The sequence below is a fragment of the Pseudophaeobacter arcticus DSM 23566 genome (genome assembly GCF_000473205.1).
Lineage (GTDB): Bacteria > Pseudomonadota > Alphaproteobacteria > Rhodobacterales > Rhodobacteraceae > Pseudophaeobacter > Pseudophaeobacter arcticus.
Window position 1 is genome coordinate 2961057 of sequence record NZ_KI421507.1, and the last position, 224678, is coordinate 3185734.

The window sequence follows — 224678 nt, forward strand, 5'->3', positions numbered from 1 at the left end:
CAGTCGATGACCCATTATACAAAAGGTACGCTGTCAGGCCGCAAGGGCCCTCCAACTGATTGTAGGCGTTCGGTTTCAGGTACTGTTTCACTCCCCTCGTCGGGGTGCTTTTCACCTTTCCCTCACGGTACTGGTTCACTATCGGTCAGTAAGGAGTACTTAGCCTTCGAAGGTGGTCCTCCGATCTTCAGACAGAATTTCACGTGTTCCGCCCTACTTAATACGTCCTCTCATGCTTCGAATACGGGACTATCACCCGCTATGGTCCTGCTTCCCAACAGGTTCTTCTCACACTCAAGGCTCGGCTGGTCCCCGTTCGCTCGCCGCTACTAGGGGAGTATCAATTGATTTCCTTTCCTCCGGGTACTTAGATGTTTCAGTTCCCCGGGTTTGCTCTTATAAACCTATGTATTCAGTTCATAAGTACCTGGTTAAGAACATTATAAATTACCGAAGCAATTATAATGAACTTTCAGGTGGGTTGCCCCATTCAGAAATTCATGGATCAAAGCTTATTCTCAGCTCCCCATGACTTATCGCAGAGTATCACGTCTTTCATCGCCTCTTACTGCCAAGGCATTCACCAAACGCCCTTCTCGCGCTTGATCTGATCCAGAAATAGAGAGCCACGTTATTTGCGCTACCGCCTATTCGGCTACTTGAGCGCAGATATGATCTCCTGCCGCTTCGCTACTTGAGGACTTGATTAAGTCTCAAACACCGAGCGCCAAAACATCAATGGCAATCAGGATCCAGCCGCTGGTAAGTAGCCGGACCACAATCTCTGAACCAAAAAGCATACTTTCCCATGTTTGATGCCCTATCGCTTCGCTACTTGAGGGCCTGATGTCGGTCAGACCCGGTATCAAAACAGGCGTCAAACATATGTGGTTCCAAAACCTATGCGGAATTGGAACCGGGTTAGTGTACTTGACTTGGACAACTCTGTCGTTTCAAACCGGCATACTCATGGACGTCCGAGGAAACAGACGTGTTCATAAGCTCGCTGTGTAAAACCCGAAGATCTCACCCAGCACCAATCTGAGATCATCCCCACACTCGGGGCGATCAACAGTGTTGTTGATTGTTTCTCTCTTTACGATATCAATTCGTCCAATTGGACGGTTAAGAACTGCGCACAGTGCTTAACGATCTAATTGTCTGTAATGGTGGAGCCTAGGAGGATCGAACTCCTGACCTCCTGAATGCAAATCAGGCGCTCTCCCAGCTGAGCTAAGGCCCCATCTTAATCCCGAAGGATGAGTGGTGGGTCGAGGAGGACTTGAACCTCCGACCTCACGCTTATCAGGCGTGCGCTCTAACCACCTGAGCTACCGACCCGGTTTTCGATTTGCAAAGCAAATCAAAACCCGTGTGCGACAGGGTATTGCAAAGCAATGCCCGAGAGCAGCACTCAGTGGTTATGTCACCAGGCAGCGCCAGATAACGGCTGCTGCCGCGACTTGTCTGAAGAGATATGAGGACGGCTCGGTCCATGTTAGTGTCCTACCGCCTTGCGGCGACGTAAGGACCTAACTGATGTTGAACAGTTTTGATTACTGTTCATTGCTAAGTGTATCACGACTTTTATGCGCTACCGCTTCGCTACTTGAGCGCGTTGGTAACTCAACCAAGTATCTAGATACATCCTTAGAAAGGAGGTGATCCAGCCGCAGGTTCCCCTACGGCTACCTTGTTACGACTTCACCCCAGTCGCTGAACCCACCGTGGTCCGCTGCCCCCTCGAAAGGTTGGCGCACGGCCTTCGGGTAGATCCAACTCCCATGGTGTGACGGGCGGTGTGTACAAGGCCCGGGAACGTATTCACCGCGTCATGCTGTTACGCGATTACTAGCGATTCCGACTTCATGGGGTCGAGTTGCAGACCCCAATCCGAACTGAGACATCTTTTTGGGATTAACCCATTGTTGATGCCATTGTAGCACGTGTGTAGCCCAACCCGTAAGGGCCATGAGGACTTGACGTCATCCACACCTTCCTCCCGCTTATCACGGGCAGTTTCCCTAGAGTGCCCAGCCGAACTGCTGGCAACTAAGGATGTGGGTTGCGCTCGTTGCCGGACTTAACCGAACATCTCACGACACGAGCTGACGACAGCCATGCAGCACCTGTCACTTGGTCTCTTGCGAGAAAACCAGATCTCTCTGGCGGGCCAAGGATGTCAAGGGTTGGTAAGGTTCTGCGCGTTGCTTCGAATTAAACCACATGCTCCACCGCTTGTGCGGGCCCCCGTCAATTCCTTTGAGTTTTAATCTTGCGACCGTACTCCCCAGGCGGAATGCTTAATCCGTTAGGTGTGACACCAACAAGCATGCTTGCTGACGTCTGGCATTCATCGTTTACGGTGTGGACTACCAGGGTATCTAATCCTGTTTGCTCCCCACACTTTCGCACCTCAGCGTCAGTATCGAGCCAGTAAGCCGCCTTCGCCACTGGTGTTCCTCCGAATATCTACGAATTTCACCTCTACACTCGGAATTCCACTTACCTCTCTCGAACTCAAGATCAGGAGTTTACAAGGCAGTTCCAGGGTTGAGCCCTGGGATTTCACCCTATACTTTCTGATCCGCCTACGTGCGCTTTACGCCCAGTAATTCCGAACAACGCTAACCCCCTCCGTATTACCGCGGCTGCTGGCACGGAGTTAGCCGGGGTTTCTTTACCAGATACTGTCATTATCATCTCTGGCGAAAGAGCTTTACGACCCTAAGGCCTTCATCACTCACGCGGCATGGCTGGATCAGGCTTGCGCCCATTGTCCAAGATTCCCCACTGCTGCCTCCCGTAGGAGTCTGGGCCGTGTCTCAGTCCCAGTGTTGCTGATCATCCTCTAAAACCAGCTATAGATCGTAGACTTGGTAGGCCATTACCCCACCAACTATCTAATCTAACGCGGGCCGATCCTTCTCCGATAAATCTTTCCCCCGAAGGGCGTATAAGGTATTACTCACCGTTTCCAGTGGCTATTCCTTAGAGAAGGGCACGTTCCCACGCGTTACTAACCCGTCCGCCGCTCACTCCGAAGAGTGCGCTCGACTTGCATGTGTTAAGCCTGCCGCCAGCGTTCGTTCTGAGCCAGGATCAAACTCTCAAGTTGAAAAGCAATCGCTTGCTTATCCTTGACGTTCGAACCTCTGCACATCTCCAATACTCAGGGCCACCCTTGGGGGCAGGCCCATATGTTCACCCGGCTAAGGATTGAACACGCATTGGAAGTCATCTGTTTGATGTACACAGTTTTCATAAGAAAACAGTGAACCGTTCAAACAGTGAAGCTGACACTCTATCATCGCGCTACCGCTGCGCTACTTGAGCGCCGCAATATTACTAAGAGCGTTGATATACAGACGTTGATCCATCGAAACGAACCAAACCGCCCACATATCTCTTCAGTTATCATCAATGTCAAAGAGCAACACCCAAAGGCCAAAAACAAGACCACCGCGCCAATTCCTTAGCGCAACCGCCTCATCACACCCCTCAGATGCCCCGGTCTCTCCCGAGCGTCACAACCGTCTCTCCGGCCCGTCCGGCCGCCGAAGCAACCCCACCAAACCGCGTCGCCGCTGCCGGTAGAGGGGGTTCTAAGTATAACCCGCAGGACCCGCAACCCAAAAACCAATCAAATCACAACTTTCTGCAAAAGAAATGTGAAAATCAAACAATAACAACACATTACACGGAGAATTCCCGGCAAACAAACCCCAAAAAACAGACCCGACACCCCTGCCCCAAACCACAAACACCCCAAACCGGCACTTACCCACAACAATACCCACAGACTCACAACAAGGAATCAAATTCCAGACACACAAAACAACGCAAAAACACAAAACAGACGATGAATATCCCTGCCCACAAACAAAAAGGGCCCGACCATAGGTCGCGCCCTCAGTAACCTGTCCGGGGACTCAAACCCCGGACAAGTCGGAATATCTACGCCTCAGGCCTTGGCGGCCGTCACCAGGAACTCCACCAGGAAATCTGGCAGGGCCAGCTTGGCCTCACCACAGGCGCGGGCCGGCGTATTGCCCTCGGGCACCCAGGCATCCCAGACAGCGTTCATCTCTTCAAAGTCGGCCATATCGGCCAGCCAGATGGTGGTCTGCAGGATGCGGGTCTTGTCAGACCCGACCTCAGCCAGCAGGGCGTCGATCTTATCCAGACAGTCCTGGGTCTGTTGCGCCACGCTGGCGCCTTTGGTGCCAACCTGACCAGCCAGATAGATCGTATCGCCATGGGTAACGATCTGGCTCATGCGGGGGCCTGTGTGCAGGCGGGTGATTTCTGACATCGATATTCTGTCCTATTTTGAAGAGTTGAAGACCGGGCCAACCATGCCCAGCAAGAAAGGGTCCAGCGTCACCTCTATTGAGACGGAAGCCAAGCCCCATTCGTAGTGATGCAGAACTTGCGATCGACCTGACGCCCGCCCATCTCAGCACTCGGTGCTGGCAAGTGCCACAGCAGCATGGGCCCCAGTTTCAGGGTAGGACCACGTCACCGCGTCCCCCATCGAATTGCCAGCCCGTGAATAGAGCATCCTCTCAGCAGCCCGCATGGCATCAAGGTCACTGGGATGAACAAGGTCACTGGGATGAAGCGGTGATTTCACCAACATTCGGCTCAGCGCGCCTGCAGCCAGTGGAGCCCCCCCCGGAATTCGATCAGATTCAGGGCAGACCCTGGCGCGACGTCAGGAAAACTTGCGGAACAACCGGGTGGTGTCAAAGAGCTCATCCAGGCGATCATATCGCTCCTTGGTCTTATCCCAGCTTTCTTCCTGGGTGGCGGCAATCATCGCCTCCAGCAGCATCATCGTTGCAATATTGGAATCCCATGCCGAGGGGATCTCAACCCAGCAATTGAAAGTGTGTTCAGCCACCGCAGCCACCGGGCTGGCCCATTGATCAGTGATCAGCAGCACTTTGACACCGCGTTCGGCAGCCAGTTCGGCGAGCCGTTGCAGGTTGGTCTCGTAGCGGCGCACGTCAAACATCAGCAGGGTGTCACCTGCCTCCATGTCCAACACGTAGTGCGGCCAGGTGGCGGAGGAGGACGTCATATGTGTAACCCGCTGCCGGATTGCCTGAAAATGAGTAAAGGCATAGTCAGCCAGAGCCCGAGTGATCCGCCCGCCAACCACATAAAGGCGTGCTTCGGTATTGGCGAGCTGCCGCACAGCCGCATCAAACTGCCCCGAATCCACATTGGAGAAGGTCTGGCTGAGGTTATCGGTCACCGCCTGGGAAAACCGGTTGAGCATATGCCCCTCTGGCGCCTCGGAGGCCCAGTTGGCGCGCCGCTGCGTCGGCCCCGAGACTTTGGCCTGCAGCTCTTTGAGCAGGGCTTGATGGAACTGTGGATAGCCCTTGAACCCCAGCTTTTGCACCATCCGCGCCACAGTGGGCGTCGAGACATCGGCGTTGGAGGCCACAATAGTGATCGAGGCCAACCCCGCCGCCGGGTAGTTCTCCAGCAGAGAATTGGCAAATTTGCGCTCTGATTGGGTCAGCGTTGTATATTGATCCCGGATCAGCTCTCGCACGGTGTGCGGTGGTTTGGTCACGGCGGCATCCCTCCTCGGGGTGATCAAAAAACAGGCGACAGGAGACAGGGTATATCCGAAACAACCCTGTCGATACCAGCTTCGGAGAAATCTCTTCTGAAATAATATTGACAGAAATATTGCTTCATGAAAAGATTTTTCCAAAATGAGGAGGGATGAATGACGTTGAGCGATTCCTATGCTCGCTGTGAGGCTTACGAAGTATTCAACGGCACAGGCCGTGGTGGTGCTTTGATCCTTTGCGAGCACGCCAGTCACCGCATCCCGCATCGCTACGGCGATCTGGGATTGGCAGAGACTGATCGCCAGAGCCATGCGGCCTGGGATCCCGGCGCGCTGGCGCTGGCAAAGGCCCTGTCCGACGCCCTGGAGTCGCCGCTGATTGCCTCGCGCATTTCCCGGCTTGTTTATGACTGCAACCGCCCGCCAGAGGCGGCTTCGGCAATGCCGGCAAAATCTGAACTGATTGAGGTGCCCGGCAACGTCGACCTGACTGACGCGCAACGCGCGGAACGCACCCACACGGTCTATCAGCCCTTCATCACCGCCGTCAGCCGGATGATCGAAGCACGCAGGGCCGAGGGGCTGCCAACCGCGCTGATCACCATCCACAGCTTTACGCCGGTTTATTATGGCACCCCCCGGGCAGTAGAGATCGGTATTCTACACGACAGCGACAGCCGGCTTGCCGATGCCATGCTGGCGCAGGCCCCTGCCCTGTCGCAGCGTCGGGTGGAACGCAATGAGCCCTACGGACCAGCAGATGGTGTGACCCATTCCCTGCGGATCCATGGTCTGGAAAACGGGCTTGCCAATGTGATGATCGAAGTCCGCAACGATCTGCTGCGCACAGCTCAGGAGGAAGCCCAGATGGCCGATGAGCTGTTGACCCTGCTGCGCCCGGCGCTGGCAGCCCTACAGACCGAAGGAGGCGCCAGTGCCTAAATTCATTCTGCGCTACATTCGCGCCGTGGAGGCGATGAACCGGGTGATTGGTCGCTTTGCCATGTATCTGATCTTTGCCCTCATCGCGGTGCTCTTGTGGTCCTCGGTCTCCAAGGTCTTTTTCAATCCCTCGCTTTGGACCCTGGAGATGGCTCAGTTCATCATGGTGGCCTACTACATCCTTGGCGGGCCCTACTCGATGCAGATGGGGTCAAACGTGCGGATGGATCTGTTCTACGGTGGCTGGACCACCCGGACCAAGGCCTTTGTCGATGCCTTTACCGTCTTGTTCCTGATGGTCTACCTCGGCATCCTTCTGTACGGCGCGGTCAGCTCGATGGCCTATAGTCTTGGCTATTTTGGGCTAGAACCCTTTTCCTTCTTTGGCGATATCATCGTGACCGCCTTTACCGATGGGCCAGATGCCGCCTGGGGAAAGATTGGCTATATCGAGCGCAGCTCCACCGCCTGGCGCCCCTATCTGTGGCCAGTAAAATCCATCCTCTGCTTCGGTGTCTTCCTGATGCTGTTGCAATGTCTTGCCGAATTGTTCCGCGATATCGGACGCCTTCGCGGAGTTGAAATCTGATGCCCTATGAATTGATCGCCGTTGTCATGTTTGCCGGCATGATGCTGATGCTTATGACCGGCCAACGCGTGTTTGGCGCTATCGGCTTTGTTGGTGCTGTCGCTGGTATGCTGCTGTGGGGCACCGGCGGGGTCGAGATCCCCTTTGCCGCCTCGATGAAGCTGATGAAATGGTACCCGCTGCTGACCCTGCCGATGTTCATCTTTATGGGCTATGTGCTGTCGGAGTCCAAAATTGCCGATGATCTTTACCGGATGTTCCACGTCTGGATGGGACCGGTGCAGGGTGGTCTGGCCATTGGCACCATCGGGTTGATGGTGCTGGTCTCTGCCATGAATGGTCTCTCGGTGGCTGGCATGGCCATTGGTGCCACCATCGCCCTGCCCGAGCTGCTGCGCCGGGGCTATGACAAAATCCTGGTCACTGGCACCATCCAGGCCGGGTCCAGTCTGGGCATTCTGGTGCCGCCTTCGGTGGTTCTGGTGCTCTATGCGATGATCGCGCGTCAGCCCGTGGGGCAGCTCTGGCTGGCAGGTGTGGTGCCTGGTCTGCTGATGGCGGTCATGTTCATCATCTACATCTATATCCGCGCCAAGATGCAGCCCGACCTTGGCCCCGCCATGACCCCCGAGGATCTGGCGGAGTATGACCAGATCAGCACCCATCCGCTGCGGCTGAACTACATCGTGCTGGCCGCAATTATACTGGTGCCGCTGCTGGTCAAGCTCGACACCATCGCGCCCAAATCGGCCATTGGCTTTTTCCTTGCGGCCGCCGTGCTGGCCTTTGTCACCCGCAGCCAACCACTGTTTTACCGGGATGTGTTCCTGAAGGAAAAACACCGCCTGCTGTTTTCCGGCGTCCTCCCCCTGGCGATCTTTGCCACCATGATGGTCCCCTTTGTGAATGGCTGGACCTCGCTGGTTGAAAGCTCGGCGATCGGGGCCATGACGGCCTTTATCGCCGCCATCCTCAAAGGCCGGATGAACAAGGCGGTGTTTGAAACCACCGTCCGGTCCACCCTGGGGATTTCCTGCATGTTCATGTGGATCATCCTTGCCGCCCTTGGCTTTGGCGCCATCTTTGACGGGCTGGGCGCGGTGAAGGCCATCGAGGATCTGTTTACCGCGCAGCTGGGGCTCAGCCCCTGGATGATCCTGATCCTGATGCAGCTGAGCTTTATCATCATGGGCACCTTCCTGGACGACACCGCCATGCTGGTGATTGTCGCGCCGCTGTATGTGCCACTGGTGGGCGCGCTTGGCTTTGATCTGATCTGGTATGGGGTGCTTTATACCATCACCACGCAGATCGCCTATATGACCCCGCCCTTTGGCTACAATCTGTTCCTGATGCGCGCCATGGCGCCGCCAGAAATTGGCCTCAAGGACATCTATATCTCCATCATCCCCTTTGCCGCTGTCATGGTGGTGGCGCTGGCCCTGATCATGGCCTTCCCACAGATCGCCCTGTGGCTGCCAGACCTGGTCTACGGCAAGTGATGGAACACCCGGATAACCCAAAAAGAGCCCTGCTCGGGGGCCTGATTTCAAGACCGAAATGCAACAAGGAGTGATAGTAATGACAACAAGACGCAAGTTTCTGCAAACCGCCAGTGTGGGGGCAATGGCCGCCCCATTGGCGACCCCGGCACTGGCGAGCTCGACCATCAAATGGCGGATGCAGACCTATGCCGGCACCGCCCTGGCGGAGCACGTGGTGAAACCCGCCATCGACATGTTCAACAAGATCGCAGGCGACCGCATGCAGATCGAACTGTACTACGCCGATCAGCTGGTCCCCACAGGTGAGCTGTTCCGCGCCATGCAGCGCGGCACCATTGACGCCGTGCAGTCGGATGATGACTCGATGGCCTCGCCCACCGAGGTCACCGTTTTTGGCGGCTACTTCCCCTTTGGCTCGCGCTACTCGCTCGATGTGCCCGTGCTGTTCAACCAGTATGGCCTGAACGAGATCTGGGACGAGGAATATTCCAAGGTTGGCGTCAAACACATCTCTGCCGGTTCATGGGATCCCTGCCACTTTGCCACCAAAGACCCGATCCGCAGCCTCGCTGACCTCAAAGGCAAGCGCGTCTTCACCTTCCCAACTGCGGGCCGGTTCCTCAGCCAGTTTGGCGTCGTGCCTGTCACCCTGCCCTGGGAAGACATCGAAGTCGCCCTGCAAACCGGCGAACTCGACGGCGTTGCCTGGTCCGGCATCACCGAAGACTATACCGTCGGCTGGGCCGATGTGACCAACTACTTCCTGACCAACAACATCTCTGGTGCCTGGGCAGGATCCTTCTTTGCCAACCAGGGCCGCTGGAACGAGCTGCCCGAAGATCTGCAGACCCTGTTCCGCGTCTGCTGTGACCAGTCGCACTACTACCGTCAGTGGTGGTATTGGGGTGGCGAAGCCTCCCTGCGGGTCAATGGTCCCAAGATGGAGCTCACCTCGATTCCAGATGCTGAATGGAAAACCGTCGAAGACGCTGCGGTCAAATTCTGGGATGAAATCGCCGCCGAAAGCCCCACCAAGGCCAAGGTTGTCGAGATCTTCAAGAAGTATAACTCTGACATGCAAAAAGCCGGTCGCCCCTACCGCTACGGCTAAATCAATCTGTCCCGGCGTCGCTGGTGCCGGGACACCCTATCTAAACAGGAAAATGCCCCATGACTGGTGTTCTGAGTTTTGACGATCTGAAAGCCCAAGTTGCCGCCGGCGACGTGGATACCGTGCTGGTTTGCCTTGTGGACATGCAGGGCCGCCTGATGGGCAAGCGTTTTCACGCCGGGCACTTTATAAATGGCGCCTGGGAAGAGACCCATTGCTGCAACTACCTGCTGGCCACCGATCTGGAAATGGCAACGCCGGATGGGTTTGCCTCGACCAGCTGGGAGTCGGGCTACGGCGATTATGTGATGAAGCCGGATCTGACCACCCTGCGTCCTCTGCCCTGGCTGGACGGCACGGTGATGGTGCTCTGTGATGTGCTGGATCATCACCACCACAAAGAGGTCCCCCATAGCCCCCGCGCCATTCTGAAAAAACAGATCCGCCGCCTTGACGCGCTTGGCTTTGACGCCATGACCGCGACCGAGCTGGAGTTTTTCCTGTTCGAGAAAAGCTTTGACGAGATCCGCAAATCCGAATTCCGTGATCTGCAGCCCATTTCGGGCTACAATGAGGACTACAATATCCTGCAGACCACCAAGGAAGAGCACGTGATGCGCCCGCTGCGCAATCATCTGTGGAACGCCGGTATCCCGGTGGAATGTACCAAGGGCGAGGCCGAGACCGGCCAGGAAGAGCTGAACATCAAATATGGCCGCGCTCAGGATACTGCGGATTTCCATACCATTGCCAAGCACGCCACCAAGGAAATCGCCTGGCAGCAGGGCCACGCGGTGACCTTCCTGCCCAAATGGCGCCACGACAAGGTTGGCTCGTCCAGCCATGTGCACCAATCGCTGTGGAAAGATGGCAAACCCGCCTTTTATGACGCGCAAGATGCACTTGGCATGTCCGATCTGATGAAGAACTACATGGCAGGGCTGCTGAAATATGCACCTGACTACACCTATTTCATGGCGCCCTATATCAACAGCTACAAGCGCTTCATGAAGGGCACCTTTGCCCCCACCCGCATCATCTGGTCGGTCGACAACCGCACCGCCGGCTATCGCCTTTGTGGTGTTGGCAGCAAATCAATCCGCGTCGAATGCCGCATTCCGGGGTCGGATATGAACCCCTACCTGGCGATGGCGGCCATGCTGGCCGCGGGTATTGCGGGTATCGAGGAAGGGCTGCAGCTACAGGCGCCTGCATCTGGCGATGTCTATCAGGGCGACAGCGGTATGATCCCGGAAACCCTGCGCGACGCCCGCCTCAGCCTCAAGGACTCTGCGATGCTGCGCGCTGCCATGGGCGACGATGTGGTGGAACACTATACCCGTGCAGCCGAGGTTGAGATCGAAAATTTCGACCGCGTGGTCACGGATTATGAAATCGCCCGCGGGTTTGAGCGCGCCTAAAGGCGCGCGGCCTTCGGCGAAGGTATTTTAGGCAAGATGAAAGGGCGCGGCCCTTTCCAATGAGATGAGGAAGACCATGGGCCAGACCCTGAAATGTATCTCTCCGATTGACGGATCGGTTTTTGCAGAGCGCGAGACCCTGTCCAAAGACGAAGGGTTTGCTGTTGCCAGTGCGGCGCGCGCGGCGCAAAAAGCCTGGGCGGCGCGTCCGCTGCAAGAGCGTATCGACTTGGTTATGGCGGGTGTTGCCGCCGTTGGCGCCATGAATGACGAAATTGTGCCGGAGCTGGCCCATATGATGGGTCGCCCGGTGCGCTATGGCGGCGAGTTTGGCGGCTTTAACGAGCGCAGCGCCTACATGGCAGAGATTGCCGAAACTGCGCTGGCAGATATCGAAGTTGGCGATGATGCTGACTTTAAACGCTACATCAAGCGGGTGCCACATGGGGTTGTCTTTATCGTCGCCCCCTGGAACTACCCCTATATGACCGCCATCAACACGCTGGCGCCGGCCTTGATTGCAGGCAATACAGTGGTTTTGAAACATGCCACACAAACCCTGCTTGTTGGTGAGCGGATGGCGGCGGCGTTCCAATCTGCTGGGGTGCCGGCTGAGGTATTCCAGAACGTCTTCCTGGATCATGACACCACCTCGACCCTGATTGCTGAGCGCGCCTTTGACTTTGTCAATTTCACCGGATCGGTTGGCGGCGGCCAGGCGATGGAACGGGCTGCGGCAGGCACCTTTACGGGTGTCGGCACCGAATTGGGCGGCAAAGATCCGGGCTATGTGATGGAAGACGCCGATCTGGATGCTGCCGTCGACACGCTTATTGACGGCGCCATGTTCAATGCCGGTCAGTGTTGCTGCGGCATTGAACGCATCTATGTTCACGAAAGCCTTTATGATGAGTTTGTCGCCAAGGCCGTAGAGATCGTCAAAGGGTACAAGCTTGGCAACCCACTGGATGAGGCCACAACCATGGGTCCAATGGCCAATGTGCGATTTGCCGCCGAAGTCCGCGCCCAGATCGACGAGGCCGTCGCCGCAGGGGCTGTGGCGCATATCGACACCATGGCCGAAGACGACGGTGGCGCCTATCTGACGCCGCAAATCCTGACAAATGTCACCCATGAAATGCGGGTGATGCGGGACGAAAGCTTTGGCCCGGTGGTTGGCATCATGAAAGTGTCGTCGGACGCCGAAGCGATCGCCCTGATGAATGACAGCGAATTTGGCCTCACCGCCTCGCTTTGGACCCGTGATCTGGACCGCGCCGCCCGCATCGGTGACGAGATCGAAACCGGTACCGTCTTCCTGAACCGTGCGGATTACCTCGATCCCGGCCTGTGCTGGACCGGTTGCAAAAATACCGGCCGCGGCGGGGGATTGTCCGTCATCGGCTACCAGAACCTCACCCGGCCCAAAAGCTATCACCTGAAAAAACGCACAGCCTAGCTGTTTTCATCTTTCTAACAACAGTCCGGGGGAGCTTGCCGCTAGGCAAGTGGGGGGAGCACCCCCTGCCCCGCTCCATCACAGGAAAACGCATATGTCTCTCGTTGGAAACTGGTCCTATCCGACCGCAATCAAATTTGGCGCTGGCCGGATTAAAGAACTGGGCGAAGCCTGCGCTGCCGCCGGAATCAAAAAACCGCTACTGGTCACTGACAAGGGGCTCGCGGACCTGCCCGTCACCCAAAGCACCCTCGACATCATGGAGGCCGCAGGCCTGGGGCGGGGGATGTTTTTTGAGGTCGACCCCAACCCAAATGAGAAGAACCTGGAGGCCGGTGTTGCGGCCTATAATGCAGGCGGCCATGATGGTGTTATCGCCTTTGGCGGCGGCTCCGGTTTGGATCTGGGCAAAATGGTCGCCTTTATGGCGGGCCAGACCCGGCCAATCTGGGATTTTGAAGACATTGGCGACTGGTGGACCCGCGCTGACGCGGATGCCATCGCACCCATTATCGCCGTTCCGACAACAGCAGGGACCGGATCCGAAGTGGGCCGGGCCAGCGTCATCACCGACAGCGTCAGCCATGTAAAAAAGATCATTTTCCACCCCAAGGTGCTGCCTACTGTGGTGATCTGTGATCCCGAATTGACTGTTGGCATGCCCAAATTCATCACGGCCGGTACAGGTCTTGATGCCTTTGCCCATTGTGTCGAGGCCTTTTCCTCGCCGCACTATCACCCCATGTCGCAGGGCATTGCACTGGAGGGCATGCGTCTGGTCAAAGACTATCTCCCCCGTGCCTATGCCGATGGTACAGATATCGAGGCCCGCGCGCAGATGATGTCAGCGGCCGCCATGGGCGCAACTGGTTTTCAGAAGGGCCTCGGCGCCATTCACGCCATGAGCCATCCAATCGGGGCCCATTTCAACACCCACCACGGCACCACCAATGCCGTTTGTATGCCAGCGGTGCTGGAGTTCAACGCCCCCGAAATTGCCGACCGGTTCACGATGGCCGCGGCCTATTTGGGTATCGAAGGTGGCTTTGACGGGTTTCGGGCCTATGTGCAGCAGCTGAACGACAGCATGGGCATTCCGCGCAGCCTGTCGGATCTGGGCGTGACCGAAGCCTCGATCCCAGATCTGGTCAAAGGCGCGATCATTGACCCCTCTTGTGGCGGCAACCCCATTGAGCTGACTGAGGCCAATCTCACCGAACTGTTCAAAGCCGCTCTTTGAGGGCGCAGGCCACAGGCCGATTAGGTGCAAAATAGAACAGGCCCCTCAGACATACTCTGAGGGGCCTGTTGTTTTGCCTCGCTTGGAATCCGGGGCACCCAAAACAGCCAGAAACCAGAGAGCCCCTAAAGTGACTGCCCCAGGCTGATGCTCGGGCTGAGGGTTTCGCAAACGGGTCCCAGTTCCGCACTGCTGTCGCGGGCTTTGAGGATGATTTCTGCCGCACGTTCCCCAATGGGCCGTCGGCAGGCATCCGTTGTGGCCAGCTGCAACGGCAGGCCTTCGAGGATCTGTAGGTTATTGAACCCGGCCAGCGCCACGTCCCGCGGCACCTCCAGCCCCGCCGCCAGGCAATGCATATAGCCGCCCACGCTCATCACATCGCTGGAATAGTAGATGCAGTCCAAATCGGGTTGCCGCGTCAACATCTGTGCGGTCAGCTGCCGCCCGGTGGCAATCGAGCTGTCCCCGGAATAGTGCTCAAGATCCACCAGCGCCACGCCCTGCTCTGCCAGGGTTTCCGTAAAGCCATCAAACCGTTTGCGGGCGCGAAAATCCTGCGGCATCTTGGTACCGATAAAGCCGATACGTCGGTAGCCCCGCGCCAGAATTTGCGCCGCCATGTCCCGCCCCGCCTGCAAATGGGAAATGCCAACGCAGTGTCGCAATGGTGTGCCATCCACATCCATCACCTCGACCACCGGACAATCTGCCTGCAACAGCATACGCCGGGTTGCATCGTTGTGCTCCAGCCCGGCCACGATCACCCCGGAAGGTCGCCAGCTCAGCATCTCGCGGATGACCTCCTCTTCCTCATCCAGCTCATAGCCTGAAATCCCAACCACGGGTTTTAGCGGGCTTTGCTTCAAGACCGAGGAAATTCCGGACAGCACCTCGGGGAAGACAAAACTGTTGAGCGAGGGGACCACCACCGCCACCAGGTTCACCGATTGCGACGAGAGAGAGCCTGCAATGCGATTGGGCACATAGCCATGGGCGCGGGCAATTTCTTCGACCTTGGCGCGGGTTGATTTGGAAACATCCCGAGCGCCACGAAGCGCGCGACTGGCGGTCATCTCGCTGACACCGGCTAGCCGGGCAACATCCTTCAGGAGCATTTTTTTAGTCATGGGCGCATGGTCCTGCACTTCGCGCTCCACCGCAAGGGCTGCTGAGCAAAACTACAAGATTGAGGGTTGCTTTCTCACTTCGTTAGCGATAACGGTACGACACCCGTTATCGCTAACGTCAAAAACCTCTCATCCCCTTCTCTTGCCTACAATTCGGAGTCTCCATATGACCCTCAAAATCGCAATCAATGGATTTGGCCGCATTGGCCGTGGTGTAATGCGCGCGCTTTTGGAAAACGGCGGCGGGGACATCGAAGTGGTGGCGATAAATGATCTGGCCCCGGTAGAAACCCTGGCGCATCTGCTGAAATATGACTCCGTGCATGGACGTCTGAAAACGCCAGTTGAAACGGGCGCAGACCACATGATCCTGGCCGGAAAGACCATTCGCCTGACCGCAATGCGCGATCCCAAAGATCTGCCCTGGGCGGATGTGGACATTGCCTTTGAATGCACCGGGCATTTCACCAGCCGCACCGCAGCTGCCGCCCATTTGGCCAATGGCTCCAAACGCGTGCTGCTTTCGGCACCGGGCAAGGAAATGGATCGCACCGTGGTTTACGGCGTCAACCACATGGCGCTCACCGCTGAGGATCTGATTGTCTCCAATGCCTCCTGCACCACCAATTGCCTGGCACCGCTGGCGCAGGTGCTGGATCAGAACTTTGGCATTCAGACCGGATATATGACCACGATCCACGCCTATACCGGCGATCAACCCACCCATGACAGCCCCCATAGCGATCTTTACCGCGGGCGTGCTGCCGCCCTGTCGATGGTGCCAACCTCCACCGGCGCGGCCCGCGCGATCGCCGAAGTGCTGCCGCAGCTCAAAGGCCGCCTCGAAGGCTCTGCCATCCGGGTGCCAACCCCCAATGTTTCCATGGTGGATCTGAGCTTCATGCCCGAGCGCCCCGCAACGGTAGAAGCGATCAATGCAGCGGTCCGGGCGGCAGCTGAGGGGCCGCTAAAGGGCGTACTCTCCTATGAGGAAGACCCGATGGTCTCGGTTGATTTCAACCATGATCCCCATTCCTCCTGTTTTGCTGCTGCGCAAACCTCGGTGACGGCCGCAGGGCTGATCCGGGTGGTGAGCTGGTATGACAATGAATGGGGTTTTTCCAACCGGATGCTGGACACGGCAGGGCACATGGGCGGCCTGATCAAGGCCGCCTAACCAGCCCTTCCCTCCCCCAGACCAACAGCCAGCCAGGTGCCGCAGCGCCTGGCTTTTCCTTGCAATGTTGCATCCGGAGATGGCAGTCTGACAGGATGCAAACGGGGGGGCTAGCCCCCCCGCCCAGGGGAGAGAAGCAGCTGAAATCCGTCCGTCTCAGATTGCTCTTGCTGGCGCTGTTGCCCCTCGCCGTGCTGATGCCGTTGCTGCTGACACTGGCGATGGCACGGTGGAATGCGGATTATGACGCAGTGCTCATCGCCAAGGTGGAAAGCGATTTGCGCATTGCCGAGCAATATCTGGGTCATCTGCAAACTGGCAGCGCCGAAAGCCTGCGCAGCATTGCCAATTCCACCGCCTTTCAGCGGGCGCTGACCAAAGGCCCTGCAGAGGTTCAGGCCCACCTGCAGGCGCTGCGCGATGACTTGCAACTGGACTTTCTGGAATATCTCACGCTTGCCGAACTGACGCCTGCCCTGGGACAATGGCCAGTCATTCAGGCCGCAACCAAGGGGCAGCGCGCGTCGCAGATTGATATTTTCTCCGCTCAGGACCTCGCGGATGCAGCACCTCATCTGGCAGATCAGGCCCGCATTTCCCTGATCGAAACCGAAGCTGCCGCGCCAACCTCGCGCCAGGTTGAAGACCGCGGCATGGTGCTGCACACGGCCGCCCCCGTTGTCACCCTGGGCCACCATGGCGTGCTGCGCGGTGGCCGACTGCTCAATCGAAACCTCGGCTTTATCGACACGCTCAATGCGCTGGTCTACCTCGGCGGCCCCGCTGAACAGAACCGTCAGGGCACCGCGACCCTGTTTCTTGACGATACCCGCATCTCTACCAATGTGCGCCTGTTCGAGGAGGTGCGCGCCCTTGGCACCCGCGTTTCGGCGGTGGTGCGCAACAAGGTGCTGGGAGAGGGGCTGACCTGGCTCAATCGCGCCTTTGTGGTCAATGACTGGTATATCTCGGGCTACCTGCCCCTGACGGACAGCTATGGCGCCCGGGTGGGTATGCTTTACGTCGGGTTTCTCGAAGCGCCTTATACAACTGCAAAGAACGAGGCCTACTGGACCATTGTTGCCGTGTTCCTGGCTGTTCTGGCGCTGTCCGCTCCCCTCTTCCTATGGCTGGCCAAGGGTATCTTCTCACCGCTGGAGCGGATGAGCCTGACCATGAAACGGGTGGAACGTGGCGATCTGACTGCGCGCAATGGCAGCACCGGGCGGCAGGATGAAATTGGACAGGTGGCAGGACATCTCGACAGTCTTCTGGACCAGATCCAGGAGCGCGACCAACGTCTGCGCGATTGGGCCGGGGAGCTGAACCAGCGGGTTGATCAGCGCACGGCAGAGCTGCGCGCGGCCAATGAAAAACTGGAAGAGACCTTCCAACAACTGGTGGTGAGTGAAAAGCTCGCCTCGATCGGAGAAATCACCGCCGGGGTCGCCCATGAGATCAACAATCCGGTGGCCGTGATCCAGGGCAATGTTGATGTGATCCGCATGACACTGGGCCCGGACGCAGAGGAGGTGGTGACCGAGCTGGATCTCATCGACAATCAGGTCATGCGTATTGGCGCCATCGTCGGCAAGCTGCTGCAATTTGCCCGACCCTCAGAATTTGGCACGTTTGAAGAACGCCTGGATCTTGCGCCTCTGGTCAGTGACTGCCTAGTTCTGGTGGATCATGTGGTTGCGCGGCAGGCAATCCAGGTGGAAAAACGGTTTGATCAGGGGGCGCAGGCTGCCCCCCCTGTCCGCATCGACCCCGGAGAGCTGCAACAGGTGGTGATCAATCTTATCCTCAACGCCGCCCAGGCTATGGAGGGCCACGGCACTTTAACCCTGTCGTTGCAGGCCAGTGACCGCGACGGGCGCAGTGGTGCCCTGCTCACAGTTGCTGACAGCGGCTGCGGCATCCCCGAGGAACATCTCGCAGCGGTGTTCAATCCATTTTACACCACCAAACTTGGCGAGGGCACAGGCCTTGGGCTCTCGATCAGTCAGACCCTGATCCAGCGGGCTGGCGGACGAATTACCGTGCGCAACCGCCAAGGCGGTGGGGCAGCTTTTTCCATTTGGCTGCCCTCGGCAGAAGGTCAGCAAGACAGCGCAACCACAACAGCGGCTCAATAAGCGGCAGATTGATACCCTGTCTTAATACCCCGTTTAATACCCTGCCGCGCAATTTGACGAAATACCCGCGTTCCGGACGCCCCCGCGCCGTGCCCAGCACGGCGCTCGGCCCAAGGCCATTGGCGCGGTTCTGGCTTCGCCAGAACTGAGACTGGGCGCGGGAGCGCTACCTTTTGCACAAATTCCCGTGAACGCAAGGACGATCAGACCTCCCAGCTGGAGCACTTCCGATCAACGGTCTTGCGCGACACCCCCAAACGCCGCGCCGCCTCTGCCCGGTTGCCATCGCAGGCATCCAGGACGTGCATAATATGGCGCTGGGTCACCAGATCCAGGGATTCAACTGCGGCCATGCCAGTCATGCCGCCCTTGCCGGCAAACTCCTCGGGGAACTCCCCCAGGATCACCGAGCGCTCGATAAGATTGCGCAGCTCCCGCACGTTCCCCGGCCAGTCATAACGTGAAAATTTTAGCAGCGTGTCCTCATTCAACTCCAAGGCCGCCATGCCCAGGCTGCTGGCAAATTGCTCCATGAACAAGGCGGCCAGCTCAACAATGTCCTCGACCCGATCCTTCAGCGGCGGCATCTTGATCTCAACCACATTGATCCTATGATACAGATCAGCGCGGAACCGGCCATCAGCCACGGCCTGTTGCAGATCCGCATTGGTGGCAAAAAGGAAGCGCAGGTTGAGCGGGATATCCCTCTCTGCTCCAACCGGGCGGACCCGCTGATCCTCCAGCACCCGCAGCAGCGCCGCCTGCACCTGATCCGGCATCTGCGCCACTTCATCCAGAAACAACGTGCCACCATCCGCATGCAGGAACAGGCCATCCCTACGCCGGTTCTGATCATCAATCTGCCCGAACAGCTCATGAGCGATACGATCCGGCGCAATCGCCGCGCAGTTCACCGCCACAAAGGGTTTTTCCGCACGTTCCGACAGCGAATGTAAGGTTCGCGCCGCGATCTCCTTGCCGGTGCCACTGGCGCCGGTAAATAAAACCGGTGTTGGCAGCGGCGCCAGCCGGTGCAACATCTCGCGCGCCTGACTGACGGCTGTGGACTTGCCCAACAACCGCCCCCGCGCCGTATTGCCTTCGGCAGAGAGCTCATGTTTGAGCAGATAGTTTTCCCGCCGCAGATATTTCCGGTCCAGCGCCCGCGCCACCGAGTTGAGAATCTGATTGGCCCGAAAGGGTTTGAGCACAAAATCCGCCACCCCTGCCCGCAGGGCCTGGATCGCGGTTTCCAGATCGGCATAGGCGGTGACCAGGATGGTATCGGCAAACAACCCCACCCGGCGCTGTTCCTGCAGCCAGTCCAAGCCGGTTTTTCCCGGCATCACATTGTCCAGAATGATCAGGTCAAAATGCGCCTGATCCAGAATCGCCGAAGCCGCCGCAGCTGAGCCCGCCTGCTCCACCCGTTTGCAGCGCGGCGCCAGGATTTTGGTGAGGAAGTTGCGCATGCCCGGTTCGTCATCAATCACCAGGATCGAGGCCCCGGCGAGGCTTTCGCCATATTCATCGCTTGCACTGTCAGCCGGACGCATTGCCGTCACCATCCCATCTCTCATCCCGAAGCCTTCCCAAGCCTGACGCCTTTGCCTGCAAAAATCAAACCTATGGCTTTGCAGCCAGCCTATTCGGCTGGCGAAACAGGGCTATTTTTAGTGGCCTGCGCTTGCTTGTCCTGGACCTCTGCCAACCAGATCGAGTGGTGCTGTTTGGCCCAGGCCTCGTCCACCTCACCCGAGCCCATGGCGTCATAGGCGCCTTCCATGCCAACCGAACCGATGTAGATATGAGCGATGATGATCGCCATCAGCACAAAGGCCAGAATAGCATGCCATGCCTGCGCCAGTTGCATCTCTTCCTGTGGCGCCAGATCAACCGGCAACAGGCCCAATCCCAATAGCTCTGGCAGGCCGGTGGCGTTCAAAAGACCAAATGTCTTGGCAAAGAGCGGCAGCTCATAGGGGAACAGCAAAGACACCCCCGACAGCGAGATCGAGGTGCCAAACAGGATCACGGACCAAAAGATCATCTTTTGTCCGGCGTTGAATTTCTTGGCTGGCGGGTGTGCTGATCCGACGATGCCACCAAACTGGCGCAACCAGACCAGATCCGTACGATTGGGGATATTGTGTATCGCCCACATCACAAAGATCATCACCAACCCGACAATAAAGCCCCAGGCCACCATATTGTGCAGCCATTTGCCCAGATCCAGCAGAGCTGCATTTGGCACTTTCCCCAAATAAGGCGCGATGACCAGCCGTCCAAACAGCGACAACAGCCCGGTGATCCCCAGCACGATAAAGGATCCGGCCAGCAGCCAATGTCCAAAGCGTTCGACGCGTTTGAACCGCGTAACGGTGCGGCCCGTTTTTTCGCCATCAATCCGGATTCTGCCCCGCAACACAAAGAACACCACAAGCGCGCCGATGGTTCCCAGCAACAGCCAGCCACCGTATTGGCGCAAGGGACCCGCGCGGAACGCAAGCCAGCGAATGCCGCCGTCCTGTACCAGCACCTTGGCGACCTCACCACCGCTGGAGACCTTCACCTCGGCGGTCCCATAGCGCAGCTGTCGCCAGAGCTCAGGATCCGAAACCCCGCCCAGGGTGCCCAGCTGCTCGCTTATCGCCGCCGCGGCCTCGGGGGTGCCGGTATTGTCTTTGCGAAAACTGTCATCCAGTGCCAGCCCACGTTGCCGCGCCAGGATATCATCCAGGGTCTGCGCGCCACCGGTCGCACTGCGGTCCACGGCCCCCGCCGCTTGTGTCGTGATTACCTGCGCCACCGCCACACCGGAAACCAGGAAGAAGCACAGCGAAAGTTGCACGAAAAATAGAAATGCCAGGCGCAGCATGGGCCACACTCCTTTGCAGGTCACAGATTTGAAAACAAGGGATAGCAGACGGCCCACATCACGCAGGCCGCCCCCATATCACCTGAACGTCAAAGGCGTTTAACCGCCCTTTTGTTCATAGGCTGTGCCCCAGCCCCAGGCACCGGAGCCAAAGCCACGTGCCACGATACGTTCCCGGTAGATCGCCGAAACAGTATCGCCGTCACCGGCCAGCAGAGCCTTGGTTGAACACATCTCGGCGCAGATGGGCAGCTTGCCTTCGGCGATCCGGTTGCGGCCATATTTGGAGAACTCCGCATTGGAATTGTTCTCCTCGGGGCCACCGGCACAGAAGGTGCATTTGTCCATCTTGCCGCGGCTGCCAAAGCTGCCCGCCTGTGGATATTGCGGCGCGCCAAAGGGGCAGGCGTAGAAGCAATAGCCGCAGCCGATGCACAGATCTTTGGAATGCAGCACCACACCGTCATCGGTCTGATAGAAACAATCCACCGGGCAAACGGCCATACAGGGCGCATCGGAACAATGCATACAGGCCACCGAAATCGAGCGTTCACCGGGTTTACCATCATTGATGGTGACAACGCGGCGGCGATTGATCCCCCAGGGGACTTCGTGCTCGTTTTTACAGGCGGTTACGCAGGCATTGCATTCAATGCAGCGTTCGGCGTCGCAGAGGAACTTTGCTCTTGCCATGTTTCTCTCTCCTTATGCTGCAGTGATTTTGCAAAGAGTACACTTGGTCTCTTGCATTTGCGTGACGCTGTCATAGCCGTAGGTGAAGGCCACGTTGGCGCTTTCACCCAGGACGTAGGGGTCTGATCCTTCGGGGTATTTGTCCCGCAGATCCTTGCCCTGGAAATGACCACCAAAGTGGAAGGGCATAAAGGCAACGCCCGCCCCCACCCGTTCGGTGACCATGGCCATGACCTTAACCCTGCCGCCCTCGGGGCCTTCGACCCAGCACTGTTCGCCGTCGCGTACGCCCAGATTATTGGCGTCGCGCGTGTTGATTTCGACAAACATGTCCTGCTGCAATTCTGCCAGCCAGGGGTTCGAGCGCGTCTCTTCACCGCCGCCCTCATATTCCACCAGTCGCCCGGAGGTGAGAATGATCGGATAATCCTTGGAGACATCATTTTTCTGGATCGAAGCATACAAGGTCGGCAGACGATATGAATGACGGTCCTCGTATGTTGGGTAGTCTTTGACCAGATCACGACGGTTGGTATACAGCGGTTCGCGGTGGATTGGCACCGGATCCGGGAAGGTCCAGACCACGGCCCGCGCCTTGGCATTGCCGAAGGGCGCGCATTCGTGCTTGATCGCCACCCGCTGGATACCGCCGGAAAGATCGGTTTTCCAGTTGGTCTTGGGACCGGCCACAGCCTCGATCGAGGCGCGCTCTTCGTCCGTCAGGTCGCCATCCCAGCCCAGATCCATCAGCATCTGCATGGTGAATTCGGGGTATCCGTCCTGGATTTCCGAATTCTTGCTGTAGACGCCTTCGGCCAGCAGATTGTCGCCGTCGCGCTCCACGCCAAAACGGGCGCGGAAGGTAAGACCGCCTTCAGAGACCGGCTTGGACATATCATAAAGATTGGGGGTGCCCGGGTGGTTCATCTCGGGCGTGCCCCAGCAGGGCCACGGCAGACCATAATAGTCGCCATCCGCAGGGCCACCAACAGCCTGCAGCGTGGTGCGGTCAAAGGTATGCTGGTTGGCCATATGCAGTTTCAGCCGCTCTGGACTTTGCCCTGTATAGCCAATGGTCCAAAGCCCCTTGTTGAACTCCCGTGTGATGCTTTCCACAACCGGGGTTTCGGCGTCTTCCATTTCGATATTACGGAACAGACGATCTGCCCAGCCAAACTTATTGGCGAACTTGGCCATGATGACCTCATCCGGCAGGCTCTCAAACAGGGGGTCAACCACGCGGTCACGCCACTGGAGGGACCGGTTCGAGGCGGTCACGGAGCCGCGCGTCTCAAACTGGGTACAGGCCGGCAGCAGATAGACGCCATCGGTACGATCCTGCAAAACAGCCGAAACCGTTGGATAGGGGTCGATCACGACCAGCATATCCAGCTGCTCCATCGCCGTTTTCATTTCCGTCATCCGGGTCTGTGAGTTGGGCGCATGCCCCCACAGGACCATGGCCCGCACATTGTTGGGCTGATCAATGTTTTCCTTGTCTTCCAGGACACCATCAATCCAACGACTGACAGGGATACCCGACAAGTTCTGCAGGCTCTTGTCCTTGCCGTCGGCGCCTTTCAGCATATCAAACTGATTGGCCAGCCATTCGGGGTCCTCTTCCCAGACCCGCGCCCAATGGGCCCAGGCGCCTTTGGACAGGCCATAATAGCCGGGCAGCGTATGCGACAGCACGCCCAGATCGGTGGCACCCTGAACATTGTCGTGGCCACGGAAGATATTGGTGCCGCCACCGGAAGCACCCATGTTGCCCAGCGCCAGCTGCAAGATGCAATAGGCGCGGGTATTGTTGTTCCCCGTGGTGTGCTGGGTCCCCCCCATGCACCAGATCACGGTGCCGGGACGGTTGTTGGCCAGGGTGCGGGCAACGCGCTGCAGCTGCTCGCCCGGCGCGCCAGTGACGCGCTCGACTTCCTCTGGTGTCCAGTTCTTCACCTCGTCGCGGATCTGCTCCATGCCCCAGACACGGGTGCGGATGAACTCTTTGTCTTCCCAGCCGTTTTCAAAGATATGCCACAGAATACCCCAGACCAGCGCCACATCGGTGCCGGGACGGAAGCGGACATATTCATCCGCATGGGCCGCCGTACGGGTAAAGCGCGGATCGCAAACGATCACTGGCGCGTTGTTCTGCTCCTTGGCCTTCAGCAGGTGCAGCAGCGAGACAGGGTGCGCCTCGGCCGGATTGCCACCGATGATGAAGATCGATTTGGAGTTATGGATGTCATTGTAGCTGTTGGTCATGGCGCCGTAGCCCCATGTATTGGCAACACCCGCCACAGTCGTCGAGTGACAGATCCGCGCCTGGTGGTCGACGTTATTGGTGCCCCAATAGGCGGCAAATTTGCGGAACAGATAAGCCTGTTCGTTATTGTGCTTGGCCGAGCCAAGCCAATAGACACTGTCGGGGCCGCTTTCTTCGCGGATATCCATCATGCCGCCGCCGATCTCGTCGATGGCCTGATCCCAAGAGATGCGCTTCCACTCACCGCCCTCTTTTTTCATCGGATATTTCAGACGGCGTTCCCCATGGGCGTGTTCACGCACCGATGCGCCTTTGGCGCAATGCGCCCCAAGGTTAAAGGGGCTATCCCAACCGGGCTCCTGCCCGACCCAGACACCGCTTTGCACTTCGGCAACAACCGTGCAGCCAACCGAACAATGGGTACAAATGGATTTGATGGTCTCGACAGCGCCTGCGGCTGCTGTAGCCGCGCTGGCTTGCGTGACCGTACCGCCGGTGGCGCTGATCGCTGCCAGGCCGCCAATGGCCAGGCCAGAGCCGCGCAGAAACGAACGTCGGTCAACGGAATGCTCCGCGACAGTGTTGAGGATCGAGCTCCGCTGGGGGCGTCTCGCAACCCCGTTGGTCTTTTTCCTAAGCATATAAACCTCCCTTGCTAGCCCCTCCACAATGGAAAGAGCGCGCTTGGTTCAAGGAAACCACGTGGCGGTCGGGCGTCTCGCAACCAGTTGCCGTGTGGTCGATGATTTCTCGTGTTTGCGACCGGTGCTGGTTAGAACCGGGTGCTGTCGTAATAGGCGCGGGTATGCGCAGTATCCTGCATCTTTTCGGATGCCAGATCAGGCGCTGCGGCTGCAGCCTCTGACCCGCTGGTGGCAACCGCCACTGCAGCCAGCGGCGCAGTTGTCGCCGCCATTTTCAGAAAGTCGCGGCGGCTGCTGGCCCCCTCATCTTTCTTGCTCATGTGAACTCCTCCTCCTGGCACGCGGGCCAGGTACCTGTTTCACGGGGTTACAGCGCAGAGCCAAAGCCCAGCGCCCTTTTGCGGATTACTCCGCGCTCATCCGAAAGGCCTCGGCTTCGATCTCCATGAACTGCCGCCCGACAGCGCCAAGCGCAGCATAGAGAACCGAAGACTTGGCGCCTTCGAGATCTGAAAAGAAATGTCCGGCCCAGGGGCCGATATGTTTGCCAAAGAACTGTTTTTGCCGGGTCAGATCTGCCGCCGCACCAAAGCGCCCGGCAATCATCGCGCCCATCATCTCCATCAAGGAGGCAATATTGTCTTCCGGTTCATAGGCATTGGGGGCGCGGGTCAGCCCGCCTGCGGCCATGTCCTGGCGCAGCTGCGCCAGTGGTTTTTCATTCAGGAACCCCGTCAGATAATAGCTCGCGTAGGGCAGCAGCTCACCCCGGCCCAGACCGATGAACAGCTTGTTGAATTCGCGCTCAGCCGAAGCAGGTTTGCTGTGGCGCGCCAGTTTGGCCAGGGCATTGATGGCCTCACCCAAGGGGCTGTCATCGCCAGCCAACCCTGCAGTCTGCCCCAGCAGCATTTCATCAGGCGGGCTGGCCAGCATCACGCCAAGGTAGTTGTAGAGATCCGCACGCATCTGATCCTCTGCCCGGATGGCAACTGGCGGCACAGGCGTTGCTGGCATGGTCTCTAGGTCTGTCATCATTTTGGGCTCCTTGCGGGTGTTCTCGCTGATGCTCATGCCTGGGCCTCTGCAAAAGAGAAGCGCATGCGCCGGGGGGCTGCAGGGATCGGTGGCTCACCAAGTTGAGCAGTATCTTCATCCAGATCGGCCTGAGCCTCTAGCAGATTGGCCTGAGCCTCTGCCAGATCGGCCTGGGCCTCTGCCAGATCATCTGCCCGCTGATCACCCTGACCCGGGGTGGAACGCGCAACTGATGGCGCTTCACAGGGGGACACGGTCTCTTGCGTCGGGGAGGCCTGCGGGTCAGGCCGGGACTGGGGCTGGGGCTGGGCTTCTGCGGCGGTCCGCTCTGCCTCAGCCTCCTGCGCCAGCGCTTGGACGTGTTTGGTCATGCCTTTGCCAACCTGATAGGCGGTTTGCATCCCCTCGATCACACAGGCCGCATCGGTAAAGTCCTCACCATAATCAACCAGCCCATCGACGCAGGCCAGCACCGGATTGGCGCGCCACAGATGCCGCAGGGCGCGGGTCTTGATCCGAGCCGGAATCTGATCGGTCAGGAAGATTTTGAAATCATCCCCGTCTTTGAGGCTCTCGGGCGCAGGCAGATCCAGTGATGCAAGGATTTCGTCGTCACTTTGTTCGGCAAGCTCAGCCTCGCGTGCCGCGGACTGTGCCGCGACCACCGCCCGCTGCTCGGCCTCGGACTCTGCTGCAACTGCCGCCTGTCGACGGGACCAGAAATCACCCCTGCTCATTGCAAACGCCCCCGTTTGGACAAGGACGGCGAGCGGTAAACATCCGTTAGCTGGGCAATGCGCGGATCCCCAACGCCATCTTCGCTGGCGCCGATATCCGTTTTGTCCCGGCGGCGTTTCTTGAATTCTTCCTCCTGGAAATGCGCCAGTGTGAATTCACGCACCCAGGCCACCAGCCCCGACGGCATCGCCACCTTCTCCACCAGGTCTTCACCACTGTCGGCATAGTCCTGCGCCTCAAACGGCGAGGCGGTGATCAGTGCGACCTCCAGTGGGAAAGCGCCCTCGCTGGTCTCGCGCAGGATCACGTAAAGGCTGGGAGGATTGGTGGTCAGCGCCTGCATATAGGCCTCTGCTTCGGCGCGGTGCAGCTCCAGCGGCAGGGTCGCGGCATGGTATTCGCTGACACCGCCCTCGCTGCGCAACAGCTGCCAATCAGCCGCAGGCGCGGCAGGCAACACCCCCGTGACCGTCCAATTCCATTTGGCCCAGCGGGTCACCCCCGGTGAGCGCCGTAGAACCACACCAACCGGCATCACGTCAGTTTTTTGTGCGCTTTGACTCACTCTTTGGCTCACCCCGTCACAACACCCGTTGTCAATTTCACTATGCCAATTTTCACTGTCACAGCCGCAGCCTAGTCGCAAAACGCCGGGCCATCCTTCGTTGACACTAGATTGCGCCGACAGGGTGACGCCACGAAAGCCTGTAATTGAGGCAGATGGAGAAAACTGCCGCATCGGGACAAATTGGGGCGCTGCAGTTTCACCGCCACAGCCCTGCGGTCGAAATGTCTATTTTGACAAAAAAGATCAGGAACCCCGTTTGGCGGCAAATGACGAATCACCGGATCACCGGCCCTGCCTCTGCAGCCACTTCGGGGATTGAAAGCCGGTTTACCTCGACAAAGAATCAGAGCTAGTCTGGCCTCCCAGCAAGCGGTCGATCCAACAGGATTTTACCGGAATTTTCGCGAGGCAGAGAATGACCAAACAATTGATTTTATGTGATTGTTCAGGGACCCAGCCCCTCAACCCCGAAGCCCTCTCCAAGGCAACCGGCCTGGGGTGCAGCGCGGTTCATTCTGCCCTCTGCACCACCCAGGCCGAGACCGCCGCAGCTGCCATTTCGGCTGGGGATTCGGTGATCTGCTGCACCCAGGAAAAAAGATTCTTTGCCGACCTGGCAGCGGAACTGGAGCAGCCAGAGCCGCCTCTGCTCGACCTGCGGGACCGGGCAGGTTGGACCGCTGATACCGGTAATCTGATACCCAAAATGTCCGCCCTCATCGCCGAGGCCTCGTTGGATATTGCCCCTGGCAAATCCCTGGACGTGACCAGCGAGGGGCTCTGCCTGATCCTTGGGGCGCCAGACCTCGCCCTGGCGGCAGCGGAACGCCTGCAGGATGTCCTGGGCGTAACGGTCCTGTTCGACGCGGATACAGCAGATGCAAAGGCCCCTGCGGCAGAGCCGGTGAACCTGCTGTCGGGGCGCGGATTTGACGTGATCCGGGGGCGGTTGCGACGGGCCAAAGGCGCTTTGGGGCAGTTCCAGCTGAGCTTTGATGCGCTGCAACAGCTCGACGCAACGGGACGTCAGTGGAGCTGGACGCCAGCACGGGACGGCGCTCTGTCGGACTGCGATCTCATTCTGGATCTGCGCGGCGGCACGCCCCTTTTCCCTGCCCCGGAAAAGCGCGAAGGCTATCTGCGCGCCGACCCCAAGAACCCCCAAGCGGTTGCCGATGTTATACTGACGGCCTCACAGTTGGTGGGAACCTTCGAAAAGCCGCTTTACCTGCGCCACGAACCGCTGCTCTGCGCCCATTCCCGCGCCTCTCAATCCGGCTGCAGCAAATGCCTGGACCATTGCCCGACATCAGCGATCAGCTCTGCCGGGGATCAGGTCAGCATTGATCCGATGATCTGCGCCGGCTGCGGTGCCTGCGCCGCGCTCTGCCCCTCTGGGGCGATCACCTATGACGCCCCGGCCACGGATGCCCAGTTCCGCCGCATCCAGACCCTGGCCAAGGCCTACCTTGATGCCGGAGGCCACGGCCCGCGCTTGCTGGTGGTCTGTGCCCGGGGCAGCGAAATGATCAGCCTCGCCGCACGTTTTGGCCGCGGCTTGCCTGCCGATGTGGTGCCGCTGGAGGTCACTGCGCTCAATGCCTTTGGCCATGCGGAAATTCTCGCCGCGCTGGCGGCCGGCTTTGCAGATGTCTCCATCCTGCTGAACCCGGGCATTGACCGCGAGGTACAGCAAACCGAGCTGGACCTGGCGCTGGCGATTGGCGGTGCGGGCAAGGCGCGGCTGCTGGATATTGCAGACCCAGACATGCTGAGCGATGCGCTTTATGACGCCCAGACTCCGCCCCCGCTGGCAGTGCCGGTCCGTCCGATGGGATCGCGCCGCCAGATCACCCGCCAGGCCGCCATGGCGCTGCAGCCAGAGGCGCAACACCTGCCCCTGCCCGCGCAGGCCCCTTATGGCGCCGTGCTGGTTGACCAGGACAGCTGCACGCTGTGTTTGTCCTGTGTGTCTCTCTGCCCCTCGGGGGCCCTGGGCGACAATCCCGATCTGCCGCAGCTCAGGTTCCAGGAAGAGGCCTGCCTGCAATGTGGCATCTGTGCCAGCGCCTGCCCCGAGGATGCGATCTCTTTTGAGCCGCGCCTCAACCTTGACCCGGCGGCTCTGTCGCAGGTGGTGCTGCACGAAGAAGAGCCCTTTGCCTGCGTCGAGTGTGGCGCTCTGTTTGGGGTGAAATCCACCATCGAGAAGATCACCGAGAAACTGGCCGGTAAACACGCGATGTTCGCCCGCCCCGAAATGGCCCGAATGATTCAGATGTGCGACAATTGCCGGGTTCAGGCCCAGTTTCACCAAAAGGACAGCCCATTAGCCGGAGCGGAGCGCCCGAAGGTGCGCACAACAGAGGACTACCTGAGCAAACGCCGGGACCATTGAGATCACAGGCCTGCCCGTGCATCCCTTTGCCAGCTCTTTGCGAGCCTGAAGAGGCTGTGCCTATTTCGCCCATCAGCGCAGTTGGCAGATGCAACAAAGCTGCAAGTCAGATAGATAAAACAAATAAAAGAGGCCCGCGCTGGCAAAGCCAGCTTGGCCTCCCCAAAGCCAGACAGCCAGAGCCCCACTGCCGGGCCACCATCAAAGGAGCAAGTCCCGCGTGTCCATTACCCGAGAATCCGTCCTCGCGGCGCTAAAGAACATTTCCGACCCTGTCAGCGGTCAGGACATTGTCGCCGCAGGCATCACACGTGGCCTATCCGTCGAGGACGGAAGTGTCTTGTTTGTGCTGGAAATCGATCCCGCCAAGGCGGATCTCTACGGCCCGATCCGGGATCAGGCAGAGGCCCTTGTCAAAGATCTCGATGGCGTAAAAAAGGTCTCGGTGATGCTGACCGGGCATGCCGCCAAAGCACCGCCCCCGGATTTGAAGCCGTCAAAACCAGCCGCACCGCAGGGGCCACAGAAAATCCCGGGTGTGGATCGCATTATCGCGGTGGCCTCGGGCAAAGGCGGCGTGGGAAAATCCACCGTCTCTGCCAATCTCGCCTGCGCGCTGGCTGCTCAGGGCCGCCGCGTCGGGTTGCTGGACGCTGATGTCTATGGCCCCTCGCAACCCCGGATGCTGGGCGTCTCTGGCCGCCCCGCCAGCCCCGACGGCAAAACAATCCTGCCGCTGCGCAATCACGGCGTCACCATGATGTCCATTGGCCTGATGACCAATGACGATCAGGCGGTGGTCTGGCGCGGACCGATGCTGATGGGGGCCCTGCAACAGATGCTGATGCAGGTGCAATGGGGCGCTTTGGATGTGCTGATCGTTGATCTGCCGCCTGGCACTGGCGATGTACAGATGACCTTGGCGCAAAAGGCCCAGGTGGATGGCGCTGTGATCGTCTCCACCCCGCAGGACGTGGCGCTGATTGATGCCCGCAAAGGTATTGATATGTTCAACAAGCTGAACGTGCCGATCCTGGGCATGATCGAAAACATGTCGACCCATATCTGCTCCAACTGCGGCCACGAGGAACATGTCTTTGGTCACGGCGGTGTGGCCGCTGAAGCCGCCAAGCTCAACGTGCCACTGCTGGCAGAAATCCCGCTGCACCTGGATGTGCGCCTGGCGGCAGACAGCGGCGCGCCCATCGTGGCGGCCAAACCCGACAGCCCCCAGGCAAAGGCCTTCTTTGACGTTGCAGCCGCTCTGGTCGAGCGGGGGGCCGCATGAGCCAGCTCTCCTTTCCGCCTCTGATGTCCGGCCTGGCTGTGACCGGGCAGGAAGACCCCTTCGAGACCGCCTGTCAGCGGGCCATCCTGGGCTGCGATGCGGGATTGGTGACCTACAACCTGGGCGCGGATCTGCTGCGGGCCGCACTGGTCTTTGCGCCAGAGGTTTCTCTGCACAAGTCCATGGCCATGCTGCCCACATGTGGGGTCGGGTTGCAAAATGCACTGGGGGCTCTGGCCCCGCCCGAGGTCGCGGTGCACCTGGAATGGGGCGGTGGTCTGCGCATCAACGGCGGCCGCTGTGGCAGGCTGCGTATCGCCGCCAGCACCAATGACCCGGACGCCATACCAGACTGGCTGGTGGTGGGGCTGGAACTGCCGCTGTGGCCCGCCAGCGGTGACCCCGGAGAGACCCCCGATCAAACCGCGCTCTACGCCGAGGGCTGCGCTGATGTGCAGGCCCCGGCTCTGCTTGAGAGCTGGGCGCGCCATGCCCTGCATTGGATCGCCCGCTGGGAGGAAGACGGACCGGAACCTCTGCATGCTGAATGGCGTGGTCTGGCCCATGGGATCGGCGAAGAGGCGCACTGGCACGGCACCTCTGGAACCTTCCTGGGCGTCGACGAAGACTTTGGCATGCTGCTGCGTGATGCCGACACAACCCGGCTTATCCCTCTGACCACACAACTGGAGACTTGATGATGTATCTCGCCCGCGCCATCCATTTTGACGAGAGCGATCAGAATGTCTTTGCCAATCCGGCCCGCACCGGGGAATGGTGCATTTCCGGCGGCTTTGAATTCTCCAACTGGGTAGAGGATGACCTCACCGGCAAACAGCGCCAGGCCTTTGCCAATGGCTGGCTTGGGCTCGAAACCTCAGGCCGGGTGACCTTTGTTGCCGTCACCCAGATTGAACAGGCGGAACTGGTGCAGCTGAGCGCGCTCTTGGCCCAGCATTTTGTGACCTTCTATGGCGCCCCGGACCTTGCCACCGCCCGTCCCGTAGCCATTGAGGAACTGAAACAAATGCAGGATCTATGCGCTGAGAACCCGCCCAACACGCTGCTCACCGTAGCAAGAGAGCTGAGTGACGCCGGGGTGAAAGAGAGCTATCGCAGCATCGAACCGCAATCGGCAGGGCTGGAACAGTTCGCCATCCATGCCACGCCGGAAGACTGACCTTCCCCGGCAAGGGAGCTCTCCCGCCCGTCGAGAGATCCTAGCAGGATCTTCTCCCGTTGGGCCCAGCGCCGCTGACGCGGCGCAGGGCTCTTTTTTCAGAAGAGACAGGTCAAGGGCCGCAGCGCGGCCCTGCCGATAGGCAGGGTTTACCCTTGAGGTGTCTCTGATCCAATAAAATGGCTCGGGTCCTTACGGGGCAAACCTGCCCCTTAAGGACCTCTCAGCAGATCATTTGCGCCGCGCAGCGGCGCCGGGCCCAAGGCCGCCAAGGTGCAGCTGGCAAAGCCAGGTGCACCTGCGGGGGCGGGAGCTCCCCCCTTGCCCCGCAATGGGGCTGGAGCTAGCCCCCGGCCCACACCTCAGGCAGCCTCACACCTCAGGCATATTTCTCCAGGAATGCCTCGGCGGTGAGGCTGCGGAAATCCGGCAGGCAGGCGCGCAGGCGGGCGTGGTCCCAGTCCCACCAGGCCAGCTCCATCATGTGCTCAGCCACCAGAGCCGTATAGCGACGCCGGATCAGGCGCGCCGTGTTGCCACCAACAATCGTATAAGGTGCCACATCCTTGGTCACCACCGTGCCCGAAGCAACAACCGCCCCATGGCCAATGGTCACCTCGGGCTTGATCAGGGCCCCATGGCCAATCCAGGTGTCATGCCCGATATGCGCCCGTCGGCTAGCCCGATGCGCAAACCAATCCGCATCATCCGCGACATCATCCCAATACAAGGCCGAACGATAATGGAAGTGGTGCAGCGAAGCCTTCTCCATCGGGTGATCCGTGGCCCCTATGCGGGTGGCGCTGGCGATATTGGAGAACTTCCCCACCTGCGCGTTGGCAATATCGCAGTTGCGGTCACAATAGGAGTAATCGCCAAAATCGCTATTGGCCACGCGACTGCCTGCACCAATCTCAACATAGGCGCCAAAACGACTGTCGCTGATCTGGCACTCAGGATGAAAAAATGGCGTCTCTGGGGAGAGTTTTGGCATGGGGGGTATTTTCCAGTATCTGCCCCAGCCACGCAGGTGGAATGGCCAGGGGGTGTTATGTCATCGTGGGGACGCAGGCCTAGGGCAGCAGGAAGGCCTTGCCATCAGCCCGCGCCTTGCGCTTGCTTTTGCCGCCTTCGCCCTTGATCAGGCGACGACGCAACCAGCCTGACAGCCAATCCATCATCATCACCATCAGGATGATCAAGACGATATAATAGGCCACTTCTTCCCAGTCCTTCTGGGTGATGATCGCCTGGGTCAGCAGCAGGCCGATACCACCCCCGGTGATTGCACCAATGATGGTGGCCGAGCGGGTATTGGATTCCAGGAAATACAACAGCTGGCTCAGCAGCACCGGCGTGATCTGCGGGATCACCCCAAAACGGTAACGCTGTGCCGGTTTTGCCCCGGTTGAGGCAACGCCTTCGATCTGTTTCTCGTCCACATTTTCCAGGGCTTCCGAGAAAATCTTGCCGAAGGTTCCGGTATCGGTCACCAGAATGGCCAACGCACCTGTCAAAGGACCGGGGCCAAAGGCGCGCGCCAGGACCACGGTCCAGATCAGCGAGTCCACACCGCGCAAAAAGTCAAAGAACCGGCGCGCAACAAATCTGAGCGGCCCAAAGGGCGAGAAATTGCGGGCCGCCACAAAGGCCAGCGGCAGGGCAAAGACAGCCGCACCAATGGTGCCCAGGAAAGCCATCAACAGCGTCTCGGCGATGGCCCAGGCAACATCCCTGTGGCGCCACATCTTGTTGTTCCAGAAGTCGTGAAAAATTGCCCCGGCTTCGCCTGTTGCAGCACGTGTCAGCACCTCGCCCATGCTCAGCCCATGATAGGGACTGTCGAGGGTGAAAAAGAACAGCTCCCACCCGTTGAAATACCGGAAGACTTCAGCGCGATTGCGGGTGACGGTCAGACGACCGGCCTCGGTTTTGATCGCCAGACGGTTCTTGGACACGCTGATCCAGTCTGGCACATCGCCCACAGGCAATTCAGCCTGAACGCCCTTGGCGCGGGTTGGCGTAGCCCGGACAAGCCCATAGCCCGGAATATCATACTCAATGCTTTCAGGTCCAAACCGCACCTCATGACCATTTTCGAGGTCAATCACAGTCTCGGCCTCTGCCGTCCCTCCCAGCGTAACCCAGGCCGGGCTTTCCCCTTCGGGGTAGGCGCCTTTGCGCTCGCCCTCAATGGCGACCGAGACCGAGCCGTCGCGATTGTCCCGCGTCACGTGGGTTTTGTAGCTATAGGTGTCACTCACCAGGGTCTGGGCGTTCTGCCAGCTGACCCGCTGCCACAGACCTGCCATGTCAAAGGCCACAAAGACATAGGCCATATAGGCCAGGATCAGGGCTGGCAGGGCAAAATTCACCAGTTTCTTTTTCAGAAACAGGCGGTCCATGTCCTGTTTCAATGTCGCGGGGGTCAGGTCGGCCTCAATAATGGTCATGCCTTGGCTCCATTGATCAAACGGTCACGCATGCCGCTCGAGATCTGATCGACCACGACGATGGTCACAAACAACAACAGGAAAATAGCGGCGGCCTCGTCGTAGCGACCCTGGCCCCAGGACATGGCATTTTTCAGCTCGTAGCCGATACCGCCAGCGCCAACAAAGCCCAGAATGGCCGAGGCACGAATGTTGATTTCAAACCGCAACAGCGCATAGCTCACATAGTTTGGCCCCACTTGTGGGATAACCCCCAGCCACATGCGCTGTCCCCAGCTGCTACCAACGGATTCAAGCCCCTCGACAGGTTTCAGCGAGGCGTTTTCATTCACCTCAGAAAACAGCTTGCCCAGCGCGCCTGCCGTATGGATTGCAATGGCAATCATCGCGGGTACCGGCCCGCCACCAAGCAGAAAGATCAGGACCAGCGCAATGACAATTTCAGGAATGGCGCGGCAGATATCCATGATGCGACGAAACAACGGGATCAGCCGCGGCCAGGGCGCCATGCCACGGGTCGACAACAGCGACAACAGGGTGCCAAAGACCAGCCCCACAAGGGTAGAGGCGGCAGCGATGTTGAGCGTCTCAATCAGTGCGGGAAAGAAGTTGGCCAGATGGCCGGGAAGCTCAGCAACCTTCTCGCTGGCTTCGGCCAAAACTTCGTTCGGGTAGTCAAAGACATGGGTGATGCCGTCATAGAACGAGCCAGCATTGCGGTCGTCAGCGGTGCGGAAACCTGCCATCATCAATGCGACAAACACCACCAAAATTATGCCACCATAGAGACGCTTGCGCCGGGTCATCTCGCCATATTGGGCGCGAATATCCGCCGTCGTAAGGGGCGCTGCGGTCAGATCTGCCATCATTGCCGTCCTGAATTGAGAGAGGGTGATCCTGGGCCGGTTTTCGGCGGGTAATCACTGGAAAACGGGGTCCGGGCAATGCCGCCCGGACCCCGAAGAAAGAACCGCTCAGAGGTCTCAGTTAGACTTCAACTGGCGGGCTTCGATGATCGCCTGATAGGCGTCGTGCGTAATTGGCATAACACCTTTGGCCTCACCCGAGAGCACACCATAGGCGCATTCAGGGTCCATCGAAGGCAGCGAAGCCATCAGGGCGGTGAACTTGACTTTGACGTCTTCTGGCAGGTCTTTGCGCAGAACGATGGGACCTTCCGGGATCGGCTTGGACTGCCAGATCTGCACCAGATCATTCATGTCGACCAAGCCGGCATCCACAGCGCGACGCAGGGCGCCAGAGTTGTAGCCATCTTCCCAGTTGCCCAGACCGTCAGCCCAGGTCACACCGCCGTCAAAGTCGCCATTGTTGACGCCAACGATGGTCTGTTCGTGACCGCCGGAGAATTTGACTTCGCCAAAGTAATCACCCGAGGTCATGGTGGAGCCGGTGATTGCAGGGATCTCGATCGAAGGGATCAGGAAGCCGGAGGTCGAGTTAGGATCGCCAAAGCCAAAGACTTTGCCCTGCATGTCTTCCAGCGAGGTGATGCCGCTGTCGGCGCGGGCAAAGCCAACCGAGTAGTAGCCATAGCCGCCATCCTCGTTGACTTTAACCAGGATTGGCTCAACCGCTTCTGGGTCGGACAGGTAGGTTTTGGCATAACCAGAGGCGCCCAGCCAGGCCATGTCGAGTGTACCGCCCAGCAGGCCCTGGATAACGCCGTTATAATCGGCAGGGGCAAACAGCTTGGTTTCAACGCCCAGCAGCTCTTCGGTTTTGGCGCGCAGGCATTCGTTGTTGTTCAAACGGTCCTGAGCGTTCTCGCCGCCCAAGAGGCCAATGCGGAACTGAGTGATTTCTTCGGCCATGACGGGTGTGGTCAGGGCAGTCGAGGCCAAGGCGGCCAGCAGCAGTTTTTTCATCTTTGTTCTCCGGTTAAGTTTTCCCGTCCCCCCATCGGGTGCGGGTGATGAAAGTGGGGTGTTCGGGCGGATCAGGCCTGGGCCAGCTCAGCCCGAATGGTCTGTTCCAGGGTTTCGATCTCGGTCGAGGTCGCCGATTCCGAGAAGCTGGCATCCGCACCGTAGATCTCGCGGGCAACGCCGGTGGTCAGCTGTTCCGGCAGCCCGTCAAAAACGATGCGCCCATCGCGCATGCCGACAACCCGGTCGCAGTAACGCCGGGCCGTATCCAGCGTGTGCAGATTGGCAATCACGGTGCGCCCGTCTTCTTCATGGATGCGACGCAACGCTTCCATCACGGTCTGCGCGTTCATCGGATCCAACGAGGCAATCGGCTCATCCGCCAGAATGATCTTGGGGTCCTGCATCAGCGCGCGGGCAATGGCGACACGCTGCTGTTGACCACCCGACAGGGCCTCGGCCCGTTTGGCGGCGTGTTCGGCAATGCCGAGACGGTCCAGAATGTCGATCGCCCGGTGGATGTCCTCCATCGGGAACAGATTGAACATGGTGGCAAAGGTAGAGCGACGGTTCAGCGTGCCGTGCAGCACGTTGGAGACCACATCCATACGGGGTACCAGATTGAACTGCTGAAAGATCATCGCGCAGTCCGACTGCCAGGCGCGTTTGTCACGTCCCCGCAGACCGGTGATCTCACGGTCTTCAAACAGGATACGGCCTTCGCTGGCGTCTGTCAGGCGGTTGATCATCCGCAGCAGCGTCGACTTGCCAGCACCTGAGCGACCAATCACCCCGATCATGCAGGGTTTGTCGATGTCCAAAGTTGCGGTATCCACCGCGATCTTGTCACCAAAGCGTTTCGTCAGTTTATCGATGCGCAGCACAGTCGGTCCCTCTCGTTTCCGGCACTGACTAAGGCGAGCAATCAAACGATTTGTGTCATCCGAATGAAGCTTTTGTAAAGCTGACCGGATTTCAGACAGATTCTGCCCCTGTGCAGAGCGCGGCCAAGAGAGTATATGGCGGCAGAACACTCCTCTTTGTCCTTCCAAAAGGAAACTGCCCGATGTCCTTTGACCGCAAGATCAAGATTGCCCCCTCCATCCTTTCCGCTGATTTCGCCAATTTTGGCCAGGAAATTCAGGCCATCGAGGCCCAGGGCGCGGACTGGGTGCATGTGGATGTGATGGATGGCCATTTTGTGCCCAACCTCACCTTTGGCCCGATGGCGGTCAAAGCCTTCCGTCCGCATGTAAAAACCGTGATGGATGTGCATCTGATGATCTCTCCGGTGGATGCCTATATCGACGCCTATGCCGATGCTGGCGCCGATGTGCTCACCGCCCATATCGAGGCTGGTCCGCATATCCACCGCACCCTGCAGGCGATCCGTGCCGCAGGCATGAAGGCAGGTGTGGCGTTGAACCCCGGCACCCCAGCCGAAGCGGTTGCCCATCTGCTGGATCTCACCGATTTGATCTGTGTAATGACGGTAAACCCCGGTTTTGGCGGGCAAAAGTTCATCGACATGACAACCAAGATCCGCCAGTTGCGTCAGATGATCGGCGACCGCCCGGTACATATCGAGATCGACGGCGGGGTAGACCCCAAGACCGCGCCATTGGTTGTTGAGGCCGGCGCTGATGTTCTGGTGGCGGGCTCTGCAGTGTTCAAGGGTGGCTCTGTGTCCAACCCAGAAGTCTATGGCGAAAACATCCGCCTCATTCGTGCCGCCGCCGAAGGCCATTGGGTCTGAGCCCAACCAAACGAGGCAGGAGCACATCTTACGCAGCCGCGCCGGCGCCCCCCTGCGCTGGTTTTCACGCTATCAGAGCGGTCCTTTTGGGCCGCTCTTTTCTTTTGGGGCAAAACCGGATGGCAAACTGCTGGCGGGCACACCAGTTTGACACCTCCTGGATCGGATCAAGCTTTCGACGTCAGCCCCGGCCTGTCCCCCAGCCCGATGACCGTGGCGACAAACAAAGTTCAATTTTCGGGAAAATTAACCGAATCAAGTCACCTTGAGCCAGTCGTGTACCGTTTGGCAGTGTTTTGCCGTCTGGCTTGCAACCAGCTGAATGCAGGTTGTTTCGCTGGCAGCACCCTAGAGCATAGAAGGTTCGTTTAGGTGAATAAAGGCTCTCTCTTGTTCAAGTTAGCTGTGCCAATCCCGCTTTGCCTGTGCCTCGGCCTCCTGCTGGCAGGGCTGTTGCTCCCCTCCGCCATGCGCAACAATGCCATTTCAGCTGCAACTGAAGGGGCTATCGAAACCGCAAGTCAGATCAAGACAATTCGCAGCTACTACACCAAATACATCGTTGCGGACGCCCAGGCCTCCGGCGTTCTCTCTCTTGGGGTTGAACACAAAAACGATCCAAACACCCTGCCACTGCCCGCCACGCTGGTGCATGACGTCAGTAGCCTTCTTTCCGGGGAACAGATCAGCTTCTCACTCTACAGTCCCTTTCCGTTTGAAAACCGCGCCAACCGCCCCATGGATAGCTTCATGGAGCAGGCCTGGGACGCCCTGTCAAACGACCCGGAACGCAGTTTTGAACAGACCGAAGTGATCGGTGGCAGCACTTTCCTGCGGGTCGCGGTTGCAGATCAGATGAGCTCAGAAGTCTGTGTCGCCTGCCACAACACAGTGGCAGGTTCGCCCAAAACCGATTGGAAATTGGGAGATCTGCGCGGCGTGATCGAAGTCCGCCGCAATCTTGATCCGATTCTGGCCAATGCCCAGGCCTTGTCGCGCAACATCTTCATAGCTTTGGCGGTGATGGGAGCCATTCTGCTCGCGGTCTGCATTTTGGTTGCCCGCTCGGTAACCCGCCCAATTGGTCGCGTTTGCAGCGATATCGCTGCAGTCTCTGCAGGCAATCTGGACACCGAGGTCTCCTCAGCGAGCCGCAAGGATGAAATTGGAAAGATCGGCCAAGCGCTTGTGGCCTTGCAAACAGATCTGCAACAGGCCCGCGTCGGCGAAGAACGCCGCGCCGCCTTGCAACAGGAACAACACGACGTGGTACAGCATCTCAGCTCCGGGCTGATGCGGCTGTCACGCGGTGATTTCTCCCAGCCGATTACTATCGAATTCTCCGGCGCCCATGAAAAACTCCGCCAGAACTTCAACCAGACCATTGATACTCTCTCGGGCACGGTTGCCCAGGTGATCGAAGCCTCGGAATCAATCGGCAATGGCGCCACCGAAATCAGCCAGGCCTCGGATGATCTGTCGCACCGCACCGAAAGCCAGGCAGCAACCCTGGAGCAGACCGCTGCGGCGCTGGACCAGATGACCGCCTCGGTCAAGGCCGCTGCCGATGGGGCCCGCAGTGTCGAGGCAACCATGGATGAGGCCAAGAATGAGGCCAAAAGCAGCCGCCAAGTGGTCGCCAATGCCGTTGCCGCCATGACCGAGATTTCGGAATCCTCCAGCCATATCGGCCAGATCATCACAGTGATTGACGACATCGCCTTTCAGACCAATCTATTGGCGCTGAATGCCGGGGTCGAAGCCGCCCGCGCTGGCGAAGCTGGACGTGGCTTTGCGGTGGTTGCCGCCGAGGTCCGCGGGCTTGCGCAGCGCTCGTCCGAGGCTGCAATGGAAATCAAAGCGCTGATTGGTGCCAGCGCCGAACAGGTTGGCCGCGGTGTTGATCTGGTTGGCAAAGCCGGCCAGGCGCTCAATTCCATTTTCGGCCGGGTAAACGAGATCTCGGAGCTGGTTTCCGGTATTACCGAAGGCGCGGTTGAGCAATCCACCGGCCTCGCCGAGATCAACATTGGGGTCACCCAGCTTGATCAAGTAACCCAGCAAAACGCCGCCATGGTTGAACAATCCACAGCTGCCGGTCATCTGCTCAAGGCAGACGCACTCAAACTCACCGAAGTGGTCGCAGGATTTCAGACCCTGAACGCCCCCCGAGCCGCAAGACCACCAATCGCCAAGGCTGCCTCAGAACCGAGCATTGCGCATGACTATCTGGACTGGGGCGAAGAGCTGGTTCAGCAACAGGTCAATGCGCCCGGAGACGGCAGCGACGGCAAATGGCAAGACTTCTAAGGTCAGGACCTATTCCTCCTGCAAGACCAAAGGCGAGGGCAATGTCCCTCGCATATCCTTTTACAGGACCCGTTTTACATCGCCCAAGCCGTCTACCCAAGCCCTGCGCCCACCCCTGTGCCCAAGCCGTGTAGCTGCGCCCCGGCACCTGTTCACTTTGCGCGCAGTCTGGCCTGGAAATCCGGCATGGCAATCTGGCCCAGGCAATCTGGCCCAGGAGCAAGAAGACATCACCGCAGCTGCTGCGCAAAATGCTCCAACAGCTTATGTTTCAGAATTTTCCCGGTAGGGGCTGCTGGCAGGGCCTCGGTCAAAACGATCTGCGCCGGGCATTTGTATCCGGCCAACTGCCCCCGCACGAACTGCATCAGATCGGCCGGGTCAGGCCGGTCTCCTTCGCAGACCTGCACAAAGGCGAGAACCTCTTCATCGCCCTTGCTGCGCCGCCCGACCACGGCGGATTGCACCACTTGCGGATGGGCATTCAACGCGGCTTCGACCTCTGGTGGGAAAACATTGAACCCGCCATGGATGATCAACTCTTTTGAGCGCCCCTCGATATGCAAGAGCCCCTGCGCATCCAGCCGCCCCAGATCGCCACTGCGCAGCCAGCCGTCCTGATCCAGCACCTGCGCGGTCTCCTCCGGGTTGCGATAGTAGCCCAGCATCACATTGTCGCCGCGTATCTGCACCTCGCCAATGCCATCGCCACCCCCCGCCACGCTTTCATCAATGCGCAGTTCCACACCGGGCAGCGGTGGCCCAACCGATATATCCGGATTTCCCAGACTGCTGTTTTTGGTGGCGCAGACGCCAGCCGTGGCTTCGGTCATGCCGTAGCCGTTTTGCAGCGCCACACCATAAAAGGCCTCGGCGCGGCGCTTCCAGTCCGGGTCAAGCGGCGCGGCCCCGGAGGAGACGTATTGCAACACCGGGCTATCAAGCTGGTCCAGCCCCTGTTCCTTGGCAAATTGCATCACCAGAGCATGCATCTGCGGCACCGCCGACAGCCGGGTCACCCCACGGCGCAGCGCCTTATACAGCTTTTCAGCCGAGAACCGCGCTTCCAGCCAGACCTCAGCCCCGGCATAAATCGAGGCTGTCATCACCGATGCCAGACCAAACACATGGGTCATTGGCAGAACCCCATAGATCACATCGCCCGGCACCATATTGCGCAGCTCGGCAGAGGCCTTACCGCCAAAGAGCAGGTTTTTGTGGGTCAGCATCACCCCCTTTGGGGCTCCGGTTGTGCCCGTTGTATAAAGCAACACAGCAACGCCCGAAGGCGCATCGGCGGAACTGGGATAGGGGCAGGCCATGTGCATGGCACCAAAAGAGCCGGTGATTTCCGTCGCATCCAGCCGCGCCGCATGGCTCTGCGCACTGCCTTCGATCTGGCTGGAGATCAACACCGCCACAGGGCGGGCATGATCGAGAATACGATCCACTTCGCCGCTGCTCATCCGGGCATTGACCGGCACCGCCACGGCGCCACATTGCGAGCTCGCCATTAGCGCGGCCACCACCGCGCAGCAGTTTTCGGCCAGCACCATCACCCGGTCGCCGGGTCTTACCCCCGCCTGCCTGATCACCTGTGACAGCTCTGCCGCAGCCGCAGCCAGCGCGCCATAGCTCCAGCTAACGCCGAGACTATCGGAAAACCCTGCCGCCTCGGGGCGCGCGTCTGCCTGCGCTGCCAATAGATCATGCCAGTACTTCATCACTGCGGCTCCCCACCTGTTTCCGTATGTTTGTCTGCTACCCAGATCTGCCGCAAAGTCTGCCGCAAACCGGTTTGAGCACAGGGCTATTTTATGCCAAATTGCGGGGCTCGTTTTTCCAGAAAGGCCGCGATGCCCTCGCCGGCCTCGGGTGCGCCAGCCGCTGCGGCCATGGCGTTGCGCTCCCGGTCCAGCTGCGCCGCCTCGCTTGTCTCATAGGCTTCGGACATCATCTGACGGATCACCCGCTGTGCCTCTGGTGGCCCCTTGGCCAGAGTGTCCGCCAGCGCCTGCGCCGAGGCCAGGACCTGATCCCCCGGAACCACCAGGTTCACAGCCCCCAGTGCCTCCATCCGTTCCGCCGTCACCGGGCGTGCCAGCAGGCACATCTCCATAGCCAGCGGACGCGGCAGGATGCGCGCCAAAGCAGAGGTCAGCCCCCCATCCGGCACCAGCCCCGCCTTGACATAGGCTGCGGTGAATTTGCTGCCCGCCTCGGCCACGATGAGATCCGCCGCCAGCGCCAGCGACAGGCCAGCGCCTGCGGCACCGCCCTCAACGGCGGCAATCACCGGCACCGGAGCTGCGCGCAGCGCCCGGATCAACCCGTGCAGCTCATCGACCTTGTCGCGCCGCTGCGCCTCACTCAGGGTCCGCCGTTCGATCAGGACGTTCAAATCACCGCCTGCGCAGAAAAATCCGCCCTCGGATGTCAGCAAAATGGCACGAATGCGCGGCTCTTGCGCCAAGGCCACCGCATCATTGATCGCGGCATAGAGATCGGGTGACAGGGCACCACGACGCGTGGCATTCATGTTCACCACAACGGCGCGATCCCCCTGATCTTCCACGCGGGCCAGGACAGTCATTTTCTGATCCTTTTGAACACACCCGTGGCTGTCGCCAAGAGCCGACCTTCTTCGTCGTGCAATTCCCCCAAGAGATGCGCAATGGAGGCGCCCCCGCCGGTGACCCGTGCCGTGGCTGTAACCCGCCCCTGGCGTGCTGCCGCCACATAGGACAAGGTCAGCGATACAGTGACCAGGGCAGCGTGGTTTTCAGGATCAAAAAACTGCGAGGCGGTATTGCCGCAGACCACATCCAGAACCGTCGCCACGATACCGCCATGCAGGATGCCATGGCGGTTCAGGTGCGGCGGCGCCAGATCCAAGGTAACCCGGCAGGAACCATCCCGCCGGTCAATCGTGGTCTTATAGCCGACCAGTTGCTGCACCCCCGGATCTTCGATCTGGAAGGTCAGGTCCGTTTCTGACGGGCCAGCGTCACACTGGCCCGTTTCCGCTTGATCTGCCTCAGGCCGCGCTTTGGTCAATAAAACGCTCCAGCTGAGTATCGGTGTCACCAAACCGGTGGTCCGCCATCACGATCCGCTTGGCGATATGGGCCAGTTCGTACTCTTCGGTCATGGCAATACCACCATGCAGCTGAATGCTTTCCTCAGCGACCAAACGGCCCGCGCGGCCAATCAGATTGCGCGCCGCTGAAATCTGCAAGGCCTGTTCCGCAGCAGAGCCGTCCAGGTGACCCGCAGCATTGATCACCGCTGAGCGTGCCTGTTCCAGCTCGATCAGCAGGGTGGCCATCCGGTGTTGCAAGGCCTGGAACGTGCCAATTGGCCGCCCGAACTGTTGCCGTGTCAGCAGGTATTCCCGCGTCAGCTCGGTTGCCGCTTCCATCGCGCCCAGCGTTTCGGCAGCCAAAGCCACCTCGGCGCGGTTGGTGGCCCGTTTCAGCGCCGCATAGGCAGAGCCCGCAGCCCCCAGCCGGGCATCCGCAGAGAGCCGCAGCCCGTCCAAATCGACCTCAGCCGCCCGGCCACCGGCCAGCAGTGCATAGCCGCGCAGCGACAGGCCTGCGCTGTCACGCGGCACCAGGAACAAAGAGATCCCGTCTTCATCGCTGGCAGCACCGGATTCACGCGCAGAAACAACCAGGTAGTCGGCAGCTTCGGCATTGATCACAACGGCCTTGCGCCCGGTGAGAACGATGTCATCGCCGTCGACTTGAGCCGTGGTTTCCACCTGGGCCAGATCATAGCGGCTGTTGGGTTCACCATGGGCCAGGGCCAGGTGCAATTCGCCACCGATCACCTGCTCCACCAGCTCTTTTTGCGTCTCATTTCCCAGCGCCGCGATCAGGCCACCACCCAGGATAGCGGTATCCAGCAGCGGCTCTACGGCGCCGGCGCGCCCCAGTTCCTCAAAAACGGTGGTGAGGTCAAAACCCGCACCGGCAAAGCCGCCATCCTCTTCGCTGAACAGCGCGCCGATAACGCCCAGCTCAGCCAGTTTGCCCCAAATCCCCGCATCAAAACCCAGGGTGTTTTCCGTATCGCCCAATCGGGTGCTGGCGCGCAGCCCGTCCTGGTTGTCCCGCAGGAACCGACGCAGGCTGTCCTGCAGCATTTGACGTTCGTCTGTCAGATCAAAGTTCATGCCCCGCCTCCCAGTTTGACTTTGGCAATGATGTTCTTCTGGACCTCGTTGGAGCCCCCAAAGATCGAAAGTTTGCGATTGTTGAAATACTGCGGAGCGGCCGCTGCGCTGCCTTCCGGCCCCATGTCCGGCTCATTGCCGCCTTCCAGCGCCTCCGAGACAAATGGCATCGCATAGGCACCCGCTGCACGACGCGCCAGGTCATTGATTTCCTGACGGATTTCCGTCCCCTTCACCTTGAGCATCGAGCTTTCGACACCCGGCGCCTGGCCTGAGGCCGCGCGCGAGATGATCCGCAGGTTGGTGGTCGACATGGCCATCAGATCAATCTCGGCGCGTGCCGCACGGGCGGCAAAATGCGGGTTCTCGATCAGGGGCCGGCCGCGATGCATCTGGCTGCGCGCCATGCGTTTCACCGCCTCCAGGCCAGCACTGCTAAAGCCAACACCGGCGATATTGGTCCGCTCGTGGGTCAGCAGGTATTTGGCATAGGTCCAGCCTTTGTTTTCCTCACCCACCAGGTTTTCCACCGGCACTTTGACGTCCGTAAACCAGACTTCGTTCACCTCGTGGGTGCCATCCAGCAGGATAATGGGACGCACTTCGATGCCGGGGGTGTTCATGTCGATCAGCAGGAACGAAATGCCGGCCTGCTGTTTTGCATCTGGATCAGTGCGCACCAGGCAAAAGATCCAGTTGGCGTATTGGCCCAGAGTGGTCCAGGTTTTCTGGCCGTTGACCACATAGTGGTCGCCCTCGCGCACGGCGCGGGTTTTCAGACTGGCCAGATCCGATCCGGCACCGGGCTCGGAATAGCCCTGACACCACCAGTCTTCGCCAGACAAAATGCGGGGCAGATAGTGATCTTGCTGCGCCTTGGAGCCAAACTTCTGCAGCACCGGTGCCAACATCGCCAGACCAAAGGGCACGATACGGGGCGCATTGGCGCGGCAGCATTCTTCTTCAAAGATATGGCGCTGTACCGCGTTCCACTCGCAGCCGCCAAATTCCTGGGGCCAGTTTGGCGCCAACCAGCCCTGTTCGTTCAGAATGGCATGCCATTTTTCATGCCCTTCTTTGCCAAGATCATGCCCAAGGCGCATGGCATCGGACATTTCCTTTGGCAGTTTTTGTGCCAGAAACTCTTGCACTTCGGCGCGAAAGGCCTGCTCTTCAACTGAGTAATTCAGATCCATTTGGTGCTTCCTCCCCGAAAGCCGCCCCCGGCCCACAGGCCGGGGCGCGCCCATGTGACCCTCGATGGGTCATATGGGCGCTCCCTAGTTAGTTTAAACGCTTTAGATCAGTAGATCTCAAACAGGCCTGCGGCGCCCATGCCGCCACCAATACACATGGTGACAACGCCCAGCTTGGCACCGCGACGCTTGCCTTCGCGCAGAATATGGCCGGTCATCCGGGCACCCGTCATGCCAAAGGGGTGTCCAATGGCGATCGAGCCGCCGTTGACGTTGCATTTCTCATCGTCAATGCCCAGGCGGTCGCGGCAATACAGCGCCTGGCTGGCGAAGGCCTCGTTCAGCTCCCAGATGTCGATGTCATCCACAGTCAGACCGTGGCGCTCCAACAGGCGTGGTACGGCAAACACCGGGCCAATGCCCATCTCGTCAGGCTCACAGCCTGCAACCGCAAAACCCTTGAAGGCGCCCATGGCCTCGATCCCGCGTTTCTCAGCCGCTTTGGAGTCCATCAGGACCACGGCAGCCGCGCCATCAGACAACTGGCTGGCATTGCCGGCGGTGACAAAATTGCCCTCGCCGCGTACCGGAGCCAAGCTGCCCAGACCATCCAGCGTGGTGGTCGGGCGGTTGCACTCATCCCGGTCTACCAGCGCTTCCTTCATCGAGATCTCGCCGGTTTCCTTGTCCTTGACCGCCATGGTGGTGGTCATGGGCACGATCTCATCCGCGAACAGACCCGCCTCTTGGGCTGCGGCAATGCGCTGCTGGCTGCGCAGACCATAGGCATCCTGATCTTCGCGGCTGATACCATAGCGCTGCGCCACGATATCGGCGGTTTCGATCATGGTCATATAGGTTGCAGGCTTATGCTCCTCCAGCCAGGCTTCCTTGACCGAGCGCGCCTTGGGCTGCACCATCGAGATGCTTTCCACCCCACCTGCAACCATCGGACCCGCACCCTCGCAGATGATCTGCTGCGCGGCCAAAGCGATGGACTGCAAACCAGAAGAACAGAACCGGTTCACGGTCAGCCCTGATGTGGTCACCGGCATGCCGGCGCGCAAAGCAATCTGACGGGCAATATTGGCGCCGGTTTCGCCTTCGGGCGTGCCGCAGCCAAAGATGCAGTCTTCGATCTCGGCAGCCTCGATACCAGCGCGGGCAACTGCGGCCTCAACCGCCGCACCGCCCATGGTGGCGCCATGGGTCATGTTGAAAGATCCCCGGAAGGATTTGGCCAGTCCGGTACGGGCGGCTGAGACAATAACGACTTGTTTCATTTACTTTATTCCTTGTTGAGATCGTCAAAGGAGCGGCCCTCGGCCACCAGTTTTTCGAGCAGGGGCGCAGGTTCCCAGAAATAGTCGTCTTCCTGCGCAGCATTTTTGATCGTGGCCAGAACCTTGTCCAAGCCTTCCATATCTGCCCATTTCAGCGGCCCGCCGCGATAGCGCGGGAAGCCGTAGCCAAACAGCAGCGTCATATCGACATCCAGCGGACGGCGGGCGATGCCCTCGCCGACAACCTTCGCGGCCTCATTGACCATTGCCGCCATATACCGGGTGACAATTTCTTCATCGGTAAAGATCCGCGGCGTGATGCCTTTTGCGGCGCGTTCCGCTGCGATCAGATCAGAGATCTCGGGGTTTGGCGTGCCGCCGCGCTTACCGGCCTCGTAGACATAATAGCCCTTGCCGGTCTTTTGGCCAAAGTTGCCAGCTTCGCAGACTTTGTCCATATAGTCGCTGTCGCGATCACGGGGGTCCATGCCTTCGGCCCGTTTGCGTTTGCGCACCGCCCAGCCAATGTCGAGCCCCGCCAGATCGGCCACGGCAAAGGGACCCATGGCAAAGCCAAAATCAGTCAGCGCCTTGTCGATCTGATAGGGCGAGGCCCCATCCAGCACCATATGGTCTGCCGCCTTGCGATAGGTGGCCAGAATACGGTTGCCGATAAAGCCATCGCAAACCCCGGCGCGGACCGAGATCTTTTTCAGCCGCTGGCCCAGGGCAAACCCGGTGGCAACCACATCCAGGGCGGTCTTGTCGGCGACAACAATTTCCAGCAGCTTCATCACATGCGCTGGCGAGAAGAAGTGCAGCCCGATCACATCCTCGGGGCGCGAGGTGCAGGCGGCAATTTCATTCACATCCAGATACGAGGTGTTGGAGGCCAGGATTGCGCCCTTCTTGCAGACAGCATCCAGCTTGCCAAAAACCACTTTCTTGACGCTCATCTCTTCAAAGACCGCCTCGATCACCAGATCCACATCGCTCAAGGCGTCATAGTCGGTGGCCAGGGTCAGGGCCTCTTCGGTAAGCTGGGCGAACTGCGCCTCGGAAATCTTGCCGCGCTTCAAGGCACCCTGCAAATTGCCCGCGATGCGGCCTTTTGCAGCCTCTGCCGCCTCGTCGCTCATCTCCAGCATGACCACCGGAAGGCCAGACAGCAATGCCGCTGTGGCAATGCCTGCGCCCATGGTGCCACCACCGATAACACCAATCGACGCCAGCTCACGGGGGGCAATGCCTTTCAGCTCAGGCAGCTTGCTGACAGCGCGCTCCGAGAAGAAGGCATGGATCATGCCCTGACGTTGATCGGTATCCATCAGCTGCATGAACAATTCGCGCTCGCGCTTCATGCCCGCATCAAAAGGCAGCTCACAGCAGGCCTGAATGCCCCGTACCGCAACGGCAGGCGCCAGCAGCCCCCGGCCTTTTTTCAAAACACTGTCATAGAGCGCGTCAAAATCAACGGCTTCTGGAGCAGGCATTTCGCTGATGGGGCGGCGGGCGGCGCCGCTCTCAAGCAATTCCTGGGCATAGGCCAGGCCGATCTCGCGCGGCTCGCCCTCTTCGATGCGATCCAGAATGCCCAAGGCCAGCGCCTCCTTGGCGCCAACCTGACGACCCGATGTGATGACATCCACAGAGGCCTCAACACCAATCAAACGCGGCAGGCGCTGGGTGCCACCGGCACCGGGCATCACCCCAATCAGAACTTCGGGCAGCCCCACCCGCGCCGCGGGAACAGCAATGCGGTAATGCGAGGCCAGTGCCACCTCCAGTCCACCACCAAGAGCGGTCCCGTGCAGCGCAGAAACCACCACCAAAGGTGACGCTTCGATGCGGGCGCAGAGGTCAGGCAAAAAGATACCACGTGGTGGTTTGCCAAATTCGGTGATGTCAGCCCCGGCAAAATAGGTGCGGCCATCGCCATAGATCAGCACCGCCTTGGCGCCGTCCTTTTCTGCCCGTTCGATCCCGGCCAGCAGGCCTTCGCGAATATCAAAGCCCAGCGCATTTACCGGCGGGTTCTGTGCTTTCAGAACCGCGATTTCTCCAATGCGCTCGTATGCGATGGCATCTGTCATTCGACTTTCCTCTCTTCTGCAGGCCCGCCAAGCATTCACCCAGCCTGGCCCTCACTATTTTTTCCAATCTCAGCACAGGCCAAGTCACCAGGCCAAGCCCCTCCGCAATGCAGCCCCCCAGAACCCTGCGTCACAGCCCCTGGTTTCCCAGTACGGTTTGGCGGCGGCAAGGTGCGGGTCGTAAATTCCACTATGCAGAACTAGGTTCCACATAATTGAGGCACCCTAGGCAAGAGCATCGCCGTGATCAAGCAATAAACTTGCGCGACGTCAGGGAAATGCCGCACTGCGGAATAACGGGATTGGGGGAGAACGCAAAAAGGGAACAGCTGCTCCCAGCAGATGCCCCCCTTGACCTTGATGCTCTGTGCAAGTGCCAGATGACAGTTCAGAATTGGCTGGCACAGCGCCTCCCCTTCAAAATTGTCTCCGCCCGGGTCGGCCTTGCCGGTTCAGGCCAGCCCGCTTTGTTCAGCCTATGTCGGCCTATGTCGGCCTATGTCGGCCTATGTCGGCCTATGTCGGCCTATACTGTGGCGCAGACCACACCGCTAGCAACCCAGCTGTCAAAGATCTCCAACACCCGGTCACAAAACTCCGCGTCGTTGATGTGGCAATCCAGCTCGTGCAACTCAACAGTGTCAGGACAAAGGCTGCGCATCTCATCACAAAACACCGCAAGCCCCTCAGCATCATGGAGATCGCCTCCGGGGCGGTCCCACTCGTTGCAGCCCTGGTTCGGCAGGACAAACGCCACCGGAGCTTGCGCCTGCGACAGTTTCTTGCACAGGCTTTGCGCCACCACGCGACGCTCTCCAGCCTCCAGCCCCGCCGAGGACAACAGCCTGTTATGCGCATGGGTCGGACGCCCTTCAAGCTGCACCGGCACCCCTTGCCATCCGACAAAATCCACCAGATCGTAGCAGCCCGGAGCCACCAGTTGCGGTGTTGCGGCCTGCCCCGCACTGGTCAGGCGATTCGCCCCGGCGGACAGCCCGCCAAACAAATGGTTTGAAACCTCTTGTGGTGCAAAATCCATAACCACCGCAAAGGCGCCGTCACTGGCAAGACTTTCAAAAGCACGCCCGCCCATGCCAGTGGCATGAAACACCGCCACTTCAAATCCACGCGCCTCCAGGGCGGGTTTCAGCGTCACCATATAGCGCAGCACCGTTTTGCCAAAGGAGGTCATGCCAATCAACGGCCGCTCCCGGCGCGGCGCCTCAACCGCTCGCGCAGCCCCCAAGACCGCGCCCGCAGCCTGGCTCAACGCCGCCTTGCAGATCGAGTTCAAACCAAAAAGACCGCCAGACCAGAGAATCATCTGCACATCTGCCGGAATCCGCTCCGGTGGAATCAGCGGCGAAAAAGCGACGGTAGAGACCACATATTTGGGCACCCCCAGGGGCAGCGCGGCACAAAGATCCAGCGCCAGATCCGTGCCCATGGTGCCACCCAGCACGATCACCCCATGGATTTGCCCGGCGCGATACAACTCCAGCGCCTTGGCTGCGGCTCCAGCCCCCATGATCTGCATCGCGGTATTCTCATCGCCCGAGCGAATTGCCGCCTCAATCGAGCTGCCCCCCGCCTCAGCCACTTGATGCTTGCTGACATCTGCAGGCCGGCTGGGATCCCCCAGGACGCTCACGTCCATCGACAAGACCCGCCCCCCCTGGCCATGAATGATTTCCGCCAGATAATGCAGCTCATCATCCTTGGTATCATAGGTCCCTGCGACCAGGATTGTTTTTGCAGCCGTCATGTCACCCTCCCGACGCCAATGGCGCCACCTCTTTCATCTTACGCCAAATACCTCCGCCGGAGGCCACAGGTTTTGCATTGCAAAACCTGTTCACAGCATCCCTCACAACTGGATCCAGGCCGTCTTCAGATCGACATATTTATCAAGCGCATGCAGCGATTTGTCGTGCCCATTGCCAGATTGCCCGACGCCACCCAAAGGAACCGTATTGTCCGCCCCGCCATAGGTGTTCACATGGACAACCCCGGCTCGGATCCCCGCAACCATACGATGGGCCCGCGACAGATCAGAGGTCCAGACCCCCGCAGCCAGGCCAAAATCCGTGGCATTGGCCAGGCTCAGGGCTTCGGCCTCGGTGTCAAACTTTGTGACGGACAGGACCGGCCCAAAAACCTCGCGCTGGAACAGGGCATGATCGCGCGCCACATGGGTCACGATGGTAGGCGCCATATAGCTGCCGCCGGTCTCCGCCAGGATGCGGGCGCCACCGGTGATCACCTGCCCCCCCTCGGCGCGAGCCATATCCATAAAGGACAGGTTGCGCCGCAGCTGCTCTTCGGAGTTCACCGCGCCGATCTGGTTGCCCAGATCCAGCGGATCGCCCACCCGCAGGGCCTCGGCCTCAGCCTTCAACAGCGCCACAAATTCATCATGCACCGAGGCCGCAACCAGCAGACGCGATCCTGCCACACAGACCTGACCGGAATTGCGGAAAATCCCCAAGGCAGAGACCCGGGCAGCCTTTTGCAAATCGGGGGCGTCGCCAAAGACGATATTGGGGGATTTGCCTCCCAGTTCGAGATAACAGCGTTTCAGATTGGACCGCGCCGAGGCCTCCAGCAGTTTACGCCCGGTGCCGCCCGACCCGGTGAAGGTCAGCACATCCACGCCCATGGACATCGCCAAGGCTGCGCCGGTTTCTGCACCACTGCCGGTGACGACGTTGAACACCCCATCCGGCAGGCCACATTCGACGCAGATCTCCGCCAGACGCAACAGCGTCAACGAGGCCGTTTCCGCCGGCTTCAACACCACGGAATTGCCCATGGCCAGAGCCGGTGCCAGCTTCCAGGCGCCAATCATCAGCGGGAAGTTCCAGGGCACAATGGCGCCGACCACACCGACCGGGGTGCGATGCACCAGCCCCAGCACATCCGGCTGTGTCGGTGCCACCTCGCCCGCCACCTTGTCCAGGGCCTCGGCGTAATAGCGAAAGGTGCCCGCCGCCGAGCCCGGCTCGGCCTTCAGTGCCATGTTGAATTCGGTGCCATTGTCGCGCACACCCAGCACCGCCAGTTCTACCGCTTCGGCCTCGATGCGGTCAGCAATGCGGTGCAGCACTTTCTTCCGTGCGGCGGGGGACTGCCCCGCCCAGCGGCCATCGCCGTAGGCCCGCCGCGCCGAAGCGACAGCGCGTTCAACATCTGTTGCAGAGGCGCCCTCAAGCGTGGTTAGAACAGCCCCTTCAATCGGCGAAGTAACTTCGAGTGGCGTCCCCGAACCTCTTTCCCACGATCCTTCAAGAAAGAGTTTTTGCGGCGCGACATCAGCTTTCCGAAGCTGGTTGATGCGGTTTTGGTCTGCCATTCGGCCTCCTTCAGCTCTTTGCGATCGCGCCAGACGCGCAGGATATGACTCGCAAGAACCAAGATGATGATGATGAAAAGAATGAACGATATCGGTCGGTCGATGAAATCCAGCGGCTCTTTGACCCGGGCCATGCCCGAGCGCAGCTTGACCTCCATAATGCCGCCCAGAACCATGCCCAGGATGATCGGCACCGCCGGCAGGGACAGGCGTTTGAGGATAAAGCCAAAGAGACCAAAGCCCGCCGCGATCAGACAGTCGGTGGCGGAATTGCGCAGCGAATACACCCCCACAAAGCTGAGCGTCAGGATACAGACGCCAAGAAAGCGATTGGGGATTTTCACCACCTGAACCAGCGCCCGGGTGGCGACGAGCAAAAAGCCCAGAACCAGCACATTGAGGATCAGCAGCGCCAGATACAGCGCCACGACAAAATCCATGTCGTTCTGAAACAGCCCCGGCCCCGGCACCACGTTATGCACGTAAAACACGCTCAGCATCATCGCCGTCAGTGCCTCGCCCGGAATGCCCAGGGCCAAAAGCGGCACCATGGCGGCAGCAGGCACCGCGTTGTTTGCAGTCTCGGCGGCGATCAACCCCTCGGAAGACCCCTTGCCAAAATCCTGGGGCCGTTTGGAGGTCTTCTGCGCATAGGTATAAGACATGAACTGAGCCGTGAATTCACCAACCCCGGGGATCATCCCCATCAACACGCCAAAGCTGGCTGATACGGTAGTGACCCGCGGATGCCGCGCCAGTTCGCGCAGGCCCTGGAACATACCGCCACGCAGATTGGTGATATGGACTTTTTCGTCCTCATCCATCAGCAGCACAAAGGCCTGGCTCAGCGCAAACAGGCCCAGAACAACCACGATCAGGTTCACACCTCCACCAAGGAAATCCTGATCAAATGTGTAGCGCTGGGTGTATTTCACCGGCTCCATGCCGATGGTGTTCAAAAAGATCCCCAGACAGGCCAGCGCGCCAGCGATCAAGGCCTGGCCGCGATGCGCCACCACCACCAGGATCAGCCCCAACAGGGCAGCCAGGAAAATCTCTCGGCTGCCAAACATCGGCGCCACCTTGGCCAGCAGCGGCGCAAACAGGATCAGACAGATGACTGAGAAGACACCGCCAAAAAAACTGGCCGAATAGGCCAGGCTGAGCGCCCGGCGCGGCTCACCGCGCGCCGTCATCGGGTAGCCATCATAGGTGGTCAGCGCATTCACCGCAGTGCCCGGCGTATTGATCAGAATAGCCGGGATGGCGCCGCCATACATGGAGGACCCATAGATCCCCAACAGTACCGTCAGGCCCACGATTGGATCCATGGAAAAGGTCGCAGGCAGCAGGATGGCGATGGCCACCGCCGGGCCAACGCCGGGGATCGCGCCGATCAGCACACCACCGACCGAGCCCGCAAGCAGTGCCAGCGCCACGTCCCAGCGCATCAGGATTTCGATTGCAGAGAGGATAAGATCCATCAAGAACCCCGAGACCTAAAAATAGAGAATAAAGAAGTTGCGCATGGCCCCCGGCAGATACTCATAGAGCAATGCTCCGGGAATTCTGACGGCCAAGAGCCCTTTGAACAACACCACGACCGCCAGCGCAAAACCGATACTGATCGCCATCATAAATCGGCTGCGATAGCCCATGCGGCGCGACAGTAGCGGCACAAAGGCCAGCGTCACAGGCAGGTAGCCAATGATGGGAACCAAAAGCACATAGCCCATGAACCAGAGCACATATTCCGTGCTGCGCCCCCATTGCCGTGTCTCCCACAGGTCATAGCGTGAAGCCCGTCGCCAGGGCAGCTGGTAAAAATGCAATCCCCCAAGCAGCACCATTCCGCCCAGGCTGACAGCCGGCCAGAACCGGGGCTGGGCAAAGAGCTTGGCCTTTTTGACCCAGGTGGTCTGCTCACCAATCAGCGCCAGCAGCAGCACCGACAGCGTTAGAAACACAAGGGCAAAAACCAGCTGTCCGCGCCGGGGGCCGACAAAGCGGCGTTCTCGTTCCGTGGTCATGTTGGGGATCTTTTTCGCGCTAAAACGGGAACCGGGGCCAATACGGGCCCCGGCAGGAGGAGCGGAGCGTTACTCCAGGATCGAGCCAATTGTTGCCATGGTGGCAATATCAGTCGCCACGCGGGCGGCGCTGTCATCGGCGCCTTGCCAATAGACCAGCGCTCCGGTTTCCGCTGCCACAGCTTGGGCGCGGTCGCTCATCATGGTTTTCTGTGCCACAGCAATGATTTTTTCGCGCACATCCTGCGGTGTGTCCTTGGTGACAAACAGACCGTTCCAGAGGGCAATGTTGAGGCCCGCGTCCAACTCGCCAATGGCGGGCGCGTCAGGCACCAGCGGGATGCGCTCATCGGTGATGGAAACCAGAACCTTGACCTGATCCAGGCAGGGCAGGATCAGTTGCAGGGTGGTGTTGATCACATCGGCATCGCCAGAGGCCAGGGTGTTGCAGTCCAGCGCGTCAAAAGCCGCATCCGAGCCCCACTCAAAACCAGCGTTCTTGGCAAAGGCCTTGGTCACCTGCGTCGGCGTCAGCACATCGCCAAAATGGCCCAGCGCAACCTCGTGTTCCTTGGCATAGGCGGCCAGCTCTTCCATCGAGGAATAGGGCGCATCCACCGAGGTGGCGATGACAAAGGGATAGGTCAGGAAGATCCCAAGCGGATCAAACTTTGCCGGCGTCAGCGGCGGGATGTCGATCTGATGGCCCATCACCGGCACACCGATCACAAAGGATCCGATAGTGTAGCCATCTGCTGGCGCATTGGCCACTTCGATTGCTCCTGGGAAGGGGCCGCCGCCGCCGCCTGGCTTGTTCACGACCGCTGCTGCGACGCCATATTCGGCCTGGAAGTCATCCGCGATCATCCGCGTCAGCACATCCTCCAGATCACCGGGAGGCCATGGCACAATAAAGCTCACAGGTTTTTCCGGATATTCCGCCTGCGCAGCCACTGCGCTGAGGCCCAGTGCGGCGACGGTAGCGGCGCCTTTCACGAGATCGGTCAGTTTCATTTCAGTCTCCCGGTTGATGCTGAGGTTTCAGCAAGATTGGTTCATTATTCGAACCGTTGGTTTGAATTTAGATTGACAGCCCACCCGCTTATCTGTCAACAAAATATCAACACAGGCGTTTGTTTTTCCAAACTCTCGCCACGCAATTGGTCAAATGGAGTTCGGACCGACACATGGGAACTGTCAGCAAAGCCCTTTCATTGTTAAGTTTTTTCTCACCCGACCGGACCGAAATCGGGCTGAGCGACCTCACTCGCCTTTCAGGTGTAAACAAGGCAACCGTCTACCGCCTCATGGGGGAGCTGCAAGAATCAGGCTTTGTTGAACAGGGCGAAAATGATCGTGCTTATCGACTTGGGCCGCAGGTTCTGCACCTGGCAGCGCTGCGCGAAGCCTCAACCCCGATCCTGTCGGTGTCACGCCGTGTCCTGCGCGAGTTGAGCGATGAAACCGGCGAGACAACCCATGTGTCCTTGGGGCATGAAACCTGGGTGCAGACCCTCAGCCATGCCTATTCGCCGCGTCACGCCACCAAAGTCACCATGGATGACGCCCAGACCGTGACCTATCACGCCACCAGTTCTGGCCTGGTGATCCTGGCCTATGCCGATCCGGACTTTGTCGAACAGGTGCTGTCACGGCCCCTGAAAGTGCATACCAGCAAGACCATTGTCGACCCTGACGAGATCCGCGCCAAGCTGGCGCAGATCCGCAAGACCGGTCTGTCTGACACCCTGGGCAGTTTTGAGTTGGAGGTGCACTCCCATGCGGTGCCGATCTTTGGCGCAGACCACAAGGCCCTGGGCGCACTTGCCGTTGCGGCCCCCGCCTCGCGGATGTCCGACCAACAACAAGACACCATTCGCGCCGCCCTGCGCAGGGCCGGAGCCGCCCTGACCCATCGCATCGGCGGCAGCCCCCCCGCCGATTACCCGCAGGATGCTGCACCGTAACCATAGTCCCATTTCACTATACCCCGGTCCCCTGCTGGACCCGATCAGGAGTTTAGCCGATGAAAGATTCCAACTTCCTCAAGGAACACAATGCCAAATCGCTTTGGCACCCCATGGCGCATCCCGCCGACAGCCTGGCCAACCCGCCCGCCATCATCACTGGCGCATCAGGCGTGCGGATCAGCGATATTGATGGCCACGAGGTGATTGATGCCGTTGGCGGGCTATGGAACGTCAACCTCGGGTTCTCCTGCCAGCCCGTCAAGGATGCCATTGCCGCCCAGCTGGATGTGCTGCCCTACTATTCCACCTTTCGCGGCACCAGCAATGATCAGGTGATCCAGCTGGCAGAGGTCCTGAAGGACTTCTTTGCGCCCGATGGGCTGAGCCGCGCCTTCTTTACCTCCGGCGGGTCGGATTCGGTGGAAACCGCCCTGCGGCTGGCACGGCAATATCACAAGATCCGGGGGGAGGCTGCGCGGACCAAATTCCTCAGCCTCAAGAAGGGCTACCACGGCACCCATATGGGGGGCGCTTCGGTGAATGGGAACGCCAATTTCCGCACCCAGTATGAGCCGCTCCTGCCTGGCTGCCATCACATCCCCGCCCCCTACACCTATCGCAATCCCTTTCACGAGAGCGATCCGGCAAAGCTGGCACAGCTCTGCCTGCAGGCATTGGAAGATGAGATCGCCTTTCAGGGGGCGGGCACCATTGCCGCCTTTATCATGGAGCCGATTTTGGGCGCTGGCGGGGTAATCCCGCCACATGAAAGCTTCATGCCAGCTGTGCGCGAGATCTGTACCAAGCACGGCATCCTGCTGATTGCGGATGAGGTGATTACCGCCTTTGGTCGGACGGGCTCTTGGTCCGGTTCGCGCCACTGGGGGGTTCAGCCTGATTTCATGTGTACCGCCAAGGCCATCACCAATGGTTACTTCCCCTTTGGTGCGGTGATGATCGCGGATGCCGTGGCAGAGGTGTTCGAGCAGGACAAAACCGGGCGGGCGGCCATTGGCCATGGCTATACCTATTCCGGCCACCCGGTCGGCGCCGCAGCCGCGCTTGCCTGTCTGCAGGAAACCCTGCGCCTGAATGTGCCGGAAAACGCTGCAGCCCGTGGCCAGGAGTTGCATCAGGGGCTGCTGGCGCTGCAAGAAAAACACCCGCTGATCGGCGATGTCCGTGGCGGTCATGGGTTGATGTGCGCGATGGAGCTGGTGGCAGATCGCGCCAGCAAGACCCCAATCGACAAACAGACCACCACAACCCTGCAAGAGGTGACCTACCAGAACGGCGTCATGGTGCGTATTTCCGGCCCCAATATCATCCTCTCACCACCGCTGGTGCTCACCTCGCAAGACGTCCAGGGGATCCTCACCGCGCTGGAAGCCGGCTTTGCGGCGGTGCGCTAACGCAGATACAGGCGCCACCGCAGCCGACCATAGGTCGGCTGCCACCAGATACCATGGCGGGCCCGAAGCATCTGCTTCGGGCCCGCTGCTTCTCATAGCGCCGCTATCGCGGCGCGGCTGCTCTATATGGCAAGAATGCCTGCTGTCGCACAGGCTGCCCAGCCGCCAAGCCCGGTTTCGCCAGCCTCCCCAGCCTCGCCCGCCTCACCCACCTGGCCAGTGCCGCACAAAGCTCTAGACAAAATGTACGTAAAAATCCCGCATCCCGTCGCCTTCAAGGTCCCGGGTTTTGCGCACTTCCTTGCGCTTCATATAGACGTGATTGGCCACCAGATCCGCGCCCACAGCCTCTGACAGCACTGTATCACGTTCCAGATCCTCCACCGCGCCTTTCAGGTCAATCGCCGTCCCCTCACGCGCATCGGTGCGATCAAAGCCATCCCCGGTCTCCATCGGCGGCAGCTCATAGCCCTTCTCCACCCCCAGCAGTGATGCCTGCAAAACCGCTGCCACCGAGGTATAGGGATTGGAAGAGGCATCTGCCATCCGATGCTCCAGCCGCGCCTTGGCGCCCCCCTCCGAGCTGATCCGCGTGGTCACATTGCGATGATCGCCCCCCCAGTTCTGCCAATAGCCAGACAGCGATCCAGGCTGCAGCCGCATGTAGCTGTTGGCCGTGGGCGCAATCAGCCCGGCCAGGCCCTTGTGATGCTGCAACAGCCCAGCCAGACAGCCCCGCGCCAGATCATTCATATGCTCAGGTCCGCCCCGCGGCCCTGAGGCAAGCGCATTGCCGCCGGCCTCATCCACAAAAGAAAAGTTGATATGCATGCCAGATCCGCCCGCCTCAGCCACCGGTTTGGGCATGAAGGTCAACACAATACCATATTCCAGCGCGATCTCCCGCGCCATCAGGCGGAACAACACGATATCATCCACCGCTTTCACCGCATCATCAAAGGTCAGCGTGTATTCAAACTGCGGCGAGTCGAACTCCGCCGTGATCATATCCAGCGAGAAGCCCATCTCATCCGCCATCGCCCAGATCCGGTCATTGAACCGCAAAGGATCCGCAAAAGGCCCGGTGCCATAGACCACGCCGCCGGGCGCATCATAGGGCATCAACCGGCCGCGATCATCAGCCTGAAGCGCATAGGCTTCCAGCTCGATCCCCACCTTCGGGGTCAAGCCCCGCGCCTGCCAAGCCGAAACCGCGCGTTTCAGTGCCCCACGCGGGCAAAGCGACAAAGGCACCCCCTCAACATCATAGAGATCTCCCAACACCACTTTTGTCGAGGCATGCCAACTGTCGCGAATATCGTCATGCTGCCAGCGCAGTTCCATATCCGGCATCCCCTGCTTGACCAAAGATCCCGGTGCATCCAACAGATCACGATCATAATGGGTGCCAAAGACAGAGCGGCAAAACCGGGTGTCCCCATCGCCGATCTTGGAATTGGGCAGGTATTTCCCCCGCATGATGCTGAGGTGGTCGCAAAACATCGCACGCAAGCGGGTCTTCATGGGGGGAATCCTTCCGGGTTGGAGACATTAAATTGGGTCGGCTGCACTTGTTCTACCGCAGTGCTTGTCAGGTATTTACTTAACATATTTAGCGCCCCACGGGGACCCATTTTCGCAGGGCCGCCAAAAAGGCACCAAAAGATCAGCGCCGGGTGACACGCACCGGCAATTGCTTGATGCCGCCGACAAAATTTGAACGCAGGAATTTCTGTGGCCCATCAGCTTCAATATGACTGATCCGTTTTGCCAGCTCTTGGAACAACACCGTGACCTCCAGCCGGGCCAGCCACATGCCCAGACACACATGCGGGCCAAACTGGCCAAAGGACAGATGGCGATTGGGGCTGCGCATCAGGTTTACCCGGAACGGATCTTCAAAATAGCTCTCATCGCGATTGGCCGAGATAAACCAGTATAGCACCTTGTCGCCCGCGCGAATGGTCTTGTCATGCATCTCAAAATCCTGCGTCGCGGTGCGGCGGAAATAGAGCGCAGGCGTGGCCCAGCGGATGATCTCATCCGCCGCCGTCTCCCAGACCGCGCCGCCCGCCTGCATCTGCACCAAAAGCTCAGGCTGGTGACACAGCGCCTGAATACCCGCCGCAATAGAGTAGCGGGTGGTATCATTTCCCGCCGCCACCAAAAGGCAAAAGAAATTACGGAATTCGGTCTCGGTTATGGTGGAGCCATCCTTGGCAGGCTCCAAAATCATATTGAGCACCCCTGCGGTATCCCCCGCCTTTGCCTTCGCCGCCATCAGCTCCTTGGCATAGACATAAAGCTCCGCCCCGGCTGGCGAATTAAACGGCATCATCCGGTATTCATCCGTTTGCAGCTTATCCATGACATGGGCGGTAAAATCGGGGTCGGTATTGGCGATCAAGGCATCGCCCTTCTCCACCAGCCAGGGCAGATCCGCCTCTGGCAGCCCCACAACCCGGCCAAGCATCCGCATCGGCAGTTGCCGGGCGATGTCCTTGGTGGCATCAAAGCTGCCCTGCTCCAGCACCGGGTCCAGGATCTCGGCACAGATATCGCGGATCTCCTGTTCATACTGCGCCATGCTGGTCTTGGAGAAGGCCTTCATCAGCTTCATCCGCACCTTGGAATGCTCCGGCGGATCGGTCTCCTGAAAGGTGCGCCGCGCCAGATATTCCTCATAGCTCTGGTCTTCCATGCGGATGCCCCGCGCCGAGGAAAATACCTCGGTGTTCTTGTTCATCCGGGTGATGTCCTCATAGCGGGTCACCGACCAAAAATCCTCACCGCCAGCGTATTTGGTCCAGTGCAGCGGATCCTCGCGGCGCAGACGCGCAAAGGTGTTATGCGGCGCGCCATTGGCAAAGGTGTCGTGACTGCTCAGGTCGGCATGGCCGTCGTCCTGTGGTGTCCAGATGGTCATAATTGGCTTCCCGAATGGCTCCTTTATGTATACTATTTAACATCATAAATATGTAAATAAAAAACTCACGAGCCAAAACATGCACTTAGCGATTCTTGTTACCAATACAGACAAAAGCAGCTTTGCCGCCCAGCATCCTCTGGATGGTGAGAAATTCACCCGGCTCATCCATTTGGCACGACCAGACTGGCAGACAACAGCCTTTCAGATCCACGAGGGTCACCTCCCGAGGGATCTGGATACATTTGACGGCGCCTTGATCACCGGCAGCCCGGCGTCGACCCGCAGCGGATTGCCCTGGATCGCGCCATTGCTGGAGCTGATACAACAGATCGAGACAGCCCAGCTGCCGCTGTTTGGCGCCTGCTTTGGGCATCAGGCAATCGCCCTGGCTCTGGGTGGAGGTGTGGAAACAAACCCGAATGGCTGGGTCCACGGGCTGATCCCCAACCAAATGCGCGCAAGGCCTGCTTGGGCGCAGCAGCTGCCCGCAGATTTCAATCTCTATGGCTCGCACAGCGAATATGTTGCACGGCTGCCAGCCCAGGCCCGGGAAAGCGCAACCAGCACCGGGTTGAACGCCGGGTTTTACATCGGAAACCACATCTGGACCAGCCAACACCACCCGGAAATGAGCCCTGAGTTCATCACCGCGCTCACCCGGGAAATGCGCGAGGATCTCGGCCCCGAGCGTTATGCCCAGGCCCAAGATAGCCTGTCCCAGCCCGCAGATCAGGCCGCCTTTGCCGAAAGCCTGGCACGGTTCTATGAACAAGCGCAGTAATTAGAGCAGGTCCAGCCAGACCAAAACCGGAGAGACCGCCGCCTGCGGCCCACCTTTCATCTTTCTTCAGGTGTTGCCGCCAGAGGCAAAACAGCTCTCAGCCAAGCGCGGCCAATAGATCCATCACGGTGACCTGATCAAACTGCACATGCTGGATCATCCGCAGCTCCGCCGCTGTCTGGTCATGTGCATAGATCAACTCGGCAATTTCGCGATGTTCTTTTGCCGATTGCATGATCGAGCCCGGATATTGATATCGCGCCCGGTAATAGGCCATCAGCTTGCGCGCGTTGGTCTTGATCATCTCAACCAGGAACGGGTTCCCCGCCCCCAGGGCCACGCCTGCATGAAACCGCAGGTTCAGCTGGTAATAGCCATCGGGATCGCCATCCCCCTTCTCGGCGGCATGGGCTTCACAGGCCTGGACGATCTCTTCCAGCTCACCGGCCTGGACCGCCGTCATCCGCCGCGCTGCCAGGCCAGCCGCCTGGCCTTCGAGATTTGCATGCACTTCCAGGATCGCCAGAAACTCTTCCAGTGTAGGTTTGAACAGGACCGCGCCCTTGCGCGGCAAACGGCGGATAAGCCCCGCAGCCTCCAGCTGGATAAAGACCTCCCGGATCGGCGTACGAGACACCAAATGACGCGCCGCAAGACCGGCCTCGTCCAGCACATCGCCCGGGTTCAACTGCCCCGCGTCAATATCCGCAAGGATCGCGTTCAATAGCCCTTCACTCTGTCCTGCCACTGCTGCTGCCCTGCCCTCTGTTGCCGCGTGATCTGGCCTGACCATAGGTGGCGAGCCAGGACAAGGCAACAAAGCCGCCGCAGGGCAACAGCACTGGCTCTGCAACAGATCCGGCCTGCAAACAGCTCTGGCGTCACTCTGCCAACAGGGCGCCAAGCCGCTCGTAGGCTGTCAAAAAATCTTCCTTGAACTCCTGCACCACACCACCGGCAGACATTGCCTGGTTCATCAGGCCGACCCCCTGTCCAACCCAATAGGTGGCCAGATCCTGCGCCCCTGCGTGGCCCGTTTGGGAGATCTGATCAATCCGGTGCAACGCGGGTTCGGACACCAAAGTCTGCAACGGCATCGGCAAGGGTGTTGGCGCCCCCTTGCCCTCCCAGGCCTCGGTCCAGGCGCTGATCAACTGGCGCGAGGGCTTGCCGGTACGCGAGCGTGAACGCACGGTGTCGCGGCTGCTGGCCGCCAGCATTTTTTCCTTCACCACCGGGTTGGTCTCCGCCTCTGCCGTCGTCAGCCAGACCGAGCCGCACCAGGCCCCTGCCGCGCCCATCGCCATGGCAGCCGCCATCTGTCCGCCGGTGGCAATACCCCCCGCCGCCAGCACCGGCACGCCGGATCCGGCAATGGCCTGCACCACCTCGGGCACCAGAACCATGGTTGAAATCTCCCCGGTGTGGCCTCCCGCCTCACCGCCCGCGGCGATGATCACATCCACCCCGGCTGCGACCTGGGCGCGGGCGTGCTGCGCCGTGCCCACCAGGGCGCCGACCACCACCCCCTGCGCCTTGCCGCGCTCCAGCATATCCTGCGGTGGCAACCCCAGCGCATTGGCGATCAAGGCAATCGGGTGGGAAAAGGCCACATCCAGACTGCGCCGTGCCCCCTCGGAGCTGATATTTTGGCGAAACACCAACCGATCCGCCCGTGCAGGCTCCAGATCACCCGGTTCTACCCCATGGTGTTGCAGCAATTCACTGGCAAAATCCTTATGCTCCTCGGGGACCATGGCCAGAATGGCCGCATCCGGGAGATCCTCGCCCTTGGCCTCAAATTTGTTCGGCACGATAAGGTCAACACCATAGGGTTTGCCCTTCACATGGGCATCAATCCAAGACAGCTCTTCTTCCAGCTCCTCGGGCGACATCATCGCGGCGCCAAACACCCCCATACCGCCGGCATTGGTGACTGCGGCCACCACGTCGCGGCAATGGGAAAAGGCAAAAAGCGGAAATTCGATACCAAGCCGCTTGCAGAGATCCGAGTTCATTCCGTGCCCTCCTGGGTCGCTTTATCCTGTTCGATCCGCACCAGCAGATCGCCTGCCTTAACCTGACTTGGAGCCGTGACTGCAATTTCGCTCACTGTGCCTGCGACCTCGGCCAGCATCTCGTGCTGCATCTTCATCGCCTCCAGCACCGCAAGACGGGTGCCAATCTCAACCCGGTCGCCGGTGCCGACGCAGAGTTCCAGCAGGTTGCCATGCATCGGAGCCCGCGTCTCGCCGCCGCCTGCGACCGCCGCAGCCCCCCTGCCCGCCCGCAAGCGGGACAGTTTCAACATCCGCGCCCCTGTCGCCAGATACAGATCATCCGCGACCATCAGATGGCGGCGCAGATCCACCCGCAGCCCGTCCAACCGCAGGCAGTCGCCCTGTTGCTCCAGGTGATGCTCGGCTTCGCCTACCAGCACGTGGATGCCATCGCGGCCCTGGCGCAGCAGCACAGTCACCGGATCACCCCCGACCGCCAGCACCAGCCGCGCCTGCATGTCTCCCTGGCTGGACCAGCCCAGCAGTTCTGCCGGGAGGGTAGCCTGTTGCGCCATTGCCGCCTGATCGGCGCGGTAGATCAGACCTGCTGCCAGCGCCACATCCGCGCTGGTGACCTTGGTCGGCACCAAAGGATCAAAGTGGTCCGCAATAAAGCCGGTGGTGGCGCGACCTTTGGCAAACTCCGCATGGCTGAGCACATCAATCAGAAAATCCCGGTTGCAGGCAGGTCCAAAGATCACCGTATCCCCCAGCGCCGCAATCAGGCGTTCCAGCGCCTCGGCTCGCGTGGCACCATGGGCGATGATCTTGGCCAGCATCGGGTCATAAAAGGCAGAGACCTGCTGCCCGGATGTAATGCCCGCATCCACCCGGATGCCCGGCCCGCTGGGCGGCTGCCAGAGGTTGATCACCCCGGATTGTGGCAAAAAGCCCTGACTTGGGTCTTCACCATAGAGCCGCACTTCGATGGCATGCCCCGTCAGCGCCACATCCTGTTGCGCCAGTCCCAGCGCCTCACCGCGCGCCGCACGGATCTGCAGCGCCACCAGATCCAGCCCGGTGACCAGTTCGGTAACCGGATGCTCCACCTGCAGGCGGGTGTTCATCTCCAGAAAGTAGAAGGCCCCATCCGCATCCAGTAGGAACTCCACCGTTCCCGCGCCCAGATAGCTGATGGCCCGGGCGGCCTCCACCGCAGCCGCGCCCATTTCAGCGCGCAGCTTGGGCGTCATCACCGGACAGGGGGCCTCTTCCACCACCTTCTGATGGCGGCGCTGCACCGAGCAGTCGCGCTCGCCCAGGTGGATGGTATTGCCACTGGCATCGGCAAAGATCTGGATCTCCACGTGGCGCGGGCGCATCACCGCCTTTTCCAGGATCATCTCTTGCGAACCAAAGGCAGACAGCGCTTCGCTTTTGGCCAGCTCCAAGGCCGTGGCAAAACCTTCGGGGGCAGTGACCAGCCGCATGCCACGGCCACCACCGCCTGCCGCCGCCTTGATCATCACCGGATAGCCAATCTTTGCCGCCTCCGCCGCCAGCACCGCCGACGACTGATCCGCGCCCTCATAGCCGGGAACGCAGGGAACCCCCGCTTCGATCATGCGCCGTTTGGCGGCAGCCTTGTTGCCCATCAGGGCAATGGACGCCGCGCTGGGGCCAATGAAGGTGAGGCCAGCCGCAGTGCAGGCCTGGGCAAATTCGGCATTCTCCGACAGGAAGCCATAGCCGGGATGCACCGCCTGCGCGCCTGCCTCCTGGGCGGCGGCCAAAACCTTGGCCGCATCCAGATAGCTGTCGCCCACCGGGCCGGTGCCAATGCAGATGGCGCGATCAGCAAAACCCACATGCGGGCTATCTGCGTCTGCCTCGGTATAGACCGCTATGCAGGTGATCCCCATAGCGCGCGCCGTGCGCATGATACGCAGGGCGATCTCGCCCCTATTGGCCACCAGGATTGAGTTGAACTCTGTCATCATCTGGTCCTCTCCCATCAGGCCCGCCCCACGCCAAAGGCATTGGGGTTGAGATCACGGCGACCTGCCTCCCTGCAGGTGGCCAGGCAAAAGCCAATCACCGCCCGGCTGTCGCGCGGATCAATCATGCCCATGTCCAGCATCCGCCCTGAGGTGAAAAATGCATCCGACTGACTGTCAAAATGCGCAGCAATTCCCGCGCTCTGCTTGGCCAGGCGGGCCTCGTCCACCGGGATACCCTTGCGCGCCGCGGTGCGCCGCGCCACCTGCTCCATGGTCAGGGCGGCCTGTTCGCCCCCCATCACACCGGTCATGGCATTTGGCCAGGTGAACAGGAAATCCGCGCCAAAGGCATGGCCACACATGCCGTAGTTGCCAGCACCAAAACTGGCCCCGGTATAGAGCGAGATCTTGGGCACCCGCAGGTTGGTCACCGCCTGGATCATTTTTGAGCCATGTTTGATCATGCCTGCGCGCTCATAGGCGGTGCCCACCATATAGCCGGTGGTATTGCCCAGAAAGATCACCGGCGTGCCGGCCTGATCCATCAACTGCAAGAAATGCGTCGCCTTGGTGGCGCCATCCGGGTCAATCGGGCCATTGTTGCCCAGAATGCCCACTGGCTGGCCCATGATATGCGCCTGCAGGCAGACCAGAGCCGGGCCATAATCCGGCTTGAAATCCCGCAACCGAGACCCATCCACCAGCCGCGCTGCCAGCTCGTGCATGTCATAGGGTTTGCGGTAGTCCGCCGGGATGGCCCCGGCCAGCTCTTCGCTGTCATATTGGGGCAGGTCATAGGCGACGGCGGGGGCAGCGCAGTTTTGCCAGCCCAGTCCCGCCACCACATCGCGGGCGATCTCCAGGCCATGGGCATCATCCTCGGCCAGGTATTCCACCAGCCCGGTAATTTCGGCATGCATCTGGGCGCCGCCCAGATCGGCATCCTCGGCGATTTCGCCGGTTGCGGCCTGCACCAAGGCGCCCCCCGCCAGCATCGCCATGCCGTTGCCTTTAACCCCGATCACATAATCCGACAGCCCCGGCTGATAAGCGCCGCCAGCGGTTGAGGCCCCGTGCAACACGGTGATCACCGGGTTTCCCGCCGCCGAAAGCCGCGCCAGACCGGCAAACATGCCGCCACCATGGGCCCAGAGTTCAACCGTGTAGCGGGTCAGATCCGCTCCGGCGCTTTCGACCAGATGCACAAAGGGCAGCTTTTGCTTCAGTGCGATCTCAATTGCACCCAGCGCCTTGTCCACCGATTTCCCGGTCATCGCTCCGGCATTGATGCCGGCATCATCCACAAAAACCATGCAGCGCACGCCAGACACATAGCCAATCCCCAGAAGGATCGAGGCCCCGGGGATCGAGGTCTCAGGATCCGGGTCATCCACCAGATAAGACGCCATGTTGTACAGCTCAAGAAATGGCATGCCGGGATCCAGCAAAGCCGCCAGACGTTCGCGCGGCGACAGCTGGCCGCGCTTGTCAAAGACCGGGCGGCGCTGTTCCGATTTGGCGGTAGCGCGGGCTTCCAAGCTGCGCATCCTATCCACCTGCGCCAGCATATCGGCGCGGTTCTGGGCATAGCTGTCACTGCCCGTGCTGATCCTGCTTTGAAAAGCCTTCATCGACATGTCCTCATTGGGTTGGTCTTGCCGCAGGGCAGAGATGCTGCTGCCCCGTGATTTATTGGTATATCATCTTGCCCCATCATACCGCACCAGGCAGGCGCCCGAGCAGATCCGCGTCTACGGCAATGGGGGCCGCCAGCAGCAGTTGGGCATAGCCCTTGGCCTGCGGGTCATTGCGCAGCGACGAGGTGCCGCCACCGCCCAGCGCGCCGTGCAAAAGCACATTCATCGAGGCAGAACCGGGCAGGTAAAACCGCTCAATTGCCTCGGTCCCGGCCCCATCCAGAAAATGGCCAAACACCTGGTGCAAATGCGCAGGCGTCAGACCAGCCCAGATCCAGGGCATCCATGCTGGATCGCGCGCCATCACGCCGATATTGGCGATATCGCCCTTGTCGCCGCTGCGGGCCCAGGCCAGCTCGACCAGCGGCACCTGGATAATATTTTTCGCTTTGGAAACCAGGGGGGCCTCTGGCAGACTGGGGCGCGCTGCCACAGCAACAGCGGGGCCTTGAACCTCTGGGCACTGCACCTCTCCTGCCTCGTCCAGCAGGCGCAGCTGCACCTGTTGTTTGGGGGTGAGATAGGAAAACAGCGCCATCACCGGCGAAGGTTTGGGGCGCGCACCTGCAAAGCCGCTCAACCCCGGTGGCGTTGCCAGACCCAGGCCGGTGGCCTCTTTCAGAAACAGAGCCACGGCGCGGGCATCCGGATGGCGAACGGCGATCTTGACCGCCACCTCGCGCTGGGGGGCCACCTCGCGTCTTTTGCCAAACTGGCTTTCAGTGCCCAGCAGCTCCACGCTGACATCGGTGTAGTCCGGAGCCTGCATCCGCTGCAGCGCCGCGCGGCAGCGTTTCAGCACCGTGTCGGCAAAATGCCGGGCCTTCTCTTCTGCTTCCAGCCCATAGAAGGTGAAAATATGCCCCGAGCGAAAGCCATCGGCCCAGGTCAGGCAGGTCTTGTAGCTGTCCGGCACCCCCAAACCGCGCGCGCCCGAGACCAGAACCCGGTCGGGTGCGACCTCCTCCAATACCACCTCCGAGAAATCGCAGGCCACATCAGGCAACAGGTAGGCCTGTGGATCGCCGATTTCATAGAGCATCTGTTCGCCAACGGTGCCGCGCGACACCAGCCCGCCCGAGCCTGCGGGCTTTGACACCTCAAAACTGCCATCCCTGCGGATAGCCGCGACGGGATAGCCGATATCCGCCAGGTTTTCTGCCACCAGCCGCCAATCGGTAAAATTGCCACCGGTCGCCTGTGGGCCACATTCCAGAATATGACCGGCCAGGCTGCCACCGGCCAGCGCATCCAGATCATTTGTGGTCCAGCCAAAGTGATGGATTGCCGCGCCCAGTGTCACCGCACTGTCGACGCAGCGCCCGGTCACCACAATATCCGCGCCGCGATCCAGCGCGGCGGCAATGGGAAAGGCGCCAAGATAGGCGTTGATACTGGCGATCTTTTCCACCGGCGGCAAAGATGTGCCACGGAACATATCCCGTGGCGCAGCCTCGGCGATCTCCGCTGCGCGGGCCAAAAGATCATCGCCGGTGACGACTGCAACCTTGAGCCTCAGCTCCTGTTTCTTGATCTCCACCCGCAGAGCAGCCGCGCAGGCCTCGGGGTTCATACCACCGGCATTGGAGACAATCCGCACGCCTTGTTTTGCAATCTCGGCAAGGTTTGGCGCCATGGCCGCGCTGACAAAATCAGTGGCATAGCCTGTGGTGGGATCTTTGTCCCGCGCCCTTGCCAGGATCGCCATGGTGATCTCGGCGAGGTAGTCATAGACGATAAAATCGAGCCCCCCAGCCGCCAAAAGCTGCGGTGTCGCGACGCTGGAGTCTCCCCAGAATCCGCTGGCACCGCCAATGCGCAAATGCTGTGACATTCTCTCCTCCTTCTGGCAGGCTACAGCACCAGACTGACCCACAAATTCACGAACAGACTGATCGTTCTGTTTTAATCTGAGCCAAGCCTTGCCCTGCCTGCAACCTAAATCTGCCCGTCGCTCTTTACGACGTTAAGTCACCACGCTCCGCCGACATGTTACAGAATTGCGAAGCGACATCACAAACCGTTACGTTTTGCTTGCCACGAATCAGCAAGAGGCGTAATACCGACCCAACGGTCGGCTTATTCTGCCGACAACTCAGGAGACGCGAACACCATGGATGCATTCATCTGCGATGCCACCCGAACCCCAATCGGCCGCTATGGCGGTGCCTTGTCTCAGGTGCGCACCGATGACCTGGCAGCCTCACCCATTGCGGCCCTCGCGGCGCGCAATCCGCAGGTTGACTGGGCCAGCATTGATGACGTGATCTTTGGCGATGCCAACCAGGCCGGCGAAAGCAACCGCAATGTGGCCCGTATGGCGGCGCTTTTGGCGGGCCTGCCCGTGGAGGTGCCCGGCACCACCATCAACCGGCTCTGTGCCTCGGGGATGGATGCCGTGGGCATGGCGTCACGCGGAATCCGCGCCGGAGACTACGACATGGCCATCGCCGGCGGTGTTGAAAGCATGAGCCGCGCCCCCTTTGTCATGCCCAAGGCCACCGCCGCCTTTACCCGCGCCAATGCGGTCTATGACACCACCATCGGCTGGCGTTTTGTGAACAAGAAGATGCAGGCGATGTATGGCACCGACTCGATGCCACAGACCGCAGATAATGTCGCCGCCGATTATGGTATCAGCCGCGAAGACCAGGATGCCTTTGCCGCCCGCAGCCAGGCCCGCTGGGCCGCCGCCCATGAGGCTGGCATCTTTCATGATGAAATCACGCCAGTATCTGTGTCCCAGCGCAAAGGGGAGCCGCTGATTGTCGACACCGACGAGCACCCCCGCCCCGGCACTGGCGCCGATAAGCTGGCCAAGCTGAAAGGCGTCAATGGCCCCGATCTGACCGTGACCGCCGGCAATGCCTCTGGCGTCAATGACGGTGCCGCCGCTATCTTGATGGCAAATGAGGCCGCAGCCGCCAGGAATGGCCTCAAGCCAATGGCGCGGATCGTCGGCATGGCCGCAGCCGGGGTCGAACCCCGCGTCATGGGCATTGGCCCGGTGCCCGCCACCCGCAAGGCGCTGGCCCGCACCGGCCTGACCATCGAACAGATGGATGTGATCGAGCTGAACGAGGCCTTTGCCGCGCAGGGTATCGCAACACTGCGCGAACTGGGCGTCGCTGATGACGCGGCCCATGTGAACCCCAACGGTGGTGCCATTGCCATCGGTCACCCTCTTGGCATGTCCGGCGCCCGTTTGGTGCTGACAGCCGCCTATCAACTGCAACGCACCGGTGGGCGCTACGCGCTGTGTACCATGTGCGTTGGCGTTGGTCAGGGCACCGCCCTGATCCTGGAACGCGTTTAAGCCAGCAACCCTAAACGGGAGGAGCAAGTCATGTATGCACAGATGGTACAATCCGAAGCGAGCACCGATGATCCGGAAAAGCTGGCCGCTTTTCAGGCGCGCATTGATGCCGGTGAAAAGATCGAACCAAAAGACTGGATGCCTGCGGGCTATCGCAAGACCCTGATCCGCCAGATTGGTCAGCACGCCCATTCGGAAATTGTTGGTCAGCTGCCCGAGGGCAACTGGATCACCCGCGCGCCAACACTGGAGCGCAAGGCGATCCTGCTGGCCAAGGTGCAGGATGAAGCCGGTCACGGCCTCTACCTCTACTGTGCCGCCGAAACCCTGGGGGTGAGCCGCGATGAGCTGACCGAGATGCTGCTGGATGGGCGGATGAAATACTCCTCCATCTTCAACTATCCAACCCTGAACTGGGCGGATATGGGCGCGGTGGGCTGGCTGGTTGATGGGGCTGCCATCATGAACCAGGTGCCCCTGCAGCGGACTTCGTTTGGTCCCTATTCCCGCGCCATGATCCGGGTCTGCAAGGAAGAAAGCTTCCACGCGCGCCAGGGGTTTGACGCCATCCGCAAGATGGCAACCGGCACGCCCGCACAAAAGAAGATGGCCCAGGATGCGGTCAACCGCCTGTGGTTCCCGGCGCTGATGATGTTTGGCCCGTCAGATGCGGATTCGGTACATTCGACCCAGTCGATGGCCTGGAAAATCAAGATGAACACCAATGACGAGCTGCGTCAGAAGTTTGTCGACCAGACCGTGCCGCAGATCGAATACCTCGGGCTCGAGCTGCCAGACGAAGGCATCAAATGGAACGAAGAGCGCGGTCACTACGACTACTCCGACCCCGACTGGTCCGAGTTCTTTGACGTGATCAAGGGCAATGGCCCCTGCAACACCGACCGGCTGGCAGCCCGCAACAAGGCCTGGAAAGACGGCCAATGGGTGCGTGATGGCCTGCTGGCCCATGCCCGCAAGAAAGCCGCAGCCAAGGTCGCCGCCGAATAATCCGCTGTCGCAGCCCCAACCGATTGCGCGCCCTGCTACAGATAGCAGGGCCGCCACAGCCAGGAGAACTGAGCTATGAAAAACGAATGGCCCCTCTGGGAAATCTTTATCCGCGGCCAACATGGCATGAGCCACCGTCACGTCGGCTCCTTGCATGCGCCAGACGCCGAAATGGCGATCAAAAACGCCCGCGATGTCTACACCCGCCGCAACGAAGGCGTGTCAATCTGGGTGGTTGAAGCCAACCATATCGCCGCCTCCTCGCCCAGCGACAAAGGCCCGCTGTATGAGCCCTCCGAGAGCAAGGTCTATCGTCACCCGACCTTCTTTGACATTCCCGACGAAGTGGGGGCGATGTAATGGCAGGTCAGCTCACAGAAAATGAGGCCCTGTTTCAGTTCCTGCTGCGCATGGGCGACAACACCCTGATCCTCGGCCATCGGGTCAGCGAATGGTGTGGTCACGCGCCGGTGCTGGAAGAGGACATTGCCCTGGCAAATACCGCGCTGGATCTGATTGGTCAGACCCAGATGTGGCTGGGCCTCGCCGGTGAGGTTGAGGGCGAGGGCAAATCCGCTGACGATCTGGCGTTTCTGCGCGATGTCTGGGATTTCCGCAATCTGCTGCTGGTCGAGGTCCCAAACGAGGATTTTGGCCGCACCCTGATGCGCCAGTTCCTGTTTGACGCCTGGCATTCGATCCAGTTGGGCCATCTGATGAAATCATCGGACGACCGCATTGCCGCGATCGCTGCCAAAACCAGCAAAGAGGTGACCTACCACCTGGAACGCTCTGCCGATACGGTTGTGGGTCTGGGCGATGGCACCGCGCAAAGCCATGATTTCATGCAGGCGGCGCTGGACTATCTTTGGCCCTATGTCGGCGAGATGTTCACCTCTGACGCGGTCGATGCGGCCATGGTCAAGGCAGGCATCGCCCCGGATCCGGCAACCTTGCGCGCCGATTATGACGCGCTGATCAGGCGGGTTCTGGCTGAGGCCACGCTGACCATTCCGGACAGTGAGTTTGCCCACAAAGGTGGCCGCACCGGCGCCATGCACACCGAGCACTTGGGCCATCTGTTGACCCATATGCAATGGCTGCAACGCGCCTATCCCGGCGCCAGCTGGTAGATCGAAAGTGAACGCATAGGGCAGCGCATGTCCGCGGGCGGAAGCAAAGCGCCCGCCGTTTTGCCGGGGGCAAACCTCCGGTTTGACAGGGGCGGACGGGCGCTGCCCGACCTATCGGTCGGGGAGGCATATCCAAGGATGGATCGCATGAAGCAAGTCTTCGAAAAACCAAGTGCAGACCAAATCTGGGAATGGCTCGACGCCGTGCCCGACCCGGAAATCCCGGTGATCAGCTTGGTAGATCTGGGCATTATTCGCGGCGTAGAATGGCAAGAGGACACCCTGGTGGTCTCGGTCACCCCCACCTATTCCGGCTGCCCCGCCACCGCGATCATCAATCTCGATATTGAGACGGCGCTGCGTGATCACGGCCTGGATAAGATCCAGCTCAAGACCCAGATCTCACCGCCCTGGACCACCGACTGGATGTCTGAGAAGGGCCGCGCCAGATTGGAAGAATTTGGCATTGCCCCACCGCAGGCCGCCGGTGGTCCAGAACGCTGCCCAAATTGCCAAAGCAAGAATGTCACCCGTGTGAGCCAGTTTGGCTCCACCCCCTGTAAGGCTCACTGGCGCTGCCAGGACTGTCTTGAACCCTTTGATTATTTCAAGTGCATCTGAGGAGAGCTCCATGGCGCGCTTCCACCAACTCGAAGTTACCGATGTCCGCAAAACCATCCGCGATGCGGTTGTGGTTTCCCTGAAGCCCGTCAATGGTGCGGCTGCGGAATTTGATTTCACCCAAGGCCAGTATCTGACCTTCCGTCGCGATTTTGACGGCGAAGAGCTGCGCCGCAGCTATTCGATCTGCGCCGGCAAAGGCGATGGCATTTTGCAGGTGGGCATCAAACGGGTCGATGGCGGGGCCTTCTCCACCTGGGCCAACACCGAGCTGCAACCCGGCGACATGCTGGAGGCAATGCCCCCCATGGGTAGCTTTTTCACGCCCCTGGACGCCACGACAGCCAAAAGCTATCTGGGCTTTGCCGGCGGTTCCGGCGTCACCCCGGTCCTGTCGATCCTCAAGACCACCTTGGAAGCGGAACCTGAATCAACCTTTACGCTGGTCTATGCCAACAAAGGCGTGAACACGATCATGTTCCGCGAGGAACTGGAAGATCTGAAAAACAACTATATGGGCCGCTTCAACGTGATCCATATCCTGGAATCCGACGCTCAGGAGATTGACCTGTTCACCGGTTTGGTAACACAGGAAAAATGCGCCCAGCTGTTTGAACATTGGATTGACATCAAATCGGTAGACACCGCCTTTATCTGCGGGCCAGAGCCGATGATGCTGGGCATTGCCGCCGCCCTGCGCAACGCAGGGCTGGAGGATGCACAGATCAAGTTCGAACTTTTTGCCAGCGCCCAGCCGGGACGCGCCAAACGCAAGGAAGGCGCCGCGGATGCTGCCAGTGCCGGCAATCAGGCCACCGCTGCGATCACCCTGGATGGCTCGACCCAGACGGTGCAGATGGGCAAGGACATGACCATCCTGGACGCCGCTTTGGAAAATGCCATGGATGCGCCCTATGCCTGCAAGGCCGGGGTCTGTTCGACCTGTCGCTGCAAGGTGATCGAGGGCGAAGTGGAGATGGTCGCCAATCACGCACTTGAGGACTACGAGGTCGAAAAGGGCTATGTCCTGTCCTGTCAGGCCTTTCCGGTGACCGACAGGGTTGTTGTCGATTACGATCAGTAACGCGTTTGAAAGGAAGGCTATTTCATGACCGAGGACATGAGCATCAAAAGCTATCTTGCCCAGGGAGGCATGTTGAGCAACCCCGCCAATGTGCCGCCGCGCTACCGCGCCGCCCTGCTGAAACTGATGGCCACCTTTGTCGACAGCGAACTGGCCGGGGCCGCCGGGTTTGCCGAGATCATCAACGAAGGCCCCGGCATCAAGGCCCGCATCGCCGCCGCCAAAATTGTGCTGGAGAAAAGCGACAACGCTGACCGCGTGCTGCGCATCATGGGGGAATTTGGCGCCAATACCGAACGCTATGCCGATCACCACCCCTGGACTGCGCGCCTGGATCGCGATGCCGATATCGGCCAGCAGCGCTCGGATCACGACATGCGGCTGGCGGTGTTCAATTACCCGCTGGAAGGCTGGGCAGATGCCGTGGTGATGAACCTCTTGATGGGCCGGGCGGTGGCGGTGCAGCTGGCTGAATTCTCGCTGATCTCCTACCAGCCCCTGGCCGAGGTATTTCGCGCCCTGGCTCCGATCGAAGCCCGCCATGCGGAGCTGGCCGAGGAAGGTCTGGAACGGCTGATAGAGGAGGCTGGCACAGGCGACTTGCAGACCTCGGTTGACTATTGGTGGCCACGGGTCGCCGCCAGCTTTGGCAGTGAAGACTCAGCCAAGTTCGAAGAGCTGAAGGCTCTGGGCCTGCGCCGCACTCCCAATGGCGAGCTCAAAACCCGCTGGCAGGCGGAAGCCGGGGCAAGGCTGGCAAGGCTGGGTCTGACACAGCCCTCCTGACAGCCAACTCACCTGGAGCGGCGCGGCCTGCCGCGATTGCTGCGCAGCCAAATGCTCCCGCCAGGGGACACGGTGCATCAAAGATGCCCCGCCCCTGTTGGGCCCCGCGCGCCTATCGGCGCGCGGTCGCTCCTGTGGCCGACCATCGACAAGAGCGCCTCAGGGTATGGTACTTTTGCCGGTCAAATGTGAGCCCCAGGCAAGACGACACAGCGAAAAAGGTCTGGCCCTATGACCCTTTTCCTCCTAGGTTCTCAGCACGTTACTCAACGGGGGACACCATGGCTGTAGGCAAAAACATTCGCACCTATTTTCAAGGTCGCTGGCACGATGGCAATATTGCCCTGGTGAAGGCGGCAGACCACGCGATGTGGCTGGGGTCCTCGGTGTTTGATGGCGCTCGCTTCTTTGATGGGATGACCCCGGATCTGGACCTGCATTGCGCCCGCACCAATGCCTCTGCTGAGGCCTTGATGATGCGCCCCACGGTAAAAACAGCTGATATGGTTGCAATCGCTCAGGAAGGTTTACGAGGGTTTGCCCCCGGAGCTGCCGTCTATATTCGCCCGATGTATTGGGCCACCGATGGCGATACGACAACCATTGCCCCGGAGCCGGAGAGCACCGAGTTTGCGCTTTGCCTGGAAGAAATCCCCATGGCGCCTGCCGAGGCCAGCGCAACCCTGACACGCACCCGGTTTCGTCGCCCGGTGATGGAAAATGCTGTCGTCAATGCAAAGGCCGGATGCCTGTATCCCAACAATGCGCGGATGCTGCGCGAGGCCCGCAGCAAAGGGTTCAGCAATGCGCTGGCGCTGGATGCCATGGGCAATGTGGCAGAGACCGCAACCGCGAACCTCTTTATGGTCCGCGACGGAGAGGTCTTTACGCCGATCCCAAACGGCACCTTCCTGGCCGGCATAACCCGGGCGCGCCACATCGCCAACCTGCGTGCGGATGGGGTCACGGTTCATGAAACCGTCCTGGGCGTTCAGGATTTCGAGGAGGCCGACGAGGTCTTTTTGTCCGGCAACATGAGCAAAGTGACCCCCGTCACCGCCTTTGATGCCTGCCACTACCCGATTGGACCAGTGACCAAACGGGTGAGGGAGCTTTATTGGGACTGGGCGTCCAGCCAGTAACCCTGCCAATACCAAAAACCTGCGCTGACTTTTGCCCAGAACTTCCCGCCCGTCGCCCAGGCTTCAAAGAAGCGCCTGGGTGACGGGTGGGGGCAGCGCCGTGCGCAGCACGGCGCTGGGGCGCGTTATTTCAGAAGTCTCGTACACCAGCACAGTCAATGTCCTGACAGTCGGCGCTTTTCCCGGCGCAGGATGGGTATCAGCCCAAGTATCCGCCGCTGCGGTCCCAGACCCAGCCGTCGCCGTGCAGGCAGCGCCGCGTCAGCGGCGCCGGGCCCAACTGTGCGTGGGATCGCAGATCACATAAAACAGGCGGGAGCGCCCCGGTTGCCCAGTGCAGCGCCAAGGCTGAGGGGGCAGCGCCAAGTCTGAGGGGGCAGCGCCAAGGCTGAGGCTGCAGCGCACTGCGCACCCAGCAAGCCTCCCATCATTCCGATTGTTGTGCGGGGCTATTGTTGCGCGGGCAGTTCTGCGCCATGATCTCTGGTGGAGCAACCAGAGGCCAAAAATGCGCAAATTCCTAGTTGTACTGGACGACAGCCGTGAATGTCTGAATGCAATGCGTTTTGCCGCGATGCGCGCGGCAAAAACCGGAGGCGGTGTCGCCATCCTCTCGGTCATCCCACCGGATGACTTCAATCACTGGATTGGCGTCGGCGAAGTCATGCGGGAGGAAGCCCGCGAGCGCATCCACGCCCATTTTGAAGTTTTTGCAAAATGGATGCGGGATCGTCAGGGCGTCGATCCGGAACTCATCATTCGCGAAGGAGAAGCGGTTCCCGAGATCATGGCGCAGATCGAAGCGGATGCGGAAATTGGTGTCCTGGTTCTGGGCGCAGGAAATGACCGTAAGGGCCCCGGCCCGCTGGTCAGCCAGCTGAGCAAATCCTCTGGCAACCTGCCTGTGCCAATCACAATTGTCCCCGGAGATCTGTCCAAGGATCGCCTGGATGCCATCACCTGAAAACGCCAGACGGGCCCAGAGCCTGCCAGCTGGCACTGCGGGTGCCCAAGACCGTTTACCACTGTTGACACCCACTGTTGACGCCCACTGCCGTTTCGATCTGGGACCCCCCGTGCGGTATTCCCAATGTGGATCGGCACCGGGGCGGGGGAAGGCAACCCTCCGCATTGTGATTGCAAAAGGGATTGCACAGTTGGCAGATCCAATTTAGAATTGTTCTAAACCTTGACTTGATGCCCCTTCGGGCGCATATCCCTCAGACGCTTTTTGGAGGCCCGAGATGTTCATTCAGACTGAATCCACACCGAACCCGGCAACGCTGAAATTCCTGCCAGGACAGACTGTTCTGGACGCAGGCACTGCGGATTTCCCCACAGCCGATTCGGCTGGCAGCTCTCCGCTGGCCACCCGTATTTTTGCAGTCTCTGGCGTCGCTGGTGTGTTCTTTGGCAATGACTTTGTCACCGTCACCAAATCAGAGGCAATTGAGTGGGACCACATCAAGCCGGCCATTCTTGGCGCCATCATGGAGCATTATCAGTCTGGTCAGCCCATTGTCAGTGCTGGCGAGGAACAGGCCTCGGGCCATGCGGAACATCTTGGTGAAAACAGTGAAATTGTCGACCAGATCAAGGATCTGTTGGACAGCCGCGTACGGCCCGCCGTGGCGCAGGACGGTGGCGACATCACCTTCCATGGGTTTGACCGTGGGGTTGTCTACCTGCATATGCAGGGCGCCTGCGCCGGCTGTCCGTCTTCGACCCTGACCCTGAAGATGGGGATCGAGAACCTGCTGCGCCACTATATCCCGGAAGTCACCGAAGTCCGCCCCGTCGCGGTCTAACGAAGGCATATCCCTTCGCGCTATCTGCCCGATCCTTGAGGCGTGGCGCCTGAGGGTTGTTGCACTGGAGACCTGATGAGCACCCTTCCCCTGGTTCTAGGTTTTGACACCTCGGCCGCGCATTGCGCGGCCGCATTGCTGCGTGGCGATGTTGTTCTGGCGCAGCGGTTTGAACTGCGCACGCGCGGACAGGCGGAGCGGCTGATGCCCCTTCTCGAAGAAATCCTGCTGGAGGCGCGGATGACCTGGTCCGATCTCGATGCCATCGGGGTTGGTATTGGGCCGGGGAATTTTACCGGCATACGGATTGCAGTGGCCGCAGCCCGTGGGCTTGCCCTGGGGCTTGGCGTTCCTGCAGTTGGGATTGATGGGTTTGAGGCCCGTCAGAAACAGGGGGTTTTGGCCGCCGTCCCCGCGCCCCGCGCCCAGGTCTATGCCTGCCTTGAGGGGGAAGCGCCGCGTCTGATGCCCGAGACTGAGGCCAGCGAGGCCGCGCGCAGCGCCGGGCTGATATTTGCGCCTGAGGCCTCTCCGGCGGATTTGGCACAGCGCATCGCAGAACTGGCGGGCAAGCGCTACCTGGACAGCCCCGCCGCCCCTGCGCCGCTCTATCTGCGCGCGGCGGATGCCGCCCCGGCACGGGATTTGCCGCCACAATTGATCGATGGGTGACGCCCCCTCGCCCCTGGCCATGGCACGGATCCATGCCGCGGCCTTCACCCAGTCTCGCCCCTGGTCACAAGAGGAGTTCACCGCCCTTCTGGACAGCCCGCTGAACTTTGCCAGCGGCGACGGGCGATGCTTTGCCCTGGTGCGTGTTATTGCGGATGAGGCCGAGTTGTTGACCCTCGCCACCGATCCCTGCTTTCAGCGCCAGGGCCTGGCCCGCGCCCTGATGCAGGACTGGCAAATCCAGGCCCAGTCCCGGGGCGCCAAGACCTTCTTTTTGGAAGTTGCAGCAGACAATACCGCCGCCATTGGCCTGTATCTGTCGCAAGGATTCGCCCCCTGCGGACGCCGCAGCGGGTATTATGCCCGCAGAAATGCCGCATCCGTCGACGCGATTGTCATGCGAAAAGAGTTACCTTAGGCAACCTGCACGGAATTCGCACCAATCGGTCAAAAAGCGGTTGACCCCCTCCCCGGCCAAAGGGCTAAATTGCCACACCTATTAATAACAATCCCTGCAGGGCCGACATGATCCCTTCGATTGATCATGTCTGACCACTGCGCGGAAAAACAAAAACCGGGAGTATCCTAATGACGCTGATGAAATCCCTGATGGGCGCTGCAGCTACGCTGGCCCTTTCTGCTGGTGCGGCCCTGGCCGAGCCTGCGCTGATCTTTGACCTGGGCGGCAAATTCGACAAGAGCTTCAATGAGGCTGCCTTTGGCGGTGCCCAGCGTTGGGCCGAAGAAACCGGCGGGACATTCCGCGAAATCGAACTGCAGTCCGAAGCCCAGCGTGAGCAGGCGCTGCGCCGTTTTGCCGAAGCCGGCGCCAACCCTATCGTCACCATGGGCTTTGCCATGGCTGATCCGCTCAGCTCGGTTGCTCCGGATTATCCCGATACCAAGTTTGTTGTGATCGACGTCACCTGGCTGGATGCGCCAAATATCCGTCAGGTGGGCTTTGCCGAGCACGAAGGCTCTTACCTGGTTGGCATGATGGCGGCGATGGCTTCCAAATCCAACACCGTTGGCTTTGTCGGTGGCATGGATGTGCCGCTGATCCGTCACTTTGGCTGCGGCTATGCCCAGGGTGTCAAAGCGGTGAACCCTGATGCAACCGTCATCGCCAATATGACCGGCACCACGCCTTCGGCCTGGAATGACCCGGTAAAAGGCTCTGAGCTGACCAAAGCCCAGATCAGCCAGGGCGCTGATGTGATTTATGCTGCGGCTGGTGGCACCGGCGTTGGTGTGCTGCAAACCGCCGCCGACGAAGGCATCCTGTCAATCGGCGTCGACAGCAACCAGAACCACCTGCACCCCGGCAAAGTCCTGACCTCGATGCTGAAACGCGTTGATGTCGCGGTTTATGATGCCATGTCCGCAGGCGACGCCGTCGAAGCCGGTGTCTTCTCGATGGGGCTGGCCGAAGACGGCGTTGGCTATGCGCTTGATGACAACAACGCGGCCCTGGTCACCGATGAAATGAAAGCGGCAGTCGACAAGGCCCGTCAGCAGATCATCGACGGCGAGATCGAAGTTGTCTCTTACTATGCGGACAACAGCTGCCCTGTGCTGAAGTTCTAAACCGAAAGCCCCAGGCCATGACAATGTGCATTCATACCTTGTTTTCGGCCTGGGGTGCCCCATCGCCCGAGGAGCGTGCTGCCAAAACCGATGCAGCCATCGGGCCAAATTTTTACTACTCCGATCCAAACGCTCCAGACCCGATCCAGGGTCGTGATGCCTATCTGGACTACATTGCCCAGTTTTCGGCGATGATGCCCGGTGCCACAGCCAAAGTGGTCGCGGTCAGCGAACATCACGGCCATCTGCGTGCCACTGTCGATTTTGTCAAAGACGGGCAACGCATGATGCGCGGCCAGTATTTTGCGGATCTGGCAGAGCACAGGCTGCTGCGTGTGATTGGATTTTCAGGCATGGGAGAGCCCGATTGACCGCCCCCGCCATTGAACTCAAAGGCATTTCAAAATCCTTTGGCCCGGTTCAAGCAAACAAAGACATCTCGATCAGCGTCGCCCCCGGTACCATCCATGGCATCATTGGTGAAAACGGCGCTGGAAAATCCACCCTGATGAGCATCCTTTACGGGTTCTACAAGGCCGACAGGGGCGAGATCTGGATCAACGGCAAACAGACCGAGATCCCCGACAGCCAGGCCGCTATTGCGGCCGGTATCGGCATGGTATTTCAGCATTTCAAACTGGTGGAGAATTTCACCGTGCTGGAAAACATCGTGCTGGGCGCCGAAGAAGGTGGCCTGCTGATGCCCTCGCTCACCAAGGCGCGTAAGATCCTCAAGGAACTGGCCGCGGAATATGAGCTGAACGTCGACCCGGACAAACGCATTGATGAGATCGGCGTTGGCATGCAGCAGCGGGTGGAGATCCTCAAGGCGCTCTACCGGCAGGCCGATATCCTGATCCTGGATGAGCCCACCGGGGTGCTGACTCCGCCGGAGGCCGACCAGTTGTTTCGCATCCTCGGTCGGCTGCGCGCCGAAGGCAAGACCATCATCCTGATCACCCACAAGCTGCGCGAGATCATGGAGGCCACCGATACGGTCTCGGTTATGCGCCGGGGGCAGATGACCGCTACAGTCAAAACCTCAGAAACCAGCCCCGAACATCTGGCTGAGCTGATGGTGGGGCGTAAGGTCCTGCTACGGGTTGATAAGCTGCCTGCCAAACCTGGCAAGCCCGTCCTGGAAATCGAAAAATTGCGTATCGTTGACAGTGCCGGGGTCGAGCGCGTCAAAGGCATTGACCTGACCGTCCACGCCGGAGAGATCCTCGGCATTGCCGGGGTGGCGGGCAATGGCCAGTCTGAGCTTCTGGAAGTGCTGGGCGGCATGCGCAGCGGCGAGGGCTCAATCCGCCTCAATGGCGCTGAGCTGCCGTTGCACGGCGCCGGTTCCGATGCCCGTGCCCGGCGTGCGTCCCATGTGGCCCATGTGCCCGAAGACCGCCAGCGCGAAGGGCTGATCATGGATTTCCATGCCTGGGAAAACACCGCCTTTGGCTACCATCACGCGCCCGAGTACCAGCGCGGCCCGTTGATGGACAACGCCGCGATCCGGGCCGATACCGAAGCCAAGATGCAAAAATTCGATGTCCGCCCACCGGATCCCTGGCTGGCCGCCAAGAACTTCTCAGGCGGCAACCAGCAGAAAATTGTGGTCGCCCGCGAGATCGAGCGCAACCCCGAGTTGCTGCTGATCGGCCAGCCCACCCGTGGCGTTGATATCGGCGCCATTGAGTTCATCCATAAACAAATTGTCGATCTGCGCGACCAGGGCAAGGCGATCCTGCTGGTCTCGGTCGAGCTGGAAGAGATCCTGTCGCTCGCGGATCGCGTGGCGGTGATGTTTGACGGTATGGTCATGGGCGAGCGCATCGTGGCGGAAACAGATGAAAAAGAGCTAGGCCTGATGATGGCCGGCGTCGCGGGGGAGGCCGCGTAGATGGAAAAAATGCCAAAATGGGCCGATGTCGTGCTGATCCCCCTGATCAGTCTGGCGCTTGCTGCTGGCCTCTCGGCGCTGGTGATCCTTGCCATTGGCGAAGACCCGGTTGCGGCGGTCAAGCTAATGGTCGACGGGGCGCTCGGTTCGAGCTACGGCTGGGGCTACACGCTGTATTACGCCACCAATTTCATGTTCACGGGTCTGGCCGTGGCAGTTGCCGCCCATGCCGGTCTGTTCAACATCGGCGGCGAAGGTCAGGCGATGCTGGGTGGCCTGGGGGTTGCCGTGATCTGCCTGTTCATCCCCTGGCCGCATTGGACGCTGGCGCTGCTTTTTGCCTGCCTTGGTGCCGGTCTTTTTGGGGCGGCCTGGGCCGCCATTCCGGCCTATCTCCAGGCCAAACGCGGCAGCCATATCGTTATCACCACCATCATGTTCAACTTTATCGCCGCAGCGGTGCTGAACTATCTTCTGGTCAATGTATTGAAACCTGCCGGGTCAATGGATCCCGCCTCGGCCCGGTTCAGCGAGACCCTACATCTGCCCACGCTGCATGAGCTCCTGGCGCCGCTTGGCATCGCCTTTTCCAAATCCGCCCCCGCCAATGTCAGCCTGCTGGTGGCAGTTTTTGCCTGCCTCGCCGTCTGGCTGCTGATCTGGCGGACCTCGCTGGGATTTGAGATCCGCGCCTTTGGCAAATCCGAAGCCGGTGCCCGCTATGCCGGCATCTCGCCGGTCAAAATCACCATTATCGCCATGATGATCTCTGGCGCCCTGGCGGGCATGATGGCGACCAACAACGTCATGGGCGAGGCAGAGCGCCTGGTGCTGAACGCCACCGAAGGCGCCGGCTTCATCGGTATCGCCGTGGCCCTGATGGGCCGCAACCATCCCTTTGGCGTGTTTCTGGCCGCGATCCTCTTTGGCTTTCTCTATCAGGGTGGCGCCGAGCTGGCGCTTTGGACCAAGATCCCGCGCGAGCTGATCGTGGTCATCCAGGCCCTGGTGATCCTCTTTACCGGGGCGCTGGACAATATGGTGCGGATCCCGCTTGAAAAGATCTTCCTCGCCTTCCGCAAGGAGGCAAGCTGATGGATTTTCTCACTCTGATCCAGGTGCTGGACAGCACCGTACGTCTGGCCACACCGCTGCTGCTCGCCTGTCTGGCCGGGCTTTATTCGGAACGCGCCGGTATTTTTGACATCGGCCTTGAGGGCAAGATGCTGATGGCAGCCTTTTTCTCGGCTGCTATTGCCGCGATGACCGGCAATGTCTGGCTGGGCCTGCTGGCGGGCATTGCCTCCTCGTTGCTGCTTTCTGGTCTGCACGGGCTGGCCTCGATCACCTTCCGTGGCAACCAGCTGATCTCGGGCGTGGCCATCAACTTTCTGGCGGCCGGGCTGACGGTACTTATCGCGCAGGACTGGTTCAAACAGGGGGGGCGCACCCCCTCATTGCTGAGTAGCGGTCGTTTTGAAGGTCTGGAATGGCCCTTTGCCATCGGCCCTAAGGATGCAGTGGCAACCGGCAGGCCGGTGTCCCAGCTGATGCAGGAAGCCAACCCGGTGCAGCAGGTCTATTCCGAGCTGATCTCGGGCCATTCCATTCTGGTCTATCTCGCCTTTCTGGCGGTGCCAGCAACCTGGTGGATCCTGTATCGCACCCGGTTTGGCCTGCGCCTGCGGGCGGTGGGGGAAAACCCGGCAGCAGTGGACACGGCTGGCGTTTCGGTTGTCGGTCTGCGCTTTGCGGCCGTTGCCATCTGCGGGCTGCTCTGTGGCATCGCCGGCGCCTATCTGGCCACCGCGCTCCAGGCCGGTTTTGTGAAAGACATGACCGCCGGGCGGGGCTTTATCGCGCTTGCCGCCCTGATCTTTGCCAAATGGCGCCCCTGGCAAGCCATGGGGGCCTGCCTGCTCTTTGGCCTGCTACAGGCCATCGCCCTGCGGTTCCAGAACATCGAACTTGGCCCTGTCGTGGTGCCGGTGCAGGTGATGGACGCCCTGCCCTATATCCTGACCGTGGTGATTCTTGCGGGCTTTGTCGGCAAGGCCGTGCCCCCTCGCGCAGGTGGTGAGCCCTACGTGAAAGAGCGTTAACCCCCCCCTGCCAGAAACAAATAGAGGCCCGCACAGCTGACATCTGAGCGGGTCTTTTTCTTTGGCCAATGCCCCCTGTGATCCCCGTGTCACGGATAGGTCCAGTTTCACTTTCACGATCAGTCCTGCGTGCTGCAGAGCGGCATCGTTAGTTGCTTTTCTTGCATGGCTGCGGTCTAACTTATTTATGCAAGTTTACCTTCCCATCGCCGAGGTATCGGTCGACGTCTTCCTGCTTCTGGGCCTCGGTGGCCTTGTCGGCATCATGTCCGGCATGTTCGGGGTCGGTGGTGGCTTCCTGATGACCCCCTTATTGTTCTTTATAGGCATTCCGCCTGTTGTCGCGGTCGCCACCGGAGCCCCGCAGCTCGTGGCCTCCTCGTTTTCGGGCGTCCTGGCACATTTCCGAAGGCGCACGGTCGATATCAAAATGGGGCTGGTCTTGCAGGCTGGCGGGCTCATCGGCGCTGGATTGGGCGTGGTTGTGTTCAACTACCTCAAAAGCCTCGGTCAGGTCGATTTGCTGGTGACCCTTTTTTATGTTGTCTTCCTGGGCATTGTTGGCACCTTGATGTTCATCGAGAGCGTCAATGCCATCTTCAAATCCAAACGCGCAGGCGCCTCTCCCCGGCGGCAGCGTGGTTGGATCCATGCTCTGCCGTTCAAAATGCGCTTTCGCACCTCTGGCCTGTATATCTCGGTGATTCCCCCCCTCATGGTGGGGGTTGCGGTGGGTATCCTGGCCGCGATCATGGGGGTCGGCGGCGGCTTTATCATGGTGCCGGCAATGATCTACATCCTCGGCATGCCGACCAAGGTGGTTGTTGGCACCTCGCTGTTTCAAATCATCCTGGTCACAGCCTTTACCACCATGCTGCATGCCACCACCAACCACACCGTGGATATCGTCCTGGCGGTTTTTCTCCTGTTTGGCGGCGTCATTGGCGCTCAGATCGGCACCCGCGTCGGGGTCTATCTCAAGGCGGAGCAACTGCGCATTTTGCTGGCTCTGACGGTTATGCTGGTCTGCACTAAACTGGGTCTTGACCTTCTGATCATGCCCGCTGAACTCTATTCCCTTGGCGCTGCAGGAGGGCATTGACCATGGTCCGCTCCGCGCTCCTCGCCGCCTCCCTGGCTCTGTCCACATTTACCTGCCTGCCCTCTTCCGGTCAGACCGGTGAGGAAGAGGTCGTGCTTGGCCTCAGCCAGGATCGCGTTGCCATTACCGCAGATTTTGACGGCTCGGAGATTTTGATCTTTGGCGCCGTGAAACGCGAGACCCCGATCCCAGAGGGCCCGCCCCTCGAGGTCATCGTTGCGGTCTCGGGGCCCGATTCATCCGTGACCGTGCGCCGCAAGGCAAAACGCATGGGCATCTGGGTCAATACCGATAGCGTCATCGTTGACTCTGCCCCCAGTTTTTATGCCATTGCCACCAGCGCGCCCTTCTCCGAGGCGATCTCGGACACCGAGGATCTGCGCTACCGGGTGTCCATCGCCCGCGCCATCCGCTCGGTTGGGGCCGCGATGAATATCGCCCATGCCCAGGACTTTGCCGATGCGGTTGTCCGCATTCGCGAGGACAAAGGCCTGTATTCCCTGCGCGAAAACACCGTGGCCGTAGACCAGCAAACCCTGTTTCGCAGTGCAATTGATATGCCATCGGATTTGACCGAAGGCCACTACACCGCCCGAATTTTCCTCACCCGCGCAGGCAGTGTTGTCTCCAGTTTTGAAACCGAAATCGACGTCCGCAAGGTTGGTCTTGAGAGGTTTCTCTACAGTTTGTCACGCGAACGCCCCTTCCTCTATGGGCTGATGTCTCTGGCCATTGCTGTCGCCGCTGGCTGGGGTGCTTCAGCCGCCTTCCGCCTGCTGCGCAACAGCTAAGCCCCTGAGCTAACCCCCTGTTTGAGCTGAGGTCTTTCCACCTTCCCAGTTTGACCTGAGGTCTTTTCGCTTGGTTTGACCTGAGGTCAAGGGCCGCTTGGCGGCCGCGCGCCAGCGCGGTTCACCCTTGAGGTCAGGTCAAACAGAATACCCTGGAACAGGCTCTGATCGGGCATATTGCCAGATCAGAGCCTCTCAGCAGTTTTTCCTGTTGCGCCGCGCGTCAGCGCGGCGCCGGGCCCAACGGGATTTGAGGCGCGCAAGCGCATCACATCCGGGCGGGAGCCCCGGTATGAAGATCTGCCCTGCGCAGATCTGGCCTTGGCACCTCAAACAGATCAGCCGCGGCCGATATAGGGCATCTTGGTTGCCATCACCGTCATGAACTGAACATTGGCCTCTGGCGGCAATTCCGCCATATGCAGCACCGATTTCGCCGCATCTTCCACCGCAAAACTCGGCATCGGCGCCGCCTCGGGGGCCGCCTCGGCCTGGCGGGCACTCAGATCTTCAACCATCGGTGTGCGGGCATTGCCGATATCAATCTGGCCACAGGAGATATCAAAGGCGCGCCCATCCAGAGACAGGCTGCGGGTGAGGCCGGTAATGGCTGATTTGGTCGCCGAATAGGGCGTCGATCCCGGCCGTGGCACATGGGCGGCGATAGACCCATTGTTGATGATGCGCCCGCCCTGCGGTGTCTGGCGACGCATCTGGCGAAAGCTCGCCCGTGCGGCAAGAAACATGCCATTGAGGTTCACATTCACCGAGGCATACCAATCCTCCAGGGCAATTTCGTCGATGGTGCCACCGGGGGTAAAGATCCCGGCATTGTTGAACAAGACATCCAACCGGCCAGTGGCCATGACAAAACGATTGACCGCATGATCCACTGCGGTGGCATCGGTGACATCCGCCGGCAGAACCGTGGCATTCACATGCCCCATGGCGATCTCTTCCAGCACCTCCTGGCGCCGCGCCAAAAGACCAACCTGCCAGCCCCTGGCCAGGCAAAGCTCCGCCACGGCCCGGCCGATACCAGAGCTCGCGCCGGTGATCAGAATGGTTTTTGCGCTTTCAAAACTGTTCATAACAGCGGTGCCTCCTCTTGCATTTCCAACGTCAGAGCCGCCGCCGGGGCGGCCTTCAGATCATCCACCCGCAGCGGTCCGGTTGGTTTGGAAAGCCGGTTGCGCACCACCCAGATCAGGCGCTCCTGCGCCCGGGTGATGGCCACATAGGCCAGACGTTTCCACAGTGGCTGCCCGGCCTCCACCCGCCCCATCCGGGCGGCGGCATAGATATCAGGCGCAAAGACCTGGGTGGTATCCCACTGCGAGCCCTGCGCCTTGTGGATGGTCACCGCCGCGCCATGCAAAAAGGTCGCCCCCATACGGGCGGCATAGGGAATAAACGGCTCTTCCTCATCCGGTTTTTCGATCTTCACAATGGAGGCCGCCGAGACCTGCGGGTCTTCGGCCCCCATCACATGCAGACGTGAAAACCCCGGCTTGCGCCCCGGCCCCAGATAGATCACCTGCGCCCCCTTGATCAGCCCCCGCGCCTCCAGGTCCAGGCGTTTCTTGCGGTGCTTCATCGGCAGCTCGATGCCGTCACAGATCAAAGGCTCCCCTTCGGCCAGGGCATCCTCTGGCGCGCCATGCACCATGCGAAAGGCATTGATCAGCCGGATGCGTGTGGCATTGCGCCAAACCAGCACCGGGCTGCGCGCCATCAGATCGACCTCGACCCGCTGCCCCCAGACCACGCGCTCATCGCGCTTTGCGGTCTCTTCGATCATCCGTTCAAAATCGTCAAACCCCAGCGCCGGATCCGCCAGGGCATGGGCCAGATCCAAAATTGGGTTATCCGCCTCCTGGCGGTGGACCCGATGCAGCACCAACTGGCGCGGCTCTGGCAGGGTTTCAAACACCATCGACCCAGATTGGTTGACCGGCGCCAACTGCGCCGGATCTCCAAACAACACCAGGTTGGGAAAAATCTCTTTCAGATCCTCAAACTGGCGGTCATCCAGCATCGAGGCCTCATCGACAAAGCCGATATCCAGCGGATCATCGCGCCGTTTCCAACCGGTGATAAAATCGGACCCCCGCAGCCCCGCAACGGCAAGCGCGCCGGGAATGGATTTGTTTTTCTGATAAAAAGCCGCAGCCCGCGCCAAAGCCTCTTCGGTCAGCCCTTCGATCTCGGGCAGATCCCCATTCCCGGTGAGCCATTCGGCAATCCGTTCATATTCCGGGTCATAAACCGGCGTGTAAAGGATGCGATGGATAGTGGTGGCCGGCACCCCCCGCAGCCGCAAAACGCTGGCCGCCTTGTTGGTTGGCGCCAGGATCGCCAGCGAACGGCGACCCGTCTTTTTGCGGCTTTCATAGTCGCCCGAGACCACCTCGACCCCGACCTTTTCAAGCGTCTTATACAGCTCGGCCAGCAACAGCGTCTTGCCCGAACCCGCCTTGCCAATCACCGCCATCACCCCGGCTTCGCCCATCGGAGGCTGCAGCAGACCGTCCTCCATATCGACCCCGGCCTGACGCAGCAAAGCAGACACACTGTCAAAGGCAGCGGCCTGATCATCGGAGAATTTTACGGTCAAATCTGTCATGGCGCGACCCTATCCCGGTGGGGTCGGCGACGCCAGCGCAACCGGCCCCCCTGTCTGCATTCTTCATCCGGTCATGCGCATCGGCGCCTCGGCAGAGGTGCCACCAAAGGAACGGTCAAACCACAGCTGGGACAGCTCCGGCGCAATTCCCGCCCGTTGCGCCACCCTCCGATAGGCCTGAACGTCATATTCCCATAGCCCAAGACTAATCCTGTCACGGCCCACACCTGCGGATTTTATGATCTCTGGACTAAAGCCAAGACTGCGGTAGATCCGCACCATGCGACGGTCAAACACCCCGGCAAAATGGGGAATCGAGAGGTTTCGCATGATCTCCAGACCGGCAAGCGTCAGAGCGCCGGCCACATTTCCGGTTGCATCCCGCGAAAGGCAGAACCGGGTACATTCCCAGATCAATGGGCTGCAAATCGGATTGCCACCGGTCAGGTCCCCAAACACATCATTGACCATCACCGGCCCGGTTGTTGGCAAAAACCGCATCGAGCCACCATGGCGGCCATCGGGTGTTTCCCAGATCACATAGAGAGGGTTCAGCGCGTCATATTGATCGCGTTCCTCGCCCTGGTGATCCACCTGAACATCCCAACCCAATCTGGTTTGGAATTGATCGGCGCGATCCACAAACATCGAATGCGCCAAATCTGCATGGGCATTCAAATCACGTGCATAGACATAGCGTAGCATTTCATTAGTCCCCTTTTGCAAGAAATACAGGGGAAGCCTACGCCCGCAAAGCGAGTCCGCCCAAGGCTCAAGAGGCCTCAAAAGCGAATTAGTTAACGCTGCTAAGTGCAAGTATTTGAAATCAGGCGTTAGATAATCACCATTCCGCAGCTCACTGCGCGGGCAATGGCGTGGGTGGTGTTCAGCGCACCCAGCTTAAAGCGGGCGCTTTCAATATATACCCGCAAAGTGTGCTCGGAAATCGACAGGGTCTTTGCAACCTGCGCCCGGCTATATCCGATTCCCAACAGGGTAAGCGCATCCAGTTCTCGGGGGGACAGCGGCTGTGCCTGCTCTGGCGCGCGGTCGGGTTCAAACTCCAGCGCCTTACGATTGAAGTAATGCCCAATCAGGATCAGATCCCGGCTGTTTTGTTCGGTAAATTTGTCCCAGGTCGCATCATCGCAGTGGTGGCTTACTGAAAACAAGGCAAACTGGCCATTGGGGCCGCGAATGGGAACCGAATAGCCCTGATTGCCAACGCCATGTTCCATCGCATCCTGGAAAAACTCGCGCGCGGGTTTGCTTGACCAGCTAAGACGCCGCCAATCCACCGGATGAAAGCGCTGATAACAGCCTGAAACAACCGGGTCGATCCGCGTGTAGTTTTTGTTCTGATATTGCTGGGTCCAGGCATCTGAATAGGTGCCAAAATAGTAGTGATCCCCAGCGCTATCGACCCAGTGATACATCGCGTGATCAATGGCAAACACCTTGCAGATACTCTCAATGATACTCTGCAACCCCTCAAGGGTCTGCGTGCCATCCAACGCCGTCAGTATCTTGTCCAGTTCAGTTTTGGTCGTCATGGCGCCATGATATCACTCTTCTTTGGAAGCAATCTGTCCCCGTTTTCGCGCTAAAAGATCCGCGCGGGACCAGTCCTCCTCATTCCCCGCCCCTTGTTTCTGCACTTAAGCGGCTCAGGTCAACGAAATCGTTGACCATTTGCCCATTTCTTGGGCGCCAAAGGCCGAAAATCCACAGGAGCTTGATACCGATAGATTAAGTTTGCCAGGTCACATGACCAAGAGCAATTCCACCCGGGTTGAACGAAGCCCCCATCCAGCCAGGTGGCCATCTCTGTTCAGCGCACACAAAAAACCGGCCGCCGCAGCTCCCAGGTTAGGGGAGCGCGACGTCCGGCTTGTCAAATTATCGGCTTTTGCGCCCAGATGGATCGGCTTATTTGCCCGCTTCAAGCACATCTTCAAGGGTGCGCAGACCGGTTCTTGGCGCCTGAACCAGAACCGACATATTGCCCGGCTTGTGCTCGTTGCGCAGCATTTTCATATGCGCATCCGGCAGATCCGCCCAAGAGAAGACTTCCGACATGCAGGGGTCAAGGCGACGTTCAACCATCAGCTTGTTCGCAGCGGCAGCCTGCTTCAGGTGGGCAAAGTGAGAGCCCTGCAGGCGCTTCTGGTGCATCCACATGTAGCGCACGTCGAAGGTCAGGTTAAAGCCGGAGGTGCCCGCACAGATCACCACCATGCCGCCTTTTTTACAAACAAAGGTCGAAACCGGGAAGGTCGCCTCGCCAGGGTGTTCAAACACCATGTCGACGTTGTTGCCCTTACCGGTGATCTCCCAGATGGCGGCGCCAAATTTGCGCGCTTCTTTGAACCAGGCGGCGTATTCCGGTGTGTTCACTGTCGGCATCTGGCCCCAGCAGTTGAAATCCTTGCGGTTCAACACGCCCTTGGCGCCCAGCCCCATGACAAAGTCCCGTTTGCTCTCGTCCGAGATCACCCCGATTGCATTGGCGCCCGCCGTGTTGATCAGCTGGATCGCGTAGGATCCCAGACCACCCGATGCGCCCCAGACCAGAACGTTCTGGCCCGGCTTCAGATCGTGGGGCTCATGCCCAAACAACATCCGATAGGCGGTGGCCAGCGTCAGCGTATAGCAGGCGCTTTCCTCCCAGGTCAGATGCTTGGGGCGCGGCATCAGCTGCTGGCTTTGCACCCGGGTGAACTGGCTAAAGGAGCCATCCGGTGTCTCATAGCCCCAGATCCGCTGGCTGGGGGAATACATCGGATCGCCGCCGTTGCATTCTTCGTCGTCGCCATCATCCTGGTTGCAGTGAATGACAACTTCATCGCCGATCTTCCAGCGCTTGACCTTGTCACCCACGGCCCAAACGATACCCGCAGCATCAGACCCGGCAACATGATAGGGGGCCTTGTGCCCGTCAAACGGCGAGATTGGCTTGCCCAAGGCGGCCCAAACGCCATTATAGTTGACACCAGCGGCCATCACCAAAACCAAAACGTCGTGGCTGTCCAGCTCAGGAACCTCAACCACTTCCTGCAACATTGCAGAATCCGGCTCACCGTGGCGGTCTTTGCGGATGGCCCAGGCGTACATTTTCTTGGGAACATAGCCCATGGGTGGCATTTCACCGACCTCATACAGGTCTTTTTCAGGAGCCTCGTAAGACAGCGGTCCGGTTTGTGTGTCCAAAGCCATGGTGGCCTCCTCGTTCAAAGGTCATTGCTGCGATGCAGAATCGCAGCTGCTCCCTGAGAAATAAAAACAGCAGGGTAACATTGCAACCCCCGATGGGGTCATTTTGTAATTTTATGACCTCGCAGTCGCAGAAACACCCAATGCAGTCGCAGCATCATCCGCCTGTTCAAGACCCAGTGGCCCCTCTGGAAGCAGATGCGCAATGGAGTTTGCATAGTACCGCAGCAGGTCCTGTTTGGCCTGCACCGGCATCAACAGCCCGTCTTGCTGCCGCACCAGCCCCCGCATAACCAGAATGCGTCGGGCCTCTTCTGCGGCGGTGCGCAGGCTGGCGCTGTGATGATGCACCTCAATTGCCGGCATCTGCTGGTGCATCGCCACCATGTGACGCTCCAGAGTTTCCACCCGCATGGCACCCTGGCGCAGCAACAGCCAGGCCGCCAGCGGCACCGGCAGAACCGGGACAGCCGCCCCGATCCGTGACAGCAGTTCAGCGGCAAGATCCGTAGTCAGACGGGCTGTCTGATCAACTGTCAGGTCGGCGGCAGGTTCGCGGGTGGGACCCTCCGCCCCATGGTTTTGCTGCTGCAAATCGCCGTCCTCTTGGCGGTCTTTTGCAAAATCCCGCAGGCTTAGCGGGCGGCCAAAATTTACAGCGGCATAGCCAAAACGGTGATAGCGGCCTGTCAGCCACAACCAGAGCTGGCGCAAAACGCGCGCCATGACGACACCGATTCGGGCCTTGAAGCGGCGTTCCCCGGCGCGTGCCGCCGATGTCAGAATGGTATCTTCCAAGACCCAGTCATAGTTTAAGGCCACCGGAACAAAGATCACATCGCGCCCCTGCGGATCCTCAGCATAGGCGTCGCCCGCTTCAACGATGTATTTCAATAACCCCAACTTTGGTTCAGCCAGGGCCCCATCCAGGCTCAACCCTCCCTCGGGGAACATCGCCTGGGTTGCCCCGCCCTGCGTGGCCAGCCGCATATAGGCCGAAAGCACCCTGCGGTAGAGATCATTGCGCGATTTACGCCTGATAAAATAGGCCCCCATGGCGCGGATCAGCCGAGACAGAGGCCAGACACGCGCCCATTCCCCCACCGCATAAGACAGCGCCGAGCGCCGCGCTGCCAGATAGGTCACCAGTACGTAGTCCATATTGGAGCGGTGATTCATCACAAAAACCAGCGTTGCATTTGGATCAAGTTGGCGCAGCGCCGCTTCGTCCTGATATCCAAGCCGCACACGGTAGATGGCGTTTGACAGCATGCGCGCAGCCCGAATGGCAAAGCCAAAATAGGCAAAGGCCGAAAAGCTCGGCACGATCTCCCGGGCATAGCTGCGGGCCTGTTCAAAGGCGACGTTTTCTGGGATGCCCTCAGCGGCGGCATGGCGCGCAATCTCCCGCGCCACCTCGGGATCATAAATCAAGCGTTGGATCATGTCATAGCGGCGGGTCAGTTTGAACGGCTCAATCGGCCGTTCCAACCGCATATTCAACCGCGCCACAGCCCGCTCGAACCGGCGACGAAAGAACCAGCGCACCGAAGGAAACAAAAAATGCGAGGCAAAAGTGACCGCCGCAAACAGCAGGATCAGCACCAAAAGCCAAAGCGGAAGCTCAACTGTTCGCGTCATAATCAAAGCCTACAAAAATATCCGATACAGGAAAAGGAAACTGGTCGCGAAGTCACAGCTTCCGAATCTTTAAAGCTGCCCCTTAGAAAGTAATCACTTTGTGATAGCCTGTCGTTAGCTTCCCCCCCCGATGGGATCCCGTGGGAGCCCGCTTCGAGACAAAAACAAAGGGAAATGATTGTCATGAACCGAAGAACCATCTTCAAAACTGCTTTGGCTGCAATTCTGGCCTCCACCATCGCTCTTCCGGCTGCTGCACTGGACCGTCGGGTCACCATCGTAAATGATACCAATTACACAATTATGGAATTCTACGGCTCCAACAAGGGGACTGATTCCTGGGAAGAGGATATCCTTGGGCGCGACGTGTTGCGACCAGGCCAATCCGTCCGCATCGATTTTGATGATGGTACCGGCTACTGCAAATTCGACTTCAAGGCGATTTTTGACGATGATGACGTGCTGGTGGCGCGCGGGATCAATGTCTGCAAGATCGGCACCTATACATATAATTAATCTGGAAAATGGCCCAACTTACCCCCCCTGGCAATCTGCTTGCCGGGGTCTGGGCCGCAGGGTTGCAAGAGCACGTCTTTGCCATGCAAAGGCGTGTTTTTTTGTGCCATCGCCCGAATTGCCGCAACGCAGCGAATTGACATGGGTTGAAAATTGCAGTCTAGATCGCCTCGACGAAATATAATTACCGACCAAACAGCGCGAGGCTCACCATGTCGCAGATGCAGAATGACCGCAAAACTGATCGTCCCTGGCTGATCCGGACCTATGCCGGCCACTCCACTGCAGAGGCCTCGAATGCACTGTACCGCTCCAACCTGGCCAAGGGACAAACCGGCCTCTCGGTGGCTTTTGATCTGCCCACCCAGACCGGCTATGACAGTGACCATGTTCTGGCCCGCGGCGAAGTCGGCAAGGTTGGCGTCCCTATTGGCCACCTCGGTGATATGCGCAGCCTGTTTGATCAGATCCCGCTGGAGCAGATGAACACCTCGATGACCATCAATGCCACCGCGCCCTGGCTGCTGTCGCTCTATATTGCCGCCGCAGAAGAGCAAGGCGCGGATGTCAGCCAGTTGCAAGGCACAGTGCAAAACGATCTGATCAAAGAATATCTGAGCCGCGGCACCTATATCTGCCCGCCCAAGCCCAGCCTCAAGATGATCGCGGATGTGGCCGAATACTGCTACACCAATGTCCCCAAATGGAACCCGATGAATGTCTGCTCCTACCACCTGCAGGAGGCCGGCGCGACCCCCGAGCAGGAGCTGGCCTTTGCCCTTGCCACTGCACAGGCGGTTCTGGACGAGTTGAAGCCCCGCATCGCGCCCGAGGATTTCCCGGCACTTGTTGGCCGGATCTCTTTCTTTGTGAATGCCGGCATCCGTTTTGTCACCGAGATGTGCAAGATGCGCGCCTTTGTTGATCTCTGGGATGAGATCTGCCGCGACCGCTACGGTGTCGAGGATTCCAAATTCCGCCGCTTCCGCTACGGGGTGCAGGTGAATTCGCTTGGCCTGACCGAACAACAGCCCGAAAATAACGTCTACCGCATCCTGATTGAAATGCTGGCTGTGACGCTCTCAAAAAAGGCCCGCGCCCGTGCCGTGCAGCTGCCGGCCTGGAACGAAGCCCTGGGCCTGCCCCGCCCCTGGGATCAGCAATGGTCGATGCGGATGCAGCAGATCCTGGCCTATGAAACCGACCTTCTGGAGTATGAAGACCTGTTTGAAGGCAACCCGGCTGTCGACAAAAAGGTCGAGGCCCTGAAGGAAGGCGCCCGGGCCGAACTGGCCAACCTGCAATCCATGGGCGGCGCTGTTGCCTCGATTGAATATATGAAATCCCGCCTGGTGGACTCCAACGCCGAGCGCCTGAACCGCATTGAACGCAACGAGACCATTGTGGTGGGGGTGAACCGCTGGACCGAGGGTGAAGCCTCACCGCTGCAGACCGAAGACGGCGGCATCATGGTGGTTGACCCCGCCGTAGAGCAAGAACAGATCTCACGCCTCAACGCCTGGCGCGCCGCGCGCGACACCGACGCCGTGGCAAAGGCCCTGGCCGACCTGCGCGCTGCCGCGCGCGATGGCAGCAACATCATGCCCCCCTCGATCAATGCCGCCAAAGCTGGCGTCACCACTGGCGAATGGGCCGAAGAAATGCGCAAAGTCCACGGCACATATCGTGGCCCCACCGGGGTATCCGGCTCGCCGTCAAACAAGACCGAAGGGCTGGAGGATCTCCGCGAGGCGGTCAATGCCGTCTCCGATCAGCTGGGGCGCCGGTTAAAGTTCGTGGTTGGCAAACCTGGTCTGGACGGCCATTCAAATGGGGCCGAGCAAATCGCCTTCCGTGCCCGGGACTGCGGCATGGACATCACCTATGACGGCATTCGAATGACCCCCGAGGAACTGGTTGCACAGGCGCAGGATGACGGTGCCCATGTTGTTGGCCTGTCCATTCTCTCCGGCAGTCACCTGCCACTTGTCGAAGAATTGATGCAGCGCATGCGCCAGGCTGACCTAGGCCATATCCCCGTTGTGGTCGGCGGAATCATTCCTGATGAGGATGCAGAGAAATTGGGGAAAATGGGCGTCGCCCGCGTATACACTCCAAAGGATTTTGAATTAAACACAATCATGGCGGATATTATTAAACTTTCACACCCCGCATAGATTGCCAAAATACTCGTTTTTTTCCAAAATGACCCAGCTAACTTAAAAATTAGACTGGTAATCTCCATTTAGTTTGGCATTAAGGCATATAACGCAACGATTTGTGTGCGATATCTCAACTTGGAGTATCAATATGAGCTTTGACCTTTCAAAAATGTCCCGTAAAGAGCTTTTGGAACTAAAGACCGGCATTGATGACGCCCTGAAAGAAGCAGAACAGCGCGAGCGCAAGGAAGCCATTAAGGCCGCCGAAGAGGCCGCTGCCAAGTTTGGCTTCTCTCTGGAGGAAATCGCAGGCCAGGCAAAGAGCACCGGCAAGAAACAAAAGGCCGCTGCAAAATACCGTAACCCACACAATCCAGAAGAAACTTGGAGTGGCCGTGGTCGCAAGCCTCATTGGGTGCATTCCGCCATCACCTCTGGTATGGATATCTCTGACCTGGAAATCTGAATCCAGAACAGGAGACAACCATGACCATTCATATCGGCGCTCAAAAGGGTGATATTGCAGAAACCGTTCTCATGCCAGGCGACCCCTATCGGGCCAAATGGGCAGCAGAGAATTTCCTGCAGGATGCCCAACTGGTAAACGAAGTGCGCGGAATGCTGGGCTATACCGGCAGTTGGAAGGGTCACAGGGTTACAATTCAGGGCAGCGGCATGGGAATGCCCTCCCTTTCGATCTACGCAAATGAATTGATCCGGGACTTTGGGGCAAAAACCCTGATCCGTATCGGGTCATGTGGCGGAATGCAGCCGCAGGTCAAATTGCGCGATGTTATTTTGGCGATGACAGCAACCACCCTCGCCTCCCCCTCCCAAAGCATTTTTAAGGAAGTGAACTTTGCCCCCTCGGCGGATTGGTCACTTTTGCATGCCGCGGTGCAGGCAGCACAATCGCGCGATATTGGCACTCATGTTGGTGGCATTTATTCCTCCGATACCTTTTATGACGAACGCTCCGATCTGAACGAACAGATGGTGCGCCACGGCATTCTTGGCGTCGAAATGGAGGCGGCTGAGCTGTACACTCTGGCGGCCCGCTATCAGTGCCGCGCCTTGGCTGTTCTCACGGTTTCTGACCACCTGGGCACCGGCGAAGCCCTGCCCTCTGACCAGCGGGAACGCAGCTTTGGTGATATGGTCGAAATCGCTTTGGAAGCCGCCTTTGCCTGAGGCGCAGAACCCTCGGTACTGACCCCACGGCACAGAACCCTCGGCAAAGGCTGACAGTGGCGATGATCTTCAGCCCTGCGCGTCGCGCTCAAAAAGGCGCCCCTTGCTGGGGCGCCTTTTTCTTGGCACCTCCGCCTGATGAACAACGCTGCCCCATCTGTGTTTCGATGCCGCAGCGCGTCGCCTTGGCGGCGCGCTGCCGGGCCCAAGGGGGGCTGCCGGGCCCAAGGGGGGCTGCCGCATCTTTGATGCGGCAAGCCCTGCGCGGGAGCCCCCCCTCTTGCGAAAAACATCTCGACCGGAAGTTACCGCCCGTGGCTTTGATTGTAGCCATTCAAATCCGGGCTCTGCCAATCGCCTAGCGCGCCCGCCTCTGGGGCAAAGACCTCCACCAACAGCGGATAGCAGGCAGCGGCATCGCTGGAATGTTCCGCAGAACAATCCCCACCCGGACAGGCGCTCAAAGCCCCCAAAAGCGGGATCTCGGCAAAAAACTCCAGAAAGTCACCCGGGCGTACCGGGCTTTGTTTCATAAAATACTGCCCGGTGTCGCGGGTAAAACCAGTACACATAAAGACGTTCAACACGTCATGCACATGCGGTTCGGCCTGCGCCGGGCTGACACCCATGTGATCGGCAAGGGCGCGGGTCAGGTTGGAATGGCAGCAATGGTGGTACTGGCTGCCCGCCAGCAGGTTGCCGGTATAGGGATCGCAACGGGTGCCAATAACATCATGCACCGAGCCGCCAAACTCGTCGATCCCGTACCAGTCCAGGCTGTCCTCCACAATCGTGGCCATCGGGCGCATTGCCGGAAAACTGCTCCACATCCGCTCCCCGCTGGTGATATGGGTTCCATGCAGGGCACGGGTCTTGCCGGAATAGAACCGCTCACTCAGATCATCCCGGTTCCACAGGTTCAGATCGCCAACCTGCGGCCCCTCGACCGAGGTGATGCGAAAGAAATGCCCAGCAGGCACTTCAAAACAGGCCGCGTCGCGGGCATTCACCAAAACCTCACCCGTCTTTACTGCGCCCTGACGGGCAAATCGGTACAGCGTAAGATCCGGTGCGGTAAGCGTCTCGGTGGGATAGCAAATCACCGGTTTGACAGCGCGGCGCGCCTCGGCATCTGCGGGCACCTGATGGGATGAGTGAGCCATATATGAACCTTCCATTGTTTGCGCCGACTAGGCCTGTTTCGCAAAGCCAGCGCAAGCCTGATCCTGCCGCCCCCGCTCACGCCTCTGTCAGAGTCCCCTGCCGGAGCGCGCAGCGGCCTGGAGGCCTGGAGCCTCGCCAGCAGCGCAGTCTTGTCTGTGGCAGTCTTGTCTGTGGGAGGGGGTTATTGCCCTCGCAGGCAATCCCGCGGCTCTGCCGTGCCTGGCTGCACCGCGCCACAATTGCTGCACCGCCACCGCTGCAGGCTGCGCTCTTGGCGCCAGCGGCATTCGCGGGTCAGGGTTGTCGTCTTGCGGCGGTAGATAAAATAGCCAAAGACGCCGGTAAGCAGCAGGAGTAAGAGAATAGGCATGTCAGGGCTGTAGCGCCTCTGCTGCATCAGCTCAAACAAAAACCTCCGAACCGAGGGAGGTCAGAGGTTTTTGTGAGCTGCAGCCAATGTCAGGTGGCCCAGTATCAGGCCGCCTGGTTTCAGGCCGCGTCGTAATAGGGTACAAAACCTTCGGTTGGAGCATTGTCCTGGCTCGGGTACAGCGCCTCTGGAGTGTAATAGGCCCAGGCCTGTTCCAGATCCTGCAGAGCGGCCTCAGCTTTGGCAGCGGCGGTCGTATTTGGCAGAAATTCTACAGTAGTCATAATCTGTGTCCTGATCGGTTTGAAACCTCTCCCTTGACCAGAACATAGGTGCTCCGGGGCCGGGACACACCGAACATAAATGCAGTCTCGCCATGCATTTACTGCAAACCACTCCAGGGGCGTTGCCCCCGTTCCGAAGAAAACCCCCGGACAGTTTCCTGCCCGGGGGGTCGCATTCATACAGTCCAGCGCCAGACTATGGCGCCAGAGAGATCAGACAGATAGGTCAGACGGCGCGATCAACCATCATATGTTTGATATGGGCGATTGCCTCGGCCGGGTTCAGACCCTTGGGGCAGGTCTTGGTGCAGTTCATGATGGTGTGGCAGCGATACAGCTTGAAGGGGTCTTCCAGCTGGTCCAGACGCTCGGGCGTGGCCTCATCACGGCTGTCGATGATCCAGCGATAGGCATGCAGCAGGGCTGCTGGCCCGAGGTATTTGTCGCCATTCCACCAGTAGCTGGGGCAAGAGGTCGAGCAGCTGGCGCACATCACACATTCATACAGCCCGTCGAGCTTTTTACGGTCCTCGATCGACTGACGCCATTCCTTGGCGGGGGCATTGGTTTTGGTTTCCAGCCAGGGCATGATCGACGCATGCTGGGCATAAAAATGCGTCAGATCCGGGATCAGGTCCTTGACCACTGGCATATGCGGCAGCGGGTAGATTTTTACATCGCCCTTGACCTCATCCAGCCCGTAGATACAGGCCAGCGTGTTGATACCGTCGACGTTCATCGCACAGGAACCACAGATGCCTTCGCGGCAGGAGCGGCGGAAGGTCAGGGTTGGATCAATCTCGTTTTTGATCTTGATCAGCGCATCCAGGATCATCGGACCACATTTGTCCATATCCAGGAAATAGGTATCCACTTGCGGGTTCTTGCCGTCGTCCGGGTTCCAGCGATAGATCTTGAACTTGCGCACATTGGTCGCGCCGTCGGGCTTGGGCCACGTCTTCCCCGTGGTGATCTTGGAATTTTTCGGAAGTGCGAATTCGACCATAGATCGTTCTCCTTGCTTAGCTGCCTGCCACACCAAGGGCCAGGGCCCCAGGCTGACAGGAGATCAGATGGACCGGCTGAGCCCAGAGGCCCCTCCGAAACTTAAGTAGTGCCGCAGCCGCAGCAGATATTTGGCGCGAGACGCAAAGGCCGGCAATCATAGGCCCTCCCCCTGCGGCAAAGGCTGGTGCTGGGCAACGTTTTTGAGATAGGCGGCATCCTCGGGGAACAGCGCCTCCAGTTCCTCTAGCAGGGCCGCATCGCGGGCGGCCATATGCAGCATGGCCTGATATTCCGCATCGCTGCACATCTGCTGCCAGCGCCGATCAGTCTGCAACTCAGCCGCCGAACTGGCTTGTTTTTGAAACGACGAGCCGCCACCGTAGTGCTGCACCTCGCCCAAGCTGTTGTCATGCTGCCCCAGGCCCAGGTCCTGCAGGATCTGCGCCCGGTAGTCTGCACTGCGCATCCAGCGGTCATAGCAGATGGCAACCAGCCCCAGATCCTGTGCCTGCCGGACCAGTCCCAACAGCCGAATATAGCTGTCGATGGTGCGCAACACGATGCCGTTGCGACGCACCAGAGTGTAGCCGTCATTGGCCTGCATCTTTTTCAGCAAAGACGCGGACCAGTTCAAAAAGCCACGATAGATCAGTACATTATGCGAGAACAAAGCCTCATCAAAGGCACCAGAGGGCTGACGTGAAAGGCCAAATTCAGCCGGGCTGGTGTCCTCGTATGAAACCAGAAACAGCGCGCCATCTCCCGCCTCTTGCGTCACCGCAGGCAGATTGCGCTTTGCCTGGCTATGCGAGGCATGCGCCCCGTTGACCTCGATCCCGCGCGCATTGTGCAGGGGATCGGTGCCCGGTTTGCAATTGTTCAGAAACACCGACCGGCCACTTGGCGCATTGCGCTGCAGCCAGGACAAAATGGCATGATTGCCGGACCGCCGCATGCCAAAGACCCGCAGGCTTAACCCCGGCGTCAACCCAAGGGCCTGCCATTCAGCGGGCATGGACATATCCAGCGCAGCAACCACTCTAATAGGCCTCGACCAGCGAGGAGCGAATGGTCGATCCATCCGACAGGAAAGCCAGCGCGCGCTGTTGCTGTTCAACCGTCAGGGTCTCCCACAGCGCCGCATCCCCAGGCATCAGGGGATAGTCCCATGGCAAGGGCACCTGAGATACCGGGTGGTCAGCACAGGCCGACAGCAGCAGGGCCGCAAGACCCAGCAGCGCCAATTTGATATCCCAGGACCCGGCCATCTTAGAAAGTCCGCGCTTTTGGCGCGATCTTCGCCAGGCTGATACCACCTTCGTCTTCGGTAGTAAGCCGATCCAGGATCACCGGACGGTAGGTCAGATCGACCTTGTCACCGTCAACCCGGCTGACGGTATGCACCCGCCAGTTTTCATCATCCCGCGTGCTGTAATCTTCATGCGCGTGGGCACCACGGCTTTCGCGGCGGGCTTCGGCACCATGGATCGTCGCCAGGGCGTTGGGCATCAGGTTTGCCAGTTCCAGCGTTTCCATCAGATCCGAGTTCCAGACCAGCGAGCGGTCGGTGACTTTGAGGTCATCCATCTTGCCCGCGATCACGGTCATCCTCTCGACGCCCTCTTTCAGCGACTTATCTGTACGGAACACTGCCGCATCGGACTGCATGGTGCGCTGCATTTCCAGACGCAGATCTGCGGTGGCGATGCCGCCATTGGCGTTGCGCAGCCCATCAAAGCGATCAAAGGCCTTATCGACCGAGGCCTGATTCAGGGTTGGATTGGGCGTTTCCGCATCAACGATCTTGCCCGCACGGATGGCTGCAGCGCGGCCAAAGACCACAAGGTCGATCAGCGAGTTGGAGCCCAGCCGGTTGGCGCCATGCACCGAGGCACAGCCTGCTTCGCCCACGGCCATCAGGCCGGGAACAACGCTGGTTGGGTTGTCGGCGGTTGGGTTCAGCACTTCGCCCCAGTAGTTGGTCGGGATGCCGCCCATGTTGTAGTGCACCGTTGGCAGAACCGGGATCGGCTCTTTGGTGACGTCAACACCGGCAAAGATCTTGGCGCTCTCGGAAATACCTGGCAGACGCTCTGCCAGGGCTTCGGGCGGCAGGTGGCTGAGGTTCAGGTGAATGTGATCACCATGTTCACCGACGCCGCGGCCTTCGCGAATTTCCATGGTCATCGAACGTGACACGTAATCGCGTGGCGCCAGGTCTTTGTACTGGGGCGCGTAGCGCTCCATGAACCGTTCGCCCTCAGAATTGGTCAGATAGCCGCCCTCGCCGCGCGCGCCCTCGGTGATCAGACAGCCAGAGCCGTAGATGCCGGTGGGGTGGAACTGGACAAATTCCATATCCTGCAACGCCAGACCAGCCCGCGCCACCATGCCGCCACCGTCACCGGTGCAGGTATGGGCCGAGGTGGCCGAGAAGAAGGCACGGCCATAGCCGCCAGTGGCCAGAACAACCATCTTGGCGTTGAAGACATGCATGGTGCCGTCGTCGAGCTTCCAGCAGACAACACCCTGGCATTCGCCCTCATCCGACATGATCAGGTCGATGGCAAAATATTCGATGTAGAATTCAGCGTTGTTCTTCAGCGACTGCCCATAAAGCGTGTGCAGGATGGCGTGACCGGTCCGGTCCGCTGCGGCACAGGTCCGCTGCACCGGGGGGCCGTCGCCAAACTCGGTGGTGTGGCCACCAAAGGGACGCTGGTAGATCTTGCCCTCTTCGGTGCGGGAGAAGGGCACACCGTAGTGTTCCAGCTCATACACCGCCTTGGGGGCTTCGCGGGCGAGATATTCCATCGCATCGGTGTCGCCCAGCCAGTCAGAGCCCTTGACGGTGTCAAACATATGCCACTGCCAATTGTCTGGCCCCATATTCGACAGCGAGGCAGCAATGCCGCCCTGCGCCGCAACCGTGTGGGACCGGGTTGGGAAAACCTTGGTCACACAGGCAGTGCGCAGGCCCTGTTCGGCCATGCCAAGTGTTGCGCGCAGACCGGCACCGCCGGCACCCACGACCACGACGTCATAGTCATGCGTCTCGTATTCGTATGCAGCCATTTCTTTTGTCCCTTACAGCGCGATCTTGGCCAGGGCATAAACCCCAGTGGCGATTGTGGCGTAGCTGAGGCCGATCACAAACATGATCAGCGCTTTACGCATCGAGCCACGCGCATAATCTTCGATCATCATTTGCGCGCCCTTGTTGAAATGCATCACCCCGGCATACAGCGTGAGGCCCGTCAGGATTGCCGGGAAGGGGCGTGCAAAAGTGGCCAGAACCTCTTCCTGCGTGCCGCCAATGGCAGAACCGACGATATAGATGAAAGCCGGAACCAAAAAGGCCAGCGCCACGGCGCTTACCTGCATGTACCAGTGATGTTGCGTGCCGGTGCCTGCGGCGCCCTTGCCAACGGCGCGTTTACGAGCGGTCAAATAACGCATGTTGTGCTCCTTAAACCACGATCACGGTGAGAACGGTGAGGACGACCGAACCGATCATCATGCCCCAGCCCAGTTTCTCGGCTGTTTTAATATCCAGCCCATGGCCCGCATCAAAATACAGGTGCCGCAGCCCGGCAAGGAAGTGATACCAGATGCCCAGCGTCGACAGCACCAGCACAATATTGCCAAACCAGGAGGTCATCACTCCGTTGGCAGTGGCAAAATAGGCGGGCGAGGTCGCCGCCGCGAGGAGCCACCAGACAATCAGCACCACCGAGATGATCAGCGCATTGCCCGTGATCCGGGTGAGGATCGAGGACATAGAGGTCATCTGCGGGCGATAGATCGACAAATGTGGCGAAAGCGGGCGGTTGCCCCGATTTACATCGGCCATGTTGGCTCCTTTCCAGTTAGCTGAAGCCGTTTTAGCGGATTTTTACGTCCTGTCACGCAAACAGCAGGTAAATTTCTGCGGTTATTTGACCTGTTTTGCAAAAAAAGCCAATATGTGATCACAGGAAACGGCCTAGTGATCACAAAAATGTCTTACTAAAATTGTTTTGCAGAATCAGCCCTCCCCAGCACAATTTCCCCCAATCCCCCCTCTGAGGCCTCAATGTGCGGCAGAATGGCGGGGCGGCCCATTGGGTCAGGGAGGGGCTGAATGGAAGCGGTTTTGCGCGCCACCTCCCGCACCAATTTGCGACGAATTTTTTCTGGATAGTCGCGAAAACTTCGGGCGGTCTCGACAAAGGCGCCCTCCCCTTCGATCACATGCTCGTAGAAATAGGCGGTAAGCTCTGGCTCGCTTTGCTCAATCGCGATGGCATTGACCGTAACATCAGCCTGCCGCATCAACCGCTTTAGCGTGGCAGGTTCCACCCCCTCGTTTGAAGGCCCGTCGCCAGAGAGATCAATCACCCGACGTTTGCAGACCGGTCCTTCGGTGATCTGGTTCAACCCCAGTAACAGCGCCTCCCCCAGGGCGGTGGAAAAATTACGCCAGGGGCGTGGAGCGGTCTCAACCGCCTGTGCCAGCGCCTCTACCTCGTCAAATGTGCGGGTTGGGGTCCAGGGGATGGAGATCTCCTGGCGCGCCCGCCCCGACCACTGGATCAGGGTCACCTGCGCCTGGGCATTCACCAAGGCCTCGGAAACCACCCCGTCGCGCAGGCCAGCCGCCAGCCCATCCATCTGAATCCGGTATTCGGTTGCATCAACCGAGCCAGAGACATCCACCGCCAAAACCAGCGCCAGATCACAGGCCCAGCCAGGCAGTGGCAGGGCAAGGAAGACAGCAGCAAAGAGTCGGGCCTTGATCCTCATGGGGGAACTCTAAGCGGCAAGACCCAGTTGCGTCACCCCCTCTTGCCCCCCTCTTGCCTGTCCGGACACAGAGCTGTGATGCCACAACAGCAAAACAGGCCGTGCGGTAAACCTGCACGGCCTGTGGAATGCACTGCCTCGAAATCCGCCGCTATTTGGGCATCAAGGCCCAGTAGTCCAGATCCAGCAGCACGTCGGGCAGGTATTTGCCGTCCTCGCCCTTCAGGGCAAAGGGATCCCCCCCCTTGGTGGCGACCAGACGCAGGCGAATGGCGCCAACGCCAGGGGCATCGGTATCGGCCTTGTCCAGCACCTCGGACCAGGCCCGGATGGTGGTGCCGGACAGGCAGGGGTTGGCATGGGCGCCACCGTTGAGGCCCACGATCATCTGCGCATTGGCCAGACCATTGAACGACAGAGCCCGCGCCATCGAAATCACATGCCCGCCATAGATCAGCCGGGTGCCATCGGGGCGGGCGGTATTGTCAAAATGCACCTTGGCAGTGTTCTGCCACAGACGGGTGGCCAACATATGCTCGGCCTCCTCAATGGTGACACCATCCACGTGGTTGATGGTCTCGCCGACCGCATAGTCACCCCAGCGATGGGGCTCACCAGCCAGATCAAAGTCATAGCTGCTGAAATCCAGCCCTGCAGGCACCACCAGTTGATCGGCGGCAATGACCTTTGCCAGATCCGGCAGCACGGTTTCGGGGGCTGGAGCCTCCAGATTGCCTTTGCGTACCATCACCCAGCGGACATATTCCATCACGGTCTCGTCACGCTGGTTCAGGCCACGCGTGCGCACATAGACCACCCCGGATTTTCCGTTGGAGTTCTGTTTGACGCCAATCACTTCGCTGGTCGACCGCAGGGTGTCGCCCTCATAGACAGGCACCAGCCAGCGCCCCTCGGCGTAGCCCAGATTGGCCACCGCATTCAGCGAGACATCGGGAACCGTCTTGCCAAATACGATATGAAAGGCCGCCAGATCATCCAGCGGCGATTTTGGCAGACCAGAGCGGCGGGCAAATTCATCCGAGGAATACAGCGCATGACGCGCCGGATAAAGCGCGTGGTACAGGGCACGCTCGCCGCCCGAAACGGTGCGCGGCACCGCATGGGTGATCACATCGCCCAAGGCGTAGTCCTCAAAAAATCGACCTGAATTGGTTTTTGCCGCGCTGGTCTTGGCCATCAGTGTTCTCCCAGTTTTGTCTCGGGTGTGTAGGTGCCATCCACCTCTTTCACCACAGACTGACCACAGCGCATGATGCCTTTGACAGGGTCAAAGGTCTGGGTGGGACTGCCATGCAGCTCCCACCCTTTGTTCAGCGCATCGGTCACCTTGTGACAAAAGGCGGATGTGTCGTCTTCGCTCAAAAAACGGTAGAGTTTCATGCCTCAGCCCCCAGGAAACGGGGAAGGCCCAACCATCCCGTGCACATAGCCAATCACCGCCAGCAGCACGACCGAGGCCAGCATGAACATCGCATCCTTCTTGAGGCTGCCCTTGGGGTTCGGGGTCCAGTCGGGTTCGGTCTTGTTGATGACGATCTTCTCAACAATCGACCAGGCCCAAAGCCCGCCAAAAAGCACAAAAGAAGCCGGGTCCCAGTTGACCAGCAGGTGGGCAATCGCCCAGAGCCCAAAGCCGGTCAGCATTGGATGGCGCATCTTGTAGAAGATTGCCCCCTTGCTGGGACCGGGGCTGGTGAAATAAATTGCCAGCAGCACCAGCAGATTATTGATATGCTGCAGGAACGGTGGATAGATCCCCAGATCAAAGCTCTCGGCGGAGCGATAGCCGATAACCATCAGCACGATGCTGACAACCAGAGCGATGGCGACGAGGCCCTTGCCCTTGTTGCCCATTGGTTCACGGATACCCGGTGCAACGCGCTTGAACAGATGCGCGCCCCACCACAGCAGGATGCCTAGGACCAGAAGTGTCATGTCAGTCTCCCAAAGATGTTAACTTGGTTAACACCTAGGCGGAAATCGCGGCGATTGCATCCGCTTTTGCAAGAATTTCCCGTGCGGTCACAACATGCAGGTTTTCAACGATCTTGCCGTCCACAACGGCCACCCCCTGCCCCGAGGCCTCGACCTCTTCAAAGGCGGCAATCTGGCGGCGGGCCAGATCAATTTCATCCTCGCTGGGGGCAAAGGCCGCGTTGGCAACATCGACCTGCGCCGGGTGGATCAGGGTCTTGCCGTCAAAGCCCATGTCACGGCCCTGGCTGCTTTCAGCCCGCAGCCCCTCGTCATCTTTGAACGCATTGTAGACGCCATCGACGATGATCAGCCCCTCGGCCTTGGCGGCCAGCAGGCACAGCCCCAGGCCCGCCATCATCGGCAGGCGGTCGGCGCGAAAGCGGGTTTGCAGCTCTTTGGCCAGATCATTGGTGCCCATGACCATGCCCTGCAGCTTGGGATGCGCCGCGATCTCGGCCGCATTCAACATGCCCCGCGGCGTCTCCATCATCGCCCAAAGCGGCATGTCGCCGGTGATCTCGGCCAGCGCGTCCAGGTCTGCCGGGCTCGAGACCTTGGGCAGCAACACCGCATCGCAGTCCATCGCCGCCGCCGCTTTGGCATCTTCTTTGCCCCAGGGGGTGTCAAAGCCATTAATCCGGACAATTTTCACCCGCGCCCCATAGCCGCCTTCTGCCAAGGCCGCTGCCAGCGTATCGCGCGCATTGTTCTTTTCCTCAACCGAGACCGCATCCTCAAGATCAAAGATCACCGCATCAACAGGCAGCGTCTTGGCCTTTTCCAGTGCACGCGGCTTGGAGCCAGGGATATAGAGTACCGAACGATAAGGGCGAGTGCGCGGATCCATCAGGAAGCCTCCAGGTTATTTTGTTGCGCAAACGGGTATAGATTCGGGCAAAAACTTTCAAGAGCATTGATGCCGCATTGCAGAAACGACCCCACGACACCTACAGATGATCGCCGCTAACCCACCTGTGGAAAACAATATTTTGCTCACAGTTTTTCTATCCCCACTTTGGATCGCTGGATTAACCCTTTTTCAAACCCTCCTTGGCACAATTTTATCATCGCAGTGGCCTCTGAGCCTTGGGATCACAACCGCACCAAAGCCCTATTTTTATGGGATCTGGCGCAAGGTGGTCCTCCCCTGTGAGGGCAAAAGCCCATTTGGAAAGACCGGGCCAAAGGCCCGAATACCCACCGGGCCAAAGGCCTGCATAACCATTACGTCACATGAAACCGGCCCCGATCTGACGGGTTCAAAAGAGAGGTCAAGCGACCGCTCTCTCGCAGGTCGACCGTTCCGCATAGGGTAAAACCCAAGGAGAAGACGATGTTTAAAACTGTACTTGGCCTGTCTGTATTGGGCTTTACCGCGAGCCTCATGGCTGCCTCCCCCGCACTGGCCCAGGGCCGCAATTGCGCCCCCCGCGAGGTCGTCGTCGAGCGCCTCGCCTCGAAATATGGTGAAAGCCGTCAGGCCATTGGCATTGGCCAGCAAGGCATGGTGATGGAGACCTTCGCCTCCGCCGAAAGCGGCAGCTGGACCATCACCGTTACCATGCCCACCGGCATGACCTGCCTCATGGCCTCGGGACAGTCGTTTGAAGCCCTGGCCGAGGCCGTTCCAACGGTTGAAAACGACGCCTGATCCCCAAGCCTCCCCCACACTGGCTGATTATCACTGGTGGCTTAGCACTGGCTGATCATCACTGGCTGATCATCGCAAAGTCTGGCGCGCATAGGGCGCGCCCGCCCCCATGGCAGCCGGAGTGACCACAGGTGAGGCCTGTGCCACAGGCCAATCCTGGGCCAATCTTGGGCCCATTCGACAAACAGGTCGACCTTGATCACAGGGGCACTTGCCCCCGTTCAAGGCCCTGATCCGGCCCGCCAATTCCCCACAATTGGCGCGGCCACCCCCCTCTTCTGCGCCACTGCACAGCTAGAATCGAAGCTGCACCTTCGACTGCAAAGAGCATTGGCGCCCGGTTGAAGCCGCGCACCAGCCCGGCAAATGCGACCCTCCCGATCACAAATGCGAAAAACATAGCAACAGCTTTCGCAATAACGGATCACCGCATCCCCCTTATTTGCAAGCCTATTTGCGCGCACTCACCGCTGCGATCCGCCCCTCCTCTGCGATATGCCGCAGTGCAGAACCCTTGCGCGGACGCGCGTGAGGGCGTAGGCATCCCCCCAATTTCAACCGGACCGGAGAGAAATCCCCATGGCCAGACCCAAGATCGCGCTTATTGGCGCAGGCAACATCGGCGGCACGCTCGCCCATCTCGCAGCAATCAAAGAACTCGGCGACGTCGTTCTGTTTGACATCGCTGACGGCCTCCCCCAGGGCAAAGCGCTCGACATCGCCCAATCCGGCCCTGTTGAGAAAATCGACGCAGCCATGGCTGGCTCCAGCGATTATTCGGCAATTGCTGGCGCCGACGTCTGCATCGTCACCGCTGGTGTGGCGCGCAAACCCGGCATGAGCCGTGATGACCTGCTGGGCATCAACCTGAAAGTGATGAAATCCGTTGGCGAAGGCATCGCAGCCCACGCGCCAAACGCATTTGTCATCTGCATCACCAACCCGCTGGACGCGATGGTCTGGGCGCTGCAGAAATTCTCTGGCCTGCCGACCAACAAGGTCTGCGGCATGGCTGGCGTGCTGGACTCTGCCCGCTTCCGCCACTTCCTGGCCGAAGAATTCAACGTCTCCATGCGCGACGTCACCGCCTTTGTTCTGGGCGGCCACGGCGACACCATGGTGCCTTCGGTGCGCTACTCTACCGTTGGCGGCATCCCCCTGCCCGATCTGATCGACATGGGCTGGACCACCCAGGAGAAACTGGACGCAATGGTTCAGCGTACCCGTGACGGCGGCGCCGAAATCGTTGGCCTGCTGAAAACCGGCTCTGCCTTCTATGCGCCTGCTGCCTCGGCAATTGAAATGGCCGAAGCCTACCTGAAAGACCAAAAGCGCGTCCTGCCCTGCGCCGCCTACTGTGATGGCGACCTCGGCGTGAAAGACATGTATGTGGGCGTGCCCACAGTGATCGGCGCCGGCGGTGTTGAGCGTGTGGTCAACATCAAGCTCAACAAAGACGAGCAAGAAATGTTCGACACCTCGGTTGCAGCTGTCCAGGGTCTGGTTGACGCCTGCAAAGGTATCGACAGCTCGCTGGCCTGATTTCTGCCGCGATTTTGGTCGCAGCCAATACCTACAATGCACGTTCCCGCGGGGGCGTGCATTTTCTTTTGAAGCCCCACAACCAGGCGTTTATTCGGGGTGGCAAAGCCGCACGGTCAGATCGCTCAGGGGTCGGTGCCTTGCCATGGATGTCGGTTTTGGCCTGACGTCCAAGTTTTTGACCAGACGCCCTGCGACGAATCACATGAATTAGGCATTTGTAAATTTGTGATCACACCCCTGAAACCTGTGATCACAAAACCCGAAAATCTTCACCATTTCTCTGTGAGACGTCAAAAAAGCCTTTAAACATTTGGCATATGACGGCGTTATGACAGAGATTATTGAAGCCAGACGGGACAGTTTCTCATGAACATCCACGAATATCAGGCCAAGGCCCTCCTTCGCAGCTACGGAGCGCCAGTTTCCGACGGCCGCGTTGTGCTAAAGGCCGACGAAGCCAAAACCGCAGCAGGTGAGCTTGACGGCCCACTTTGGGTGGTAAAGGCGCAGATCCATGCCGGCGGTCGCGGCAAGGGCTCCTTCAAAGAAGCCGATGCCGGTGAAAAGGGCGGTGTCCGCCTGACCAAATCGGTCGAGGAAGCGGCAGAAGAAGCCAAAAAGATGCTGGGGCGCACCCTGGTCACCCATCAGACCGGCCCAGTGGGCAAACAGGTCAACCGCATCTATATCGAAGCCGGTTCGGGCATTCAGACCGAATTGTACCTGGCTCTGCTGGTGGATCGCCAGACCTCGCGCATCTCGTTTGTCTGCTCCACCGAGGGCGGCATGGACATCGAAGAGGTTGCGGCATCAACACCTGATAAAATCCTGTCCTTCTCGGTTGATCCGGCCACTGGCTATCAGGCCTTCCACGGCCGTCGCATCGCCTTCTCGCTGGGCCTTGAGGGTCAGCAGATCAAGCAGTGCGTCAAACTGATGGGTCAGCTGTACCAGGCCTTCACCGACAAAGACATGGAGATGCTGGAAATCAACCCGCTGATCGTGTCTGACACCGGTGATCTGAAAGTGCTCGACGCCAAGGTCAGCTTTGACGGCAACGCCATGTATCGTCACCCCGATGTGGCCGAACTGCGCGACACCACCGAGGAAGACTCCAAAGAGCTGGAAGCCTCCAAGTATGACCTGAACTACATCGCACTCGACGGTGAGATCGGCTGCATGGTGAACGGTGCCGGTCTGGCGATGGCCACCATGGACATCATCAAACTCTACGGTGCTGAGCCTGCAAACTTCCTCGATGTTGGTGGCGGCGCCACCAAAGAGAAAGTCACCGAGGCCTTCAAGATCATCACCTCTGACCCACAGGTCAAAGGCATCCTGGTCAACATCTTCGGCGGCATCATGCGCTGCGATGTGATTGCCGAGGGCGTTGTCGCCGCGGTGAAGGAAGTCGGCCTGAAGGTTCCGCTGGTTGTGCGCCTTGAGGGCACCAATGTGGAAGCCGGCAAAGAGATCATCAACACCTCTGGTCTTGACGTGATCGCAGCCGACAACCTCTCTGACGGCGCCGAGAAGATCGTGAAAGCGGTTAAAGGCTGATGTGTTTCTCACGCTACCTTTTTTTATCGACAATGTTTGTAGCAGCGGCATCTCCTACCTTGGGCTTGGAGATCAAACGCGTGGATGACTATCTGTTTTCGGTCTCATCCATCGCCGCTGCAGATACCATCTGTCAAAGAAAGGCTGCGGAGCATCTGGAAGAAGTTGCTGAAGGTGTAGAGAAAATTGAATTTGGGATGCCTGATTACTGGAGTTCATCAGTAACTGAGGCCCCCGCCTTCAACTACTCGAACCTGACTATTGAATCGCGATTTGGGGACGTGGAGGCAGCAATGACCTGCCTGGTCTCCAAAGCAAACAACCCAATTGTGGAAACTGCGTTTTCGTTTGGGGCAGATGGCTTTTTGGGGTTGAAGCAACGCTATAACGGCGGTGCCAAACCCGGTGAGAGACCGTCATTTGCCTTTACGACCAGTTCACCACTGCACAAATAGGATCTGAATACATGGCAGTCCTCATCGACGAAAACACCAAGGTCATCTGTCAGGGCTTCACCGGCTCGCAGGGCACCTTTCACTCTGAACAGGCCATCGCCTATGGCACCAAAATGGTTGGCGGCGTCACCCCAGGCAAAGGCGGCCAGAGCCACCTGAACCTGCCGGTCTTCAACTCCGTGCACGAAGCCAAGCACGTGACCGAGGCCAATGCCTCCGTCATCTACGTGCCGCCCCCCTTTGCGGCCGATTCAATCCTCGAGGCGATCGACGCCGAGATGGAACTGATCGTCTGCATCACCGAAGGCATTCCTGTGCTGGACATGATGCGGGTGAAGCGCGCGCTGGAAGGTAGCAGCTCGCGCCTCATTGGTCCCAACTGCCCCGGCGTGATCACCCCGGACGCCTGCAAGATCGGCATCATGCCTGGTCATATCCACAAACGTGGCTCGGTTGGGGTTGTGTCCCGGTCCGGCACCCTGACCTATGAAGCCGTGAAACAAACTTCGGATATTGGTCTTGGCCAGTCTTCGGCTGTTGGCATCGGTGGCGACCCGATCAAAGGCACCGAGCACATCGACGTGCTGGACCTGTTCCTGGATGATGACGAGACCCAGTCGATCATCATGATTGGTGAAATTGGTGGCTCCGCTGAAGAAGAAGCCGCTGAGTTCCTCGCCGAGCAGCGCAAAAAAGGCCGCTGGAAGCCCGTCGCTGGCTTTATCGCTGGCCGTACAGCCCCTCCCGGCCGCCGCATGGGCCACGCGGGCGCAATCGTTGCCGGTGGCAAAGGTGGTGCCGAGGACAAGATCGAAGCCATGCGCTCTGCTGGCATCGTTGTCGCCGAAAGCCCAGCGGGCCTGGGCGAAGCAGTGCTGAAAGCGATCAAAGGCTAAAGATCCTTTGGGGCGGCTTTGGTCGCCCCATACTCTCTACCCGGATATGGCAGGTCACATGACACAGGATTTCCGATACCCGAGCCAGGCCGCAACAGGCACCGCAAGTGATTGCGTTGATTGCCTTTGCCCCGCCTTGCGCGCCGTAAGTATTGCGAAACACATCTGCAATATACCCGTCCGCGAAGCCCTTTCGCATGACATCGCTTGTCCCTTTTGATTTTCAGTCTCTGATCCTCTGCAGTGAGCACATCCATGACCGATAACTCTCCCAACGACCTGTTCCACGCCTCCTCCTTTATGCAGGGGCACAATGCCGAATATCTTGAACAGCTCTATGCGCAATATGCCACTGACCCCAATGCGGTCGATGCCGCCTGGGGTGAGTTCTTCCGCCAGATGGGCGATGCCGATCTCGACGTCAAAGCAGAGGCCGCCGGACCCTCCTGGGCCCGTGCTGACTGGCCGCCGATGCCCACGGATGATCTGACCGCCGCATTGACAGGCGAATGGCCTGCCCCGGTGGAAACCAAGGCCGCTGGCAAGAAAATCGCCGAGAAAGCCGCCAAAGCAGGCGTTGAGGTCTCGGACGAGCAGATCCAGCGCGCGGTGCTGGATTCGATCCGCGCCCTGATGCTGATCCGCGCCTACCGGATCCGGGGCCATCTGGCCGCCGATCTGGACCCGCTGGCGATGCGCAGCGATGCCCCCCACCCCGAGCTGGATCCAAAAAACTACGGCTTTATGGAAACCGATATGGATCGCCCGATCTTTATCGACAATGTTCTGGGGCTTCAGGTGGCCTCGATGCGGCAGATCGTCGACATCGTCAAACGCACCTACTGCGGCACCTTTGCCCTGCAATACATGCATATCTCTGATCCGGCACAATCCGCCTGGCTGAAAGAGCGTATCGAGGGCTACGACAAGGAAATCACCTTCACCCGCGAGGGCCGCAAGGCGATCCTCAACAAGATGGTTGAGGCCGAGGGGTTCGAGAAATTCCTGCATGTGAAATACATGGGCACCAAGCGGTTCGGCCTGGATGGTGGCGAAAGCCTGATCCCCGCGATGGAGCAGATCATCAAGCGCGGCGGCAACCTTGGCGTCGAAGAGATCGTCATCGGCATGCCCCACCGGGGCCGGTTGTCGGTTCTGGCCAATGTGATGCAGAAACCCTATCGCGCCATCTTCAACGAGTTCCAGGGTGGCAGCTTCAAACCCGAAGACGTCGATGGATCCGGCGATGTGAAATACCACCTCGGGGCCTCGTCGGATCGCGAATTTGACGGCAATATCGTGCACCTTAGTCTGACCGCCAACCCCTCTCACCTGGAGGCGGTGAACCCGGTTGTTCTGGGCAAGGTCCGCGCCAAGCAGGACCAAAAGAACGACGATGCGCGCACCAAGGTTCTGTCGATCCTGTTGCACGGTGATGCGGCCTTTGCCGGTCAGGGCGTTGTGGCCGAGTGCTTTGCGCTGTCTGGCCTCAAGGGTCACAAGACCGGCGGCACCATGCATATCGTGGTGAACAACCAGATCGGTTTCACCACCGCGCCGCATTTCTCGCGCTCCTCGCCCTATCCCACCGACAACGCGCTGGTGGTTGAGGCGCCGATCTTCCACGTCAATGGCGATGACCCGGAAGCCGTGGTGCATGCCGCCAAGGTGGCCACCGAGTTCCGCCAGAAGTTTGGCAAGGACGTGGTGCTGGATATCTTCTGCTACCGCCGCTTTGGTCACAACGAGGGCGACGAGCCCATGTTCACCAACCCGCTGATGTACAAAAAGATCAAAGGCCACAAAACCACGCTCAGCCTCTATACGGAACGCCTGGTCAAGGATGGTCTGATCCCCGAGGGTGAAATCGAAGACATGAAGGCGGCCTTTCAGGCCAAGCTGAACGAAGAGTTTGAGATCGGGAAAGACTACAAACCCAACAAGGCCGACTGGCTGGATGGGCGCTGGTCACATCTGGATCGTCAAAAGGAAAACAAATACCAGCGCGGAAAAACCGCCATTGCCCCGGAAACCATGGCGGAAATCGGTAAATCTCTTGCCAGCGTGCCAGAGGGCTTCCCGATCCACCGCACCGTGGGCCGGGTTCTCGAAACCCGTGGCAAGATGTTTGAAAGCGGTGAAGGCTTTGACTGGGCCACCAGCGAAGCCCTGGCCTTTGGCTCGCTGCTGACCGAAGGTTTCCCGGTACGGCTGTCCGGTCAGGATGCCACCCGTGGCACCTTCTCGCAGCGCCATTCCGGGATCATCAACCAGGACACCGAAGAGCGCTACTACCCGCTCAACCACATCCGTGAAGGCCAGTCACAATACGACGTGATTGACTCTGCCCTGTCGGAATATGCCGTCTTGGGTTTTGAATATGGCTATTCGCTGGCAGAACCCAACGCGCTGACACTCTGGGAAGCGCAGTTCGGCGATTTTGCCAATGGTGCCCAGATCATGTTCGATCAGTTCATCTCGTCGGGCGAAAGCAAATGGCTGCGGATGTCCGGTCTGGTCTGCCTGATGCCACATGGTTTTGAAGGCCAGGGGCCTGAGCACTCATCGGCCCGTCTGGAACGATTCCTGCAGATGTGTGGTCAGGACAACTGGATTGTTGCCAATTGCACCACACCGGCAAACTACTTCCACATCCTGCGCCGCCAGCTGCATCGCTCATTCCGCAAGCCGCTGATGCTGATGACGCCCAAATCGCTGCTGCGTCACAAACTGGCCGTCAGCAATGCCGAGGAATTCACCACCGGTTCCAGCTTCCACCGGGTGCTGTGGGATGATGCCCAGCACGGCAATTCCGAGACCAAGCTGGTCAAGGATGACAAGATCAAGCGCGTGGTCATGTGCTCGGGCAAGGTTTACTATGACCTGCTGGAAGAGCGCGATGCCCGTGGCATTGACGACGTCTATCTGATGCGCATCGAGCAGTTCTACCCCTTCCCGGCGATCTCGCTGGTCAAGGAGCTGGAACGGTTCAAAGGCGCCGAAATGGTCTGGTGCCAGGAAGAGCCCAAGAACCAGGGCGCCTGGACCTTTATCGAGCCCAATATCGAATGGGTGCTGAGCCGGATCAAGGCCAAGCACACCCGGCCCGCTTACGTCGGCCGTGCCACCTCGGCGTCGCCTGCAACCGGCCTCGCCAGCCAACATAAAGCCCAACAAGCTGCGCTCGTGAACGACGCGCTGAGCATCTGAGGAAGACAGACATGACAACCGAAGTTCGCGTGCCCACCCTGGGCGAATCCGTTACCGAAGCCACCGTGGCCACCTGGTTCAAGAAACCCGGCGACACCGTGGCGCAGGATGAAATGCTCTGTGAGCTGGAAACCGACAAGGTCACCGTCGAGGTGCCCGCCCCTGCCGCTGGCGTGCTGGCGGATATCGTCGCCAGTGAAGGTGAGACCGTCGGTGTTGACGCGCTGCTGGCCAATATCTCCGCCTCAGGCGCCGGGGCCGCTCCGGCTCCGGCCGCTGCTGCAGCCCCGGCAGCCGCAGCGCCAGAGGCCGCGACAGCCAGCACCAACGTCATGGTCCCCACCCTGGGCGAATCCGTGACCGAGGCCACCGTCTCTGTCTGGTTCAAAAAGGTCGGCGATACCGTGGCGCAGGATGAAATGCTCTGCGAGCTGGAAACGGATAAAGTCTCCGTCGAAGTGCCCGCCCCCGCCGCAGGTGTGCTGGCAGAAATCACCGCTGCCGAAGGCGCCACAGTCGAAGCCAGCGCCAAACTGGGCGTGATTGCAGGTGCCGGTGCAGCGGTCGCGGCGGCGCCAGCCACAGCGCCCGCTGCTGTTGCGGCTCCTGCCGCCGCAGGCAAGGACATCGCCAATGCGCCATCGGCGGAAAAAGCCATGGCCGAAGCCGGGCTCTCTGCCGCCAATGTGGCAGGCACCGGTCGCGATGGCCGTATCATGAAAGACGACGTCGCCCGCGCCATGGCGGCCGCCGCAGCAGCCCCCGCGCCAGCCGCCGCCGCAGCACCAACCCCGCGCGCGCCTGTCGCTGCGGATGATGCCTCCCGCGAGGAACGGGTAAAAATGACCCGCCTGCGCCAGACCATCGCCAAGCGCCTGAAGGAAAGCCAGAACACCGCCGCGATGCTCACCACCTATAACGAGGTGGACATGGGTGAAGTCATGGCCCTGCGCAATCAGTACAAAGACCAGTTTGAGAAAAAGCACGGTGTGCGTCTCGGCTTTATGTCCTTCTTCACCAAGGCCTGCTGTCACGCCCTGAAAGAAGTGCCCGAAGTCAACGCCGAGATCGACGGCACCGATGTGGTCTACAAGAACTTTGTCCACATGGGCGTCGCCGCCGGCACCCCAACCGGCCTGGTGGTTCCGGTGATCCGCGACGCCGATGCGATGTCCTTTGCCGAGATCGAAAAAGCCATCTCGGAAAAAGGCAAACGCGCCCGCGACGGCAAGCTGACCATGGCAGAGATGCAGGGCGGCACCTTTACGCTCTCCAATGGTGGTGTCTATGGCTCGCTGATGTCCTCGCCAATCCTGAACCCGCCACAGTCCGGCATCCTCGGCATGCACAAGATCCAGGATCGCCCGATGGCGATCAACGGTGAAGTGGTGATCCGCCCGATGATGTATCTGGCGCTGAGCTACGACCACCGCATCGTCGACGGCAAAGGCGCAGTGACCTTCCTGGTGCGCGTCAAAGAAGCCCTGGAAGATCCCCGCCGCCTGCTGATGGATCTGTAAAAACCTTTAACGGACCTCCTTCCCTGCAAAATCCGCAAGCTGGGAGGTCCGCCAATCATTGCTGATGGATTTATGACCAATCTTGGCACATCGTAGCAAAATATCAGTAAGAGATGCTCGGGGCCTCGGATTATCATCTCATGTCGTGAGATACCGGTGTCCAGTGTGTAAATCCATTCAACCTGTTGGCGCCATGTTGAACACTCTTCAGGATACCGGTTTCGAACCCAAATACGACGCACATAGATGCTCCGAATGCTCGAGCCTATTGAATCTGATTTTTCCAATGCACCGTCAGGTGCTTATGTTCGTTTTTTTGGTGGCACCTGTCTTTTTTTATGCCGCGTTTACCGGCGTATGGATTTCAAACTCCTACCAACACCTAAGCTGGTTTAATCCAAGCAAAGGCTTCAGAGAGCCAACTTTTCTCGCAACGGTATCCCTCATTGCGCCGCTTTGCATGCTGGGGGCATTTTTCACCTATTTTGCTGGGCTGATGCTTTTTAGCACAACAAGAGTTGAACGCCCAATTGGAACCCCCAAATGACCACTGAACTCACCACCCTCGCCCTCGCCGCCCTATTGCAAGTCCTGCAGTTCTGCGCCTATTCCGCCACGGCCAACCGGCAGGTCAGCCCCAAGGTTGCCCTCGGCCCACGCGACACGCCCGTCGAGCTCACCGGCCTCGCAGGCCGCTTCAAACGGGCGATGGAGAACCACTTCGAAGGGCTTATCCTCTTCACCATTGCCTGCCTGGTCGTGACCCTTGGTGAACAATCCACGCAAATTACCCAGACCTGCGCCTGGATCTATCTCGGCGCCCGCATCGCCTATGTCCCTGCCTATGCCCTGGGGCTCTCTCCCTGGCGCTCGGTGATCTGGTTTATCGGCCTTCTGGCCACCACATCCATGTTGATCGCCGCCCTCATCTAGGCTTTCATCTTTCCACAAATACCTCGGGGGAGGCCCACTCGGGCCGGGGGCAGAGCCCCAACTCCCACACAAACCGCAAAAGGACCCTCAATAATGGCAAGCTACGACGTCATCATCATCGGTGCAGGCCCCGGCGGCTATGTCAGCGCCATCCGCTGCGCCCAGCTGGGCCTCAAAACTGCCATCGTAGAGGGCCGCGAGACCCTCGGCGGCACCTGCCTCAACATTGGCTGCATCCCCTCCAAGGCGCTGCTGCATGCCACCCATATGCTGCACGAGGCCGAGCACAACTTTGGCAACATGGGGCTCAAAGGCAAATCTCCCTCCGTCGACTGGAACCAGATGAAATCCTACAAGGAGGACGTCGTGGGCCAGAATACCGGCGGCGTTGAGTTCCTGATGAAAAAGAACAAGATCGACTGGCTCAAAGGCTGGGCCACGATTCCGGCGGTCGGGCAGGTCAAGGTTGGCGATGACATCCATGAGGCCAAGAACATCGTCGTGGCCACCGGCTCTGTGCCCTCCGCCCTGCCTGGTGTCGAGGTCGACGAAAAGATCGTTGTCACCTCCACCGGCGCGCTGGATCTGCCCAAGGTGCCCAAGAAAATGGTCGTTATCGGCGCCGGCGTCATCGGGCTGGAACTGGGCTCGGTCTATGCCCGTCTCGGTTCTGAGGTCACCGTTGTTGAATATATGGATGCGGTCTGCCCTGGCATGGACAAGGACGTTCAGCGCGGCTTCAAGCGGATCCTGGAAAAACAGGGTCTGACCTTCATCATGGGCGCGGCTGTGCAGGGGGTTGAGGCCTCCAAGACCAAGGCCAAGGTGAAATACGCGCTGAAGAAAACCCCCGAGACCGAGGAAAGCCTCGACGCCGATGTGGTGCTGGTTGCAACCGGGCGCAAAGCCTATGCAGATGGGCTGGGCCTGGAGGCTTTGGGTGTCAAACTGACCGAGCGCGGCCAGATCGCCACCGACTCCCAGTGGCGCACCAATGTGCCCGGTATCTATGCCATTGGCGACGTCATTGAGGGGCCCATGCTGGCCCATAAGGCCGAGGATGAGGGCATGGCCGTGGCGGATGTCCTTGGCGGCAAACATGGCCATGTGAACTACGGCGTTATCCCCGGTGTGGTCTACACCACCCCCGAGGTCGCCACCGTTGGCGCGACTGAGGATGCACTCAAGGCCGAGGGGCGCAAGATCAAGGTTGGCAAGTTCAACTTCATGGCCAATGCCCGGGCCAAGGCGGTGCATCAGGCCGAGGGTGGTTTTGTCAAAATCATCACCGACAAGGAAACCGACCGCATCCTGGGCGCGGCTATCATTGGCCCCGGCGCTGGCGACTTGATCCACGAGCTCTGCGTCGCGATGGAATTTGGCGCCTCCGCCGAAGACGTCGCCCTGACCTGCCACGCCCATCCGACTTATTCGGAAGCCGTGCGCGAAGCCGCCCTGGCCTGCGGCACCGGCGCCATCCACAGCTAAAACTTGATGGCTGCGCCCCGGCATTATTTTGCCGGGGCGATCCCCAATAGGACGAATTTTTGAAACGGCAAATTCTCATTCCCATCGTGATCGCCGGATTGGCCCTTGGCGGTGCTGCGGCGTCAACTTTGTGGCCAACAACAAGCCGTCCTGAACGGCTTGCCATGTTTTTTAAGGATATCTGCGTCGCCCACCATTTCAACCGCGATTTTGGAACCCCAAGCGACTACGGTTTGGTAGAGGTTTTGGACGGCTTTCAGGATGTGCTGTGGATCGACCCTGCAACCGGCGCCTTCCTGCGCCTTGAAACGGCAAAATGCACAATCGAAGCGCATGACCCCCATGCCTTGAGCCGACCAGAGGCCGAAGACCTGCTGGCAAGGCTGGAAGCCATTGTCCCAGAAGAACTGCCCGATCTCCCGGTTGATCCGAGTGCGGATGTCGGCCCACATAGCGTTTCCAAAGGATGGCTCACCGGACCACGTGGCTCTCTTGCGCGCTGGGGGGTGTTTTTTGCCGCCTTTCCAGACGATGCGGATGGCAGCAGCTGGCTTTGGATCAGGGCGCCTGAGCCCGAAAGCTAGACAACCGAAGCCCCCAATGACAACTTGTTCCGGAGGCACTGACGCGCAGATCTTCTCAAAACTGGCTAAAGTGCTACATCTGGAACGCAGCGCAGCGTCGCAAAAACTATCGCTAGGAAAGCCGCCATATCAGTTGTCTACTGCTCTCAACTTAAATCCAAGGGAGGACGGCACATGGCTGTTTCACTACAAGTTATCTATCCGGTCAGCGACGGCAGTACCTTTGATCACGCCTATTATGCCGATACGCATATGCCGCTGGTCCAGGAACACATGGGGCCACATATCGACCAGGTTCTGGTTACGAAGGGCCTGACCGGTGGCCCGGATCAACCCGCCGGATTTCACGCCGTAGCCACAATCGTCTTTGCTGATCGGGACGCCATGGGCGCCGCGATGAAAGTCTCAGGCCCGGTGATGGCGGATGTGGCAAATTTCACCAATATCCAGCCGCAGGTACTGATTGGTGAGGTCATCGCCTGACCCCGCCGGCCCGGAACAACACGGGCGCAGAGGCGAACCCAACGCGCGGCCTCTGCGCCCTAAATGCTCAGCCTCAGCCCCCGAGAAACAGGACAGCCACGGCAAAATAGGCGAGACTGAAAGCGGCAAACAGAATGTTCTGCCGCCAGAAGCCCAGCCCCAAAGGGTCCTTCAGGGTGATCCAATCGAGAAAGCTGTCGCGGAACCGGGGGGATCGCCACATCAGCAGCAGATAGATGGCCAGATAGCCCCCCAGCCAGATCAGGAATGCCCTGGCCTCGGGATCTGGATGGGGCGCTATCTGACCTGGGAGCTGAACGGGGTCCATAGGTTACCACATGGTCTGGGCTGCCCGCGCGCCCCAGGCCTGATCATAGTCTTTGCCGCCCTCTTCGCCATCGGTCTGCTCGGCCAGGATCTCTCCCATCGAGGGCAGGTCCTGACTTTCGTCCTGCCCCTTCCAGGTGCCCGCCCGCAGCATGGCACGGGCGCATTGGCTGTAGATCTCATCAATGGCGATGACGATCACGGTGGCGGGCTGCATGCCCTTCTTTTCAAACCGGGCGCGCAGATCCGCATCCGCCGTCACCTGGGCGGTGCCATTGACCCGCACAACATTGTTCGACCCCGGCACCAGGAACATCAGCGAGACCCGCCCGTCGTGAATGATATTGCGCAGCGAATCCAACCGGTTGTTGCCACGCCAGTCGGGCATGGCCAGGGTTCCGGGATCCAGCTCCTGCACCACCGGACCATCGTCGCCGCGCGGGCTGTCATCGGTGCCTTCAGGCCCCACGGTGGTCAACATGCAGAGCTTGGAAGCCATGATCCATTTACGATACAGCGGCGTCATCCGGCGCGCCACCTTGCGCAGCGCAGGTGCCCCCGGGGTGCCATAAAGCGCCTCCAGGTCGTCAATCGTTTTAAGATACTGCATCTGGATCAAACCCTATTTCCCGCATCAATTCATCCGATTTGGCTTCCACCCGGGCCTCCAGGATTTCCATAAATTCTTTCCGGTCCAGGCCTGGCTCGATCGGGTCGAGGAACTCCACCACGGCAACGCCGGGTTTGCGCATGATACCGGTGCGCGGCCAAAGCACACCGACATTGGTGGCCACCGGCACGCAGGGCTGTCCCAGCTGTTCATACAGCACCCCGGTGCCAACCTTGTAGTCGGCCTTGACGCCTGGTGCGACGCGGGTGCCTTGCGAATAGATGATCAGCTGGCCTGCTTCCTGATGGCCTTCCTTGACGTCCTGCACCATCTTGTCGATGGCCGCACCACGCTTGCCGCGATCCACCGCGACACAGTCCAGCAGCTTGGCATATTGGCCAATCACCGGAGTCCGCAGGATCTCTTTTTTCATGATGAACTTGGCTGTCGGCAGCGCCGTGAAGATCATCATGATGTCCAGAAACGACTGGTGTTTTGCGGCAATCAGCACCTCGCCCGATGGCGGCGTGCCGCGCACTTCGCAGCGAATGCCCACCATGAAACGCGCCGTCCAGAACACCCAGCGCGAATAGCTTTTGCAGCAGACCCGCGCGCCCCGTTTGCTAAAGATCGCCCAGGGCGCAAACATCAGGCCAAAGATCGGCATCATGAAATAGATCTGGAACACAAAGAGAAAAGACCGCAGCCACTGAATTGCAAATGTCACGTCAAATCTCCCAAACGTTTATTGGCGGCGCGGGTGGTGGCCGCAAAGGCAACCAGGGCCCCCAGGGGCGGGATCAACAGTGGCAGAACCCAGCCCCAGCCCTGAAACCCAAGCCCGGTCAAAAAGCCGCCCTCATTCGAGGCGCTTGGCATCAGCCAGACCCCGATCATGCCCAGCCCAACGCCAACCGCAGCCCCGCCAAGGGCGCGCAGGGTAAAGCGGCGCACAAAGGCATGCGCAATATAGCTGTCCAGCGCCCCGACTAGACGCAGCACTTCGATCACCTGTGCGTTGGCCGCCAGCGCGGCATTGGCCGCCAGCGTGATCATCGCGGCCGTGGCCCCGGCAATCAGCAGAATGGAGACCGTCCCCAGGCGCCGCAGGGCGCGGGCGGCATCCACCAGCGGCGCGCGCCAGCGGGTATGGTCATCCAGCACTGCGCCCGGCACCTCGGCTTGCAATCGCAGGCGCAGCCCGGTGCCATCATAGCCGGGATCGCCTTCGATCACCTCGATCAGCTGCGGCACCGGCAGGCTGTCGATGGGCAGGGAGGATCCAAACCAGGGCGCCAGCAGCTCTGCCTGTTCTTCGGCGCTAAAGGCACGAGCCGAGGCAACCCCAGGGGTCTGGCGCAAAATCGTCAGCGCCGCCTCGGTCTGGGCCTGGCGCTGCTCGGCTGGGGCATTGATCCGCAGGGTGGCGGCGCGGGCCAGCTCATCCGCCCAGCGGTTGGCCAGCCGCCCCGAGGCCAGCGACAGGGCGAGGGCAAAAACCGCAAGAAAGGCCATCGCCCCAGAGACAAACAGCGTCAGATGGGCGGTGAATCCGCTGGGCGGCACCACCCGGTCCGCCTGAGCATCGCCCATGATGAGTTTACGCAACCGTCCTTCGCTCATAGGTCTGCCCCCGCTTGGATCAGCTGTTTGGCCGAGATCCGCAACACCCGCGCCTGCACCTGTTTCTTGGCAGCGCGGATCAGCGCCATATCATGGGTCGCCACCAGAATGGTCTTGCCCATCCGGTTGAGTTCGACCAGCAGCTGCAAAAGCCGTTGTGACATGTCCCAATCGACGTTGCCGGTGGGCTCATCCGCGATAATCACATCCGGTGACAGGATCACCGACCGTGCAAGTGCCGCCCGCTGCCGCTCGCCGCCGGACAGTTCCGGTGGCAGCGCATCGGCGCGCTGTGACAGGCCAACCCAGGTCAGCAATTCGCGCAGGTTGGCCTCTTCCTGGGACAGATCCTTGCCAGCGACGATCAGCGGCAGGGCAATGTTTTCGATCACCGCAAGGTGGTCCAGGAACCGGCAGTCCTGATGCACCACCCCGACACGACGCCGCAGATGCGCCATCTGATCCCGGTCCAGCCCCTGCACATCCATGTTAAAGGCCCGCACCCGACCCGAAGTGGGTGTCAGCGCGCCATAGCAGAGTTTCAACAGCGTGGTCTTGCCCGCGCCCGAGGGCCCGGTCAGAAAATGAAAAGACCCAGGAGCCAGTTTTACCGAGACATCGCTCAGCAGCTCCCCGCCTCCGTAGTTGTAACCAACGTTTTCCAGCTCTATCACGACTGTCCCCTGTATACGCAGAGCAGTTTTGCCCCAGCAGCCCGTCAGTTTCAATGGGCCATGGCCCAAAGCACCCAATGCAGCCCCTGACGGAGCCGACAAAGCACAATTCACCCTTTCGCCAAAGCGCCGAACTGCCTATTGTCATTTGAAAATACTGCCGACAGCTCCCCGGAGACCGCCGGGGTCAAGGAGATCACTATGCGTCTGACCTGCCCGAATTGTGGTGCCCAGTACGAAGTGCCGGATGACGTCATTCCCGAAGAAGGTCGTGATGTGCAGTGCTCCAACTGCGGTGATACCTGGTTTCAACAGGCTGCGGGCTTTGCCGCCGATGCCGATGCAGACCGCAATTTTGTAGACACCCCACCCGCTGATCCGGCAGCAGGTCCCTCCCAGGTGCAGACCGCCGCCCCCTCGGCCACCCCCGCGCCCCCTCCCTCGAGCGAGGCCTCCGCTGCGCGCCAGGATCCCACCCCCAGCGATCAATCCGACCTCGCGGATCAGGGCACCGGCGGGAGGTTTGCATCCGAGCCCCAACCAGAGGCTTCCGCCGCCCCCGACAGCCCGGCCCAGGAGGTAGCTGAGGCCGCTGTGGCCGCCCCAGCAGAACACGATGACCCGCGCCCGTCCCAGCAGGCGCAGGACACCGCCGCTGCTGACATCGCCGAGCCTGCCCCCCAGTCGTCGGCCCCCCAGTCGCCCGCCCGTGGGTTGGATCCCGCCTTGGGCGAGATCCTGCGCGAGGAAGCAAAGCGCGAAGCAAGCCTGCGCGCTGCGGACCAAAGCCAGGCCCAGACATTGGAGACTCAGCCCAACCTTGGGCTTGATGATCTGCCAGAGAATGAAGAGGCGCAACGTTCCCGGCAGAGCAAAGACCGCATGGCCCGCATTCGCGGCGAAGATCCGCGCCGGTTGGCAGCCGAGGCCAGCGGGCTCAAACGCGGCGTGCTGCCGGATATCGAAGAGATCAACTCAACGCTGCGCGCAGCAGATAGCCCGCCGCCGCCAATGTCCGAGCACATGGCACCTGCCCCTCGGAAATCCGGGTTTACCCGTGGGTTTGCCCTGGCGATTCTGGCTGTCCTGGCGCTGGTGATGGTCTACAGCAATGCACCGCAGATCGCAGAAATTCTGCCACAGGCCGACCCCTACCTCAGCAGCTATGTGACGTGGGTGGATCAGTTACGGCTGTGGCTGGACACACAGGTGACAGCTTTGCAGCAACCATAGCTGTAAGCCGTATTACCTGGCGGACACGCCACCGTGGTGTAGTACCGCAACAGTGCCCCTAGGCGCCGCGCATGATGCTCTTTCAGAGCGTCATGCGCCCGGCCCAACGAGGACGCGGGATTTTAAATCCCCAAGTCCTGGGCGGGAGCCCCCCCTTTCCTGCGTCTCTGGACGCGGGCACATTTATCCCGAGGTAGGGCAAGTATCCCGAGGTAGGGCAAGTATCCCAAGGCAGGGCAAACCACCCGCCGGAGGCTCAGAATTGATCCAACAGACGTTCAAAATAGTGCCGTTCGTCTTCTTCGCGGTCTTGCTCACCCACCCGGCGGCGGAGTTCTTCCAGCAGATCCCAGGCCCGGCGATGCGCCCGGCCATTGCCAAATTTTGAATTCTGCTCGTCTCCCAGTCCCCCGGCATTGCGATCCCGTCCCAGGGGATCAGCTGCCGCTGTGGATGGAGTCTCGCCCTGGCCCGGCTGCTGCCCTGGCTGTTGGTTCTGCGCCATGGCCTCGCCCAGGGCGCGCATGCCTTCGCGCAGAGCCTCCATGGCTTCGGACTGGCGATCAATTGCTTCGGCCAAATCGCCCTGGCGTAGCGCCTCTTCGGCGCCATCCATGGCGTTACCGGCGCGATCCAGCGCCTCCTTGGTGGCTTCGCCCTCTGCGCCCTGGCCCAGAGGCAGCCCCTCTTGTTGCCGCCGCAGTGCCTCTCGCAGGGCCTGCTGTTGCTCGGCCAGGCTACCCGCGCCGGCTGAACCACCCTCAGAACCACCCTGCGTTGACCCGTCAGCAGATTGACCCGGAGATTGACCGCCCTGCCCCGCGCTGCCGTCTTGGCCGGACTGGCCCTCACCGCCGGTGCCACCCTGATGTTGCTGCCCCCGCCCCTGGCCGCCGCTGCGCCCTTCATTGCTTTGGCTTTCACCTGCCTGCGCATTGGGGTTGAACTGCTCCTGCAAATCGCGAAAGGCCTGATCAGAAAGCCCCTGCTGCTCTTGCAGGGTCTCGCCGAGATCCTCCATCGCCTGCTGCCCGTCAGAGCCATTCTGCCCTTGTTGGCTCTGGCTGATCCGCATGTTTTCCATCATCCTCTGGAACTCTTCCAGCGCCTGCTCTGCTTCGGCCATGCGCCCCTGTTCCATCAACTCCTGAATGCGATCCATCATCGCCTGCAAATCCTGCTGGCTCAGCGTCATGGCGTTTTCCTGCGCCTCACCGCTGTCTCCCGACGGGTTGTCGCGCTGCGCCTGACGCTGCAACTGGCGCATGTAGTCCTGCGTGGCCTCGCGCAGTTTCTGCATCAGGCGGGCGATTTCCTCATCGCTGGCCCCGTCCCGCATGGCTTGGCTCAGCCGCTCCTTGGCCCGCTGCATCCGCTCCAGCGCATCCCCGATATCGCCCTCTTCCAGGCTCTGGGCCAGGGCCCAAAGCGCGGCGGCGGTCTCATCCCGCTGGCCCTCGCTTATCGGCATCCCGGTGTCGCTGCCCTGATGCAAGGCAGCCTCCAGCCCGCGCAGAATACCGCGCATTTGCAGATAGCTGCCCGCCTCGCGGAACAGATCCTCGGGGCGGTGTGACAGCGCCCGCAGCAGCTGGGTGATACGCAGGCTATTGTCGCGCGACCAGATCAGATCCCGGCGCTGTTCGGCCACGGCAGCCGCCAGAGGATCAAAGAACCGTGGCGCCACCAGCGGTGCCCCCAGTCCCGACGAGACCGAGGATTGCCCCGCCGCATCGCGGACGGAAACGCTAAACACCACAGGCAGATTCGCCCAGGGATGCGCGGCAAAATCCTCGATCAGCATCCCTTCAAAGGCCCGCCGCGATCCGCTCACCGGCAGCGGCAGGTCCAGCTCTATATCGGCGCGTGTCTCGGGATCAGGGGTCAATCCGTGACGGCGTGACAAAGCGAGATAGTCCAGCGAGATACGCACCGTACCGCCCTCGATCCCATAGTCATCCTGCGCCAGGAAGGGCAGCGACAGGGCGCCGTCCTCAATCAGCTCGGGCAGGCCGGTTATGGAAATGCTCGGGGGTTGATCCGGCACCACCGCAACCTCCCAGCGGCGCCCGCCGCGCCCCTCGATCTCCAGGCTGCCAGAGCGCTCAACCGCGATGTCATGCTCAAGCCCCGGATCCTGCACAGCAGCCGCACCCTGAGCCGACAGGTTTTGCGCCAGGCTCAAAGCGCCGACTTCTCCGTAAAACCGCAGGGTGATACGGCTACCCTCTGCCAGCTCCAGCCGCTCCCCTTGCTGGTCATTAAGATAAAGAACCGGCAGACCGGTATAAAGCGGCGGTTCAATCCAGCCCTCCCAGGACGGGCCTGCCAATGCCGCCTCGCCGCCACCCGGAGCCATGGCCGAAAGCGTGCCAACCCGCCAGAACGAGCCAAAAATCAGCGCAATAACAAGCGAGACCAGAGCCACATAGCGCAGTGCAAAAGGATCCGCCGCAGCGATGCGCAGATTCGGGGCCGGTGCCCGGGCCATTGCCGCGGCCCGCGCCATGCGCGCCTGATGCGCCTGCCACAGCGCCGTTGCCCCGGCATCCGCAACGCCAATCGCCTGGACATCCAGCAAAGCGGTGACCGGACGGCCCGGCAGGCTGGCATCCAATCGCGCCAGCACCTCTGCCCGGCGGGGATAGCGAAAGTGCCACAGCCCAAAGATCAGGCCAGCCAGCGCAGCAGCCAGCACCGCGAGGGCAATACTCCAGAACAAAAGCGGCGGCATAAGCTCATGCAGCCCCAGCATCAGCCCAGCCGCTGTCACCGCCAAAACGGAAAACAACGGCCAAAAGGCCCGCAGCGCGCGTTCACAGACCAGCCCCGCCTGCGTTAGCCGAAGCGGCCATCGCAGGGGATACAATCGCGGGTCAGTCCTGCCAGTCTGCTTGCCAGTTTGCTTACCAGGTCGCGCCATCGCTGCTCTGCCTCCTTTGGGCGGTGCATGTGGCCCAACGCCCGGCAGGATCTGCCAGGTCTGCTACAGCCACTCCGGGATGGTATCGCGGTTTATCATTTCGTCAAAGTCCGGACGTGGGCGAATAACCGCAAATTGATCCCCATGCACCAGAACTTCGGGGATAAGAGGCCGCGAGTTATATTCGCTGGCCATCACCGCACCATAGGCCCCGGCGCTGCGAAAGGCGATCAGATCCCCCGCCGCCAAAGGCGGCATGTCGCGCTGCTTGGCAAAGGTATCACCGGTTTCGCACACCGGCCCCACGATATCATAGGGGCGGTTTTCGATACCCGGTGCCGGTTCATCCACCGCGACGATGTCATGGTGCGCCTCATACATGGCGGGACGGATCAGGTCGTTCATCGCCCCATCCACGATCAGGAACTCGCGATCTTCACCGGATTTCACATAGATCACCTTGCTGATCATCAGCCCGGCATTGCCCGCAATCAACCGGCCTGGTTCGATCTCGATCTCGCAGCCCAGATGGCCCAAGGTGTCCTTGATCAGCTGGCCATATTCCAGCGGCAGCGGCGGGGCTTCGTTCGAACGGGTATAGGGGATGCCCAGCCCGCCGCCGAGATCAAGACGGCGAATGTCATGACCATCGCCGCGCAGGCTCTCGGTCAGGTCTGCAATTTTTTCATAGGCTTTGCGAAAGGGCTCCAGCTCGGTCAGCTGCGAGCCGATATGGCAATCAATGCCAATCACCTTGAGCCCCGGCAGCGTGGCGGCATGCGCATAGACCTCGCGGGCGCGGGAAATGGGGATGCCAAATTTATTCTCGGATTTTCCGGTGGCGATCTTGGCATGGGTCTTGGCATCGACATCCGGGTTCACCCGAATGGTGATCGGTGCCACCTGTCCCAGTTCCAGCGCCACGGCGTTGATCACGGCCATTTCGGGTTCGGATTCGACGTTGAACTGGCGAATGCCGCCGGACAGGGCACAGCGGATTTCCTGCGCCGTTTTGCCAACGCCGGAAAACACGATCTTGTCGCCGGGAACCCCTGCCGCCTTGGCCCGCAGATATTCGCCCTGGCTCACCACATCCATGCCAGCCCCAACCTGGGCCAATGTCTTGAGGATGGCCTGATTGCTGGCCGCCTTCATCGCATAGCAGACAAGATGATCCATGCCCGCAAGCGCCTCGTCGAACAGGCGGAAATGGCGCTGCAGGGTGGCGGTGGAATAGACATAAAACGGAGTGCCCACAGCAGCCGCAATCTCGGCAACCGGCACGTCTTCGGCGTAAAGCGCGCCGTCGCGGTAGAGAAAGTGATCCATGTCTTGGCGATTAGACCAAAACCGGCAGGGCTGGCAAATGATTCCCTGTCAAAACCTGCGCTTTGGCAACCGCCAATGCCCTAGGTCAGACGCTGGGTAAATTCAAAAGCGGTGCGAAATACCAACCCGTGCATATCCAGAAACGCGCACCCCAGAGGCGGGCGTCTGTTCTGCCTTGTCGGCCTTAGGCGCCTGGGCATAGGACTGCGGCAAATCACAGGCGGACAGGCCAAAGACCCCAAGAAGCAAAAAAATACGCATCATTGTTCTACGGATCACGGTTCAAAGACTCCTGCCCATCATGGGTCTTGCGTTTTGCATATGTGAAAGGGGCAAAAATATCCTGGCCTTCAGACCAGCTAGAAGCCCACAAGAACATTCACCGGCCCCTTTTGCAGCCCGACCGAGCCACCAGCATGGACGCCAGAGTTGGAAATACCAATGCCCGCATTCAAAGAGGGGCGCACCGGTTCTCCGTCGACACCACAGGCGCTTAATCCCGCAGCCAAAACGGTGATCCCAATCAGGTTGACCATCCATGTCTTCATTATCGCGCCTCCAGAAACCGGCCCGGTTGCTACCGGGCCTAGATGGGGATCGTGGGCCGCAGTTCAAGGCTGCCCACGCTCTTGTTCATACGCTTTGGGGCCGCATCAGGCCTGCAAAAGAGCCATCCAGCGGGCCACCTGGGCGCGCACCTGCGCCGGCGCCGTGCCGCCATAAGACATCCGCGAGTTTACCGAGTTCTCAACGCCAAGAACAGTAAAGACATCCTGCGTGATCTCGCCGTGCACGCCCTGCATGTCTTCCAGCGTCAAATCGGGCAGGTCACAGCCGCGCCCCTCGGCCAGGGCCACCAGCGCCCCGGTGATGTGGTGGGCGTCGCGGAACGGCAGCCCCAGCACCCGCACCAGCCAATCCGCCAGATCGGTTGCAGTCGAGAAACCAGAGCCCGCGGCCACGGCCAGCTCGGCGCGGTTGGCGCTCATGTCTTTGACCATGCCCTCCATTGCCGCCAGAGCCAGCATCCAGTTGTCAGCCGCGTCAAAGACCTGCTCTTTGTCTTCCTGCATGTCCTTGGAATAGGCCAGCGGCAGGCCTTTCATCACCATCATCAGCGCGGTATTGGCGCCAAAGATCCGGCCCACCTTGGCGCGGATCAGCTCAGCCGCGTCGGGGTTTTTCTTTTGCGGCATGATCGACGAGCCGGTCGAGAAGCGATCCGAGAGGGTCACGAAACGGAACTGCGCCGACGACCAGATCACCAGTTCCTCGGCAAAGCGGGACAGGTGCATGGCGCAGATCGAAGCGACCGACAGGAACTCCAGCGCGAAATCGCGATCCGACACCGCATCGAGCGAGTTGGCGGCGGGGCGATCAAAGCCCAGCGCCGCAGCGGTCATCTCGCGGTCAATCGGAAAGGAGGTGCCGGCCAGGGCAGCAGCCCCCAAGGGAGATTCGTTCATCCGAACGCGGGCATCGCGGACACGGGACAGATCGCGGCCAAACATTTCCACATAGGCCATCATGTGATGGCCCCAGGTCACCGGCTGCGCCACCTGCAGGTGGGTAAAGCCCGGCATCACCCAGTCAGCGCCCGCCTCGGCCTGGGTCAACAGCGCGCGGATCAAGGCCAGCAGGCCCGACTCGGCGGCATCCAGCTGATCGCGCACCCAGAGTTTAAAGTCCGTCGCCACCTGGTCATTGCGCGACCGCCCCGTGTGCAAACGGCCTGCGGGTTCGCCGATCACCTCTTTCAGGCGTGCTTCGACGTTCATATGGATGTCTTCCAGCGCAGTGGAGAACTGGAAGGTTCCGGTCTCGATCTCTGACAAGACCGTGAGCAGGCCTTCCCGAATTGCTTCGGCGTCGTTATCGCTTATAACGCCTGTTGCGGCCAACATCGCTGCATGGGCCCTGGAGCCAGCAATGTCCTGGGCAGCCATCCGCTTGTCAAAAGTGATCGAGGCGTTGATCGCCTCCATGATCGCGTCTGGGCCAGCGGCAAAGCGGCCGCCCCACATCTGGTTCGAGGCTTGATCTGTCATGGTGGAATCCCGGAGATAATATGCGTCTGTTACGTCATCTTTCCCTTTATATCGCCCTGGGCCTGGGTGCAAATGCGGCATTGGCCGCAGATGTGGCCGAATTGGAGGCCCTGCGCGCCGACAGCCTGAAACGCCTGGTGGTGCATTCTGAGCCGCGCGACGTCTCGCAGGCAGAGTTTTTCCTGGAGGATGACGGCGGCATGGCCAGCCTGCAGGACTATAAGGGCAAGGTGGTGCTGCTGAATTTCTGGGCCACCTGGTGTGCCCCCTGCCGCAAGGAAATGCCGCAGATCGCCGAGCTGCAACAGGAGTTTGGCGGCGAAGACTTCGAGGTTCTGACCATCGCAGCCGGGCGCAACTCGCCAGCCGGTATCGTCAAGTTCTTTGACGAAAACGGCATCACCAACCTGCCCCGTCATCAGGACCCCAAGCAGGCGCTGGCCCGCGAGATGGCGGTGATCGGTCTGCCGATTACCGTGCTTTTGAACCGCGAAGGTGAGGAAGTCGCGCGGCTGCTCGGCGATGCGGAATGGAACTCTGACAGCGCCAAGGCGATCATTGCGGCGATGATTGACGGCGAGACCGGCAGTTAATTTCGTTCTCTCTCTCGTTCCCACATGGGGTCAGCCTTGCAGGATCGCTTGCAGGGCCGGCTCCATATAGGCGGATTTATCCGCAACGCCCAGCTCAACACCCAGTTCTACAACCGGTACAACAATCCGGTACAACAACCCGCTTTGCCGCCAGATGAATAAAACACCTGTAGCAGCGGCACCCATCCTGCCCAATTGGGCCTTCCCCCACGCCACCTTTGACAGCAGGGCAACTTGGCCGCCATTCTGAGGGTAACGGGGCATCATCAGGGAGGGGACAATGCCGCTGGAACTATTGTTGATCCTGGTGGTCGGAGGGATCTCGGCGATTGCCCTGCTTCTGCATCTAACCGGGCGTTCAAGGTCCAGCGTGATGACCGACACTCAGGCGCGGCAGGCCTGGCTGCGGCAGTTCCCCGAAAGCCCCATTGCCAAGCTGACCCTGGCTGAGGACGGTCAGGCCGCCCTTATCCAGCCCGAGGACGGTCGCGCGCCGCTTGGCCTGGTTTGGTCCTTTGGCGCTGATACCGTGGCCCGTTTCCTGGAACATGTCGAGGTGGACAAGGCCAAACAGGGGCTGCACCTCAACCTGGCTGATTTCTCAGCGCCCGGGGTGCAACTGCATCTGAACGACTCCGAAGCCGAGCAGTGGCAGCGCCTGATTGAAGGCCAGCCCGCCACGGCACCCGCCGCAAAAGAGGTGTAACCTATGGATCCGCTGTCCTTTCCTGATGTGACCCAACTGGCGGTGCCGATCTTTATCGCCGCCATCCTGGCTGAGTTCCTGTGGATTGCCCTGAAAGGGCGCGGCGGGCGCTATGAGACCCGCGACGCGGTGACCTCGCTGATCATGGGAGCCGGGAGCGTTGCATCGGGCATCCTTTTGGGTTTTATCGCCTGGGGCTTTTTTATGGTGCTGTGGCGGATCACGCCGCTGGATCTGGGCAGCTCGGTCTGGATAATCGCCCTGTGTTTTGTGCTGGATGATCTGCGCTATTACTGGGTGCACCGGTTTGGCCACCGCATTCGCTGGGTCTGGGCCAGCCACGTCAACCACCACTCCAGCCAGCATTACAACCTGACCACGGCGCTGCGCCAGACCTGGACCGGCACCTTTACCTTTATGATGGTGGTGCGGGCGCCACTGGTGCTTTTGGGGTTTCACCCGGCGCTGGTGCTCTTTGTCGGCGGCATCAACCTCGTCTATCAGTTCTGGATCCATACCGAGGCCATCGGCAAAATGCCGCGCTGGTTTGAAGCGGTGATGAACACCCCCAGCCACCACCGCGCCCACCATGGCCGCAACCCGCGCTATCTGGATTGCAACTACGCCGGGGTTTTTATCATCTGGGACAAGATCTTTGGCACCTTTGTGCCGGAACAGGGCAGCGACCCGGTGGACTATGGGTTGGTCTATAATATCGCCAGCTTCAATCCCCTGCGGGTGGCCTTTCACGAATGGGTGGCAATCTACCGTGATATGACACAGCCAGGGTTGAGCCTGAAACAAAGACTGCTCTATGCGCTGGCGCCCCCCGGCTATAGCCATGATGGCAGTCGCGACACCTCCAAGAGCCTCAAGGCCAAACACCTGGCCCGCCATCCCCAGGACAACGGCACACCCGGGTTTTGACCACAAGACCCCCCAGCTCTGACCCCAACCTGGGGCCCCACCCCTGCGCTGCAGCACATACAATTGGCTAAAGTTTTAAATTTAAGCCTCGCTTCACCCTTTTGCACGACAGTTCTTGATGACGCATAGTTTTCCCAGAAAACGGCAACAGCAGGAGGCAAAGTGTGGTCAATAAGCGCAAACTGAGACGGGCGAATATGGCCGAAGGGTCCGAGAATCCGCTGTCCGCCGCAGTGGTCTCGCGGGATCACTCGACGCTGGATATGGTCGCCGAGGCGGTCAAACACGATCAGACCATGCTGGCCTATCAGCCAGTCATGCAGGCCATGCCGCCCCATGGCATCGCCTTTTACGAAGGGTATATCCGGGTTCTGGATGCCACCGACCGGGTCATTCCCGCGCGTGACTTTATGCATGTGGTCCATGACAAGGAAATCGGCCGCGAGCTGGACTGCCTGGCGCTGCAACACGGGCTGCGCGCCCTGTCCAAATCCCCGCAGATTCGCCTGTCGATCAATATGTCCGCGCGCTCCATCGGCTATAGTCGCTGGTCCAAGGTTCTCGAAAAATTTCTGAAAAAGGACCCGACCATTGGCGAACGCCTGGTGCTGGAAATCACCGAGGCCTCTGCCATGGCGGCCCCGGAACTGGTCATCGACTTTATGGACCGGATGCAAAAGCACGGCATTGCCTTTGCGCTCGACAATTTTGGCGCTGGCACCACGGCCATTGGCCATTTTCGCGATTTCTATTTTGATGCGGTTAAGATCGACGGGCAGTTTATCCGCGGGATCTGCAACAGTCCTGACAATCAGGCGGTTGTGCGCGCCCTTGTGGGCATCGCCAAGCAGTTTGACATGCTGATCGTGGCAGAATCCGTGGAAAGCCAGGCCGAGGCCGAATATCTGGTGTCCATTGGCGTCGACTGCCTGCAGGGCTTTCTCTATGGCGCCCCGACCGTTTCGCCGCCCTGGTTGGAAGACATGAAACAACGCCACCGCGCCTAACGCAGATTTTATCCAAAGACTCGCCCAGGCGGCAGCGCATCAAAGCACTGCCTTGGCCACTGAAATCGCTGCGATGCAGAAAAGCCAGATCCACCTCGGGCCAGACCCGGGGTGGATCTTTCCGTTTTTGACATATGCCAGTTGACTCCGACCCAAGCCCTGAGACACCCTGTCAATTGCTGCAACTGCAGCAAGACGCTATATCTGTCCCGGAGAGGGAGGTGGAGATTTGGCACTTTGCGGTGAATTTATGCGCCGTGGGTTGTTTCTCTTCACGATAGAATTTGATGGCAGAGGACCCAAATAAATGACCAATGTTGTAATTGCATCCGCCGCGCGTACCGCCGTCGGCAGTTTTGGCGGAGCTTTCGCCAACACGCCTGCCCATGATCTGGGCCGTGCAGTACTGGAAGCCGTGGTAGAGCGCGCAGGCGTTGACAAATCCGAGGTCTCCGAGACCATCCTGGGACAGGTTCTGACCGCTGCCCAGGGGCAGAACCCGGCCCGACAGGCCCATATCAACGCAGGCTTGCCGCAGGAAAGCGCCGCCTGGGGCATCAACCAGGTCTGTGGCTCGGGCCTGCGTGCGGTTGCCCTTGGCGCGCAGCACATCCAGCTTGGCGATGCCGCGATTGTCTGCGCCGGTGGTCAGGAAAACATGACCCTGTCGCCCCATGCCGCCGCCCTGCGCGCCGGTCACAAGATGGGCGACATGACCTATATCGACACCATGATCCGCGACGGTCTGTGGGATGCCTTCAATGGCTACCACATGGGCCAGACCGCTGAAAACGTGGCCGACAAATGGCAGATCTCCCGCGAGATGCAGGACGAATTTGCCGTTGCCAGCCAGAACAAGGCCGAAGCTGCGCAAAAGGCTGGCAAATTTGCCGATGAAATTGCCGCCTTCACCATCAAGACCCGCAAGGGCGAAATTGTGGTGGATCAGGACGAATACATCCGCCACGGCGCCACCATGGAAGCGATGCAAAGACTGCGCCCCGCCTTTACCAAGGACGGGTCGGTCACTGCGGCCAATGCCTCTGGTCTCAACGATGGCGCCGCCGCCACCCTGCTGATGAGCGCCGATGACGCCGAAAAGCGCGGTATCACGCCGCTGGCGCGGATTGCCTCTTATGCCACCGCCGGTGTGGATCCCTCGATCATGGGGGTTGGCCCGATCTATGCCTCGCGCAAGGCGCTGGACAAGGCGGGCTGGTCCGTCAGCGATCTGGATCTGGTCGAAGCCAACGAAGCCTTTGCTGCGCAGGCCTGCGCCGTCAACAAGGACATGGGCTGGGATCCCGCAATCGTCAACGTCAACGGTGGTGCCATCGCCATTGGCCATCCAATTGGCGCCTCGGGCTGCCGGGTGCTGAACACGCTGCTGTTTGAAATGCAGCGGCGCGGCGCCAAGAAGGGGCTCGCCACGCTCTGCATCGGTGGCGGCATGGGCGTCGCCATGTGCCTGGAGCGGCCATAAAGGGTGCGGTATTTGACATAGAACAGGGCGCCAATTTGGCGCCCTTTTTATTGCCCTATGGGGCTTCGCTGCAGGTGCGACAATTTTCGCGGCATTGCGGCAAAAATCCATTGCGCAATATTATTGCGTATAGCATTATGAATGAGTAGCAAGATTACCGAGAGAATCTCGAATTGGAGGAAGACTGAATGGCACGTACTGCACTCGTCACCGGCGGCTCACGCGGCATTGGCGCAGCTATTTCACAGGCCCTAAAGGACCAGGGCTGCACTGTCGCCGCAACCTACGCGGGCAACGACGAAGCGGCGGCAAAGTTCACCGAAGAGACCGGAATCAAGACCTACAAATGGAATGTTGGCTCTTATGAAGAAAGCCAGGCGGGTATCGCCCAGGTTGAGGCCGATCTTGGCCCCATCGACATCGTGGTGGCCAATGCAGGCATCACCCGCGATGCACCTTTCCACAAGATGACGCCGCAGCAATGGCAAGAGGTGATCGACACCAACCTCACCGGCGTGTTCAACACCGTTCACCCGATCTGGCCCGGCATGCGCGAGCGTAAATTTGGCCGCGTTATCGTGATTTCGTCGATCAACGGCCAGAAAGGCCAGTTTGCCCAGGTAAACTATGCCGCAACCAAGGCCGGCGATCTGGGGATCGTGAAGTCTCTGGCCCAGGAAGGCGCCCGCGCCGGCATCACCGCCAATGCGATCTGCCCCGGCTATATCGCCACGGAAATGGTCATGGCGGTGCCGGAAAAGGTCCGCGATTCGATCATCGCCCAGATCCCAACAGGCCGCCTGGGCGAACCAGAAGAGATCGCCCGCTGCGTTGCCTTCCTGGCCTCCGATGATTCGGGCTTTATCAATGGCTCCACCATCTCGGCCAATGGCGGTCAGTTCTTCGTCTGATCCTGCGCCACGACAGAACACATGCGACAAAACAGACAAGGGCCGGTCTTTTTAGACCGGCCCTTTTTTATCCCGTAAGAACATGTGCACTATGCCCAGCGGGAAAACCCAATACCTGTGGTTTTTGCCACCCCGGATTTGCGCAACCGGAACAGTCTTGCCAACCCGGAAAACAGGGCCTGGCTGCGCTCTGCATGTGCGCGTTCCATCGCTTTCTTGACGTTGCTATGTGCTGAATATTCCATCACCTCGGCCTCCGTTCGGATCAAAATTGTCTATCTGAATCCAATATGGGCTTTTAAAGGAAAAGGCACAAACGAGACTTTCCAAGACCTCAGTTAAGTAATACTTATGTGATCATGTCAGATCGTCTCCCGCCCCTCACCGCCCTGCGCGCCTTTGATGCCGCTGCCCGCCATATGTCCTTTGCGCAGGCCGCAGCCGAACTCAATGTCACGCCCGCCGCCCTGTCGTTTCAGATCAAATCCCTGGAAGAGCACCTGGGCGTGCCGCTGTTTCGCCGCCTCAACCGGGCAGTGGAGCTGACCGAAGCCGGGCGCACCCTGGCGCCGGGGGCTGCCGAAGGTTTCCAGACCCTGTCGGCCGCCTGGATGGCAACCAAACGCCTGCAGGACAACAGCAGCCTGACGGTCACCGCAGGCCCGGCACTGACGGCCAAATGGCTGGCGCCGCGCCTCTATGATTTTGCCCGCGCCCATCCTGAAATCGATCTCAGGTTTTCGGCCACCCTGCGCAATATGGATCTGGCGCGCGATGACGTCGATGTGGCGCTCCGGTTTGGCTATGGCGAAGACGATGGATTGTATTCGGTACCGGTGCGCAAAGAATGGCTGACCCCGGTGATGTCACCAGAACTGGCCAAGCAGTTCACCACAGCAGAAAGCCTGACGCAGGCGCCGCTGATCTTTGATGATTCCATCGACTTTTTGCAACCTCCCTGCGACTGGCCCACCTGGTTTCGCGCTGCCGGGATTGATTTCACCCCAACGCATGGCACCCATTTTTCCAATGCAGATCACGCCATCAACGCCGCCGTCGCAGGCATGGGGGTGGCACTGGGGCGACGCCCGATGATCATCTCTGACCTGCAAGAGGGCCGCCTGGTCGCCCCGTTCAAGCTGGCGATTGAAAGCCAGGCCCGGTTTCGCTTTCTCTGTTTGCCCGGCGCAGAAAAGCGCCCCCAAATTGCGGCTTTTCGCGATTGGTTTCTGGCGGAGATCGAAAAAACCGCGCATATCTCCGATGGTTTCACAATTATCCCGGTTGAGGAGATCGCCGCTTTATGACCCGTTCCAAAGCCACCGCAGTTGGGTTTGTTGCCGTTCTGCTTTGGGCGCTGCTGGCGCTCTTGACTGTCGGCTCTGCGCCGACCCCGCCGCTGCTGCTGAATGCGATCTGTTTTACCATTGGCGGCACCCTGGGATTGATCTGGACACTGCGCACAGGCGGCCTGGGCCAGTTGCGAGACATCTCCTGGAAGGTCTATGCCTTTGGTTCCCTTGGGCTGTTTGGCTATCACGCGCTGTACTTCTCGGCTCTGCGCCTGGCGCCAGCTGCCGAGGCTGGCCTGATAGCCTATCTTTGGCCGCTACTGATCGTGCTGTTTTCCGGCCTGCTGCCCGGCGAGCGCCTGCGCCCTGGGCACCTGGTTGGAGCGTTGCTGGGCTTTGCCGGGGCTGCAGCCATCATCACCGGTGGCTCCGGCGGCTTTCAGGCAGAGTTCCTGCCCGGGTATCTCCTCGCCTTTCTCTGCGCCCTGACCTGGTCGGGCTATTCGGTACTGTCGCGACTGCTGGGATCGGCCCCCACCAGTTCAGTCGCGGTGTTTTGCATTGTCACCGCCATTGCATCCTGGGCGCTGCATTTTGCGGTGGAAGAGACGCTCTGGCCACAGGGGGCAGTTGGCTGGGCAGCGACCTTGTTGCTAGGCCTGGGACCCGTCGGTCTGGCCTTTTATGTCTGGGACATTGGCGTCAAACAGGGCGACATTCAGATGCTCGGGACCAGCTCTTATGCAGCACCGCTGCTGTCGACCCTGGTTCTGGTTCTGGCCGGGGTGGCGGATCCCACCTGGGCCCTGGCGCTGGCCGCCGCGCTGATCACCGCAGGTGCCGCGATCGCCGCCAAAAGCGGCTGATCACGCGGCCTTACGCCGCTGCTGCATCACCATAAAAGGGCCGCCAGATCTGGCAGCCCTGAAAACTCTGTCGCTCATATCGGCGAGGGAAAAAGCCCCTGTTGCCTGGGGCAATTTTCGGCGCAATTCCCTGTGTCGACAGGCGCTTATGCTGTCTCTGTTTCGCTAGACAGACGCTCAATCTCTTCTTTGAGTTTCAGCTTTTGCTTCTTCATCCCGGCGATTTCCAACCCGTCGGTACTGGGGGATCGCTGGGCGTACTCCACTTCCATGCTCAGGTGGTCATGCTTCTTTTTCAGTTCGGTCAGATGCGAGCTGAGGCTCATGGCGTTCCTCCTTTTAAAGCGAGACTATCAACCCCAAACCAGCGGGGTTGAAATGAGTGGACCACAAGTTTAGCTCGCTGTCACGCCGCACACGCATAGTTTTTTCATGAAATTGTCATATCGGCCAAAGCTCGCCAGAAGCCATATTTTTATGAGTCAAATCGCCACAAGAACAATAATAGCACGGCCTGAAAGCTTGCATTCTCACCGCTGAACACCTATCTTGCCGCGGGCCAGGAGAGCGCAGCGCCTTCGCGCAGAATTGCCCGCACCTCAGCCTGGTAACTCTCCACATCCGCCAGATGTCGCGCCCCTTGGTGCAGGATCAACGGCGCGTGCAGGCGAAAATCAGCACGGCCTCCCTTGCGGGCACGCAGCAGCACCAGCTCTGCCGGGCGCCCCTGGCGCGGTGCAAGCGGCAGGATCTCAAGCGAGCCAAGGCGGCCCTGACAAGCGGTCAGGATATCGGGCAAACGGTCCGCCCGCTGGATCATATGCAAATAGCCCTTGTGGGTCAGCCGACGCGCGGCGGTCTCGATCCAGATCTGCAAAGGCGTATCGCCACCCAGGGCAATTTGCCGCCCCATATCCTCGGCTGGGCTATGCGCCCCGGCGCGGTAATATGGCGGATTGGCCAGAACATGATCAAACTGCCGCTGGCGTAGATCTTTGGGCAGCGCCGCCAGATCAGCCTGGATCACCTCAACAGATTGACCGTTCTGCGCAGCATTGCGGCGCGCCAGGGCGGCATAGTCCGGCTGCAGTTCCACCCCGGTGAGTTCCAGCCCCGGCACCCGTTCGCCAAGACATAAGAGCGCCTGACCGCCGCCACAGCCCAGCTCCAACACCCGCTCGCTCGCCCGTGCCGGCAGCGCGGCGGCCAAAAGCACCGGATCCACCCCGGCCCGGTAGCCCTCGCGGGGTTGCCACAGTTGCACCCGCCCGCCCAGAAAATCATTCAGCGACAGGCTTTCCTCGGGGAAGCCCGCGTCAGAGTTTTGCCCTGCCCCGCCCGGCTGCGTCATCTGTCATTGCCAAGCGGGATTTCATTGTCCAGCATCGCACGTTTGGCCTGGGTATAGTCGTCTTCGCGCACCATCAGGCGACGTGGAAAGATCCCAATGCCACCTTCGAGGATGCTCATATTTACGTCCATCTGAAAGCAGTCTATATCCTCACCCTCAAGAAGGGCGGATGCAAAGGCCAGGACAGTTGGATCGGTGCTGCGCAAAAGTTCTTTCATGGGGATGGATCTAAGGGCAAGGTCACGGTCTTGTCGAGCCTGAAAGCCGGAAAAGCAATGAACCAAGTCACGACTCAAAAACCGCATGAATTGCTCGCTGCCACCTTGAGCAGTGAAATGGACGCGGTGAACACGCTGATCCAGACCCGCATGGCGTCAAAACATGCCCCCCGCATCCCCGAGGTCACCGCACATCTGGTTGGGGCCGGCGGCAAACGCCTGCGCCCCATGCTGACCCTCGCCGCTGCCCGGCTCTGTGGCTACGAGGGAGAACATCACATCAAGCTGGCTGCAACTGTGGAGTTCATCCACACCGCAACGCTGCTGCATGACGATGTGGTGGATGAAAGCGGCCAACGCCGTGGCCGCCCCACCGCCAACCTGCTTTGGGATAACAAAAGCTCGGTTCTGGTTGGCGACTACCTGTTCTCCCGCAGTTTTCAGCTGATGGTCGAAACCGGCTCGCTGCGGGTTCTGGATATTCTCGCCAATGCCTCGGCCACCATAGCCGAAGGCGAGGTGCTGCAGATGACTGCCGCCTCGAATCTGGCCACGGATGAAGCGGTTTATCTGCAAGTGGTGCGGGGCAAGACAGCGGCCCTGTTTTCGGCGGCCACCGAAGTTGGCGGCGTCATCGCAGAGGCCCCGGCAGAGCAGATCAAGGCGCTGTTTGACTACGGTGATGCGCTTGGCATTGCCTTCCAGATTGCCGACGATCTGCTGGATTACCAGGGCGACGCAGCCACCACCGGAAAAAACGTCGGCGATGATTTCCGCGAGCGTAAGCTGACCCTTCCAGTGATCAAGGCCGTGGCCCAGGCCACCGATGAAGAACGGGCCTTTTGGACCCGCACCATCGAGAAGGGCCAGCAGCAAGAGGGCGATCTGGAACAGGCCCTGGCCTTGATGGCCAAATACAATACCCTGGAGGCGACCCGTCAGGATGCGCTGCTCTGGGCCGAAGCAGCAACGCAGGCCCTCGCCCCGCTGCCCGAACATCCAATCCGGCAGATGCTGCATGATCTGGCTGAATATGTGGTCTCACGCCTGCACTAGACCCGGCTTTGAAACCTCAAGTTTACCCGCCCGCATCTTTGCGGGCGTGTGCTATTGTGATTAGTTGAGGCGCCCTGCCCTGCACCAGACGGCCCTCCCCCTGCTGCGCGTTTTGCTTCACATCTGCGCCTTTGCTCTGCTCACAGCTCTGACCCAGCTTGGTTGTATCGCCTGGGCATTGTCGCGCCTGTTTCGCAGGCCTCTGCACTGCTCAATGCAGGGCTGACACTGCTGCCGGGTGGCGCGCCATGACGACCACATTCACCTGCAGCTCTAGCCCCTAGCGCAGAGTGACGGCCTGTATCCACCAATCGGGATGTTCGGCGCCGATCTCATAGGCTGCCATATGGGCCGCCTTTAGCGTCGGATACAGCGCAAAGCAGGTGGACCCGGACCCCGACATCCGCGACAACATCTCATTCCCTGTACAGCGCAGGTCAGCAAGAACCCGGTCTATTTCCGGCGCCACATAGGCCGCCGGGATTTCCAGATCATTGCGCTGGTCCTTGAGCCAGACGGCACAGTCTCTTGCGGTTTCAAAGCTTGGGATTTCTTGCGGCATGGCAGGATTGTCACGCCCTGCCAGACCCGAGAAAACCGCGCCGGTTGGCAGATGCACACCGGGGTTGACCAAGAGTGCCGGCAGGTCCGGCAGCGCAACTGGGGTGATACGTTCACCAATGCCCTGCATCCGCGCGCCCCTGGCGACCATACAGACCGGCAGGTCGGCCCCCAGGGATAGCGGCAGCTCTGCAGGCACTGTCAGCCCCTCTGCGGCCAGGGCGTTCAGCACGGCTGCTGCATCCGAGGACCCACCGCCAATACCCGCCCCATGGGGCAGCTGTTTGTTCAGATGAATAGCACCAGCCCAGCCAGCCGCCTGCGCGGCCTTCCAGACCAGATTGCGCGCGTCCCTTGGCACGCCCTCGGCAAAGGGGCCGCGCAGATCAATGGTCATCTCCGGGCCAGCCTCCAGCCGCAGGCGATCACCCAGATCGGCAAAGGCCACCAGCGAATCCAGCAGGTGATAGCCATCCGCCCGCTGGCCGGTGACATGCAGAGTCAGGTTGATCTTGGCCGGCGCAAAGACCTCAATCGCCATTGGCAACCTGAAGAGGGGCAGAGCCTTCCAGTTTCAGCACCGCATCAAGACCCAGCTCCAACTTTTGACGGATGCGATCCGGGTCTGCCTCACCATCGCCGCGGCCGGACTTGATGAAGGACAGGGCACGTTTCCACTGGAACTCAGCCTCGCGTTGGCGTCCAACGGCCCAATAGACATCGCCCAGATGGTCGCTGACCACCGGATCCACCGGCATCAGCTCCACCGCGCGCTCCATATGGGCCACGGCCTCGGTGTAGCGGCCCAGGCGGTAAAACACCCAGCCGAGACTGTCGACGATATAGCCAGAATTTGGCTGCGCGGCGACCGCCCGTTCAATCATCCCCAGGGCCTCATCCAGCTTTTCCGGGCTGTCCTCTTTTTCGATCATTGAATAGCCGAGATAATTCAGCACCTGCGGGCTGTCGGGCTGCAGCGCCAGGGAGGCGCGGAAATCGGCCTCTGCCTTGGGCCAGTCTTCCAGCCGCTCGTGGGATATGCCGCGGGCATAGTGCAGGAACCAGCGGCTGCCGGCCTCTTCGGGCATATTGGACAGCGCAGAATCATAGGCTGCAATGGCGCCGGCGTAGTCTTCCTGCTGGCGCAACAGATCGCCAAGGCTGATCGAAATCTGCGGCAAGTCGGGGAAATCCCCAAACAATTGCTCCAGCACTTCGGCGGCGGCATCCGGTTTGGCGGCGCGGCGCAGCGCTTCGGCGCGGCCCATTTCGGCTGCGTAGTATTCGGGGTGATCGCTGGGCACCTGTTTATAGGTGGCAATCGACAGATCATAACGCCCCAGCTGGTCCAACAGTTCAGCGCTGAGCAGCACCGCATCCACATGTTGCGGGCTCAAAGCCGAGGCAACACGGGCATACATCAGCACAAAATCATTGGCCGCCTCGCCATTCATCACCGCCGCCAGGGTAAAGAACACCTCGGCGATGCCGTCGCGGGCGGTGCTGGCAATGGAAAAGCCCAGTGGCTCCTCTGCCTGCAACCTGGCGCGGATCTCATCCAGGGCCGGGTCACTGCCAGCGCCAAAGCTGTCATTCAGGGTCGCAAGGGCCAGTTCGAATTCGCCCAGTTGCGACTGGATTTCGACCCGCGCAAGCGCCGAGCGGCGCGACAACCGGGTCAGCTGCCCCTCATCTGCGGCAAACAGGGCCTCGGCACCGCCGTAGTTGCCCGCCGAGGCCAGCGCCAAGGCCTTGTGATAGTCTGCAAAGGGGCGCAGGGCCTCTTCCTCTGCGACGCGATCAAAAACCTCAATCGCCTTATCAACGGAGCCAAGACCCATCTGCGCCCAGGCCTCAAGCAGCCCATCGACAAGGGGGTGAATCTGGCGAATTTCCAGTTCACGGTCCAGAATCGCCTGATAATCCCCAGACAGGGCAAAGCCGCCGACCATGACGATATTGGCGGCCTGACTGCGGACCTCGCTCTGCCACAGACGCTCTGCCACCGGGATAGCCTGCGGCATCTGCCCCAGCGCCAGATGGGCAAAGACCACGTTTTCCATCAACAGCGGATTGGAGGGATCCCGCACCAGCGCCCGGGTATAATATTCAGCCGCAGTGGAAAAATCGCTTTCAAAGGTGGCAGCCCGCCCGGCCAGATAGGCCCCGGCCAGACCGTCAGCCGCCGCGCTTTGGGCCGTCAGAAAAGATCCGGATGCTGAAAAGGCAATCAGGGCCAGCGCCGTCAGGCTACGAAATTGTGAAAGTGGCACCTGGAGTTCTCCTCTGCGTGTGCGGCTCGCGTCGACACGAATCGTAATGCGGGACCAGGTGACACGCAATGGGGCGACCCGAAGGCCGCCCCAAATTTATGTGATTTCCACATGTATCCTGCGCCATAGGCGCAAAACCTCCTAATTTGCAGCAGGAGTCCGCCTCAGCGCTTACATATTTGGATAGTTCGGCCCGTCGCCACCCTGGGGTGTGGTCCAGGTGATGTTCTGGCTTGGGTCTTTGATGTCGCAGGTCTTGCAGTGCACGCAGTTCTGGAAGTTGATCACAAACTCCGGCTTGCCGTCCTTTTCGACCACCTCGTAAACACCAGCCGGGCAATACCGCTGTGCCGGCTCGTCGAATTTCGGCAGGTTGGTTGCGATCGGCAGGCTTGGATCAGCCAGACGCAGGTGACAGGGCTGGCTTTCCTCGTGGTTGGTGGCGGCAAAGGACACATTGGTCAGGCGATCAAAGGACAGCACCCCATCAGGTTTGGGGTAGTCGATCTTTTTGTGCTTGGAGGCTTCCTCGGTCGCCTCGGCATCGTTTTTGCCGTGTTTGATAGTGCCAAACAAGGACAGACCCAGCAGATTGTTGGTCCACATGTCCAGCCCGCCCAGCATCAGCGAGGCCATCAGCCCCCACTTGGACCACATCGGCTTGACGTTGCGCACCATCTTGAGGTCTTTGCCAATGGCGCCATCGCGCACCGCAGCCTCGTAGTCAGGCAGCTCATCACCGGAGCGATCGGCCTTGATCGCCGCGTAGGCGGCCTCGGCTGCAGATTTCCCCGACAGCATGGCGTTGTGGTTGCCCTTGATGCGCGGCACGTTGACCATACCGGCCGAGCAGCCCAGCAGCGCCACGCCGGGGGCAACCAGCTTGGGCATCGACTGATAGCCGCCCTCAGTAATGGCACGGGCGCCATAGGCAACACGTTTGCCGCCCTTCAGCAGATCCGCAACCATCGGGTGGTGCTTGAACCGCTGGAATTCCATGTAGGGGTACAGATGTGGGTTCTTGTAGTTCAGGTGCACCACAAAGCCGACGTAAACCTGGTTGTTCTCCAGGTGATAGATAAAGGAGCCACCCCCCGCATTCGAGTTCAGCGGCCAGCCCATGGTGTGGGTGACGGTGCCTTCCTTGTGCTTGGCGGGATCAATCTCCCAGATCTCTTTCATGCCGATGCCGTATTTCTGCACATCCTTGCCGGCCTGCAGGTCATATTTGGCGATCACCTCTTTCGACAGCGAGCCGCGCACACCTTCCGACAGGAAGACATATTTGCCGTGCAGCTCCATGCCTGGCTCGGTGTTGGGACCGTAAGAGCCATCCTGTTCCAGACCAAAGACACCGGCAACCACGCCTTTGACTTCGCCCTTGTCGCCGTAGACCAGCTCGGAACAGGACATGCCGGGGAAGATTTCAACGCCCAGCTCTTCGGCCTGTTCGGCCATCCAGCGGCAGACATTGCCCATCGAGACGATATAATTGCCGTGGTTGTTCATCAGCGGCGGCATCGGGAAATTGGGAACCCGGATTTGGCCTGCTTCCCCCAGCATGTAAAAGTTGTCTTCTTTTACCGGTGTGTTCAGAGGCGCGCCTTTTTCCTTCCAATCGGGGATCAGCGCGTCCAGACCGCAGGGGTCCAGCACTGCACCGGATAGGATATGCGCCCCCACTTCGGAGCCTTTTTCCAGCACCACGACCTCTAGGTCGCTGTCCAGCTGTTTCAGACGGATCGCGGCAGACAGACCGGCAGGGCCTGCCCCAACGATCACTACGTCATATTCCATTGTTTCGCGTTCGATCTCGGCCATAGAGCTGCTCCTTGGCTATTGTATTCGCTACGGGTCCCATCGCTGGGGGCGAGCTGGGCGTAATTTTCTTTCGCGGTTGCTTAGCGTTTGGCAACATACCAGGTCAATCCAAACTCTGCGTTAGTTGCATCAGATCCACGCTTTGCCGCAGGGGCACAGGCATTTTCCGCCGCTCAAGCGCCTTTTTCCGGCGCCGCGCGCGGCTCTGGGCTGTCCCCCATCAGATATCGTGGTCCTTTTCCCTTCTGGGCGGCCTGATCCTGCGGATTGTAAAGCGCACATTTGGGCAAAGACAGGCAGCCACAGCCAATACAGCCATCCAGATTGTCGCGCATCTGTTGCAGCGTTTTGATTCGCGCATCCAGATGCTCCCGGAAACCGGTGGAAATCCGTGCCCAATCCTCGGGCGTTGGGGTGCGCCCGCCGGGCAGGGTTTTTAGAAAGCCGCGAATCTCAGGCAGGGAAAAGCCAAACTGCTGGGCAATCATGATAAAGCTGAGGCGGCGAATGTCTGCCCGGTGAAACCGCCGCTGCCCGCCAGCGTTGCGCCAGGGCTCCAGCAGCCCCTGCGCCTCGTAGTAGCGAATGGCCGAAACCGCGAGGCCGGTACGTTCGGACAGGTAGCCAATCGCCACCCCTGCGGATTTTGCCATGCTGCGGGCCTCCCGAAAAAAACTCAAGAAAATGCTTGAGCTAAAGTTAGGTTGAGAAATTACCTTAAGGCGACTCATATTTTAACACCACGCAAAAGGACACTGCAGATGAGCGCCATTCTGGAACACGCCAATATTACCGTCACAGATTCCAAAGCCACCGCCAAATGGATGGCAGATGTCTTTGGCTGGCATACCCGCTGGTCCGGGGCCTCGATCCACAACGGCTTTAGCCTGCATGTGGGCGGCGCCGACAGCTATCTGGCGCTGTATCAGCCGCCAGCCACGCCACAGCCCCCCAGCAACAGCTATACAACCCGGGGCGGGCTCAACCACCTGGCCGTGGTTGTTGCCGACATCAAGGCCACCGAAGCGGCGGTGCTGGCCGCCGGTTTCACCCCCACCAACCATGCGGATTACGAACCCGGTCTGCGCTTTTACTTTCGCGACAGTGACGGGATTGAATATGAAGTGGTGCAATATGATGATTGACCTCATGTGGCAGGCCGCTTTGCCCAATCTTCCGGATCACGGCATTTTTCCGCGCAAACCTATTATAAAATCTGCAAAATCCGCTGATTGAGTGAATTTGCCGGTGGAGAGCTTGCTCCGCCCCCTTGAAATTTGCGCCCAGATTGGGTCAGGTAAATGCCAACACAAATGACAGGCCCCGCTGCAGTGCTGTGGCGGGGCTCTGCCTTTGGGTAAACCGACTTCACAATGACCCAAGAGCTACCCCGTTAGCCAAACGACCTGGACCCAAGATATGGAAAAGATCCCAATGACTTCTGCGGGTCACACCGCACTCGAAGCTGAGCTCAAGAATCTGAAATCGGTGGAGCGCCCCACGATTATCAAGGCCATCGCCGAAGCCCGCGAGCTGGGCGATCTGTCAGAAAACGCCGAATACCATTCCGCGCGTGAAAAACAGTCCTTTATCGAGGGCCGCATCAAAGAGCTGGAAGGCATTCTGAGCCTCGCAGATGTGATTGACCCGGCCAAACTGTCCGGCTCGATCAAATTTGGTGCCAAGGTCACCCTGGTGGATGAAGACACCGACGAAGAAAAGACCTGGCAGATCGTTGGCGAACATGAAGCCAATGTTGAGGCGGGTTTGCTGAATATCAAATCCCCTATTGCCCGCGCGCTTATCGGCAAGGAAGAAGGCGACAGCGTTGAGGTCCGCACCCCCGGTGGTGTGCGCGGCTACGAAATCCTGAGCATCCTCTACGGCTAAGGCGCAGCAGGGGCGAGGGGTGACCCCGTGTGGGTCCTCCTTGGGGTCCTCCTGGTGGTTCCTCTTGCCTCTGGCCCCGAAACAGTTAGCCTTGCGTAAACCCAGTATAAGCCCAGTATAAACCCAGCCCCACCTTCGGATTGCGAGCCTGCCTATGACTGCCCAGGATGCCTCCAAACGCCTCTCTCCCCTTGCAGGGCGCGGCCCCAATCCGGGCCAATCCGAGGCCGGACTGGGCAGTGCCGAAGTGGTGGCCATTTTGCTCTCGGCGCTCTGGCTGTTGGTGATTCTGGGGCTTTACCTGCTGGCGCCGGCAGATCAGGGGATCGCCCATTGGACGCCAACCGTGCTGACGGCGCTGGCCATAGTGATGCCCCTGGTGATGATCTGGGTGGGTACCTCGGCGTTGCGCTCGGCGCGGGTCATGCGCCGCGAAAGCCAGCGCCTGCAGGCCGCCATCGACAGCCTGCGCCACAGCTATCTGACCCATGTGCAGCAAACCGAGGCGGCGGGCGAGCCAACCGTGAGCCAGAAACTGGAAGAAATCGCCGAAGCCGCCCGCAAGACGGAAACCGCCCTGGCCACGTTCCAAAGCAGCCGCCACGCCCCCACCCGACCCGCCATCCCGGCCGAAGCCAGCAAGCTGACCACCGAGGATCAGGGCAGCCTGGCGCTTGGCACCTCGGCCGAGGACATGGCGCTGCCCCTGCCCGCAGAGCAGTTTATCCGGGCGCTGAACTTCCCCGAGACCGCCGAGGATGAAGACGGCTTTACCGCCCTGCGCGCCGCCCTGAAAGATCGCAAGGCAGCGCAGGTTGTGCAGGCGGCACAGGATGTGCTGACCCTGCTGAGCCAGGACGGCATCTATATGGATGATCTGCGCCCCGACATGGCCCGCCCCGAAATCTGGCGGCAGTTTGCCCAGGGCACCCGCGGCCGCGCCGTCGCCGCCTTGGGAGGGGTGCGCGATCGTACCTCGCTGGCGCTGACCTCGGCCCGGATGAAGCAGGATCCCATTTTTCGCGATGCAGCGCATCATTTCCTGCGCAGGTTTGACCGGATGTTTGCCGAGTTTGAAACCGAGGCCAGTGATGGGGAAATCACCGCCCTCGGCGATACCCGCACCGCCCGCGCCTTTATGCTGCTGGGCCGGGTTGCCGGGACCTTTGACTAGGGCGAGACAGGTCCGGATTTGGCGACCCCGGATTTGGTGGCCCGAATTTGGTAGACTGAATTTGGCGACCCTGGCGGGTCGCTGCCTCCGGCGGAGGTATTTGGGGAAAGATGAAATCCCGGCCCGCCCGGCCCGATCCCCCCCTGCCTTACGCTCAGCCTGACGCCACGATATCAGGGCATTAGATACGACAATCCTGACCAGTGTCTGGCGGCGCCGCGGGCGGGCGGGGTTTACAGATTAAAGGCGCTATAGGGGATGTAGCGGACCAGCTCCCCTGGCTGGATCTCCGCCCCGCCATCGGCCAACTCAACCAGGCCTTCGGCCCAACTGAGGCCGGAAATGCGCCCGGAGCCTTCGGATTTGAACACTTCGACCTGACCCTCCCGGATGCGGGCGCGCAGATATTCGCGCCGCCCCGGTTTTTTGTGCTTGGCAAAAGCGGCGGGCAGATCAAAGCCCTGCGGCTGGAGCCAGTTGGCGCCAGCCATTTGCCCCATGGCGGGGCGGGCAAAGATCAGCGTACAGACCAGGGCCGCCACCGGGTTGCCGGGCAGGCCAAAGATGGGGACCCCCTGCCACATCGCCAGCGCCAGCGGGCGCCCCGGCTTCAGCGCGATGCGCCATTCCTGCAGGGCACCGCTGTCGCGCAACAGTGCCGAGACGTGATCCTCGTCCCCCGCCGATGCGCCACCGCTGGTGAGAATCACATCCACCTGCGCCGCAGCCCTATCCAGCCGGGCGCGCAGGGCCTCTGGGTCGTCGGCCACACGGCCAAGATCCACCGCCACGAATCCCATCTGTTGCAACAGCGCCAGCAGCATTGGCCGGTTGGCATCATAGATCTGTCCGGGCGCGGCCTCCTCGCCAACGTCGCAGAGCTCATCCCCCGTTGACAGCACCCCGACCCGCAGGGGCAGATAGGCCTGGACCCGGGAAATGCCAGCGGCGGCGGCAAGCGCCAGATCCGCCGGGGTCAGCACCCGTCCGGCTGGCAAGATCACCATGCCCGCAGTCACATCCTCGCCCGCCTTGCGCGTATTGGCGCCGCGTTTCAGCGGGCCGTGGAAGGCGATCTCCGCCCTGCCCAGTGTCACGTCTTCCTCCAGGATCACCGTATCAACCCCATCGGGCAGCGCCGCGCCGGTGAGGATGCGAATGGCCTGCCCCGCAGGCACCGAGCCCTCATAGGCCAGCCCGGCGGCGGCCCGCCCCGGCATCAAGGGCAACACATGGGTGCCTTCAGAAATGGCCCCGGCAAAACCATAGCCATCCACCGCCGTATTGGGCAGCGCCGGATTTGAGCGTTTGGCAATGACATCGCAGGCCAGGATGCGGCCTGAGGCCTCGGTCAGGGGCAGCTCTGTACTGGCGACAACCCTCTGAAGACGCGTACGAAGCAGCGCCAGGGCCTCGTCTACCGGGGTCCAATTGACGCCTGCGGGCAGGGAAAAACAATCGTTGCGCAGCGGGGGGGGCTTCAGGGTCATCGGGATTTCGCCTTCACAAAAGAGCAGCTAGAGCATCAGGTCTGCGGCGATAAAATCCGCAATGGCTGTGGTGTCATCCAGATCAAAGACCGGCTGTTCGCAGTCCAGCGGCACGTCGCTGGCCAGGGCGCGAACGCTGGTATCCTGGGGCGCGATCAGGGGCTGACCGGCGGCGGCGCGGTGGGCCTCGATCTTGGGGTGGGATTCGCGTTTATAGCCCTCGACCAGCACCAGATCCACCGGCGACAGCCGCGCCAGCAGCGCGGCCAGCGGCGGTTCTTCGGCGCCACGCAGCTCTTGCATGATGGCAATGCGGTGGGTCGAGGCAAGGATCACCTCGGCGGCACCGGCCATGCGGTGGCGGTGGCTGTCGGTGCCCGGCTGGTCCACATCGGTGCTGTGATGGGCATGTTTGAGGGTGGAAACCGTCAGGCCGCGATCGGTGAACTCGGAGACCAGGCGCTCCATCAGCCCGGTTTTACCGCAGTTCTTCCAGCCGGTGATACCATAGAGTTTCATCGCATCAGCTCCTGTGCCCGGGTGAGGTCCGCAGGCGTGTTGACGTTGAAAAAGGGATCAAAGGGGGTGGCCTCAAACAGCGCCTCACGGCCGCCGTGCTGATCGGTCCAGAGCACCACCTTGCGCAGCCCATCCTTGAGCGCCGCGCGCAGATCATCGCGCAGGGCAACCGGCCAGAGGCCAAAGGTCGGGTGGCGATTGACCTTGCTGCGGCCCCCCGATTTCAGCTCTTCGCCGGTGCGCGGCGTTGTCGCCAGCACCAGCGGATGCTCCTGGCCCTTTGACGCCGCCACCAGTCGCGCCACCAGATCCGTCGGGAAAAACGGCGTGTCGGCGGCGGCGGTGACAATGGCATCAGCCCCCTGCCCGGCGGCCCAGTCGAGCCCGGCGAGAACCCCCGCGAGGGGGCCGGCAAAGCCATCAATACTGTCTGCCACCACCGGTAGCCCCAGATCAGCAAAGCGCGCCGCATCACCGTTGGCGTTCAGCGCCAATGCCGCGACCTGTGGCTCCAGCCGGTCGCGGACCCGCGCCAGCAGGCTTTGGCCACCGATCTGCAACAAGCCTTTGTCGCCGCCGCCCATCCGGGTGGCGAGACCACCGGCAAGGATTACTCCGAGGGGGTTCGTCATTTATTGATCTCCTATGACGTCGTACGGACGCGACAACAGAAAAGAGAGTACAAAACAGCTCGACAAAAACAGGAAGCCTTCCAATCCAAAGACGACAAAGACCATGCTAAAGAAGGCTGCGTAGATGCAAAGAAACACCAAACGGCATCGCCGCACATTGCGTTGCAGCAAAGAGCTGCCCCCATTGATCCCCCCGAAGATCACGCGGCGCGAGACGGATCCGTCAAGAAAAGAGACCCCAAGCTGTTGGGCGACCGGTCTCCAACACAGAAACAAGGCCAAGAAAGAAAGTACTACCAGCAGGGGCAATCCGCCAAAGTAGAGGGAGGCGAGGTTGCTCACAGCTCAGCCCCCCAGCGCCCAGCCCGGCGGGGAGGGTGCAAAGCGCCCACCCCGTGGGGGGCGGGTTGGGCGCAGCCCGGCTGCGCCGGGCTAGAAAACTGGAGAGACATTTCCAACCAGTTCACGCCGCACCCTTCCTTTTGTGTTTCTTGGCCTCAACCGGCGCATCGCGCGGGTCCATGTCGCGCTCTAGCCGCGCGTCGCCGGACAGGCAGACAAACCGCTGGCCCTTCATGCGGCCAATCAGGGTCAGGCCGACCTGCTGGGCGATCTCGACGCCCCAGGCGGTAAAACCCGAGCGCGAGGCCAGGACGGGTATGCCCATCATCGCGGTCTTGATCACCATCTCAGAGGTCATCCGACCCGTGGTATAGAGGATCTTATCCGATGCCTCGACGCCTTCCGACAGCATCCAGCCGGCGATCTTGTCCACCGCATTATGCCGCCCCACATCCTCCATATAGACCAGCGGGCGATCCTGCTGGCACAGCACCGTGCCATGGATCGCGCCGGCCTCAAGATAGAGCGAGGGTGTGCGGTTGATCTTATGGGCCAGCGCATAAAGCCAGGAGGTTTTGACCGGGCTGGCAGGCAGCTGCACACCCTCCAGCCCCTCCATCATATCGCCAAAAACGGTGCCCACGGCGCAGCCAGAGGTGCGGGTCTTTTTCTGCAGCTTTTCCTCGTAGTTGGTCTCGCGGGCGGTGCGCACCACCACAACCTCCAGCTCTTCGTCATAGTCGACGCGCAGGATCTCCTCGCTCTCGGACAACATGCCCTGATTGCGCAGGAACCCCAGTGCCAGATACTCCGGGTAGTCGCCAATGGTCATGGCGGTGACAATTTCCTGCCGGTTCAGATAGATCGTCAGCGGGCGTTCCTCAACCACAGACAGGGCCACGGCCCTGCCGTGTTCGTCATGGCCGGTAACGCCCCGGGTGAGTCCCGCGCGGCCCGGATCGGGCGCAATCAGATACTCAGACAGGATCTCAGTGAGGTCAGGTGATTTTACCAATTGCAGAGCCCTTTGAAGCTGCCTACCAAGTTATCAGTGAACTTAGGACGCGCGTATGGCAATCACCACCACGAAATCCCTGTTTTGGAAAGGACTGCGCGACAGCCTGCCCTTTCTGCTTGTGGCCAGTCCTTTTGGCCTGTTGTTTGGGGTTCTGGCTGCCGAAGCGGGACTAAATGTCCTTGAGGCCCTGGCCTTTTCGCTCGCCGTTTTTGCCGGCGCCGCCCAGTTCACCGCCCTGCAACTGCTGCAGGAGAACACGCCGCTGCTGATCGTTCTGATTTCGGCCCTGGCGGTGAATCTGCGGATGGGAATGTATTCCGCGTCGCTGACCCCCTACCTTGGCGATGCGCCAATGTGGCAACGCGCCTGTGCGGCCTATATGACCGTGGATCAATCCTACGCCCTGTCGATTGTCAAATTTGAGACCGAACCAGAGATGACCACGCCGCAGCGGATGGCCTATTTCTTTGGCACCACCTCGGTGATTGCCCCCAGCTGGATGATCGCCACGGTCATTGGCGCCCTGGTGGGGGCGCAGATCCCGGCAAGCTGGGGCCTGGATTTTGTGCTGCCGCTGGCCTTTCTGGCGATGATCGGTCCGATGCTGCGCACCCCTGCGCATATGGTCGCCTGCTTTGTCGCCATTGTCACTGCGCTGCCTGCAACGCTGATGCCGCATAACCTCGGGCTGATTGTGGCCGGGCTGGCAGGCATGATGGCGGGCGCACAAACCGAACTCTGGCTCGAACGCAAGGCCGCCCGCCACAGCGCCAGTCAGGAGGCCGCATCATGAACGGATTTGACACTCTCAGCCTTTGGATTGTGATTACCGGCATGGCGGTCGGCAGCTTTGCCCTGCGTTTTGCCTTTATCGGCTTTATGGGCGGGCGTCCGATGCCCGCCTGGCTGCTGCGTCACCTGCGCTATACGGCGGTGGCAATCCTGCCGGCGCTGGTCACTCCGCTGGTGGCCTGGCCCTCGCCCACCGGCGGCGCGGTCAGCCTGCCCCATCTGGCGGTGGCGGTGCTGACGTTTGTGGCGGGATATCTCACCCGCAATGTGCTCTGGGCGCTGCTCTGCGGTGTCGCTGGGTTCTTGCTGCTGTTTCTGCTCGGCTGAGGCAGATCCCGGCCAGAAGCCGTTCAAGATCTGCCGAGATGCCATGACCGCCCCCAGCCGCTGCACCTGCTGCACCTCCCGTGCAACGGATCAGCCAAGGCCACATTCTGTGCTGGCTGTGCTGGTCTGGCTATACTAGTCTGGCTGATCTAGTCTGGCGCGACAAGAGGCGCCTTCGCCTGAGGTTTTCGCTGCGGAGCAAAGACATCAGGCAACAGCCGAGCCGGTTTCCCCCGCCTCAGCCGCTGTTGCCCTTATTCGCTCTGCCTGCTCTCGTAGCTCAGGATCACATTGCCCTCTGCCAGCGCTTTTTGCAGATCGGCATCGTCATCTTCATAGTATTTGGTGGTGACAACACCGGGAAGAGCAGCAAACTGCTCCGACAGTTTCACCGGGTAAAAGGTGGTTTTCAGCCCCTCAAGCCCTGGGATCTGGCGCAGGATGGAGGAGGTGGAATTGGCGCAATAGGCCCCCGGCACCCGGCCATTGGTAACCGCCAGCTCATAGGCTCGCTGCGCCTGTGCAGGCGTGACCTCAAGACGCTGCACCACCACATGGTGGGTGCTGCGGGCATGGGCACCGCGATAGGCCAGAGCAACCGCCGGGGTGATGCCAAACAAGACATCATTCACTTCCGGAACCACATCCGCATAGAAGGATCCGGCGGGATCAAAGATCACCCGCTCAGAAGCGTTGATCATCAAGGAGGTATGACCACCGGAACCCGTCCGGTTGTTCACCATGGTAAACAGCGTCAGCGCAGGCGGGCCGTTGTGTACATAGGACGCAGCCGCCAGCGTTGCCGCATCGGCATTGGGCTTTTTCTGGGCCTCACAGCCCGCCAATGCAATACAGCCCGCAAAAAGAGCCGTACCCAAGACGATACGGCCCGGCGCCAGGCGATCAAACGCTTTCGCAAATATCATTTGCAAGGATCAGATTGCAAATACGGCAAGAAACAGCGCCAGCAACACCAGGAAGATGGCGAAACGCGTGATGAAGGTGATGAAGCCTGCATAGGTTTCTTCTTGGACTTTGGCGTCCATGGTACCGTGTTTATGTTCAGCCATGACGGGTCTTTCTATTCGCGTATGTTTTTTTGCTGGATACTGGATTTCAAATTGCCTGTCACCACGTCATTGCCGCGCAGGGGGGCAAAAACCTGAACCTGCGACCTATCCGTCGCGTCTTTGGCCAAATCCGCGGCTGTTCTGCCCGCCGCAGCCCCCGGGCGCGGCTCACCGCCGAATCGCAGCCTCTAGGTCTCCAGGTCGCTGGCCAGACGAAAGCCGATGCGATTGGCCGGGACTTCCTCGCGGGGTTTGGGCAGGGCCCGCAGCATCACGTTCATCTGGCTCACATGCTGCACCAGCTGAGTTTTGGCGCCGCCGCCATCGGTGCCGTAAAAGGTCACGATGTCAGGGTCGTAATAGCCCATGCCCTCGATCCGCAGCACGCCAGCGTCGCCACCGACAAAGCCCATTGCCACCTCATGTTCGCCGTCCAACTGCTGCTCGAAGTTCTGAATATAGAGGATCAGCCGCTCATAGGCCCAACGCGCCTGGCTTTTGGCCGCGTCGGTCTTTTGCAGTGTTTTTGGCACCTGGGTGAGGCCATTCTTGGCCTCAGGATCGGCATGTATCTCGTGGACGCAGGGCATTGCCGCCGCCTCGACAGCCTCGGCGCTGGTTGAAATCTTGTTGTCCATGGCCATTCACTCCCCTGCCGGGGATCCCCCGGGCGCTTAATCCTTGCTCTGGTACAGCCAGGCCTCGTTGTCGCCTTTGACGCGGCTGACGCGGCCTGTGCGGTACAGATGATTGACATGGGCCACGGCCTCAACCAGTGCAAGCCCATACTCGCCCTCGCCAATCTTACGCTTGAACAGCGGCGAAAAACAATCTGCCGCCGTTTTGGGCGTTTCCAGATGGGCCATCAGCCGGTCCAGCGCGCCGTGATGGTTGTCAATCAGCTGCCGCATGCGCAGCGGCAAGCGGGTAAAGGGCAGCTTATGCCCGCCCAGTGCCAGATGATCGGCCCGCGCCAGCGGCGCCAGCCGCTCGCAGGCCTCCAGCCATTCGCCCAAGGGGTCGGCCATGGGTTCGGTGGCATAGACGCCGATATTGGGGCTGATCGAGGCCAGGATCTGATCGCCGGTGATCACCAGATTGTCATCGCGGCTCCAGAAGGTGGCGTGCTCGGGCGCGTGGCCATTGCCCATATGCACATCCCAGTCACGCCCCCCCATGCGAAAGACATCGCCCTGCTGCACCCGGGTAAAGCCCAGCGGCATCGGATAGACCATATCGGAGAAATTGAAGGGCCGGTCGGCAATGCGTTTGTCATAGATCTCCGCCTCCATCCCGGCCGAACGGTAATAGGCCAGGGTCTCGGCGGGCCAGGTTTCCTGTACATCCAGCGTCAGCATCCGGGCAAAAAGCCAGGCGGTGCGGCTGGTGACCAGCTCGGCGCCATATTCAGACTGGAACCAGCCCGCCAGACCAATGTGATCGGGGTGATGATGGGTGCCCACCACCCGGCTGATCGGTTTACCCTTCAGGGGGCCTGCCATCAGGCTTTCCCAGATTTCGCGGCTTTTGCCGGTGTTGAACCCGGTGTCCACCACCGTCCAGCTGTCGCCCTCGTCCAGGGCGTAGACATTGACGTGATCCAGCTTCATCGGCAGCGGCTGGCGCATCCACAGGACCCCTTCGGCGACCTCAATCGCCTCGCCCAGCGCGGGCGGTTCGGTCCAGGGGGTGCGCGGGCCTACTTCGGGGACACTTGCCATGTTCAGCCTGCCAATTCTTCAAGAGTGAGCGCCATGGTGCCGGCGGCACCTTCCTGCACATGGGTCAACAGACCCGAATGTTCCGGCAGCATGCGTTTGATGTAGAACCGCGCCAGTTTTTCACGCGGGCCGCCCTTGTCGGCAATGGCTGCCGTGAGGTGGTAATGGCCGCCCAGGACACGGGCAAAGGCGCGCAGGTAGGGCACCGCCCCGGCAAAACGGTCCTGCAGGTCGTCCTGCTCCACCAGCCATTCGGTGGTTTCGCGCAGGGATTCGCAGGCCTGCCAGACGGCCTCTCCCATATTGGGGTGGGTGGCCCGGGCGCCCTCGGCCTGGGCTTCGATCTCGTCGATGATACGATGCGCCATATCACCGCCATCCATCATCTTGCGCGCCACCAGATCCATCGCCTGGATGCCATTGGTGCCCTCGTAGATCGAGGTCACCCGCACATCGCGCAGAAACTGAGCCGCGCCGCTTTCCTCGATAAAGCCCATGCCCCCATGTACCTGGATGCCCAGATCCGCCACCCGAATGCCGGTCTCGGTGCCAAAGGCCTTGGAGATTGGGGTCAGAAAGGCGGCCCGCGCCTTCCAGTCCGCAGCGCCGGTTGCGGTCTGCATATCGGTGGCATGGGCGCAGGCCAGCAGGATGGCACGCGCAGCATAGATATCAGCCTTCATCTCCATCAGCATGCGGCGCACATCGGCGTGATCCGCAATAAAGCCCGAGGCCGTCCTGCCCTGTTTGCGCTCCAGCGCGTAAGACAGCGCCTGCTGATAGGCACCTTCGCCAGCGCCGACACCCTGGCCGCCAACGCCCAGACGGGCATTGTTCATCATGGTGAACATCGCCGCCATGCCCCCATGTTCGGAGCCAACCAGCCAGCCCTTGGCGCCGTCAAACTGCATCACGCAGGTCGGGCTGCCATGCAGGCCCATCTTATGCTCCAGGCTGACCACACCCAGGCTGTTGGCCGCGCCCAGCGTACCATCCTCATTGGGCAGGAATTTGGGCACCAGAAACAGCGAGATCCCCTTGGTGCCAGGCACCCCGTCCGGCAAGCGCGCCAGCACCAGATGGCAAACATTTTCGGCAAAATCATTGTCGCCCCAAGAGATAAAGATCTTCTGGCCGGTCACCGCATAGGATCCATCGCCATTGGCTTCGGCCCGAGAGCTGAGCGCGCCGACGTCAGAGCCCGCCTGCGGTTCCGTCAGGTTCATGGTGCCGGTCCAGGCCCCCGAGATCAGCTTGGGCAGATAGATCTGTTTCAGCGCGTCGCTGGCATGATGCTCCAGCGCCTCGATCTGGCCCTGGCTCATCAGCGGCGCCAGTTGCAGCGACAGGCAGGCCCCCGACATCATCTCGTTCACTGCGGCCGTCAGGGTCATGGGCAGCCCCATGCCACCATGCTCTGGTGCCGCACTCATGCCAATCCAGCCGCCCTCGGCAATGGCCTTGAACCCCGCGCCAAAGCCGGGCGAGGTCCGCACCACGCCGTTTGCCAGTGCCGCCGGTTGCAGATCGCCGCCCCGTTGCAGCGGTGCCATGACCTCATCACACAGCTTGCCCGCCTCGGTCAGGATCGCAGTCACCAGATCACTGCTTGCCTCGTTGAACCGGTCTGTCTGGGCGATCTGCTCAAAGCCAATCACGGTGTTCAGCAGGAATTCATATTCGGAGACGGGGGCACGGAAGGTCATGGGCATCCTCTTGTCGGCCTTGGGGATAATCGCGGGCGCAGGCTTGGCATTGCTCAAACCGCCCGGTATGTCTGTTGCGCTGTCTGTCAGTTTAGCTGATCGATTACCTAACCTTCGTCCCCTTGCAATCAACCAAAACGCCGCGTCACCGAAAATGCCTCAAGATACCGCCCAAAATGCAACGCTGGTGCTGGATGCCTCCCCCAGCGGGATCGCCCGCGCGGCGCAGCTGTTGCGGCAGGGCAAACTGGTCTCTTTTCCAACCGAGACAGTCTATGGCCTCGGCGCCGATGCCCGGCGCGGCGATGCGGTGGCGGCGATCTATGCCGCCAAGGGCCGCCCCAGCTTCAACCCGCTGATTGCCCATGTGGCCTCTGTTGAGGCTGCAAAACGTCACGTCATCTGGAGCCCCCAGGCCGAGACCCTGGCCCGCGCCTTCTGGCCCGGACCGCTGACACTGGTGCTGCCGCTGGCGCCCGGACATGGCATTTCCGAGCTGGTGACCTCCGGGCTCGACACCCTGGCGGTGCGGATGCCGGCCCATCCCACGGCGCAAAAGCTGCTGGCGGCGCTGGACGGCCCGGTGGCGGCGCCCTCGGCCAACCCCTCGGGGCGGATCAGCCCCACAACCGCAGAGCATGTCATGGCTGGTCTTGCCGGGCGCATTGCCGCCGTGGTTGCGGATGGCGCCTGCGATGTTGGTGTGGAATCCACCATTGTCGGCCTTGCAGGGGGGGCTCCCATGCTGCTGCGCCCCGGTGGCCTGGCGGCCGAGGAGATCGAAGCAGTCCTGCGCCAGCCCCTGGCCCAGCGCGATATCCACGATCCCCTGACAGCGCCCGGCCAGCTTTTGTCCCACTACGCGCCACAAGAGCGCGTGCGGCTCAATGCGACCTCTCCCCGCGCGGGCGAATGTTACCTGGGATTTGGCCACTACCGCGGCGCCCGCGCCTGCGACCTCTCCCTGTCCGAGAGCGGCGATCTGGCCGAAGCCGCCGCCAATCTCTTTGGCCATCTGCATCATTTGGATGCGCAGGGTCTGCCCATTGCCGTGGCGCCAATCCCCGACACCGGTCTGGGGGTGGCCATCAACGACCGGCTGCAGCGCGCAGCAGCCCCGCGCGACGCGGCTGCTGCACCGCAGGGTTAAAGACCACAAAGTCAAAACCGGCGCAGAATTGGCCCCGTTCAGTTGGTCCCGTTCAATTAGCCCAGTTCAGTTGGCCCTCTTCTGTTGGTCCCGTTCAGGCGGTCCCGGCACTGGCCGAGAGCGTCAGCGGATCAATCCCCAAGGAGCCCAGCGCCGCCTCCCACTTGTCGCTATCCGCGGTATCAAAGATCAGCGCATCCGTGCTCTCGGTGGTGAGCCAGCCATTGGCAATGATCTCCGCCTCCAGCTGCCCCGGCCCCCAGCCTGCATAGCCCAGCATGATCAAAAACTTCTGAGGTCCACTGCCCTGGGCAATATCCTCCAGGATATCCAGCGTTGCGGTCATGCCATAGCCCGGCGGCACCGACAGGGAATTGATGCTGGATTCATACTCCGGTGAATGCAGCACAAAGCCGCGCTGAACCTCCATTGGCCCGCCAAAGCGGATCGCCTCTTTGCCCTTGTCGGCGACAACCACCGGGATCTCCAGCTGATCAAGCAGATTGCTCAGCTGCACCTCCGGAGCGACCTTGTTGATGATCAGCCCCATGGCCCCGTCCTCGGTATGCGAGCACAGAAAAATGACCGAATGCTCAAACCGAGGATCGCCAATGCCCGGCATGGCAATCAGTAGTTTCCCGGTGAAATCCATATCCTGCCCTTTCCCTTGACCGCTGCATCACCCCGTCCAGCATGGCGCCCCCTTGTCCGAGGTGCAAGGGGCTCCGGGTGAAAGGCACTCTGGGCGATCCGGTCACAACAGCGCAGTTCACCATTTAACCAGATCGTGACTTGGCAATTGCCCTGCAAGAGGCCATTTGTATTCCCATGAGCGAATATTGCCCCTGCCCCAAGCACAGAGCTGCACATAGTCCTGCACACAGATCTGCCCGCGCCTCTGCCCCCGCCGCTTCGGCGCCGCGCCTGCGCCGCCTGATGGCTGCGGCGGCCATGGCAGCTCTGGCCACGGCTACAACATCCTTTGTGGCCCAGGCTGACAGCGCCCCGCCCCTCACCATGGATGACCTGGTTCAGGTAGAGATCCTCGACGGCGGTGTCTCCCCTGACGGCCGGTACATCGGGGCCCTGCGCCTGACCCTTCGTGACGGCTGGAAGACCTATTGGCGCGCCCCCGGCGAGGCCGGTATCCCCCCCAGTTTCACCTGGCGCGGCTCGCGCAATGTGGGCAAGATGTCGATGACCTGGCCCACCCCCGAGGTTTTCTCGACCTCTGGCTATCAGACCATCGGCTATCACCACCAACTGGTGCTGCCGATTGAGATAACCCCCGAAAAACCCGGCCGCCCGGTGCGGCTCAAAGGGCGGATGGAGCTGGGCGTCTGCAAGGATGTCTGTGTGCCCTCTGAATTGTCGTTTGACCATCAGCTTGATTCTGCCGCGCCGCGCAACCCGGCCATTGTCGCCGCCATCGCCAGCCGCCCCTTCTCGGCCCGCGAAGCCGGGGTCTCTGCCAGCACCTGCCGTCTGAAGCCAACCAAATACGGTATCGAAGTTGAAGCCCGGATCACCATGCCCAGCGCCGGCGGCACCGAGGTCGCGGTGATCGAGGCAGGCTCGCCGCATCTTTTTGCCGGCACCACCACCACCCGACGCAGCGGCGCCACCCTGGTGGCCACCTCTGAACTGATGCCAACCCGCGCGGGCACCCTGGCAGCGGTGGACCGGTCGCAATTGCGGATCACGGTTCTGGGGCAGAAGCATGCGGTGGATATCTCCGGCTGCACCGCTGGGTGACCGCCGGAGAGCAGCGAGATGACAGCAGAATGTCCGTGATTCAGCCCCCCCGCCCCGTTCTTGGGGCCATCGCCGTTGTCTATCACCTGGGACAGGTCATTCTGATCCAACGCAAAACCCCGCCCAATGCCGGCTGGTGGGGCTTTCCCGGCGGACATGTGGAGCTGGGCGAAACCGCCATGCAGGCGGCGCAGCGCGAGCTGTTTGAGGAAACCGGCGTCATTGCCCGGCCGCTGGAATACCTGACCAATATCGACGTCTTACTGCGTGATGCGGTGGGTGCGGTGCAAAAGCAATATCTGCTAACAGCCGTTCTGTGCGCCTATGAAAGCGGCATACCGGCTGCCGATGATGATGCGCTGCAGGCCTGCTGGATACCTGTTGATGAGATCGAGCACCGGGGGTTGGAGCTGATTGATCAGGTCGCAGAGGTGGCCCGTCTGGCGCGCCAAAGACTGGTCTAGGCCAGCCCAAGGCAGTCTAGCTAAGCCAGTCTAGCTGGGGCAGTCTAGCTGGGGCAGTCTAGGCTGCCCGGTGACGCCGCAGCCCATAGACCAGCGCCGAGACCAGATAGGCCAGCAGCGACACCCCGGCGATGCCGCCCAGCGCCAGCAGCAGCCCCGCCCGCACCGGCTCAAACCCGGCCAGCCCCGGCAGCAGCGTGCGCAAGGCCGGGTGCAAAGCCCCGGTTGCCATCGCCCAGCCCAGACTGACGCCCAGCCAGCCCAGCTGCGCCACTCCGGTGCCCAGAACCAGCCAGCGCAGTGGCGTTGTTGCCCCGCCGCGCAGCGCCCGGCGCAGAGCCGTCACAGGCCGCGCCATATCCCGTTGGATCGCCACCAGAGCCGGGACCACCAAAAGCACCAGCACCATGCCAAAACCCAGGCCATAGACCAGGGTGATCACCGTTGGCTTCAGGAACTGCGCCTGTTGCGAGCTTTCATACATCAAAGGCGCCAGCCCCAGCACCGTGGTCAGGGTGGTCAGCATCACCGGTCGCAGCCGGTCCGCCGCCCCGTCGATGATCGAGGGCACCAGGCCACGGGTCTCGGCATATTCGTCGATGGTGGTCACCAGCACGATGGAATCATTGATGATAATCCCTGTCATCCCCAACAGGCCAACCACCGTGAACATGCTCAGCGGCACCTCCCACAGATAGTGGCCCCAGATGGTCCCCACCAATCCAAAGGGAATGATCGCCATCACCACCAGGGGCCGGGTCCAGCTGGCAAAGATCCAGGCCAGCACCAGATAGATCCCGGCAAGACACAGGATCAGCCCGGTGCGGGCATCATTGAGGAACTTGTCTTCCTGCTCGCTCAACCCGCTGAGACGCCATTCCACCTGACGGCGGCTGGCGATATCGGGCAGGATTTCTTCCTCCAGCGCCTTGCCGATATCGGCGGCACGGGTCGGGTCATCCTCTGAGATATCGCCGGTGACGCTGATCAGGCGAATGCCGTTTTCGCGCCGCACGGTGGAAAATCCAGTGCGCTGGCTCACCGAGACTATATCAGAGAGCGGCACATAGATACCGCCGGGGCTGCGCATCAGGGTGCGCTCCAGGAAATCCGCCGACAGCTCATTGCGGGGCAGTTCGACCCGGATTTCAGCACTGCGCGGCCCATCCGGATAGGTGGCCGCCTCGATCCCGTTCAGCCGCGCCCGCAGGGCCCGCCCCAGGGTGTCGATGGTAAAGTTCAGCGCCTGCCCCTGAGGCGTCAGCTCCAGCACCACTTCCTCTTTGTCATAGGCGAGATTGTCTTCCACCGCCGAGACCTCAGGGTAGCGCAGCAGCGCGGTTTTCAGATCTTCTGAGGCCGCTTTGAGCACCTGAACATCGGCGCCATAAAACTGCACATCCAGCGCGTCACCACCGGGACCAGAGCGCCAGCTGCGGAAGCTGACGGCCTCGACCAGCGGGTGGTTTTGCACCTCCTCCTGCAGTTCGGCCACAAAGGCAAAACTGGAATACTCAGGCCGCAGATCCGCGTCGATCAGCTCGATCGAGATCCCCCCCAAAAGATCGGTGTCCTTGGCATCCACCCCGGACATGCCGCGCCCGGCATTGCCGCCAACCTCGGAGATGACAAAATCCACCGGGTTGCGCCCGCCATAGCGGCTGGCAAAGGCAGCTCCGGTGGCGGCGGTGGCGCGTTGCATCTCCTGCATCATCGCCAGGGTATCAGCCCGGGTGGCGCCCTCTGCCATGGCAAAATTGCCAGTCACCGAGCCGCGCTCGGGCGCATTGAAGAACCGCCATTTGACATCGCCGCCGATAAACAGCGCCATCTGGCTGGCCAGAATGGTCAGGGCACCAGCCAGGACCACGTAGCGCGCCTGCACCACCAGCGCCATAATCGGGCGAAACAGGGTGTCGCGCATCCAGCGAAAGCCGCGATTGACGAAGCGATTGGGCCAGTCATACCAGTGGTCCTTTTGCGCATGGATCAGCGCATGGGCCATATGGTTGGGCAGGATCAAAAAGCACTCCAGCAAAGAGGCCGCCAAGACCGCAATCACTGTAAAGGGAATATCGCGGATCAAATCACCAAAGCGCCCGCCGATGGCGGTCAGCCCAAAGAAGGCGATGATGGTGGTCAGGGTGGCGGCAAAGACCGGCATCGCCATGCGGCGCGCGGCGTTCTCGGCGGCCTGCATCGGGGTTTCATTCAGGCGGCGCACCCGGAAATCGGCGTGTTCGCCCACCACGATGGCATCATCCACCACGATCCCCAGGGTAATGATCAGGCCAAACAGGCTGATCATATTGATGGTAATCCCGGCGGCATACATCAGCGCCACAGCGGCAAACATCGCGGCCGGAATGCCCGCCGCCACCCAGAATGCAATGCGGGTGTTGAGAAACAGGAACAGCAGCGCCATGACCAGCCCCAGCCCCATCAGCCCATTGTCGATCAGGATATCAAGCCGGTCAGAGATCGCAGCGGCACGGGTGCGGATCAGCTCGGCACTGACGCCCTGGGGCAGGGTGGTTTGCAGCGCATCGACCACCTGCTGTACCTGCGCCTGAATGGCAATGGCATTGCCCATACCCGAGCGGTCCACCCGGATCGACATGGCCGGGTTGTCGCCGACAAAATAGGAGCGGTTGCGATCCACGCCTTCGCGGCTGACCTGCGCCAGATCGCCAATGGTCAAAACCGAACCATCTGGCTCTGTCCGCAACACAATCCCTTCGATCTCTTCCGGGCTGCGCTTTTCCCGCCCGGTGCGCACCCGGGTATTGGCCCCGGTCACATCGCCTGCGGGATCGGCATCGACCTCGGCGGCGATGGCATCGGCAATTTCGCGCATCGAGATGTCATGGGTGATCAGACTGTAGGAGGGCACCTCGACCAGGGTCTGCGGCGCGGCAAAGCCGCGAATGGTGGTGCGGGTGACGCCAACTTCGAACAGGCGTACAATCAATTCATCGGCAAACAGCCCCAGCTGATCTGGCGCCAGCGGCCCCGAGATCACCACATCCGTCACCCGGTCACGCCAGGCGCCGCGCCGCACCGTCGGATCGTCGGCCTCTTCCGGCAGGGTGGTGATGGCATCCACCGCCGATTGCACATCATCCGCCGCCAGCGCCATGTCCCAGCCGGGTTCAAAATCCAGCACGATCGAGGCAACGCCTTCGCGCGAGGAGGCGGCGCTTTCCTCAACCCCGTCCACCGCCAGCAACACCGGCTCCAGCACCTGCACGATGGCACCATCGACATCTTCCGGCCCGGCGCCCTCCCAGGTGACACCGACCGTGACGCTTTCGACAATGACATCCGGAAAGAACTGCGCCCGCATCTTTGGGATTGCCGCGGTGCCAAGCAGCAAGAGCACCAGCAACAGCAGGTTTGCCGCCGTCCGGTGGCGGGTGAAATAGCTCAGCAAACCGCCGGCAGGACGCGAGAGATCACGCATGGATTATCCCCCCATCCGGGCTTCGATCCGATTGACCAGCTTGGCTGGCACCTGCGTCTTGGCCAGGGCCGCCAGCAGGCCTTCCTTGGCCGCATCCGGCAGGCGCAGGCCGCCTTCGATGGCGGCAACCAGCCGGGCGCGGCGCTCTGCTGACAATTCGATCAGCTCGGCCTCGGTGACTGGCAGATCGACCTGGATTGCGGACTGCGCCGCCCCTGCGTCCTGATGCAAGGGGCGCACACGGATCCCCGCCCCCAAAAGCGGCGTGCGGCCGGTGACCACCTGACGTCCCTCCAGGCCCGCGCCGCGGATCAGCACATCGTCGCCTTGTCGGCGCAGCAGCTCAACCGGCAGGGATTGCAACCGGTCCTCTGGCCCCAGCACCAGCACCGTGCCATCTGACCCCAGCGCCGAAGCAGGCACCCGCGCCACCGCCGCAAGCGGCGGCTCGCTGACCTTTACGGTTACAAAATCGCCCGGTTTGAACCCCGGTGTCACATCCAGGCTGGCATAAAGCAATCGCCCGGTTTGCCCGTCGCCCACCGCGCCGCTGGCGCGTGACAGCCGCCCCGTTGCCTCAAGCCCGGCGCCCGCCGCATCCAGCGTCACCCGCACCGGGGCTGCATTCAGTCGGCCATCCGCGCCCAGCAACCGGGCATATTGCAGGGTCGAAACCCGGAACGCCGCCTCCAGTTGATCGGCATCGACCAGTTCGGCCAGTTTTTCATTGGCCGAGACCAGACGTCCTTCGACTAGGGTAACCGCTTGCAGGGTGCCATCAAATCCGGCGCGCAGGGTGGTATCGGCGAGGTCGCGCCGCGCCCTGTCCAGGGCAATCTGACTGCGGGCCACCCGGGTGGCCGCCTTGTCGACACGGGCCTCGGCCTGGCTCACGGCCTGGCGACGCGAAATCACCGCCTGGCGCGCCTGCACGGCGGTGAGCTCAGCCGCCTCCACCGCGGCGGTGGTGCCAACACCGCGCTCTTGCAGTTCCAATTGACGCTGATGCGCACGGGCCCGCAGCTGCGCCTGATCCTGTGTCGCCTCCAGCTCATCATTGGCAAGGATCAGATCACGGGTGGCATCGCGCTCTTCAGCACGGGCGTCCAGCATATCGGCCTCTGCCTCTTCCAGGGCCGCCTGCACATCCGAAGGGTCGATCTGGATCAGGATCTCGCCCGCCTGGACCACGCCGCCTTCTTCAAAGCGGTCGGACAAATGGATGATCCGGCCCCCCTGGGCGCTGCGCAGCTCCAGCGTCCGGCGGCTTTCAATCCGGCCAAAGGCGATGAGCTCGGGCGTGACCTCCTGCAGCTTGGCGGTGACAAGGTTCACCGCAAAAACACGTTCGCGCACCGGTGGCTTGCGCGGTTCGGCGTTGAGCCGCGTCTGCACCGCCCCCACCACCATCTGCACCGCATAGAGCATCAGCGCAGCCGCTACCGCAGCCAGAAACAAACCTGTCAAACTATGCCGCAAAAAGCGCATGCCCTATTCCCTTTGGTGGCCAACGATCGCCAGCGCCACCCTATCAAATATGTTTCTTTGCCGGGCAGGCCGCCGCCCTGAGAGCCTCCTCTGTGAGTCTCCCCCTGCGGCACCTTACTGGCGGTTATCCCTGAATATAGGGCGCGTCTTAACTGAATACACGCACAGAGGCGTCACTTCCGTCGCTGGGTTTCAGTCAAACGTGGCATTATTTCCACAAAATTGCAGGGGCGGTGACGGTAATCCAGCTGCAACGCCAGAATTTCGTCCCAGCCATCCTTGCAGGCGCCGGGGCTGCCGGGCAGCGCAAACAGGTAGGTGCCGCCTGCAACCCCTCCCGTAGCACGGGATTGCACCGCCGAGGTGCCGATCTTTTTCATCGACACGATGGTAAAGACGGTGCCAAAGGCCTCGATCTCTTTTTCATAGACATCGCGGTGCGCCTCAACCGTGACATCGCGCCCTGTCAGCCCGGTGCCGCCGGTGGAAATCACCACATCCACCGCAGGGTCTGCCACCCAGGTGCGCAGTTGACCGGCGATCTCGCCCCGTTCATCCGGCATGATCTGACGATCCGCCAGGATATGCCCTGCCGCCTGCAACCGGTCGACCAGCACCTGGCCCGAGCGGTCCTCAGCCAGGCTGCGACTGTCCGAGACGGTAAGGATGGCGATGCGAACCGGGATAAACTCCTTGGTTTCGTCGATACGTGACATAGCAGACCTCATGTCTTTTGCAAAAGCGCGAGCCTGAGTGCCAGCCCCGCAAATATTCCCGCCGAGATGCGGCCCAACCACAGGCCCGCCCGCGACGTTGGGGCCAGCAAGCGCCCGGCGGCGCTGCCAAAGACACCAACCAGCCCATTGATGACAAAGCCCCCCAGCGCCAGAACCAAGCCGTAGATCAGGAATTGTCCCAGCACCGACCCGGCCTCGGGCACCACAAACTGTGGCACAAAGGCCAACACAAAAAGGATCACCTTGGGATTGGTCAGATTGACCCAAAACCCGGCGCGAAAGGCACGCGAGGGCGGCACCGGCGGCTGACCGGCCTGCGCCGTGGCTGGCGCTTTCAACGCGCCCCAGGCAAGATACAGCAGATAGGCGACGCCAAGCCAGCGGATCACATCAAACAGCCCCGGCATTGTATTCACAACCGCACCAAGCCCCAGCCCGGCCAGCGCCACATGCACCATACCGCCGGTAGAGATCCCCGCACTGGCCGCCAGCGCCGATCCGCGCCCCGATCGCAGCCCCTGCCCCAGACAGAACATCATATCCGCTCCGGGTGTGAGGTTCAGCGCCAGCGCCGCCGGCACAAAGGTCAAAAGAGTGATGGGATCAATCATGGTGTATCAATCATGGTGTGACGTCAAAAAAGCTGGGCTCTGGCCCCAGGTTGGCGGTCAGCGTTGCGCCGATTTGGCCGCGAAATCCCCAACTGTCGTGAATATGACCAAACAGGGCCAGCTGCGGCTGCAGCCGCTCCACCGCCCGCCGGATTGCAGTAGAACCCACCGACATCCCCAGCGATGTCTCATCCCCCTGCCCCTTGGGCGGGGAATGACAGATCAGGATATCGGCCTGGCCGCAGCCCGCCAGCAGCGCCTCTGCTTCAGCCTCTGACAGATTATAAGACCACGCGCCAAAGGGCGGCGCGGGGATACCACCGCCAAGGCCAAAGAAATGCAGCCCGCCAAGCTCCATCCCCTCACCGTGCAGCACATGCATCCCCGGCAGGGCGGCGGCGCGCAGCTCGGCCGCGCTTTCGGCATTGCCCGCCACGGTGATCACCGGAGTTGAGATATCGGCCAGCAGCGCCATGGCCTGATCCAGACCTTTGCGCTGGTTGCAGAAATCCCCGGCACCAATCACCAGATCCGCCTGCGCGCTGGCCGCAACCAGCGCCGCCGCATGCGCGCCCGAAAGATGCAGGTCGGAAAAGGCCAATATTTTCATCCGCAAAGATCCCTAGTTTGGCGCGCCCAACCGCGCCTTCAATTCCAGCAAATCGGCCCAGGCCGCGCGCTTGTGCTCGGGCTGGCGCAACAGATAGGCCGGGTGGAACATCGGCAGCACCGGCTTGCCCCAGGCCTCGGCCCAGTGGCCGCGCAGCCGCGAAATGCCCCGTTTGCCCAGTACCGCCTGACAGCTGATATTGCCCATCAGCACCAGAATATCCGGCTGCGCCAATTCCACATGGCGCGCAAGGAAGGGCAGCATCATGTCAATTTCTTCCGCGCTGGGGTCGCGGTTTTGTTGTGGCCGCCAGGGCAGCACATTTGTGATATAGACGTTTTTGGCGCGATCCAGATCAATCGCCGCCAGCATCCGGTCCAGCAATTGCCCGGCCGGGCCAACAAAGGGTTTGCCCTGCTGATCTTCCTCGCGTCCAGGGGCTTCGCCGATCACCATCACCCGCGCGCCCGGCTGACCATCGCCAAAGACCAGATTGCGCGCGCCCATTTTAAGCTCGCAATGGCGAAACGCCGCCATGGCCGCCCGCAGCGAGGGCAGCTCCGGCGCCGCAGCGGCCGCTTTGCGGGCCTCGGCCACCGGATCGACGGCTTTGGGCTTGGGGGCGACGGGCGGCGGCATACCGGGCTTTTGACCAGAAGCCTGATCCGCCTGTTGCCCCTGACGTGCCCTGGGCGCAGGCGCGGCCAGCTCATAGCGGTTGACCGGCTCTTCACACAGGGCTTCGGTGGCGCCAAGCTCCACCTGCCACTCCAACAGCGCTTTTGCGCTCCAATAATCTATTGCCGATTCCATGGCCCAAGCTACCCCGCCAAGCGGGTGAGCGGAACACCCCTAATGCAGGCAGGTGCAGCCGCAGTGACGCAGCCGGACCTGCGGTGATTTGGCCGGGGGCAGCCACTATCAAATCCGCCTATCGACCTTGCCCCAAAAGGCCTTGCTGCCTATAAGGTGCGACAAACAGAGCGGAGCCTGCCCAGATGTCTTCCCCCACCTCTCCCCCCCTCTCTCCTACCGGTTTTGGCCACCGCCATCTTTTGGGGATCGAGCCGCTCAAACCACATGAGATCACCGCAATTCTGGATCTCGCCGACAGCTATGTCGATCTGAACCGCCGCCCCGAGAAACACTCGGACGCCCTTGCCGGTCTCACCCAGATCAACATGTTCTTTGAAAACTCCACCCGCACCCAGGCGAGTTTTGAGATTGCCGGCAAACGTCTGGGCGCGGATGTGATGAATATGGCGATGCAGGCCTCCTCAATCAAAAAGGGCGAGACCCTGATTGATACCGCGATGACGCTGAACGCCATGCACCCCGATCTGCTGGTGGTGCGCCATCCCCATTCCGGCGCGGTGGACCTGCTGGCGCAAAAGGTCAACTGCGCGGTGCTGAACGCCGGCGACGGACGCCACGAACACCCAACTCAGGCGCTGCTGGATGCGCTGACGATACGGCGCGCCAAGGGCCGCCTGCACCGGCTCAATATCGCCATCTGCGGCGATGTCGCCCATAGCCGTGTGGCGCGCTCAAACCTGATCCTGCTGGGCAAGATGGAAAACCGCATCCGCCTGATTGGCCCGCCGACCCTGGTTCCCAGTCAGTTCGCTGAATTTGGCGCCGAGATTTATGACGACATGCACGAAGGCCTGAAAGACGTCGATGTGGTGATGATGCTGCGCTTGCAGAAAGAACGCATGGACGGCGGCTTTATCCCGTCAGAGCGGGAATATTATCACCGCTACGGGCTGGACGCCGACAAGCTGGCGCGGGCCAAACCCGATGCCATCGTCATGCATCCCGGTCCGATGAACCGTGGCGTGGAAATCGACGGCACCCTGGCGGATGACATCAACCGGTCGGTGATTCAGGAACAGGTGGAAATGGGGGTCGCCGTGCGGATGGCCGCGATGGATCTGTTGGCGCAAAACCTGCGTAAAAGCCGCAGCCAACCGGCGGCAGGCTGATCCCGTGCAAGGCGTGATCGAAATTCCAGCCGAAGAGCGCGGCGTGATCCGGGTCTTTGATCTGGACATGGCCGCCGAACAGGCCCGGTTCCTGCGCGAACCCGGGGCTCTGGCCCAGGTGCTGGGGATTGATGAGATCGACCTGGACCATGTTGAGATCTTTCCGGTCTCGGACCTCGAAGAGCTGGGGCTGGTGGGCTATCTCACCCAGGGCTGCGGCATTGCCGAGACTGCGATCACCCCGGACCGGGACCGGCTCGCTGCGGTGCAGGGCCATGTGCTGCTGCTGCGCTCGCGCGCCTTTGGTGGTGCCGCCCGCCGCCTGACACCCTCCAGCCAGATCCGCTATATTGCCAGCTACGGTGAGCGGCCCATAAACTGGAGCGCCACCTCCCAGCCCCCCCCCGAGAGCAGCAAGCTCTATACTGGTGGCAAGGTCGCGCCGCGTGACGCCCGCAACGCCGCCCGGCGCATTGGCGCTGCTCTCTTTGCCGGGGTGATGATCCTTATTGCCCTCACCCTGTATCTATTGGTGTTCTGACATGACCGTGACCGAATTCAACCCCAACCGCAGCGCCTATGTCACCGCCCATGCCTGGATGGCGGTGGTTGCCATGGTGGCCGGGATGGTGATCCTCTGGGCCGTTGGCAATCCCTATGTCTGGACCGGAGCCATCGGCGGGCTTGGCGCCATCTGCCTGCGGGGCTGGTATATGATGAGCGAAGAGATGGAAGTGGTCTGGCGCATTTCTGACGGGGTGCTGACTGGCCCTGCCGAACGCCGGGTGCCGCTAGATCAGATCGAGAAGGTCAAGACCATGGGCTCCTATGTGCAGGTGATCACCAAGGGCGGCGACAAGCACCTGATCAAATATCAATCGTCGCCCAGCACCACCGTCGCTGCCCTAAATCACGCCATCGAAAGGCCCGTTGCATGACCCTTCTCTTTATCAATGCCCGCCTGATTGACCCCGAAGCCGGCACCGATAGTCTGGGGGCTTTGCTGGTTCAGGACGGAACGATTGCCGAAGTGCTGCCTGCGGGTACGGAGCCCGGGCAACTGTTTCGTGCGCGAAACATTGAGGCCAGCAGTGTCGAAATCATCGACTGCGCAGGCAAATGCCTTGCCCCCGGCATTGTCGATATCGGCGTCAAGGTCTGCGAGCCGGGCGAGCGCCACAAGGAAAGCTACAAGACCGCTGGCCTAGCGGCGGCGGCTGGCGGTGTGACCACCATTGTCACCCGTCCCGATACCGCCCCCGCCATCGACAGCCCGGAAACCCTGGAATTTGTCACCCGTCGCGCCCAGGCGGATGCCCCGGTGCATGTGCTGCCCATGGCGGCACTGACCAAGGGGCGCGAAGGGCGCGAGATGACCGAAATTGGCTTTCTGATGGATGCCGGTGCGGTGGCCTTTTCCGACTGCGACCATGTGGTCAGCAACACCAAGGTGTTTTCGCGCGCGCTGACCTATGCGCGCTCTTGCGGGGCGCTGGTGATAGCCCATCCGCAGGAACCGCTGCTGAGCGCCGGGGCTGCCGCGACATCGGGCAAGTTTGCAGCCCTGCGCGGCCTGCCTGCGGTGTCGCCGATGGCGGAACGGATGGGGCTGGATCGCGACATTGCGCTGCTGGAAATGACCGGGGCCAAATATCACGCCGATCAGATCACCACCGCCCGCGCCCTGCCGGCGCTGGAACGGGCCAAGGCAAACGGGCTGGACATCACCGCCGGCACCTCGATCCACCATCTGACCCTGAACGAGCTGGACGTGGCGGACTATCGCACCTTCTTCAAGGTGAAGCCGCCCCTGCGCAGCGAAGACGACCGGCTGGCGGTGGCCGAGGCGGTGCGCAGCGGGCTGATCGACACGATCTCCTCGATGCACACGCCGCAGGATGAAGAAAGCAAACGCCTGCCCTTTGAGGAAGCCGCCGCCGGTGCGGTGGCGCTGGAAACCCTGCTGCCGGCGGCGATGCGGCTGTATCACGCTGAGCTGTTGGACCTGCCAACACTGTTTCGCGCCATGTCGCTCAATCCGGCCAAACGGCTGGGGCTGGCCTCGGGGCGGCTCAGCGCCGGGGCGCCCGCCGATCTGGTGCTGTTTGATCCCGACATGCCCTTTGTGATGGATCGCTTCCAGCTGAAGTCAAAATCGCAAAATACGCCCTATGACGGACAGCGCATGCAGGGCAGAGTGCTGGCAACCTATGTCACCGGTACGCCGGTATACCGGAGAGACTGATGCCCCTGATTGAAAGTGCCGCCGCCATCCTGATGCTCTGGGCCGTGATTGGCTATTTGCTGGGCTCGATCCCCTTTGGTCTGGTTTTGACCAGGGCAATGGGGCTGGGAAACCTGCGCGAGATAGGCTCGGGCAATATTGGCACCACCAACGTGCTGCGCACCGGCAGCAAAGCCGCCGCGGCAGCGACGCTGATCCTGGATGGCGGCAAGGGCGCGGCGGCGGTGCTTCTGGCGCGTTTTCTGGCAGGCGAAGACGCGGCGCAGCTGGCCGGACTCGCGGCCTTTCTCGGCCATTGCTTTCCGGTCTGGTTGAGGTTCAGGGGCGGCAAGGGGGTTGCCACCTTCCTGGGCTTGATGCTGGCGCTGGCCTGGCCCGTCGGGATCGCCTGTTGCCTGACCTGGATTGCAACAGCCGCCGTCAGCCGGATTTCATCGCTGAGCGCCCTGGTCGCCGCCCTGGCGGCGCCGCTCTGGGCCTATCTGATGAATGCCCCCGCCAGCATTGCCCTGGCCATCCTGCTGGCGGCCATCGTGTTCTGGCGCCACGGCGCCAATATAAGCCGCCTCCTGACTGGAACCGAGCCGCGCATTGGTCAAAAGTAGCAATGCCGCCCTGCAGTGCCGCCCCGTTGGCGGGGAAACGCTGCGGGCGCGCTGTTAGGGAATGAGCCGCTCCAGGCCTTTGCCATTGGCCCAGGTGCCATGCAGCTCTCCGCTGGGCATGCGCACATAGACAACCGGATATTGGTCGCCCCAATTGACCCAGATCACATCACCATTGCGGGTGCCGCTGCCAGAATAGCTTTGACTGCCGACCTGCCAGTTGACCAAAATCACCCCCTTGTTGTCGCGGATCTGTACCGTGCCGCTATAGCTGCTGCCATCCGGGTTGCGCCCCTCTGCCCGGTAGAGCCCGGCGACGCTTTGAGCCATGGCACCGCTGGCGGCGAATAATGTGGATGCCATGAGACCGGCAACCATCAGCCGACGTGAGCAAAAAAGCTTCATTGGGAATTCCTCCTGTGCACTGACCCTACTGTGCCGCGCCCCGATCAATATGTCAGCAAAATTGGCACCTCTTCACATTGTGATGGCCCAGGTCTGCGCATTACCGCACAGTAATTCTGAGCAGATGCGCAATCAAAAACAGTTTGATTGAACGTGATCGCCCCCCTCTCCACATCGGTTCCGTGACAGCCAGCGAGGCTCTCACTCAAATCGCAAATGTGCCGGTTGGCTCCTAGGGCTGCCACAAACCGGACAGGAAAAGGAACGATCCGATGACCCCATTTAAATCCCTGCTGAGCGGCGTCGCACTTTCGGTTGCAATGGCAACCTCGGCATTGGCCGCAGGCGTTGAGCTCAACGCATCCTCCACCGGTCTTGCCATGCAGGGCTATGACCCCGTCGCCTATTTCACCGACGGCGCCCCCGCCAAGGGCAGCTATAAAATCACCACTGTTTTTAATGACGCGACCTACCGCTTTGCCTCGGAAGAGCACAAAGCGCAGTTTGAGGCCAACCCCGAAGCATATCTGCCCGCCTATGGCGGCTACTGCGCCTTTGGCACCGCCATGGGCTTTAAGTTCGACGGCGACCCAACCTACTGGAAGATCGTCGACAACACACTGTACCTGAACCTGTCCAAGGACATTCAGGAACGTTGGGAAGGCAATATCCCGGGCTTTGTTGAAGACGCCAACGGCCACTGGGAAAACATCGCCGACGTAGAGCCAGCAGCGCTGCAGCAGTAAGCCAGGCACAGGATTTTACTGTACTGGTATGACTATGGAACCGGCGGGGCCAACAGGCCACGCCGGTTTTTGCTTTGGGGTCGACCTAGCGTTTAGCCAGCTCTTCGATGGCCTCTGCGGTGCGCTTGGTGTTGTGATAGACGCCGAGGAACAGATACATCATGCCGCCCATCAATATGGCGTAGATGGACCCAGCAACAAACACTGCCAGAGCAGGCAACAGACCCCCGTTTGGAGCGGGCGCCACAAAGGCCGCTGCCGTGCCGGCCAAAACCCCGAGGCACAGCAGGACCACAACAACACCCACCAGCTTGTCAAAAAGACCAATAAACAGATCGCGCATTTCAAACTCCCTGATTGTAAATGCCCTCAACTGTGCAAGCCTGGCCCCCTGTAAGCAAGGAAAAAGACTTGACGCAACTTGGATCTTCATTTAATTCTGTCATTACAGAAATTACAGGATCAACAAAATGAACCTCACCCCCGCCATGCAGAACTTTATCCTCCACTGGGGAGAGATGGGCTCCAAATGGGGGGTCAACCGCTCGGTGGCGCAGATCCATGCGCTGCTGCATATCTCCCCCGAGGCCATGACGGCGGATGACATTTGCGAGACGCTGAATCTGGCACGCTCCAATGTCTCCAACGGGCTGAAAGAGCTGCAATCCCAGGGGCTGGTCAAGGCTTCGCGGCAATTGGGCGACCGGCGCGATCACTTCACCTCGATCCGCGACATGTTTGATCTGGTTGATGCAGTGATCAAGGCCCGGCGCGAGCGCGAATTTGCCCCCACCCTGCGGGCGCTGGACGCGGTGATGCAAGAGGCCGAAACGGACAAGACCCCCGCAGTGGTCAAGGACCGCATGGGCGAGACCCTGCGGGTGATGCAGATGTTTGACGACTGGTATGTCGATTTTGCCCGCCTGCCCCGATCCGTACATCTGGCAGTGCTGAAACTCGGCGCCAAGCTGGTGCGCTTCCTGCCTGGTGGTAAACCCAAGGACTAAATCAGGCGCAAAAAAATTTACCCGGAGATTTCACAAATGACAGAAATAACTGCAAACTCATACATTTTATTCCCCAGGGCAACAGCCCCCACACAGCTGGTGGACCCGGTCGCCTTTGCCCTTGCCATAGTTGGCGGCCCGCTGGTTGTGGCAACGATTGGCGCACCTCTGTTTGCCATCCCCGTCATGGCAGTGGTGTTTGGCGGCCCGCTCTATCTGCTCATTGGCATTCCGGTGCTGCTGGTCGACATGCGCCGCAACACAGTAACCTCAGGCAGATGGGCCTGGCTGGCCTTCACCAGCTTTGTTTTACTCTGTCTGCCGATGTTGCTCCTGGCCGCCCTAACCGACACAAACCAAAGCATTCCCGGCTTTTTCCTCATATTCGGCAGCGTCTTCGCGCCTATTTGGGGCGCGGTCAGTGGCTATATCTATGGCAGATTTGAACGCGATTTCTACAAACAAACCATCTGACTTTGAAAGGACCTTACCCATGCTTTTTCACATCAGTCTCTACATCGGCCTCGGCCTTGTCATGGTCACCGCAATGGCGCTCATGATCCTGAAGATCGGAAAATTACTTGCGGATTGCCCCGCCTCCGGTCGCGCCGCCAGGGCGGCGGCGGTTACTATTGCCACCGGCTATGGGATGATCGGAATTGGCGGCGTCGCCTTGGTAGGCTCCACCATTCCGCTTCTGGATATGGGGGCCATTGGTGTTCTGCCAGCCCTTGGCTTTGCGGCACTCTGCCTCGGCCTTGGCTTTGGTCATGCGGTGGCAACCCTGCGGGCCGTCGTCCGCGAAGCCCTGCCCCCGCCACACGCGGCCCCCACCACACCCGATCCACTGGCAAGCGCCGCCTAAGACAAACAGCAGCAAGAAAAAGGGGCGTCTCAGCGGCGCCCCCTTTTTGTCGCTTGGTCTCTATTTAGTAGCTGTAGTCAGCGTAGATCCGGGTCAGATCGCCATTCCAGTCACCGTGATAGCGCTCCAACAGCTCATCCGCCGGCACCTTGCCACTGTCCAGGCTGTCTTTCAGCGCGTTGAGGAAATGGGTCTCATCGGGCACCAAGCCACCAGCACCGGGACGGGCGCGGTTTTTCAGGCCCGAATCGGAAATCGCCACCACTTCGCGGGCCAGATCATGCATCTTGATGCCGTTCACCTCGGCTTGCAGCGCATCGCGGGAGGCCGCCACCCGCAGCCCTTCGCGGGTCTCGGCGTCCCAGCCCTTGACCAGATCCCAGGCCGCATCCAGCGCGCTTTGGTCATAGGTCAGGCCCACCCAGAAGGCCGGCAGTGCACAAAGACGCCGCCAGGGGCCTCCGTCGGCGCCGCGCATCTCCATGTATTTCTTGATCCGTGCCTCGGGGAAGGCGGTGGTCAAATGATCCGCCCAATCCGACAGGGTGGGGATTTCACCGGGCAGGGCTGGCAGTTTGCCCTGCAGGAAATCGCGGAAGGACATGCCCAGCGCATTGATGTATTCGCCGTCGCGGTAGACAAAATACATCGGCACATCCAGCGCATATTGCACGTAGGCTTCAAAGCCAAAACCTTCGTCAAAGACAAAGGGCAACATGCCGGTGCGGCTGTCATCCAGATGCCGCCAGATCTTGCTGCGCCAGCTCTTATGACCGTTGGGTTTGCCCTCAAAGAAGGGGGAATTGGCAAACAGTGCGGTGGCCACCGGCTGCAGCGCCAGGGCGACGCGCAGTTTCTGCACCATGTCTGCCTCGGAGCCAAAGTCGATATTGACCTGCACCGTGGTGGTACGGCGCATCATGTCGCGCCCCATGGTGCCGACCTTGGCCATGTAATCATTCATCAGGCGATAGCGGCCCTTGGGCATCAGGGGCATTTCGTCATGGGACCAGATCGGTGCCGCGCCCAGACCGATAAAACCGACGCCAATCTTGTCGGAGATATCCTTGACCTCGCGCAGGTGGGTGTTCACCTCGTCGCAGGTCTCGTGGATGGTTTCCAGCGGAGCGCCGGACAGTTCCAGTGCGCCGCCCGGCTCCAGGCTGACATTGGCGCCGTCTTTTTCCAACCCGATCAGATTGCCGCCTTCGGTGACCGGCGCCCAGCCATAGCTGTCGCGCAGCCCCTGCAGCACCGCCACAATCGAGCGCTCCCCCTCAAAGGGCAGCGGCTTTAGCGTGTCTTTGCAATAGCCGAACTTCTCGTGCTCGGTGCCGATGCGCCAGGCATCACGTGGCTTGCAGCCACTGGCCAGATACTCAGCCAGATCTTCGTGGCGCTCAATGGGTCCGCCGCCGGACTGGGGAATGGACATGCCGGGCACTCCGTCCTGTTGGGTTAGATTGGTTTGGGAAATCAGTGGTGAGCGGAATCGCTACCGGTGTCAATGCAGCCTGTGCAGGGGCGGGCGGCTTGGGCTGCGCTCCCAGATCACGACCTGGTGAGCCCCCTGGCGCCGCAGCTCGCTCAGCATGCGTTCTGTCTTGAGCCCCGGCAGCGCGGCAAAGACGTCAAACAGCGCCTCGTGGCCTGCGGCATTGACCGGGATCGCCAAGGCGGGCTGGCCGTCTTGCTCCAAGAGCCAATGCGGCGGCCTGGCGGTGTGATCCAACCGCAGGCACTGCAGCTCAGAGGCCGCCACTGCGCCACCGGTGAGCGGACCAAAATAGGCAATCTGCCCCTCGTCCACCTGCACCACACCGGGACCACCAGCGCCAAGGCGAAAGCGCAACCGCTGGGCGCCAATGACAGCAATGACCAGCCCCACCAGCACCAGCGCCCAGCCCGTGGCCGCCGTCACCCCATAAGAGGTAAAGGCCCATTTCAATCCCACCAACAGCATCAGCGTGGCGACAATCAATTCGCGCCAGCGCCACAGCGCCACCCGGGCCTCGGGACGAATGAAATTCATGATAGCTCTCCCAGTTGGGTCTCTCCCAATGTGATGCCTGGATCAAAATTTACAATCCGGTAGCTGCCGATGCGGGCAAATCCGATGGCTTCATAGGCGCGGGCGGCGGCGGTATTGGCCGCAAACAGGATTGCCTCTGTGACCCCCCGGCCCCGCGCCTCGGCCAGATGCAGCGCAACCGCGCGTCGGGCATACCCCCGTCCGCGCAAATCTGGCGGCGTATAGACCCCGCCCACCTGCACGATGGCAGGTAAGGCGGCGTTGAAATTGGTCATTGCCACCGCCAGGCCATCCTGTTCCAGCACCCGCAACCGATCCGCCGCCATCAGCTCTTGCAGGCTGACCCGCGCCCGCGCCCGGTTCTCGGCGCTGTCGCGCGCGCCCAGGGTTTCCACCTCGGACGCCATGCGCCACTGGATCAATTGGGGCAGATCCTGTGCCAGCGCCGGGCGCAGCCGGCCCGCTCCACTGGGAATAGTAAGAGCGCTGAGCGCCAGATGATAATGCGGCTCCACCTCATCCATCGCGGCGCGGTGGCAGGGCAAATCCAAAGCCGCAACCAAATGGGCCACCTGATCCACCGCGCCATTGAGCCCCAGCAGCGGCCGCCCAAACAAGGCCTCGCGCAGCGCAGGATAGTCTGCCTGGGTCAGCGCCGGGGCCTCAAACACCACATAGCCCGCAGCAGCATAGCCAATCACCCCGGTGATCTGACCGGCCTCTTCGCCAAGCCAAAGCGTCATGGATTTGCGGTGATCCGCGCCAGCCCTGGGCGCTGTCTGCGCCGACGTCAGCCCCTGATCGCGCAGGTTGCCGGACAGAAACATCGAGGTTGCCACCCTTGGGGCCAGAAAATCCTGAACAGCGGCAAGATCCGCCTGGGTGGCGCGGCGCATTGCTACCAATCCCCCAGAGCTTGCTGCCACAGGGTCATGGCGGCAACGGCAGCGGTATCTGCGCGCAGAATACGCGGGCCAAGGCTGACCACATGGGACTGCGCCATGGCGTGCAGGCGCTTGCGTTCTTTTTCGGAAAAGCCGCCTTCGGGGCCAATGAGAATGGCCCAGGGCGCGTCTTTGTGGTCCTGCGCCGCCAATTGCAGCGCATTGCCCACCTCGGCCTCGTCGCAGAACATCAGCTGGCGCTCGGCGGGCCAGTGATCCAGCAGCTGCGAGAGTTTTTGCAACTCACCAACCTCTGGCACATAGGTGCCGCCACATTGCTCGGCGGCCTCAACGGCATGGGCCTGCAGACGGTCCTGCCGGATGCGCTCGGAATTGGTGTATTCCGTTCCCACCGGCAGGATCCGGGCCGCGCCCATCTCGGCGGCCTTTTCCACGATAAAATCGGTGCGCGCCTTTTTGATCGGGGCAAAGATCAGCCACAGATCCGGCGGCATCTGCAGAGGTTTGCTTTGGTCCACACAGGTCAGCACGCCGCCGCGTTTGCCCGCCTCGGTCACTTCGGCTTGCCATTCGCCATCACGGCCATTGAACAGCGCCACAGCGCCGCCCAGACGCTGCCGCATCACCCCAAAGAGGTAATGCGCCTGCTCCTTGGTCAGAGGAATGGATTGCCCTGCACCCAAAGGGTGCTCTACATACAGTCTGATTTTTGCACTCATGAGGCCCTACATATGCAAGGTGACGCGCCAAAACCAGATGGTCAGGTCGCAGATGCGGTCAAAGACAACTGGGTTGACCAATATGCACCAGCCTGGAGCCGTCCCTATCTGCGACTCAGCCGCGCGGATCGCCCGATTGGCACCTGGCTCTTGCTGATCCCCTGCTGGTGGGGGCTGGCCCTGGCGATCCTGTGGGATGGTGCGCCGCGTTGGGAGGATGCCTGGATCGCCCTGGCCTGCGCTATCGGCGCCTGGCTGATGCGCGGTGCGGGATGCACCTGGAACGACATCTCTGATCGCAATTTTGACGGCGCGGTTGAACGCACCCGCTCGCGGCCAATTCCCTCGGGGCAGGTGACGGTCAAAGGCGCGGTGGTCTGGATGGTGGCGCAGGCGCTGATCTCCTTTGGCATCCTGCTGACCTTTAACCCGATGGCGGTCTCAATGGGGATCCTGGCGCTGTTTCCGGTGGCGATCTATCCCTTTGCCAAGCGGTTTACCTGGTGGCCACAGGTGTTTTTGGGACTGGCCTTCAACTGGGGCGCGCTCTGGGCCTGGACCGCCCACACCGGTGCCCTGCACTGGCCTGCGGTGTTCCTGTATTTTGCCGGCATCAGCTGGACGCTGTTCTACGATACCATCTATGCCCATCAAGACACCGAGGATGACGCGCTGATCGGGGTGAAATCCACCGCCCGGCTGTTTGGCACCGACACCCCTGCCTGGCTGCGCCGCTTTATCGTTGGCACGGTCAGCCTGATGGCCTTTGCCATTATTCTGGCCCTGGATCTCAATAATAATTTCTGGGCGTTGGGACTGGCCCTGGTCGGCCCCTGGGCCATGGGATGGCATATGACCTGGCAATTGCGGATCTTTGACGCCGAGAACAATCAGCGTCTGTTGCAGCTGTTCCGGCTTAACCGAGATACCGGCTTGATTCCGCTTATATTCTTCATTCTAGCGACCTTCCTCTGATTGAAACGCCGGGCGCGGCCCTATACACAAGACGCAGTTTTCCCAAGGAATTGCAGTTTTATGCGCCTGTCTTCGCTTTTGATCCCCACCCTGACCTTTGCTGCCGCCGCCGGCATCAGCCTGGTTTCGGCCAGTTTTGCAGTGACGGCGGTGGAGCAAAACAGCGAAACCGCCCTGCGTCGCGCGCTGGACGAAGGTGGCCTGGGCTGGGCTGAAGTGACCTCTGATGGGCTGAAAGTAACCCTGCAGGGGGTTGCCCCGGATGAGGCCACCCGTTTTGCCGCGCTGTCTCTGGCCGGTGGGGTGGTTGATGCCACGCGGGTGATTGATGAAATGTCTGTGCCCCCCTCCAAGGGCATTGCCGCACCCCGGTTTTCCGCAGAGATCCTGCGCAATCACAGCGGCATCTCTATTATCGGCTTGATCCCAACCACCACCTCGCGCGCCGATCTGGTGAACCAGCTGAACGGCATGGATCAGGCTGGGCAGGTTGCCGACCTTCTGGAAACCGCGCAATACCCGGCGCCAAAGGGCTGGTCGGCTGCGCTGCGCTATGCCATCTCGGCGCTGGAGCTTTTGCCACGCGCCAAGATCTCGGTGGATGCGGAAACCATCAAGATCACCGCCATGGCAAAATCTGATGCCGCCAAAGAAAAATTGCAGGCCCAGCTGACCCGCATGGCGCCGCCCGAACTTCATTTGGTGCTTGATATTACCGCCGCCCGCCCGGTGATCAGCCCCTTTACCCTGCGCTTCCTGATTGGCGAAGGTGGTGCGCGCTTTGATGCCTGTTCTGCCGAAAGCGCCGAAAGCCGTGCGGCGATCCTCAGCGCCGCCCGGGCTGCCGGGCTTGAGGGGCAGGTAGATTGCGTTATTGGCATGGGGGTCCCCTCGCCGAACTGGTCGCGGGCCAGCGCGCTGAGCATTGCCAGCCTCGCGGCCCTGGGTCAGGGCACCGTCACCATCGCCAATGCCGATATCACCCTGGTTGCCGCCGAGACCACTGCGCCTGATCTGTTTGACAAGGTTGTGGGAGAGCTGGAAAACGCCCTGCCGGAGGTGTTCTCGCTGCATGCGGTTCTGCCGATGCCTGCCAGCGACGGTACTGTTGGCCCACCGGAGTTCACCGCCACGCTCAGCCCTGAGGGGCAGGTTCAGTTGCGCGGCCGAATCAACGATGCGATATCGCGCGATATCGCCAGCAGCTACGCCAAGGCGCGGTTTGGCTCGGATCAGGTTCATACGGCCACCCGCGTGGTTGCGGATCTGCCCGCCGACTGGCCGGTGCGGGTTTTGGCCGGTTTGGAAGCCCTGTCACATCTTGCCCGCGGCTCGGTCACGGTGACACCGGACAACCTGCAACTGCGCGGCATGAGCCATCAGGAAGACACCCTGGCTGAGATTTCAGGCTTCCTCGCCGCCAAGCTCGGCGAGGCAGAGAGCTACGAGCTGGCCGTAACCTATGAGGAACCGCCTGCTTCCAAAGACCAGCCGCTGAGCACGGAACTCTGTGCCGCCCAGCTGACCGGGGCGCAGGCCAGCAGCGGCAAGATCGGTTTTGAGCCCGGCTCGGCAACAGTGGCAGCGGGCAGCAGTGTGGTGCTGGATCACATCGCCACCATTTTGGAAAAATGCGGACCAATCCGGTTGGAAATTCAAGGCCACACCGACAGTCAGGGCCGCGAGGGCATGAACCAGACGCTCAGCCAGTCGCGGGCGCAGTCGATCCTGAATGAGCTGCGCGCCCGCCGCATTCGCACCTCGGCCTTTATCGCCACCGGCTATGGCGAAAGCCAGCCCATTGCCTCGAATGACAGCGAGGAAGGCCGGGAAGCCAACCGCAGGATCGAATTCCGCCTGATCCTGCCCGAAACCAGCTCCGCGGAAGATACCACCACCCTCGAAGAGGCCGCCGAAGCGATGCAGGATGCAGTGGCTGGCACGGCTGACCCAGATAGCAACGAACAGGAGACCACAGGACAATGAACAGAGCAGAGTTCATCCTCACCACCGCCATCATCCTGTTTGCGGCCTTTGCCATGGGCTGGTTTGCCAACTGGCTGGTGCATCGGTTTACCCGTGTGCGCCAAAGCGACGTGGCCGATCTCGACCGCATGAGCCAGGAGCTGCACGAAGCCGAAGAAACCCGCGATCAGGCCATCACCTACCTGCAGCAACGCGAGGCCGAGCTGAGCAATCAACTGACCCAGACCGAGGCGGAGCTCAGCGCCGCCATGGACGGATTGCGCGATGCCCGCCGCGAGGCAGAAGAGCTGCGCAGCTACCTGCAACAGGACTGAAAGCGCCCCCCCTCCGAGGATGGCCCCCACCCTATGCTCCGGTCAGCCCACCGGTCAGCCTGCCGTTTGGGTGTCAGCCCTGCCAAAATCACCTTCCTGGCAAAGCGCGCAAAACTCAGACCAGCTCCCGGACAGGCCGCAAGGTGGACGGGCCGCAAAAGACGGGGTCTCAAAAGAGGGGGGGAGCTCCCGCGCCCTCAGAGTGGCAGAGCCACTCTGAAAGGCCTTGGGCCCAGCGCCTCGCTCACGCGAGGCGCGCCACCGCACCCCTCTTGGGCTCGCGCTACACAGGCCGGTACGCGCCACGCTGGCCCGCCCTCCCGATACAGGCAGACCCGTTCTCCCAAAAGGCCAGTTTCCCTGGTTGAACCCAGTTCCCTCGGTTGAACCCAATTCCCCCGGTTGAACACTGTGCGTCGCCTGCCGGCCAGACGCAACCGCACCGCGCGCAGCGCGGTGCCCGGCCCAACTGAGCAGGTACATTCTTTGAATGTGCCGCAACAGGCGGGAGCCCCCCCTGTTGCTGGACCTGACGCTTTGTTGTTTTACGACACTGGCTGCGCCGCTCAGCTACCAGCGTTCTAGCGCGGCCTCGTCATCTGCCTTGGCAGCCACCCAATCCGCCTTGCCATCTGCCAGGATCTCCTTCTTCCAGAAGGGTGCCCGCGATTTCAGATAATCCATCAGGTATTCAGCCGCCTCAAAGGCATGTTTACGATGGCGCGAGGCCGTGGCGACCATCATGATCCGCTCGCCCGGCACCAGGCGGCCGTAGCGGTGGATCACCAGCACATCCGCCAGCGACCAGCGTGTCGTGGCTTCGGCGGCAATCGTCTCCAGCGCCTTTTGAGTCATGGCCGGGTAGTGCTCAATCTCCATGGCCACAAGGCCACCCGCATCCGCATCGCGCACCACACCGGTAAAGGTGACAATCGCACCCGCTCCACCAACCCCGGCGGCAAAGGCATCACTTTGCGCTCCGAGTTCAAAACTCTCTTGCTGCACCCAAACCTGCATGCCCCTAACCCCCGGTCATTGGCGGAAAGAAGGCCACTTCGCGCACGCCCTCAAGGGGGGCCGCAAAATCCGCAAGCTCCTGATCCAGCGCCACCCGCAGGGCGGAGAGATCGGCAAAGGCAGCGCCGTAGCGTTCTTCGCGCGCTGAGAGCTCGGCCACCAGGTCTGCAACCGTGGCAGCGCCGGTCTCGACCCGCTCGCGCGGCACGCCGATACGTTCCCGCACCCAGGCAAAATAGACAACATCCATCAGTTGCTCTCCTTCAGATGTGGCAGCGCCTTGCGCATGTAATCCGCACCGGTGATCAAGGTCAGCGCCGCCGCAACCCACAACAGCCACAGTCCGATCCGCCCGGTCCAGAACATGCCGTCCAGCTTCCAGCGCAGCCCATGCAGGTCTTCAATCTGCCCCGACAGGATCTCAGTCACCAGCGCTTCATCCATGCCAAGGGAGGACATCACCAGATAGTGTTCAAAAACCCCTTGGGAAAACAGGGTGGCAATCGCCACCATCTGGGCTGTGGTCTTCCACTTGGCCAGTTGGGTCACCTTCAAAGTCCCCGCGGTGGCGCCCAGGAACTCGCGCAGACCCGAGACAAAGACCTCGCGAAATAGGATCACCGTGGCAGGCAGCACCAGCCAGGGCGTCCAGTGTTCATCAGCATAGCCCACCAGAATCATCAGCGCCACCACCACCATGGCCTTATCCGCAATGGGATCCAGCATCGCCCCCATCTTGGTTTCCTGCCCCCAGGCGCGCGCCAGGTAGCCATCGAACCAATCGGTGATGGCGGCACCCACAAAGAGGACCAGCGCAAACCAATCCGCCAGCGGGCGTGAAAAATATAGAAACATAACGGCGAGACCCGGCGCGGCCAGCAGGCGCACCACAGTCAGGATATTGGGCAGGGTCCATTTCATGCAGCGGACCCTACAATGCGTCCTCGAAACATAAAAGATGCAAGCCGCATTTTGCACAGCGAAAACTCTTTGCGCGCCGAGGCCCCTGTCGCGTTTGATCCGGACCGGACCGCAAGCGCCAGGTCAGGTCGCCTACAGGTCGACAGCAGGGCGACAGCTAGAGCATCCGCCGGGACAACAAAGGCAGGGGGGCTGTGTGGCGGCAAGCGCTGCCCCCCGCGAGACGGCAGCCCCAAAGCGGTTTGGATCAAGCTGCCAGGGGGGAAACAGACCGGCGATGCAGCAGCCTCATAGGTGAATGCCAAGACACTGTGCCAAGGCAGCGTGCCAAGACGCTATGCAATGTCTGCTTTTGGCTATCCCGCTACGTACAGCCCGCAGGGAAAGTCATGCACTGGGGCAGCCGCGTTGCAATGGGGGAGAGGATGCCAACAGAGCGTCCTAGCCCTGCGCGTGAAAAAAATCATAAATGGTTTCTGCCAGGGCGTTTGAAATGCCATCCACCGCCTTCAGGTCCAGCAGATCGGCGCGGCTGACCGCCTTGGCGCTGCCAAAATGCTTCAGCAAGGCCCGCTTGCGCCCCGCCCCGACGCCGGGCACCTCGTCCAGCGGGGTTGCCCCCACCGCCTTGGCCCGTTTGGCCCGGTGGGTGCCGATGGCAAAGCGGTGCGCCTCGTCGCGCATCCGCTGGACAAAATACAGCACCGGATCATTGCGCTGCAGCGCAAAGGCATTTTCGCCCAGCCGGTGGAATTCTTCCTTGCCATGGTCGCGGTCGACACCCTTGGCGACCCCCACCATGGGAATATCCTCGACGCCATGTTCGGCCATGATTTCCGCCACCGCCGAGACCTGCCCGGCGCCACCGTCGATCAGCAGCAAATCCGGCCAATGCCCCTTGGAGCGGTCGGGGTCTTCTTTCTTCAACCGTGAAAAGCGCCGGTTCAGCACCTCTTTCATCATGCCAAAGTCATCGCCGGGCACCAGATCATCGCCGCGAATATTGAACTTGCGATAGGCGTTTTTCATAAAGCCCTCGGGGCCGGCTACGATCATGCCGCCCACCGCATTGGTGCCCTGGATATGCGAGTTGTCATAGACCTCGATCCGTTGCGGCGGACCCTTGAGGCCAAAGGCCTCTGCCAGGCCTTTTAACAGTTTAATCTGGGTGGCGCTTTCGGCCATGCGCCGCGCCAGGCTTTCACGGGCATTGCGCACGGCACCCGCCACCAGTTCGGTCTTCTCACCGCGCAGAGGCACCAGGATCTCGACCCTGCGCTCTGCCTTGCCGCTCAGCGCCTCTTCCATCAGGTCGGTGTTTTCGATCGAATCCGACAGGATCAGCTGTTTGGGGGGTTCCTTGTTGTCGTAGAACTGGCCAAGGAAGGCCTCCATCACCTCGGCGGGGTTCATATCTGCGTCCACGCGGGGATAGAAATCCTGATTGCCCCAGTTCTGATTGGCGCGGATAAAGAACACCTGCACACAGGCCTGACCGCCCTCCATATGCAAGCCGATGATATCGGCCTCGGCAACGCCGCGCGGGTTGATCCCCTGGCTGGACTGCACCTGGGTCAGCGCCTTGATACGGTCACGCAGGGCAGCGGCGCGTTCAAACTCCATCGCCTCGGAAGCCTTCATCATCTCCGCCGCCAGTTCTTCCTGGATTTTGGTGGAGCGCCCGGCCAGGAACCGTTCGGCATCGCGCACCGCCAGGCTGTATTCCTCTTGCGAAATTTCGCCGGTACAGGGCGCCGAACAGCGCTTGATCTGATACTGCAGGCAGGGCCGCGTGCGGCTTTCAAACATGGCATTGGAACAATCCCGCAGCAAAAACGCCTTTTGCAGCTGGTTCAACGTCCGGTTCACCGCACCAGCCCCGGCAAAGGGGCCAAAATAGCTGCCCTTTTGCTTGCGCGCGCCGCGATGCTTTTTGAGCTGCGCAAAGGGGTGATCCTTGGCCACCAGAATACTGGGGAAGCTTTTGTCATCGCGCAGCAGCACGTTGTATTTGGGTTTCAGCTGCTTGATCAGATTCTGCTCCAGCAGCAGCGCCTCGGTCTCGGTCCGGGTGGTGAGGAACATCATCCGCGTGGTCAGCGCGATCATCCGCTCGATCCGGGGAGAATTGCCCGGGCGGGTATAGTTCGACACCCGCGCCTTGAGATTGCGCGCCTTGCCCACATAGAGCACCCGGCTTTCGCTATCGAGCATCCGGTAAACCCCCGGCGAGGCATCCAGGGTTTTGACATAGTCCTGAATCACGGCATAGCCCCTGCGCGGCGCCTCCCCCTCAGAGGGCGCGACATTCTGCTGGTCCGGGCTCTGTTCTACGGGCCTGTCCTGAGTCTGTTCTGGCGTCTGTTCTGTCATGTCCCAGTGATATGATTCCCAGCGCCCGGCTGCAATGACTCACCTCCGTGTTCAAGCCCTGAACAAATCCACCGCCCCTGTGGATAAGCCTGAAGATATCTTTGGGCTATCCCCGCTTTTCCCTTATTTTCCGCGGGAAATTCACTTTTGCTTAATTTTTAGGCCAATCAGTAACTCGTTGAAAGTAAAGAAAACATTTTTCAACGCCTGTCAAGTTTCTGAAAACAAAGACTCTTTTGTAACGGATCTGTGACTATAGCACCAAAGGTGCACAACTTTCCCTTAGGGAATTTTTCGGGGATCAGCTGCGGCAGAAATTCTCGGGCTCGGTCCAGCCCAGGTGTTCGCCGCTATCGACGCAGATCAACTGGCCCGTCACCGCCCGCGCGGTCAAAAGATAGCCGAGTGCGGCGGTAATATCGGCGGGGTCCACGCCACGTTGCAAAATGGTCGCTGCCCGCTGTCTGGCAAAGGCCTCACCGCTTTGGTGGGCATTGGCCAGGGTTGGCCCCGGCCCAATTGCATTGACGCGGATCTTTGGGGCCAGCGCCTGTGCGGCGGTCTGTGTCAGGGTCCAGAGCGCTGATTTTGCCAGGGTGTAGCTCATGAAATCTGGCGTAAGGTTGCGCACCCGTTGGTCAATCATATTGACCACCAACCCCCAGGCCTGCGGCTCTCCCGCCGCATCTGCTGACACTGCAACTGACTGCGCCGCCATCGCCTGGGTCAGCAGGAAAGGCGCGCGCAGATTGCTGTCAAAGGCGCGATCCCAACTGGTGGTGCTGGCAGTGTCCAGCTGATCCGGTTCAAAAATCGACGCATTGTTCACCAGGCAGGTGATGGCGCCGCCCAGCGCTGAAGCCGCCTGCGGCAGCAGATCACGGCCAGCCTGCTGGCATAACAGATCCGCCTGCAGCGTTATTGCCTGACGCCCCAGGGCGCGGATCTGCTGGGCCACCTCTTTTGCTGCGTCAGCGGACTGGTCGTAATGCACCGCGACATCATAGCCCTCGGCCGCCAGTTTGAGCGCCATGGCCCGGCCAAGCCGCTTGCCCGCCCCTGTTACCAATGCTCGCATCTCTTGCTCCCTCTCACTGCTGCAGGGCAGTTGCCGCGATCAAAAGAGCACCAGGAGATATCCGATGTAAAGCCCGGTCAGAGCAAAGCCCCAGCGCCGGGTGATGTCCTTTTTCAGGAACACAAAAGGGAAGATCAGCAGCGAGGCCCCCAGCATGACCCAGAGGTCAAAACGCAGGAACTCGGGATCGACTGTGATCGGCCCGATAAAGGTGGTAATGCCGATAATGGCCAGCAGGTTGAACATGTTGGAGCCGATGACATTGCCCAGCGCCACATCCGCCTGTTTGCGCAAAGTTGCCATAACTGTCGTGGCCAGCTCGGGCAGCGAGGTGCCGATGGCAACCAGCGTCAGGCCAATCACCGTCTCGCTGACCTGATACATCCGGGCAATGATGGTGGCATTATCCACCAAAAGATCCGCGCCCAGTGGCAGGCCGATCAACCCAAGCCCCAGATAGATGGCTATCTTCCAGACCGGCATGTTGGGATCGGCTTCTTCCAGCCCGTCCAGCGGCTCGCCCTCGTCGCCGTTGCAACAGTTTTTGCGATGGCTACGCGCATCGCGAAAGGCATCCCCAAGAAACAGCGCCAGGGCCGTCAGCAGGATCAATCCAGACCAGATCGTCAGGGTGCCACACATCGCCAAGCCAATGAACAAGACAGAGGACAACAGCATAAGCACATAGCTTTTGCGGCTGTCGCATTGGCTGGTATGCAGGGTGGCAAGGATCGCAGGAATGCCCAGGACCATCAGAATATTGGCGGTATTGGAGCCCACCACATTACCCATGGCAATCCCATCGGCATTCTCCGCAACGGCTTTGATCGCGATCAGCAGCTCAGGTGCAGAGGTGCCAAAGGCCACAATCGTCAGGCTGACGATCAACGCCGGCACCCCAAGACGCAGCGACAGGTTCACCGCACCACGCACCAGTGCATCCCCAGCCAAAAGCAGGATCACCAGACCCAAACCACACAGCAGCCACGGCATCATTTGCGCGGTCCTTTTAACTTGCAGCCACAGGGGCTTTTGCCAATCTTGAAGCGCCCACACGAGGGGCAGCGCGCGGATTGCAGGCGTTTTTGTCCAGGGAAAGTGAACTTTCCAAACATCGCCAGCACCGCTATGACCACCAAAAACAGGGTTACGATCTTAAAAATCACTTCACAGCCCAAAACGCGCAAATTCCGCGCGCTCCTCGATGCCTGCCACGACATCTCTGGCCAGCTCAATGCCAAACCGGCTGAGGAAGGGCTTTTTGATGCCGTAGTGCCGCAGCTTTACCTTGTCGCCAAAGCGCGCCATCAAAGTGGGCTTGATATGGCCGATACCGTCGATCAGCCCCAGCTCGGCGGCCCGTTTGGCCAGCCAGATCTCGCCGGTGAACAGCTTGTGACTGCCGTCGAGCTTATCGCTGCGCCGCTCGGTGACATGGTCGATGAAATTCTTGTGTATATCGCCCAGCAGCCCCTTCAGACGGGCAACATCTTCCGGATCTTCTGCCTGAAACGGGTCGAGCATGGATTTGCTTTCACCCGCCGTATAGACCCGGCGCTCAACCCCATGTCGGGTGAGCAGTTCCTGGGCACCAAAACCCGCAGAGATCACCCCGATCGACCCAACAATAGAGCTGGCATCGGCCCAGATCTCATCCGCGGCAACCGCCAGCCAGTAGCCGCCCGAGGCCGCGACATCCTCGACAAAGGCAAAGACAGGGACGTCTTTTTCCTGTGCCAGCCGCCGGATGCGCGCGCCAATCAGCGAGCTTTGCACCGGCGAGCCGCCGGGAGAGTTGATCTCGAGTGCAACCGCGTCTGGTTTGCCTTTGGTAAAGGCCGCCTCAAGAACCGGTGCCAGCGCGGCATCGTTCAAGGCCCCACGCCCCGCCATGCCGATGGCACCGGACAGGCGCACAACAGAGACGAGGGGTGGATTTTTCAAAAAGGGTAAGCGCAGCATCATGGCGCCGATGTAGATGGCCGTAGGGGGTGAAACAAGGGAGGGGCCGATACAAAACCTGTTCCAGCAAAAATCCGGGGCCGTCTGTGTATATTTGCAACGCTCCCGGCGCGGGCCGGGAGGTTTTGCCGCACGTTCGGTCTTTAGGGTTACATTCCCGACCGTTACGGCAATTGGAAGCCCCGATCAGGAGCGGATGCGCCAGCCGGTCTTGAAGATCCACCAGATCACCCCAAGGCAGAGCGCGGTAAACAGGCCAATTGCCATCAGGCTGGTGCCCACCGGCACATCCGAGGTGCCAAAGAAGGACCAGCGAAAGCCCGAAATCAGGTAGACCACCGGGTTGAACATGGTGATTTTCTGCCAGATCGGCGGCAGCATGGAGATCGAGTAAAACGACCCTCCGAGGAACACCAGGGGCGTCACGATCAACAGCGGCACCAGCTGCAACTGCTCAAAATTCTTTGCCCAGATGCCAATGATAAACCCCATCAGCGCAAAGCTGAGACAGGTCAACACCAGGAACAGAACCATGGCAAACGGATGGGCGATGGAGATGTCCACAAACAGGGTCGAGGTGGCCAGAATGACAAAGCCGATAAACAGCGCCTTGGTCGCCGCCGCGCCGACATAGCCCAGCACGATCTCCAAAAAGTTCACCGGCGCGGACAACAGCTCGTAAATCGTGCCGATGAACTTGGGGAAATAGATGCCAAAAGAGGCGTTGGAGATGCTCTGCGTCATCACGCTGAGCATGATCAGCCCGGGGACGATAAAGGCGCCATAGGCAATGCCATCCACCTGATCAATGCGGCTGCCAATGGCGGCGCCAAAGACCACAAAATACAAGGATGTCGACAGCACGGGCGACAGGAAGCTTTGGAACAGGGTGCGAAAGAACCGCGCCATTTCAAAGCGGTAGATTGACCAGATAGCCGTCCAGTTCATGACTTATCTCCTGACACGAGACCGACAAAAATATCTTCGAGGCTGGATTGCCGGGTGGAGACATCCGCCAGCACCAGGCCGGCGCTTGCCACATCGTTCAGCAGCGCAGTGATGCCGGTGCGGTCGGCCTTGGTGTCGTAGGTGTAAATCAGAACATCACCTGCCTCGTTCAGCTCCAGATCATGCGCCGCCAGATCGGAGGGCACCTCGGTGATTGGCGCCGTCAGATACACGCAGAGCTGTTTTTTGCCCAGCTGCGCCATCAGGTCATTCTTGTCTTTGACCAACAGGATCTGGCCATCGGCAATCACTCCGACGCGATCGGCAATTGCCTCGGCCTCTTCGATGTAATGGGTGGTCAGGATGATGGTCACACCGCTGTCCTTCAGCTCTCGCACCACATCCCACATGTCTTTGCGCAGTTCCACATCAACGCCAGCGGTGGGTTCATCCAGAAACAGCACCCGCGGCTCATGCGCCAGCGCCTTGGCAATCAGCACCCGGCGTTTCATGCCGCCTGACAGTTCTTTGACCTGGGCGTTGCGCTTATCCCAAAGCGACAGTTTTTTCAGAATGTCTTCGATCAGCGGCTCATTGCGGGGCTTGCCAAACAGGCCGCGCGAAAACCGGACCGAGTTGATCACCTTTTCAAAGGGTTCAAGATTGATCTCCTGCGGCACCAATCCAATGAGCGAACGGGCGGCGCGGAACTCAGTCAGGATACAATGCCCCCCCACCGTCACCGAGCCCGAGGTGGGGGTGACGATCCCGCAAATGGTCGAGATCAAAGTGGTCTTGCCAGCGCCATTGGGCCCCAGCAGGGCAAGGATTTCACCCTCATCAATATCCAGCGAAACCCCTTTGAGCGCTTCAAAGCCACCCTCGTAAGATTTGCGCAGATCGGAAATGGACAGGATCGCCGCCATGGGACCTCCCTTGATAAAAGGCTTCAATTCTGCTGCACCCTACCCAGAGCAGGGAGCCGCCACCAGTAAGCGGGGCCACAAAGGCATGCGCAGACACATGTGCGTCTGCGCAGATAAATTTTCCAATGCAGCCCTTGGCAGGCTTTCGGTCATACTGCCGGGTTGGTTTTCAGGTTAATTTCCAGGCTAATTTTCAGGTCAATTTCCGGTGATCTTTTTGAACCAGCCCTTTTTCTCCTCACCCTCGCCTGCGTCCCCCTCAGCCTCGGCCGCTTCGGGGGCCAGATGGGTCTGCAGGTTGACAAAGAACTGGTCGGCCATCTTTTTGGCAAAACCATCAATGATCCGGCTGCCCAACTGGGCCAGCTTGCCGCCGACCTTGGCCTCGACCTCGTAGGATAACAGGGTGCCGGTCTCAGAGGGGGCCAGGCTGACCACCGCACCGCCCTTGGCAAAGCCAGCCGCGCCACCCTTGCCTTCGCCGCTGATGGTGAGCTTTTCGTTCTCGATCAGATCCGACAGGGTGACCTGACCTTTGAAGGTGGCTTTGACCGGGCCGACCTTTTGCGTCACCGAGGCCTCGAACCCCTCTTCAACGCTGCCGTTGACCTCCTGCGCGCCGGGGACGCAGACCTTCAGCACCTCCGGGTTCAACAGGGCGGCGTAGACCTCGGCCGGGGGGGCGGCAATTTCTTTGCTGTCACTCATCTGCATGGCGGGGGCCTCCTTTGGGCTGGTGAGCGGGCCAGCCGAACCTTTGCGGTGCGGCTCTGCCTCTCTGCCTCGTGGGTTGTCTCGTCCCCTAGACCTAACCGACCCACGGGGCTTCTGCCAAGATGCAAGCCGACAGGAGCCGCCGCCCCGGGCTGTTAACGCGGCGTTGGCGGGCCAAAATGGGCAACCACAGCGGCGATCACCGCCGCGTCCCGCAGCAGGCGATTATGGCCCAGCCCATCGCTCACCTGCAGCCGCGCCGCCGCCCAGTCCTGCGCCAGATCCTCGACCTCGTGCAGGGGAATAATGCGATCTGCACTGTCGTGCAGGATCAATGTCGGCAGCCGCAACTGGCGGACCAGATTTGCGGCCTTTAGCGCCAAAAACGGCAGGCCATAGCGCGCTTCCAGCCGCTGTTGCGCCCGTCGCGCCACGCTGGTGGAAAAGCCAAGCTGGCTGGCAAGGCGCTGGATAAAGCTTTCCAGATCCGGCATCGGCGCCAATAGCGCCACCCTGTCGGCCTGCATCCCCCGGGTCAGCGCCGCGATCACCGCCGCCGCACCGTTGGAATGCGCCACAACCCCGGCCAGAGGGCCAAGCCGGGCGGCAACCTGCTGCGTCACCTCCAGCATTTCCGGCAGCGAACTGCGGCTGCCCGCCGTCGCCCCGTGCGCCGGGGTGTCAAAGGCAACCACCCGGTATCCGGCCGCCACAAGAGGCGCCGCAAAACCGCCCATCTGTCCGGCCCGGCCACCAAAGCCGTGAACCAGCAGCACCGTTGGCAGTGGTGCCGCGTCGCGCACCCCCAACAGGGGTCGCCCCCCGCGCCATTCATACAGCGGCACCAGCACGCCACTGGCCAGTTTCATCGGGGTGGCGGTCGACTGGAGCAGCCAGTCCCGTTCACGGCGCGGCAATTTCTGCCGCTGAGGCCGGGTAAAGAGATAGGCAAACAGCCGGGAGGCCAAACCCGGGCTGAGCCTGCTCAGCGCACCGGTGGTAAGGTGAACCCATTTAGGGGTCCGTTTGGGGGCCTGGTGGCGCCGCGCCACTGGTTTGCAACTGACTGTTGGCTGCGCTGTCGCGCAGAGGTTTGGGCGGGCAGTTGAAGTCGTGACCATCTGGCGGCCTCCTGAGTTTTCTGTTCCAGCCTGCTGCGGCCTGTTCTGTTTTGGCCTGCTCTGCTCTGGCCTGCTCTATTTTGGCCTGACGCTATGTGCCAAACGCGGAACACGAATCAAACAAAGGTTCTATTTTGGAACTCATTATCAGTTCTAATTGAGAACCCTGTCAATCCATGCTAGGAATCGGCCTATGAAATGGCATGATCTCAATGGTGACACCTGCCCGCTTGCCCGCGCTATGGGGGTGATCGGGGATCGCTGGACCTTGCTCATCCTGCGGGAATGTTTCCTTGGGGTGCGCCGGTTTGATGGGTTTCAAAAACGTCTGGGCATCACCCGGCACCTGCTGGCCGCCCGGTTAAAGCGGCTGGAAACCATGGGCGTGTTGGAGCGACGCCCCTACCAACAACGCCCGCTGCGGCATGAATATCGGCTGACCGCCTCGGGCAAGGCCTTTGCGCCGGTGTTGCTGGCGATGCAGGACTGGAGCCAGCACAACCTGCCCAGCCAAGAGCCAATGCCCTTTGCCTTTGTCACCCGCGACACGGGGTCCCGGGTGGACCCGGTCTTGACCGATAAGAACACCGGCCAGGAGCTGAATCACCGAACGGTTCTGATGGTCCCCTCCCAGGCTGCGCCCGCCGACACAGCTGAGGCGCCTGATCCACCCTTGCCAGATACAGGCACCGGGCCTGCTTAGCGGCCTGCGCCTGGGCCTGGGCCTGTGTCTGGGCCTGCCGGGTCCTAGGCATTTCAGTCCAAGGGATACCAGGAGATGCAGAGAGTGGCGAAGCGCTCGCAGGTGTTTTTCTGGGACCTCTTGCGAAAGATCTGCAGAGCGGTTTCCTTTGGACTTTCTTTGTTTGTGGTCCAATCAAAGGTGCCCTCGTCGCGCTCAACTGTCGACATGTCTCTCTCTCTTGTTCGCACTCAGGAGAACGTGCTCTTGGCCATCAGGCCAGAACGATTAGGCCAGAACGATTAGGCCGGGCGCTGCCCGGCCTAGGTGGCGTCAGAAAAATTGAACACAGTCAGATTGACCAGGGGAGGGCTCAGTAAGGCAGGCCCACGTAGTTTTCCGCCATCGAGGCCTGCGCCGCCTCGGAGGAGAACAGATAGTCCAGATCGGCACATTGCAGCCGCAGATCTGCCGCGCTCATATCCGGGAAGCGATGCAGCAGGTTGGTCATCCACCAGCTAAACCGCTCTGCCTTCCAGACCCGCGCCAGAGCTTTTTCCGAATAGCCCTCCAAACCGGCGCTGTCGCCCTTTTGGTAGTGGTCCAGAAATCCGTGATAAAGATAGTAGATATCGGACGCCGCTGAGTTCAGCCCCTTGGCCCCGGTTGGCGGCACGATATGTGCCGCATCCCCGGCCAGAAACAGCTGACCATAGCGCATCGGCTCTGCCACAAAACTGCGCAGCGGCGCGATGGATTTCTCAATTGAGGCTCCGGTTTGCAGCCCCTCGGCAACCTCTTTGGGCAGGCGCGCCTTCAGCTCTGTCCAGAAGGCCTCATCCGACCAGTCTTCGACCTTATCGGTCAGCGGCACCTGGATGTAATAGCGGCTCAGCACCTGGCTGCGCATGGAGCACAGCGCAAAGCCACGTTCATGGCGGGCATAGACCAGCTCGGGCGAGGCGGGTTTGGTTTCGGACAACACACCCAGCCAGCCAAAGGGATAGACCTTTTCATATTCGCGCAGCACATCCGCCGGGATCGACTTGCGGCTGACCCCGTGAAAGCCATCGGCGCCAATGATGAAATCACAATCAATGCGGTGCTGTGCACCGTCTTTTTCATAGGTGACATAGGGGGTTTGCGATTTCAGATCATGGGGCTGCACCTTGTCAGCCTGATGAATAACGATACCGCCCATGGCGTCGCGGGCCTCATACAGATCGCGTGTCACCTCGGTTTGACCGTAGACCATCACCGTGGCGCCATCAGCCGAGCCCGCCAGATCAATCCGATCCATCCGCCCCTGATGCGCCAGATAGACGCCGTGATGCTCTTCGCCCTCGGCCTCCATACGCGCGGCACAGCCGGCTTCGCGCATCAGTTCGACAAACCCACGCTCAAGCACCCCGGCGCGAATACGGCCCAGAACATAGTCCCGCGTCTGCCGTTCCAGCACCACGCTATCAATGCCCTGACGGTGCAAAAGCTGTGACAAAAGCAGCCCCGAGGGGCCACCGCCAATGATGGCGACTTGGGTGGTTGATTGTGACATCTACACGTCTCCCTAAACATGCGGGCCTGGAGTTTGCCCTGACTCTGATGCCTAATATGCAGCGCGAATATCACTTTGCGAATGGACTGACTGCGCAACCTCTTGTACATTTCACACATGTCTCCTGCCTCCCATATCAGCAGCTACAACCTGTTTGGCGAAACCAGAGAACTGGCCGATGTGCTGCACGTCGAGACCATTCGCTCGCGCTCGGCCCTGCATGACTGGCAGTTAAAGGCCCATCGTCACGCGCGATTGCACCAGCTTTTGTTCCTGACCGAGGGCAGCGGTGAAGCCGAGATCGACGGCAAAACGCAGACAATTCCAGCCGCCAGTTTTGTCAATATTCCGCGCGGCGTGGTGCATGGCTATGACTTTGCGCCGGAAACCCGCGGCTGGGTGGTGACGCTGACCTCTGACCTGCTGGATCACTGTATCCAGGCCAGCGAAGGGGTACGCGCGCCGCTGGAACGGCCTGCAATCCTGCCGCTGCCCGCCGCGCTGGGTGACCTTGCCGAACATCTCTATGATGAATACCACCGGCAGGATTTTGCCCGCGCCCAGGTGTTGCGCTCCCTGGCTGGCGCCCTGATCGCCTTGGCAGCCCGCGCCATTTTTGAAGCGGATAGCGCCAATCAGCATCGCGCAGGAAACCCGCTGTTCACCCGGTTCGAGGAGATGATCGAGCGGGATTTTCGCAAGCGCCGCCCCCTGGCCGACTATGCCCGCGATCTGGCGATCTCACCCACGCATCTGAACCGGATCACCCATCAATCTGCCGGGCAGTCGGCCTCGCAGCTGATCAACGAACGCATGCTGCGCGAGGCGCGCCGGATGCTGATCTATACCAATCTGACCGCCGCCCAGATCGCCTATGATCTGGGGTTTTCCGACCCGGCGCATTTCAGCCGCGTCTTTGCCAAGGGCACCGGCACCCCGCCCAAACTGTTTCGCAAAAAGGTCAGCGAGGCCTGAGCCACTTGCAGCTAGCCACCCTTTGTCCCTGGCCACCACTTGCTGCTAGCCCGGTGGCACCACCACCCCGGCAAAGACCAGCTGCAGATACTGCTCTGCGATCTCTTCCTGTGGCACCGGGTTTTCCACCCGATTCCAATGGGGGATCCAATTCAAAGCCCCAAAGACCGCCGCCGCCACCAGACGCGGATCGCAGGGCCGCAGACTGCCCTCGGCGACGCCCTGCTTGATCAGGCTGCGAAGGTGAAAATCCACTTCGGCCTTGCTGGCGCGCAACGCCTGGCGGCGCGCTGGCGACAGGCTGTGTTCACGGACCATGGCGATTGTGGCCCCCAGATCGGTGGACACCCAGGCGCAATAGCCCCGGATCAGCAATGCAATACGGTCCACCACCGGCAGGGTGTCCTTCTGGCTCTGCCGCATGGTTTCGCCCAGGAATTCCAACCCCAGCAGGTGGCAGCCAAACAGGATGTCCTCTTTGCTTTCAACATAGTAATAGATTGTTCGCTTGGTGATTTTCAGGGCCGCTGCGATGTCTTCAAGCGATGTCTGCTCATACCCGTGATCATTGAACAGCCGCGCCCCCGCCTGCAAGACCGCACGCCGCTTGGCCTCTCGCTTGGCGTCGCGGCTGGCACCCGTGTCAGGTGCCGCGCGGGCATCGGGGGAGGTCCAGCAGGATTGCTCTGCGTTCTTCTTACTGTCGCGCACCCCTGCCTCCCTTTGCCCCTGGCGTTTGGCCCGCCTTGTTTATGACGTGCAGTAATTACACCTGCCAGTTACATCAAGATTGACCTTTTTGCCAGCCGATACAATAGTAACCCGCAAGTGTAATTTTATCCCGACGCAGAGCTGCACCAAGGAGAACACCAATGACATCAGATGTACTGGTTGCCGGAGTCGGCATGACCAAATTTGCCAAACCCGGTCAAAACGCCCCCTATACCGAAATGGGAGCCGCCGCGCTGCGCGATGCTCTGGCGGATGCGGGCCTGCCCTATGACGCGGTTGAGCAGGCCTATGCGGGCTATGTCTATGGCGACAGTACCTGCGGCCAGGCAGTGCTCTATAAGGTGGGCATGACCGGCATTCCGGTGATGAATGTGAACAACAACTGCTCCACCGGCTCGACTGCCCTGTTCATGGCGCGCCAGGCGGTGCAGTCCGGCGCGGTGGATGTGGCGCTGGCACTGGGGTTTGAACATATGCAACCCGGCGCGCTGACCTCGCATTGGGACGACCGCCCCAGCCCCTTTGATGCCTTTGACGCCGAGACCGACGATCTGGTCGGCCACCCAGAGATTCCGCTGGCGCTGCGCTATTTTGGCGGTGCGGGCAAATCCCACATGGAGAAACACGGCTCCTCCCTCACCGATCTGGCCCGCATCCGCGCCAAGGCCAGCCGCCATGCGGTGAACAACCCGCTGGCCCTGTTCCGGCAGGAATTGTCACCTCAGGACGTGCTGGACAGCCCGATGATCTGGGAAGGCGTGATGACCCGGCTGATGGCCTGCCCCCCCACCTGTGGCGCCGCCGCCGCCATCGTGGTCAGCGAAGACTACGCCAGGAAACACGGGCTAAATCAGGCCGTGCGCATCAAAGGCCAGGCGATGACCACCGACTATGCCTCCACCTTTGAGGCCCATGACATGATGCAGCTGGTCGGCTATGACATGACCGCAGCCGCCGCCAAACAGGTGCAGGAACAGACCGGCATCAGTATCGACGACGTGGATGTGGTCGAGCTGCACGACTGTTTCGCCCATAACGAAATGATCACCTACGAGGGCCTGGGTCTTTGCCCCGAAGGCGGCGCCAGCAAGTTCATCGCGGATGGCGACAACACCTATGGCGGCAAATATGTGACCAACCCCTCGGGTGGGCTGTTGTCCAAGGGCCATCCGCTGGGGGCCACCGGCCTGGCGCAATGCTACGAGCTGACGCGGCAATTGCGCGGTACTGCCGGCCCCACCCAGGTCGCGGGTGCGCGCACCGCACTGCAGCATAACCTTGGTCTGGGCGGTGCCTGTGTCATCACCCTGTACCAGGCAGCCTGAGGAGCGCCACATGATTGACCGAGCTTTCATTGGCCGCAGTTTTCCGCCGCTGCATGTAGATGTAGAACCCGGCCAGCTGCGCGCCTTTGCCCGCGCCACCGGCCAGCGTGACCCGATCTACTGGGACGAGGAGGCCGCAAAAGCCGCAGGCTATCGCGCCCTGCCCGCGCCGCTGACCTTTCTGTTCACGCTGGATCAGGAGCGCGACGACCGGTTCTATTTCATCAACGCCATGGGCATCGAGCTGGGCCATGTGCTGCATGGCGAACAGGCCTTTACCTATGGTGCGCCGATCTGCGCCGGGGACCGCGTGACCCTCACCTGCACCTGCATGGACATCTACGACAAAAAGGGCGGCGCCATGGAGTTTGTTATCCTGAAAACCCAAGCCACAAACCAACTGGGCGAAGATCTGGGCGGCATGACCGGCACCATCGTCGTGAGGAATCCAAAATGAGCATCTTTGCACAGGACGTGACCTTTGCCGGGGTGAACGTGGGCGACAGCCTGCCTGCCGTGACCTCAAAACCCATCAGCCGCACCACGCTGGCGCTGTTTGCCGGCGCCTCTGGCGATCACAATCCGATCCATATCGACATTGATTTTGCCAAGGCCGCCGGCATGCCGGATGTCTTTGCCCATGGCATGCTGGGCATGGCCTATCTGGGCCACCTGCTGACGGCCTGGGTGCCACAGCGCGCGGTACGGGAATTCTCTACCCGGTTTGTCGCCATCACTCAGGTGCATGCGGTGGTGACCTGCACCGGCCGCGTGGTGGAGAAACGCGAGGGCAATCTGGTGGCGCTGGAGATCGAGGCCGCAGATCAGAATGGTGACGTAAAACTGGCAGGCCAGGCACTGGTGGAACTGCCCTAGCGATAACAGTAGCCCGCCCATGGGGGCGGACGGGCGCGACCCGGCCAAAGGCCGGGTGGGCCCTCAACTGAGAATGAAACGGATCTTGAATCATGACAAAACTTGCAGGCAAAACCGCCTATGTCACCGGCGCCGGGCGCGGCATTGGCCGCTCAATTGCGCTGAAACTGGCCGGGGATGGCGCCAATGTGGTGCTGAACGATCTGGACGCAGACCCCGCGCAGCAGGTGGTGGCAGAGATCGAAGCCATGGGCGGCAAGGCCCTGGCCGTTGCCGGTTCGGTCACCGCCCCCGGCTTTGCCAATGATTTCATCCAGGCGGGCATCGACAGGTTTGGTGGCCTCGACATTATCGTCAACAATGCCGGCTACACCTGGGATGGCTTCATTGGCAAGATGAGCGACGAACAGTTTGACGCCATGATCGACGTGCACCTGAAAGCGCCGTTTCAGATCATGCGTGCTGCTGCGCCCTTTATTGCCGAACAGGTGGCCATCGAGACCGCCGAGGGGCGCGAGGTGTTTCGCAAGGTGGTGAATATCTCCTCTATCTCGGGCACCGGCGGCAATGCAGGCCAGGCCAATTACTCTGCCGCCAAATCCGGTGTCATCGGATTGACCAAAACCATGGCCAAAGAATGGGGACGCTTTAAGGTCAACGTCAACGCGGTGGCCTTTGGCATGATCTCCACCCGCCTGACCGAAGCGACGGATGAAAAGAAATCCATCGAGGTGGAAGGCAACAAGGTCGCGATTGGCATCCCCAAGAAACTGGTGCAGGGCATGGAGATGATGATCCCGCTGGGCCGTGCAGGCACTGCCGAAGAAGCCGCCGGTGGCGTCTATCTCTTCTGCATTCCCGAAAGCAACTATGTCTCGGGGCAGACGCTGATCGTCGGCGGTGGTTTCGGCGGCTCCTGAGGCAACCGGGGCGGGGCCGACAGCGGTCCCCACCCCGCAAGACGGGCACAACAGGGAGGGCAGGATGCTCCAAGGGACACGCATTATCGAAGTCGAAGGCCTCGGCCCCGGCCCCTTTGCCGCCATGACACTGGCGGATATGGGCGCCGATGTGATCTGCGTCCATCGCAAGGGCGGTGGCGTCACCCCCGGAATGCCGGAACGCTCGATACTGGATCGCGGCAAACGCTCGATCGAGTTGGATCTGAAAGACCCCAATGACATCAAAACCTTCCTGGCGCTGGTCGCCACGGCGGATGGGCTGATCGAAGGCTTTCGCCCCGGCGTGATGGAGCGGTTGGGCATCGGACCCGAGGCCTGCCAGGCGGTAAACCCAGGCCTGGTCTTTGGCCGGATGACCGGCTGGGGTCAGGACAGTGCGCTGGCGCAGACTGCCGGCCATGATCTGAATTATATCTCGCTCTCCGGCGCGCTTTGGTATGCGTCCAATCCGGGCGACGCGCCCCTGACACCCGCCACGCTGGTGGGTGATATCGGCGGTGGTGCGATGTATCTGGTGGTGGGTATGCTGGCCGGGCTGCTGCGGGCAAAAACCAGCGGTCTCGGCACTGTGGTCGACGCCGCGATCTATGATGGCTCGGCCCATATGATGAACCTGCTGATGAGCATCCGCCAGGCCGGGGGCTTTGGCGAGACACGCGGGCAAAACCTGCTGGACGGGCCACATTGGAGCCGCTCCTACGCCTGCGCCGATGGCGGCTACATGACGGTGCAATGTCTGGAGCCCAAATTCTACACGCAGTTTTTGTCGCTGATGGGGCTGGCGGAGGATGCGGAGTTCAAACATCAGTTCGACACCAGCACATGGCCCGTGCTGACCGCGCGGCTGGCCGGGATCTTTGCCGCGCAGCCCCGCGCCCATTGGGCGGCGCTGTTTGACGGCACCGATGCCTGCGTTGCCCCGGTACTGAGCCCCGATGAGGCCCTGAAACATCCGATGAATGCCCGTGGCACCTGGGTTGAACAGGACGGCGTGTTGCAGGCGGCCCCCGCCCCGCGTTTTGATCACAGCCCGGCGTGGCAGCCCACTGCCCCTCCCGAGCGCGGCCAAGACAGCAGCAACATCCTGGCCGAACTCGGCCTTATCAAGGAAGACCCACGATGACCTCTCATATTTCGCCCTGGATGGATGACGAACTGACCATGCTGCAGGAGTCCTTGCGCGATTTTTATGCCAAGGAAATGGTCCCCCATGAGGAGCGCTGGCAAAAGCAGGGCCATATCGACCGGGACTTCTGGAACAAGGCCGGGGAATTTGGCCTGCTCTGCGCCTCGGTGCCGGAAGAATACGGCGGCATGGGGGGCGATTTTCGCCACGAGGCGGTGATTACCACCGAACAATTCCGCGCTGCCGGCTTTTCCGGTTTTGGCAATTCGGTCCATAGCCAGATCTGTGCGGGCTATATCCTCGATTATGGCTCTGAAGAGCAGAAAAAGCGCTGGCTGCCCAAGATGGCCAGCGGCGAGATGGTCTGCGCCATTGCCATGACCGAGCCTGGCACCGGCTCGGACCTGCAAAACATCAAGACCACCGCCAGACTGGAGGGCAACGAATATGTGGTGAACGGCTCCAAGACCTTTATCACCAATGGGCAGCAGGCCGATCTGGTCATTGTTGTTGCCAAGACCGACCCGAGCCTGGGATCCAAAGGGATTTCACTGATTGTGGTGGAGACCGCCGAGGCTCCCGGATTTGCCCGCGGGCGCAATCTGGAAAAGCTTGGCCTCAAAAGTCAGGACACCTCTGAGCTGTTCTTTGACACTGTGCGGGTGCCACCGGAAAACCTGCTGGGCGGAACTGAGGGCCAGGGGTTTTATCAGCTGATGAAATCGCTGCCACAGGAACGCCTGGTGGTGGCCCTGGGCGGCGCTGCCGCAATGGACAAGGCGCTGGAGGAAACCGTCGCCTACACGGCAGAGCGCCGCGCCTTTGGCAAGCCGCTGCTGGAGATGCAAAACACCCGCTTCAAACTGGCCGAGGTCAAGACCGTGGCCCATATTGCCCGGGTGTTTCTGGATGACTGCGTTGCCAAACATCTGCGCGGGGAGCTGGATGCCACCACCGCCTCGATGGCAAAATGGTGGGTGACCCAGATGCAATGCGACTGTATGGACGAATGCCTGCAACTGTTTGGCGGCTATGGCTATATGTCGGACTATCCGATCTCGACCATGTATGCCGATGCGCGGGTGCAGAAAATCTACGGTGGCTCAAACGAGATCATGAAAGAGCTGATCGCCCGCAGCCTGACCACCTGAGCCCCAGTCGCCCGTACCAGTCGCCCGCAGGAGGTCTGCCCTATGCGGCTTTACCAGACAAAAATCGCGCGCCAACCCTCTGGCGCGCGGCGTTTCCTGCCGGGCAAAGGCCGATCATTCCTTGGCTTTGGCCTCGGCGGCGGCGGCCTTCATACGGGCCAGAAGCGCGGATTTGTCCTGCGACTTGTCATAGGGGTTTTTGCGACTGCCCTTGGCATTGTGTTCGGCGTGGCGTGGCGCATTGGTTCCCTTGCGGGCGGCTCCGGTCTTTCCATAGTCCATGGGTCTGCCCTTTGAGTTAGGATTGCTGCGGTGGTGGCTGTGATACCAGTTGTGGCGCTGATGCACCAAACCCCGGGTGTTTGCAAGGCAGGCTGGCGGGTGGGGGCTCTGCCCCTCTTGGCCTAAAGGCCAATTCACCCCGCGGTATTTCAAGTAAGATGAAGGGTGAAGGCCGGTGGCTACCGGAGCTCCGGGCAATAGGTCAGCAAGGTGTTGGGGTAGCTCTGGGTGCCGAGGCAAAAGGCGGTCTCGCCGGTGATTTCAAATCCCATGCGCTGGTAAAAGCCGATCGCAGCGGTATTTTCTGAATTGGTGGTGAGCCAGGGCGCCGGCGCTTCCAGATCGGCGCAGCGCTGCAAACCTGCCTGCAACAGCGCCCGCCCCAGCCGCCGCCCCTGATGACGCGGCTGAACATAGAGTGTTGCAATCTCGGCTGCCGAACCGGGGCCCGCAGGTGGCTTTACCCCTTCGGTGATGCGGATAAAGCCGTCGATCCCCTCGAGATTCTGCGAAACGATAAATGTCTCGCAATTCTGTTGCAGCAGCGAATAAAACCGGGCTGGCGTCAGCTCGGCAAAGACGTAGTTGGCAAACAGGCTGTTCACCCCCTGGCGCAGATAGGTGCCGACCCAGACCTCAATTGCCAGGGCTGCCAGGCTCGACGCGTCATCCAGACGCGCCGGGCGCAGGCTGATGCCAGTCCGGTTGGGATCAGCCGCCACGGATCGTATCGATCATCAGCTGCACATTGTCCGGGTCCCCATCCGGGGTGATGCCATGGCCGAGGTTGAAGATATGGGGGCCGTTTTTGAAGGCCTGCACGATGGCGCGGGTTTCATCCACCAGATCCTGGCCACCGGTCACCATATGGCGCGAAGCGAGGTTGCCCTGCACACAGCCATCGACCTGCAGGCTCTGCGCTGCCCAAAGGGGATCAACCGAGTTGTCCAGCGCCAGACAATCAATGCCGGTTTCCCTGGCAAAGCCCAGGTATTTTTCCCCCGCTTCCCGTGGAAAGCCGATGACAGGGATACCAGGGTGGCGCTGTTTCAGCGCAGCGGTGATCTCGCGGCAGGGCTCCAGCGCGTAGTTGCGGAAGTCTTCGCCTTTCAGCGAGCCCGCCCAGCTGTCAAAGATCTTGACCACCTCGGCGCCGGCCTCGATCTGTTTGGACAGGTAGTCAATGGTGGCCTCGGTGATGCGCGCCAGCAGCGCCTCAAAGAGGGGCTTGTTCGCCTGTTTCAAAGCATGGGCCGGTCCCTGATCCGGGGTACCGCGTCCGGCGATCATATAGGTCGCAACAGTCCAGGGCGCGCCGGCAAAGCCAATCAGAGTTGTCTCGCTGGGCAATTCACCCGACAGGATTTTCACCGTCTCGTAGATCGGGTTCAGGGTCTCGTGGATGTCCGATGCCGGGCCGAGCTTGGCAAAATCCGCCTCGGTTGTAATGGTCGACAGGCGCGGGCCTTCGCCGGTGACAAACCACAGATCCGCGCCCAGCGCCTGGGGGATCAGCAGGATATCGGCAAACAGGATCGCCGCATCAAAGCCAAAGCGGCGGATAGGCTGCAGGGTGACCTCGGCGGCCAGTTCCGAATTGTAGCAAAGTGACAGAAAATCCCCGGCCTGAGCCCGGGTGGCGCGGTATTCCGGCAGGTAGCGGCCAGCCTGTCGCATCATCCAGATTGGCGGCACATCCTGTGTTTCCCCTGCCAATGCGCGCAGAATTTTCTTTTGTTCAGCCATGTCACCCTCGATTGTGCCTGCTCGTTGTGTCGCCCATGAGGTCGACCCAAAGCGGCAAATTGTCAAGGGTAGCCTGACCAATGCTTGCAACGGCAAATCGCCGCTACTAAAGGTCATTACATGACACAGAACCTGCCCTCCCCCGCTTCTCCGCTGAAAATTGGCACCCGTGGATCGCCGCTGGCGCTGGCCCAGGCCTATGAGACCCGCCGCCGTTTGGCTGCGGCCTTTGATCTGGCGCCCGAAGCCTTTGAAATTGTGGTGATCAAGACCAGTGGCGACAACCAGGCTTTGATTGCAGCAGACAAGCCGCTCAAGGAGCTGGGCGGCAAGGGGCTGTTCACCAAGGAGATCGAAGAGGACCTGTTGTCGGGGGCCATCGATATTGCGGTGCATTCGATGAAGGATATGCCGGTGGCCCAGCCTGCGGGGCTGCTGCTGGACTGCTATCTGCCCCGCGAGGACGTGCGTGATGCCTTTGTGTCGCCAAAGTTTTCCCGGCTCCAGGATCTGGCGCCCGGCGCTGTGGTTGGCACCTCGTCGCTGCGCCGCCGCGCCCAGTTGATGAACCGCCGCCCCGACCTGCAGGTGGTGGAGTTCCGTGGCAATGTGCAGACCCGGCTGAAAAAGCTGAACGAGGGCGTTGCCGAATGCACCTTTCTGGCGATGGCCGGTCTGAACCGGCTGGCAATGGCGGATGTGCCTGCCACCGCGATCGAGACCACTGACATGCTGCCTGCTGTGGCGCAGGGCGCAATTGGCATCGAGCGGCGCAGCGATGACAGCCGCACCGCTGCGATGCTTGAGGCGATCCATGATATCACCACTGGTCAGCGGCTGGCGGCGGAGCGCGCCTTTCTGGCGGCGCTGGATGGGTCCTGCGAAACACCAATTGCCGGTCTGGCTGAGCTGAATGGCGGCACCCTGCGGCTGCGCGGCGAAGTGCTGCGCCCCGATGGGTCGCAAGCCATTGCCGAAGATCAGACCTGCGCCATCGAAGACGGGGCAGACCTGGGGCGGGACATGGCTGCAAAACTGCTGGCCACAGCCGGTCCCGGCTTTTTCGACTGGCGCCAGTAGGGCCGCAGTTCCTCAGCCGCAGCTCCTAAAAAAGTGCCGCCACGACATACGCAAAAGTATGACGTGGCGCCCTATTTGACCGCGTCCCCTGATGCAGGCGATCCTGTGGCCAGGAGGAGCCCATCATGACACCCGGAAAATCTTATCTCAGCAGCGAAGAGATCCGCCCCCTGGCCGAAAGGTCCGATGCCATGGGGCTGTGGCTGGTTCTGCATTGCTGGGGGGTGATCGCCTGTGCGCTGGCGCTGTTTGCCCTCTGGCCCAATCCCTTCACCTTTGTCATTGCGGTCATGGTGATCGGCTCGCGCCAGTTGGGGCTGGCGATCCTGATGCATGAGGCGGCGCATAACGCCCTGTTCAAGAGCCGCAAATGGAATGACATCATTGGCGAGTGGCTGTGCGGGCGGCCCATTCTGGCCGAACTTGCCGCCTATCGCCATTACCACCTGACGCATCATCGCTTTACCCAGACGGACAAAGACCCGGATCTGAAGCTCAGCGCCAAATTCCCCACCTCCAAGGCTTCGCTCAAGCGCAAATTCACCCGCGACCTGACCGGCCAGACCGGCACCAAACAGCTGCTGGGCCAAATCCTGATGAGCTTTCGCCTGGCTGGCGACGATGACGCCATCGCGGCCGCCGCCTCGGATTTTGCCCAGAGCTTCAAGGCGCCACATCTATGGAAATCTCTGCCGGTGTTTATTGGCGTCGCGGTGGCGATGAGCCTGATTGGCAGCTGGTGGTGGGGCCTGGCCTTCTGGCTGCTGCCCTATCTCACCTGGTTCCAGTTTGTGCTGCGGGTGCGCAACATCGCCGAACATGGCGCGGTGGAGCAATCGCAAAACCCGCTGCAAAACGTGCGCACCACCAAGGCAGGCCCCATCGCCCGGCTGTTTGTGGCGCCCTATTGGGTCAACTATCATCTGGAGCATCACATGGTGATGCATGTGCCCTGCTGGCAGCTGAAAAACATGCACAAGGCGCTGCTGGACAAGGGTATCGGCCCGGATATGCGCATCGCCTCCGGCTATGGTCAGGCGCTGGCCGAGGCCGGTTGGAAACGCGCCTAGAGCTGCCCCGACCAGCGCAGCCAGGATTCGGGACTGTCGTGGAAGACGTTCAGATCCACCTCCCCCTGGATGCCCGGAACCAGGCCAGTGCCGGTATATTGCCACAGCCGCCAAAAGGCGCCGGGGTAGACCTGACGCGGATGCCCCGCGACCGAGCGCAGCCAGAATTCGGTGCCGTGCAAACGGCCAATGCCGGTCTCGCGATAAAAATCCACCGTGGTATAGACCACAGGGCGCTGCCCATAATGCGCCTCGAGCAGGGCCAGGAATTTGCGCGCTTCGGCCCGCACCACCCGGCCATCGGGACGTTTGGTGCAGGTGCGCGAGCGCGGATTCCATTCCATGTCGAGCACCGGCGGCAGCGCATTGGCATCGCGCGGCACATGTTTGATGAACCAGCGCGCCTGCTGTTCTGCGGGGCGACAGAAATAATAGTAGTGATAGGCGCCACGCGGCATCCCGGCCCGCGCCGCACCGCGCCAGTTGTCGCTGAAGGCAGGATCTGCGACATCGCCGCCCTCGGTGGCCTTGAGATAGGCAAAGGAGACCCCGGCCCGCCGGACCTGCGGCCAGTCGATCTCTCCCTGGTAGCGCGACACATCAATCCCATGGATCGCATAGCTGTTGGGGCCACGTCCGGTCCATTCATGCGGGTCGCTGTCGCCAAAACGCGGATAGGTTTTGAGCTGCGCCAACTGCGCCTCGGAGGGAGGTTGTGTGGGTGTTGCGCTTGCCTCAGGTGGCGGCGGTGATTTGGCACCGCAACTTGCAAGGGCCACCATCACCAGAAGACTTAGAAACCTACTGCGCATCTCAAACCCTAAACCAAATGAAAAAGAACCGGCGCAATGCAGCCGGTTCCTTTAATCTGTATCGAAGAAGCCCGTTTTCCTAGGGCAAAGCCACAGGTTACAGGAAATGGGCGTGATTTCGCGGGCGGCCAGACAGCGGCCTTAGACCCATTTTGCCAGGGGGGGCAGGCTCATCAGTACCGCATTGGCATCATGGCCGGTCTCCAGGCCAAATTTGGTGCCGCGATCATAGACCAGATTATACTCCGCATAGAGCCCGCGATGCACCAGCTGCGCGTCCTTATCGGCCTCCGAGAAACCTTGGCCCCGGCGTTTGTCCACCAGCGGCAGATAGGCGGGCAGAAAGGCGCGGCCAATATCCTGCGTCAGGGCAAAATCCGCAGCCCAGTCGCCGCTGTTGTGATCATCCATGAAGATGCCGCCAACACCGCGCGCCCGGTTGCGGTGGGGGATATAGAAATACTCATCCGCCCATTCCTTGAGACGCGGATACAAATCGGCACCATGCGGGTCGAGATGGGCCTTCTGGGTGGCGTGAAAATGCGCGGTGTCATCCTCATATTCGATGCAGGGGTTCAGATCCGAACCGCCGCCAAACCACCAGGCATGCGGCGTCCAGAACATCCGGGTATTCATATGCACTGCGGGTGCATGAGGGTTGCGCATATGCGCCACCAGGGAAATCCCCGAAGCCCAGAATCGCGGGTCTTCGCTCATCCCCGGCAGGCCCTTGCGCGCTGCCATGGCGTTCTGCGCCCGTTCGCCCAGGGTGCCGTAGACCTCGGAAATATTGACGCCGACTTTTTCAAACACCCGCCCGCCGCGCATCACGCTCATCAAGCCGCCGCCGGCGTCAGAGCCATCCGCCGAGGCTCGCGTGGTTTCAGAAACCTCAAACCGTCCCGGCTCCAGATCCGCAAAGGGCCCATCGTCATGGCGGTCTTCCAGCGCTTCAAAGGCGGCGACAATTTCATCCCGCAGCTGGCGGAACCAAGCGGCGGCCTGGGCTTTTTCATCAGTCATTTCGCGAGGCAAGTCAGCGGTCATCAAGGGGGCTTTCTGCTTGGTATCTTGGGGGGCCTGGGTCGTGGGGGACCTGAGATTTGGCGGGGCTGAGATCTTGGGGACCGGGCAGGAACAGGTGTTTTAGTGAACCGGCGCGGCAACGGGATCCAGCAGGGTGCGGCCGCCATCAAGGGTCAAGATCTGGCCTGTCATAAACCCAGCGGCATCCGAGGCCAGAAACTGCGCCGTTTCGGTCAGCTCCGTCGGCGAGGCAATCCGGCCCAGGGGCGTGTGCTGTTCGATGTCCAGACGATAGCTGCGGTTATCCTTGAGTGTTGATTGCATCGAGGCGCTCATCACCGATCCAAAGGCAATGGAGTTCACCCGGATACGATGGGGCGACAGGGAGACCGACAGCGACCGCGTCAGCTGGTCCAGCGCCGCAGAGGCAACGGAATAGGCCATCAGCTCGGGGTGGGTGCGTCGGGCCGCAATGGAGGAGAGATTGACGATGGCCCCCAGTGGTGTATCCGGCTCACCGCCCTCGCCCTGTTTGATCATCCGGCGCGCCACCTGTTGCGACAGGCGCAGCGTTGGCAGCAGGTTCTCCGTCAACAACATCTCCAGCGATTCGTCGTTGGGATCCAAGGGATCGCTTTGCACCACCTGACGCGCCCCGTTCACCAGAATATCGATGTCCTCAAAGGCGTCGATGGTCGCCGACAGCAGATTGGCAATGGTCAGGCGTTCGCGCAGATCGCCGGCAAAATAGCGGATATTGCTCTCATCCGCCTGTTCTCCCAGCTCGCGCACCAGCGCGGCCTCATTGGTATCTGCAAACATGACATTGGCTCCGGCGGCCACAAACTGACGGCCAATGGCCAGACCAATACCCGTCGAGGAACCGGTGACGATGGCTGTCTTGCCAGCGATGGAAAAGGACATGCGAGGCATACTCCTGAGGTTTGATTTTGGCTGCGAGCCTACCCCCCGCTTCTACTTTTGGAAACGATGAATGTAGGCGCCGCGCGCGGGAAGATATCAGCCTTTGGCGCGCCGCGGGCGTTGGGCATGCAGGACCTTGAACCGGTTATCGCCCGCAACTTCGTTTACAGCGGCAAAACGCTCTCCCAGCAGGGTCTCGTAGGGCAGGTGCCGGTTGGCCACCATCCACAGATGCCCCGAGGCCACCAGCATAGAGGCCGCCGCCGAAATAAAGGCCTGCCCCAGCTCTGGTTCGGCACTGCGCCCCGCGTGAAAGGGCGGGTTCATCACCACCGTGTTGACCTGCTCTGGGGCCTGCCACTTGCGTGCATCGGCCCAGTGGAACTGTGCCCGCGCATCCACAACATTCTGCCGCGCACAGCCCAGCGCCACATGGTCGGCCTCAACCAGATGCAGATGTTCGACACCTGCGCGGGTCAGGATCTGCGCTGCCAGATAACCCCAGCCGGCGCCAAGGTCAGCCACCCTGCGGCCCAGTTTCTCTGGCAGGCACTCCGCCAGGAGCCTGGAGGCCGGGTCGATGCCATCGGCAGAAAACACCCCCGGCGCGGTGACAAAGCCCTCGACCTTGCTGCCCTCTGCCGGGAGCCAGTCATTGAGTACATTGTTTCCGCCCTGGAACCAGAAAATCTTACCGTGTGCCTTTGACACCGGCGCCGATGTTTCGGTGAGTTTACGCAGGGCCTTGAGGACCGAATCAATCCCGTCGGTCTTGGCGCCATCCACCAGCACCGGGCCGGTGGTCACCGCCTCCGCCTGGGCGAGTAGCTGACGGGCCTCGGCCTTGGCGCGCGGCAAAAAGACCACGGCCGCGGCAAAGCGCTCTTGCGCGGGCAGATCCGCCACCTCGGGCAGGCAGGCAAAGCCGGCTGCCTCAAAGGCTTCAAAGTCTGGGCGCACGCGCTGCAGGATCAGCAGCCGTTCTTTTGGCAGGGCAGACAGATCCACACCAGCGCGCGGCGCAAAGACGGCGATGCGCCCCTCTGGGGGCATGACACAGCCACCCGGTTCTAAGGCCAGGGATAGGCGCAGGGACATGGCATAGCCTCTTGTATGTTGATATTATTCTTCTTTTTCCATCGTGCATTGCAGCGGATGCTGATGACGATTGGCAAAATCCATCACCTGACCAACCTTGGTCTCGGCGATTTCATGGGTAAAGACCCCAACCACCGCAACACCTTTTTTGTGCACGGTGAGCATGATTTCAAAGGACTGCGCATGGGTCATGCCAAAGAACCGTTCCAACACCAGCACGACAAATTCCATGGGCGTGTAGTCGTCATTGAGCAACAGCACCTTGTAGCGCGGCGGGCGCTGGGTCTTGGGGCGTGTCTTGGTCAGCAGACCCAGATCGCTATCATCGTCATCCGAGAATTTGGACATCATCACAGGCAGCAGCGGCATCAGCTTAGTGTTCCAGTCATGCATGGAAATCTATATCCCGCTTATATAGCGTAAAGCCAGCTCAGGAAAAGGGGCAGGCAAAGGGATTGAAGCAGCACCGTGACAGGCAATTTGACAACCATTGGCTTTGATGCCGACGATACGCTTTGGCACAATGAGCGGTTTTTCCGGGTAACCCAGGACCGTTTTGCCGAGCTGTTGCAGGATCACACCCCGGTTGATCTGGACCGCACGACCCTGGAGCAGCGCTTGTTGGAGGCTGAAAAACGCAATCTCGGGCGCTATGGCTATGGAGTCAAAGGTTTTACCCTGTCGATGATCGAAACCGCCATCGACGTCACTGATCAACAGGTTCCCGCCTCTGTCATCCAAGAGCTGATCGTGGCGGGACAGATGATGCTCTCCTATCCGATCGACCTGCTGCCCCATGCCCAAGCGGCCGTTGAACAGCTGGCCGCAAGCCACCGGGTGGTGCTGATCACCAAGGGCGATTTGCTGGATCAGGAACGCAAGCTGGCGCAGTCCGGTCTGGGCGATTTGTTTGACGCGGTCGAGATCGTCTCGGAAAAGACCCCCGCAGTATACCAGGAGATTTTCAACCGCCACGGCGACGGCATTCACCGCGCCATGATGGTTGGCAACTCCATGCGCTCGGACGTGGTGCCGCCGATCACCGCAGGCGGCTGGGGCACCTATGTGCCACACGGGGAAATCTGGCAGCTGGAACATGCCGAGCCCCCGGAAGACAGCCCCCGCTACAACGCCATCGCGGATCTCAGCCAGCTGCCACAGCTGGTGTCACAGATTGAAAAAAGCCTCGCGGCACTGTAATGCCGCAGCAGAACACAAAGCCAAAGAACAACAAAGCAGATAGCCTATGCCACATGCAGAGATAAAATACTCCAGTGACCTGCAGCTCGACAGCGCTGCGATTCTGGCTGAGATTGAGGCAATTATCCTGCGTCACGACGGAGGTGCCGGCGCCTGTAAAGGGCGCGCCTACCCCACAGATGAATTCCATCACAGCCATGTCACCGTCAGCGTCTCTCTGCTGGTCAAACCACATCGCGACGCCGCATTTTCCACGGCTCTGCTCGACGCGCTGGAGCAGGCCGTCAGCGCCAGGTTGCCCCGCCCCTGCGAGTTTTCCTTTGGGCTGCACTATTCCACCCCATTTTACGTGACGCGCAGGCTTGAACCCTAGGGGCAGGCACGGCCTCCTGGGGCGTCAAACCCCCAAGCGCAGATCCTCAAGCCGAAGCCCGCAAAAAACCCGCACCTGTTGCACAGAAGCCGCACAGGCCACAAAATCCCCGCTGTAGCCGCAGACTACGGCGCCGGAAAGCTGCACATTTTTATTTACACTTCCTTAAGACACCCCCGATCTAGCCGGGACTCGCCACTGCGCTACTAAATCTGGGGGAAGTCATTTCTCCAGCCCTGTCAATCCACAGATCGCAAAGGTTTCTTCTAGCCATCGTCTATGCTACGGTTTTTATGTAGCAGGCAAAATCGTCAGCCGGAAAACCGGCGGCAAGAGGCAAAAATGGCAGATATCGTGCAGATCAGGTGTAATCACCTGGTTCGCGGGCAGCGGGCATTGGCCCGGTCTGTGCTGTGGATCATGGGTGTTCTTCTCTCTCTTGGGATGGTGCTGATTCCCCCGACGCAGGCGCAGGCAGCGGCCTATGCTGCCGTAGTTGTTGACGCGCGCACCGGAGAAGTTCTGCATTCGCGCAACGCAGATGCCCGGCTGCATCCCGCCTCTCTGACCAAGATGATGACCCTCTACATTGCCTTTGAAGCGGTGCGAAACGGCGAAATCTCCCTTGACCAAAAGGTGCGCATCAGCAGAAACGCCTCTTCCGAGCCCCCCTCAAAGCTGGGGTTGAAAACGGGTCAGCAGATTGCCTTTCGCTATCTGATCCGGGCCGCAGCCGTGAAATCAGCCAATGATGCCGCCACCGCCATCGGGGAGGCCATTTCGGGATCCGAGGCCGCCTTTGCCCGCCGCATGACCCGCACCGCCAAAGCGCTTGGCATGTCGCGCACCACTTTCAAAAACGCCCATGGGCTGACCGAGGCGGGGCATCTGTCTACCGCCCGTGACATGACCACCCTGGGTCGCCATATCCTCTATGACTACCCCGAGTATTATCACCTGTTTTCACGCACCACGATTGATGCGGGCGTCAAAACAGTCCCCAATACAAACCGACGCCTGCTGGCCGCCTACAAAGGTGCCGACGGGATCAAGACCGGCTATACGCGGGCTGCGGGCTCCAATCTCGTGGCCTCGGCCAAACGGGGCAATGAGCGCATCATCGCAACCGTTTTTGGCGGCAAATCGTCTACCTCGCGCAATGCCAAGATTGTCGAACTGCTGGATCTCGGCTTTCGCCGCGCCCCCTCGCAGGCCCGCGTTCAGGCGCCGGGACGTCCGGCCTATGTTGGCAATCGCGGGATTGGCGCCACGACCTTGGTTGCAGATGCAGGCACCACAAGCGGCGGCGCGGGCAAGACGGTCCGCGTCAATGGTCTGGTGAATACCAGCCTTCGCCCCCTGGCGCGTCCCATCCCAATTGTCGACCCGGCTGTCATCGTCGAAGCGGTGCAGATTGCCACCGCCAGCCAGGTCACTGACAGCCAGGCCACCGCCCCCCAGGCCCAGGCAACCGAGACACAGGACGGCGAAGCACAAGACACCGAGACACAAGACACTGAGACATTGGCCACCGCTGCTCTGGCGGCGGAGCCATCCGCAGAGAGTGGCACCGGGATTGATCCCGATATTCTGCAAGCCAGCATCACCGCAGCCATTACAGAGGCCAAGGTGCTGCCTGCCTCGACCGGGCCGGTTCCCAGCAACTCAGAGCAGGCCACAGGTGCTGCAACAGTGACCGCAGCCGTCGTGCAGTCCTCTGCCCCCACCAGGGTACAAACCCTGGCCTATACCGGGCTGCGGCCAATGGCCCGCCCGGTCAGACTGGCCAATGCGGCGGCGCCCAGCGACCAGCAGCCTGTGGTGGTGACCCGGCTCTCCACCTCGGGCGGCAGATATTGGGGCATCAATGTCGGGCGCTACACCACCGCCTATCAGGCTGAAAAGGTCCTGCTGCGCACCGCCCTGTCCGAAATGGAGACCCTGAACGGCACCCTGCGCAAGGTGGCAAAATCACGTCTGGGCTTTGACGCCAATTTTCTGGGCATGACCAAAGAACAGGCCGACCTCGCCTGCCGCCGCTTGAGCGCCCGCAACATCGCCTGCGACACGCTCGGCCCCTCGTCCTGAGGCCACCCCCGATCCAAGCGACCAGGGGCTTACCTCCCGTACGAGGTCGCAGCAAAAGGCCCCTCTTTGGAGGGGCCTTTTTGTATTTGCAAACCGCAGAAATGAGCCCATTGCGTTCAAAGCACTTTCTATCGAATATCCTGGAAACGATATGCGAAAAGGCACTTAGGACAGACCATGCCCCTGCTTGATCCCCTGCGGATAACGCCAGACAGCCCCCTTATTCCTTCGGTTTTAAAGCTCGTTCAACGCGAGTTCGCCTATATGGAGGCAAGAATAAACCCACAATCGTCGATGCACAAATTGACCACGCTCGACATTGAAAAGCAGTGTGTTACAGGCGAAGTCTGGGTCATTGGGGAACGCCCTGACGCATGTGTTTTCTTCACAGAAAAAGCGGATTGCTTCTATTTGGGGAAACTTGCCGTTGCCGCAGAACAGCGGGGCAAGGGATATGCGCGGCAATTGATCCGGCTGGCAGAACAACGGGCCCGGACAAAAGGGTTCTCAATTTTGGAATTGGAAACGCGGATAGAGCTCGTAGAAAATCACAAGACCTTTCAGCGGTTTGGGTTCAAGAAAACCAGTGAGGAGGCACATCCTGGTTTTCTTGAACCCACCTATATCGTCATGCGGAAAACGATCCTGTCCTGAACATCGCACCAGATCTTCGCCAGGGTCCGCATCTCGACCATTGCCCCCTGCCCTATTGGGCCATGGTCAATTTCGCCTAGGGTCGTCCAGCGTTCACGGTTTGGGGTGATCGTCCCATTCCTCGCTGAGGATGCGGCGCGAGTCGCCTTCCGGGTCGTCATATTGGTTTGAGCGCACCGTGTAGACAAAGGCCGCCAAGGCGCCACCGCCCAGCAGCAGCGAAATGGGGATGAGATAGGCAAGGACGCTCATGGCTTGGGCACTTTTTGTCAGGCGCGGCGCGGGTTATTTCAGGCGCAGCGCATTAAGGGAAACGGTGATCGAAGAGCTGGACATCGCCAGCGCCGCAATCAAGGGGGTGGCAAAGCCGGCAATGGCCAGCGGCACCGCGATCACATTGTACAGGGTGGCAATGCGGAAATTTTCGCGGATGCGTTTGGTGGCCTTGCTGGCCACCACACAGGCCTCGGCGATGGGCTCAAGGTCCTGCCCCAGCAACACAATGTCCGAGGCCACGCGGGCTGCATCCAAGGCAGAGGCGGGCGAGATCGAGACATGCGCCGCCGTCAGCGCTGCGGTGTCATTTAGACCATCCCCCACCATCAGCACCTTGCGGCCCTGATCCGACAGGGACTGGACCCGTGCGGCCTTATCCTGCGGCAGCGCCTCGGCCAGCCATTTCTGGATGCCCAGACGATGGGCCAGATCCTCCACCGCGGCGGTGGTATCACCTGAAATCAACAGAACTTCTTTGCCAGCCGCATGCAACTGCGCCACGGCCTCGGCCGCACCGGGGCGCAGGGCGTCGTGAAACAGGAAACCACGCGGCGCTGTGCCGTCGCCGGTATCCAGCCAGGCCGCTGTTTGGCTGCCCTGATCGGCGCCCAGCCAGGCGGCGCGCCCCAGGCGGACTGTACGCCCCTGAAACTGGCCTTCGCTGCCAAATCCGGGGCGCTCTTGCAGCTCTGTGACCTTTGCAGGGGCAATGCCCGCAGCCCGGGCCGCAGCGGTCAGGGACCGTGACAGCGGATGCGATGAGCCTTCGGCCAGGGCCAGGGCAATTGCCAGCTCGGCGCGGCTAAAGGCGTCGAGGTTTTCCAGCTGCGGCGTGCCCGCCGTCAGGGTGCCGGTCTTGTCAAACACCACGGTATCGACCCCGGCCAGACGCTCCAGCGCGGTGGAATGTTTGATCAACATGCCTTTTTTGAACAACCGCCCCGAGGCGGCGGTGGTTACCGCAGGCACCGCAAGGCCCAGCGCACAGGGGCAGGTGATGATCAGCACAGCCGCCGCAATATTCAGCGCCATGCGCAGATCATAGGTGTAGAGATACCAGCCAATAAAGGCCAAGGCCGACAGGATATGTACACCAGGGGCATAAAGCTTGGCGGCGCTATCGGCCAGCGAGGTATAGCGCGAGCGACCAGATTCAGCGATGGCCACCAGATCCGCCATCCGGTGCAGCGAGGTATCCTCGCCCACCGCTTCGGCCCGGACCACCAGCGGGCCGGTCAGATTGACCTCCCCCGCAGAGACCCGGGTGCCCGGCTCGGCAAAGACCGGCAGGGTTTCCCCGGTGAGCAGCGAGCGATCCAGTTCTGACTGGCCGGTGGCGATGACGCCATCAACGGGCATACGGCCACCGGGGCGCACCAGGATAAGATCGCCAATGGCAAGCTCCGAGACCGCCACCTCGACCTCCCTGTCGCCTTCCATGCGGATGGCGCGGGGCACTTCAAGTGCGGCGAGTTCTTCGGCGGCAGAGCGCGCCACGGCACGGGTGCGATAGTCCAGATAGCGCCCGGCCAGCAAAAAGAAGGTCAGCGTCAGAGCCGCATCAAAATAGGCATGCTCGCCCGACAGGCTGGTCTCCCACAGCGAGGTGATCAGCGCCAGCGCCAGCGCCAGAACAATTGGCACATCCATGTTGAGCCGCCCCACCCGCAGGGCGCTCCAGGCATTGGTAAAGAAGGGTTTGCCAGCAAAGATCACCGCCGGAAAGGCAATCGCCGCCGAGATCCAGTGGAACATATCGCGGGTTGCATCCGATGCCCCGGACCAGACCGAGATCGACAGGAGCATCACATTCATCGAGGCAAAGCCGGCAACCGCCAGCCGCATCAACAGATCCCGCCCGGCCCGGTCGCTTTGGGTGGCGGCAAGTGTCGCCAGATCCAGCTCATGCGCCTCAAATCCCAGACCTTCGAGCACCGGGATCAGATCATCGGCGCGCACCTCAGGGTCGGCTTCGATCAGGGCCCGTTTCAAGGTCAGATTGACCCGCGCCGAATGAATGCCGGGATGGGCATTCAACCCGCGCTCGACCTTGGAAATACAGGCCTGACAGTGGATTGTCGGCAGCGACAGCGCCAGACGCGCCTCGGTTGGAGCCATGTCCACCGCCTCGCTTGGGGCGGCAACACAGCCGGGGCATACGGCCATTGCGGGGCGCATCTGGGCGGTCATATCTGTCTAGCCTCTTACGTGCAGGATCACCCGCTGGGTAAACTCAACGCCATTTTTAGCCCGTGCCACCATGCGGATGTTCCAGTTGCCCGGCCCCAGCTCAGCCGGGGCCACATAGGCAGTCCCGTTGAACTTGAACTCCGGATTCTGGTCGTCTTTCACATGGGTGGCGCGGCCCAGGATCGCGGTCAGCTTGGCCACCTCGACAGGGTTTCCCTCGGCGTCAGAAATCTCCAGCGTGACCTGGTCTTCCTGGGCTGAGGCATAGACCGACCAGCCAAGCGACTGCTGCGCGTCGCGCCGCAGGTCGAATTCCTGGCTGGCCACATAGGAGTTCTTCACTTCCAGGCCGGGGAAGGTTTTGACCGCGTTGTAAGCCAGCGCCAGGTTGACGCTGATAATCACCCCAAAAGCGCCGCAAAAGACCATCAGCATATGACGACCGGTAAATTCACGCGTGCCCTTTGCCATGATCAGTTCCCTTTTCCGTTAAAGGTGGTGTCCTTATAGGCCCGCTCACCATTGGTGAGATCTTCAACCCAGATTCTAACCGGGGTGGATTCCGCCTCAGACGCCGCAGCCCCTTTGGGTGTCACGATATAGACCCGTTGAAGATAGGCGGTATCGGCCGGAACCTCAACCGAGGCATAGGGCGTGCCTTCGAGCTGCACCCGCATGGCCGGATCGCCTTTGAGCGACAGTTTGAACGGGCGTGGCTCCCCATGTTTGTTGCGCAGGCGCACATCATAGGTGTTGCGCACCGAGCCATCCGAGAGGGTGACAAAGGTGGGGTTACGCACCGGCGCCACGGTCAGGTCGATATCGGAGCGGATGAACAGGGCAAAAACCAGCGCCAGCCCCACAAACCCCCACATCGCGGTATACATGATGGTGCGCGGACGCAGGATATGCTTCCAGATGTTTTTCGGCGGCTGACCGGCGCGTTCATGGGCCTCATCCGAGAGCGCCATATAGTCGATCAAGCCGCGCGGCTTGCCGATCTTGGCCATGACATCATCGCAGGCATCAATACACAGCGCGCAGGTGATGCATTCCAGCTGCTGGCCGTCGCGAATATCAATTCCCACCGGGCAGACATTGACGCAGGCCATACAGTCGATGCAGTCGCCCTGAGGCTCTGCGGCGATCTCGGCCTTGCCCTTGTTCTTGTTCAGTTTGCCGCGCGGCTCACCACGCCAGTCGCGGTAGCCCACCACCAGGGTGTCTTCGTCCATCATTGCCGCCTGGATACGGGGCCAGGGGCAGGCATAGATGCAGATCTGTTCGCGGGCGATACCACCAAAGAAGAAGGTCGTCGCTGTCAGCACCAGCATAGTGGTATAGGCAATGGGATGGGCCTGACCGGTGACCAGATCCACCATCAAGGTTGGCGCATCGGCAAAATAGAACACCCAGGCCCCACCGGTGGCCAGACCAATCAACATCCACGCCGTCCATTTGGTCAGCCGCAGCCGAGCTTTGCGGAAATCCATTTTCTTTTGCCGATGCAGGCGAAGACGGGCGTTTCGATCGCCTTCGATCCATCGTTCCACCAGAATAAACAGATCGGTCCAGACCGTCTGCGGACAGGCATAGCCGCACCAGACCCGCCCCAAAGCAGAGGTGAACAGGAACAGCCCCAGGCCGGCCATGATCAAGAGGCCGGCAACAAAGTAGAACTCATGCGGCCAGATTTCGATCCAGAAGAAGTAAAAGCGCCGGTTGGCCAGATCCAGCAGAACCGCCTGATCCGGCAATGATGGCCCACGATCCCAGCGGATCCAGGGGGTTATGTAATAGATCCCCAATGTGATCGCCAAAATGTACCATTTCAGGCTGCGAAAAACGCCCGATACACGCCGTGGAAATACGGGTTCCCTGGCGGCATATAGGCTGGGGGCGGGATCGGAATCACTCACGGACTCACTCCACTGAATTTGTGTCTCTCTAGCTTGGTTCTTTCAAATGTGAAGGTCACGCTCTTTGACGTGGATCAAAAAGCGCATCGGACAGGCATCTTTATCTATCGCTCTCTGGCTCTTTGGTTTTTCTGTGCCGACGCAGCCAGGAAATGAACTGGCGCGCCTGCACCCGCTGCACACCGGGGCGGGTGACGATATGATAGCCGCGCCCCTCACTGCCGGTAAATAGCTCCACCAGGCGCCCTGCCTTCAAATCCTCGCGGACAAAGTCCCGCACGCTCACCGCGACCCCCTGCCCCTCGCGCACCGCCTGCATCAAAAGATTGCCGGGCAATTTGAGACTGGCGCCGCGTATCACCTCGGCCACCCCGCGCGAGCGCAGCCAATGCGCCGCCTCGGTGGTGCCCAGCTCTTCGAGCCAGGGCAGATCCAAAAGATCCTCGGGCGCCTGCACTTTGCGATCCTTCAGCAGCCCGGGTTCTGCCACCACCACCATGGGCGAGCACAACAGGATTTCGGCCTCCAGCCCCGCCCAATTGCCGTCGCCGTAGCGCAGCGCAATATCGACGCCTCCGGGCTGCAGCGAGACAACTTCGCCGCGCGGATCAATCACCAGATCAATATCCGGGTGCTGCATGCGAAACTCTGCCAGACGCGGCATCAGCCAGTTGGCGGCAAACATCGGTGTGCAGCTGATATGCAAGGGGCGCGCCGCGCCCTGAGCGTTCAGATCCTGCACCGCCGACTGAATGGCACCGAATCCCAGCAACAGGGCCTGCGCCAGGTGCCTGCCCTCCGCGGTGAGCTCCAGGGCCCGGCCACTGCGATCCACCAGCGGCGTGCCCAGATAGTCCTCCAGGCTGCGCAGCTGTTGGCTAATGGCAGCATGGCTGACATTCAACGCCGCCCCTGCTTTGGCAAGGTTTCCATGTTCCGCATAGGCAGAAAAGGCCCGCAAGGCGGCAAGAGGCGGCAGGGAGAGCCAGTCCATATGTAATCCTGACTTACACTATTGAATTTTTCCTGAGTCGCATCTTGCGCCCTTTGCAGCGACAGTCAAAGGCAGAAACACCAGCACGGGAGATTTCAAGATGCTGATCAATATCTACGCCCGCTCCATGATGACCGCAGCCCGCCAGCCCTGTGTGCTGGTTCGCGACCTGCCCGCCGCCGCAGGAACCGGTGAAAAAACCACCCCAGGGCGGTTTGCCAAGGTGCTGCGCCTGTTCAAATCGCTGGCCATGGGGCTGCAGCCCAAAGCGCGTCAGGCGAGACAGCCCCTGCGCTGCATTGACCTGCAAAAACTATAGCGAAAGCGCAAAAGCGCCGCAGCTAAGTGCAAAGGGCTGGGGCAAATCGGCAGAGATTTATGGGCGTCGGTTTTCCAGGAAACGCGCGAACAGATCGAAAATCCGACGCCCAATCCCCACCACCTAGCACGTCAGGCTGCGGGAATTCTGTGCTGGCCCATGTCTCGCCCTTCGTGAGCGCAAGAGCACCTACCAGCTTATCTCTGTCTTGGGTATTGAAGCAGCCTTTGCCCAGGCGGACTTTGACCCTAATCAAACTGGCAAAAAAAAGTCCGCCGCAGGCCAACAAAAAAACAGCTGAATTTGGGGTGGGTCTGAAATCAGATCTGTTCCAGACACAGGGTCACAGACAGCATCATAAACAGAAAAAGGGCCACCCCGACGGGGCGGCCCTTTGGGTTGATGCAAGAAACAGGAAACGGCTTATTCGCCGCCACCCAATTGGTGCACATAGGAAGCAACGGCACGGATCTGCGCCTCGGAAAGGCGGGTGTTCCAGGCCGGCATCACACCGTAACGGGCATTGTTGACGGTCTCGCTGATGGTGGCGTAGTCCCCACCATAAAGCCAGATTGCATCCGCAAGGTTTGGCGCCCCCTGGGTGCGATCACCGGTGCCATCGTCCATGTGGCAGGAGGCACAGTTGTCAGCAAAGACCACCGCACCGGCTTCCACTTTGGTGGCATCCTCTGCGTCACCGGACAAAGACATGACAAAGTTTACAACCTGGTCGATCTCTTCTTTTTCCAGCAACTCGTCACGACCAAAGGCAGGCATCTCGGAGTAGCGCGCATCTTCGCTGTCCTCGTTGCGAATGCCGTGAGAGACGGTCATGTGGATGTCTTCAACCGAACCGCCCCAGAGCCAGTCATCATCCAGCAGGTTGGGATAGCCCTTGGCACCGGCAGCGCCGGAACCGTGACACTGGGCGCACCAGGTCTTGAACA

The 224678-nt window shown here is 60.4% G+C and carries 221 protein-coding genes, 2 tRNA genes, 1 rRNA gene and 1 other annotated feature (1 of these 225 only partly in view); of the genes, 98 read left to right on the plus strand and 126 right to left on the minus strand.

Going from position 1 to position 224678, the window contains the following annotated elements:
- Window positions 1–63: 63 nt before the first annotated feature.
- Window positions 64–593: a sequence feature (23S ribosomal RNA rRNA prediction is too short), on the minus strand.
- 574 nt (window positions 594–1167) lie between these two features.
- From ARCT_RS0118560 to ARCT_RS0118580, 5 genes are all read right to left on the minus strand, one after another.
- Window positions 1168–1243 (minus strand) — tRNA-Ala (locus tag ARCT_RS0118560).
- Between the two features lie 21 nt (window positions 1244–1264).
- Window positions 1265–1341 (minus strand) — tRNA-Ile (locus tag ARCT_RS0118565).
- Window positions 1342–1654: 313 nt separating this feature from the next.
- A 16S ribosomal RNA gene (locus ARCT_RS0118570) occupies window positions 1655–3118 on the minus strand.
- Window positions 3119–3964: 846 nt separating this feature from the next.
- The gene (locus ARCT_RS0118575) at window positions 3965–4315 is read right to left on the minus strand and encodes a RidA family protein (protein WP_027241414.1); all 351 of its coding nucleotides are present in this window, start codon (window positions 4313–4315) and stop codon (window positions 3965–3967) included.
- Window positions 4316–4717: 402 nt separating this feature from the next.
- A complete protein-coding gene (locus ARCT_RS0118580; RefSeq protein WP_027241415.1) occupies window positions 4718–5590 on the minus strand; it encodes a MurR/RpiR family transcriptional regulator in 873 nt (290 codons plus the stop codon).
- A 159-nt stretch (window positions 5591–5749) separates the two neighbouring features.
- On the opposite strand from ARCT_RS0118580, the gene ARCT_RS0118585 reads away from it, so the two are divergent.
- The 7 genes from ARCT_RS0118585 (at window position 5750) to ARCT_RS0118615 (ending at window position 13860) form a co-directional block, all read left to right on the plus strand.
- A complete protein-coding gene (locus tag ARCT_RS0118585; protein WP_027241416.1) occupies window positions 5750–6535 on the plus strand; it encodes an N-formylglutamate amidohydrolase in 786 nt (261 codons plus the stop codon).
- 34 nt (window positions 6536–6569) lie between these two features.
- On the plus strand, window positions 6570–7124 hold the full coding sequence (locus tag ARCT_RS0118590) for a TRAP transporter small permease subunit (RefSeq protein ID WP_379575372.1): 555 nt from the start codon (window positions 6570–6572) through the stop codon (window positions 7122–7124).
- Window positions 7124–8626, plus strand: a complete 1503-nt coding sequence (locus tag ARCT_RS0118595; protein WP_027241418.1) for a TRAP transporter large permease — start codon at window positions 7124–7126, stop codon at window positions 8624–8626. Before ARCT_RS0118590 ends, ARCT_RS0118595 begins: the two co-directional genes overlap by 1 nt.
- Before the next feature lie 79 nt (window positions 8627–8705).
- Complete coding sequence (locus ARCT_RS0118600; RefSeq protein ID WP_027241419.1) at window positions 8706–9740, plus strand: TRAP transporter substrate-binding protein; 1035 nt, start codon at window positions 8706–8708, stop codon at window positions 9738–9740.
- A gap of 59 nt (window positions 9741–9799) precedes the next feature.
- Window positions 9800–11161: a glutamine synthetase family protein gene (locus tag ARCT_RS0118605; RefSeq protein WP_027241420.1), complete on the plus strand. Its 1362-nt coding sequence runs from the start codon at window positions 9800–9802 to the stop codon at window positions 11159–11161.
- 76 nt (window positions 11162–11237) lie between these two features.
- Complete coding sequence (locus ARCT_RS0118610) at window positions 11238–12620, plus strand: aldehyde dehydrogenase family protein (RefSeq protein WP_027241421.1); 1383 nt, start codon at window positions 11238–11240, stop codon at window positions 12618–12620.
- Between the two features lie 94 nt (window positions 12621–12714).
- Entirely contained in the window at window positions 12715–13860 is a 1146-nt protein-coding gene (locus ARCT_RS0118615) for an iron-containing alcohol dehydrogenase (RefSeq protein ID WP_027241422.1), read from the plus strand.
- Between the two features lie 125 nt (window positions 13861–13985).
- Here the strand turns inward: ARCT_RS0118615 and ARCT_RS0118620 are convergent, their stop codons facing one another.
- Complete coding sequence (locus ARCT_RS0118620; RefSeq protein WP_027241423.1) at window positions 13986–14990, minus strand: LacI family DNA-binding transcriptional regulator; 1005 nt, start codon at window positions 14988–14990, stop codon at window positions 13986–13988.
- 166 nt (window positions 14991–15156) lie between these two features.
- On the opposite strand from ARCT_RS0118620, the gene gap reads away from it, so the two are divergent.
- A complete protein-coding gene (gene gap / locus ARCT_RS0118625) occupies window positions 15157–16167 on the plus strand; it encodes a type I glyceraldehyde-3-phosphate dehydrogenase (protein ID WP_027241424.1) in 1011 nt (336 codons plus the stop codon).
- A 140-nt stretch (window positions 16168–16307) separates the two neighbouring features.
- Window positions 16308–18305 (plus strand): sensor histidine kinase, encoded by a 1998-nt coding sequence (locus tag ARCT_RS0118630; RefSeq protein ID WP_027241425.1) that lies wholly within the window; start codon window positions 16308–16310, stop codon window positions 18303–18305.
- A 203-nt stretch (window positions 18306–18508) separates the two neighbouring features.
- Here ARCT_RS0118630 and ARCT_RS0118635 read toward each other — a convergent pair whose 3' ends face one another.
- The 8 genes from ARCT_RS0118635 to ARCT_RS0118670 form a co-directional block, all read right to left on the minus strand.
- Window positions 18509–19885, minus strand: coding sequence for a sigma-54-dependent transcriptional regulator (locus ARCT_RS0118635; protein WP_240476341.1), 1377 nt, complete (start codon window positions 19883–19885; stop codon window positions 18509–18511).
- A gap of 65 nt (window positions 19886–19950) precedes the next feature.
- Entirely contained in the window at window positions 19951–21183 is a 1233-nt protein-coding gene (locus ARCT_RS0118640) for a formate dehydrogenase subunit gamma (protein WP_027241427.1), read from the minus strand.
- 99 nt (window positions 21184–21282) lie between these two features.
- The gene (fdh3B, locus tag ARCT_RS0118645) at window positions 21283–21876 is read right to left on the minus strand and encodes a formate dehydrogenase FDH3 subunit beta (RefSeq protein WP_027241428.1); all 594 of its coding nucleotides are present in this window, start codon (window positions 21874–21876) and stop codon (window positions 21283–21285) included.
- A 12-nt stretch (window positions 21877–21888) separates the two neighbouring features.
- Window positions 21889–24783 (minus strand): formate dehydrogenase subunit alpha, encoded by a 2895-nt coding sequence (locus tag ARCT_RS0118650; protein ID WP_027241429.1) that lies wholly within the window; start codon window positions 24781–24783, stop codon window positions 21889–21891.
- Between the two features lie 131 nt (window positions 24784–24914).
- On the minus strand, window positions 24915–25106 hold the full coding sequence (locus tag ARCT_RS0118655) for a twin-arginine translocation signal domain-containing protein (protein ID WP_027241430.1): 192 nt from the start codon (window positions 25104–25106) through the stop codon (window positions 24915–24917).
- Between the two features lie 85 nt (window positions 25107–25191).
- Window positions 25192–25824 (minus strand): TorD/DmsD family molecular chaperone, encoded by a 633-nt coding sequence (locus ARCT_RS0118660; protein WP_379575271.1) that lies wholly within the window; start codon window positions 25822–25824, stop codon window positions 25192–25194.
- 32 nt (window positions 25825–25856) lie between these two features.
- On the minus strand, window positions 25857–26561 hold the full coding sequence (locus tag ARCT_RS0118665) for a DUF3306 domain-containing protein (RefSeq protein WP_027241432.1): 705 nt from the start codon (window positions 26559–26561) through the stop codon (window positions 25857–25859).
- Window positions 26558–27097, minus strand: coding sequence for a DUF3305 domain-containing protein (locus ARCT_RS0118670; RefSeq protein ID WP_027241433.1), 540 nt, complete (start codon window positions 27095–27097; stop codon window positions 26558–26560). Before ARCT_RS0118670 ends, ARCT_RS0118665 begins: the two co-directional genes overlap by 4 nt.
- Window positions 27098–27545: 448 nt before the next feature.
- Between ARCT_RS0118670 and ARCT_RS0118680 the strand changes: the two genes are divergently transcribed.
- From ARCT_RS0118680 to ARCT_RS0118695, 4 genes are all read left to right on the plus strand, one after another.
- Window positions 27546–29528 (plus strand): 4Fe-4S binding protein, encoded by a 1983-nt coding sequence (locus ARCT_RS0118680; RefSeq protein WP_027241435.1) that lies wholly within the window; start codon window positions 27546–27548, stop codon window positions 29526–29528.
- 220 nt (window positions 29529–29748) lie between these two features.
- Window positions 29749–30816: an Mrp/NBP35 family ATP-binding protein gene (locus ARCT_RS0118685; protein WP_027241436.1), complete on the plus strand. Its 1068-nt coding sequence runs from the start codon at window positions 29749–29751 to the stop codon at window positions 30814–30816.
- Window positions 30813–31514 carry a biotin/lipoate--protein ligase family protein gene (locus ARCT_RS0118690; protein ID WP_027241437.1) on the plus strand — a complete coding sequence of 234 codons (702 nt, stop codon included), beginning with the start codon at window positions 30813–30815 and terminating at the stop codon, window positions 31512–31514. Before ARCT_RS0118685 ends, ARCT_RS0118690 begins: the two co-directional genes overlap by 4 nt.
- A gap of 2 nt (window positions 31515–31516) precedes the next feature.
- Window positions 31517–31996 (plus strand): DUF6505 family protein, encoded by a 480-nt coding sequence (locus ARCT_RS0118695; RefSeq protein ID WP_027241438.1) that lies wholly within the window; start codon window positions 31517–31519, stop codon window positions 31994–31996.
- A gap of 379 nt (window positions 31997–32375) precedes the next feature.
- On the opposite strand, the gene ARCT_RS0118700 is transcribed toward ARCT_RS0118695, so the two are convergent.
- The 5 genes from ARCT_RS0118700 to phnC form a co-directional block, all read right to left on the minus strand.
- A complete protein-coding gene (locus ARCT_RS0118700; protein WP_027241439.1) occupies window positions 32376–32990 on the minus strand; it encodes an LbetaH domain-containing protein in 615 nt (204 codons plus the stop codon).
- Between the two features lie 79 nt (window positions 32991–33069).
- A complete protein-coding gene (gene phnE, locus ARCT_RS0118705; protein ID WP_027241440.1) occupies window positions 33070–34449 on the minus strand; it encodes a phosphonate ABC transporter, permease protein PhnE in 1380 nt (459 codons plus the stop codon).
- On the minus strand, window positions 34446–35315 hold the full coding sequence (phnE, locus tag ARCT_RS0118710) for a phosphonate ABC transporter, permease protein PhnE (RefSeq protein ID WP_027241441.1): 870 nt from the start codon (window positions 35313–35315) through the stop codon (window positions 34446–34448). The genes phnE (ARCT_RS0118705) and phnE (ARCT_RS0118710) overlap by 4 nt, the downstream gene beginning before the upstream one ends.
- 117 nt (window positions 35316–35432) lie before the next feature.
- Window positions 35433–36335: a phosphonate ABC transporter substrate-binding protein gene (gene phnD, locus ARCT_RS0118715; RefSeq protein ID WP_027241442.1), complete on the minus strand. Its 903-nt coding sequence runs from the start codon at window positions 36333–36335 to the stop codon at window positions 35433–35435.
- Window positions 36336–36406: 71 nt separating this feature from the next.
- Window positions 36407–37219, minus strand: coding sequence for a phosphonate ABC transporter ATP-binding protein (gene phnC / locus ARCT_RS0118720; protein ID WP_027241443.1), 813 nt, complete (start codon window positions 37217–37219; stop codon window positions 36407–36409).
- A 182-nt stretch (window positions 37220–37401) separates the two neighbouring features.
- Here phnC and rpe point away from each other — a divergent pair, with 182 nt between their 5' ends.
- On the plus strand, window positions 37402–38091 hold the full coding sequence (rpe, locus tag ARCT_RS0118725; RefSeq protein ID WP_027241444.1) for a ribulose-phosphate 3-epimerase: 690 nt from the start codon (window positions 37402–37404) through the stop codon (window positions 38089–38091).
- A 468-nt stretch (window positions 38092–38559) separates the two neighbouring features.
- Window positions 38560–40401, plus strand: a complete 1842-nt coding sequence (locus ARCT_RS26515) for a methyl-accepting chemotaxis protein (protein WP_051360881.1) — start codon at window positions 38560–38562, stop codon at window positions 40399–40401.
- A 230-nt stretch (window positions 40402–40631) separates the two neighbouring features.
- Here ARCT_RS26515 and ARCT_RS0118740 read toward each other — a convergent pair whose 3' ends face one another.
- The 12 genes from ARCT_RS0118740 to ARCT_RS0118795 all read right to left on the minus strand — a co-directional run bounded on the left by ARCT_RS0118740 (window position 40632) and on the right by ARCT_RS0118795 (window position 55549).
- A complete protein-coding gene (locus ARCT_RS0118740) occupies window positions 40632–42125 on the minus strand; it encodes a class I adenylate-forming enzyme family protein (RefSeq protein WP_027241446.1) in 1494 nt (497 codons plus the stop codon).
- A gap of 86 nt (window positions 42126–42211) precedes the next feature.
- Complete coding sequence (locus tag ARCT_RS0118745) at window positions 42212–42994, minus strand: oxepin-CoA hydrolase, alternative type (RefSeq protein WP_027241447.1); 783 nt, start codon at window positions 42992–42994, stop codon at window positions 42212–42214.
- Window positions 42991–43458, minus strand: coding sequence for a PaaI family thioesterase (locus ARCT_RS0118750; RefSeq protein ID WP_084300904.1), 468 nt, complete (start codon window positions 43456–43458; stop codon window positions 42991–42993). Before ARCT_RS0118750 ends, ARCT_RS0118745 begins: the two co-directional genes overlap by 4 nt.
- Entirely contained in the window at window positions 43439–44581 is a 1143-nt protein-coding gene (locus ARCT_RS0118755; RefSeq protein WP_027241449.1) for an acyl-CoA dehydrogenase family protein, read from the minus strand. The genes ARCT_RS0118750 and ARCT_RS0118755 overlap by 20 nt, the downstream gene beginning before the upstream one ends.
- A complete protein-coding gene (locus tag ARCT_RS0118760; RefSeq protein ID WP_027241450.1) occupies window positions 44578–45777 on the minus strand; it encodes an acyl-CoA dehydrogenase family protein in 1200 nt (399 codons plus the stop codon). The genes ARCT_RS0118755 and ARCT_RS0118760 overlap by 4 nt, the downstream gene beginning before the upstream one ends.
- Before the next feature lie 107 nt (window positions 45778–45884).
- Entirely contained in the window at window positions 45885–47060 is a 1176-nt protein-coding gene (locus ARCT_RS0118765) for an acetyl-CoA C-acyltransferase (RefSeq protein WP_027241451.1), read from the minus strand.
- A gap of 5 nt (window positions 47061–47065) precedes the next feature.
- Window positions 47066–49153, minus strand: a complete 2088-nt coding sequence (locus ARCT_RS0118770) for an FAD-dependent oxidoreductase (protein ID WP_027241452.1) — start codon at window positions 49151–49153, stop codon at window positions 47066–47068.
- A gap of 526 nt (window positions 49154–49679) precedes the next feature.
- Window positions 49680–50918, minus strand: a complete 1239-nt coding sequence (locus ARCT_RS0118775; RefSeq protein WP_027241453.1) for a Tm-1-like ATP-binding domain-containing protein — start codon at window positions 50916–50918, stop codon at window positions 49680–49682.
- Between the two features lie 102 nt (window positions 50919–51020).
- Window positions 51021–52487 carry an aldehyde dehydrogenase family protein gene (locus ARCT_RS27660; RefSeq protein WP_154665464.1) on the minus strand — a complete coding sequence of 489 codons (1467 nt, stop codon included), beginning with the start codon at window positions 52485–52487 and terminating at the stop codon, window positions 51021–51023.
- Entirely contained in the window at window positions 52370–53989 is a 1620-nt protein-coding gene (locus ARCT_RS26520; RefSeq protein ID WP_036785148.1) for a tripartite tricarboxylate transporter permease, read from the minus strand. The genes ARCT_RS27660 and ARCT_RS26520 overlap by 118 nt, the downstream gene beginning before the upstream one ends.
- A 15-nt stretch (window positions 53990–54004) precedes the next feature.
- Window positions 54005–54535 carry a tripartite tricarboxylate transporter TctB family protein gene (locus ARCT_RS0118790; RefSeq protein WP_027241455.1) on the minus strand — a complete coding sequence of 177 codons (531 nt, stop codon included), beginning with the start codon at window positions 54533–54535 and terminating at the stop codon, window positions 54005–54007.
- A 69-nt stretch (window positions 54536–54604) separates the two neighbouring features.
- Window positions 54605–55549 carry a tripartite tricarboxylate transporter substrate-binding protein gene (locus ARCT_RS0118795; RefSeq protein WP_027241456.1) on the minus strand — a complete coding sequence of 315 codons (945 nt, stop codon included), beginning with the start codon at window positions 55547–55549 and terminating at the stop codon, window positions 54605–54607.
- A gap of 173 nt (window positions 55550–55722) precedes the next feature.
- On the opposite strand from ARCT_RS0118795, the gene ARCT_RS0118800 reads away from it, so the two are divergent.
- A complete protein-coding gene (locus tag ARCT_RS0118800) occupies window positions 55723–56502 on the plus strand; it encodes an IclR family transcriptional regulator (RefSeq protein ID WP_027241457.1) in 780 nt (259 codons plus the stop codon).
- Between the two features lie 59 nt (window positions 56503–56561).
- On the plus strand, window positions 56562–57917 hold the full coding sequence (locus ARCT_RS0118805) for an aspartate aminotransferase family protein (protein ID WP_027241458.1): 1356 nt from the start codon (window positions 56562–56564) through the stop codon (window positions 57915–57917).
- A gap of 234 nt (window positions 57918–58151) precedes the next feature.
- Here the strand turns inward: ARCT_RS0118805 and ARCT_RS0118810 are convergent, their stop codons facing one another.
- On the minus strand, window positions 58152–59441 hold the full coding sequence (locus ARCT_RS0118810) for a type I glutamate--ammonia ligase (protein ID WP_027241459.1): 1290 nt from the start codon (window positions 59439–59441) through the stop codon (window positions 58152–58154).
- A gap of 142 nt (window positions 59442–59583) precedes the next feature.
- Window positions 59584–60843, minus strand: a complete 1260-nt coding sequence (locus ARCT_RS0118815; protein ID WP_027241460.1) for a cytochrome P450 — start codon at window positions 60841–60843, stop codon at window positions 59584–59586.
- A 79-nt stretch (window positions 60844–60922) separates the two neighbouring features.
- On the opposite strand from ARCT_RS0118815, the gene ARCT_RS0118820 reads away from it, so the two are divergent.
- Window positions 60923–61627 carry a type 1 glutamine amidotransferase gene (locus ARCT_RS0118820; protein WP_027241461.1) on the plus strand — a complete coding sequence of 235 codons (705 nt, stop codon included), beginning with the start codon at window positions 60923–60925 and terminating at the stop codon, window positions 61625–61627.
- A 97-nt stretch (window positions 61628–61724) separates the two neighbouring features.
- Here ARCT_RS0118820 and ARCT_RS0118825 read toward each other — a convergent pair whose 3' ends face one another.
- The 5 genes from ARCT_RS0118825 to ARCT_RS0118845 all read right to left on the minus strand — a co-directional run bounded on the left by ARCT_RS0118825 (window position 61725) and on the right by ARCT_RS0118845 (window position 69158).
- Complete coding sequence (locus ARCT_RS0118825; protein ID WP_027241462.1) at window positions 61725–62375, minus strand: GntR family transcriptional regulator; 651 nt, start codon at window positions 62373–62375, stop codon at window positions 61725–61727.
- Window positions 62376–62508: 133 nt separating this feature from the next.
- A complete protein-coding gene (locus ARCT_RS0118830) occupies window positions 62509–63645 on the minus strand; it encodes a nitronate monooxygenase (protein WP_027241463.1) in 1137 nt (378 codons plus the stop codon).
- Window positions 63642–65624 carry an acetyl/propionyl/methylcrotonyl-CoA carboxylase subunit alpha gene (locus ARCT_RS0118835; protein WP_027241464.1) on the minus strand — a complete coding sequence of 661 codons (1983 nt, stop codon included), beginning with the start codon at window positions 65622–65624 and terminating at the stop codon, window positions 63642–63644. Before ARCT_RS0118835 ends, ARCT_RS0118830 begins: the two co-directional genes overlap by 4 nt.
- Before the next feature lie 17 nt (window positions 65625–65641).
- Window positions 65642–67258, minus strand: a complete 1617-nt coding sequence (locus ARCT_RS0118840; protein ID WP_027241465.1) for an acyl-CoA carboxylase subunit beta — start codon at window positions 67256–67258, stop codon at window positions 65642–65644.
- An 82-nt stretch (window positions 67259–67340) separates the two neighbouring features.
- A complete protein-coding gene (locus tag ARCT_RS0118845) occupies window positions 67341–69158 on the minus strand; it encodes an acyclic terpene utilization AtuA family protein (protein ID WP_027241466.1) in 1818 nt (605 codons plus the stop codon).
- A gap of 279 nt (window positions 69159–69437) precedes the next feature.
- Here ARCT_RS0118845 and pcaF point away from each other — a divergent pair, with 279 nt between their 5' ends.
- From pcaF to ARCT_RS0118940, 19 genes are all read left to right on the plus strand, one after another.
- On the plus strand, window positions 69438–70640 hold the full coding sequence (pcaF, locus tag ARCT_RS0118850) for a 3-oxoadipyl-CoA thiolase (protein ID WP_027241467.1): 1203 nt from the start codon (window positions 69438–69440) through the stop codon (window positions 70638–70640).
- A 30-nt stretch (window positions 70641–70670) separates the two neighbouring features.
- Window positions 70671–71648: a 1,2-phenylacetyl-CoA epoxidase subunit PaaA gene (gene paaA / locus ARCT_RS0118855; protein ID WP_027241468.1), complete on the plus strand. Its 978-nt coding sequence runs from the start codon at window positions 70671–70673 to the stop codon at window positions 71646–71648.
- Between the two features lie 75 nt (window positions 71649–71723).
- Window positions 71724–72008, plus strand: a complete 285-nt coding sequence (paaB, locus tag ARCT_RS0118860; protein WP_009809578.1) for a 1,2-phenylacetyl-CoA epoxidase subunit PaaB — start codon at window positions 71724–71726, stop codon at window positions 72006–72008.
- Window positions 72008–72781 carry a 1,2-phenylacetyl-CoA epoxidase subunit PaaC gene (gene paaC / locus ARCT_RS0118865; RefSeq protein ID WP_027241469.1) on the plus strand — a complete coding sequence of 258 codons (774 nt, stop codon included), beginning with the start codon at window positions 72008–72010 and terminating at the stop codon, window positions 72779–72781. Before paaB ends, paaC begins: the two co-directional genes overlap by 1 nt.
- Window positions 72782–72928: 147 nt before the next feature.
- The gene (gene paaD / locus ARCT_RS0118870) at window positions 72929–73402 is read left to right on the plus strand and encodes a 1,2-phenylacetyl-CoA epoxidase subunit PaaD (RefSeq protein ID WP_027241470.1); all 474 of its coding nucleotides are present in this window, start codon (window positions 72929–72931) and stop codon (window positions 73400–73402) included.
- Between the two features lie 10 nt (window positions 73403–73412).
- Window positions 73413–74486, plus strand: coding sequence for a 2Fe-2S iron-sulfur cluster-binding protein (locus ARCT_RS0118875; protein WP_027241471.1), 1074 nt, complete (start codon window positions 73413–73415; stop codon window positions 74484–74486).
- 24 nt (window positions 74487–74510) lie between these two features.
- Complete coding sequence (locus tag ARCT_RS0118880) at window positions 74511–75272, plus strand: Phenylacetic acid catabolic protein (RefSeq protein WP_027241472.1); 762 nt, start codon at window positions 74511–74513, stop codon at window positions 75270–75272.
- A gap of 281 nt (window positions 75273–75553) precedes the next feature.
- Window positions 75554–76414 (plus strand): branched-chain amino acid aminotransferase, encoded by an 861-nt coding sequence (locus tag ARCT_RS0118885; protein WP_027241473.1) that lies wholly within the window; start codon window positions 75554–75556, stop codon window positions 76412–76414.
- A gap of 508 nt (window positions 76415–76922) precedes the next feature.
- Window positions 76923–77378, plus strand: coding sequence for a universal stress protein (locus ARCT_RS0118890; protein WP_027241474.1), 456 nt, complete (start codon window positions 76923–76925; stop codon window positions 77376–77378).
- A 280-nt stretch (window positions 77379–77658) separates the two neighbouring features.
- Window positions 77659–78222, plus strand: a complete 564-nt coding sequence (locus ARCT_RS0118895) for a NifU family protein (RefSeq protein WP_027241475.1) — start codon at window positions 77659–77661, stop codon at window positions 78220–78222.
- A 75-nt stretch (window positions 78223–78297) separates the two neighbouring features.
- A complete protein-coding gene (gene tsaB, locus ARCT_RS0118900; protein WP_027241476.1) occupies window positions 78298–78894 on the plus strand; it encodes a tRNA (adenosine(37)-N6)-threonylcarbamoyltransferase complex dimerization subunit type 1 TsaB in 597 nt (198 codons plus the stop codon).
- The gene (locus ARCT_RS0118905; RefSeq protein WP_027241477.1) at window positions 78887–79312 is read left to right on the plus strand and encodes a GNAT family N-acetyltransferase; all 426 of its coding nucleotides are present in this window, start codon (window positions 78887–78889) and stop codon (window positions 79310–79312) included. Before tsaB ends, ARCT_RS0118905 begins: the two co-directional genes overlap by 8 nt.
- Before the next feature lie 170 nt (window positions 79313–79482).
- Window positions 79483–80481 carry a BMP family lipoprotein gene (locus ARCT_RS0118910; protein ID WP_027241478.1) on the plus strand — a complete coding sequence of 333 codons (999 nt, stop codon included), beginning with the start codon at window positions 79483–79485 and terminating at the stop codon, window positions 80479–80481.
- Between the two features lie 23 nt (window positions 80482–80504).
- A complete protein-coding gene (locus tag ARCT_RS0118915; RefSeq protein ID WP_240476342.1) occupies window positions 80505–80852 on the plus strand; it encodes a nuclear transport factor 2 family protein in 348 nt (115 codons plus the stop codon).
- A complete protein-coding gene (locus tag ARCT_RS0118920) occupies window positions 80849–82378 on the plus strand; it encodes an ABC transporter ATP-binding protein (protein WP_027241480.1) in 1530 nt (509 codons plus the stop codon). Before ARCT_RS0118915 ends, ARCT_RS0118920 begins: the two co-directional genes overlap by 4 nt.
- Entirely contained in the window at window positions 82379–83473 is a 1095-nt protein-coding gene (locus ARCT_RS0118925) for an ABC transporter permease (RefSeq protein ID WP_027241481.1), read from the plus strand.
- Entirely contained in the window at window positions 83473–84480 is a 1008-nt protein-coding gene (locus ARCT_RS0118930; RefSeq protein WP_027241482.1) for an ABC transporter permease, read from the plus strand. The genes ARCT_RS0118925 and ARCT_RS0118930 overlap by 1 nt, the downstream gene beginning before the upstream one ends.
- Before the next feature lie 187 nt (window positions 84481–84667).
- Window positions 84668–85582, plus strand: a complete 915-nt coding sequence (locus ARCT_RS0118935) for a sulfite exporter TauE/SafE family protein (RefSeq protein WP_027241483.1) — start codon at window positions 84668–84670, stop codon at window positions 85580–85582.
- A gap of 2 nt (window positions 85583–85584) precedes the next feature.
- The gene (locus tag ARCT_RS0118940; RefSeq protein ID WP_027241484.1) at window positions 85585–86373 is read left to right on the plus strand and encodes a TIGR02186 family protein; all 789 of its coding nucleotides are present in this window, start codon (window positions 85585–85587) and stop codon (window positions 86371–86373) included.
- A 338-nt stretch (window positions 86374–86711) separates the two neighbouring features.
- On the opposite strand, the gene ARCT_RS0118950 is transcribed toward ARCT_RS0118940, so the two are convergent.
- From ARCT_RS0118950 to ARCT_RS0118975, 6 genes are all read right to left on the minus strand, one after another.
- Window positions 86712–87464 carry an SDR family oxidoreductase gene (locus ARCT_RS0118950; protein ID WP_027241485.1) on the minus strand — a complete coding sequence of 251 codons (753 nt, stop codon included), beginning with the start codon at window positions 87462–87464 and terminating at the stop codon, window positions 86712–86714.
- The gene (locus ARCT_RS0118955; protein ID WP_027241486.1) at window positions 87461–88999 is read right to left on the minus strand and encodes an ATP-dependent DNA helicase; all 1539 of its coding nucleotides are present in this window, start codon (window positions 88997–88999) and stop codon (window positions 87461–87463) included. The genes ARCT_RS0118950 and ARCT_RS0118955 overlap by 4 nt, the downstream gene beginning before the upstream one ends.
- A gap of 63 nt (window positions 89000–89062) precedes the next feature.
- Window positions 89063–89704, minus strand: coding sequence for an acyl-homoserine-lactone synthase (locus ARCT_RS0118960; RefSeq protein WP_027241487.1), 642 nt, complete (start codon window positions 89702–89704; stop codon window positions 89063–89065).
- Between the two features lie 128 nt (window positions 89705–89832).
- Complete coding sequence (locus tag ARCT_RS0118965; RefSeq protein WP_027241488.1) at window positions 89833–90552, minus strand: helix-turn-helix transcriptional regulator; 720 nt, start codon at window positions 90550–90552, stop codon at window positions 89833–89835.
- 376 nt (window positions 90553–90928) lie between these two features.
- Window positions 90929–92215, minus strand: coding sequence for a crotonyl-CoA carboxylase/reductase (gene ccrA, locus ARCT_RS0118970; RefSeq protein ID WP_027241489.1), 1287 nt, complete (start codon window positions 92213–92215; stop codon window positions 90929–90931).
- Between the two features lie 111 nt (window positions 92216–92326).
- A complete protein-coding gene (locus tag ARCT_RS0118975) occupies window positions 92327–93853 on the minus strand; it encodes a 1-acyl-sn-glycerol-3-phosphate acyltransferase (RefSeq protein WP_027241490.1) in 1527 nt (508 codons plus the stop codon).
- A 183-nt stretch (window positions 93854–94036) separates the two neighbouring features.
- Between ARCT_RS0118975 and ARCT_RS0118980 the strand changes: the two genes are divergently transcribed.
- From ARCT_RS0118980 to deoD, 4 genes are all read left to right on the plus strand, one after another.
- Window positions 94037–94369 (plus strand): hypothetical protein, encoded by a 333-nt coding sequence (locus tag ARCT_RS0118980; protein WP_240476343.1) that lies wholly within the window; start codon window positions 94037–94039, stop codon window positions 94367–94369.
- 212 nt (window positions 94370–94581) lie between these two features.
- Window positions 94582–96546 carry a protein meaA gene (locus tag ARCT_RS0118985; RefSeq protein WP_027241492.1) on the plus strand — a complete coding sequence of 655 codons (1965 nt, stop codon included), beginning with the start codon at window positions 94582–94584 and terminating at the stop codon, window positions 96544–96546.
- A gap of 133 nt (window positions 96547–96679) precedes the next feature.
- The gene (locus tag ARCT_RS0118990) at window positions 96680–96997 is read left to right on the plus strand and encodes an H-NS histone family protein (RefSeq protein WP_027241493.1); all 318 of its coding nucleotides are present in this window, start codon (window positions 96680–96682) and stop codon (window positions 96995–96997) included.
- A gap of 20 nt (window positions 96998–97017) precedes the next feature.
- Window positions 97018–97722 (plus strand): purine-nucleoside phosphorylase, encoded by a 705-nt coding sequence (gene deoD / locus ARCT_RS0118995; protein ID WP_027241494.1) that lies wholly within the window; start codon window positions 97018–97020, stop codon window positions 97720–97722.
- Window positions 97723–98027: 305 nt separating this feature from the next.
- Here the strand turns inward: deoD and ARCT_RS0119000 are convergent, their stop codons facing one another.
- The 14 genes from ARCT_RS0119000 to ARCT_RS0119065 all read right to left on the minus strand — a co-directional run bounded on the left by ARCT_RS0119000 (window position 98028) and on the right by ARCT_RS0119065 (window position 108178).
- Window positions 98028–98885: an urea carboxylase-associated family protein gene (locus tag ARCT_RS0119000; protein ID WP_027241495.1), complete on the minus strand. Its 858-nt coding sequence runs from the start codon at window positions 98883–98885 to the stop codon at window positions 98028–98030.
- Window positions 98886–99067: 182 nt separating this feature from the next.
- Window positions 99068–99256: a hypothetical protein gene (locus tag ARCT_RS28290; protein WP_027241496.1), complete on the minus strand. Its 189-nt coding sequence runs from the start codon at window positions 99254–99256 to the stop codon at window positions 99068–99070.
- A 119-nt stretch (window positions 99257–99375) separates the two neighbouring features.
- The gene (locus ARCT_RS28430) at window positions 99376–99540 is read right to left on the minus strand and encodes a hypothetical protein (protein WP_169731220.1); all 165 of its coding nucleotides are present in this window, start codon (window positions 99538–99540) and stop codon (window positions 99376–99378) included.
- Between the two features lie 226 nt (window positions 99541–99766).
- The gene (locus ARCT_RS0119015) at window positions 99767–100546 is read right to left on the minus strand and encodes a succinate dehydrogenase iron-sulfur subunit (RefSeq protein WP_027241497.1); all 780 of its coding nucleotides are present in this window, start codon (window positions 100544–100546) and stop codon (window positions 99767–99769) included.
- A gap of 156 nt (window positions 100547–100702) precedes the next feature.
- A complete protein-coding gene (locus ARCT_RS26530) occupies window positions 100703–101563 on the minus strand; it encodes a hypothetical protein (protein ID WP_240476344.1) in 861 nt (286 codons plus the stop codon).
- Between the two features lie 25 nt (window positions 101564–101588).
- The gene (locus ARCT_RS0119025) at window positions 101589–101816 is read right to left on the minus strand and encodes a hypothetical protein (protein WP_027241498.1); all 228 of its coding nucleotides are present in this window, start codon (window positions 101814–101816) and stop codon (window positions 101589–101591) included.
- Window position 101817: 1 nt separating this feature from the next.
- Entirely contained in the window at window positions 101818–103623 is a 1806-nt protein-coding gene (sdhA, locus tag ARCT_RS0119030) for a succinate dehydrogenase flavoprotein subunit (protein ID WP_027241499.1), read from the minus strand.
- 12 nt (window positions 103624–103635) lie between these two features.
- Window positions 103636–104007: a succinate dehydrogenase, hydrophobic membrane anchor protein gene (gene sdhD, locus ARCT_RS0119035; RefSeq protein WP_027241500.1), complete on the minus strand. Its 372-nt coding sequence runs from the start codon at window positions 104005–104007 to the stop codon at window positions 103636–103638.
- A gap of 10 nt (window positions 104008–104017) precedes the next feature.
- Entirely contained in the window at window positions 104018–104401 is a 384-nt protein-coding gene (gene sdhC, locus ARCT_RS0119040) for a succinate dehydrogenase, cytochrome b556 subunit (protein ID WP_027241501.1), read from the minus strand.
- Window positions 104402–104556: 155 nt separating this feature from the next.
- Window positions 104557–105333 carry a DUF1194 domain-containing protein gene (locus ARCT_RS0119045; RefSeq protein ID WP_027241502.1) on the minus strand — a complete coding sequence of 259 codons (777 nt, stop codon included), beginning with the start codon at window positions 105331–105333 and terminating at the stop codon, window positions 104557–104559.
- A gap of 151 nt (window positions 105334–105484) precedes the next feature.
- Window positions 105485–106531 carry a MaoC family dehydratase gene (locus tag ARCT_RS0119050; RefSeq protein WP_027241503.1) on the minus strand — a complete coding sequence of 349 codons (1047 nt, stop codon included), beginning with the start codon at window positions 106529–106531 and terminating at the stop codon, window positions 105485–105487.
- Window positions 106531–106734 (minus strand): DUF1737 domain-containing protein, encoded by a 204-nt coding sequence (locus ARCT_RS0119055; RefSeq protein ID WP_027241504.1) that lies wholly within the window; start codon window positions 106732–106734, stop codon window positions 106531–106533. The genes ARCT_RS0119050 and ARCT_RS0119055 overlap by 1 nt, the downstream gene beginning before the upstream one ends.
- Window positions 106735–106737: 3 nt before the next feature.
- Window positions 106738–107289, minus strand: a complete 552-nt coding sequence (locus ARCT_RS0119060) for an NnrU family protein (RefSeq protein WP_027241505.1) — start codon at window positions 107287–107289, stop codon at window positions 106738–106740.
- Window positions 107290–107323: 34 nt separating this feature from the next.
- Window positions 107324–108178, minus strand: coding sequence for an HpcH/HpaI aldolase/citrate lyase family protein (locus ARCT_RS0119065; RefSeq protein ID WP_027241506.1), 855 nt, complete (start codon window positions 108176–108178; stop codon window positions 107324–107326).
- 486 nt (window positions 108179–108664) lie between these two features.
- Here ARCT_RS0119065 and ARCT_RS0119075 point away from each other — a divergent pair, with 486 nt between their 5' ends.
- The 12 genes from ARCT_RS0119075 (at window position 108665) to ARCT_RS0119135 (ending at window position 121656) form a co-directional block, all read left to right on the plus strand.
- Entirely contained in the window at window positions 108665–108982 is a 318-nt protein-coding gene (locus tag ARCT_RS0119075) for a hypothetical protein (protein WP_027241507.1), read from the plus strand.
- A gap of 579 nt (window positions 108983–109561) precedes the next feature.
- Window positions 109562–110524: a malate dehydrogenase gene (mdh, locus tag ARCT_RS0119085; RefSeq protein WP_027241509.1), complete on the plus strand. Its 963-nt coding sequence runs from the start codon at window positions 109562–109564 to the stop codon at window positions 110522–110524.
- A 369-nt stretch (window positions 110525–110893) separates the two neighbouring features.
- Window positions 110894–112087 carry an ADP-forming succinate--CoA ligase subunit beta gene (gene sucC / locus ARCT_RS0119090; protein ID WP_027241510.1) on the plus strand — a complete coding sequence of 398 codons (1194 nt, stop codon included), beginning with the start codon at window positions 110894–110896 and terminating at the stop codon, window positions 112085–112087.
- Window positions 112088–112167: 80 nt separating this feature from the next.
- Window positions 112168–112542 (plus strand): hypothetical protein, encoded by a 375-nt coding sequence (locus ARCT_RS0119095; protein WP_027241511.1) that lies wholly within the window; start codon window positions 112168–112170, stop codon window positions 112540–112542.
- Window positions 112543–112553: 11 nt separating this feature from the next.
- Window positions 112554–113438: a succinate--CoA ligase subunit alpha gene (sucD, locus tag ARCT_RS0119100; RefSeq protein WP_027241512.1), complete on the plus strand. Its 885-nt coding sequence runs from the start codon at window positions 112554–112556 to the stop codon at window positions 113436–113438.
- 255 nt (window positions 113439–113693) lie between these two features.
- A complete protein-coding gene (locus ARCT_RS0119105) occupies window positions 113694–116648 on the plus strand; it encodes a 2-oxoglutarate dehydrogenase E1 component (RefSeq protein ID WP_027241513.1) in 2955 nt (984 codons plus the stop codon).
- An 11-nt stretch (window positions 116649–116659) separates the two neighbouring features.
- Window positions 116660–118168 (plus strand): 2-oxoglutarate dehydrogenase complex dihydrolipoyllysine-residue succinyltransferase, encoded by a 1509-nt coding sequence (gene odhB, locus ARCT_RS0119110; protein ID WP_027241514.1) that lies wholly within the window; start codon window positions 116660–116662, stop codon window positions 118166–118168.
- Window positions 118169–118454: 286 nt separating this feature from the next.
- Entirely contained in the window at window positions 118455–118715 is a 261-nt protein-coding gene (locus ARCT_RS0119115; protein WP_161631336.1) for a hypothetical protein, read from the plus strand.
- Window positions 118712–119101, plus strand: coding sequence for an MAPEG family protein (locus ARCT_RS0119120; RefSeq protein WP_027241516.1), 390 nt, complete (start codon window positions 118712–118714; stop codon window positions 119099–119101). The genes ARCT_RS0119115 and ARCT_RS0119120 overlap by 4 nt, the downstream gene beginning before the upstream one ends.
- Window positions 119102–119194: 93 nt before the next feature.
- Window positions 119195–120589, plus strand: a complete 1395-nt coding sequence (lpdA, locus tag ARCT_RS0119125; RefSeq protein WP_027241517.1) for a dihydrolipoyl dehydrogenase — start codon at window positions 119195–119197, stop codon at window positions 120587–120589.
- Between the two features lie 59 nt (window positions 120590–120648).
- Window positions 120649–121173, plus strand: a complete 525-nt coding sequence (locus ARCT_RS0119130; RefSeq protein WP_027241518.1) for a hypothetical protein — start codon at window positions 120649–120651, stop codon at window positions 121171–121173.
- A 174-nt stretch (window positions 121174–121347) separates the two neighbouring features.
- Window positions 121348–121656, plus strand: coding sequence for an EthD family reductase (locus ARCT_RS0119135; RefSeq protein ID WP_027241519.1), 309 nt, complete (start codon window positions 121348–121350; stop codon window positions 121654–121656).
- Between the two features lie 73 nt (window positions 121657–121729).
- Here ARCT_RS0119135 and ARCT_RS0119140 read toward each other — a convergent pair whose 3' ends face one another.
- Genes ARCT_RS0119140 through ARCT_RS0119160 form a run of 5 tightly spaced genes read right to left on the minus strand, consistent with a single transcriptional unit; the run spans window position 121730 to window position 124890 of the window.
- Window positions 121730–121984 carry a hypothetical protein gene (locus ARCT_RS0119140; RefSeq protein ID WP_027241520.1) on the minus strand — a complete coding sequence of 85 codons (255 nt, stop codon included), beginning with the start codon at window positions 121982–121984 and terminating at the stop codon, window positions 121730–121732.
- Between the two features lie 3 nt (window positions 121985–121987).
- The gene (locus tag ARCT_RS0119145; protein WP_027241521.1) at window positions 121988–122593 is read right to left on the minus strand and encodes a pyridoxamine 5'-phosphate oxidase family protein; all 606 of its coding nucleotides are present in this window, start codon (window positions 122591–122593) and stop codon (window positions 121988–121990) included.
- Complete coding sequence (locus ARCT_RS0119150; RefSeq protein ID WP_027241522.1) at window positions 122580–123320, minus strand: lysophospholipid acyltransferase family protein; 741 nt, start codon at window positions 123318–123320, stop codon at window positions 122580–122582. The genes ARCT_RS0119145 and ARCT_RS0119150 overlap by 14 nt, the downstream gene beginning before the upstream one ends.
- Complete coding sequence (locus ARCT_RS0119155; RefSeq protein WP_027241523.1) at window positions 123317–124216, minus strand: cell division protein FtsX; 900 nt, start codon at window positions 124214–124216, stop codon at window positions 123317–123319. Before ARCT_RS0119155 ends, ARCT_RS0119150 begins: the two co-directional genes overlap by 4 nt.
- Window positions 124213–124890 (minus strand): cell division ATP-binding protein FtsE, encoded by a 678-nt coding sequence (locus ARCT_RS0119160; RefSeq protein ID WP_027241524.1) that lies wholly within the window; start codon window positions 124888–124890, stop codon window positions 124213–124215. The genes ARCT_RS0119155 and ARCT_RS0119160 overlap by 4 nt, the downstream gene beginning before the upstream one ends.
- Before the next feature lie 201 nt (window positions 124891–125091).
- Between ARCT_RS0119160 and ARCT_RS0119165 the strand changes: the two genes are divergently transcribed.
- Window positions 125092–126123 (plus strand): zinc-ribbon domain-containing protein, encoded by a 1032-nt coding sequence (locus ARCT_RS0119165; RefSeq protein ID WP_027241525.1) that lies wholly within the window; start codon window positions 125092–125094, stop codon window positions 126121–126123.
- 256 nt (window positions 126124–126379) lie between these two features.
- Here the strand turns inward: ARCT_RS0119165 and ARCT_RS0119170 are convergent, their stop codons facing one another.
- From ARCT_RS0119170 to argH, 5 genes are all read right to left on the minus strand, one after another.
- Window positions 126380–129046, minus strand: a complete 2667-nt coding sequence (locus tag ARCT_RS0119170) for a DUF4175 domain-containing protein (RefSeq protein ID WP_051360886.1) — start codon at window positions 129044–129046, stop codon at window positions 126380–126382.
- Between the two features lie 63 nt (window positions 129047–129109).
- Entirely contained in the window at window positions 129110–130375 is a 1266-nt protein-coding gene (gene lysA / locus ARCT_RS0119175) for a diaminopimelate decarboxylase (protein WP_027241527.1), read from the minus strand.
- A 102-nt stretch (window positions 130376–130477) separates the two neighbouring features.
- Window positions 130478–130639 carry a hypothetical protein gene (locus tag ARCT_RS28110; protein WP_161631337.1) on the minus strand — a complete coding sequence of 54 codons (162 nt, stop codon included), beginning with the start codon at window positions 130637–130639 and terminating at the stop codon, window positions 130478–130480.
- Window positions 130640–130734: 95 nt separating this feature from the next.
- Window positions 130735–130923, minus strand: coding sequence for a hypothetical protein (locus ARCT_RS28435; protein ID WP_036785165.1), 189 nt, complete (start codon window positions 130921–130923; stop codon window positions 130735–130737).
- A gap of 105 nt (window positions 130924–131028) precedes the next feature.
- A complete protein-coding gene (argH, locus tag ARCT_RS0119190) occupies window positions 131029–132423 on the minus strand; it encodes an argininosuccinate lyase (protein WP_027241528.1) in 1395 nt (464 codons plus the stop codon).
- Window positions 132424–132443: 20 nt separating this feature from the next.
- Between argH and ARCT_RS0119195 the strand changes: the two genes are divergently transcribed.
- Window positions 132444–133016: a TlpA disulfide reductase family protein gene (locus tag ARCT_RS0119195; protein ID WP_027241529.1), complete on the plus strand. Its 573-nt coding sequence runs from the start codon at window positions 132444–132446 to the stop codon at window positions 133014–133016.
- A 30-nt stretch (window positions 133017–133046) separates the two neighbouring features.
- Here ARCT_RS0119195 and ARCT_RS0119200 read toward each other — a convergent pair whose 3' ends face one another.
- Window positions 133047–133202 carry a hypothetical protein gene (locus ARCT_RS0119200; RefSeq protein WP_161631338.1) on the minus strand — a complete coding sequence of 52 codons (156 nt, stop codon included), beginning with the start codon at window positions 133200–133202 and terminating at the stop codon, window positions 133047–133049.
- Window positions 133203–133296: 94 nt separating this feature from the next.
- On the opposite strand from ARCT_RS0119200, the gene ARCT_RS26540 reads away from it, so the two are divergent.
- The 5 genes from ARCT_RS26540 to phbB all read left to right on the plus strand — a co-directional run bounded on the left by ARCT_RS26540 (window position 133297) and on the right by phbB (window position 138050).
- A complete protein-coding gene (locus tag ARCT_RS26540) occupies window positions 133297–133722 on the plus strand; it encodes a hypothetical protein (protein WP_036785168.1) in 426 nt (141 codons plus the stop codon).
- Window positions 133723–133725: 3 nt separating this feature from the next.
- Window positions 133726–134649 carry a sterol desaturase family protein gene (locus ARCT_RS0119210; RefSeq protein WP_027241531.1) on the plus strand — a complete coding sequence of 308 codons (924 nt, stop codon included), beginning with the start codon at window positions 133726–133728 and terminating at the stop codon, window positions 134647–134649.
- Between the two features lie 197 nt (window positions 134650–134846).
- Window positions 134847–135656, plus strand: a complete 810-nt coding sequence (locus ARCT_RS0119215; protein WP_036785171.1) for an EAL domain-containing protein — start codon at window positions 134847–134849, stop codon at window positions 135654–135656.
- Between the two features lie 307 nt (window positions 135657–135963).
- Window positions 135964–137139, plus strand: coding sequence for an acetyl-CoA C-acetyltransferase (locus tag ARCT_RS0119220; RefSeq protein WP_027241533.1), 1176 nt, complete (start codon window positions 135964–135966; stop codon window positions 137137–137139).
- A 188-nt stretch (window positions 137140–137327) separates the two neighbouring features.
- On the plus strand, window positions 137328–138050 hold the full coding sequence (gene phbB / locus ARCT_RS0119225) for an acetoacetyl-CoA reductase (protein WP_027241534.1): 723 nt from the start codon (window positions 137328–137330) through the stop codon (window positions 138048–138050).
- 89 nt (window positions 138051–138139) lie between these two features.
- Here the strand turns inward: phbB and ARCT_RS28115 are convergent, their stop codons facing one another.
- On the minus strand, window positions 138140–138295 hold the full coding sequence (locus tag ARCT_RS28115; protein WP_154665403.1) for a hypothetical protein: 156 nt from the start codon (window positions 138293–138295) through the stop codon (window positions 138140–138142).
- Between the two features lie 114 nt (window positions 138296–138409).
- Here ARCT_RS28115 and ARCT_RS0119235 point away from each other — a divergent pair, with 114 nt between their 5' ends.
- Together ARCT_RS0119235 and yddG are read left to right on the plus strand one after the other, a co-directional pair.
- Window positions 138410–139357 (plus strand): transcriptional regulator GcvA, encoded by a 948-nt coding sequence (locus tag ARCT_RS0119235; protein ID WP_027241535.1) that lies wholly within the window; start codon window positions 138410–138412, stop codon window positions 139355–139357.
- A complete protein-coding gene (gene yddG / locus ARCT_RS0119240; protein WP_027241536.1) occupies window positions 139354–140208 on the plus strand; it encodes an aromatic amino acid exporter YddG in 855 nt (284 codons plus the stop codon). Before ARCT_RS0119235 ends, yddG begins: the two co-directional genes overlap by 4 nt.
- Before the next feature lie 146 nt (window positions 140209–140354).
- Here yddG and ARCT_RS0119245 read toward each other — a convergent pair whose 3' ends face one another.
- From ARCT_RS0119245 to ARCT_RS0119255, 3 genes are all read right to left on the minus strand, one after another.
- Complete coding sequence (locus tag ARCT_RS0119245) at window positions 140355–140534, minus strand: YdcH family protein (RefSeq protein WP_027241537.1); 180 nt, start codon at window positions 140532–140534, stop codon at window positions 140355–140357.
- A 218-nt stretch (window positions 140535–140752) separates the two neighbouring features.
- The gene (locus tag ARCT_RS0119250) at window positions 140753–141559 is read right to left on the minus strand and encodes a tRNA1(Val) (adenine(37)-N6)-methyltransferase (RefSeq protein WP_051360887.1); all 807 of its coding nucleotides are present in this window, start codon (window positions 141557–141559) and stop codon (window positions 140753–140755) included.
- Window positions 141556–141777, minus strand: a complete 222-nt coding sequence (locus ARCT_RS0119255; RefSeq protein WP_027241539.1) for a putative signal transducing protein — start codon at window positions 141775–141777, stop codon at window positions 141556–141558. The genes ARCT_RS0119250 and ARCT_RS0119255 overlap by 4 nt, the downstream gene beginning before the upstream one ends.
- Window positions 141778–141834: 57 nt before the next feature.
- Here ARCT_RS0119255 and ARCT_RS0119260 point away from each other — a divergent pair, with 57 nt between their 5' ends.
- Entirely contained in the window at window positions 141835–142833 is a 999-nt protein-coding gene (locus tag ARCT_RS0119260) for a polyprenyl synthetase family protein (RefSeq protein WP_027241540.1), read from the plus strand.
- Window positions 142834–143113: 280 nt separating this feature from the next.
- Here ARCT_RS0119260 and ARCT_RS0119265 read toward each other — a convergent pair whose 3' ends face one another.
- From ARCT_RS0119265 to soxR, 4 genes are all read right to left on the minus strand, one after another.
- The gene (locus tag ARCT_RS0119265; protein WP_027241541.1) at window positions 143114–143935 is read right to left on the minus strand and encodes a 4-(cytidine 5'-diphospho)-2-C-methyl-D-erythritol kinase; all 822 of its coding nucleotides are present in this window, start codon (window positions 143933–143935) and stop codon (window positions 143114–143116) included.
- Entirely contained in the window at window positions 143925–145667 is a 1743-nt protein-coding gene (locus ARCT_RS0119270; RefSeq protein WP_027241542.1) for a tetratricopeptide repeat protein, read from the minus strand. The genes ARCT_RS0119265 and ARCT_RS0119270 overlap by 11 nt, the downstream gene beginning before the upstream one ends.
- A gap of 171 nt (window positions 145668–145838) precedes the next feature.
- Window positions 145839–147488 carry an electron transfer flavoprotein-ubiquinone oxidoreductase gene (locus tag ARCT_RS0119275; protein ID WP_027241543.1) on the minus strand — a complete coding sequence of 550 codons (1650 nt, stop codon included), beginning with the start codon at window positions 147486–147488 and terminating at the stop codon, window positions 145839–145841.
- Between the two features lie 173 nt (window positions 147489–147661).
- Window positions 147662–148141 (minus strand): redox-sensitive transcriptional activator SoxR, encoded by a 480-nt coding sequence (soxR, locus tag ARCT_RS0119280; protein ID WP_027241544.1) that lies wholly within the window; start codon window positions 148139–148141, stop codon window positions 147662–147664.
- 108 nt (window positions 148142–148249) lie between these two features.
- Between soxR and ARCT_RS0119285 the strand changes: the two genes are divergently transcribed.
- From ARCT_RS0119285 to ARCT_RS0119300, 3 genes are all read left to right on the plus strand, one after another.
- Entirely contained in the window at window positions 148250–148633 is a 384-nt protein-coding gene (locus ARCT_RS0119285; RefSeq protein ID WP_027241545.1) for a VOC family protein, read from the plus strand.
- A gap of 274 nt (window positions 148634–148907) precedes the next feature.
- Entirely contained in the window at window positions 148908–149378 is a 471-nt protein-coding gene (gene greA / locus ARCT_RS0119295) for a transcription elongation factor GreA (protein ID WP_027241546.1), read from the plus strand.
- A gap of 154 nt (window positions 149379–149532) precedes the next feature.
- The gene (locus ARCT_RS0119300; RefSeq protein WP_027241547.1) at window positions 149533–150552 is read left to right on the plus strand and encodes a hypothetical protein; all 1020 of its coding nucleotides are present in this window, start codon (window positions 149533–149535) and stop codon (window positions 150550–150552) included.
- 233 nt (window positions 150553–150785) lie between these two features.
- Here ARCT_RS0119300 and ARCT_RS0119305 read toward each other — a convergent pair whose 3' ends face one another.
- The 4 genes from ARCT_RS0119305 to fdhD all read right to left on the minus strand — a co-directional run bounded on the left by ARCT_RS0119305 (window position 150786) and on the right by fdhD (window position 154550).
- Window positions 150786–152042, minus strand: coding sequence for a molybdopterin-binding protein (locus ARCT_RS0119305; protein WP_027241548.1), 1257 nt, complete (start codon window positions 152040–152042; stop codon window positions 150786–150788).
- A 27-nt stretch (window positions 152043–152069) separates the two neighbouring features.
- Window positions 152070–152561 carry a molybdopterin-guanine dinucleotide biosynthesis protein B gene (gene mobB / locus ARCT_RS0119310; protein WP_027241549.1) on the minus strand — a complete coding sequence of 164 codons (492 nt, stop codon included), beginning with the start codon at window positions 152559–152561 and terminating at the stop codon, window positions 152070–152072.
- Window positions 152558–153193 carry a molybdenum cofactor guanylyltransferase MobA gene (mobA, locus tag ARCT_RS0119315; protein WP_027241550.1) on the minus strand — a complete coding sequence of 212 codons (636 nt, stop codon included), beginning with the start codon at window positions 153191–153193 and terminating at the stop codon, window positions 152558–152560. The genes mobB and mobA overlap by 4 nt, the downstream gene beginning before the upstream one ends.
- 463 nt (window positions 153194–153656) lie before the next feature.
- On the minus strand, window positions 153657–154550 hold the full coding sequence (gene fdhD, locus ARCT_RS0119325; protein WP_027241552.1) for a formate dehydrogenase accessory sulfurtransferase FdhD: 894 nt from the start codon (window positions 154548–154550) through the stop codon (window positions 153657–153659).
- Window positions 154551–154605: 55 nt separating this feature from the next.
- Between fdhD and ARCT_RS0119330 the strand changes: the two genes are divergently transcribed.
- Window positions 154606–155346 (plus strand): AzlC family ABC transporter permease, encoded by a 741-nt coding sequence (locus tag ARCT_RS0119330; RefSeq protein ID WP_027241553.1) that lies wholly within the window; start codon window positions 154606–154608, stop codon window positions 155344–155346.
- A complete protein-coding gene (locus tag ARCT_RS0119335) occupies window positions 155343–155672 on the plus strand; it encodes an AzlD domain-containing protein (RefSeq protein WP_027241554.1) in 330 nt (109 codons plus the stop codon). The genes ARCT_RS0119330 and ARCT_RS0119335 overlap by 4 nt, the downstream gene beginning before the upstream one ends.
- Window positions 155673–155926: 254 nt before the next feature.
- Here ARCT_RS0119335 and ARCT_RS0119340 read toward each other — a convergent pair whose 3' ends face one another.
- The 5 genes from ARCT_RS0119340 to ARCT_RS0119360 all read right to left on the minus strand — a co-directional run bounded on the left by ARCT_RS0119340 (window position 155927) and on the right by ARCT_RS0119360 (window position 160169).
- Window positions 155927–156598, minus strand: a complete 672-nt coding sequence (locus tag ARCT_RS0119340) for a hypothetical protein (RefSeq protein WP_154665404.1) — start codon at window positions 156596–156598, stop codon at window positions 155927–155929.
- 9 nt (window positions 156599–156607) lie between these two features.
- Window positions 156608–156742 (minus strand): aa3-type cytochrome c oxidase subunit IV, encoded by a 135-nt coding sequence (locus ARCT_RS0119345; RefSeq protein ID WP_027241556.1) that lies wholly within the window; start codon window positions 156740–156742, stop codon window positions 156608–156610.
- A gap of 188 nt (window positions 156743–156930) precedes the next feature.
- On the minus strand, window positions 156931–157380 hold the full coding sequence (locus ARCT_RS0119350; protein WP_027241557.1) for a DUF6173 family protein: 450 nt from the start codon (window positions 157378–157380) through the stop codon (window positions 156931–156933).
- Window positions 157381–157416: 36 nt separating this feature from the next.
- Entirely contained in the window at window positions 157417–158463 is a 1047-nt protein-coding gene (locus ARCT_RS0119355) for an MBL fold metallo-hydrolase (protein WP_027241558.1), read from the minus strand.
- Window positions 158464–158465: 2 nt separating this feature from the next.
- On the minus strand, window positions 158466–160169 hold the full coding sequence (locus ARCT_RS0119360) for an acyl-CoA dehydrogenase (RefSeq protein ID WP_027241559.1): 1704 nt from the start codon (window positions 160167–160169) through the stop codon (window positions 158466–158468).
- Window positions 160170–160323: 154 nt separating this feature from the next.
- Here ARCT_RS0119360 and ARCT_RS0119365 point away from each other — a divergent pair, with 154 nt between their 5' ends.
- Window positions 160324–161319 (plus strand): L-threonylcarbamoyladenylate synthase, encoded by a 996-nt coding sequence (locus ARCT_RS0119365; protein ID WP_027241560.1) that lies wholly within the window; start codon window positions 160324–160326, stop codon window positions 161317–161319.
- 94 nt (window positions 161320–161413) lie between these two features.
- Here the strand turns inward: ARCT_RS0119365 and ARCT_RS0119370 are convergent, their stop codons facing one another.
- The gene (locus tag ARCT_RS0119370) at window positions 161414–161971 is read right to left on the minus strand and encodes a YqgE/AlgH family protein (RefSeq protein WP_027241561.1); all 558 of its coding nucleotides are present in this window, start codon (window positions 161969–161971) and stop codon (window positions 161414–161416) included.
- Between the two features lie 284 nt (window positions 161972–162255).
- Between ARCT_RS0119370 and ARCT_RS0119375 the strand changes: the two genes are divergently transcribed.
- Window positions 162256–163074, plus strand: a complete 819-nt coding sequence (locus tag ARCT_RS0119375) for a protein-disulfide reductase DsbD domain-containing protein (protein ID WP_051360889.1) — start codon at window positions 162256–162258, stop codon at window positions 163072–163074.
- Between the two features lie 29 nt (window positions 163075–163103).
- Complete coding sequence (locus ARCT_RS0119380; protein WP_027241563.1) at window positions 163104–163538, plus strand: NUDIX hydrolase; 435 nt, start codon at window positions 163104–163106, stop codon at window positions 163536–163538.
- Window positions 163539–163596: 58 nt separating this feature from the next.
- Here ARCT_RS0119380 and ARCT_RS0119385 read toward each other — a convergent pair whose 3' ends face one another.
- The 6 genes from ARCT_RS0119385 to ARCT_RS0119410 all read right to left on the minus strand — a co-directional run bounded on the left by ARCT_RS0119385 (window position 163597) and on the right by ARCT_RS0119410 (window position 171260).
- Complete coding sequence (locus ARCT_RS0119385) at window positions 163597–167001, minus strand: efflux RND transporter permease subunit (RefSeq protein ID WP_027241564.1); 3405 nt, start codon at window positions 166999–167001, stop codon at window positions 163597–163599.
- A gap of 3 nt (window positions 167002–167004) precedes the next feature.
- Window positions 167005–168489 carry an efflux RND transporter periplasmic adaptor subunit gene (locus ARCT_RS0119390; RefSeq protein ID WP_027241565.1) on the minus strand — a complete coding sequence of 495 codons (1485 nt, stop codon included), beginning with the start codon at window positions 168487–168489 and terminating at the stop codon, window positions 167005–167007.
- A gap of 173 nt (window positions 168490–168662) precedes the next feature.
- Entirely contained in the window at window positions 168663–169205 is a 543-nt protein-coding gene (moaB, locus tag ARCT_RS0119395) for a molybdenum cofactor biosynthesis protein B (protein ID WP_027241566.1), read from the minus strand.
- An 8-nt stretch (window positions 169206–169213) separates the two neighbouring features.
- Entirely contained in the window at window positions 169214–169837 is a 624-nt protein-coding gene (locus tag ARCT_RS0119400; RefSeq protein ID WP_027241567.1) for a LysE family translocator, read from the minus strand.
- A gap of 10 nt (window positions 169838–169847) precedes the next feature.
- On the minus strand, window positions 169848–170447 hold the full coding sequence (locus ARCT_RS0119405; RefSeq protein WP_027241568.1) for a metallophosphoesterase family protein: 600 nt from the start codon (window positions 170445–170447) through the stop codon (window positions 169848–169850).
- Window positions 170448–170459: 12 nt separating this feature from the next.
- A complete protein-coding gene (locus ARCT_RS0119410) occupies window positions 170460–171260 on the minus strand; it encodes a uracil-DNA glycosylase (protein WP_027241569.1) in 801 nt (266 codons plus the stop codon).
- Window positions 171261–171445: 185 nt separating this feature from the next.
- Between ARCT_RS0119410 and ARCT_RS0119415 the strand changes: the two genes are divergently transcribed.
- The 5 genes from ARCT_RS0119415 to plsY are packed head-to-tail and all read left to right on the plus strand — an operon-like array spanning window position 171446 to window position 175282.
- Window positions 171446–172432 (plus strand): aspartate carbamoyltransferase catalytic subunit, encoded by a 987-nt coding sequence (locus ARCT_RS0119415; protein WP_036785178.1) that lies wholly within the window; start codon window positions 171446–171448, stop codon window positions 172430–172432.
- A gap of 13 nt (window positions 172433–172445) precedes the next feature.
- Window positions 172446–172973, plus strand: a complete 528-nt coding sequence (locus ARCT_RS0119420) for a hypothetical protein (RefSeq protein WP_322786438.1) — start codon at window positions 172446–172448, stop codon at window positions 172971–172973.
- A gap of 1 nt (window position 172974) precedes the next feature.
- Window positions 172975–173370: a hypothetical protein gene (locus ARCT_RS0119425; protein ID WP_027241572.1), complete on the plus strand. Its 396-nt coding sequence runs from the start codon at window positions 172975–172977 to the stop codon at window positions 173368–173370.
- Complete coding sequence (gene pyrC, locus ARCT_RS0119430) at window positions 173367–174677, plus strand: dihydroorotase (RefSeq protein WP_027241573.1); 1311 nt, start codon at window positions 173367–173369, stop codon at window positions 174675–174677. The genes ARCT_RS0119425 and pyrC overlap by 4 nt, the downstream gene beginning before the upstream one ends.
- The gene (plsY, locus tag ARCT_RS0119435) at window positions 174677–175282 is read left to right on the plus strand and encodes a glycerol-3-phosphate 1-O-acyltransferase PlsY (RefSeq protein ID WP_027241574.1); all 606 of its coding nucleotides are present in this window, start codon (window positions 174677–174679) and stop codon (window positions 175280–175282) included. The genes pyrC and plsY overlap by 1 nt, the downstream gene beginning before the upstream one ends.
- Window positions 175283–175336: 54 nt before the next feature.
- Here plsY and lfb1 read toward each other — a convergent pair whose 3' ends face one another.
- Window positions 175337–175687 carry an LIC10280 family protein gene (lfb1, locus tag ARCT_RS0119440; protein WP_027241575.1) on the minus strand — a complete coding sequence of 117 codons (351 nt, stop codon included), beginning with the start codon at window positions 175685–175687 and terminating at the stop codon, window positions 175337–175339.
- 272 nt (window positions 175688–175959) lie between these two features.
- Here lfb1 and ARCT_RS0119445 point away from each other — a divergent pair, with 272 nt between their 5' ends.
- Window positions 175960–176433, plus strand: a complete 474-nt coding sequence (locus ARCT_RS0119445; protein WP_027241576.1) for a YHS domain-containing (seleno)protein — start codon at window positions 175960–175962, stop codon at window positions 176431–176433.
- Between the two features lie 85 nt (window positions 176434–176518).
- On the opposite strand, the gene ARCT_RS0119450 is transcribed toward ARCT_RS0119445, so the two are convergent.
- Window positions 176519–176776 (minus strand): hypothetical protein, encoded by a 258-nt coding sequence (locus ARCT_RS0119450; RefSeq protein WP_027241577.1) that lies wholly within the window; start codon window positions 176774–176776, stop codon window positions 176519–176521.
- Window positions 176777–176903: 127 nt separating this feature from the next.
- Here ARCT_RS0119450 and ARCT_RS0119455 point away from each other — a divergent pair, with 127 nt between their 5' ends.
- The 3 genes from ARCT_RS0119455 to ARCT_RS0119465 are packed head-to-tail and all read left to right on the plus strand — an operon-like array spanning window position 176904 to window position 178305.
- Window positions 176904–177440 (plus strand): GbsR/MarR family transcriptional regulator, encoded by a 537-nt coding sequence (locus tag ARCT_RS0119455; RefSeq protein WP_027241578.1) that lies wholly within the window; start codon window positions 176904–176906, stop codon window positions 177438–177440.
- Between the two features lie 36 nt (window positions 177441–177476).
- Window positions 177477–177914 (plus strand): hypothetical protein, encoded by a 438-nt coding sequence (locus ARCT_RS0119460; protein ID WP_027241579.1) that lies wholly within the window; start codon window positions 177477–177479, stop codon window positions 177912–177914.
- 19 nt (window positions 177915–177933) lie between these two features.
- Window positions 177934–178305, plus strand: coding sequence for a hypothetical protein (locus ARCT_RS0119465; protein WP_027241580.1), 372 nt, complete (start codon window positions 177934–177936; stop codon window positions 178303–178305).
- Between the two features lie 64 nt (window positions 178306–178369).
- Here ARCT_RS0119465 and ARCT_RS0119470 read toward each other — a convergent pair whose 3' ends face one another.
- The 4 genes from ARCT_RS0119470 to ARCT_RS0119485 all read right to left on the minus strand — a co-directional run bounded on the left by ARCT_RS0119470 (window position 178370) and on the right by ARCT_RS0119485 (window position 181961).
- Window positions 178370–179740 carry a glutamate--cysteine ligase gene (locus ARCT_RS0119470; RefSeq protein ID WP_027241581.1) on the minus strand — a complete coding sequence of 457 codons (1371 nt, stop codon included), beginning with the start codon at window positions 179738–179740 and terminating at the stop codon, window positions 178370–178372.
- A 69-nt stretch (window positions 179741–179809) separates the two neighbouring features.
- Window positions 179810–180337 carry a hypothetical protein gene (locus tag ARCT_RS0119475; protein ID WP_027241582.1) on the minus strand — a complete coding sequence of 176 codons (528 nt, stop codon included), beginning with the start codon at window positions 180335–180337 and terminating at the stop codon, window positions 179810–179812.
- On the minus strand, window positions 180334–181233 hold the full coding sequence (locus ARCT_RS26545) for a GNAT family N-acetyltransferase (protein ID WP_051360891.1): 900 nt from the start codon (window positions 181231–181233) through the stop codon (window positions 180334–180336). Before ARCT_RS26545 ends, ARCT_RS0119475 begins: the two co-directional genes overlap by 4 nt.
- Window positions 181234–181235: 2 nt before the next feature.
- On the minus strand, window positions 181236–181961 hold the full coding sequence (locus ARCT_RS0119485) for a 16S rRNA (uracil(1498)-N(3))-methyltransferase (RefSeq protein ID WP_027241583.1): 726 nt from the start codon (window positions 181959–181961) through the stop codon (window positions 181236–181238).
- Window positions 181962–181973: 12 nt separating this feature from the next.
- Here ARCT_RS0119485 and ubiA point away from each other — a divergent pair, with 12 nt between their 5' ends.
- Genes ubiA through ARCT_RS0119500 form a run of 3 tightly spaced genes read left to right on the plus strand, consistent with a single transcriptional unit; the run spans window position 181974 to window position 185236 of the window.
- On the plus strand, window positions 181974–182936 hold the full coding sequence (gene ubiA, locus ARCT_RS0119490; RefSeq protein ID WP_027241584.1) for a 4-hydroxybenzoate octaprenyltransferase: 963 nt from the start codon (window positions 181974–181976) through the stop codon (window positions 182934–182936).
- 60 nt (window positions 182937–182996) lie between these two features.
- Window positions 182997–184922: an OmpA family protein gene (locus tag ARCT_RS0119495; RefSeq protein ID WP_027241585.1), complete on the plus strand. Its 1926-nt coding sequence runs from the start codon at window positions 182997–182999 to the stop codon at window positions 184920–184922.
- Complete coding sequence (locus ARCT_RS0119500; protein ID WP_009809708.1) at window positions 184919–185236, plus strand: hypothetical protein; 318 nt, start codon at window positions 184919–184921, stop codon at window positions 185234–185236. Before ARCT_RS0119495 ends, ARCT_RS0119500 begins: the two co-directional genes overlap by 4 nt.
- A 570-nt stretch (window positions 185237–185806) precedes the next feature.
- Here the strand turns inward: ARCT_RS0119500 and ARCT_RS0119505 are convergent.
- The 11 genes from ARCT_RS0119505 to ARCT_RS26550 all read right to left on the minus strand — a co-directional run bounded on the left by ARCT_RS0119505 (window position 185807) and on the right by ARCT_RS26550 (window position 196296).
- The gene (locus tag ARCT_RS0119505; RefSeq protein ID WP_027241586.1) at window positions 185807–186253 is read right to left on the minus strand and encodes a molybdenum cofactor biosynthesis protein MoaE; all 447 of its coding nucleotides are present in this window, start codon (window positions 186251–186253) and stop codon (window positions 185807–185809) included.
- Between the two features lie 4 nt (window positions 186254–186257).
- A complete protein-coding gene (gene moaD / locus ARCT_RS0119510; RefSeq protein ID WP_027241587.1) occupies window positions 186258–186503 on the minus strand; it encodes a molybdopterin converting factor subunit 1 in 246 nt (81 codons plus the stop codon).
- On the minus strand, window positions 186503–187174 hold the full coding sequence (pgsA, locus tag ARCT_RS0119515) for a CDP-diacylglycerol--glycerol-3-phosphate 3-phosphatidyltransferase (protein WP_027241588.1): 672 nt from the start codon (window positions 187172–187174) through the stop codon (window positions 186503–186505). Before pgsA ends, moaD begins: the two co-directional genes overlap by 1 nt.
- 441 nt (window positions 187175–187615) lie before the next feature.
- Entirely contained in the window at window positions 187616–189547 is a 1932-nt protein-coding gene (gene uvrC, locus ARCT_RS0119520) for an excinuclease ABC subunit UvrC (protein WP_027241589.1), read from the minus strand.
- A 301-nt stretch (window positions 189548–189848) separates the two neighbouring features.
- The gene (locus ARCT_RS0119525; protein WP_276202250.1) at window positions 189849–190655 is read right to left on the minus strand and encodes an SDR family oxidoreductase; all 807 of its coding nucleotides are present in this window, start codon (window positions 190653–190655) and stop codon (window positions 189849–189851) included.
- 9 nt (window positions 190656–190664) lie between these two features.
- Window positions 190665–191621, minus strand: a complete 957-nt coding sequence (locus tag ARCT_RS0119530; protein WP_027241591.1) for a calcium/sodium antiporter — start codon at window positions 191619–191621, stop codon at window positions 190665–190667.
- A gap of 171 nt (window positions 191622–191792) precedes the next feature.
- On the minus strand, window positions 191793–192590 hold the full coding sequence (locus ARCT_RS0119540; protein WP_027241593.1) for a S49 family peptidase: 798 nt from the start codon (window positions 192588–192590) through the stop codon (window positions 191793–191795).
- Window positions 192591–192773: 183 nt separating this feature from the next.
- Window positions 192774–193535 (minus strand): ABC transporter permease, encoded by a 762-nt coding sequence (locus tag ARCT_RS0119545; RefSeq protein WP_027241594.1) that lies wholly within the window; start codon window positions 193533–193535, stop codon window positions 192774–192776.
- Complete coding sequence (locus ARCT_RS0119550) at window positions 193532–194461, minus strand: ABC transporter ATP-binding protein (RefSeq protein ID WP_027241595.1); 930 nt, start codon at window positions 194459–194461, stop codon at window positions 193532–193534. The genes ARCT_RS0119545 and ARCT_RS0119550 overlap by 4 nt, the downstream gene beginning before the upstream one ends.
- 198 nt (window positions 194462–194659) lie before the next feature.
- A complete protein-coding gene (locus ARCT_RS0119555) occupies window positions 194660–195175 on the minus strand; it encodes a CoxG family protein (protein ID WP_027241596.1) in 516 nt (171 codons plus the stop codon).
- A 155-nt stretch (window positions 195176–195330) separates the two neighbouring features.
- The gene (locus ARCT_RS26550; RefSeq protein ID WP_084300906.1) at window positions 195331–196296 is read right to left on the minus strand and encodes an alpha/beta hydrolase; all 966 of its coding nucleotides are present in this window, start codon (window positions 196294–196296) and stop codon (window positions 195331–195333) included.
- A gap of 193 nt (window positions 196297–196489) precedes the next feature.
- Here ARCT_RS26550 and ARCT_RS26555 point away from each other — a divergent pair, with 193 nt between their 5' ends.
- Complete coding sequence (locus ARCT_RS26555; protein ID WP_051360895.1) at window positions 196490–196999, plus strand: winged helix-turn-helix transcriptional regulator; 510 nt, start codon at window positions 196490–196492, stop codon at window positions 196997–196999.
- A 352-nt stretch (window positions 197000–197351) separates the two neighbouring features.
- On the opposite strand, the gene pobA is transcribed toward ARCT_RS26555, so the two are convergent.
- Window positions 197352–198533, minus strand: coding sequence for a 4-hydroxybenzoate 3-monooxygenase (gene pobA / locus ARCT_RS0119580; protein WP_027241598.1), 1182 nt, complete (start codon window positions 198531–198533; stop codon window positions 197352–197354).
- A 117-nt stretch (window positions 198534–198650) separates the two neighbouring features.
- On the opposite strand from pobA, the gene ARCT_RS0119585 reads away from it, so the two are divergent.
- Window positions 198651–199508, plus strand: coding sequence for a helix-turn-helix domain-containing protein (locus ARCT_RS0119585; protein ID WP_027241599.1), 858 nt, complete (start codon window positions 198651–198653; stop codon window positions 199506–199508).
- Window positions 199509–199553: 45 nt separating this feature from the next.
- On the opposite strand, the gene ARCT_RS26560 is transcribed toward ARCT_RS0119585, so the two are convergent.
- Window positions 199554–200219, minus strand: coding sequence for a TetR/AcrR family transcriptional regulator (locus tag ARCT_RS26560; RefSeq protein WP_084300907.1), 666 nt, complete (start codon window positions 200217–200219; stop codon window positions 199554–199556).
- Between the two features lie 161 nt (window positions 200220–200380).
- On the opposite strand from ARCT_RS26560, the gene ARCT_RS0119595 reads away from it, so the two are divergent.
- From ARCT_RS0119595 to ARCT_RS0119620, 6 genes are all read left to right on the plus strand, one after another.
- Window positions 200381–201565, plus strand: coding sequence for a lipid-transfer protein (locus ARCT_RS0119595; RefSeq protein ID WP_027241600.1), 1185 nt, complete (start codon window positions 200381–200383; stop codon window positions 201563–201565).
- A 10-nt stretch (window positions 201566–201575) separates the two neighbouring features.
- Window positions 201576–202022 (plus strand): MaoC family dehydratase N-terminal domain-containing protein, encoded by a 447-nt coding sequence (locus tag ARCT_RS0119600; RefSeq protein WP_027241601.1) that lies wholly within the window; start codon window positions 201576–201578, stop codon window positions 202020–202022.
- Window positions 202019–202441 (plus strand): MaoC family dehydratase, encoded by a 423-nt coding sequence (locus ARCT_RS0119605; RefSeq protein WP_051360897.1) that lies wholly within the window; start codon window positions 202019–202021, stop codon window positions 202439–202441. The genes ARCT_RS0119600 and ARCT_RS0119605 overlap by 4 nt, the downstream gene beginning before the upstream one ends.
- 92 nt (window positions 202442–202533) lie before the next feature.
- Complete coding sequence (locus ARCT_RS0119610; protein ID WP_027241603.1) at window positions 202534–203361, plus strand: SDR family NAD(P)-dependent oxidoreductase; 828 nt, start codon at window positions 202534–202536, stop codon at window positions 203359–203361.
- Window positions 203362–203425: 64 nt separating this feature from the next.
- A complete protein-coding gene (locus ARCT_RS0119615; RefSeq protein ID WP_027241604.1) occupies window positions 203426–204526 on the plus strand; it encodes a CaiB/BaiF CoA transferase family protein in 1101 nt (366 codons plus the stop codon).
- Window positions 204523–205680, plus strand: a complete 1158-nt coding sequence (locus ARCT_RS0119620) for an acyl-CoA dehydrogenase family protein (protein ID WP_027241605.1) — start codon at window positions 204523–204525, stop codon at window positions 205678–205680. Before ARCT_RS0119615 ends, ARCT_RS0119620 begins: the two co-directional genes overlap by 4 nt.
- 114 nt (window positions 205681–205794) lie before the next feature.
- On the opposite strand, the gene ARCT_RS28440 is transcribed toward ARCT_RS0119620, so the two are convergent.
- The 3 genes from ARCT_RS28440 to hemE all read right to left on the minus strand — a co-directional run bounded on the left by ARCT_RS28440 (window position 205795) and on the right by hemE (window position 207708).
- A complete protein-coding gene (locus ARCT_RS28440; protein ID WP_027241606.1) occupies window positions 205795–205962 on the minus strand; it encodes a hypothetical protein in 168 nt (55 codons plus the stop codon).
- Window positions 205963–206141: 179 nt separating this feature from the next.
- Window positions 206142–206684: a GNAT family N-acetyltransferase gene (locus ARCT_RS0119630; protein WP_240476345.1), complete on the minus strand. Its 543-nt coding sequence runs from the start codon at window positions 206682–206684 to the stop codon at window positions 206142–206144.
- Entirely contained in the window at window positions 206674–207708 is a 1035-nt protein-coding gene (hemE, locus tag ARCT_RS0119635) for a uroporphyrinogen decarboxylase (protein WP_027241608.1), read from the minus strand. Before hemE ends, ARCT_RS0119630 begins: the two co-directional genes overlap by 11 nt.
- Window positions 207709–207828: 120 nt before the next feature.
- Between hemE and hemC the strand changes: the two genes are divergently transcribed.
- Together hemC and ARCT_RS0119645 are read left to right on the plus strand one after the other, a co-directional pair.
- Entirely contained in the window at window positions 207829–208788 is a 960-nt protein-coding gene (gene hemC / locus ARCT_RS0119640; RefSeq protein ID WP_027241609.1) for a hydroxymethylbilane synthase, read from the plus strand.
- Window positions 208789–208913: 125 nt separating this feature from the next.
- The gene (locus ARCT_RS0119645; RefSeq protein ID WP_027241610.1) at window positions 208914–209858 is read left to right on the plus strand and encodes a fatty acid desaturase family protein; all 945 of its coding nucleotides are present in this window, start codon (window positions 208914–208916) and stop codon (window positions 209856–209858) included.
- On the opposite strand, the gene ARCT_RS0119650 is transcribed toward ARCT_RS0119645, so the two are convergent.
- The 5 genes from ARCT_RS0119650 to clpS form a co-directional block, all read right to left on the minus strand.
- Complete coding sequence (locus ARCT_RS0119650) at window positions 209855–210670, minus strand: glycoside hydrolase family 25 protein (RefSeq protein WP_027241611.1); 816 nt, start codon at window positions 210668–210670, stop codon at window positions 209855–209857. The two genes, ARCT_RS0119645 and ARCT_RS0119650, sit on opposite strands and share 4 nt — an antisense overlap.
- Window positions 210671–210811: 141 nt before the next feature.
- Window positions 210812–211693 (minus strand): oxygen-dependent coproporphyrinogen oxidase, encoded by an 882-nt coding sequence (gene hemF / locus ARCT_RS0119655; protein ID WP_379575339.1) that lies wholly within the window; start codon window positions 211691–211693, stop codon window positions 210812–210814.
- A 123-nt stretch (window positions 211694–211816) separates the two neighbouring features.
- Complete coding sequence (locus ARCT_RS0119660) at window positions 211817–212620, minus strand: SDR family NAD(P)-dependent oxidoreductase (protein WP_027241613.1); 804 nt, start codon at window positions 212618–212620, stop codon at window positions 211817–211819.
- Between the two features lie 96 nt (window positions 212621–212716).
- Window positions 212717–213718 carry a class I SAM-dependent methyltransferase gene (locus ARCT_RS0119665; protein WP_027241614.1) on the minus strand — a complete coding sequence of 334 codons (1002 nt, stop codon included), beginning with the start codon at window positions 213716–213718 and terminating at the stop codon, window positions 212717–212719.
- Between the two features lie 24 nt (window positions 213719–213742).
- Window positions 213743–214087 carry an ATP-dependent Clp protease adapter ClpS gene (gene clpS, locus ARCT_RS0119670; RefSeq protein ID WP_027241615.1) on the minus strand — a complete coding sequence of 115 codons (345 nt, stop codon included), beginning with the start codon at window positions 214085–214087 and terminating at the stop codon, window positions 213743–213745.
- Window positions 214088–214186: 99 nt separating this feature from the next.
- On the opposite strand from clpS, the gene ARCT_RS0119675 reads away from it, so the two are divergent.
- From ARCT_RS0119675 to ARCT_RS0119690, 4 genes are all read left to right on the plus strand, one after another.
- The gene (locus ARCT_RS0119675) at window positions 214187–214918 is read left to right on the plus strand and encodes an HAD family hydrolase (protein ID WP_027241616.1); all 732 of its coding nucleotides are present in this window, start codon (window positions 214187–214189) and stop codon (window positions 214916–214918) included.
- A 46-nt stretch (window positions 214919–214964) separates the two neighbouring features.
- Entirely contained in the window at window positions 214965–215291 is a 327-nt protein-coding gene (locus ARCT_RS0119680) for a hypothetical protein (RefSeq protein ID WP_027241617.1), read from the plus strand.
- Between the two features lie 342 nt (window positions 215292–215633).
- Window positions 215634–217379, plus strand: coding sequence for a D-alanyl-D-alanine carboxypeptidase family protein (locus ARCT_RS0119685; RefSeq protein ID WP_027241618.1), 1746 nt, complete (start codon window positions 215634–215636; stop codon window positions 217377–217379).
- A 177-nt stretch (window positions 217380–217556) separates the two neighbouring features.
- Window positions 217557–218033, plus strand: a complete 477-nt coding sequence (locus tag ARCT_RS0119690) for a GNAT family N-acetyltransferase (RefSeq protein WP_027241619.1) — start codon at window positions 217557–217559, stop codon at window positions 218031–218033.
- 93 nt (window positions 218034–218126) lie between these two features.
- Here the strand turns inward: ARCT_RS0119690 and ccoS are convergent, their stop codons facing one another.
- The 5 genes from ccoS to ARCT_RS0119715 form a co-directional block, all read right to left on the minus strand.
- Window positions 218127–218285 (minus strand): cbb3-type cytochrome oxidase assembly protein CcoS, encoded by a 159-nt coding sequence (gene ccoS / locus ARCT_RS0119695; RefSeq protein WP_009809750.1) that lies wholly within the window; start codon window positions 218283–218285, stop codon window positions 218127–218129.
- Window positions 218286–218318: 33 nt separating this feature from the next.
- Complete coding sequence (locus ARCT_RS0119700; protein ID WP_027241620.1) at window positions 218319–220499, minus strand: heavy metal translocating P-type ATPase; 2181 nt, start codon at window positions 220497–220499, stop codon at window positions 218319–218321.
- A gap of 6 nt (window positions 220500–220505) precedes the next feature.
- A complete protein-coding gene (locus ARCT_RS0119705; protein WP_027241621.1) occupies window positions 220506–220970 on the minus strand; it encodes a FixH family protein in 465 nt (154 codons plus the stop codon).
- Window positions 220971–220972: 2 nt separating this feature from the next.
- Window positions 220973–222418, minus strand: coding sequence for a cytochrome c oxidase accessory protein CcoG (gene ccoG, locus ARCT_RS0119710; protein ID WP_036785188.1), 1446 nt, complete (start codon window positions 222416–222418; stop codon window positions 220973–220975).
- 100 nt (window positions 222419–222518) lie between these two features.
- Window positions 222519–223412: a LysR family transcriptional regulator gene (locus tag ARCT_RS0119715; protein WP_027241623.1), complete on the minus strand. Its 894-nt coding sequence runs from the start codon at window positions 223410–223412 to the stop codon at window positions 222519–222521.
- 100 nt (window positions 223413–223512) lie between these two features.
- Between ARCT_RS0119715 and ARCT_RS28445 the strand changes: the two genes are divergently transcribed.
- Complete coding sequence (locus tag ARCT_RS28445; protein ID WP_027241624.1) at window positions 223513–223731, plus strand: hypothetical protein; 219 nt, start codon at window positions 223513–223515, stop codon at window positions 223729–223731.
- Window positions 223732–224154: 423 nt separating this feature from the next.
- On the opposite strand, the gene ccoP is transcribed toward ARCT_RS28445, so the two are convergent.
- Window positions 224155–224678 carry the 3' portion of a cytochrome-c oxidase, cbb3-type subunit III gene (gene ccoP, locus ARCT_RS0119735; RefSeq protein ID WP_027241625.1) on the minus strand. It continues 346 nt past the right edge of the window, so the window shows 524 of its 870 coding nt (coding positions 347–870); the start codon falls outside the window, past its right edge — the gene reads right to left on this strand; it ends in the stop codon at window positions 224155–224157.

What these genes read in the sequence shown, in the direction of transcription:
- ARCT_RS0118975 (WP_027241490.1), bottom strand. Translation starts at nt 93,853, where the DNA reads ATGACGCGAACAGTTGAGCTTCCGCTTTGGCTTTTGGTGCTGATCCTG.
- ARCT_RS0118845 (WP_027241466.1), bottom strand. Translation starts at nt 69,158, where the DNA reads ATGTCACAGCATTTGCGCATTGGCGGTGCCAGCGGATTCTGGGGAGAC.
- ARCT_RS0118615 (WP_027241422.1), top strand. Translation starts at nt 12,715, where the DNA reads ATGTCTCTCGTTGGAAACTGGTCCTATCCGACCGCAATCAAATTTGGC.
- ARCT_RS0118955 (WP_027241486.1), bottom strand. Translation starts at nt 88,999, where the DNA reads ATGACAGATTTGACCGTAAAATTCTCCGATGATCAGGCCGCTGCCTTT.
- paaB (WP_009809578.1), top strand. Translation starts at nt 71,724, where the DNA reads ATGAAAAACGAATGGCCCCTCTGGGAAATCTTTATCCGCGGCCAACAT.
- ARCT_RS0119285 (WP_027241545.1), top strand. Translation starts at nt 148,250, where the DNA reads ATGAGCGCCATTCTGGAACACGCCAATATTACCGTCACAGATTCCAAA.
- ARCT_RS0118745 (WP_027241447.1), bottom strand. Translation starts at nt 42,994, where the DNA reads ATGACTGTCCTGGCCCGCGTGGAAGATCAGGGGGATCGCGCCGTTGTG.
- ARCT_RS0119530 (WP_027241591.1), bottom strand. Translation starts at nt 191,621, where the DNA reads ATGATGCCGTGGCTGCTGTGTGGTTTGGGTCTGGTGATCCTGCTTTTG.
- ARCT_RS0118590 (WP_379575372.1), top strand. Translation starts at nt 6,570, where the DNA reads ATGAACCGGGTGATTGGTCGCTTTGCCATGTATCTGATCTTTGCCCTC.
- ARCT_RS0119555 (WP_027241596.1), bottom strand. Translation starts at nt 195,175, where the DNA reads ATGCAGATGAGTGACAGCAAAGAAATTGCCGCCCCCCCGGCCGAGGTC.
- ARCT_RS0118700 (WP_027241439.1), bottom strand. Translation starts at nt 32,990, where the DNA reads ATGCCAAAACTCTCCCCAGAGACGCCATTTTTTCATCCTGAGTGCCAG.
- ARCT_RS0118620 (WP_027241423.1), bottom strand. Translation starts at nt 14,990, where the DNA reads ATGACTAAAAAAATGCTCCTGAAGGATGTTGCCCGGCTAGCCGGTGTC.
- ARCT_RS0118805 (WP_027241458.1), top strand. Translation starts at nt 56,562, where the DNA reads ATGAAAGATTCCAACTTCCTCAAGGAACACAATGCCAAATCGCTTTGG.
- ARCT_RS0118880 (WP_027241472.1), top strand. Translation starts at nt 74,511, where the DNA reads ATGACCGAGGACATGAGCATCAAAAGCTATCTTGCCCAGGGAGGCATG.
- ARCT_RS0118760 (WP_027241450.1), bottom strand. Translation starts at nt 45,777, where the DNA reads ATGGATCTGAATTACTCAGTTGAAGAGCAGGCCTTTCGCGCCGAAGTG.
- ARCT_RS0119120 (WP_027241516.1), top strand. Translation starts at nt 118,712, where the DNA reads ATGACCACTGAACTCACCACCCTCGCCCTCGCCGCCCTATTGCAAGTC.
- argH (WP_027241528.1), bottom strand. Translation starts at nt 132,423, where the DNA reads ATGACAGATCAAGCCTCGAACCAGATGTGGGGCGGCCGCTTTGCCGCT.
- pobA (WP_027241598.1), bottom strand. Translation starts at nt 198,533, where the DNA reads ATGTCACAATCAACCACCCAAGTCGCCATCATTGGCGGTGGCCCCTCG.
- fdh3B (WP_027241428.1), bottom strand. Translation starts at nt 21,876, where the DNA reads ATGGCAAGAGCAAAGTTCCTCTGCGACGCCGAACGCTGCATTGAATGC.
- ARCT_RS0119340 (WP_154665404.1), bottom strand. Translation starts at nt 156,598, where the DNA reads ATGATATTTGCGAAAGCGTTTGATCGCCTGGCGCCGGGCCGTATCGTC.
- ARCT_RS0118885 (WP_027241473.1), top strand. Translation starts at nt 75,554, where the DNA reads ATGGCTGTAGGCAAAAACATTCGCACCTATTTTCAAGGTCGCTGGCAC.
- ARCT_RS0119075 (WP_027241507.1), top strand. Translation starts at nt 108,665, where the DNA reads ATGTTTAAAACTGTACTTGGCCTGTCTGTATTGGGCTTTACCGCGAGC.
- ARCT_RS0119645 (WP_027241610.1), top strand. Translation starts at nt 208,914, where the DNA reads ATGACACCCGGAAAATCTTATCTCAGCAGCGAAGAGATCCGCCCCCTG.
- moaD (WP_027241587.1), bottom strand. Translation starts at nt 186,503, where the DNA reads ATGGATGTTGTCTATTTTGCCTGGGTGCGGGAACGTATCGGCGTGCCG.
- ARCT_RS0119155 (WP_027241523.1), bottom strand. Translation starts at nt 124,216, where the DNA reads ATGAGCGAAGGACGGTTGCGTAAACTCATCATGGGCGATGCTCAGGCG.
- ARCT_RS0119495 (WP_027241585.1), top strand. Translation starts at nt 182,997, where the DNA reads ATGCGCCTGTCTTCGCTTTTGATCCCCACCCTGACCTTTGCTGCCGCC.
- phnE (WP_027241441.1), bottom strand. Translation starts at nt 35,315, where the DNA reads ATGGCAGATCTGACCGCAGCGCCCCTTACGACGGCGGATATTCGCGCC.
- ARCT_RS0119025 (WP_027241498.1), bottom strand. Translation starts at nt 101,816, where the DNA reads ATGGCCGGGTCCTGGGATATCAAATTGGCGCTGCTGGGTCTTGCGGCC.
- ARCT_RS0119365 (WP_027241560.1), top strand. Translation starts at nt 160,324, where the DNA reads ATGCCTCAAGATACCGCCCAAAATGCAACGCTGGTGCTGGATGCCTCC.
- ARCT_RS0119400 (WP_027241567.1), bottom strand. Translation starts at nt 169,837, where the DNA reads ATGATTGATCCCATCACTCTTTTGACCTTTGTGCCGGCGGCGCTGGCG.
- ARCT_RS0119540 (WP_027241593.1), bottom strand. Translation starts at nt 192,590, where the DNA reads ATGATGCTGCGCTTACCCTTTTTGAAAAATCCACCCCTCGTCTCTGTT.
- ARCT_RS0119600 (WP_027241601.1), top strand. Translation starts at nt 201,576, where the DNA reads ATGATTGACCGAGCTTTCATTGGCCGCAGTTTTCCGCCGCTGCATGTA.
- ARCT_RS0118575 (WP_027241414.1), bottom strand. Translation starts at nt 4,315, where the DNA reads ATGTCAGAAATCACCCGCCTGCACACAGGCCCCCGCATGAGCCAGATC.
- paaA (WP_027241468.1), top strand. Translation starts at nt 70,671, where the DNA reads ATGTATGCACAGATGGTACAATCCGAAGCGAGCACCGATGATCCGGAA.
- sdhA (WP_027241499.1), bottom strand. Translation starts at nt 103,623, where the DNA reads ATGGCTGCATACGAATACGAGACGCATGACTATGACGTCGTGGTCGTG.
- ARCT_RS0119390 (WP_027241565.1), bottom strand. Translation starts at nt 168,489, where the DNA reads ATGCGCTTTTTGCGGCATAGTTTGACAGGTTTGTTTCTGGCTGCGGTA.
- ARCT_RS0118795 (WP_027241456.1), bottom strand. Translation starts at nt 55,549, where the DNA reads ATGAAACTGACCGATCTCGTGAAAGGCGCCGCTACCGTCGCCGCACTG.
- ARCT_RS0119705 (WP_027241621.1), bottom strand. Translation starts at nt 220,970, where the DNA reads ATGGCAAAGGGCACGCGTGAATTTACCGGTCGTCATATGCTGATGGTC.
- sdhC (WP_027241501.1), bottom strand. Translation starts at nt 104,401, where the DNA reads ATGGCCGATGTAAATCGGGGCAACCGCCCGCTTTCGCCACATTTGTCG.
- ARCT_RS0119215 (WP_036785171.1), top strand. Translation starts at nt 134,847, where the DNA reads ATGGCCGAAGGGTCCGAGAATCCGCTGTCCGCCGCAGTGGTCTCGCGG.
- ARCT_RS0118950 (WP_027241485.1), bottom strand. Translation starts at nt 87,464, where the DNA reads ATGAACAGTTTTGAAAGCGCAAAAACCATTCTGATCACCGGCGCGAGC.
- ARCT_RS0119275 (WP_027241543.1), bottom strand. Translation starts at nt 147,488, where the DNA reads ATGGCCGAGATCGAACGCGAAACAATGGAATATGACGTAGTGATCGTT.
- ARCT_RS0119595 (WP_027241600.1), top strand. Translation starts at nt 200,381, where the DNA reads ATGACATCAGATGTACTGGTTGCCGGAGTCGGCATGACCAAATTTGCC.
- phnD (WP_027241442.1), bottom strand. Translation starts at nt 36,335, where the DNA reads ATGAAAAAACTGCTGCTGGCCGCCTTGGCCTCGACTGCCCTGACCACA.
- ARCT_RS0119690 (WP_027241619.1), top strand. Translation starts at nt 217,557, where the DNA reads ATGCCCCTGCTTGATCCCCTGCGGATAACGCCAGACAGCCCCCTTATT.
- ARCT_RS0118690 (WP_027241437.1), top strand. Translation starts at nt 30,813, where the DNA reads ATGAGCCAGCTCTCCTTTCCGCCTCTGATGTCCGGCCTGGCTGTGACC.
- ARCT_RS0118985 (WP_027241492.1), top strand. Translation starts at nt 94,582, where the DNA reads ATGTCGCAGATGCAGAATGACCGCAAAACTGATCGTCCCTGGCTGATC.
- ARCT_RS0118770 (WP_027241452.1), bottom strand. Translation starts at nt 49,153, where the DNA reads ATGACAGATGCCATCGCATACGAGCGCATTGGAGAAATCGCGGTTCTG.
- ARCT_RS0118800 (WP_027241457.1), top strand. Translation starts at nt 55,723, where the DNA reads ATGGGAACTGTCAGCAAAGCCCTTTCATTGTTAAGTTTTTTCTCACCC.
- ARCT_RS0119335 (WP_027241554.1), top strand. Translation starts at nt 155,343, where the DNA reads ATGAACGGATTTGACACTCTCAGCCTTTGGATTGTGATTACCGGCATG.
- ARCT_RS0119505 (WP_027241586.1), bottom strand. Translation starts at nt 186,253, where the DNA reads ATGCAGGTTTGGGTGCAGCAAGAGAGTTTTGAACTCGGAGCGCAAAGT.
- ARCT_RS0118600 (WP_027241419.1), top strand. Translation starts at nt 8,706, where the DNA reads ATGACAACAAGACGCAAGTTTCTGCAAACCGCCAGTGTGGGGGCAATG.
- ARCT_RS28435 (WP_036785165.1), bottom strand. Translation starts at nt 130,923, where the DNA reads ATGAAGACATGGATGGTCAACCTGATTGGGATCACCGTTTTGGCTGCG.
- ARCT_RS0119475 (WP_027241582.1), bottom strand. Translation starts at nt 180,337, where the DNA reads ATGAATTTCATTCGTCCCGAGGCCCGGGTGGCGCTGTGGCGCTGGCGC.
- ARCT_RS0119145 (WP_027241521.1), bottom strand. Translation starts at nt 122,593, where the DNA reads ATGCAGTATCTTAAAACGATTGACGACCTGGAGGCGCTTTATGGCACC.
- ARCT_RS0118980 (WP_240476343.1), top strand. Translation starts at nt 94,037, where the DNA reads ATGAACCGAAGAACCATCTTCAAAACTGCTTTGGCTGCAATTCTGGCC.
- ARCT_RS0119235 (WP_027241535.1), top strand. Translation starts at nt 138,410, where the DNA reads ATGTCAGATCGTCTCCCGCCCCTCACCGCCCTGCGCGCCTTTGATGCC.
- ARCT_RS0119220 (WP_027241533.1), top strand. Translation starts at nt 135,964, where the DNA reads ATGACCAATGTTGTAATTGCATCCGCCGCGCGTACCGCCGTCGGCAGT.
- ARCT_RS0118650 (WP_027241429.1), bottom strand. Translation starts at nt 24,783, where the DNA reads ATGCTTAGGAAAAAGACCAACGGGGTTGCGAGACGCCCCCAGCGGAGC.
- ARCT_RS0118640 (WP_027241427.1), bottom strand. Translation starts at nt 21,183, where the DNA reads ATGCTGCGCCTGGCATTTCTATTTTTCGTGCAACTTTCGCTGTGCTTC.
- ARCT_RS0118635 (WP_240476341.1), bottom strand. Translation starts at nt 19,885, where the DNA reads ATGAGAGATGGGATGGTGACGGCAATGCGTCCGGCTGACAGTGCAAGC.
- moaB (WP_027241566.1), bottom strand. Translation starts at nt 169,205, where the DNA reads ATGTCACGTATCGACGAAACCAAGGAGTTTATCCCGGTTCGCATCGCC.
- sucD (WP_027241512.1), top strand. Translation starts at nt 112,554, where the DNA reads ATGGCAGTCCTCATCGACGAAAACACCAAGGTCATCTGTCAGGGCTTC.
- ARCT_RS0118670 (WP_027241433.1), bottom strand. Translation starts at nt 27,097, where the DNA reads ATGCCGGTTGGTGTGGTTCTACGGCGCTCACCGGGGGTGACCCGCTGG.
- ARCT_RS0119135 (WP_027241519.1), top strand. Translation starts at nt 121,348, where the DNA reads ATGGCTGTTTCACTACAAGTTATCTATCCGGTCAGCGACGGCAGTACC.
- ARCT_RS0118610 (WP_027241421.1), top strand. Translation starts at nt 11,238, where the DNA reads ATGGGCCAGACCCTGAAATGTATCTCTCCGATTGACGGATCGGTTTTT.
- ARCT_RS0118915 (WP_240476342.1), top strand. Translation starts at nt 80,505, where the DNA reads ATGTGCATTCATACCTTGTTTTCGGCCTGGGGTGCCCCATCGCCCGAG.
- ARCT_RS0119000 (WP_027241495.1), bottom strand. Translation starts at nt 98,885, where the DNA reads ATGGCTCACTCATCCCATCAGGTGCCCGCAGATGCCGAGGCGCGCCGC.
- ARCT_RS0119700 (WP_027241620.1), bottom strand. Translation starts at nt 220,499, where the DNA reads ATGACCGCCCAGATGCGCCCCGCAATGGCCGTATGCCCCGGCTGTGTT.
- ARCT_RS0118875 (WP_027241471.1), top strand. Translation starts at nt 73,413, where the DNA reads ATGGCGCGCTTCCACCAACTCGAAGTTACCGATGTCCGCAAAACCATC.
- ARCT_RS0119455 (WP_027241578.1), top strand. Translation starts at nt 176,904, where the DNA reads ATGAACCTCACCCCCGCCATGCAGAACTTTATCCTCCACTGGGGAGAG.
- ARCT_RS0119170 (WP_051360886.1), bottom strand. Translation starts at nt 129,046, where the DNA reads ATGGCGCGACCTGGTAAGCAAACTGGCAAGCAGACTGGCAGGACTGAC.
- ARCT_RS0118605 (WP_027241420.1), top strand. Translation starts at nt 9,800, where the DNA reads ATGACTGGTGTTCTGAGTTTTGACGATCTGAAAGCCCAAGTTGCCGCC.
- ARCT_RS0119370 (WP_027241561.1), bottom strand. Translation starts at nt 161,971, where the DNA reads ATGGATTTCACCGGGAAACTACTGATTGCCATGCCGGGCATTGGCGAT.
- ccoS (WP_009809750.1), bottom strand. Translation starts at nt 218,285, where the DNA reads ATGAGCGTCCTTGCCTATCTCATCCCCATTTCGCTGCTGCTGGGCGGT.
- soxR (WP_027241544.1), bottom strand. Translation starts at nt 148,141, where the DNA reads ATGGCAAAATCCGCAGGGGTGGCGATTGGCTACCTGTCCGAACGTACC.
- ARCT_RS0119460 (WP_027241579.1), top strand. Translation starts at nt 177,477, where the DNA reads ATGACAGAAATAACTGCAAACTCATACATTTTATTCCCCAGGGCAACA.
- ARCT_RS0119610 (WP_027241603.1), top strand. Translation starts at nt 202,534, where the DNA reads ATGACAAAACTTGCAGGCAAAACCGCCTATGTCACCGGCGCCGGGCGC.
- ARCT_RS0119585 (WP_027241599.1), top strand. Translation starts at nt 198,651, where the DNA reads ATGTCTCCTGCCTCCCATATCAGCAGCTACAACCTGTTTGGCGAAACC.
- ARCT_RS0119140 (WP_027241520.1), bottom strand. Translation starts at nt 121,984, where the DNA reads ATGGACCCCGTTCAGCTCCCAGGTCAGATAGCGCCCCATCCAGATCCC.
- ARCT_RS0118660 (WP_379575271.1), bottom strand. Translation starts at nt 25,824, where the DNA reads ATGATGACAGACCTAGAGACCATGCCAGCAACGCCTGTGCCGCCAGTT.
- clpS (WP_027241615.1), bottom strand. Translation starts at nt 214,087, where the DNA reads ATGCCGCTGCTGCCTGTGATGATGTCCAAATTCTCGGATGACGATGAT.
- ARCT_RS0119450 (WP_027241577.1), bottom strand. Translation starts at nt 176,776, where the DNA reads ATGCGCGATCTGTTTATTGGTCTTTTTGACAAGCTGGTGGGTGTTGTT.
- ARCT_RS0119405 (WP_027241568.1), bottom strand. Translation starts at nt 170,447, where the DNA reads ATGAAAATATTGGCCTTTTCCGACCTGCATCTTTCGGGCGCGCATGCG.
- ARCT_RS0119685 (WP_027241618.1), top strand. Translation starts at nt 215,634, where the DNA reads ATGGCAGATATCGTGCAGATCAGGTGTAATCACCTGGTTCGCGGGCAG.
- ARCT_RS0119050 (WP_027241503.1), bottom strand. Translation starts at nt 106,531, where the DNA reads ATGGCCAAGACCAGCGCGGCAAAAACCAATTCAGGTCGATTTTTTGAG.
- ARCT_RS0119620 (WP_027241605.1), top strand. Translation starts at nt 204,523, where the DNA reads ATGACCTCTCATATTTCGCCCTGGATGGATGACGAACTGACCATGCTG.
- ARCT_RS0118935 (WP_027241483.1), top strand. Translation starts at nt 84,668, where the DNA reads ATGCAAGTTTACCTTCCCATCGCCGAGGTATCGGTCGACGTCTTCCTG.
- ARCT_RS0119650 (WP_027241611.1), bottom strand. Translation starts at nt 210,670, where the DNA reads ATGCGCAGTAGGTTTCTAAGTCTTCTGGTGATGGTGGCCCTTGCAAGT.
- ARCT_RS0118925 (WP_027241481.1), top strand. Translation starts at nt 82,379, where the DNA reads ATGGAAAAAATGCCAAAATGGGCCGATGTCGTGCTGATCCCCCTGATC.
- ARCT_RS28430 (WP_169731220.1), bottom strand. Translation starts at nt 99,540, where the DNA reads ATGACTACTGTAGAATTTCTGCCAAATACGACCGCCGCTGCCAAAGCT.
- ARCT_RS0119115 (WP_161631336.1), top strand. Translation starts at nt 118,455, where the DNA reads ATGCACCGTCAGGTGCTTATGTTCGTTTTTTTGGTGGCACCTGTCTTT.
- ARCT_RS0118755 (WP_027241449.1), bottom strand. Translation starts at nt 44,581, where the DNA reads ATGAACTTTGATCTGACAGACGAACGTCAAATGCTGCAGGACAGCCTG.
- ARCT_RS0119415 (WP_036785178.1), top strand. Translation starts at nt 171,446, where the DNA reads ATGTCTTCCCCCACCTCTCCCCCCCTCTCTCCTACCGGTTTTGGCCAC.
- ARCT_RS0118830 (WP_027241463.1), bottom strand. Translation starts at nt 63,645, where the DNA reads ATGAACTCGGATCTCTGCAAGCGGCTTGGTATCGAATTTCCGCTTTTT.
- ARCT_RS0119265 (WP_027241541.1), bottom strand. Translation starts at nt 143,935, where the DNA reads ATGGCGATTGAGGTCTTTGCGCCGGCCAAGATCAACCTGACTCTGCAT.
- ARCT_RS0119385 (WP_027241564.1), bottom strand. Translation starts at nt 167,001, where the DNA reads ATGCGTGATCTCTCGCGTCCTGCCGGCGGTTTGCTGAGCTATTTCACC.
- ARCT_RS26550 (WP_084300906.1), bottom strand. Translation starts at nt 196,296, where the DNA reads ATGGTCACGACTTCAACTGCCCGCCCAAACCTCTGCGCGACAGCGCAG.
- ARCT_RS0119445 (WP_027241576.1), top strand. Translation starts at nt 175,960, where the DNA reads ATGACCCCATTTAAATCCCTGCTGAGCGGCGTCGCACTTTCGGTTGCA.
- ubiA (WP_027241584.1), top strand. Translation starts at nt 181,974, where the DNA reads ATGCAAGGTGACGCGCCAAAACCAGATGGTCAGGTCGCAGATGCGGTC.
- ARCT_RS0119055 (WP_027241504.1), bottom strand. Translation starts at nt 106,734, where the DNA reads ATGAAACTCTACCGTTTTTTGAGCGAAGACGACACATCCGCCTTTTGT.
- hemE (WP_027241608.1), bottom strand. Translation starts at nt 207,708, where the DNA reads ATGGCTGAACAAAAGAAAATTCTGCGCGCATTGGCAGGGGAAACACAG.
- ARCT_RS0118765 (WP_027241451.1), bottom strand. Translation starts at nt 47,060, where the DNA reads ATGAAACAAGTCGTTATTGTCTCAGCCGCCCGTACCGGACTGGCCAAA.
- ARCT_RS0118740 (WP_027241446.1), bottom strand. Translation starts at nt 42,125, where the DNA reads ATGAAGTACTGGCATGATCTATTGGCAGCGCAGGCAGACGCGCGCCCC.
- ARCT_RS0118940 (WP_027241484.1), top strand. Translation starts at nt 85,585, where the DNA reads ATGGTCCGCTCCGCGCTCCTCGCCGCCTCCCTGGCTCTGTCCACATTT.
- ARCT_RS0119165 (WP_027241525.1), top strand. Translation starts at nt 125,092, where the DNA reads ATGCGTCTGACCTGCCCGAATTGTGGTGCCCAGTACGAAGTGCCGGAT.
- ARCT_RS0119195 (WP_027241529.1), top strand. Translation starts at nt 132,444, where the DNA reads ATGCGTCTGTTACGTCATCTTTCCCTTTATATCGCCCTGGGCCTGGGT.
- ARCT_RS0119305 (WP_027241548.1), bottom strand. Translation starts at nt 152,042, where the DNA reads ATGACCCTGAAGCCCCCCCCGCTGCGCAACGATTGTTTTTCCCTGCCC.
- ARCT_RS0119065 (WP_027241506.1), bottom strand. Translation starts at nt 108,178, where the DNA reads ATGGATCCGCGCACTCGCCCTTATCGTTCGGTACTCTATATCCCTGGC.
- ARCT_RS0119465 (WP_027241580.1), top strand. Translation starts at nt 177,934, where the DNA reads ATGCTTTTTCACATCAGTCTCTACATCGGCCTCGGCCTTGTCATGGTC.
- ARCT_RS0118890 (WP_027241474.1), top strand. Translation starts at nt 76,923, where the DNA reads ATGCGCAAATTCCTAGTTGTACTGGACGACAGCCGTGAATGTCTGAAT.
- ARCT_RS0119360 (WP_027241559.1), bottom strand. Translation starts at nt 160,169, where the DNA reads ATGACCTTCCGTGCCCCCGTCTCCGAATATGAATTCCTGCTGAACACC.
- ARCT_RS0118695 (WP_027241438.1), top strand. Translation starts at nt 31,517, where the DNA reads ATGTATCTCGCCCGCGCCATCCATTTTGACGAGAGCGATCAGAATGTC.
- paaD (WP_027241470.1), top strand. Translation starts at nt 72,929, where the DNA reads ATGAAGCAAGTCTTCGAAAAACCAAGTGCAGACCAAATCTGGGAATGG.
- ARCT_RS0119665 (WP_027241614.1), bottom strand. Translation starts at nt 213,718, where the DNA reads ATGTCCCTGCGCCTATCCCTGGCCTTAGAACCGGGTGGCTGTGTCATG.
- ARCT_RS0118815 (WP_027241460.1), bottom strand. Translation starts at nt 60,843, where the DNA reads ATGACCATCTGGACACCACAGGACGACGGCCATGCCGACCTGAGCAGT.
- paaC (WP_027241469.1), top strand. Translation starts at nt 72,008, where the DNA reads ATGGCAGGTCAGCTCACAGAAAATGAGGCCCTGTTTCAGTTCCTGCTG.
- ARCT_RS0119105 (WP_027241513.1), top strand. Translation starts at nt 113,694, where the DNA reads ATGACCGATAACTCTCCCAACGACCTGTTCCACGCCTCCTCCTTTATG.
- ARCT_RS28110 (WP_161631337.1), bottom strand. Translation starts at nt 130,639, where the DNA reads ATGATGCGTATTTTTTTGCTTCTTGGGGTCTTTGGCCTGTCCGCCTGT.
- ARCT_RS0118655 (WP_027241430.1), bottom strand. Translation starts at nt 25,106, where the DNA reads ATGAGCAAGAAAGATGAGGGGGCCAGCAGCCGCCGCGACTTTCTGAAA.
- ARCT_RS0119015 (WP_027241497.1), bottom strand. Translation starts at nt 100,546, where the DNA reads ATGGTCGAATTCGCACTTCCGAAAAATTCCAAGATCACCACGGGGAAG.
- ARCT_RS0119300 (WP_027241547.1), top strand. Translation starts at nt 149,533, where the DNA reads ATGACTGCCCAGGATGCCTCCAAACGCCTCTCTCCCCTTGCAGGGCGC.
- phbB (WP_027241534.1), top strand. Translation starts at nt 137,328, where the DNA reads ATGGCACGTACTGCACTCGTCACCGGCGGCTCACGCGGCATTGGCGCA.
- pgsA (WP_027241588.1), bottom strand. Translation starts at nt 187,174, where the DNA reads ATGAAATGGACCCTGCCCAATATCCTGACTGTGGTGCGCCTGCTGGCC.
- gap (WP_027241424.1), top strand. Translation starts at nt 15,157, where the DNA reads ATGACCCTCAAAATCGCAATCAATGGATTTGGCCGCATTGGCCGTGGT.
- mobB (WP_027241549.1), bottom strand. Translation starts at nt 152,561, where the DNA reads ATGAAACTCTATGGTATCACCGGCTGGAAGAACTGCGGTAAAACCGGG.
- ARCT_RS0119375 (WP_051360889.1), top strand. Translation starts at nt 162,256, where the DNA reads ATGGCTGCGGCGGCCATGGCAGCTCTGGCCACGGCTACAACATCCTTT.
- ARCT_RS0119350 (WP_027241557.1), bottom strand. Translation starts at nt 157,380, where the DNA reads ATGGACAACAAGATTTCAACCAGCGCCGAGGCTGTCGAGGCGGCGGCA.
- plsY (WP_027241574.1), top strand. Translation starts at nt 174,677, where the DNA reads ATGCCCCTGATTGAAAGTGCCGCCGCCATCCTGATGCTCTGGGCCGTG.
- ARCT_RS0119550 (WP_027241595.1), bottom strand. Translation starts at nt 194,461, where the DNA reads ATGGCGGCGATCCTGTCCATTTCCGATCTGCGCAAATCTTACGAGGGT.
- ARCT_RS0119615 (WP_027241604.1), top strand. Translation starts at nt 203,426, where the DNA reads ATGCTCCAAGGGACACGCATTATCGAAGTCGAAGGCCTCGGCCCCGGC.
- ARCT_RS0119500 (WP_009809708.1), top strand. Translation starts at nt 184,919, where the DNA reads ATGAACAGAGCAGAGTTCATCCTCACCACCGCCATCATCCTGTTTGCG.
- ARCT_RS28445 (WP_027241624.1), top strand. Translation starts at nt 223,513, where the DNA reads ATGCTGATCAATATCTACGCCCGCTCCATGATGACCGCAGCCCGCCAG.
- ARCT_RS0119715 (WP_027241623.1), bottom strand. Translation starts at nt 223,412, where the DNA reads ATGGACTGGCTCTCCCTGCCGCCTCTTGCCGCCTTGCGGGCCTTTTCT.
- ARCT_RS0119345 (WP_027241556.1), bottom strand. Translation starts at nt 156,742, where the DNA reads ATGGCTGAACATAAACACGGTACCATGGACGCCAAAGTCCAAGAAGAA.
- ARCT_RS26545 (WP_051360891.1), bottom strand. Translation starts at nt 181,233, where the DNA reads ATGCGCCGCGCCACCCAGGCGGATCTTGCCGCTGTTCAGGATTTTCTG.
- ARCT_RS0119425 (WP_027241572.1), top strand. Translation starts at nt 172,975, where the DNA reads ATGACCGTGACCGAATTCAACCCCAACCGCAGCGCCTATGTCACCGCC.
- ARCT_RS0118965 (WP_027241488.1), bottom strand. Translation starts at nt 90,552, where the DNA reads ATGACGACCAAAACTGAACTGGACAAGATACTGACGGCGTTGGATGGC.
- ARCT_RS0119060 (WP_027241505.1), bottom strand. Translation starts at nt 107,289, where the DNA reads ATGACACTTCTGGTCCTAGGCATCCTGCTGTGGTGGGGCGCGCATCTG.
- ARCT_RS26530 (WP_240476344.1), bottom strand. Translation starts at nt 101,563, where the DNA reads ATGCCCGCTGAATGGCAGGCCCTTGGGTTGACGCCGGGGTTAAGCCTG.
- ARCT_RS0118665 (WP_027241432.1), bottom strand. Translation starts at nt 26,561, where the DNA reads ATGAGCAGGGGTGATTTCTGGTCCCGTCGACAGGCGGCAGTTGCAGCA.
- pcaF (WP_027241467.1), top strand. Translation starts at nt 69,438, where the DNA reads ATGGATGCATTCATCTGCGATGCCACCCGAACCCCAATCGGCCGCTAT.
- ARCT_RS0119260 (WP_027241540.1), top strand. Translation starts at nt 141,835, where the DNA reads ATGAACCAAGTCACGACTCAAAAACCGCATGAATTGCTCGCTGCCACC.
- ARCT_RS0118835 (WP_027241464.1), bottom strand. Translation starts at nt 65,624, where the DNA reads ATGACAGAGTTCAACTCAATCCTGGTGGCCAATAGGGGCGAGATCGCC.
- ARCT_RS0118595 (WP_027241418.1), top strand. Translation starts at nt 7,124, where the DNA reads ATGCCCTATGAATTGATCGCCGTTGTCATGTTTGCCGGCATGATGCTG.
- phnE (WP_027241440.1), bottom strand. Translation starts at nt 34,449, where the DNA reads ATGACCATTATTGAGGCCGACCTGACCCCCGCGACATTGAAACAGGAC.
- ARCT_RS0118930 (WP_027241482.1), top strand. Translation starts at nt 83,473, where the DNA reads ATGGATTTTCTCACTCTGATCCAGGTGCTGGACAGCACCGTACGTCTG.
- ARCT_RS0118790 (WP_027241455.1), bottom strand. Translation starts at nt 54,535, where the DNA reads ATGACCACGGAACGAGAACGCCGCTTTGTCGGCCCCCGGCGCGGACAG.
- sdhD (WP_027241500.1), bottom strand. Translation starts at nt 104,007, where the DNA reads ATGCGTTATTTGACCGCTCGTAAACGCGCCGTTGGCAAGGGCGCCGCA.
- ARCT_RS0118840 (WP_027241465.1), bottom strand. Translation starts at nt 67,258, where the DNA reads ATGAAGGCTTTTCAAAGCAGGATCAGCACGGGCAGTGACAGCTATGCC.
- lysA (WP_027241527.1), bottom strand. Translation starts at nt 130,375, where the DNA reads ATGGATCACTTTCTCTACCGCGACGGCGCGCTTTACGCCGAAGACGTG.
- deoD (WP_027241494.1), top strand. Translation starts at nt 97,018, where the DNA reads ATGACCATTCATATCGGCGCTCAAAAGGGTGATATTGCAGAAACCGTT.
- ARCT_RS0119210 (WP_027241531.1), top strand. Translation starts at nt 133,726, where the DNA reads ATGGATCCGCTGTCCTTTCCTGATGTGACCCAACTGGCGGTGCCGATC.
- ccrA (WP_027241489.1), bottom strand. Translation starts at nt 92,215, where the DNA reads ATGGCTTTGGACACACAAACCGGACCGCTGTCTTACGAGGCTCCTGAA.
- ARCT_RS0119330 (WP_027241553.1), top strand. Translation starts at nt 154,606, where the DNA reads ATGGCAATCACCACCACGAAATCCCTGTTTTGGAAAGGACTGCGCGAC.
- ARCT_RS0118680 (WP_027241435.1), top strand. Translation starts at nt 27,546, where the DNA reads ATGACCAAACAATTGATTTTATGTGATTGTTCAGGGACCCAGCCCCTC.
- lpdA (WP_027241517.1), top strand. Translation starts at nt 119,195, where the DNA reads ATGGCAAGCTACGACGTCATCATCATCGGTGCAGGCCCCGGCGGCTAT.
- ARCT_RS0119200 (WP_161631338.1), bottom strand. Translation starts at nt 133,202, where the DNA reads ATGGGTGCCGCTGCTACAGGTGTTTTATTCATCTGGCGGCAAAGCGGG.
- ARCT_RS0118990 (WP_027241493.1), top strand. Translation starts at nt 96,680, where the DNA reads ATGAGCTTTGACCTTTCAAAAATGTCCCGTAAAGAGCTTTTGGAACTA.
- ARCT_RS0118895 (WP_027241475.1), top strand. Translation starts at nt 77,659, where the DNA reads ATGTTCATTCAGACTGAATCCACACCGAACCCGGCAACGCTGAAATTC.
- ARCT_RS0118585 (WP_027241416.1), top strand. Translation starts at nt 5,750, where the DNA reads ATGACGTTGAGCGATTCCTATGCTCGCTGTGAGGCTTACGAAGTATTC.
- odhB (WP_027241514.1), top strand. Translation starts at nt 116,660, where the DNA reads ATGACAACCGAAGTTCGCGTGCCCACCCTGGGCGAATCCGTTACCGAA.
- ARCT_RS0119485 (WP_027241583.1), bottom strand. Translation starts at nt 181,961, where the DNA reads ATGAGTGCAAAAATCAGACTGTATGTAGAGCACCCTTTGGGTGCAGGG.
- ARCT_RS0119680 (WP_027241617.1), top strand. Translation starts at nt 214,965, where the DNA reads ATGCCACATGCAGAGATAAAATACTCCAGTGACCTGCAGCTCGACAGC.
- ARCT_RS0118820 (WP_027241461.1), top strand. Translation starts at nt 60,923, where the DNA reads ATGCACTTAGCGATTCTTGTTACCAATACAGACAAAAGCAGCTTTGCC.
- ARCT_RS0119045 (WP_027241502.1), bottom strand. Translation starts at nt 105,333, where the DNA reads ATGAGGATCAAGGCCCGACTCTTTGCTGCTGTCTTCCTTGCCCTGCCA.
- ARCT_RS0119250 (WP_051360887.1), bottom strand. Translation starts at nt 141,559, where the DNA reads ATGACGCAGCCGGGCGGGGCAGGGCAAAACTCTGACGCGGGCTTCCCC.
- ARCT_RS0119255 (WP_027241539.1), bottom strand. Translation starts at nt 141,777, where the DNA reads ATGAAAGAACTTTTGCGCAGCACCGATCCAACTGTCCTGGCCTTTGCA.
- ARCT_RS26555 (WP_051360895.1), top strand. Translation starts at nt 196,490, where the DNA reads ATGAAATGGCATGATCTCAATGGTGACACCTGCCCGCTTGCCCGCGCT.
- lfb1 (WP_027241575.1), bottom strand. Translation starts at nt 175,687, where the DNA reads ATGAAGCTTTTTTGCTCACGTCGGCTGATGGTTGCCGGTCTCATGGCA.
- ARCT_RS28440 (WP_027241606.1), bottom strand. Translation starts at nt 205,962, where the DNA reads ATGGACTATGGAAAGACCGGAGCCGCCCGCAAGGGAACCAATGCGCCA.
- ARCT_RS0118810 (WP_027241459.1), bottom strand. Translation starts at nt 59,441, where the DNA reads ATGAAGACCCGCTTGCGTGCGATGTTTTGCGACCACCTCAGCATCATG.
- yddG (WP_027241536.1), top strand. Translation starts at nt 139,354, where the DNA reads ATGACCCGTTCCAAAGCCACCGCAGTTGGGTTTGTTGCCGTTCTGCTT.
- rpe (WP_027241444.1), top strand. Translation starts at nt 37,402, where the DNA reads ATGTCCTTTGACCGCAAGATCAAGATTGCCCCCTCCATCCTTTCCGCT.
- mdh (WP_027241509.1), top strand. Translation starts at nt 109,562, where the DNA reads ATGGCCAGACCCAAGATCGCGCTTATTGGCGCAGGCAACATCGGCGGC.
- ARCT_RS0118905 (WP_027241477.1), top strand. Translation starts at nt 78,887, where the DNA reads ATGGGTGACGCCCCCTCGCCCCTGGCCATGGCACGGATCCATGCCGCG.
- ARCT_RS28115 (WP_154665403.1), bottom strand. Translation starts at nt 138,295, where the DNA reads ATGGAATATTCAGCACATAGCAACGTCAAGAAAGCGATGGAACGCGCA.
- ARCT_RS0119245 (WP_027241537.1), bottom strand. Translation starts at nt 140,534, where the DNA reads ATGAGCCTCAGCTCGCATCTGACCGAACTGAAAAAGAAGCATGACCAC.
- ARCT_RS0119410 (WP_027241569.1), bottom strand. Translation starts at nt 171,260, where the DNA reads ATGGAATCGGCAATAGATTATTGGAGCGCAAAAGCGCTGTTGGAGTGG.
- ARCT_RS26515 (WP_051360881.1), top strand. Translation starts at nt 38,560, where the DNA reads ATGCGCAACAATGCCATTTCAGCTGCAACTGAAGGGGCTATCGAAACC.
- tsaB (WP_027241476.1), top strand. Translation starts at nt 78,298, where the DNA reads ATGAGCACCCTTCCCCTGGTTCTAGGTTTTGACACCTCGGCCGCGCAT.
- pyrC (WP_027241573.1), top strand. Translation starts at nt 173,367, where the DNA reads ATGACCCTTCTCTTTATCAATGCCCGCCTGATTGACCCCGAAGCCGGC.
- ARCT_RS0119355 (WP_027241558.1), bottom strand. Translation starts at nt 158,463, where the DNA reads ATGGCAAGTGTCCCCGAAGTAGGCCCGCGCACCCCCTGGACCGAACCG.
- ARCT_RS26520 (WP_036785148.1), bottom strand. Translation starts at nt 53,989, where the DNA reads ATGGATCTTATCCTCTCTGCAATCGAAATCCTGATGCGCTGGGACGTG.
- ARCT_RS26540 (WP_036785168.1), top strand. Translation starts at nt 133,297, where the DNA reads ATGCCGCTGGAACTATTGTTGATCCTGGTGGTCGGAGGGATCTCGGCG.
- greA (WP_027241546.1), top strand. Translation starts at nt 148,908, where the DNA reads ATGGAAAAGATCCCAATGACTTCTGCGGGTCACACCGCACTCGAAGCT.
- uvrC (WP_027241589.1), bottom strand. Translation starts at nt 189,547, where the DNA reads ATGACAGAACAGACGCCAGAACAGACTCAGGACAGGCCCGTAGAACAG.
- ARCT_RS28290 (WP_027241496.1), bottom strand. Translation starts at nt 99,256, where the DNA reads ATGCCTATTCTCTTACTCCTGCTGCTTACCGGCGTCTTTGGCTATTTT.
- ARCT_RS0118775 (WP_027241453.1), bottom strand. Translation starts at nt 50,918, where the DNA reads ATGACGGCTGCAAAAACAATCCTGGTCGCAGGGACCTATGATACCAAG.
- ARCT_RS0119660 (WP_027241613.1), bottom strand. Translation starts at nt 212,620, where the DNA reads ATGTCCTTTTCCATCGCTGGCAAGACAGCCATCGTCACCGGTTCCTCG.
- ARCT_RS0119605 (WP_051360897.1), top strand. Translation starts at nt 202,019, where the DNA reads ATGAGCATCTTTGCACAGGACGTGACCTTTGCCGGGGTGAACGTGGGC.
- ARCT_RS0119470 (WP_027241581.1), bottom strand. Translation starts at nt 179,740, where the DNA reads ATGTCCATTCCCCAGTCCGGCGGCGGACCCATTGAGCGCCACGAAGAT.
- hemC (WP_027241609.1), top strand. Translation starts at nt 207,829, where the DNA reads ATGACACAGAACCTGCCCTCCCCCGCTTCTCCGCTGAAAATTGGCACC.
- ARCT_RS0119545 (WP_027241594.1), bottom strand. Translation starts at nt 193,535, where the DNA reads ATGAACTGGACGGCTATCTGGTCAATCTACCGCTTTGAAATGGCGCGG.
- ARCT_RS0119380 (WP_027241563.1), top strand. Translation starts at nt 163,104, where the DNA reads ATGTCCGTGATTCAGCCCCCCCGCCCCGTTCTTGGGGCCATCGCCGTT.
- sucC (WP_027241510.1), top strand. Translation starts at nt 110,894, where the DNA reads ATGAACATCCACGAATATCAGGCCAAGGCCCTCCTTCGCAGCTACGGA.
- ARCT_RS0118960 (WP_027241487.1), bottom strand. Translation starts at nt 89,704, where the DNA reads ATGCTACGCTATGTCTATGCACGTGATTTGAATGCCCATGCAGATTTG.
- hemF (WP_379575339.1), bottom strand. Translation starts at nt 211,693, where the DNA reads ATGACTGATGAAAAAGCCCAGGCCGCCGCTTGGTTCCGCCAGCTGCGG.
- mobA (WP_027241550.1), bottom strand. Translation starts at nt 153,193, where the DNA reads ATGACGAACCCCCTCGGAGTAATCCTTGCCGGTGGTCTCGCCACCCGG.
- ARCT_RS0118910 (WP_027241478.1), top strand. Translation starts at nt 79,483, where the DNA reads ATGACGCTGATGAAATCCCTGATGGGCGCTGCAGCTACGCTGGCCCTT.